Raw genomic sequence first — 227,331 nt, forward strand, 5'->3', positions numbered from 1 at the left:
GGAACCGGCAGTGCAGACGCCGCGGCTGTATCAGCTCAAAGGCGACTACGCCTACGGCAGGTACAACGGGCGTATCTTCGCCCGCTACCAGTACAAAGTGACCAACGGCGGGCGGATCTGGTTCTTCCTCGATCCGGCTCCGAGGGGTGACAAGGTCGCCGGCCGGGTCCTGCTCGAGCGCTGCGAGCCCGGGCACCCGAAAGAAACCGAATAGGCATGGCTTCTTTGTCGAGTCGGATTCCGGGTGATGGGCTGAGAGTGGTGGCGCCCACCCAGCCCAGGCGCTGGTGAGCGCTCGATCGGAGCTATCGGATGGAGGATCCGATGCCGAGGCCGCCGTCGACGTCGAGGACGATGCCGCTGACGTAGCCGGCGGCGGGGGAGCAGAGGTAGGCGGCGGCTTCGGCGATGTCGGTGGGGTTGCCGGTGCGTTTTTGGGGGACTTTGGAGACGAGTTTGTCGCGGGCGGGTCCGTTCATGGAGGCGAGCATCGGGGTTTCGATGAGTCCGGGGGCGATGGCGTTGGCGGTGATGCCGTCGCGTGCGGCTTCGAGGGCGATGGTGCGGGTGAGGCCGACAATGCCGGCCTTGGCGGCGACGTAGTTGGCTTGCCCGAAGTTCCCGCGCCAGCTCATCGAGCTGAATGACACGATCCGTCCGTAGGTGCGGGTGCGCATGTGCGGTAGGACGGCTTGGGCGCAGAGGAACGATCCGGTGAGTGAGACGTCGATGACGGCGTGCCAGTCCTCGACAGTGATCTTCTCGATCCGGTTGTCGCGGATGATGCCGGCGTTGTTGACCAGGGCGTCGATGCGTCCGTGGGTGTCGGCGATGGTGCCGACCCAGTCTTGCACCTGTGTGGCGGAGGCGACGTCGACGGGGTGGCTGGTGGCGGGGCGGCCGTAGCGGTCGGTCAGCTCGGCAGCCAATGTTTGTCCGGCGGTGTCGTTGATCTCGGCGATCGCGACGGTGGCGCCTTCGGCGGCGAACCGGTGTGCCATGGCGGCACCGAGTCCTTGTCCTGCGCCGGTGACGAGTACGACCTGATCGGTGTAGCGGTTCATCGTGTTCCTGTCGGGGCGGGGTGCGAGTTGGTGGTGGTCCTGCCGTGGAGGAAGTCGTTCAGGGCGGCGGGGACGTCGCTGGCCTGCCAGTGGGCATCGAAGGCGTCGAGTTCGTGAGCGAGGCCGCGTTTTTCGTCGAGGCCGGTGAGGTCGGCGAGCAGCGTTTTGTAGGCAGGTTGGGCGGGGCCGGCGCGCTCGGCGAGCTCGTTGGCCGCGGTCAGGGCGGCGGTGTGGAGGTGTTCGGGTTCGACGACCTCGTGTAGCCATCCGGTGTGCGAAAGTTTGGTCGCCGGGAGCAGGGCACCGGTCAGAGCGAGCCAGCGGGCCATGGAGTCGCCGACCTTGCGGGGCAGGCGGACGCTGGCGCCGCCGGCGGGGAGGAGGTTGTTCCGGACGTGGCCGTCCCCGATGAGCGCGGTGGGGGTGGCGATGACGACGTCGCAGGCGAGCGCGAGTTCGAGTCCGCCGGCCACGGCGTGCCCGTGGATCGCTGCGACGATAGGCAACCGGCTCGCCTCCAGTCGGGTGGCGAGGGCCGAGACGTCCCGAAGGAACCCGGTGGGGGCCTGCCCACGGGAGTGCAGGTCCAGAAAAAACTGGAGGTCGGCGCCGGCGCAGAAGCTCTTGCCGGCGCCGCGCAGGACGACGGCTCGGGTGTCGCGGTCGGCCTCGGCGTCGGACAGCGCGGTGTCGAGTGCTTCGACCAGGGTGTCGTTCAATGCGTTTCGCCGGTCGGGGCGGTTGAGGGTGAGGATGCGGGTGGGGCCGTGCTGGGTCACGACCAGTGGTGAGGGGGTGTCGGTCATGAGTGTGCTTCCTGTCGGGCCAGTTCCGCTCGGCGCTGCTGGCGGAGCTGGGCCCGTTGAATCTTTCCGCTCGGGGTCTTGGGGAGGGTGTCGACGAAATGCACCCGGCGCGGGTAGGCGTGGGCGGCGTACTTGGTCTTGACCCACTGCTGCAATTCGCGGACCAGATCCTCCTCGTCGGCGGTGGACTCGGGTTTCCGGATGACGAAGGCCTCGATCACTTCGCCGCGGACTTCGTCGGGCGCGGCGACCACGGCGCACTCGCGCACGGCAGGGTGTTGTGCGAGAACGGATTCGACGTCGAAGGGGCCGATGCGGTAACCGGCCATGATGATGACGTCGTCGTCGCGGGAGGAGAAGTGCAGGATTCCGTCGGTGTCGATGCTGGCGGTGTCGCCGGTGAGGAAGTGTTTCTTGTCGGTGGTGAATCGGCCGGCGTCGCCGCGTCCGGCCGCGTATTCGGTGAAGGTCATCAGCGGGCTGTCGGCGACCACCACCGCGAGCCGCCCGACGGTGCCGGCGGGTGCGGGCTCGTCGCGGTCGTTGTCGAGGACGGTCAGCGTCCACCCGGGCAGCGCGACTCCCATGGCTCCGGCGATCACCGGGTGCGCGAGGTCGGGGTGGTGCGGGAATCCGGCGGGCATGCCGAGTTCGGTTTGTCCGTAGTGGTCGTGGACGAGTAGGCCGAGTTCCTTGTCGGCCCACAGGTTTACCTCTGGTGTCAGCGGTTCACCCGCGCTCGAGAGGCGGCGCAACGCGAGTGTGTCGGGCCGAGTCAGTGTTTCGGCGCGCAGGCCCCGGTACACGGTCGGCGCCGCGGCGTAGTCGGTGACCTGCAGCTGGGAGAGCACATCCCAGGTGGAGGCGGCGGAGAAGCCGCCGCGGGTCAGGATGGTCGGCACTCCGGCGGCCAACGGCGCGATGACCGCGGTGTAGAGCCCGTACGCCCATCCCGGGTCCGCCGCACACCAGAACACGCTGTCCTCGCCGACGCCGAGTGCGAATTCGAGGTAGCTCTGCCATCCGGCGATGTAGCGCACGGGATGGACGACACCCTTGGGCGTGCCGGTGGTGCCGGAGGTGAACATGTGCACCAGCGGGCCGTCGCCACCGACCGAAACGGGCGGCCGGGCATCGGTGCTCACCGATGCCATGGCCGCGGTCAGACCGTCCTCGTCACCGCCGGCCACCAGCACGTCCCAGTCATCACTGGCAGCGATCTTGGACCGATACTGGGCGTCGACGACGACCAGCTTGGTCTCCGAGTTAGCCAGGCGGGAGGTCACGGCGTCCTCGGCGAACGCGGTGAACAGTGGGACGTAGACGGCGCCGACCCGCCAGATGCCGAGCAGGACGGACACCAGGTCGGTGCCCTTGCCCATCAGGGTCGCAACGCGATCGCCCCGGCCGATCCCGCGATCGGTGAGCACCTGCGCGAAGCGGCGAGACGACTCGGCGAGGTCACCATAGGTCAGCCGTGTGGTGGACAGATCCTCGTTCACGACCGTGAGTGCCAGGGACTCGGGTGGGTGCCGATCACACAGTAACCACGCCACGTTCGCGTCCTCGCCGGAATACGAGGAAAGGATCTCGCGTACTCGCGCGTCGATCTCGACAGACACGACAACTCCTAGCGGGTAATCTTCAGGGTAATTAAGTACCTAGCAATGTACCCAACGTGTGCCGGGAAGGGAAGCCCTGGATTCGAGGGGTCCGGGATTGTGGAACACTCGACCACATGGCACGTGCAGGAGCGACGCCGAACCGCGCGACGTTGAACACCCCGCGGCGTCGACGCGTCGATACCGCCCGCAGGGACGAACTGCTCGCGCGCATCGAGGAGATTTTCCTGACGGAGGGTTTCACGTCGGTCACCGTCGACGACCTGACTCAGCGTTTGCGGTGTTCCAAGGCCACCCTCTACAGCGTGGCGTCGACAAAAGAACAACTTGTCATTGCCGCCACCAAACACTTCTTCGGCGCCGCCGCGGACGAGATCGAAGCCGCCGTTGCCGACGAGTCCGATCCTCGTAAGCGGATTACGACGTATCTCGGTGGTGTCGCATCGGCGATGCGCCGGAACTCGCGGGCGTTTTACGACGACATGGTTTCGTACGCACCGACGGCGGAGATTTACGGCCGCAATACCGCACAGGCCGCGCAGCGGGTGCACGAATTGATCGACGAGGGCGTCGAAGCCGGGCACTTTCGCGCCACCGACGCCGCATTCGCCGCCCAGTTGGTGGCATTGGCAATCGACGCCGTCCAGTCCGGCGTGCTCCTCGAGCGCACCGGCCTGTCCGCCGCCGATGCCTTCGGCGAGCTCGGCGACCTCTTACTCCACGGCTTGCTGCGCACCGACTGAGGGCGTTCACCGGCGGAACCTGCAAACTCCGGACTACCAATCAATCCGGATACCCGACTTCTAGTGGCCGTCGATCCCCTCGAGCAGTCCGTGGATGGTGGCTGTCTCGGCGCGTTCTTCGGTGTCGTCGAACAGCGGCCGGATTCCTCGAGCGGCCATGATCTGATCATTGCTGGCCCCGGCGGCGATCATGGGCCAGACCAGGGCGTCGTCACCGACGATGAAGTCGATGACGACGGGGCGGTCGTTGATAGCCCGGGCTCTAGCGATCACCGCGTCGACGTCCTCCTCGCGTTCGCAGCGCAGCGCGACACACCCGAGTGCCTCGGAGAGCTGCACGAAGTCGGGGATGCGGCGCGAATGGGTGGCCAGGTCGACGTTCGAGTACCGGCCGCCGTAGTGAATCTCCTGCAGTTGTTTGACCATGCCGAGGTTTCCGTTGTTGATCACGGCGACCTTGATCGGGACGCCCTCGATCGCGGCGGTAGCCAGTTCCTGGTTGGTCATCTGGAAGCAGCCGTCGCCGTCGATCGCCCACACCTCACGGTCGGGTGCACCGAGTTTCGCGCCCAGCGCCGCGGGCACCGCATAACCCATCGTGCCCAGACCGCCCGAATTCAGCCAAGTGCGCGGCTTTTCGTAGCTGATGTAGTGGGCGGCCCACATCTGGTGCTGGCCGACGCCGGAGCAATAGATCGCATCAGGACCGGCAGCCTTGCCGAGAGCTTCGATGACGAACTCCGGTGACAGGGCTCCATCACGTGGGCGGTCGTAGCTGACCGGGTAGGTCCGGTGTATCCCGTCGAGGTAGTCGCGCCAGCCGGTCAGGTCGATTGGTCGACCTTGGTCTCGGCGGGAACGTATCGCGTCGATCAGTGCCGTGATGGTCTGCTTGCAGTCACCGACGATCGGCACGTCGGCGAATCGGTTCTTGCCGATCTCGGCGGGGTCGATGTCGGCGTGGATGACCTGGGCGCCGGGCGCGTACGAGGCCGCTTCGCCCGTGACGCGGTCGTCGAACCGGGCACCGAGTGCGATCAGCAGGTCGCTCTTCTGGAGCGCGGCGACGGCGGCGACGGTGCCGTGCATGCCGGGCATCCCGTAGTGCAGAGGGTGGCTGTCGGGAAACGCTCCGAGGGCCATCAGCGTGGTCACGACGGGAATCCCGGTCAGCTCCGCGAGCAGGGCCAGCTCGACCGACGCCTCGGCCTTGATCACACCCCCACCGACGTAGAGGACCGGCGCCTTCGCGGCGGCGATGAGGTCGGCGGCGGCACGGATCTGCTTGCCGTGTGGTTTGCTGACCGGCCGGTAGCCGGGAAGGTGAGTCGCCGGTGGCCAGGCAAAGGTGGTGGTGGCCTGCAGGACGTCCTTGGGGATGTCGACGAGCACCGCGCCGGGGCGTCCGGTGGCGGCGATGCGGAATGCCTCCGCGAGGGTGCGGGGGATGTCTTTGGGGTCGGTGACCAGGAAGTTGTGCTTGGTGATCGGCATGGTGATACCGCAGATGTCGGCTTCCTGGAAGGCGTCGGTGCCGATCATGCCGCGTCCCACCTGTCCGGTGATCGCCACGACCGGCACCGAGTCCATCTGCGCGTCGGCGAGCGGGGTGACCAGGTTCGTCGCGCCCGGCCCGGACGTGGCCATGCACACCCCGACCTTGCCGGTGGCTTGGGCGTACCCGGTGGCAGCATGTCCAGCGCCCTGCTCGTGGCGCACCAGCACGTGACGTAGCCGCTGGGAATCGATCAACGGGTCGTACACCGGCAGGATCGCCCCGCCCGGGATACCGAAGACCACCTCGACGGCGAGCGCTTCGAGTGAGCGCACCACCGCTTGGGCGCCGGTCACCCGGATCGGGTGGTGTTCGGGGAGAGCGGTGGCTGCTGCGGCAATCCGGCTAAGCGGCTCGCTGTCGCACATCGCCGGGAGGGTTCGCTGCGGAGCGGAGACAGAAGATTGCACAATAAGTCCTCGAGTCGGATCCGTGCTGCACAGGGTGCGCGCGGTTTGCGGTTACGGTTCAGACCCCGCCGTCTACGGTGCGTGCTTTGAAAATCGTGCGGCAGTGTCGTTGTCCGGGTCTCCGGCCTCGTGAGCTCTCCCGGCGGGCAATCGAGAAACGGCGTGGCTTTCTCGTGCCTGGCGTGATCTCAGTCAAGCAGCGACCGGCAGATCCGGCAACCACCACCCATGAGGGTGAGCAATCTGCACGCCGACGCTGATGCTGATTCGGATCCCGGTTGTCATCCTGCCCACCGGTGACGTTGTCGGCCGAAATCACCCGGCCAACCGGGAACGAGTAATCCACCGAAGATGTTCGTGGAGAGACTCTCTCGCAACGATGTAACCCGGAAACCGGTGGCCGCCATTGTGGGGCGGCCACCGATGTGGATCACACGGCCACTCGTGTCACCGCGGCAGTGCCCGAAGCCGGGCGGGCGAGTTTGCTGGAGCAGAAGTCCCGCAAGTATGTCCGGGTCGCGAAGTCGACGTCGTTGATCAGGGTGGACGTCACCATCGTGAGAAGGCGTTTGTAGAACACGACTGGGGTGATGCCGAACTCGGGGAGGATGTATTCGTCTCCTCCGCCGAATCGGGACCATTTGGTGGCGAACGCCAGCATTGCCTTATCGTCTCGGGTCATCATCTCTCCTTGCCGTCCCCCGAGGGTGTGCTGTGTCCTGTCAGAGATCGTTTGGGGTGAAGCCGTTTTCGAGTCGGTTCTTGACGGTGGTGAGGAAGCGGGCGGCGTCGGCACCGTCGACGATGCGGTGGTCGTAGGAAATCGACAGGTACGCCATCGAGCGCACGTCGATGCGGAGCTCACCGTCCTGCCGGGTCGGGATCAGCCGCTCGACCACTGCGCCGACACCGAGGATGCCGGTTTGGGGTTGGTTGATGATCGGGGTGTCGAAGAGCGCACCCCGGCTGCCGGTGTTGGTGAGGGTGAACGTGCCGCCGGATAATTCGTCTGCGGTGATCTTTCCGGTGCGCACCTTCTCGGCCTTGTCCGCGATCGCCCGGGCCAGCCCCTCGATCCCGAGGTTCTGGGCATCGCGAATGACCGGCACCATCAACCCCTTTTCACTGTCCACCGCCATGCCGAGGTGGCAGTGGTCGTAGTAGGTCACCTCGGTGACATCGGGGTTCAGTGAAGCGTTGAGGACCCGGTGCTCGGCCAGCGCGTCGACGGCCGCTTTGGCGAAGAACGGCAGGAACGAGAGCTTGAGTCCGGTGCGAGCGAGGAAGTCGTCCTTGTGGGCCGCCCGCAGCCGGGCGATCGCGGTGACGTCGACCTCGAGGACCGTGGTCAGCTGGGCCGAGGTCTGTAGTGACTCGACCATCCGCTGAGCGATGGTGCGCCGAATCCGCGGGAGTTTCTCGGTGACGGAGCCGGTCGCAGCGGCCTGCTCCCGCGGCGCCGGGGGTGCGGGCGTGGGTTCCGGGGTGGGTTCCGGTTTCGGCGCCGGGGGAACGGTCGGCGCCGAAACCGAAGCTTTTGTCGGTGCGGCGGGTGCACCGTCCGACGAATCGGTGATGACAGCGAGGTCGGCGCCGACCGTCACCACGTCATCCTCGTCGGCGAGGATGCGCTGGAGAATTCCGCCGACGGGGGACGGTATTTCGGTGTCGACCTTGTCGGTGGCAACCTCGAGCAGTGGTTCCTCGGCGTCGATGCGGTCGCCGGGTTGTTTGAGCCACCGGGTGATGGTGCCTTCGTCGACGTTTTCCCCGAGCGCCGGCATCCGCACCGTGGTGCCTTCGAGTTGTTCGGTTGTCATGGTGTGGTGTGCTCCTGGCCTGTGTGCGTGCGGGTCTCGGTGATCAGGGGAGGATGTCGAGCGAGGCGCGGACGATGCTGTCGGTGTCGATGCCGTGGTAGCGGTAGACGTCGTCGAGGGAGCCGACCTGCCCGAACTTGCTGACCCCGAGGCAGGTGCTGCGCACGTGGTTGATGCCGGCGAGGAATGCCAGGGTGTGCGGATGCCCGTCGAGGACGGTGACGATCGGGGTCGCGCGATCGGCGGGGAAGAGTTGGTCGAGGATCCAGCTGTCACCGGGTCCACGGCCCTGCCGTGCCTGGATCGCTTCGAACAGCAACCCGGGGCTGGTGACGCAGACGACGTCGGCCGGGATGCCTTGTTCGGCGAGACGATCGGCGGCCGCGAGGGCTTCGGTGATCATCGCGCCCATGGCGACGATGGTGACCTGGGCACCGTCGCGGCGCACCAGCGGATACCCGCCGGCCACCACCTGCCGGCGGCGGCGTTCGCGGGCCGCCGGGTCGGTGGGCACCGCGGCCAGGGTTTGATCGACGGGGCGGGTGGACAGCCGCAGGTACGCGGAGGTGCCGTCCGGGCGGCCGAGCCGGCCGATGCTGGCCAGCAGGGTCCACTCGGTGTCGATCGCGAAGGCTGGTTCGTAACTGATGCACCCGGGCTGTTCCAGCCCGATCGACGGGGTTTTGATCGACTGGTGCGCACCACCTTCGGCGGCCAACGTGACACCTGAGGGGGTGCCGACCAGAATCGACTGGCCACCCGCGTAGATGCCGTAGGACCAAGGTTCCAGCGCCCGTTCGACGAACGGGTCGTACATCACTCCGATCGGGAACAGCGGTTGTCCCCACCGGCTCCAGGTGGCGCCGAGTTCGCCCATCAGTCCGACCAGGTTGGTTTCGGCGATGCCGAGTTCCATGTGCTGCCCGGTGGGCCGCTCATTCCAGTGCATGATGGTCTCGCGGTCGTCGTCGAACCAGTTGCGGCGCTCGGCCGCGGACCACACGCCGACCTTGTTGACCCATCCGCCGAGGTTGGTCGTCGAGCTCACGTCCGGGCTCACGGTGACCACCCGTTTCGCGGCCTCCGGCGCCTCGCGGGTCAGGTCCAGCAACACCCGCCCGAGCGCGGCCTGGGTGGTGGCGGTGCCCTTGGGGGTGCGGCCGATGTCGGTGGGAATCGTCAGCGCGGGCGCATTCTGGACCGGCTCCCTGCGTAGCCGCTCCGCGTTGCTCGCGCACCGCCTCCCCGCCGCGGAGTCGGCGGCGAACCGGCCCCACGGCTTCGCCGGGTCCATGCCCAGATCGGCGGCGAGCGAGGCGTATTCCTCGACCGACAGCAGCGAGGAGTGGTTCTGCGGGTGTCCCTGGGTGGGCAGCCCGTAACCCTTGATGGTGTAGGCGATGATCACAGTGGGCCGGGTGTCGTCGATCTGCCGGTACGCGGCGGTCAGCGCGGACAGGTCGTGGCCGCCGAGGTTGCGGATGGCCGCAATCAGGGTGGCGTCGTCGAGGCCGGCGATCAGGCCGCTGATCTCGGTGCTCCCGGGGCCGTCGCCGGGCAGGCGGGTGCGGACCTCGTCGGCGCTGCACCGCAGCAACCGCTGGTACTCCGGGTTGGGCATGTCCAGGATCCGGGTGCGCAGGGCCTGTCCACCGGGGCGGGTGAACAACTCTTCGAGTAGCTTGCCGAATTTGACGGTGATCACCTGCCACCCGGCGGCGTCGAACATCTTCTCCAACCGGTTCGCGGCGATGTTCGGAATCACTCGGTCCAGGGATTGGCGGTTCAGGTCGACGATCCACACCACCTCGCCGAGGTCGGCGATACCCGGGTCGAGGATCGCCTCCCACACCGCGCCCTCGTCGAGTTCGGCGTCTCCGACGAGGGAGTACTGGCGACCGGTCCCGGCCCCGCCGGTGGTGGTCTGCACGTAGCGGCGGGCCATGGCCCCCCAGATCGGGGCGGTGGCGCCGATGCCGACCGAGCCGGTGGAGTAGTCGACGGTGTCGGGGTCCTTGGACCGGCTGGGGTAGGACTGCAGGCCGCCGAATTCGCGCAGGGTGGTCAGGTACTTTTCGTCGAGTTCCCCGAGCAGGTAGTTGATGCCGTGCAGCACCGGGGAGGCGTGCGGCTTGACCGACACCCGGTCACCCGGTTGGAGCTGTTCGAACCACAGCGAGGTCATGATCGAGACCATCGACGCACAGGACGCCTGGTGACCACCGACCTTCAGGCCGGTGGGATTGGGCCGGATCCGGTTGGCGTGATGGATCATCGAGGTGGAAAGCCACAACACTCGCTGCTGGATCGCTTCGAGTGTCTCCAGGTCCACCGAACCGCCGGCTTCTGCGACGCGGGTCGCGGTCCCGGGGGCGACGGGCAGGGTGTTGTGCATCGGATTCTCTTTCCTCACATGTGCGAATCGCTGCGGACGAGCGCAACCTCAAGAACGGCTCCGACGGGGTGGCCGAGGAGCAATCCGCTCGACCGGTGACGGGTGCGTGCGGTCGGATGCGGTTTCGGAATGCGGCGGTGCTGGTCTGGTCTGACCGCCGCCCACCTGTTATAACAGTGGATCAAGAATTTGCCGCCTGCGCAATAGTCGGTGCCGAGAATGAGCAGAATGCACACCGGCAGGGCACTCGAGGGAAGGTGGAATTGGCAAAATGCCAAGCACGCACAAAGCGGACCAGATCGATGCCCGACTACTGCTCGCGCTCGCCGAGTCGCCGCGGGCCACGACCATCGCCCTGGCGGACCGGATAGGACTCTCACGCAACACCGTTCAGGCCCGGATGGGCAAGCTCGACGACTCGCACGCGCTGCGCACTTTCGAGCGCCGCATCGACCCGGCGATCCTCGGCTACCCGCTACAGGCATACATCCTGACCAACGTCACCCAGCGCAAACTGGCTCGTGTCGGGGCGGCGCTCGACGGTATTCCCGAGGTGCTCGAGGTCCTCGGCCTCAGCGGTGTCGCGGATCTCCTCATCCACGTCGCCGTCCGTGACGCCGACGATCTGTATCGGGTGGCGGGGGACATCCTCGGAATCAAGGGGGTCAAACGCACTACCACCGCCCTGGTCATGCGCGAGATGGTCGACTACCGGATCGCGCCGTTGGTCGAAAAGCTCATCGACTGACACGGGTCGATCCACGCCCGGATCTGCGCCGACCCGGTGTTATAACATGCCATTGGAAGGTGACACGATCTCGAAGAGACGGAGATGGTCGTGACAACGAGCACGAGAAACCCGCAACCACTGGTGCGGTCGCTGACTCCGACCTCCGTTCCCGAACAGGTCGCCAAGGAAATCCGGCGTTCGATTCTCTCCGGTGAACTCCGTCCAGGACAGACGTTCTCGCTGCGGGAAATCTCCGGGCAGCTCGGGGTGAGTTTCATCCCGGTTCGGGAAGCACTCAAAGAGCTCGAAGCGCAGGGTTTGGTGGTGACCCGCCCCGGGAAAAGCGCGATGGTCGCCCCGCTTTCGCACGACGACCTGCACGGTATCTATCGGTTACGACGGCAGCTGGAACCGGAAATAGCCGGCCGCGCCTGCAAAATGCTCGACGATTCCGACTTGCGTCGCCTCGACGGCTACGTGGCCATATTCGGCGACGAGAGCCTCGACCTCGACGACATCTACCAGGCACACCATGCCTTCCACTACGAGCTGCTCCGGCCCGCCGCCACCGCCTGGGACCTGCGCGTGCTGGACGGCCTGTGGCACGCCGCCGAACGATATGTCCGGCTGGCATTCTCGGGCCGTGAAGCGAACCCGGACGAACACGAGCGGCGGGGACATGTGCATTCGGAGATACTCACCGTCGTGCGCACCCGCAATATGAGGAAGGTCGCCGCGGCGACACGGCAGCACCTCGACGACAACGAACAGATCGCGCTGCGCGCACTCGACCCGATAGCGCCCTGAACACTGCCGGCTCGGCATGTTCACGTTTGTTCTGTGGCGGCCGAGACACCTGCCTCGGCGACCACAGAGTCCTCAGGTGAGCGTGGAGGTTTCGGCGCGGTGCTTCACAAACCGCTCCGCGTAGTCGATGTACCAGTCGAGGGCGTCGGTGTTGGCGACGGTGGCACGGTTGATCGCGGTCTCGGGGGCTATTCCCTGGATCAGTTTCTTGACGGGGATTTCGAGCCGCTTGCCGGTGCGGGTGGTGGGAATCGCCGGCACGTCGATGATCTCGTCCGGTACGTGCCGGGGTGAGGCCTCCCGGCGGATCGTGGTGCGAATTTTTTCCACGAGCGCCTCGTCGAGGTCGTATCCGTCGCGCAGTACCACGAACAGCGGCATGTGGTAGCCGCCGTTGGGAAGTTCGGCACCGATTACGAGGGCCTCGGCGATCTCGGGAAGCGCTTCGACGGCCTGGTAAATGTCCGCCGATCCCATCCGGACACCACCGCGGTTGATCGTCGAGTCCGATCGACCGTGAACGACGCAGCCGCCGTCGGCTTCGATGGTGATCCAGTCGCCGTGCCGCCACACCTCGGGGTATACCTCGAAATAGGCGTCGCGGTAGCGGATCCCGTCCGGGTCGTTCCAGAAGTAGATAGGCATCGACGGCATCGGTGCCGTGATCACCATTTCCCCGACCTCCCCGACGACCGCTTCACCGGCCTCGGTCCAGGCCTGCACATCGACCCCCAGGTAGGGGCCTTGCAATTCCCCCACCCGAACTGGGGATAGCGGGTTGGCGCCGATGAAACCGGTGGCCACGTCGGTGCCGCCGCTGTCCGATCCCAGGTGCACATTCGGACTGACCGTGTCGTAGATCCACCGCCAGGTGGTGTCGGGCAGCGGCGAACCGGTCGACATGATCGACCGCAATCCCGACAGGTCGAAGTCGGTCCCGGGCCGGGTGCCGGCCTTCTCGCACAGCGTGAGATAGGCGGCGCCGGTGCCGAATCGGGTGGCCCCGTAGCGGGCGCAGATTTCGAATTGGTGGTCGGGTCGCCCGAAAGCGGGGCTGCCGTCGTAGGTGAGGATCGTCGCGCCGGTGACCATGGCGTCGACGAGCATGTTCCACACCACCCAGGCGGTGCTGGCGGCGATGAATACCCGATCGGTGGGGCCGAGGTCGTAGTGCAGCGCGTTGGCTTTGAGGGCTTCGAGGAGGATTCCGCCGTGCGAGTGCACGATGCCCTTGGGTAGGCCGGTGGTGCCGGAGCTGTAGAGGATCCACAGCGGATGATCGAACGCCACCTGCTCGTACTCGGGTTGGGCGTTCCCGACGACCAAGTCGGCGTAGTCGGCGATGCTCTGCCGGTGCGTCCCCTCGTAGGGCAGCCCGATGTTGTCGACCATGATGGCGTGCTGCACGGTGGGGAGCTGGTCCAACAGGGCGGAGAAGACGTCCCGGCGGTCGACGCGTTTACCGTTGAACTGGTAGCCGTCCACCCCGATCAGCACGGTCGGCTCGATCTGCGAGAACCGGTCGACCAGCCCTTTCACACCGAAATCCGGTGCGCAACAGGACCACACCGCACCGACGCTGGCCGCGGCGAGCACCGCGACGACGGTGGGCGCGATGTTCGGCAGCATCCCGGCGATCCGGTCGCCGGAGCGCACCCCGATCTTCCGGAAGTGCGCGGCGAGGTTGGCGACCTGTGCGACCAGGTCGGCCCGCGAGAGTTCTCCGGTCGTCCCGGTTTCGTCGACCGAGATGATCGCGGGCCCGGCCTGATCGGTATGGCGAAGCAGGTTTTCGGCCCAGTTCAGCCGGGTGCCGGGGAACCACCGCGCCCCGGGCATCTTGGGGTCGGCGAGCACCGTCTGCGGCGGCACCGAGGAGATCACGTCGAAGTACTCCCAGATCGAGAGCCAGAACTTCTCGAGGTCGCTGATCGACCAACACCACAGCGAGTCGAAGTCGGTGGTGGAGACGTTCTTCTCTGCCGCGAGCCAGCGTTGGTATCGGCTCATGTTCGAGGCGAAGACCCGCTCGGGCGGCGGGGTCCACAACACTTCACGTCCTGGCGCGGTCATTATTGGTGCGTCCTTTCCGGCTCCCGCCGCCACGGGCAGACGTGATGTCCTGGCCTGCCCGTGGCGGGAGGGTTTCGTGCGGTGGGGTCAGCGTGCGAGCACGGCGCCGAGGGCGCGGGTGAGCTCGTCGGCGGGGTCGGCGACGGCGCCGGAGCTGCGCCAGGCGATGTGGTTGTCCGGGCGGACCAGAATCGCGCCGGCGTCGTCGATCTGGCGCAGGTCACTCCAGCGGCCGGTGGGGTCGGTGTAGTCGGTGCGGGCACCGATCTGGGCGACCTTGATCTGGATACCGAACTTGTCGTTGGCCAACCGGGCGGCGTCGGACCAGGCGGCACCGTCCGCGGCGGTGATGAGCACGAAGTGCGCGTTGTTGCCGGTGAGGTCGTGGGTGGAGATCTGCCGGCCGTCGTGTTCGAGCCATGCATGCGGGAGTCGGTGCCCGGGGCGGGTGGTGGGGTGGTAGTTGTGCCCCATCGGGTCGCGCGGCGGTGCCTCGGTGCCGTCCGGGACGAGTGCTCCGTCGCGGTAGGCGAAGCCGATTTCGAGGTCGTGGGCCTGGAATTCGGTGCGCTGGGTACTGATTACCTCGGCCGCGCGGGCCCGGCGGGTTTCGCCCATCGGGGTGTCGGAGAAGTAGTCCCGGAACACCTGGACCTGGGCTTCGAGTGGCTGGCCGGGGATCAGGCCGAGGCCGGCGTCGACGACCATGTGGTTGAGGAAGGTGAACATGGCCCAGTCGACGTTGCGCATGCCGACGAGGCGGCGTTCGGGCTCGTAGGTGTCGAGCAGGGCGGGGGCGGCGTCACCCTTGATCACCGCGGCCAGCTTCCAGACCAGGTTGTGGGCGTCCTGGATAGCGGTGTTCAGACCCAAACCGGTGGTCGGCGGGTGCCGGTGGGCGGCGTCACCGGCAAGGAAGATTCGGCCGACCTGGTACTTGTCGGCGAGCACGCCCTCGAGGATCCAGTGGCTGACCTTGTGCACCTTCAACTCGAGGTCGGGCAGCTTGAGGAGCTCGCGCAGCCGCGGAACGATCGCCTCTTCGTCGAACCGGGCCGGATCGTCCGGGCGGAAGGTGAAGTGCAAGACGAATTCTTCGGAATGCTTGCCCCACGTGGGGCCCATCGCGGCCATGGCGCCGCTGTTCCAGGACCCGGCGCCCTCGGGGTTGAGCAGCCAGGTGATCAGAACGTCGTCCTCCCACCACTCCGACAGATCGGCAGTGAAGTGGGTGCTCACCATGTCGAGGATCCCGGTCGGGCCCTCCATCTGGACCCCGAGTTCGGGTCCGACGGTCTTGCCGCCGTCGGCGGCGACCATGTACTGGGCGTGGACGGTGTAGGTCTCCTGCGTGTCGCGGTTCAGGACGACCGCGTGGATTCCGTCCTCGTCCTGCTCGAACGAGACCAGTTCGCGGCCGAAGTGAATCGAGTCCGGTGCCCGCTTCTCCGCGTGCTCACGCAGGAGGGGTTCGAGCCGGATCTGCGGGTAGTTGGTAGACGGGCACGGGCTGTCGACCGCGTATGCGCTCTCGAGTCGCCCACCGCCGAACGATTCGAGGGTGTACAGGGTGCGCCCGTCCAATTCGCCGTCGCCGCCGAGTGAGGTGACCCACCGCGTCTTGCCCATGTTCTTCGGCGGGGTGCCCACCTCGTAGATCGAGTCCGCGACCCCAACCTGGCGCAGCACCTCCATCGTCCGCTGGTTGAGGTAGTGAGCCTTGGGCAAGTGAGAAGTGCTGGTGTGCCGCTCGACGAGATGGTGGTCGATGCCGTGCTCGGACAGCAGGATCGAGGTGGTCAATCCACACCCGCCTCCGCCGACGATGAGGACGGGAACGGTGATGTCAGACATGGCTGGTGCTCCTGGAAACGGTGGTGAGTGGGTGTGGACGGGTTGCGGCGGTGAAGTGGTGCCGCATCTCGCCGATGGTGTCGGCACGGCTGACGAGTTCGTCGTCGACACCGATGAGCCGTTTCGGCTCACGGGTGAAGCCGATACCCGACGGGGTGCCGGTGAAGATGAGGTCGCCTGGGCGCAGCGGCAGAATCGACGACAGGTAGGACACGAGGACCGGGATCGGGAAAATCAGGTGCCGGGTGCGCGACTTCTGCATCAGCTCGCCCGACAGGACGGTGCTGACCTCGATGTCGTCCGGGTTCTCGAATTCGTCGGGGGTGACCAGCACCGGCCCGATCGGGGAGAATCCGGCGAACGACTTGCCGAGACCGAACTGCTGCGGTGGGGGACCGGACAGCTGCAAGTCCCGCTCGGACAGGTCCTGGCCGAGGGTCAGCCCGGCAACATAATCCCAGCCCTCGGAGACGGGGACGTGTCGGGCCTCCTTGCCGATGACCGCCACGAGTTCGACTTCGAAATCCACCGAGCCGCCGGGGTGTTCGATGGTGTCATAGGGGCCGGTGATCGAGGCGGGGAACTTGGTGAACACGAACGGGGCGTCGGGCAGGGTCAGCCCGGACTCCTCGACGTGGTCGGCATAGTTCACGCCGATCGCGAAAATTTGGCCCGGCCGTGGAACCGGAGCACCCAGCTCGGACTCGACTAACGGTGTTCCGTCGGTGAAGTCCACCGTGGCCGCCCATGCGGTGAACTCGTCCCACCGGTCGAAAATCTGCTGGGGGTCCGCAGAAAAGCGGTCGCCGCTGGCCGCCGCGACGTCGACGGCGATCCCGTCCGCCACGACCTGGAGCCGGCCGGCTTGGTTTGCCACACGCATGGAGAAAGTCCTTCGGTAAGAGGAAACGCTGATCTGTCGGGGCCGAGCGTGAGCTCGGGTGCGGTCAGCTGGTCAGTGCCGCCAGCGGGTCGGGCAGGTCCGGGCTGGTCTGCAGGGCCCAGGAGTGGGTGGTGATCTCCGAAACCGGGGTGCCCTGGGCGAGTGCTTCGCGCATCCGCTCCGGGACGAACGACACGCCGACCGGGTTGCTTCCGTACTCGGGGCCATTCATGTAGGCCGTCGCCTCGTCGGGGGTGGCGAAGTTGTCGATCTGCAGCTCGACGAAGTTGCCGTCCGGATCCTGGTAGTACAGGGACGTCGTGACGCCGTGCTGGATCGGTACCTTCGGCTCGATGCCCTTCTCCTTCAACGAGTCGTACCGATCGAGAAGATCGTCGAGCGTGTCGAAGGTGTATGCGGTGTGGTGCATGCCCGCAGCGCCCGGATTGCGGGGTTCGAGCTGCACCGGGGCGCCGAGCAGCGCGACCCGGTGGTGCTCCTCGTCGAAGGTGATGAAGCACAGACCGTGCCCCTCGTAAACCACGTGCGCGGCCAGCACGGTGCAATACCAGTCGCGCATCTCCTCGAACCGGCTCGTCTGCAAGACGACGTGCGCGAACTTGGGGGTGGCGGTCATCGTTGACTCCTTCGATTCCAATCACGGTCGGGTGACCCCGAGGGCGGTGTGAAACTCGCGCTCCTGGATGTCCGTCACACCGCTGAGGTGAGAATTGACCAGGGGCAAAATTTGATAACAGCTCGCGTTGCCGCGAACTTGTGGCGAAGACCTTTCGTTGTGGTCCCCATCACGTTGCGTGTATCACCATTTCACGAGATTTCAGCTCGGATGGCTAGTAGCTGGAGAACAGGAACTTCGAGGGAAATTGGTTCACAGCCCAATTCGGGTGATGTGTTCGCTGTAGCGTTGAGGCGGTCGGAAAGGATGTCGGGTGCAGCACTGGACTGGTCAACTTACGGGAACACGCGCCCCGCAATCGGAGCTCGAGTGGCTCAGCCCGGACGCCGAACGCGTTCGAGCCGTCCTCGGCGACGGCGCGGTCACATGGGCCGTCGAAGTCGGCCAGGACATTGCCGCAAAAATCTCTCGGAAAGTTCCTGCAATGGGCGACGGAGCGCCACCCCTGGACGCGATTCGGCGAGCCACCACGGCGACCGCTTTTCGGGCACTGACGCTGGTCGCGGGAATAGGTGAGTCGGAACCCACTCTGGCCAGTGCAGAGGTAGAGGACATCGCCAGGGACTTCGCCCGCCGGGGTATGGAGCTCGACGATCTGCTCCGGACCATCCGCGTCGGGTATGCCGTGCTGGCGGCCGCACTTCTCGACGCGGCGACCCGGCTGATACCGCCGACTGAGAGCGGCGCCGAGATTCGCCGCATCTCCCTGCTCCTCTTCGAGGTGCTCGACGACTTCACCGGGGTGGCCGCCGCGGCCTTCCTCGACGAGCAGAGCGCGTGGGCAGCGGGGGTGTCGGCGGCCCGGCTCGACCTCGCCACGAAAATCATCGCTGCGGACCCCATCGAACTCGCCCACGCCGAACAGGTCCTCGGCTACCCACTCGGTGGGCACCACGTGGCCATCATTGCGTGGAGCGGTCCGCACTCAAGCCATGACCTTCGGGCCGTCGTCGACCCGGTGCTCCGGCACTGGGGAACGCCGACAGCAACACTGGTGATACCCATCGGCCTCCAAGCGATTTGGGCGTGGGGAGCGATCACCCCGGACCCGACCCGAGCCCTGACCTCCTCCCTACCCGACTTCGGTGACACCTTCGTCGTCGCCGGCCAACTCGGCTCCGGGATGGAAGGATTCCGTCGAAGCCACCTCGAGGCCCGCGCCGTCGAGCGACTGGTTCGACTCCGTTCGGGCCATCCACCCACCACCACCGCTCACGAGCACATCGGTCTGGAAGTGCTCCTGCTCGCCGACCCGGAAGCCGCGGTGCAGTTCGCCTCCCGCCTGCTCGGCCCGCTCGCCGGGGAAGACCCTCGGATGGCCGACCTGCGGTCGACCTTGAGCCTCTATCTCGACATGGACCACAGCCTGGCCAAAGTTGCTTCGGCAGAGCATATTTCCAAGAACACAGTGACCTATCGAGTGCAGAAGGCATTGAGCCTGTGCACGCCCCCGGGTGAATCGACCACAGATCTGCGTGCCGCGCTCCGCATCTATGAGTGGCTCCGAGACACCCCCATCGCTCAGTGGGAGCGATCGTAGGTCGATCGGCCGAACCCGCCACCCGACTGGTCCAGAAACCAAAAGTCGGCGACAACGCTGGGCTCTGCAGTAGTGCGAACTGGGTAACTTATGCGGTCTACTTGTGGTGTAGAACACAGCGGGTGGTGAAGCCCGAAGGCCAGCAGCACCCGTCCCGTTTGGATTCCACGGATCGTTGCGCTGAGAGCCGCAGTCGACAGAAGGAAGATTTACCATGCACACCCCCTCGAGTCCTGTCCAGGAAGCGTTCAAGGACGTGATGGCACACGTGGCCACTCCGGTCGCCGTCGTGACCTCCATGGACGGCGGCCTGCCCTTCGGCACCACCGTCAGCGCCTTCACCTCTTTGTCCATGACACCCCCCATGGTCCTGGTCTCCTTGGACCGCGGATCGGAGACGCTCGAACTGATCACGGCATCGAAGAAGTTCGGCTTGAACGTGTTGGGCCGCGACCAGCAAGGAACCGCGCTGAAGTTCGCGAAGAAGGGTGGAATAGGCAAGTTCCACGGCGTGCGGTGGGACCTCGACCACGAACTTCCCCGAATCGCCGGCGCCGCCGGCTGGATCGCCTGTCACGTCGAGCAGTTCGTCGAGGGCGGAGATCATGTAATCGTACTCGGCAACGTCGTTGCGGCAGAGAACAATTACAGCGACCCGCTCACCTATCACCGCCGCGTATTCGGCACGCACTCGGCGCTGGAATCCGCGTAACACTACCGGCCTCGATTACGCCGCCGCCAGAGCACTTCGACAGCCATCACCGAAATAATCTGCAAAGGAAGGCACGCCATGACGACCTCGTTAGCGCCCCGCGCCACGCACCATCGGTCATGGTCGGCAATCGCAGCCGGTAGCCGCGCCCTCGCCGCCGGCGAGCTGATTATCCTCAGCCATCACCGCCGCGTCGTGCTCGTCGGGTGCGCCGGCGCCGCGACCACCGAGCAGATGGCCTTCCTGATCCGCCACACCACGGGATTTCTGCAAGTGGCGCTGCACGAACGGATCTGTGACCGTCTCGTACTGCCGGAAGCGACCCCCACGGTTCGGGCCATCTCCACGCTCGGCCACGGCCAATGTGTCACCGTCGATGCCGCCGCCGGCATCACCACCGGGATCTCTGGCGCCGACCGGGCGCGCACGGCACGCATTCTCGCCGACCCGGCCACGGGACCGGACGATCTCACCAGGCCTGGGCACCTGATCCCGGTTCGAGTAACACCCATAGAGTTTCGTACGCGCCTGACCACCGCGTCAGTCGCCCTCGCGCTCACCGACACTGCTGAATCCCACTACTCGGGCGCGGTGTTCGCCGACCTCGACGGCATCGCCGACCCGACAGACGTCGGCGATCGAGGCGATGCCGAGATTCTTGCCGACCGGTACGGGCTCACACTCGTCACCGGCCCGGACCCTGAGGGACAACTTTCACTGACCCACCACCTGTGAGTACTTGTTAACCGCGGGCGGTTAACAAGTACTCACAGGTGGTGTTGCCCAGCGTCGTGCCGTGCGCGACAGACACATTCGACCAAGCCAGCATTCACATACCTCAGGCGCGGTTCCGGCATGCCCAAAGCTACGCCGATCGCCCCCAGAAGCTGAGAAACACCACCCCACATCGGAGGAAACAATGGACATCACCCGCAACGAACTCATGGACCGGGTGCACGCCCTGGTACCCGCCTTCGCCGAACGCGCACAGAAGACCGAGGAGAACCGTGCTCCCCTCGACGAGACGATCACCGACCTCATCGACTCGGGAATTTTGGCCACGCTGACCCCCAAGGAGTACGGCGGACTCGAACTCGGACTCGACGTCGCCGCCGATATCGTCCGCACGATCAGCGCGGTCTGCCCGTCGACAGGGTGGGTCACCTCCTTCTACATCGGAGCGGCCTGGCGGGTGAACATCTTCACCGAACAGGCCCAACGAGAAGTGTTCGCCGACAAGCCTTACACCCTCACCGCCGGTACCGCGGCCCCGCTCGGGAAGGTGCAGAAGGTTGACGGCGGCTACCGCATCACCGGGCAGACGGCATGGAACTCCGGGTCGGTGCACGCGGAGTGGTTCACCTTCGCCGGTGTGGTGTTCGAGGAGGGCAGCGCCCCCACCCCGTTGTGGTTCCTGGTGCCCCGCGAGGACGTCAAGATCCTCGACACCTGGTACATCGCCGGCATGTCCGGAACCGGCAGCAATGACATCAGCGTCGAGGACGTGTTCGTCCCGGATTACCGCACCGGGCCGTTCGCCCTCGCCCTCGCCGGTACCGCTCCCGGGCAGCTGATCCACCCCAATCCCATGTACCACCTGCCCTTCCTGCCGTTCGCGATGGCGGAGGTCACTCCGGTCGTCGTCGGTGCGCTGCGCGGGGCGGCGGACGCGTTCGTCCAGCGCACCAAGGACCGGCAGGGAACAATCAGTCAGGAGAAGGCCTCCGGCAAGCAGGCCGCGCAGATGCGCCTCGGCCGTGCGCTTGCTGCGGCGGACGCCGCCGAAACCCTCCTCGACGCCTTCTTCGAGCGCCTCACCGCGCAGCGACCTGAGCAGTCCGACCCCCGCGATCGTGCCGAAATGAAGCTCAAGGCGGCATATTTGGCGGACCTGGCCCGCAACGCCCTCAACGACATGGTTCGCGGAATCGGTGGGGACGGGTACCGGACCTCCGCACCGATCCAGCGGTTCTTCCGTGACCTGTCCGTGCTGTCGGTGCACGCATTCCTCGACATCGATACGGCCTCGGAAACCATCGGCCGGTTCACCCTCGACCTTCCCGTCGCCGATCCGCTCCTCTGACCGGATGCTGCTCCCTCTCTTTCCGAGTCTCGGCCGTCAGCTCGAACGGCGGCCGAGGCTCGGGAGGGGCAATCGAGTAACCGCACAGCACCCGATCCGCGTTCCCGCACCACCGTCTGCAAAGGATGAGGAAAAGAGCACTGGTGAACAGCAACTCGACGATCGAACGCCTCGACGACGCAGCCAGAGACCTGCTGTTGCGGGCGCACGAACAGTGAACAACTTCGCCCCGATCCCGGTCAGCGAGGACGAACTCACACAGATCTGGGAAATGACCCGCTGGGCGCCCACGGCAGCGAACTCCCAGCCGATGCGCGTGCAGTTCATCCGCACCGACGCCGCGCGCCGCCGACTGCTCGATCATCTCGACGAGGGTAACCGTGAGAAGACGGCGTCAGCGCCCGTCACCGCAATTCTCGGGGTAGACAGCGAATTTCATGAGCACCTGCCCCGGTTGCTGCCCATCCGGCCGCAAATCCGTGATGTCTTCGCCGACAACGACGCGTTGCGCGAGCGCACCGGTAACTTCAACGCCGCCCTGCAGGCGGGGTACTTCATCCTCGCCATCCGCGCCGCCGGTTTGGCGGCCGGGCCGATGGCCGGCTTCGATCCCGCAGGAATAGACGCGGAACTCTTCTCCGGAACCTCCTGGAGGTCCATTCTGGTCGTCAACATCGGATACCCCGGCGAGAATCCGTGGTTCGAGCGTCTCCCCAGACTCGACCCCGCAGAGACCGTCCGCTGGGCCTGAGGGCTGTAGACCGCCCGCTCGCCGATAGGGCCAAATCCAGTCCAGATCGACCCCACACAGTGCGGGGCCATCCCACACAACACCAGAGAAAGAGAGTCCGATGACCACAGCCACAACCGAGGTCGAGACCACCCGCAAACTTCTCGAAGCCGCCGACACCGACATCGCAGCGTTCTTCGACTTCTTCTCCGACGACTGCGTCTTCCGGATGGGCAACAACGCCCCCGTCATCGGCAAGAGCGCGATCCAAGCATGGGTAGCGCAGTACCTGACCTCGGTGGTGTCGATGCGCCACGAGATCCTCGAAGAATGGTCGGAAGGCAACGTGGCCGCGCTCCGGGTGGAGGTCACCTACACCTTGCAGAACGGTGAATCCTTCACACTCCCGGCCGTCACGCGCACCCGCGTCGAGAACAACAAGGTGACCGAGTACCTGATCTTCATAGACCCCAGTCCCGTTGTCTCGGGCAGCACGAAATAGGGCGTCCGGTGCCTGCCGGCCCTAGGGGGACGGCATCCTGAAAGCGACACCGGGCGTCGAGCCGGCTTCACCCTTGCGGGACAGATCGGACAGGTAGCGATCTGGTCCAATGGCCGCAGTTGGCTCAGGATCCGGGTTCGGCGACGTTCACCGTCCGGAGCGAAGAAAGCGGACGCGGTAACGCCCGCTAACTCAGTGCAGGTGGCTGCCGCCGTTGATGTCGACGGTGGTGCCGGTGAGGTAGGCGGCGTCCTCGGAGGACAGGAAGGTAATCACCGCGGCGACCTCGGTGGTGGTGGCGACCCGGCCGAGGGGGATGTCGCGGCACAGTGCCGCTTCCGTTTCGGCGGTGCTGCCGACGCGGATGCTGGTGTCGACCGCACCGGGGGTGACGGCGTTGACGGTGACTCCGCTGTCGCCGAGTTCGCGTGCGAGGGACTTGGTGAAACCGAGGATCGCGGCTTTCGCGGAGGAGTAGGGCACCTTGCCGAAAACTCCGCCACCGCGCTGGGCGGAGACCGACGACATGTTCACCACTCGTCCCCAGCCGTTGTCGAGCATGGCCGGCAAGAACGCGCGGGTGACGAGGTAGGTGCCGGTGGCGTTGACCGCCATCACCTTGTTCCACAGTTCCAGCGTCGTCTCGAGGAACGGTACCGGTGAGGTGATGCCGGCGATGTTGGCGAGCGCACCCACAGCGGGGAGGTTCCCGGCTGCAACTTCGGTGGCGACCGCGTCGTGCGCCCGCTGGACCGAGTTCTCGTCGGCGACGTCGATGTCGTGACCGAAGGCCGGGACACCGAACTCGTTGCCGATCTCGGCTGCGACCTTCGCGGACTTCTCGCCGTCGAGGTCGAGAACGACGATCGCCCAGCCCTCTTCGGCGTAGCGGCGGGCGGTGGCCAGACCGATGCCACGCTCGGAAGTGGCGCCGGTGACGACGGCGGTGCGCTGGATGGACGACATGATCGCTCCTCGTTGTTGGAAAGCTGACCGTTCCCGGGTGATGCGATGGAAAGCGGGAACCGGTCGACGATGCGGTAAGTGACTGCCACCACAGTAATGCGATCGACTGTTAACAGTCAACCGTCATCGGATGACGGTTGACAGGTCGACGTGGCTCGGATCACACTGTTGAGACGCCAATGTTGACAGTCAACAAGTCGGCGGCAATCGTAGAAACCGGCTAGCCCGAAGAGGAGTCACCCATGAGTACCGAAACACTCAGGATGCGAGGTCCTGTCCACGGCACGAAGGACGCCAAGCGCGTCGCAATCGGCTCCTCGGTGGGGGCGGTCATCGAGACCTACGACTTCATCGGGTTCGGCACGGCCGCGGCGCTGTACTTCGGTACGGCCTTCTTTCCGGGTGCCGATCCGGTCACGGGCACACTCGCGGCCTTCGCGACGCTGGGTGTCGGTTTCGCTGCACGCCCCCTCGGCGGCGTACTCGGCGGCCATCTCGGGGACAAGCTGGGCCGTAAACCGGTTCTGGTGGCCTCGCTGATCGCGATGGGACTGGCGACCTTCGCGATCGGACTGTTGCCGACCTATTCGCAGGTGGGGCTGATTGCCCCGGTGCTGCTGGTTCTGGTCCGTATCGTCCAGGGTCTCGCCTTCGGCGCCGAGTGGGGCGGTGCGATCTTGATGAGCTACGAACACGCCCCATGGAAGTCGAAAGGGAAATACACCGGCATCGTGCAGGCCGGCTTCCCCGTCGGGCTGCTACTCGCGAATCTGGTGTTCCTGTTCAGCGTGCACCTCGGCGGCGACTGGGCGTGGCGCGTGCCCTTCCTCGCGAGCATTGTCCTGGTGATGGTCGGGCTGGTCATTCGGTCGAAGGTTCCCGAGTCGCCAGTCTTCGAGGACGTGAAGAACGAGGGCGAGATCGTCAAGTCGCCGGTGCTCGACTCCATCAAGTACGACTGGCGCAACATCCTGCGCGGCATCGCACTCCGTGTTGCCGAGACCGCGGGCTACGCGGTGTCGATCACCTACATGATTTCCTACCTGCACAATGAGGGTCTCGCCGGAAAATCCGAAACGCTTGTCGCCCTGTGCATCGCGTCCGCGATCGGAATCTTCGCCACCATGGCCTGGGCCCGACTCACCGACCGCATCGGACGCCGACCCCTCTACATCGCATCCTGCGCGTTCGCGGCCCTCTTCGGTGCCCCGATGTTCCTGCTGGTCAACACGGGCCTGTTCATTCTCATCATCGCCACCATCGTGATCTCCTACGCCGTCTGCCAGAACTCGCTGGCGGGTGCGCAGGGTGCCTGGTTCCCTGAACTGTTCGACGCCGCCCGCCGATCGTCGGGAGCCTCACTCGCCTACCAGATCTCCGCGATGGTCTCCGGCTTCACGCCTTTCGTCACCACGTTGCTGTTCGTCTCCTTCGGCTGGTGGGGGCCGGCGCTGCTGTTCAGCACATACGCCCTGATCGGACTCTGGGCAGCGCTGATCACCAAGGAAACCTGGGGCCCCACCGAACGACGCCTCGCTCACGAGGCGTTGGCGAGCGCCGACTCCAAAAGCGCCTGCGCACCCACCACAACCACGAATACCGGCACGACGAACACGATTCGCAAGGAAAAGGAACTCCTGTGACCACCACAACCGCCACCGCCGCGGCCGACGCCACCACCCGTGAAGCATCGCGGATTGCCACCATCGAGCAGTTCGCCTACCGGATGCGGCACAACATCATCGACATGGGTGAGGAGCAGGGCCAGGGGTATGTCGGGCAGGGGCTTGGGGCCGCCGACATCTTCGCCACCGTCTACGCCGACCAACTCCGCTACCGCGCCGACGACCCGCACTGGGAAGGCCGGGATCGCTTCCTCCTCTCCACCGGCCACTACGCCATCGGCCACTACGCCGCCCTCGCCGAAGCGGGCATCATCCCGCGCAGCGAACTGGAAACCTACGGGTCCGACGACTCGCGCCTACCGATGTCGGCGATGTCCACCTACACCCCCGGCATGGAAATTTCAGGTGGCTCCCTCGGACACGGACTGACCATCGCGGTCGGCATGGCGCTCGGGTTGCGGCACCAGCACTCCACCGCCCGCATCTTCAATTTCCTCTCCGACGGAGAACTCGACGAGGGCTCGACGTGGGAAGCGGCGATGGGCGCCCACCACCACCGGCTCGGCAATCTCACCGCGATGGTCGACATCAACGCCCTGCAGGCGGACGGGGCAACCTCGACCGTGCTGAGTACCGAACCGATACACGAGAAGTGGGCGGCGTGCGGCTGGCACGTCGAGCGCGTCGACGGCAACGACGTCACCGCCCTCGTGCGTGCGTTCGACAACGCCGCCGCCGAATCCGACGGCAAGCCGTCGATCATCCTCTGCGACACCAAGGTCGGTAAAGGCGTGCCCCTGCTCGAGACGCGGGAGAAGGCGCACTTCATGCGCATCGAGGAACACGAGTGGCAGATCTGCCGCGACCAACTGACCGCCGGCTTCAACGACAAGGACGCCTGAGATGACCACCGCCAGTAAGCCGAAGCTCAAGACGTCGGCGATGATCGCCTCGTTCGTCGACGACGGCCAGAAGACCACCACGGCGCCGTTCGGACACGCCCTCGTGAAAGCCGCACGGGAGAACGACAAGATCGTCGGCCTGTCCGCCGACCTCGCCAAGTACACCGACATGCACATCTTCGCGCAGGAGTTCCCCGACCGGTTCTTCCAGATGGGGATGGCCGAGCAACTGTTGTTCGGCGCCGCCGCCGGGATGGCCGAGACCGGGCTGGTTCCGTTCGCATCCACGTACTCGGTGTTCGCCGCGCGCCGCGCCTACGACTTCCTGTGCCTCGACATCGCCGAACCGAATCTCAACGTCAACATTATCGGCGGCCTCCCCGGGCTGACCACCGGCTACGGTCCCAGTCACCAGGCGACCGAGGACATGGCCATCTTCCGGGGCATCCCCAACCTCACCATCGTCGACCCGTGTGACTCGGTGGACATCGAACAGGCCGTCCCGCAACTCGCCGCCTCCGACGGCCCCACCTACCTGCGGCTGCTGCGCGGGAAGGTCGCGACTGTGCTCGACGAGTACGACTACACCTTCGAGCTCGGCAAGGCGAAGGTGCTCCGCGGCGGCAACGACGTCGTCTTCGTCACCAGCGGGCTGATGACGATGCGCGCACTGCAGGCCGCTGACCGACTCGCCGAGCACAACGTCGACGTGGCGGTCGTGCACACACCCACGATCAAACCGTTCGACGCCGAGACCGTCCTCGCCGAGGTCAACACCGACCGGCTGGTGGTCACCCTGGAGAACCACACCGTGATCGGCGGTCTCTTCGAAACCGTGGCCGCCGCCGTCGTCACTGCCGGACTCGGCAAACGCATCGTGCCGATCGCCCTGCCCGACCAGTTCCTCGACGCAGGCGCCCTGCCCACCCTGCATGAGCGGTACGGCCTCAGCACGGACCGTATCGTCGCCAAGGTTCTGGGCCAACTGGCATGACCAGCTCGTACGGCCCTCGCCGCAGGCCCGGCGGCGGGGGCCGTACGATGGCTGTCAACAGGTTGCTGTCAACAGACCTTTGTCGACAGTTGATCGCTGATCCCACGGAGGCAACCATGGCCGGACAACCCGCCGCACTGCTCGGGCTGGAGAAGACCAGTCTCCGTCAGCAAGCCGTCGCCGCCTTGCGGGTCGCGATCACCAGCGGGGAACTCGCGCCGAGCAGCCCCCTCGTGGAGACCGAACTGTCCGAGAAGCTGCAGATCAGCCGCGGCACGCTCCGCGAGGCGATGCGGCAGCTCCAGCAAGAAGGATTGATCACGGCAGGCGCGCGCGGTCGCCTTTATGTCCGGCATCTCGATTCCAAGGAGATCCGCGACATCTTCGCCGTTCGCGCAGCACTCGAGGCGCTGGCGGTCCGGGAACTCGCCGGTTTGGCCGACCGCACCACCGTCATCGCGGAATTGCGCGCTGCCCTCGAGGTCATGGACACCGCCGTCCTCGAAGCCCGCATCGAGGCCGATCTGAACTTCCACCGCACCATGTGCGCTCTCACCGGCAACGACACACTGGTGCACTCGTGGATCTCCCTCGAAGGGTCCATCCGGATGTCGATCATGTTCGCCGGCCTCGATCGCGCTGTCGGCAACATGGACGTCGGCCGCCACGGCGCCATCGTCGACGCCATCGAAACCGGTGACGCCGATGAGGCCGCCCGTGCGATCCAGACCCACATGGATTGGGCGGCAGCGAACCTCGTCGCCTGAACACCCAAGACGAACAATCCGGCGAGCCGGATCTCAGCGGACTACGCGGACATCAGCTTTCGGATCCGCGGATGGTTCTCGAGGGCCCACCGCACGGTCTTCGGCGGACGCCCGAGAAGGGTTTCCAACTGATCGGTGCTGCCACGGTATCCCCCTCCCGCGATCAGCCGGGTCAAGGTCTTCAAGTGCTCCGCAATGTGCGGATACTCGGCCAGGGCGCTGTCCACGTAGGTCTCGTTCCAGCTGTCGACCTCTTCGGGAACGTAGATCACCTCACGTCCCAGCACGGCCGCGTAGTCCTTCGCGAATTCGTGCATGTCCTTCAGCTCCGGACCGGTGAGCTCGTAGGACTTCGAGATGTGAGGTGCAGGGTCGACCAGAATCTTCGCGCACAGTTCCGCCACGTCGAACGCCGCGATGGGTGCAAATCTCTGGTCGCCGAAGGGCAGGCGCAGTTCACCGTTGCTCAACGGGCCGAGCGCCAGCCAGGTCATGAGTGGGTTTTCAACGAAGATGGCCGCCCGCACGTTGACGGTCGGGATGCCTGACCAGTCCAGAACCTGCTCTGCGATCCAGTGGGCACGTTGCTGCGGCGACCAATCCGCAACGAGACCCCCGAGCCACGAACGTCGTTCTTCCTCTGGCGCAGTGAGCTTCTCGAAGGTCATGAAGGACTGCTCGTACTCGGAGATGTTGACGAAGACCTCGATGTCACCTCGGTCTCGCGCCGCCGCGGCCATCAGGGTGACGGCGTCGGTGTAGTAGGGCGACAAGCTCATGCTGAAGTAGATGCGACTGCAACCGTTCAATGCTGTGGTCACGTCGGCGATGTTGAGTAGATCTCCGACGAAGACCTCCGCCCCGGCTTGGCGCAGGGAGTGTGCGCGTTCGTCGTCCTGTCGCACGAATGCGCGCACAGGGTGGCCTTGGGCAAGCAGCATGTCGACCATCGTGCGACTCACGCCACCGATTTCGCCGGCGGCACCGGTGATCAGGATGGGATTGCGCTCAGGCATCAATTGTGTCCTTTGTCGTGTTGGGGCGGGGAACCGTAAGGGCCCGGTCGGAAATATTGACCACGGAGGCATGCTTCATTCGCGAACGCGCGCCGTTGGTGAAGGCGACACCGCCGAGCCTGCGGCAGCTCCACTGTTCCGTCTCCGCCATCGTAAACCGATCGGTTTCCTGCCGCAACCCCGCGGCGGGCAGGGCGCTAACGTGCGGAAACGACGGAAACCGTTCGGTGTACCGTGTGTCGGCATGGACATGGAACGAACATGCGGCGAGGGGGTCCTCGCGCAGTGGGAGGGTGGCGGGCTCGCGATCCTCGGGCTGCTTCTCAGCACCATTTCGCTTGCGCTGCTCGACCTCTGGCTGCCGTCAGCGAGCGTCGTCCCGCAGGCACTCCTGATGGTCGCGGTCAGCGCGTTCGTCGGCGTGCTCCGGTTCCTCGCGCTGCGCGGCTGGGTGTTTTCGGAGCGTGCGCCCACTGACCGTCTTCGTCTCCACCACGCAGGCCGATCCGGTAATTCCAGCGGGCCGCCGACCTCTGCGATGCCCACCTCCCGGTGACCGAGACATCGCCACCGAGGCGCCTGGGTGCTGGTTAGCGTCCAGAACGACGTTCGCTGCAGCCATGCGAACGAACGTAGCGACAGGCATGAGGAGAACGCTGATGGACTCGAGGGAATCGCCCGCGCAGCGGGAACTCCGGAGGGAGTTGCGCGCCTACTTCGCGGCACTGCTGCCCGAGGAGAAGCGGCGTATCGCGGGTGAGGAGGGCGTGGGCGGGGAACATTTCCGCGAGATCGTGCGACTGCTCGGCAAGGACGGTTGGCTGGGTATCGGTTGGCCCGTCGAATTCGGCGGGCAGGGCCGGTCGGTCGAGGAGCAGTTCGTGTTCTTCGACGAGGTGCAACGGGCCGGATTGCCGTTTCCCTTCGTCACCGTCAACACCGTCGGCCCCACTTTGATGAAGTACGGCACCGAGGAGCAGAAGGCACGGTTTCTCCCCGGCATCCTGGCCGGTGAGATCGTCTTCGCCATCGGATACACCGAGCCCGGCGCCGGCACCGACCTCGCGTCGTTGCAGACGCGGGCGGTCCGCGACGGCGACTCCTGGGTGGTGGACGGCAACAAGATCTTCACCAGCGGGGCCAATACGGCCGACTACGTGTGGCTCGCCTGCCGCACCGATACGACAGCGCCCAAACACCGGGGTATTTCGATTCTGATCGTGCCGACGGACGATCCCGGATTCAGTTGGTCACCGATTTCCACGGTGGGCGGTCTGACGGTCACCTCCACCTACTACAGCGGCATCCGCGTCAGCGATCAGGACGTGGTCGGAGCCGTCGACGGCGGGTGGCAGCTGATCACCGCCCAACTCAATTACGAGCGCATCGGCCTCGCGGCCCTCGGTGGCCGCACACTCGGGTTGTGGCATCACGTACTCGACTGGGCCAGGGTGAACGGCGCCCTCGAGATCCCCTGGGTGCAATCCGAATTCGCTCGCACCCACGCCAAGCTCGAGGCGATGCGCCTGCTGAACTGGAAGATGACCGCCGCCGTCGCGAACGACACATTGTCGGGCGCCGACGCGGGCGCCACCAAGACCTACGGCACCGAAACGCACGTCGACGTGTACCGGGCGCTACTCGGAATTCTCGGTGCCGCCGGCCGGTTGCGCCCCGGTTCACCGGGGGCCGTCCTGGCGGGGCAGATCGAACAGATCTCCCGGCAGAGCGTCGTCAACACGTTCGGTGGTGGAGTCAACGAAGTGCTGCGGGACATGGTGGGCACTCGAGGCCTCGGCCTGGTGCGCGAGACGAGGGCGAAGTGAGTGAGCTCCTCGCCCGGTTACGCGCCTTCGAAGGACGGACGATCGTCCCGGCCACGTGGGGCCCCGACCCGGTGAACACTCCGATGATCCGGCACTGGGCCGAGGCGATGGGTGACACCAACCCCATCTACCTCGACGACGACGCCGCACGCGACACCGGACGTGAGGGCGCCGTCGCCCCGGCGCCGATGTTGCAGGTGTGGACGATGCGCACGTACGCCGACAAGATGTCCGGTGCCGATCCGTCCGACGTCTGGACCGAGCTGATCGAGACCTTCGACAGTGCGGGGTTCACCTCGGTGGTGGCGACAGATTCCGATCAGGAGTTCTTCGTCGAGCTGCGTCCCGGGGAGCGGGTGAGCGCGACGGAGGTGGTCGAAGCAGTCTCCGAGGAAAAGCAGACGGGTCTCGGAGCGGGGCATTTCGTCACCACCCTCAAGACGTACCGAAATGGTGACGGTGTCGTCGTCGGCACCCAGCGGTGGCGGACTCTCCGCTTCCGGCCCACCCCGAAACCGGCCCCGCGTGCTCTTCGTCCGCGCCCGGCCCTCAACGCTGACAACGCGTTCTGGTTCGAGGCTGCGCGCGAGCACCGCCTCGTGATCCAGCGCTGCGCCCGGTGCGGTGTGTTGCGGCATCCGACCGGACCCATGTGCGGGCAGTGCCGCTCCACGGAGTGGAACACCGTCGACGCGTGCGGTCGCGGCACCGTCTACACATTCGTCGTCAATCACCACCCGAAGATCGATGCCTTCGACTACCCCCTGATCGTGGCGGTGATCGAACTCGAAGAGGGCACACGCCTGATCGCGAACATGACGGACGTCGAACCCGAACACGTCTTTATCGGAATGCCGGTGGAGCTCGACTGGATCGACGCCGATCCCGAACTCACGCTCCCCGCCTTCCGGCCCCAACGATCGAGGGAGCACTGATGGATTTCACCTTCAGCGAGGAACAGCAGGCGGTCCGCGGACTTGCCTCCGATGTGTTTGCCGCGAAGGCAACCTCCGAGCGGATCAAGCAGGTCGAATCCTCCGCGGAGCGCATCGACGGAGACCTCTGGCGTGAACTGGCCGGCACCGGTCTCCTCGGAATCGCCCTTCCGGAGAATCTCGGTGGCGGCGGTATGGGTCTGCCCGAGTTCTACGTCCTCCTCGAGGAGCAGGGCAGGCACGTGGCCCCGGTTCCGTTGTGGCCGCACGTGCTCGGCGCGCTCGCGATCTGCGAGTACGGGACACCGGACCAACGGGACGCCCTTGTGTCCTCCGCGGCCGACGGCAGCCTGTTCCTCACCATCGGAATCGAAGAATTCGGGCCCTACGGAGATGGGGTCCCGTCGACGACGGCCACCGAGGTCGACGGCGGATGGCGGCTGACCGGAGCGAAAGCCGCGGTGCCGGTGATGCACGCTGCCGAAAGGGTCGTCGTGTCGGCCGCGACCCCGTCCGGTGCGGCGCTGTTCCTGGTCGACCCGCGGTCGGAGGGAGTGACCGCCGAACGGGGTGCATCGACTACCCACGAGATCTGCGCGAACGTCACGTTCGACGCGACACCCGCGGAGCTTCTCGGTCCCGCGGACGGCACCACGCCCGCCTGGCTTCAGGAACGAATCGAATTAGCCCTTGCCGCACTGCAACTGGGTGTAGGAGAGGGGGCGGTGCGTCAATCCGTGACCTACCTGAACGAACGCAACCAGTTCGGTCGCCCACTCGCCACCTTCCAGGCCGTCACTCATCAACTCGCGGACTGCTACATCGATCTCGAGGCGATGCGGGTGACATTGTGGCAAGCCGTCTGGCTCCTCGCGAACGGTGAAGACCCGGGAACTGCGGTGCTGGTGGCCAAGTGGTGGGCTACCGACGCCGGTCAGCGGGTGGTGCACCGAACCCAGCACGTGCACGGCGGCATCGGCGTGGACACGGACTACCCGGTGCACCGCCACCTGCTGTGGGGTAAACAACTCGCGGCCACCCTCGGCGGCTCCGCCTCCGACCTTGCACGGCTCGGGGCGTTGCTCGCATCCGGGGTCGAGGTGGTCGCATGAGCACCGCGACCGGTGCCCTCCGCCCGTTCACCGAGGTCGAGGCCGGGTCGAGCCTGCCCGAACTGGCAATCCCGCTGACCCGCACCCTCATCGTGGCCACGGCACTGGCCACCAGGGACTTCCAGGATGTCCACCACGACCCCGCACTGGCCGTCGAACGTGGCTCGAAGGACGTGTTCATGAACATCCTCACCACCAACGGCCTGGTGGGGCGGTTCGTGACCGACTGGGCGGGACCGCAGGCGTCGTTGCGACGCATCGCGATTCGTTTGGGTGCCCCGAACTATCCCGGTGACGTACTGACGTTGACCGGCGAGGTGATCTCGAACGAGGCCGGGGTGGTCACCGTGAAGGTGCGCGGCGCCAACAGCCTCGGTGATCACGTGACCGGAACCGTCACCGTCGCCCCGGCCACGGGAGGAGTTCAGTGATCAGCCCATTGTCCGGGGCGGCCGCCATCGCCGGCATCGGCGCCACCGAGTTCTCCAAGAACTCCGGACGCAGCGAACTCCAGCTCGCGTGCGAGGCGATCGTGGCGGCACTCGCCGACGCCGGCATCGACCCCGCAGAGGTGGACGGACTGTCCACCTACACCGCGGAAACCAACGGCGAGGTGCTCGTCGCCCGCAACACGGGAATCGGAGAGTTGAAGTTCTTCTCCCGCATCGGGTACGGCGGCGGCGCCGCCTGCGCGACCGTGCAGCAGGCGGCGATGGCCGTCGCCACCGGAATCGCCGACGTCGTGGTCTGCTATCGCGCTTTCAACGAACGATCTGGGGTGCGGTACGGACTCGGCCAGCACGACCGGCCCATGGACAGCACCGCCGACCGGGCCGCATATGCCTGGCTGACACCACAGGGACTGTCGACGCCGGCGCAGTGGGTGGCCATGTTCGCCCGCCGCTACATGCACCAGTACGGCGCCACCAGTGAGGATTTTGGGCGAGTCGCGGTGGTCGCACGCAAGCATGCCGCCGCCAATCCTGCGGCCTGGTTTTACGGACGGCCCATCGCGCTCGAGGACCATCAGAACTCGCGGTGGATTGCCGAACCCCTGCACCTACTGGACTGCTGCCAGGAAACCGATGGCGGTCAGGCGCTCGTCATCGTGTCGGCGGAACGCGCTCGCGACCTGGCGCACAAGCCCGCTTTCGTCGCGGGCGCCGCTCAGGGTTCCGGTAAGGATCAGCACATGATGGCGAGCTACTACCGGCCCGACATCACCGGAATCCCCGAGATGGGACTGGTGGCCCGGCAGTTGTACGGGCAGAGTGGTCTGACGCCAGAGGATATTTCGGCCGCGATCCTCTACGACCACTTCACCCCGCTGGTGTTGCCACAGCTCGAAGAGCTCGGTTTCTGTAAGCCGGGCGAGGCCAAGGACTTCATCCGCGAGGGCAACCTCGAGGTGGGAGGGCGTCTGCCGGCCAACACCCACGGTGGGCAGATCGGCGAGGCGTACCTGCACGGGGTGAACGGGATCGCGGAGGCAGTCCGGCTGATCCGCGGAACCTCGACCACTCAACCGGACGACATTCGCAATGTGCTGGTGACCGCCGGCACGGCAGTACCGACCAGCGGCCTGATCCTGAGCAGTGAGGACTGAACATGACGAGCACACAAAACAGGTCTGCGGCGGCGTGGCGAGGCGAGGACCTCGGCACTCGTACCGTGGCCTACGACGAGCGGGACGCGATTCTGTATGCGCTGGCGGTGGGCGCCCGCGCCACCGAACTGGACCTCGTCTTCGAGGACCGGCTGCGGGTGCTGCCCACCTTCGCGTTGACTCTCGCGCAGTGGGCACCGGACGAGTTGGGATCACGTGGTGCCTTCGACACGAAGACCGCGCTGCACGGCTCGCAGAACCTGACGGTGCGCGCGCCGCTCCCACGCCGCGGTGACATCGCGCTGTCTGCATCGGTGGGTGAGGTGTGGGACAAGGGGTCGGCGGCGGTATTCGAGGTGCGCGTCGAGTCCGACTTCTTCGTCGCCACCTGGTCGCTGTTCGCGCCGGGGGCGGGTGGATTCGGCGGGGAGCGTGGGCCGTCGAAACCTGCTCGGCCAGAGGGCGCGCCGACCGTGGAGGCGGTGGTGGACACTGCAGAAAATCAGGCGGCGCTGTACCGGCTGACCGGGGACCGGCACCACATTCACCTCGACCCGGCGGCGGCCGCCCGGATCGGCCAGCCCCGGCCGATCATGCATGGGTTGTGCACACTGGCGGCGAGCACCCTCGAATTGGCGCGGCAATTGGGCGTACACCCCGCGGACCTGGTGGAAGTGGAGGGCCGGTTCGCCGCCCCGGTGTTTCCGGGCGACTCACCGGTTCTGCGGGCGTGGGGTGACGCGGCTGCCGCGTCGTTCGAGCTCGTCCACAGCGGGCACCCGGTGATCGCCGGGGCCCGCGCGGCGTTCGGCTAGCAGCGTCACGAGCGGTCGGGGTGGGTGGCGAGGAAGCGGGCCGGGTACTCGCCACCACCGTGCACGGCGAGATCGGCACCGCTGACGTACGACGCCAGCGGACTCGCCAGGAACAGGCAGGCGCCCGCGATGTCCGACGGCACCGCCATCCGGCCCATGGGCAGAGTACGGGTGACGGCGGCTCCACCGTCGTCGCCGTAGACCGTCGCGGCGCTGTCCGTGCGGATGAGCCCGGTGGTGATGTGGTTGATCCGCACTTTCGGGGCCCATTCGAGCGCGAGCGCCTTGGTCAGGACGAGCAGACCGGCTTTCGCGGCGCTGTACGCGGCCGTGCCGGGCTGGGGGTCGTGAGCGGAGACGCTTCCGATGTTGATGATGACACCGCCTTCGGGCTGCTGCTGCATCACGGCGTTGGCCGACTGGGCGACAGTGAAGGGCGCCAACAGGTTCAAGGCGATGATCTTCTCGACGAAGCGCGGCGAGACGGTGGCCGCGTCGGCGTCGGGGGAGCCGCCGGCGTTGTTGACGAGCACGTCCAGGCGGCCGAACCGGGTGACGGCGTCGTCGATCAGCGCGGCGGCGTCGTCGGCGTCGCGCACGTCCGTCGCGCGGAAGGACGCGGTGCGGTCGCCGTGTGCCGGAAGCGCATCCGGGCGAGTGCGCGCGCAGACGAGGACGTCGGCGCCCGCCTCGAGGAACGACTGGGCGATGACGAATCCGATGCCCTTGGTGCCGCCGGTGACGACCACGGCGCGGTTCCGGAAATCGAGGGGGTTGGGGAGAGTCACGGTAGTCCTCTGAGATGGGGAGAGCGCGAGAAACACTGACGCTCAGCGGAAGTGGGACCGGTCGTCGACCGACGACCGGAGGTATCGGAACCGATAGTAGGGGAAGAGGAGTGGGTATGGGCAAGCTGGACGGCAAGGTCGCGTTGATTACCGGCGCGGGGCAGGGAATCGGACAGGGGATCGCCCTCGCCCTGGCCAGGGAAGGAGCGGCGATCGCGGTCGCGGGCCGAACTGAATCGAAACTGGTCGGCACCTGCGAGCGCCTCACGGCGCTGGGGGCACGCAGCGTGCCCGTCGTCTGCGACGTCAGCAGACGGGACGACATCGTGGCCGCCGTCGAACGCACCGTCGACGCTTTCGGTGGAGTGGACATCCTGGTGAACAACGCCAACGACTGCAAGCCGGGCCCGATCCTGTCCGTCGTGGACGAGGAGTACGAGCGGTCGTTCGCGACGGGACCGCTCGCGACGCTCCGCATGATGCAGACGTGCCATCCGCACATGAAGGTCCGCGGTGGCGGCGTGATCGTCAATCTGGTGACCTCGGCGGCGGTGCGCTGGGACGCGAGCAATTACGGCGCCTACGGTTCGATCAAGGAGGGAATGCGCTCACTGACCCGGTCGGCTGCCTGCGAATGGGGCACCGACGGCATCCGGGTGCTCTCCGTCGCGCCGCACGCGAAGACCCCTGCCCTCGAACGCTGGATGAACGACTATCCGGAGGAGGCGGCCGAGTTCGTGGCGGGTATTCCTCTCGGTCGGGTCGGTGACGCCGAAACCGACATCGGACGCGCCGTCGTCTTCCTGGTCGGTGAGGACGCCGGCTACCTCACCGGGGCGACGATCCCGCTGGACGGTGGCCAGTCCCGGTGGGGTTGACGGCTGATCCCGCCCACCGGGAAAGCCCACGGCCGTAGCCGCCGGTCTCCACTAGTTTCGGCAGGATCGAACTCCCATACCGAGAGGGCACCGTCGCGATGACGACCGTTACAACACCGCGCAATTCACGATCAGTAGTGGTGACCGTCGCCGCTGTGGTGGAGGAGACGTCCGAGGCGCGATCATTGGTATTCGACGTTCCGCCCGAACGGCGAGAGGAATTCGCCTACAAACCCGGCCAGTTTCTGACGCTGCGTATTCCGAGCGATCGATCCGGCTCGGTGGCGAGGTGCTACTCGCTGGCCAGCTCGCCGTTCACCGACGACCTCCCGAAGGTCACGGTCAAGCGCACCGCGGACGGCTACGGTTCGCACTGGCTGTGCGATCACGTCGACGTCGGTGACCGAATCGAGGTTCTCCCGCCGGCAGGAGCGTTCACACCGGTCGATCTCGACGAGGACGTGCTTCTGTTCGCCGCGGGCAGTGGGATCACCCCGGTGATGTCGATCCTGAAGTCCGCGTTGAGCCAGGGCAGCGGCAAGGTCATGCTCTTCTACGCGAACCGGGACGAGATGTCGATCATCTTCGCGGCGGAGCTGCGCGAGCTTGCATCCCGCCACGACGATCGGCTCACCGTCGTGCACTGGCTCGAGAGTGTGCAGGGCCTGCCCACTGCGCGGCAGTTGGCGAGTCTGTCGGATCGGTGGCACGACCGCCGAGCCTATGTGTGCGGTCCACGACCGTTCATGGGCGCAATTCACGAGGCGCTCGCGCTCGTCGGCATGCCGCGGAACAAGGTGCACGCGGAGGTGTTCACCTCGCTGTCGGGTGATCCGTTCGCGCCTGAGGTCGAGCAAATTCCGGTCGGTGACGAGGGGTCGACGGCCACGGTCGAGGTGCAGCTCGACGGCGACACCCATAACCTCAGCTGGCCACGCGCAGCCACCCTGGTCGACGTCATGCTGTCCAAGGGGCTCGAAGTCCCGTATTCGTGCCGTGAGGGCGAATGTGGTTCGTGCGCGTGCACGGTGATCGAGGGAGAGGTCTCGATGGACAGCGCCGCGATACTCGATCCCGAAGACATCGCGAACGGCTACATTCTCGCCTGCCAGGCACGACCCGTCAGCGAACACCTCCGAATCGAATTCTGAGTACACCCAGCGTCGGTCAGGAGTGGGGACCGCTCACCGGGAACGGGTCTGGGGCGGCCTGCCCGTCTCCACCTACCGTCCCAGTCAGGCGTTTTGCCGGCTATGTCCATCGACTGGGAGAGGAGCGCGCCCGTGAGTGCACGCACCGAAGATGCTGCTCGTGTGAACCGGATCGACACCGTGGATGCGGTGGTCGTCGGCGCCGGATTCGCCGGACTGTACGCCGTGTACAAACTGCGGAGCCTCGGCCTGACCGTCCGGGGTATCGAAACGGCCGCGGGTGTGGGCGGGACCTGGTACTGGAATCGCTATCCCGGAGCCCGCTGCGACGTCGAGAGCGTCGACTACTCGTACTCGTTTTCCCCGGAGCTCGAGCAGGAGTGGAACTGGAGCGAAAAGTACGCCACGCAACCCGAAATCCTGGCGTACATCAACCACGTCGCCGACCGTTTCGACCTCAGGGACCACTTCCTGTTCGAGACCCGGGTGACGTCGGCCGAGCTGGACGAGGAATCGTTGCGATGGGAGGTGCGCACCGACCGCGGCGACATCCTGACGGCCCGGTACTGCATCTTCGCGACGGGCGCCTTGTCCACCGCCAATATGCCGAACATTCCCGGGCGCGAATCATTCTCGGGCGACACCCATCACACCGGTCACTGGCCGCACGAGGGGGTCGAGTTCACCGGTAAGAGGGTCGGGGTGATCGGCACCGGGTCGTCGGGGATCCAATCGATCCCGCTCATCGCCGAGCAGGCGGACCACCTCTACGTGTTCCAGCGCAGCGCGAACTACAGCGTTCCCGCGGGCAATATGTCGTGGGACGACGAGATGCGGCGCGCGATCAAGGCCGGTTACGCCGAACGTCGCAGGCTCTCCCGCGAGAGTGGCGGCGGCTCGCCGTACAACGCGCATCCGAAGTCTGCGCTGGAGGTGTCCGAGGAGGAACGCCGCGCCGCCTACGAGGAACGCTGGAAGTTGGGTGGGGTCCTGTTCGCGAAAACCTTTCCCGATCAAACCAAGACGGATGCCGCCAACGCCACCGCACGCGAATTCGCCGAGCAGAAGATTCGCCGGCTGGTCGACGACCCGGCGATTGCCGAGAAGCTGATCCCGAACGATCACCCCATCGGTACCAAGCGCATCGTCACCGACACCCACTACTTCGAAACCTACAACCGCCCGAATGTGACGCTGGTGGATCTGAAAGAGACACCGATCGAGTCCATCACCCCGTCGGGCATTTCCACCACCGGCACCGAGTACACCCTCGACACGCTGGTGTTCGCCACCGGCTTCGACGCCATGACCGGCGCCCTCGATCGAATGCGGATTGTGGGACGGGCGGGTGTGTCCCTCGCCGAGTACTGGAGCGAAGGGCCCAAGACGTATCTCGGGGTCGGTGTTCCGGGGTTCCCCAACATGTTCGTCGTGACCGGGCCGGGTAGCCCGTCGGTGCTGGCCAACATGGTGCTGGGTGCCGAACAGCACATCGACTGGATCGCGGCGTGCATCGAGCACCTGTGGGAGAACGACCACGACGCGATCGAGGCGACCGTCCCGGCTACGGACCGTTGGGTGCAGCATTGCCGGGAGCTGGCGTCCGCCACTCTCTTCCCCCTGGCAAATTCGTGGTACATGGGCGCGAACATTCCGGGGAAGCCTCGCGTCTTCATGCCGTATATCGGCGGCTTCGGTGCGTACGGCAAGATTTTGGCCGAAGTCGCGGACGACGGATTTCGGGGTTTCGACTTCTGCCGGTCTCGCACTCGGTTGGCCGACCGGGTGGGGTAGTTGCCGAGACAATGGTCAGCCGCGCAGGCAATTGTCTGCGCGGCTGACCATTTCGTCGGAAGATGCGCGAAAGTTATTCGGGGAGCGCGTAGGTGGCCCAGGCCTGAGCGAGCACGTCACCGCCGAGCGTGCACGTGACGGTGACGTCCACCATTCGGGCGCCGTCCTGGACGTAGGTCTGCTGCACGGCAGCGGAATACCGGGCGCCGGTGGTGATCTCGCGTCGAATACGGGTACGGAACCGGCGCAAGGTTCCGAAATGCCGGTCGGCACAGTGTTGCTCGAGTAGGTCGGCTGCGGCGTCGGCGGGTCCTGAACCGACGACGTTGGACCAGAATTCGACGACGAGCCTCTCGTCGGAATCCCGGCCCTGCACCAGCACCTCGGTGCCGTCCGTCCGGGACTGCACGCGCAGGTCCTCGCACATCTGATCCGGGTGCAGAAAGACGTAGTCCTGCTCGACGGCCCTCGTCGGAAGAGCTGTGCCGGGCGTGCGGGAGCCGTCGCAGAGGTGCCGAATCCAGGCTGTGCGGGTGTGAGTCGTGGTGGCGGCGGCCATCGGTCCTCCCGATGTCGAGGGTGTGCGTGAAGTGCACGCTAATCGTGCTGGGCCCGCGCGACGGCCGCGTTCCCTGTCAACGGGAGGGGAACCGGGTTGTTTGCGAAAGATTCTCGCTCAGTGGGAGAGCTGGGTACCGCACTGGACGCGACGAGCCGACTATGAGCTGCACCACACCCCGAGGGTGTTCTTGACGTACAGCGAGGCGGAGGTAGACATGGTGCGCAATGGTGCCGTAGACGGTGACGAAGTTCGGATGATCGAGGTAGGTTCTGCCCCCACGCGATTCGCTCGCGGGTGGCATTGCCTGGGTTTGGCCAAGACGTTCCGGGACGGCGCTCCGCATCAGGTCGATGCGTTCGGCACGTCCCTGGTGGTGTTCGAGACCTCCGATGGCACCCTCAGTGTGCTGGACGCGTATTGCCGGCACATGGGCGGCAACCTCGCGCAGGGCACCGTCAAGGGTGACTCCATCGCCTGCCCGTTCCACGACTGGCGCTGGGGCGGCAACGGCAAGTGCACGGGGATTCCCTACGCGCGACGCGTGCCCCCTCTCGCACGCACCCGGGCCTGGACCACGCTCGAGCGCAACGGACAGCTCTACGTCTGGAATGACCCGCAGGGCAACCCGCCGCCGGCCGACGTGACGATCCCCGAGATCGACGGCGTCGGGTCCTCGGAATGGACGGACTGGACCTGGAACTCCCTGCTGGTGGAGGGTTCGCACTGTCGCGAGATCGTCGACAACGTGGTCGACATGGCGCACTTCTACTACGTCCACTTCTCGTTCCCGCGCTACTTCAAGAATGTGTTCGAGGGGCACGTCGCCACCCAGTACATGCAGTCGACGCCACGCCACGACATCTCGGTGGGCACCAGCTACGACGACCCCAACTCCACGCTTCGCTCGGACGCGTCGTACTTCGGCCCGTCCTACATGATCGACAAGCTGTGGAGCGAGGCGAACGGGATGATGATCGAGACGGTGCTCATCAACTGCCACTATCCGGTGACGTCCAACTCGTTCGTGCTGCAATGGGGCGCCATGGTCAAGAAGCCCGAGGGCCTGTCGGACGAGATGGCCAACGGCATGGCGGCCCAATTCGCCGAGGGCGTCGAACTCGGGTTCAAGCAGGACGTGGACATCTGGCTCAACAAGTCGCGTATCGACAACCCGCTGCTGTCGGAGGAAGACGGGCCGGTGTATCAGCTGCGCCGCTGGTACCAGCAGTTCTACGTGGATGTCGAGGACATCACCGAAGACATGACCAAGCGCTTCGAGTTCGAGATCGACACCACCAGGGCGGTGCAGAGCTGGGAGGCGGAGGTTGCCGACAACCTCGCCAACGGCGTCGTACCGCTCGACACCCACGCCTGAGCGGGCTCAGAGACAAAGGACACGAACGATGACCTACGAGGTTCTCGACAACATCATGGCCATCGCGGATGAGCTCCGCGACCAGGCTCCCGAGGCCGAGCGTATCGGCCGGCTGCCCGACGACACCGCGAAGAAGCTCCGCGAGGCCGGGCCGATCAAGCTTCTGCAACCGGCGAATTACGGCGGATTCGAGGCCCATCCACGCGCATTCGCGGAAACAGTGATGGCCGCCGCCGCCCTCGACCCCGCCACCGGGTGGGTGTGCGGCATCGTCGGCGTCCACCCGTGGCAACTGGCGTTCGCCGACCCGAAGGTGCAGGAGGAGGTGTGGGGCCGGGACACCGACACGTGGATGGCCTCGCCGTACGCGCCCACCGGCATCGCGACGCCGGTCGACGGTGGCTACCTCTTCAACGGGCGCTGGCAGTTCTCGTCCGGCACCGATCATTGCGACTGGATTTTCCTGGGCGCCATGCTGGGCGACAAGGACGGCGCGATGGCGTTGCCGCCGAAGATGCTGCACATGATTCTTCCGCGCAGTGACTACGAGATCGTCGAGGATTCGTGGAATGTCGTCGGGCTGAAGGGCACCGGTTCCAAGGACATCATCGTCCGGAACGCCTTCGTCCCCGATTACCGGGTCATGGACGCCGACGAGGTCATGAACGGCACGGCGGTGCAGAAGTTCGGCCGCACCGAGACGCTGTACAACATGCCGTGGTCGACGATGTTCCCGCTCGGTATCTCCTCGGCCGTCGTGGGAATCGCGGAGGGCGCCCTCGCCGCGCACCTCGACTACCAGCGCGACCGTGTCGGGGCCCAGGGCACCGCGATCAAGGACGACCCCTACGTGCTGTTCGCCGTCGGCGAGGCCGCGGCCGACATCAATGCGGCGCGGCAGGAGCTCCTCGCGAACGTCGACAAGATCTGGGACCTGGTCGAATCCGGTAAGGAGGTCAGCTTCGAGGACCGAGCTGCCGGTCGCCGAACGCAGGTCCGCGCCGCATGGCGGGCGGTCACCGCCGTCGACCAGATCTTCGCGCGGTCCGGCGGTAACGCTCTGCGCATGGACAAGCCGCTGCAGCGGTATTGGCGGGACGCGCACGCCGGACTGGCTCACGCCATTCATGTCCCCAGCACCGTGTACCACGCATCGGCGCTCAGCTCGCTCGGCCTCGACCCCGCCGACAACCTCAAGTCGATGATCTGACCGGCGTTACCGAAACACGAAGAAGGACAGACACTATGACCGATATCAAGGGACTGGGTTACGTCAAGATCCAGACCAATGACCTCGAACGGTGGCGCACGTTCGCGTTCGACGTCCTCGGGTTCGCCGAGGGCAAGGGCCCGGACACGGATGCCCTCTATCTCCGCATGGACGAGCGTGCCGCCCGCATCGTCGTCGTGCCGGGGGACACCGACGAGGTGGTCACCATCGGGTGGGAGGTCCGAGATCATGCTGGCCTGCTGCGCGTGCAGGAAGCGGTCGAAGGCGCCGGGATCGCGGTGAAGCCGCTGTCGGTGGAAGAAGCGGACGCCCGCCGCGTCGAAGAGGTGGTCACCTTCCAGGACCCGACCGGGGCGACGATCGAGATCTTCCACGGTGCCGTCCTCGATCACTCTCCGGTGGTCACCCCGTTCGGCGCGAAGTTCGTGACCGGCGCGCAGGGACTCGGACATGTGGTGCTGCCGGTGATGGACATCAATGGGGCCTTCGACTTCTACACCGACGTGCTCGGGTTCCTGCCCCGCGGCGCCTTCCGGATCCCGGCGCCGCCCGAGTTCGGCCCGATGCGGGTTCGCTTCATGGGTGTCAACGAGCGGCACCACAGCCTGGCGCTGTGCCCCGCACCGCATGGCGGCGCCCCGGGACTGGTGCACATCATGGTGGAGGTCGACACACTCGACGCCGTCGGACAAGCCCTCGACCGGGTCGTGAAGGACGGGTTCTCCGTCTCCTCCACGCTGGGCCGGCACACCAACGACAAGATGGTGTCGTTCTACGTGCGTGCCCCCGGCGGCTGGGACATCGAGTTCGGCACCGAGGGCAAGAAGGTGGACGAGAAGTACTACTCGGCCGAAGAGATCACCGCCGACAGCTACTGGGGCCATGACTGGTCCGGAAGCGAACCGCTGGCCGCGATGTAGCGGCTGCTCGAGGCCCGGTACCTGCGTCGATCGACGTGGTACCGGGCCTTTTGCCTGTCCGGACAGGCTGGCGTATTGCAAATAGGTATATGCCTATTTATAGTAAGTGTCGCCAGTCACACAACGCGTCGTTCTCCAGCACAGCGGCGCAACGGAGGTCCCCATGACTACGACACTCAGCCCCGCAACCCCCACCGCCGGCCTCGATCGGGCCGCTCTCCTCCTCGACGCCTTCGACGGTCCGGGACGGCTCACCCTCGCCCAGATCGTGCGCCGCACGGGACTTCCGCGTTCCTCCGCGCACAGGATGCTCGAGCGGCTGGTGCAGCTCAGGTGGCTGAGACGTGAAGGTCGCGACTACGAACTCGGTATGCGACTGTTCGAGCTCGGATCGCTCGCCGTGCACCAGGACCGACTGCACCGTGCCGCGCTCCCTTTCCTGCACGAACTGCACCGCCTCACCGGCCATGCCGTCCATTTCGCCATCCTCGAGGGCATCGACGTCGTCTATCTCGAGAAGATCGCCGGACGCTTCGGGGTCGGCCTTCCGTCGCGGGTGGGCGGCCGCCAGCCCGCGCACTGTACGAGCGTGGGCAAAGTGCTGCTGGCCCATTCGCCCGAGAACGTGGTCGATCGCGTCGTCGACGCCGGTCTGCCGCGCAGCACGCGGTTCAGCATCGACTCACCGGCGGCCTTTCGCGCGGAGCTGCAGAAGACGCGTGAACGCGGAGCGGCGTACGACCGGGAAGAGGACCTTGTGGGGGTCAGCTGCGTTGCCGTGCCCGTGGGCACCGAGGGCAACGTGGTGGCGGCAATTTCCGTCTGCGGACCCAGCAGCCAGATCAAGCTCGACCACCGGCTGACCGCTCCGATCCGCATGGCGGCCAAGGGAACCTGGCGCAACTACATGGCGACCGCGACACCGGGCGCAGGCCGGCATTCCGCCTGAACTCGGCCTTTGTCGGGCAGCAGATTCATGTTTCCGCGACGTAGTTGGCCACGAACCGCACACGGTCGCTGCGGCACGAGCGGTTGATGTAGACGGTGGCCTTGCCGTCCTCGTCGAGATTCAGCCCGTCGCGTAGGACGACGGCGGCGCCGGTGGGGATGTCGAGCAGCTCCGCGACCCGCGGCGTGGCCGCGCCGGCTCCGAACGAACGCCACGCGGCCCGAAGGCGTACTCCGTACGCGTCATTCCACACCGAGTAGATCGGTGTTCCCTCGCCGAGGAGGCGAGTGATACCGCGAAAGCGCTTGTCGTCCAACCAGTAAGTGTTGACGAACCAGGGGTCGCCGTCCACCGCGAGGACAGTGTCGATGCGGCGGAGCCGGCACCCGGGCAGATTCTCCTCGGCTTCGGGGGCGGTGCCGCCGAGGACCACCTCACTCGAGACGAGGAACTCGGTGACGTGGCGCCCGACCGCGGCGAAGGCGTGGCTCATGCCGTCCGGATCGTTGATGTAACTGGGCGTCAGCTCGATCGGAAAATGTTGCGGCGGCTGCGCGACGAACGTTCCGGCGCCCTGCCGTGCGACGACGCGGCCTGCCCGGGTGAGTTCACCGATGGCCTGGCGCACCGTCAGCCTGTTGACGCCGAGCTCGGCCGCAAGTTCAGTTTCAGGTGGCAACTTGTCGCCCGGGCGAAGCGATCCGCCGTCGAGCCGGCGCTCCAGCACCTCCTGCACCTGCCGGTAGAGGGGGACCTTGCTGCGACGAAGAGTGCTCGGCATGCCGGAAGTCTAGATGAGTCCGGTCTGTCGAGGAGATCGGTGCGAGGCTCGATTTATCTGTTGGGAAACGGTTCATCTGCTCGAAACCTCGATGGGTGCGAACGTCTACTTGTCTAGATGAATCTTCGATCACCCCATTGACAGATTCGAGAGGCCTTCCGTGAGCAACAACCCGAGACTGCGCCGAGCCCTGGCGGCAGCGACCTGCGCTCTGACCGTCTGTGGCGCCGCCGCGTGCGGCGATTCGGCCGCGAATGGCGGTGCACCCGCGGTCCTGAAGGTGGGCCTACCGCCCTCCGAGGCCAACGCCGACCTGCAGGCGAAGTTCGCGCCGATCACCGACTTGATCGCCACCGGTTCGGGTAAGCCCGTGGAGGTCAAGCCCACCAGTGACTACCTGTCGATCGTGGAGGCGATGCGTTCGGGACTGATCGATGTGGCCGCATTCAGCCCGTTCCCGACACCGCTCGCCGAGGCAGTTGCCGGTGTCACGCCTCTCGTGGTCGCCAAGGGCGCCGCGTACAGCTCGGTGTTCGTGTGTCGTACGGACACCGGCATCGACTCGATCGACGATCTTCGTGGACGGAAGATCGCGTTCGTCGACGCCGGATCGACCAGCGGCAACTACATCCCGAAGCTCCTGCTGAAGCGGGCCGGCATCAACCCGGACACCGACATCGAGGGCAGTTATGCGGGTGGCCACGACACCGCCCAACTCGCGGTGAAGCAGGGCTCGGTCGACTGCGCCGCCGATGCTCGATCGTCGTATCAGACGATGGTGGACAAGGGCGTCATCGATGGTTCGACGCAACGGGTGGTCGCCGAATCCGACCCGATCCCGGTGTCGCTGGTCATCATCGCGCGCAAGGACCTCGATCCGGCCCTCGAACAGGGCATCGTCGACTCCTTCGTCGACGGCGACAATGCGGCGGCGCTCGGCGTGGTGAAGGCCACCAGCTTCGAAAAAGCGACCGCCGCCGATTTCGACCTCTTCCGCGACGCCGCCAGCGAGCTCGGCGTGAATCTCGAGGAGTTGTCGCGGAAATGAGCGACGTCGTTATGTCTCCGCGACTCGAGGCGGACGCCGTGAGCTACCGCTATCCGGACGGTACGACCGCCCTCCAGTCTGTGTCGCTGCGGGTTCACGCCGGTGAGATCGTGGCGGTCCTCGGCCGCAGCGGCGCCGGGAAGTCGACGCTGATGCGTTGCCTGGCGGGGCTGGAGATTCCGACGGACGGCCGCGTTCTGCACGACGGCGAGGACCGCAGCGCGCTGCGCGGTCGGGCCAGGCGTCGCGCACATGCCCGAGTCGGTGTGGTGTTCCAGGAATTTCAGCTCGTCGAGCGCGCGACAGTGCTGTCCAACGCATTGATCGGGCGCCTCGCGTACCAGCCGGTGTTGCCCAGCCTCCTGCACTTCGTTCGGCGGAGCGACCGGGAGATCGCCGTCGGGAGCGTGCGGCGACTCGGCCTCGGTGAGCAGTTGCGTAAACGCGCCGATGCACTGTCGGGTGGACAGCGACAGCGGGTCGCGATAGCGCGAGCCCTCGCCCAGCAGCCGGACATGCTGTTGGCGGACGAACCGGTCGCGAACCTCGATCCCGTGCTCGCACGCGGGGTGGTCGACGACATCGTCCGTCTCGCGCGCGTCGAACGGCTCACCGCGGTCCTGAACCTGCACGACGTCGACCTGGCCAGGCATGTCGCCGACCGCCTGATCGGGCTTCGTGCGGGCCGCCTCGTGTTCGACCGACCGGTGGGTGACGTGTCCTCGTCCGACCTCGATCTCCTCTACGCCGATCCGGCTCGTTCTCCCGTGGGGGTGCAGTGACATGACACTCGATACCGAACCGAAGCCGGAGGCAGTCGAGAGCACGGCCGACCTGGCGGCTCTGCGGAGACCGTCCTGGCAGACCGCGGCCGGGGTGGTCATCGTGTTGACCGTCCTTCTCTGGGCGGCAGGTGCCACCGAATTCTCGGTGGCCGCTCTGCTCGACGGCATCCCCAACATCGCCGATTTCGTCGGACGGATGTTCCCGCCCGACCTCGCCATCCTCCCCACCGCGATTGCCCTCATGGGGGAGACCCTGGCGATCGCCGTCATCGGAACCGCGGTCGGCGTGCTCTTCGCCATACCGTGGGCGCTGCTCGCGGCACGCTCGGTGTTCGACCAGGCCTGGCTTCACCACGCCGCCCGCAGCTCGATCAACCTCACGCGCGCCATTCCCGAGCTGATGTGGGCGTTGCTGTTCGTCTCGGCCGTCGGACTCGGCCCACTCGCGGGAACGCTGGCGATCATCATCGGTTCCGCCGCCGGGATGGCACGTCTGTTCGCCGACATCTTCGAAACGACCGACATGCGGGCGTGGGAAGCTGCCGCGGCGTCCGGGGCGAGCCGGGCGCAGCGCATCAGCTGGGTCCTCCTGCCGCAGAGCACACCGACCGTCGCGAGCTACACACTGCTCATGCTCGACGGGAACGTTCGCGCTGCCTCCCTTCTCGGTATCGTCGGTGCGGGCGGTATCGGAATGGAACTGACGCAGCAGCTTCGCCTCTTCGAATACGGCAGTGTCCTCACCATCGCTCTCGTCGTTCTCGTGGTGGTGGTTACCCTCGATCGCGTCGCCTCCCACCTACGGAAGAAGCTCACATGACCGTCACCGAGACCGCCGTCCTACCGAATTTGCGTGACCTCGGTGGCTTACCGCTCCCCGACGGACTGCAGACCCGCAGCGGGGTGCTCTACCGCAGCGCACTTCCGGTTGACGGTGATGCAACGCCGACCGGCGTGGCGGAGTGGCCCGCGCGAACCGTCGTCGATCTGCGCAGTCCCCGGGAACAGGCGACACGCGCGCATCCGTTCGACTCGGCCGACACCCTTGTCCACCGAATCGCGCTGATGTCGGACGGGGAGGTCGCCCGGCCGGACCCGAATTTCCGTCTCGCCGATATCTACCTGAGGGTGCTCGACCGAGCCGGCACACAACTGGCGGAGATACTCGACGTGGCGGCCACCGCACCCGGCCCGATTCTCCTCCACTGTGCCGCTGGGAAGGACCGGACCGGCATCGCCGTCGCAATGCTTCTGCGTGTTGCGGGTGTCGGCGCAGCGGAGGTGGTCGACGACTACACGGCGACCAACGACCACATGGACGCGGTGCTCGCCAGGATCACCCGATTCGCGCCGGAACTCGGCCGGGTTCATCCCACCAAGCGGGACCTGGTCGGCGCCCCTCCCGAGGCGATCCAGGGTGTTCTCGACACATGGGACGCGGAACCCGGTGGAGTACGGACCTGGCTCCTGCAACGGGGAGCCACCGAGGATGCCCTCGAACGCTGGACTGCTCGTTTCACCGAAGACGACAACACTCGACGCTGAGTTGGGTCAGCCCTCCGCCTCGTCTGCGTCCCGCGCCGCCTTCATGGCAGCCTGGTACTCCTGCAGGGCGGCGCGGGATCTGCGGATGGCATGTGTTTCAGTGGGTTTGGGAACACCGGGGTGCTCCGGGGCATCCTCGCCCCGGATCTTCCGGGTGGCCTCGTCGATGTCGGCGAGCATCTGTTTCGCGAGTTCGCCCTCGGCTGCGTAATAGCGCTCCGACCACTTGTTGACCATGTGCGCGAAGGCCCACGTCGGTTCGACTTCGGAGTCGCGGGCGTCGAGGCCGGCCTGTCGGCTCATGCCCTCCACGTACGAGATGTGTTCGCGAAGAGCTTCTTTGAGATGATCGGGTTCGGTGAGATGGCCGAGCCACATCCGGAGCATCACACCGTGCTTGAGCACCGGCGGATCGATGGGGGCCTCACGCGCCCAGCTGCGGATAACGGCCATACCGGTGTCCGTGATCTTGTACAGCCGCTTGGGTTTCACGCGCGACTCGTCGTCGACGACGGTCCGCGACGTGACGTATCCCAGCTCCTCGAGCTTCTTGAGTTCCGAATACACCTGACTGAACGACGGGCTCCAGTAGAAGAAGCGCACGCTGTACGACGCCCACTTCTTGAGGTCGTATCCGGACAGCTCCTCGCCGAACGACAAGATGCCGAGCACCGGCCAACTCGTCGACCGAAGGCCGGCGAAACCGGAGCTCTGTGGGGGGTCGGACGAAGGCATGTCCGGAGCCTATCAACCACCGACCTACGAAAGCCTGCCGCTGGGTGGGACGGACCGTTCCGGCGGAGGGCGGCGCCGTCCAGGCTGGAGGCAACCCGTCGAACTCTGTCGACTCGTACTGGTAGGAGGCACGATGACACGAACCGAGGAACCGGCACCACCGGTCGTCCGCGGCTTGGCGCCGTCCGATTTCAAGTCCGTGCTCGGGCACTTCTGCACCGGCGTCACCGTCGTCACTGCCCACGACGGCACGAGCCCGCACGGTTTCACGTGCCAGTCGTTCGTCTCGTTGTCGCTCGAACCGCCGTACGTGTCGTTCTGCCCGGCCCGGACGTCGACGAGCTGGCCTCACCTGCGAGCGAGTGAACGCGTCTGCATCAATGTGCTCGCCCACGACCAGCGCGACGTGTGCCGAACCTTCGCGACCAGCGGGGGAGACAAGTTCGCCGACGTCGGATGGTCGTATGCCGACAACGGTGCACCCGCGCTGGACGGCGCTCTCGCCCAGGTGGAGGCCACCGTCGAAGTCGAACACGATGCGGGCGATCACACGATCGTCGTCGCACGTGTCACCGGCCTGCGCGCGTTGCGTGATGCACCGCCGCTGCTGGTCTACCGCGGCGGACTCGGACTCTTCGCCGGATAGACGGATGCGTCTCCCGCTCCGCGGGAAGAGTTGTGGGAAAGCGGAATCGACACCGGCAGAGTGTGATCGAGACCACTTCGGAAGGTGTGCACGATGAGCGTAGACGAGCAGGAATGGGACCGGGAAGTCGATCTTCTGGTGATCGGCAGCGGCGCGGGTGGCATGACTGCCGCGCTCGCCGGTGCCGGACGGGGACTCGACACCCTCGTCGTCGAAAAGGCCTCGGTGTACGGCGGTTCGACGGCCCTCTCGGGCGGAGCCCTGTGGATTCCCAACTCACCGGTTCTACTCCGCGAGGGTATGACCGATGATCCAGGCGAGGTCCGGCGGTACCTGGACTCGATCGTCGGCGAGAGCGTCCCGCCCGAACGCCTCGAGGCCTACATCGAACAGGGCCCGGCGATGATGCGGTTCCTGGAACAGGCGAGTTCTCATCTCCGGTTCTCCTGGTGCAAGGACTATTCCGACTACCACCCCGAGAACGTGGGTGGGCGCGCCGAGGGTCGTACCGTGGAGCCTCTGCCGTTCGATATGAACCTGCTTGGTTCCGATCGCGAGTTGCAACGTCCCAACGCGTTGGCGATGCCCGGTGGCCTGTACATGACGTCGACGGAGTTCCGTCACCTCAACATGTTCTTCCGGACGTGGGCCGGACGCAGAACCGCGCTCGGTGTCGGTTGGCGCTCGGTCGTCGCCATGGTGCGGCGCAGGCGAATGGAAACACTGGGGCAGGCGCTCGTGGGCCGTTTGCGGCTCGCGCTGAAGGAGGCGGGCGTTCCGCTCTGGCTCAACTCCCCGCTGAAAAGCCTCGTCACGGACGCCTCCGGCGCCGTCACCGGTGCGGTGGTCGACGCCGGGAAGCGTGAGCTGAAAATCCGGGCCCGCCGCGGCGTGCTGCTGGCGACCGGAGGCTTCGAGCAGAACGAGCAATTGCGGAAGAAATACCTGCGTGAAGGCGGCAAGGACAACTACAGCGCAGGCTCACCCGACAACACCGGTGACGGGATCATGGCCGGGGAACAGGTGGGCGCCGCACTCGACTTGATGGACGACGCCTGGTGGATGCCGTCGTTCCGGCGTCCCGACGGCATCATGCACGTCCTGGTGTCGGAGCGCTCGATTCCCCCGTCACTCATCGTCGATCAGAACGGTCGACGCTTCACCAACGAGGCGTCGCCGTACGTGTCGTTCGTCCACGACCAGATCGCCGGAAGGCACGACCCGGTCTGGTTCGTCTTCGACTCGAAGGCCAAGAGCCGCTACCAGTTCGGCGGTGTGATGCCCGGCCAGAAGTTCCCGGTCGAGTGGTTCGAGACGGGGCTGATGCTGCGGGCCGATTCCGTCGCTGCGCTCGCGGAGAAGATGGGTGTTCCGGCCGGCGCCTTCGCGGCCGAGATCGACAGGTTCAACGGGTTCGCCCGCGCGGGAGTCGATTCCGACTTCGGGCGCGGCGACAGCGCGTACGACCGCTACTACGGAGACCCGCGTCTGCCCAATCCGACGCTGGACGAGGTGGAGAAGGCTCCGTACTTCGCGGTGCGAATGGAGGCGGGTGACCTCGGCACCAAGGGCGGTCTGGTGTGCAACGAGCACAGCCAGGTACTGAACCGGGGCGGCAACCCGATTCCGGGACTCTATGCCACCGGCAACACGTCGGCATCGGTGATGGGCAACGACTATGCCGGCGCGGGTGCGACGATCGGGCCCGCAATGGTGTTCGGGTGGATCGGGGCGCGCCACGCCGCCGGGGCGGTGAGCTGAATGCTGCCCGTCGAATGCCGTCGCTGCGGAAATTCGGTACTCGTCGAAAAGTACAGCGAAGCGCACACCAGTGTGCAATGGCTCGGTGACGCCGAACGGTCCTGCCCGGAGTTCGCGCAACTCGCTGCGGCAGGGGAGCACTCGATGTTCATCCTCACTTGCGGGGCCCTGCGCGGCTCGATCGACGACGCCGTGGACGACGGACGGGTAGGGCTGTCGCTGCGCAGCTATCCGACGCCCGGACGCCTGGACTAGGAGGAAGCGGACGAATGGCGCGGATGGCAGGAAAGACCGCCTTCATCACCGGAGCCGGCAACGGCATGGGACGCAGTCATGCGGTCCGGCTCGCCGAGGAAGGCGCCGACATCATCGCCGTCGACCTTCCCGGAGACGAGCCGGCCGCGAGTCTGGCGGAGACTGCCCGACTTGTCGGCGAACTCGGACGACGCGTGGTGGTCGCACACGCCGACGTGCGCGACCCGGCGGCCCTGCAGGAGGCGGTCGACGCCGGTGTCGCCGAGCTGGGTGCCATCGACGTCGTGGTCGCGAACGCCGGCATCGCCGACAATCCGGGACCAGCGTGGACCATCGCGGACGACGTCTGGAATCGGTCCCTCGACGTCAACCTCACCGGAGTGTGGAACACCGTCAAGGCCGCGGTCCCGGCGATGCCCGAGGGCGGCGGTTCCGTCGTCGTGGTCAGTTCCACGGCCGGTATCAAGGCCGTCGCCGGCGCCGCACACTACTCGGCGTCCAAGACCGCGGTGGTCGGGCTGGCGCGGACCCTCGCCAACGAACTCGGCCCCCGCTTCATCCGCGTGAACGTGCTGCACCCCGGTGCGGTCGGCACCCGCATGACATTGAACCCGGCGACGATGTCCCGGCTTCGGCCCGACCTCGACAATCCCACCGAGGACGACGTGATTCCGGTGCTGACCCGCAACCACCTGCTTCCGGTGCCGTGGCTGGACTCACGCGACGTCAGCAATGCGCTGCTGTTCTCGCGTCGGACGAATCCCGATACATCACCGGCACCCAACTCGTGGTCGATGCCGGACTCACCCAGAAAGTGTCGTGATGACAGGTCGTGTAGAAGGCACCGTCGTTCTGGTGACCGGGGCCGCCCGGGGAATCGGGCGGGCGCAGGCACTGCGGTTCGCCCAGGAGGGCGCCGACGTCATCGCCGTCGACCTGTGCAGACCGGTGGACACGGTGGTGACACCCCCGGCGAGTCCCGAGGACCTCGAGGTCACCGCAAAGCTGGTGCGGGACACCGGCCGCAGAATCGTGACCGCGCGGGTGGACGTGCGCGACGGAGCGGCTCTCACCGAGACCGTCGCGGCGGCCACCGCCGAGCTGGGCGGGCTGGACTTCGTCTGCGCCACAGCGGGTATCACGTCCTCGGGCGCCGCGCTGGACCTCACCACCGAAACCTGGCAGACCATGCTGGACGTCAACCTGACCGGCGTCTGGCAGACCTGCAAGGCTGCGGCGCCGCATCTGATCGAGCGCGGCGGTGGTGCGATGATTCTCACGAGTTCCATTGCGGGCCTGCGGGGCCTGGTCGGAGTCGCGCACTACACCGCCGCAAAGCACGGTGTCGTGGGATTGATGCGCTCGCTGGCCAAGGAGCTCGCGCCGCACCGGGTTCGGGTCAACAGCGTGCACCCCACCAACGTGGACACGGACATGATTCAGAACGACATGGTGCGGAGGGTGTTCCGGCCCGACCTCGAGCATCCCACTCGTGAGGAGTTCGCTGCGGCCGCCGCGACGATGAACATGCTGCCGATCCCGTGGATCGAACCCGTCGACGTCGCCAACGCCGCTCTGTTCCTGGCCTCGGACGAGGCGCGGTACATCACGTCCGTGGCCCTGCCGGTCGACGCGGGCAGCGTCAGTCGATAGCGACGCGGGCAGCGTCAGTCGATAGCGACGCGGGCAGCGTCAGTCGATAACTGAGCTGCCCGCGCCGAACCGCCGTTCCGTAAGGTCGGCGCTCAGGCGTGCGTACCGCCGTCGATGCGGATCTCCGTGCCGGTGATGAAGGCACCGTCGTCGGAGGCGAGCATGGCGACGACCCCGGCGACCTGTTCTGGTCCGCCCATCGCGGCGCCGCCGGATTCGAGGGTGGTGGGCAGGATGGGGGAGAGCTTGGAAAACAGAGCCCAATCGGCATCTGCGGGCACATAACCTGCTGTGGCGTCGGTGATTCCGGTTTTGATGCTGCCGGGTGCGACGCTGACCGCGCGCAGGCCCTGCTTGCCGTATTCGAGCGACAACGCATGGGTGAACGACTGGATTCCGCCCTTGCTCGCCGCATACGCGGCCATGTAGGGATGGGCGAACGCAGCGGAGGTGGAGCTGAAGTTCACGACCACACTGCGCTCGCACCGCAGCAGCGCGGGCAGGCATTCGCGGACCACGAGGAACGTGCCGGTGAGGTTGATGCCGATTACCTGGTTCCACAGGTCGAGGGAGGTGTCGTGGGTGTGCGAGGCACGGAGAATTCCTGCCGCGTTCACGAGTACGTCCAGCCCGCCGAGCTTGTCGATGCTCTCACGCACGCCGTCGATCACCGACGTCTCGTCGCCGATATCGATGGTCGTGGTGTCGAGACGCCCGGCGGTGCCCTTCGCCTCGGCCAGCGCCCAGGTGCGCTTCAGGCCGTCGTCGGAGACGTCGGCGGCCACGACGGTGCCGCCTTCCTCGAGCAGGCGGAGGACTGTGGCCTGCCCGATGCCGGAGGCGGCGCCCGTCACCAGCACCCGGCGCTCTGCGAAACGATTCATGTCGATACTCCTCGGTGTGATCGGATGGTGCTGATGGTAGAAGTTATTGACCCATCACGTATTTCACTGTCGGTCCCGCGGTCCAGCCGCCGTCGACCGCCAGTTCCGCGCCGGTGACGTAGGCGGCAGAGTCGGACAGGAGGAAGCTGACGGCGCCGGCGATCTCCTCGGGTACGCCCACTCGCGCCATCGGGGTATTGGGATAGTTGCCGTCGCCCTGCTGTATTCCGAGGTCGGCGGTCATCGGTGTGTACGTCATACCGGGGTGAACCGAGTTGACTCGGATCTTGTCGGTGCCCAGTTCGACCGCCGCGATCTTGGTCAGTCCACGGACGCCCCACTTGGAGGCGCCGTATCCGGCCGTGAGGGCCAAGCCCATGAGGCCCGCTGCGGAGGAGATGTTGACGATGGATCCGCCCCCGGCCGCCCGCATCGGTGCAATCACGGCCTGGATGCCGTTGAAGACACCGGTGAGGTTGATGTCGAGGACACGGCGGAAGTTCTCGGCCGTCTCGTGTTCGATGTACTGCCCGGCCGAAATGCCTGCGTTGTTGACGAGGCCGTCGACCCGGCCGAACTCGCTGACCGTCAGGTCGACCGCGTCCTGCCACTGCTGACGGTCGGTGACATCGAGATGGGCGTATCGGGCGCGTGCGCCCAGCTTGTCGACGGTGGCGCGTCCCTCGTCATCGAGGACGTCCGCTACCACCACGCTCCCGCCCTCGTCGATGATCCGGGTGGCGAACGCGGCACCGAGCCCGCGCGACGCTCCGGAGACGATCACGACCTTCCCCGCTACCTGCTGTGGGATCTCGGTCATCTCAGCTCACATCCTCGTCTCGTGACAAATTTCGTTCGTCGGCACGCCGGTGCCGATGGCCCGAGTCTGCTGCGGGCGTCTCCGCCCGGGGAACGGGTTCTCCCGGTCATCGGAATAACTCGTAGCCACGGGAAACGCCGGGGCACTGTGATGTGGATTACCCGCTGACGTTCCGCGCAAGCCGGACGGAAGTGGATCTCGCGACATTCCGACGAAAGGCTGTTCATGTCTCGAAGTGCAAAATCCACCGCCGCTGTGCTGATCACCGGTGGCGTCCTGTTCACCGGCCTCGGTGGTCCCGCGGCCGTGTCAGCGCAGCCGCTCTCACCACCGGGAATCAGTCTCCCAGATTTCGGTTCCCTGGGTAATGCACGTCCCGTCGTCGAAACACCGCGTCTGGCGTCGGTCGACAACTTCCGGGACGTCGGCGGAACCGGACAGGGGTACGCCACCGCGGAGGGCGACCACGTCATGAGGGGTGTGTTCTACCGCTCGAACGCGCTCGTGCCCAACGACCAGGATCTCGCCGTGCTCACCGGCCTCGGCCTGACCGCCGTCTACGACGTCCGCACGGTCGAAGAGGTCGCTGCGAAGCCGGACAGGCTCCCTGCCGGACCGCGCTACCTCGGCATCCCCATTCTTTCGGGCGATCTGGGCGCCGCAGTGGCGCAATTGAAGTCACCCGCCGATGCGGTGGCGTTCATGCAGAATATGAACCGCAGCTTCGTCGACGACGCGGCCACCCGGGCGGGATTCGCCCAGCTGCTGACCGAAATGGCCCGCACGGCAGGGCCCCAGCTGTTCCACTGCACGGCAGGCAAGGACCGCACCGGTTGGGCGTCAGCGCTGTTGCTGTCCATTGCGGGAGTGCCCGAGGGCACCATCTTCGACGACTACCTGCTGACCAACGAGTACACGGCCGCGTCGATGAAGGTGACGTACGACCACATCGTGGCTTCTCGAGGCGAGGCCGTCGCGCAGATCTATAAGCCTCTGCTGGGGGTCGACCGCAGCTATCTCGAGGCGGGGCTCGGCCGGCTCGCCGAGAAGTACGGCACAGTCGACCGCTACCTCACCGAGGGACTGGGACTGAGCCGAGGAACCATCGAAACGTTGCGGCACAAACTGATCACCGCACCGGCGCCGCAACCGAGAAACGGAAACAACTGATGACACATCAGGAACTGCTCACCGCCGACGTTATCCGGACCGCCGTCACCAACTACCTCGACGCCGTGTCCTCGGGCCCGTCCCGCACCATCGCCGCACTGTATGCGGAGGACGCCACCCTCGAAGACCCAGTGGGCGGCGAGGTCCGGGTGGGGCGCGAAGCGATCGAAGCCTTCTACAGCGCTCTCGACGGCGTCGACTGCAAGACTGAACTGCTGACGGTCCGGGTGAGCGGCAACAATGCGGCTTTCCATTTCCGGGTCATCACAGAAATCGACGGTAAGGCTTATGCCATCGAACCCATCGACGTCATGACCTTCGACGACCGCGGAGCCATCACCAGCATGCGGGCGTACTGGTCGCCGTCGGACATGACCGAGCTCTGAGCATGTCCGTCACCTGTTGTAGATGATCAGGTCCGCGCACCCGCGCGTTTCGGCCACCATCGACGCGTTGATCTCGTCGGTGCCGTGAGCCCAGGCGTGGGCCGCGGGACCCGATTTACCTGCCGCGCGGTGCCGATCGATCAGACGCGCCAACCTGAGCTCGCGTGGGGTCTCGAGATACCAGACCTCGTCCATCACCGAACGCGCGCGCGGCCAGGCACCTGAAGCGGCGAGCAGATAGTTACCTTCGGTGAACACCACATCGACGGCGCGCGGCACTGCGATCGAGGCAGCCACCGGATCGCCGAAGGCGTGGTCGAAGTCGGGCGCATAGACGACGTCCTCGTCGCGGCTGCGCAGCCGCTCCAGCAGAACGGCGAACCCGGCATCGTCGAAGGTGTCGACGGCACCTTTGCGATCCACCGACCCCAGCGCGCGCAGCACCGTGTTGCTGAGGTGGAAACCGTCCATCGGGACCACCACCGTCCGAACCCGCCTCGGCAGGGCCGCCACAACCTCGGTGACCAACGTCGATTTCCCGGTGCCGGGTGGTCCCGTCACCCCGACGATCAGGCGCTGCCCCGGCACCCGGAGTCCGAGCACACGCTGGGCCAGCTCCTGGGGGTCGGCGGAACCCGTGACCGCGTGGTTGTCCATGGTGCGCCCGTCTGATCGTGCCGGTCAGTCTGCGGTGAGAGTAGTCGGCGGTCTCCGTGGTGCGGCTGTCTCAGCCGGTGGCGCGCCGGAACGATCCGTCCAGGCGAGCGTGGCGGCGGCACCCAAAACACCCATGAGCGTCCCGACGCCGAAGCCGCCGAAATTGGCGGCCGGAAGCGCGACGAGAGCGAGGAGCATCGCGCCTCCACCTGCCGTGACCCGCGTCTTCGGCCGCACCAGCACCGAGCCTGCGCACAACAGCATGGAGGCACCGAGGAATAGCGTGGACACTCCCGAGATGGTGCTGATCGAGATCAGAAGATCACCGACCTCGAGGGTGGTGTAGGCGGGAAGCAGGAGGAACGCAGCGGAGACAGTGAGCATGACCGCGCCCCCGAACGGGCGCATGCCGCGCCAATGCCGGAAGCGTTCTCTTCGGGTGAGCGGTGGTTCAGCTGTCAGCAACTTTTTGCACCCATCTCGGAGGTAATCGTGAAGTCGCGCAACGACAGTGAAGTCGCGGTGAGGGACACTCCTTCCAGGCGGGCGCCCGTCATCGACGATTCCGCGGCCACCATCCCCGACGTGACCACACCCTGCACGTCCCCGGTGGCCGAAACATCGGCGCCCATCTCGACGTTCGAGATTCCGATCGAACCACCGAGGACGGACGCATCGGCCACAAGGTCGCGGGCTGTCGTGCCCTCACCCGGGACCCGAAGGAACATCGTGACGTCCCCGACCAGGGGCAGGCCGTGTGCGACCGTCGAGAGACACACGTCGGTCAGTCGAGCGGACTCGATCAGGATCGCGACCGTGGGCAACTGCCCTGCCTTCGTTTCGACCTGGCGAGGAAAGACGGTGATGCTCTCGCCCTCCACTGCCGACATCGTCCCGACGAACCTCTGACCCGACAGCGCGACGTTCATGGGTAGTTGTCCGTCGGCTATCCCGGCACCGAGGATCGTGGCGGCAAGCAACCCGCCGGACACGATCGCGGCGAAGCGTCCCTTACGCAGCGCTCCCATTCGTTACCGCCAACTTTGGGACGCGCAAGCGGAATTGGGCATGGTGGCGGTCATCAATCTCCTGAGTGTGCTGGCCGGCGTGGGAAGGGAGCGGGCTCCGTCCCCGGGCTGCATGCTCAACCGCGGGCGCAAGGCTAACAGTTGGCAAATCGTGCCGCAAAGTCGACGGGGCTTGCGGTGGAATCAATGGGAGGACTAAGGTAGAACATACGTTCGAATTGGGGGGTTCGATGGCGGATGGGGATTCAGTTGATGCACGCGATGCCGGGACGGTCGGTGTCGCCGACGTGCGCGCGGTGGTGGACCGCTTGCGCGTCGTCGAGCGCCACTGTGACGACGGTGTGCGGGTCGATCTACTGCGGGCGTTGGAAGAATTGAAAGCGGCCTGTGCGGGGGCGCAAGCTCGGGTAACCGCCGATTTCGCTTCCTCGCAACAGGAAGCAGCCGGATCGGCGAAAGTCCCTGTGTCGCAGCGCGGGCGTGGAATCGCGGCGCAGGTGGGACTCGCGCGACGGGACTCACCTTGGCGAGGGAACCGGCACCTGGGCATGGCGACGGCGTTGGTACACGAAATGCCCTTCACTCTGCGGTTGCTCGAACGCGGACTGCTCAGTGAATGGCGAGCGACGTTGCTCGTGAAGGAGACAGCCTGCCTGTCCCGGGAAGACCGGACAGTCTTGGACCGCCGATTGTGTGAAGACCCGGCCACCTTGGACGGCCTCGGGGACCGTGCGGTCGCGGCCAAGGCCCGAGCATGGGCTGCAGAAGTGGACGCGGCAGCGGTGGTGCGCCGCGCCCGGCGGGCGGAATCCGATCGGCGGGTCTCCTGCCGTCCGGCACCGGACACGATGGCGTATGTGAGCGCCTTGTTGCCGGTAAAGCAGGGTGTCGCGGTGCAGACGACGTTGTCGCGGGACGCAGCCGCGCTGATTGCAGCCGGGGACGGGCGGAGTCGGGGTCAGATCATGGCGGACCTGCTCTTCGAACGGGTCACCGGCGCCGGGGCCGCTTCAGGATGTGCGGTCACGGTAAATCTGGTGATGTCCGACTACACCCTGCTCGCCGGCGGGTCCGAGCCGGCGCACCTGCAGGGGTACGGCCCCGTGCCGGCCGCACTAGCGCGGGAATGGGTCGGCAAGAGAGGAGGTGGCGAGGCAGTCGGAGGTCACGAGACTGGGGGTCGCGAAGCAGCCGGAGGTCGGGAGACCACGGGCACAGCTCCGTCTGCTGAGCCAATGATGCTGCTGCGGAGGGTGTACGCGTGCCCGGAGTCGGGGTCGCTGACCGCGGTGGAGTCGCAGGCGCGGAAGTTCCCAGTGGGACTGGCGCGCATGATCGACCTGCGCGACCGCACGTGCCGCACGCCCTGGTGTGATGCGCCGATCCGGCACCACGACCACATCAGGTCGTGGCACAAGGGCGGGCCGACGACACTCGAGAACGGGGCAGGATTGTGTGCGGCGTGCAATTACGCGAAGCAGGCCGCCGGCTGGCATGCGACCACGCCGAAGCGGCGGCAAGGGGAGGTACACGCGTACGACTTCCTCACCCCGACCGGGCACCGCTACAAGTCTGCCGCACCGGCTCTCCCGATACCGATACCGATGTCGGACGTCGTCGACCCGATGGCCGGGGACCTGCCCGCCGCGTACGACGAGTCGGCCTGACGGGAGGTAGGGCGTTTGCCCGACAGTGTGCCGGGGCACGCTGGAGAAATGACGCACGGAGAGGATCCAGCTCATCGCAACGACGATCCTGCGCTGATGTTGCTCGGCCGCACCCGCGCATTGTGCGAGGGGTGCCTCGACACGGTAGGCGTGGATGGGTCGGCAGTCGCCGTGTTCGCCGGTGACACCACTCGTGACCTGGTGTACGCCACCGACTCGACCGCCGAGAGCATCGACGAATTGCAGTTCACCCTCGGCGAGGGGCCGTGCCTCGCCGCGTACCGCTCCCACAGGCCCGAGCTTCACGCCGATATGGCCGATCCGGCCGAATCCGCGCGGTGGCCGGCGTTCGCGCCGGAGCTGGTCGCGCTCGGGGTCCGCGGCATCTACGCCTTTCCTCTCGGACTGTGGAACGGGGGACGAGTCGGTGTCCTCGAGCTGTATAGCGACAAGCCTCGGACGCTCGACGGTGCCCAGTACCGCGCGGCCGAGGACTGCGCCGCGATGCTCGGTCCGACCGTGCTCGAGGAGCTCGACCCCACTCGCTACCCGTCGGTCTGGACCGATCCGGCGTTGTTCCCCCACGGCAATGTGCACGTCGCGGCGGGCATGATGGCGGGCCAGCTACGTATCTCGCCAGCTGATGCGATCTCCCGGCTGCGGGCGATGGCCTTCGCCGAGGAGCGCAGGATCACCGCGCTTGCGGAAGACATCATTGCCGCTCGTGTGACATTTCCTCCCGAGGAGCCTCGTGGTGAGCGCGGATGACCTTGTGTGTGGGGCGCCGAAGGTGGGTAAGCGGTCCGTCGAGTCGGGTCCCTACACGCTCAGGAGAAATTATGCGCAAGTTCGCAGCAGGCATCGCCGCGGCCGCACTGTCGTCCGGCATCATCCTCGTCGGAGCGGGTAACGCTGCCGCGGAACCTGTCCCGGACGGGACCTATCAGGGAACCACCGACGTGCCTGGAGGCGGACTGATCTGGAAGGGCAAGACCTTCCGGAACGGCACGGTCACCAACAATTTCGTGTTCGGTCTCAGTGGTCTGAGCGGCAACTACTACGAAGATGCGGCGGGCAGAACCGTCATCGATTACGGCCCCTCGGGTCTCGGATTCCTCACTGACACGATGGTGGCCAACGGGGACGGCTCCTACACCGGCGCCACGTACATCAACGGCAATCAGGTCGGAGGTTTCCGGTTGGCGAGGTAGGACCGACAGTGCGGGTCGGTTCAGTCGATTCGCCTGAGCAGTAACAGTGCGCGTGGCCCGACCTCGATGTCGGCTCCGGCGAGGAATATCGACTTCGGCTGTTCGGCCTCGGGCAGTCGGGTGTCGACGACGAGCTCCCAGGACTTTCCGTACTCGATCGACGGCAGGGGAAAGGTAATGCCGTCGTGATGAGCGCTGAGGTACAGCAGGAACGAGTCGTCGGTGACGGGTAACCCGTAGTCGTCGGTGTCGGGGATAGCGTTGCCGTTGAGAAAGATTCCTACGGCACGACCGAAGTCGACGAGCCAGTCCTGCTCGGTCATCTCGCTTCCGTCCGGGCGCAGCCAGGCGATGTCGGGGAGGTTGTCGCCCCGTCGTTGCACGGGGCGGCCTTCGAAGAACCGTCTCCGGCGGAACACTGGGTGCTGGGTGCGTAGCTGCGCGAGCCGCCGGGTGAACGCGAGGAGGTCCTCGTCGGTGGCGGCCCAGTCGACCCAGGTGATCGCGTTGTCCTGGCAGTAGGCGTTGTTGTTGCCGTGTTGGGTGCGGCCCAGTTCGTCACCGTGGCTGAGCATGGGCACACCTTGCGACAGCAGGAGGGGTCGGACCGAGGTGATTGCCTTCGGCGGTGTGGTTGTAGACGACGTCGAGGATGACCTCGATCCCCGCCTGGTGGACGGCCCGGACCATCGCCTTGAATTCCTGGACCTGGCCTGCCGGTGATCTGCTTATCGCGTACTTGGCGTCCGGCGCGAAGAAGCCGATGGTGTTGTATCCCCAGTAGTTGGACAGTCCGCGCTCCTGCAGAAGCGCGTCGTCGGCGAAGTGGTGGACCGGCATCAGCTCGAGCGCGGTCACCCCGAGACTGCGAAGATGTCCTAGGACGGCCGGGTGTCCGAGGGCCGCGTAGCTGCCTCTCATTTCCTCCGGTACGGCCGGCTGCAGCGCTGTGAGCCCTTTGACGTGGGCCTCATAGAGGACGGTGTCCGCGTAGGCATGCCGTGGAGGGCGATCGGTGCCCCAATCGAAGAAGGGGTTGATCACCACAGATTTCGGCATGTGCGCTGCGGAGTCTTCGTCGTTCCGGCTGTCGGGGAAGCCGAAGTCGTAGCCGAACAGTGACTGATTCCAGTCGAACCGCCCGTCGATCGCCTTGGCGTAGGGGTCGAGAAGAAGCTTGTTCGGGTTGCACCGGGCTCCCGCGCCCGGATCGAAGGGCCCGTGCACGCGGTACCCGTAGCGCTGGCCGGGTTCGATGCCCGGGAGAAGGCATGCCAGATGAAGCCGTCCAACTCGACAAGTTCGATCCTCGTTTCGGTGCCTGCGGTGTCGAACAGGCACAACTCCACTCGTTCGGCGACTTCACTGAACAGGGCGAAGTTCGTGCCCGACCCGTCGTACGTCGCCCCCAGGGGATAGGCGGAGCCCGGACGAAGCAGCATGAGCGCCCTTCGGTGGTTGGTCGGACGGAAATGATGGCGTACGTCGAGCGAGTTTCCGGGCCGAAGGGGAATAAAACCTGAGTGTGATGCGCTCAACTTTGCACACACTTCCGCATTCACTCGTGGACGAGGAGGTCGAGGACGATGGCATTGCCAATTCGCCGACATGCCGATGTGGCGCAATCGGACCCATTCCGCATCGTGGGCTCGTAGACCCCGCCCGAGTCCGTAGAGGCTGCGCGAGCCCGACGGATAGAGATCACCTCGGGCTGACTCGGCAGGGCCGGAAACCTTGACTGACCAGCTCGGGAGTCGGAAAATTGAGTCCAACAGGCTCAACTCTGAAACACGCAGTCTTTCCATAACTGAGGAGGAAAAAATGGCACGCGCGGTCGGTATCGACCTCGGTACAACCAACTCGGTCGTGTCAGTGCTCGAGGGCGGCGACCCGGTAGTGGTTGCCAACTCGGAAGGGTCCCGGACCACGCCCTCCGTGGTCGCCTTCGCCAAAAACGGTGAGGTGCTGGTCGGCCAACCCGCCAAGAACCAGGCGGTCACCAACGTCAGCCGGACGGTGCGGTCGGTCAAACGCGAGATCGGCACGCCGTGGACGGTGGAGATCGACGGCAAGAAGTACACAGCGCAGGAGATCAGTGCCCGGGTTCTGATGAAGCTCAAGCGTGACGCCGAGTCGTATCTGGGCGAGGACATCACGGACGCCGTGATCACGGTCCCCGCCTACTTCAACGACGCGCAACGGCAGGCCACCAAGGAAGCCGGCCAGATCGCCGGCCTGAACGTGCTGCGCATCATCAACGAGCCCACCGCTGCGGCACTGGCCTACGGCCTGGACAAGGGCGACAAGGAACAGACCATCCTGGTGTTCGACCTCGGCGGCGGCACCTTCGACGTCTCACTGCTCGACATCGGCGAGGGTGTCGTCGAGGTCCGCGCCACCTCCGGTGACAACCACCTCGGTGGTGACGACTGGGATCAGCGCATCGTCGACTGGCTGGTCGACAAGTTCAAGGCGCAGAACGGCATCGACCTGACCAAGGACAAGATGGCGCTGCAGCGCCTGCGTGAGGCGGCGGAGAAGGCGAAGATCGAGCTGAGCTCTTCGCAGAGCACCTCGATCAACCTGCCCTACATCACCGTCGACGCGGACAAGAACCCGCTGTTCCTCGACGAGCAGCTCTCGCGCAGCGAGTTCCAGAAGATCACCTCCGATCTGCTCGACCGCACCCGCGCCCCATTCCAATCGGTGATCAGGGACAGCGGTATTGCGGTCAAGAACATCGACCACGTCGTGCTCGTCGGTGGTTCCACCCGCATGCCCGCCGTCTCCGACCTGGTGCGCGAGCTCACCGGCGGTAAGGAACCGAACAAGGGTGTGAATCCGGACGAGGTCGTCGCGGTGGGCGCTGCCCTGCAGGCCGGTGTCCTCAAGGGTGAGGTCAAGGACGTGCTGCTCCTCGACGTCACGCCGCTGTCCCTCGGTATCGAGACCAAGGGTGGGGTGATGACCAAGCTCATCGAGCGCAACACCACCATCCCGACCAAGCGGTCCGAGACCTTCACCACGGCCGACGACAATCAGCCGTCGGTGCAGATTCAGGTGTTCCAGGGTGAGCGCGAGATCGCCTCGCACAACAAGCTGCTCGGCTCGTTCGAGTTGGCGGGCATTCCGCCGGCTCCGCGCGGGGTGCCGCAGATCGAGGTCACCTTCGACATCGACGCTAACGGCATCGTGCACGTAACCGCGAAGGACAAGGGCACCGGCAAGGAAAACACCATCAGGATCCAGGAGGGCTCCGGTCTGTCCAAGGAAGAGATCGACCGGATGATCAAGGATGCCGAGGCGCACGCTGCCGAAGACTCCCGACGGCGCGAGGAGGCCGAAACGCGGAATCAGGCCGAGTCGCTGGTGTACCAGACCGAGAAGTTCATCAAGGACAACGAGGACAAGGTTCCCGAGGACGTCAAGGGCAAGGTGCGGTCGGCGATCAAGGAAGTGCAGGATGCTCTGGCCGGCACCGACATCGGGGCGGTCAAGTCCGCGGTCGAGAAGCTGGCCACGGAGTCCCAGTCCTTGGGTCAGGCAATGTACGACACCCAGGCGCAGCAGGGCGGCGCGCCCGGCGGCGACGGGACCACGGGGTCCGATGGATCCGAGCAGGTGTTCGATGCGGAGGTGGTGGACGAACCCGGGAGGGAGGATGCGCGATGAGCACTGAGCGCAGCAACGGGAAAGAACCACCGCGAGAACCGATTTCGATCACCGATAAACGCCGGGTCGATCCGGAGACCGGGCAGGTTCGAGAGCACACGCCCTCGCAACCCCCGGTCGCCGGCGGTCGGAGCCAGTCCGCCGACGGTGGGAAGACGGGCGCGCCCGACGGTGGGAAGACGGGCGCGCCCGACGAGGATCGAGTGGCGGAGCTGACCGCCGATCTGCAACGACTGCAGGCCGAGTTCGCAAACTACCGGCGGCGGGTCGAACGCGATCGGCAGGTCACGGCCGAGATCACGAAGGCTTCCGTAGCGGAGAAGTTCCTCGGGATCCTCGACGACCTCGACCGGGCACGCAGCCACGGCGACCTCGAGCACGGACCACTGCGCGCTATCTCGTCCAAGATCCGGGCAACGCTTGCGGACCTGGGGGTGGCCGCATTCGGCGAGGAGGGCGATCCGTTCGATCCGACTCTGCACGAGGCAGTTCAGCACGAGGGCGACGGGCACGAGCTCGTCGTAGGAAGTGTGCTGCGCCGCGGTTACAAATTCGGTGACCGCAAGGTGTTACGGACGGCGATGGTCACCGTGGTGGACGCTCACCGATCGTAGGGACTGTGAAAGGAGGATGCCCGGTGACGCAGCAGGAATGGTTGGAGCGGGACTTTTATGCCGATTTGGGCGTCTCCTCTGGTGCGTCGGCGGACGAGATCAAGAAGGCGTACCGGAAGCTGGCCCGCGAGCTGCATCCGGACGCCAATCCGAACGACTCCCGCGCCGAGGAACGGTTCAAGTCGGTCAGTGAGGCGCACGCCGTGCTGTCGGACCCTGCCAAACGTAAGGAGTACGACGAGACGCGGCGGCTGTACAAGGCAGGAATGTTCGGTAACACCGGATTCCGCCCAGGCCCGACCGGCACCTCCCGAATGAGCGATTTCGACCTCGGCGATCTTTTCGGGAACGGATCGCACTTCACGACTGCCGATGCCGGCTCGATGAGTGACGTGTTCGGTGATCTGTTCCGGAGTCGCCGACAGACCACCCGGGCGCGCCCACGTCGGGGTAGCGATATCGAGACAGAGACACATCTGTCCTTCCGGGATGCGGTCAACGGTGCGGTCGTACCCTTGCGCATCAGTGGACCGACGGTGTGTACCACCTGTCACGGCAGCGGGTCTCGTCCGGGAACTCATCCGCGTCGGTGTCCCTACTGCGGTGGTTCCGGCGTGCTCAACCGGAACCAAGGCGGGTTCGGGTTCAGTGACGCCTGCGACGAGTGCCGTGGCACCGGCTCGGTGGTCGATTCACCGTGCTCGGACTGTCACGGAGCCGGGGTCGCGAACCGCACCCGCACCATCTCGGTGCGCATCCCCGCCGGGGTGAGTGACGGGCAACGAATCCGGCTTCCCGCACAGGGTGAGCCGGGTCTGCGAGGCGCGCCGTCGGGCGATCTGTACGTGAATGTGCAGGTGGATCCCGACCCCGTGTTCGCCCGTGCCGGTGACGACCTGACGGTGACCGTACCGGCGACGTTCAGCGAATTAGCCTTGGGCACAACGATCTCGGTTCCCACTCTCGACGGTCGTGTCAGCGTGAAGATTCCGCCGGGTACCCCGACTGGTCGGACCTTCCGATTACGGGAGCGTGGCGTACCGCGCCGCAGCGGACCACCCGGAGATCTGTTGGTGACCGTGGAGGTCGCCGTGCCGCCCCGGTTGGATCAGCATGCGGTCGATGCGCTGCGCACGTACGAGAAAGCGGAGAAGTCCGCGGGATTCGATCCACGCGCCCACTGGCCAGGTCGCGGATGACGCTCAAGACGATCACCCCACTCGGTACCGAGGTTGGTGCGCCGGCGGAATGGGTATCTCCTACACGATGATGGGGAATTTCCGGAACGGAGGTGGGCTGTGGACAGCTTCCTGGCCACCCCACGGCGGGTGGCGGTCGCGGGAGACTGGCACGCCGACACCGACTACGCCGTCGGCGCGATCGCTCGTGCGGGAGCCCGAGCCGCCGATGTGATCGTCCAGCTCGGCGATTTCGGTTACACATTCCGCCCCGCATACCTCGACAGCCTCGACGCCGCCCTCGCGGAGGAGGGCTTGGTCCTCGGTTTCGTCGATGGCAATCACGAGGACTTCGACTGGCTGTTGCAACAACCGATCGCCGACGACGGACTGCGGTATCTGCGGGAACGCATCGTCCACCTGCCGCGCGGGCTGCGCTGGCAGTGGGGTCAGCTGCGGTGCCTGGCTGTCGGCGGGGCTTGCTCGCTCGACAAGATACTGCGGACCCCGCACACCTCGTGGTGGCCGCAGGAAGCCCTGAGCGCCGACGAGGTCGGCGCCATCACCGCCGCTGGTGGTGCCGAGGTGATGTTCTGCCATGACTGTCCCGCCGGAATAGCCGTCCCCGGGTCGGCTCGTCGTGAGGCCGGTGTGCCACCCGACGAGTTGCGCGCGACTGCCGAGAACCGTGATCGACTTCGGATGATCGTCGACGCGGTTCGGCCGATTCGGTTGTGGCACGGCCATTTTCATCAGCGCTACCAAAGCCTGCTCGACGCCGGGGACTATCGCACCGTCATCGACGGGTTGGGCCGCAACAGCGATCCGATCGATAACAACATGGTCGTCGTCGATGTGGCGGCGCTCGGCAGGCACGTCGCGGTGACACCCGCGTCCGGCGACGGGCGGGTCAATCCGTTCGCCGACGCGGACGCCGTTACCCCCACACGGCCGCTCAATCGGGTTCGGGGGTCCAGGCGCCGAGGAGAAACTCCGGCCTGACCGTGGGATGTCCACCCGACGGGCCCGGGGACTCGTCGAGTGGGCGGGGAACTGACGGGGTCCGGTTACGCGGCTGCGAAGTTCGTGGCCGGTGCAGTGCGTCGGTGCCACGCCGGGTCGTACACGTAGGCCAGTCGGCCGAGGGTCACTGCCGCGAGCATCAGGCCGAAGTCGCGCAGTGCGATGTCGTAGAAGCCCGGATAGCTCAGCAGGTTGACGATGATCCCGGCGAGCCAGGCGGCAACGATGTAGGCCGCGTATCGCGGTTTGATCGCGACAGCGATCCCGGCGACGATTTCGATCACTCCGACCACCAGCATGGTCTGGTGGGCGCTGAGGGGGACGATGTCGACGATCCAGGGTGCCAGGTAGTTCTCCCAGGTGGTGAGCAGATTTGTGAACTTGTCGAGGCCCATGACGATCGGCAGCACGGTGAAGCCGATGCGTAGCAACAGAAATGCGCCATAGGCAGGGTCGCTGCGTGCGCGTTGCACGGCGGCACCGAGGGAATGTTCAGAGACTGCTGACGAGGAGCGTGGCGTCGGGGCGTTCATCACTGATCCTTCTGTAAAAGTAATAGGAACTGTTTTTAGAATCCGCCCGCCCGCACCTATTTGTCAATAGTTCTTGGTGATAGAGTCGAGGCATGTCCTCCACAGCCCGATCGGCTGCGCCGGCGGCTCTGGCGGCGCTGAGTAATCTGGATGATCCGTTGCGGCGCAAGCTGTACGAGTACGTAACCGAGAGCGCCACGCCGGTTTCCCGCGAGGAAGCGGCCGCGGCCGTCGAGATCGGTCGAACCCTCGCGGCCTATCATCTCGACAAGCTCGCCGATGCCGAACTGTTGACCATTAGTTACCAGCGGCCGGCGGGCCGGAGCGGTCCCGGGGCCGGACGTCCGGCGAAGTTGTATGCCCGGGCCACGAAGGAGATGGCTGTCAGTGTGCCGCCGCGGGACTACGAACTGCTCGCCCGGTTGCTCGTCTCCTCCGTGGAACAGGATGCCAGCGGAGCCGTTCGGAACGCGGTGAACGAGGCGGCGCTCGATGCCGGACGCCGATCTGCCGCCGAGTCCGGGGGCAACCTTCTGGCGGCGCTCCGAAGCTGCGGATACCTGCCGCAGGTAGCTGACGACGGCCGAGTCGAGTTGCGTAACTGCCCGTTCCATCTCGTCGCCCAAGACCATCTGGACGTGGTGTGCGGGCTGAACTTACGGCTCGTCGAGGGGATGATCGCCGGAAGCGCCGAACCCGGTGCGCGGGCGGTACTCGATCCGCGACCCGACTGGTGCTGTGTAGTGGTCGACCCTCCGGAGTCCTGACTGTCTGCCTCGACCCGAACCGATCACGACGACGGCGCGGTGAAGTTACGCATGAAGTTCCGGGCTACTTCGTGAACTTTCGTGTTGGTGCGTTGGGAGATCTTGGCGAGCCGTTCGAATGCCTGGTCGCTCGAGATTCCGTGGATGGCCATCAGTACGCCTTTGGCCTGGTCGATGTCGGCGCGTGACCTCAGCGCATTCTGAAGCTGGAGGACTTGGTCGTGTGCGCGCTGCCAGCGGAGTGCATTGGCGATGGCCTCCGAGGCCGCCGTGGTGAGCAGCCGCACCAGTTGTTCGTCGAAGGGGTCGAAGGCTTCCGTGCGATAGCTGTACACGTTGAGAGATCCGATGAGTTCGGAGTGGTGGGCTCGGCCGACGACCGCGCGAACCGGCTCTCGTGTGTGGGCGGCTTGTAGGCAGGGCTGCCCACGGCCTGCGGCGTACTGGCGTTCGTCGATGGCGGCGACAGCGGCGTCGGTCGTGGCAACTGTGTCCGGAACGCCATCGACGAGGCGGGTGACGCTGGCGGCATCGGCCTCGGGGAGTGCCGTGACGGCTGTGTGAGCCACTCGTTGCAAGGCCGTCTCGAGTGGTTCGCAGGCGGTGGCCTCGTCGCGGCTATGGTCTCGACGTTACGCCGTGAGGCCGTGTGCGAGGCTGCTCATCCGGCAGTTTTCGGCTGCGTCGACCGACGCCTATTCGTCGGCGATTTCTCGGTCGTCGTCCATGGGCACGGCGAAAGCCTGTTCCCACACGTCGGCCTCGGGGGCGTCCCACCTGCCGGAGGTGGGCGGTATCAGCTCGGTGACTGGGGCTGCCGACTGCTGTTGTTCGAAGCTGTCGGCCTCGGGAGCGTCCCACGACGACCGCGAAGTCACGGGCTGCTCGTCGGCGATCGAGCGGTTTCCTGCATCGGTGGGGTCGGCGGGTTGTGCTTGCTCGAGCTGGTCGGCTTCCGGAACGGCATCGGAGAGGTCGATGTCCATGGTCGGTGTCCTTTCTGCTCGTAGCTGGGCGTTGTCGGCAGCGAGGCGGGTGTTGTCCCGTTGAAGTTTCTCGGTTCGACGCTCGAGGTCCAGAATTCGGCCGATCCCGGCCAGGTTGACGCCGGCCTCTATCAGCTCGGAGACCCGCTGGAGGCGTGCGAGGTCGTAGTCGCTGTAGCGGCGGTTACCTCCGCTCGTGCGTGCCGGTGTGACCAGTCCGTACTGCTCGTAGAAGCGCAGCGTTTGGGCCGCGATGCCCGACAGTTCGGAGGCGACGGAGATGCCGTAGAGGCCGCGCCGGGATTTCGGAAGGATTTTCCTCGGCATAACACCTCCTCGGAAGTGGAATTCTCGCTGCCTTCGATTTACCCGATAATACTCCTCGTGCTGCAATAAACCTACAGTAAATGCTGCAAATATCTGGTCTCTCGCCGTCACCGGGGTGGCAGGTCGGGAAAGGTGGAGGTCTCGGCGTCGAGCATGGCGTTGAGCCAGACCAGGGCCTCGACCAGAGTGGTGGCCCGCACCGCTGGATCGGATTCGCGTTCGGCCGCCGCGAGCTGCGCACGGGCGGCGGCGCGATCGTCGGCCAACAACGCCAGCACCGACCGCCCTACCCGGCCCTGTCCGGGAGGCAGATCGCCGGCACCCACCGTACGGCCGGCGGTGGTTCGGACCTCGAGGACGAAGGATTCCCCATCCGCTGCCGCGCCCAGGCGCGCGACGACCACGTCCGCGAGCGCGGTGACAATCCAGGTCAGTACATCCCCGTAGAGGGCCGGCCGAGACAGCGAACTCCCGGGCGACTGCACGAGCGGGGACAACTCCGCAGAGAGCGCCGCGTAGTCTCGATCGGCGACCAGCGCTATCAGATGTCCGGCGACAAACCTTGCCTCCGGATACGCCCGGCCACCGAAGTCCGAAGCCATGAGCGACGAATACCCATCTCGATGGGGAACACGCACCCAGGGCCGGATCAGGCAGGTCGGATCCGGCGTTCGTTACCGCACAGTCGTCAACGGTGACGCCGGACCGGCCCGGCCCGGAACATCGGTGCCGGGTCGCTCGATGCGTGGTGCCGGACGCGAATAATCGTCGGTGCGACCCCTGCGCTCGGTGGCGCAATCAGGCTCTGCCGGTCGTATTCGGCGCGACGGAGCGGGTCACGGAGCACGGCGTACGCGGCCAGTAGGTGTTGCAGCGACTCATCCGAAGGCTGGGTGTCGAGTGCGGCTTCGCGGGTATCGGGGTGGAACTGCCGCAGTCTGCGCCGGTAAGCGCTGGTGATCTCGCTCTGGGTTGCGCTGCGTGGCAGCCCGAGGATGTCGTAGAAGTCGGTGCGGGTGTTCATGATCCGCGGATCTCCGGTACCGGCGCCGCGGACGGGGTCCAGGGCGCCGACGGGAGTGGGAGGGGCGAGGCGCGCTCGCCCCTCCCCGGTTCAGGGTCAGGCGTTGACTGCCTTCTTCTCTGTGTTGGTACCGATTTCGATCTTGCGCGGCTTGGCCTTCTCGGCGACTGGGATGGTCAGGGTGAGCACCCCGGCGTCGTAGCGAGCCTCGATCCGGTCGGTGTCGAGGTTCTCACCGAGGAACAGTTGCCGGCTGAACACGCCCCGTGGCCGTTCGGCCGCGACCATTTCCTTGTTCTCGTCCCGACTCGGCCGTTCGGCGTGCACGGTGAGAACGTTGCGTTCGACGTCCAGGGTCAGCGAATCGGCGTCCACTCCCGGCAGGTCGAATTCGACGATGAACTTCTCACCTTCTCGCCAGGCGTCCATGGGCATCACTGCCGGGCGGGCAGCGGTACCGAGGATCGACTGGGTCAAACGGTCGAGGTCGCGGAACGGATCTGTGCGCATCAACATCGTGTCCACCTCCAGAAAACCCTCTCGTTGTGACAGGTTACCTGCAGCAGATGCTGTAGATTCGTTATAGCATCTGTCGTAGTTGAAAACAAGGGCTCTGGCAAGAAAATTCCTGGTCGGAGTCCCTTTCTGGTCCTTCGGGACTCACGAAGCGGGCTGAGTCTCGATCGTCCGTAGACGCTGCTGGAACGTGCGCAGCAACAGGATCGCCGCGGTCAGCAATCCGCAGGAAAGGCCGATCCACATGCCGTAGGTGTCGAGGCCGAACCCGAAGGCGAACAGAAGGCCCACCGGCAAACCCACCAGCCAGTACCCGATGAGGGTGATCCCGAAGCTCGAGGCCGTATCGCCCACGCCGCGTAGCAGTCCGATACCGATGTTCTGGGCGGAGTCGGCGAACTGCTGGAAAATCGCGATCGCGAGAAGCACCGTCGCGATGGACACGGCCGTGGTGTCAGAGGTGTCCATGAACAGCGACAGCACCCAGGTCGGTGCCAGGAGATACACGACACCGACGACGGCGATGACGATTGCCGCGTGCGAGAAGGCAACCCGGGCGGTCAGACGCGATTTGATCGCCTCACCGAGTCCGACGAATCGGCTGACCAGGATCGACGAACCGTGCGAGATGCCCACCGACACCTGGAAGACGATGTAAGTGAGCTGGTTGACCACGGTATGGGCGGCCAGAGGGGGAGCGCCGAAGCTGCCGATGATCACGGCGGTCACCGAGAACAGACCCGCCTCGCTGCCGTAGGTTCCGGCGATCGGGACCCCGAGACGGAGGATCGTCCGTACGGTCTCGGGCCGGGATCGGTGGATGGCAAAGCTGAGCATCGGCGACAGCACGTCGTCGCGGCGCACCATGGCCGCGAAGATCCCGAAGGTCAGCAGGTACACCAGAGAGGTGGAGACACCGATGCCCGGCAGGCCGAGGGCGGGAAGCCCGAAGGTGCCGTAGATGAAGGCCCAGTTGAGGGCGATGTTGAAGAGCACGGACAGGATGGTGATGACGAGCAGTGCCTTGGGCCGCCGCATGCCGACGGTGAACTGGCGGATCACCTGGAACCACAAGCACGGCACCAGGCCCGGGGCGAGCGCGATGAGCATCGGCAACGCCATGTCGAGAACCTCGGCGTCCTGGCCGACGAACCGGAGCCCGTAACCGAGCCCGACGAGCAGGATGCCGCCGAGGATTCCGGCGACCGTGGCGATGAGGAAGCTCGACCGGACGATGTCGCGAACCTCCTCCGCGGTGGCCTCGGACGGCGTGGTGTCGCCTGTCCGCTCACCGCGGCCGACAGCCCCGGAGATGAGGTTGCCGACGGCGGTCACCAGCCCGACGCCCATGGTGCGCAACTGGTTGAACAAGGTGATGGCCAGACCGCCTGCCGCGAGGGCCTGGATGCTGATCAAGCCCATCATGACGGTGTCGGTGGTGGTGAGCGCCACCTGCGCGAGCTGGGTCAGGGCGATCGGTGCAGAGAGATAGGCGAGTTCGCGACTGGTCTGCCGGTAACTCTGTGTGGGCGCGATGGTTCCTGTGCTTCCGTGTGTCATGCGTACTCGATCGGCGACTGCTCGCGGGCGGACCGGCTTGCCGGTACTCCGGCCGCATCGAGCTTCTCGTCCACGTGCAGCTCGGCGGCGAGGTCGAGGAGCTCGTGGCGTGTCATCCATTCGTCGTCGAAAACTGTATCAAGGTACTTCTCGCCACCGTCGCAGACGATCGTGACGACGGTGCTGCCGGCGGGCAGCGTCGGGAGGACATCGAGTGCGGCGAAGATGGCGCCGCCGGACGAACCACCGACCATGAGCCCGTTCCGCCGGGCCAGAGCCCGAGCGGTCGCGAAGGCGTCGACATCGGACACCTTGACGCCCTGATCGAGGAGCGAGTAATCGACTGCGGTTCCGATGGTGGCTCCGGGAGGAGTGCCGGTGCCCGACTGGTGGTACGCCCCACCGGGTCCGCCGAAGGCGATGGAACCGACGGGTTCGACACCGATGACGGTGGTCGACTGCCCGAGCCGCCGCAGTTCGCGCGCCGTCCCGAACAGCGAGCCGCCGGTTCCGACCGCGCAGACCAAGGCGTCGATCGGCGAGGCCGCGTCGTCGAGGAGCTCCGCGGCGAGCGCGCGGTAGCCCACGGCGTTGCTCGGGTTGTTGTGTTGCTCGGGAAACCACCCGTCCGGATCCGCCGCGGCCATCTGCTCGGCGAGGTCCTCACGGGCCGAGGTGGCGAGCTCGGTTTCGCCGTCCTCGGTGACGAAGTGCAAGTGGGCGCCCATTGCCCGCATGGATCGCAGCTTCTCGGCGCTGGCGTGGTTGTCGACGACGGCGGTGAAGCGGTATCCGCGTTCCGCCGCGACCACAGCCAGCCCCAGTCCCGTGTTGCCCGAGGTGGATTCGATGATGTGACCTCCGGGACGCAGCAGTCCCGCGACCTCGGCGTCTATCACCATCTGGCGCGCCATCCGGATTTTCATGGACCCGGTCGGATTGAACTGCTCGAGTTTGAGGAGATAGCGTGTCCCGTTCTCGAGGGTGCACAGCTGCAGCAGGGGAGTGGAACCGATCAGATCCGACACTCGGCTGACGACGCGGGCGGTAGTGGCAATGGTCTCCACTGTCTTCTCCTAATTGCTGATGGGACGGTCGAGTTCCCAGGCGGGTCGGCCGTCGACGTATGTGATGACGACCTTGGGCGGGACGGGGGTGTCGTGAAACGCGGATTCGTTCGAGTCCATCTGGTAGCCCGCGGTGTTGTGGTACACCAGGAAATCGCCTGGGACGGGTCGGTGCGGGAACTCGATCACTCGCCAGGTCAGCATGTCCGATTCCAGACAGGTCGCGGCCCCGACCGACGCGAAAAACGGGGTGCGGTCCTCGGTAGGCGTCGTTGCGGACACCAGCTGAGGGTCCGGGAGGAATTCGGTGTCGAACCACTGTTCGGACAGGCTCAGGCTCGTGCCGTTGACGACGATCATTCCGGGATCGCGTTCCTTGACTCCCAGGACGGGGAACACGGTGATCCCGGCGCGGTCCAACAGGGCGCGACCCGGTTCGGCGAAGAACGAGATGCCGTGGTCCTGGCTGAACTGGGCCAGCGATTTCCGTCCCGGTGCGGGTTCGGTGAGGATGGCCCGCAAGGCGTGCGCTCCGGTGATCGCCGAGTGGTACGGGTAGTAGCTGTCGAAGCGCTTACCGGCATGAAATGCGTGGGCCGATTCGCCCATGAATCGCTGCCAGTCCTCCTGCGGCACATAACTGATGGGGTACCCGCCCCCCAGGCTGATCGTTCCGGCAGCGAGCCCCTGCGCGCGGGCGGCACGGAGGCGTTCGACCAGTTGACCGGCCTGATCGCGACGCTCGGGAATGCTGTACCCGGAGAGGTGGAAGCTGTACCCGAGCATCGTCACGTCAGCCGAGCGATCGAGTGCAAGCTGTTCGGCATACCGCAATTCGTCGTCGTTCATCCCGAATCGGCTGGTCTCCGGTTGCGGAAGAACACGGAAGAGGACCCGCACGCCCAGTCCGTCGGACAGATCGGCGAGTGCCCGGAGCTCGCTCGGGGAATCGATGGTGACGACGGCGTCGTGCCGCACGGCCAGAGCGAGAAGTTCGGCCGGTTTGGCGGGGCCGGTGATCAACAGGTCGCTGCCCCGCACTCCCGCCGAGAGTGCTTGGCGGAATTCCCCGGCGCTGGCCACATCGATACCGAAGGTGCCCGAGCGTCCGGCGCGGCGGTCGGTGGTGACGAGGTCGGCGACGGCATCGGCGAAGGCGTTCGCCTTGTTGGCCTTCTTCCCGAAGTAGACGGTCCCGTCGACCCCGGCCTCGTCGAAGACGGCCGCGAAGCTGCGGGCGTTGTGCGAAAACTGTGCCGGGTCGAGAAGATGCACGGGCCCGCCGCCGAATCCCCGCACGAGGGCGCGCAACAGCGACCGGTCGGCGGTGACGGTGTCGGTCCAGGGGGTGGTCAATGCGGGTAGCCGCACCGACCGCAGGATGCTTCGGGTCATGACCACAACTCCAACGGGCTGCCGAGGCCCTGCTCGCGTGCCTTGTGTGCGAACAGGAGTCCGAGCGCGATGTCGGTGACCACGAGTCCGCTGTTGTAGGCGAACACCCGGTCCGACGCCGAAAGGCGGGGCGCCGCCCGGCCGGCCAGAATGTCGGGCAGTTCAGCATCCACCGAACGCAGGACCCCGTCCGGGCCGGCCATGTCGGTACCGGTGGTACGCATCTGTTCGGTGTTGGTGGCCACCACGTAATCCGCGCCCGACAGGGTCGACGGCGACAGACCGTAGCCGACGAGGATGGAGAGCGCGCCAGGGGCGAGCCAGTCGGCTTCGATCCGCGCGGGCGTCGCTTCACCGGCCACAGCGAGGATCACGTCGGCCCGACGGGCGGATGCCTCGAGGTCGGTACTGACCGTGACCGTGCGGTCCGGGTACTGACGAGCCAATTCTTGTCGGACCGCGGCAATTCCGTCCGGATGTGTGCCGAAGAGTTCGAGGTGGGTGAACAGTGGGTGTGCGGTGAGCGCCAATGGCAGCGCGAACCGCCCCTGCGTTCCGGAACCGACGACGAGGACGGTGGACGCGCTCGGTGCCGCGCAGGCCCGGATGATCAGCCCCGATACGGCCGGTGTGCGTAGGGCGCCGATGCGTCCGCAATCCATCAGGGCGATCGGGAGTCCGGTTGCGTCGTCGTACAGCGACAGCGTGGTGTAGTAGCGCTTACTCGTACGATCCCGGTCCGGGTCGAACTTGTACGAGGTCTTGAAAGCCACGGTGGAGCTCTGCCCGTCCCGGGCGAGCATCGAGTAGGCCACCGAGTGTTTGTCGGTGGGAGCTACGGTGAGCTTCCCGGGATTCGTCGACTCTCCAGCCGCCAGAGCGCTGTACGCCTGCTCGACCGCGGCGAGCACCTCAGCGGGGGACACCTCGACCTTGTCGAGATCGCTCGCCGTCAGCGTGAGGATCGGATGGGGTGCGCTCATCGGTTCGCGCTCCTGACGGAGTAGATCGGATGAACACCCGACGGGTCGACGACGTCCTCACCGTACCCGTCCTCGAAGTCCTCGGCGGGGGGTCGATGCCGGCCCGGGACCCGCACGTTGATGCGCTTGAGCCACCGGTCCGTGCCGTCGTAGCGGGGTGTGAAGGGAACCCGCCCGTGCACGATGACGTCGTTGTCGATCATCAGTACCTCCCCGGCGTCGAGGGAGATCGTGCGGGCATGGCGTGCGAGTTCCTCGGACAGTCGGGCGTAGGCGCGCCGATACCGTATGGGAGCCATGTCGAGTGGTGTGTAGGCCGGATCGTAGCGCAGGCACAGCCCGTCCTCGCCGACCCAGAGTGTCGGCAACGCAAGAGCATTGGCTCCAGGTGCTGCCGTGGGCACGCCCGCCGCCGGGTTGGTCTCGTAGGAGGCGTCCGGGAGGATCGGGACCGTGGCGCTGGCGAGTTCGACGAACTCGGCGGGTTCGAGTTCCACCTCCCGGACCGAGGAGATGGTCGTGCCGATCCGGTCGTGATTACGCATCCCGCCGAGCAGAAGGAAGTGGCACCGTCCCGGGTGAAAGGCGTCCTCGGTGTGCGGTTCGAGCAGGACGGTACTGCTCGCCCCCGTCTGTTCCGTCTCGTGTCCCGGAGACGGCACGATGTTGTTGACCAGGCGACCCTCCTGCTGGCCGGACCACCCGAAGGGGGCGCCGACGACATGCGCGAGCAGCAGCATCAGCACGTCCCACTCGGCCGTCCGGTGGGGGTCCACGTCGTTCCATCGCGCGGGGGTGGGACCGATTGCCCGATCGTCGATCTCGAACCCGGACAGCACCTGGAATCCGAGTCCGCGCGGCTCCATGGTGCACGCCTCGCGAACCTCGGCGGGCAGCGTTTTCGCGATGTCCGCTGCCTCACCGATCAGATCGGGATTGTCGACGGTGCCGTACGCCGACACCACCGCCGCGAGAAGGTCTGCAGTGGCCGCCGCTCCGGCAACCGAGATGGCACGCGTGGTCAGTGTTGATGCTGTGGGCATGGAGTATCCAACTTTCGGTCAGACGATCGAGAACCGTCGTTGCTGAGAAGAAAGTGTTGTGTGAGTGCGAGATTCGAAAAGGCTCACGGCCGGAATCAGTGTATGGGAAGGCTAACCTCATTTTAGGCCAACCGAAACCTTCTGTGCGGCAGATCACACTACTCGGCGGATCAACGTATTCCTATGTGGCAGTGTGGTTTAACGATTGATTACCTTTGGATTCGACGGGTCGGCGGAGCCGGCCGGCCGCGGCATATGAGCCTGATTCGACTACCCGTCCGTCGTCGATCACGAGTACGTCCCGACAGTATCGGGCCGCGAGTTCCAGATCGTGAGTGATCACGATCAAGCTTGTATGTCGCTCGTGCATCGTCCCGCGAAGCACATCCATGACGGACTGCGCGGTGGCGGCATCGAGCGCGGATGTCACCTCGTCACAGATCAGGACGTCGGGTTCCGCAGCCAGTGCGCGCGCGATCGAAATGCGTTGGCGCTGACCACCGGAAAGTTCGGAAGGGTAACGAGTGGCGAATGCCCCGGTGAGCCCCACGGTGACGAGCAACGCGGTGACCGTGCTGTCGAGGTGTGCCCTCCCGCGGACACCCCGACGCCGCAAGGGCCGGGCGAGGGTATGTCCCACGGTGTGAGCGGGATTGAGTGTCGACAGCGGGTTCTGCGGGATGAGCTGTATCCGGCCGCGCAGCGACCGTGGCCGGCGGGCGATCGGTAACCGGAGCGGGGCATCGTGAAGCCGCATCGTTCCGGTCGCGGCCGGTTCGAGGCCGGCGAGCACCCGTGCCAAAGTCGTTTTCCCGGCTCCTGATTCGCCGAGAACTGCGGTCGCCTCACCCGGGCGGACCGTGAGATCCACACCCGCCAGAACAGCTCTGTCGCCACGGACGAGACCGAGGTCGGCTGCGGACAGCACGGCGGAACCGCGTGGCGTCTCGGCCGTCGTGGCAGTGGTGTGCACCCTCATGGTGACGGGGACGCCCAGGTGCACGGTGTGATCCGCGAGTTCGTGCAAGATCGTGGTGTCGTGACCGGACACCGCGACTGCGACACCGGTATCGGCGAGACGGCGTAGGACGTCGGCGACTTCGTGCCGCACACGTCCGTCCAATCCGGCGAACGGTTCGTCGACAAGGAGCACGTCGACACCTCGTATCAGTGCCCGGGCGAGCGCCACCCGCCGCTGCTGGCCGCCCGAGAGGGCGCCCGGACGGCGATGCAGAACCGATGCGGGTAACTGCACACGCTCCAGGACGCGGGCCGGTTCGTCGGGGTCGCGGGTGGCGGCGACTTCACGGAGCAGCGCGCCCACTCGCATGGTGGGGTTCAGGGCCGATCCGGGATCCTGTCCCACGAAGGCCAGGTGTGCCCGGCGGAGTCGGCGCAGGGGTTCGGGCTCCAACGTCAGTACGTCGTGCCCCAGCACCCGGAGACTGCCGGACTCGCGGCGGGCTCCGGGCGGAAGGTATCCGACGATTGCCTGCAGCAGTGTTGTTTTTCCCGATCCGGATTCACCGGTGATTGCGGTGACCGTGCCGGGGCGCAGGGTGATCGACCCGTCCTGCAGGAGCGGCGTCGCCGTGCCGGCGGCGGTGATGGTCAGGTGCTCGGCGACCACTGCCGGATCCGTCATACCTGCACCCCCTGCCGGCCGGTCCGGGCCGAGGCGATGGCGAGATTGACACTCACCGCGAGCAACCCGATCGCGAGGCTGGGCGCGAGAACCGACCACGGGTTGAGCAGGGCCCCGGAGCTGTTCTCCCGGACCATCAGAGCCCAGTTGGAATCCCCGAGCGCCGTCGGCAACTGGAGGAACGCGGCAGTACTCACGAGGTACATCGCCTCCACGAAGCGGAGGCCGAGCTGGGTGGTCACCGTCGTGCGCAGGTTCGGTAGGACTTCGCGGAATACGAGATACGCCAGGCGCTCGCCACTCGCGGCGGCGACTTCGATGTATCCCGACGCGGCGACACCACTGGCGGCAGCGGCGAAAACCCGCGCGGTGTAGGGGGTGCCGACGACCACGGCGATCAGTACCAGGCCGGCGGCGCCCGAACTCGGCCACGATAGCATCACGAGCAGGATCGCGAGGATCGGCGGAAGCAGCATCAGGGCGTCGGTGGACCGTTCGATGATTGCGCCGACCCGGGGCCGCAGGGCCGCTACGGTACCGATGACGGCCGCCAGCGCCGTGACGAGGACGGCGATCACCGCGGCGAGCACGAGCAGTCCCCATCCCCCGACGAGGAGATGCGTCAGGACGTCCTGGCCGAGGTGATCAGTGCCCAAGGGCGCCGCCGCGGACGGCTCGGCGTAGGGAATGTCGACACCGGCGTCCACCGCGTGCGGTGCGAAGAAGGGGCCGAGGACGGCCAGCGCGATGACGGCGGCAGCGGGGAGCGCGAGCAGCGCAGGACGCATCCAGGGCCGGCTCATGCGCGCCCCCGGACCGACCACGCGCGCAACAGGTCCGCGGCCAGCAGTACACAGGTGATTGCGGCACCGGTCAGTGCGACCACCGAGGCGACCAGTGCCGCGTCACGGTCGGCGACCGAACCGGACAGGACGGAGCCGATGCCGGGATAGTTGAAGATCGTTTCGACCACCAGCGCGCCCCCGAGCAGCATTCCGACGGAGGTGGCCAGGGAAGTGGCGATGGTCGGCAGCGCGATCGGCAGGATATGGCGTAGCAGTACGTGCCGGTGGGGCAGGCCGTCGAGGACGGCGGCGAGCACGTGCGGCGCCTGCGCGGCCTCGTGCAGGGCCGCACGCGTCACTCGAATGTTCCACCCGGACTGGGGGATTGCGAGAGCGATGACGGGCAGCACCAGCATGGAGGAGTCCAGGGGGCCGCCTGCCGAATCGGTGATCGTCACGGCGGGAAACCAGCCGGTTCCCAGCGAGAAGGCAAGGACGAGCAGGGTGGCGATGACGAATTCGGGAACCGCGATCACCATCGTGGTGGCCGGTGACAGGACGCGGGCGCCGGCACTGCGTGGGCGCAACGCCCACAGAGCACCACCGAGCAGCGCCGCCATCGTGGTCAGGGCCAGTGCGAGCCCCCCGAGCAGCAACGTGCTCGGGAACTTGGACGCAAGTATCTCGGTGATCGGGGTGCCACGCACGGTGGTTCCGAGATCACCGGTGAGCAGCCCCTTGAACCAGATCAGGAATCGCACCGGCAGTGCCCGGTCGAGTCCCAGCGACTGCTCGGCAGCCGAGATCTGTTCCTCGGTGGCATCGCGGCCGAGGGCTGCGCGCGCCGCGCTGCCCGGGAGGAGATCGATGGCGACGAACACGAGGACCAGGACGAGTACCAGGATCGACACCCGTTGGGCGAGCACCACCGAGACCCGTGTCCCGAGGGTGGTGAACCGACGGGCGTCGGCCGCCACGACTGTGGCGGCCGACGCGGCCGTGGTGGTGGACTCGCTCAACTCGACAGCCAGGTCTTTTCCAGTTGTACGCGTCCGTATCCGCCGAGTTGGGGCAGGCCCTGCACCTTCGAGGAGGCGACGTCGACTCCGTCGGCCATGCCCCACACCAGGTAACCGCCCCGTGCGTACTCGATCTCCTGCAGGGTGCGACTCGCCTTGGCGTAGGTGTCGTCGTCAGGAGCCGCAAGCGCCTCGAGGTAGGCGGCGTCGAACTCGGGATCGCGGAACCCGGATTCGTTCCACTTGGTGCCCGAATACATCACCTTGCTGGCGAAGAAGATGACGGAGTCGTTGGTGCCCCAGTTCGCCGTGTACAGCGGAGCCTTCAGCCAGGTTTCGTCGTAGAACGCGTTGGCGTCCTGCGTGACCACGTCGATCGTGACACCGATGTCCCGGGCCTGGGTGGCGAACAGCTTCGCGGAGTCGACCTCGCCTGCAGCTTCCTCCTTGGTGAAGAGGGTGTACGTCCGGCCGGTATCGAAGCCGGCCTCGCGGAGCAGCTGCTTCGCATTCTCGATATCGCGGCTGCGCTGTTTCAGCGACCAGTCGTAGGTGGGGTCGCCGGTGCCCAGCACGTCGTTGGCGACGGTGCCGTACCCGGACGTCACCTGCTTGACCATGGCGTCTCGGTCCACGGCGAGTCGAAGTGCCTCACGCACCCGGGGATCGGCGAACGGACCGTCGGACGTGCGCATGACGATGGGGATCACGACGTCGTTGGGACGGCGTACCACCGTGAGGTTGTCGCGCCCGTCGGCGGTGCGGCCCGCCACGGCTCCGACGTTGGAAGCGAGGTCGATCTGCTGAGCAATCACCGCGTTGGCCATCGCCGTGGTGCTGTCGAAGCGCGTCACCTCGATGGCCTCGAGGAGCGGGGTGCCACCGTGCCAGTTCTCGTTGCGCACCAGGCGCGCGTTCCCGTCGCGGTACGACTCCAGCTTGAACGGTCCCGTACCCACCGGCGTGGTGAAGTCGGTGGTGTCCTTCTTCACGACGAACGTCATCAACCGCAGCAGGAGGGGAAGCTCGCGGTTCGGTGCGGCGGTGGTGATCACGACGGCCGAGGGGCCGTCGGAGACGATGTCCTCCACGGAGGCAACAGGAACCTTGGTCTCGCCGGCGATTTCTCGCAGGCGCCGCAGCGACCACACCGCGTCCTCGGAGGTCACCGGTGTTCCGTCGTGGAATGTCGCGCCCTCGGCGAGCGTGAACTTCCACTTGCGGAGATCCTCGAGCTGGGTCCATTCGGACGCCAGGCGCGGTGCCACGTTGGGGTTTTCGCCGGGGACGGTGAGGGCGTCGTATACCAGCGAGGTGATCAGGAAGTCGCTGTCATTGCTCAGCGTCTGATGGGGGTCGCGTTCGATCTTCGACGGCTGCCCCAGTGCGCCGACCCGCAACGTGCCACCGGAACTGGGGTTTCCGGATCCCTCCGAAGACTCGGAGGAACTACAGGCAGCAAGGGCGATCAACGCCGTCGTGCCGAGTCCGGCAGAGATGAATTGCCGACGGGAGAAAGTCACGTGTGCACACCTTCGCGTTCAACGAACACCAACAAAGCATGGAATGCATAACCTAACTTGTCGGCGCCTGTAAACAGGGCGGTGTTTCCGGCGGGATGCGCCGCCGGGGTCTCGCAAGGGTGCAGTCGCGACTGTTTCGGGTGCGCCTCCCATTCCGTCGGCGCAACGCGATGCCTGGCTGAGCGGGAAAAATCCCGAACGGCGTTCAAGTCGGGCGCGGAACTGGACGAGTGACAAGGTTATGGCAGCTCGGAGTTCGACTGTGATCGAACTCACAGCACTCGACTTCGGTTGACGGAAACCGAGACTTTGGTAATCCGTACTTCGCATCACCGGGTAGCCGGCCTCGGCCTCCGGTCGCCCCGAACGTTATGTACGCGCCCGGTCACTCAGCGGGCGAGTGCCTTCGGCTGCACCACCGGGGTGATCAGTGTGCCCGAGGTGAGGAAGTCGTCGAGGTTGCGCAACGTGAGCGCCTCCATGGCGGCTCGGGTTTCGACGGTGCCGCTCGCGACGTGGGGAAGAAGGACGACGGTGTCGAGCGCCAGCAGCGCCTCGGGAGTGTGCGGCTCGTCGGTGAATACGTCGAGACCCGCCCCCGCGAGGCGTCGTTCGGTGAGCAACTCGACGAGTGCCTCTTCGTCCACGACCGTGCCGCGGGCCACGTTGATCAGATAGCCGTCGGGACCGAGCGCCTCGAGCGCGGCGCGGTCGACGAGCTTCGCGGTGCCCCGACCTCCCGCCGCTGCCACCACGAGTACGTCGACGCCGGCGGCCAGGTCCACCACCGACCCGACGTACGTGTACGCAGAGCCGGACACCTCGTGCCGGTTGTGGTACGAGATCGAGCAACCGAATCCTTCGAGTCGGGTGGCGATCGCCGAGCCGATTCTCCCGAGCCCCACGATGCCGACCCGGGTGCCGCTCACCTTGCGGGTGAGAGGGAAGTTGCCGTCCACGGGCCACCGCCCCGCCCGCACGTAGCGGTCGGCGGCCGAGAACCCGCGAAGGGTGTCGATCAGCAACCCGACCGCGGTGTCGGCAACGCAGTCGGTGAGGACGTCCGGAGTGTTGCTCACTCCGATGCCGCGTTCCGCGGCGAGCGCGACATCTGTTGTGTCGTAACCGACTCCGAAGTGCACGATCGCCCCGAGGCGGGGGAGGGCGGTCATCAACGTCGCATCGACTCCGGTCCGGCCGGACGTGACCACCGCAGTGACGGACTCGGCGTGCTCGCGCAGGAAGTTCGACCGCCCCTCGCCCATGGGCAGGTCGAGTGCGTCGTACCGCTCCGTCAGCGTCGCCGCGAGGGAGGGCTTCAACGGTCCGGCCATCAGTACTCGGCCGAGGTGAACACCCTGCGCCGCAATCGAATTCGGAGAAGCCTCTGCCGTCGCCATTCAGTCCTCCTCGCACGAGGTGGAGCGAGTCTCCACGCATCGGGATACTCGAACGTTAAGCCGGGTCCCAATGCCTGTCCAACACGTAAATAACATGGACCGATACCGAAACGGCATGATTGACGGCCTCTCTGACGACGGTGAAGGGGAGCGCCACCGGATATCCGCCGGTCACGGGCCTGCCCCGGGGTGATCGCAGTCTCCTCGGCGGGTGTCGTGTGACGGGGCTCACCTGGCCTTTTGGCGCAGCAACCTCGACTTACCGCTGTTGACGCTGTTCCGGGCCGCTTCTAGCGTGTGTCTACCGTCACAGACGGGCCCTCTTCATTCGCGGACAGTCGCGACACATCCTACGGAGGACACCATGAGCCCTGCACGTTCGTTGCAGCAGGGAACCCGTTACCGCGCCGCCATTGCAGCCACAGCCGTGATGACGGTGTCGGCGCTGGCCGCCGGCTGCTCGGTGGCCAATTCGAACCACAGCGATGCCGCCAGCCCCGACACGCTGCGCATCGTGCTCCCCCAGGAGCCGCCCACGCTCGAACCCTGCGACGCGTCCCTCACCTCGACCGGTGTCGTGGTGCGGTCGAACATCACCGAACCCCTGGTCGAGCGCAACGCCGACACGGGCGACCTCGAACCGAAACTCGCCGAGTCCTGGGAGCAGACGTCCGGGAACGTGTGGACGTTCCGCATCCGCCCCGGCGTGACGTTCAGCGACGGCAGCGTGTTCGACGCCGCGGACGCCGCCTTCTCGATCGACCGGGCCGTCAACTCCACCATCGGCTGCGATGTGGACGGGTACGTCTTCGGTGACGACCCGCTGGTGGTCGCGGCGGTCGACCCCGGAACGGTAACGGTGACGACGCCCACCGCCGATCCCATCCTTCCGCTGCGGATCTCGTTCGTGGAGATGGTGCCCACCACCACGGATGCGCAGGACAAGGTGCGGGAACCCATCGGAACGGGTCCATACCGGGTGGACTACTGGGACCACGGCCAGCGCCTGTCGCTGGTCCGGAACGACACCTACTGGGGTGCGATGCCCGAGTATGCGCGCGCGATCTACCAGTGGCGCACCGAGGGCAGTGTGCGCGCCGCCATGGTCACCAACGACGAGGCGGAACTCGCCACCTACCTCGGCCCGGAAGACGGGGCGGGTGACCTGGGGGTCGCCTACCCCAACAACGAGACGACGGCGCTGCGGATGCAGGCGAACGAACCGCCGCTCGACGACTACCGCATCCGTGAGGCGATCGACTACTCCGTCAACCGCAGCGGCATCGTCAAGGCGCTCTTCCAAGGGCTCGGCGATCCGGCAGCGCAGCTGGTCGGCAGCAGCATCGTCGGGTTCGATCCGGATCTGCAGCCCACACCGTACGACCCCGGCCGGGCGGCCGCCCTCGTCGCCGAGGCGAAGGCCGACGGCGTCCCGGTCGACAAGGAAATTCGGTTGATCGGCCGCACCGGTCAGTTCCCGAAGATCAACGAGACCATCGAGGTCATCCAGAACTCGCTCAGCGAGGCAGGTCTCAACGTCAAGATCGAGATGATGGACACGGCCGGGCAGATGCAGTACCAGATCCGCCCGTTCCCCGATGCCGGTCCGGTGCTGCTGATGATCCAGCACGGCAACCAGGCGGGTGACGCGCAGTTCACCGTCGACCAGTACATGCGCAGTGACGGTTACCAAAGTTATTTCGGCACAGAGACATACGACGCGCGGATCGACGCGGCCGAAGCGCTCGTCGGGGACGCCCGCCAGGACGCCTTCGCGGCGGTTCTCGCGGACGAACCGACAGAGCTCCGCCAGTTCGCGTACATCGCGCACATGAATGCGGTGCTCGCCAAGTCGCCGTCCGTCCGGTACGAGCCGAACTCGGCGACGGGAGACGAGATGCGCTTGAGCGAGATGACCCGCGCCGACACCGATGCGAGCAGTTAACCCTCTCCCCAGCCCACCCGGAGGAACCCTGATGTCCCGACCGATACCGTCCGAAAGGCGGTGACCCGTGTTCGCATTCCTGCGCCGACGCGTGTACACCAGTCTCGTTCCACTGCTCGTCGTGCTTTTCGGTGTATTTCTCCTCGCCCGTCTCACCGGCGATCCGACCAACCTGTACCTGCCGGTGTCGGCCACACCCGATCAGCGGGCGGAGTTCGCCGCGGAGAACGGTCTGGACAAGCCGGTCCTGAGCCAGATGCTCGACTATCTCTCCGGGGTCGTCCACCTCGACTTCGGTGAGTCGCTGCGGACGGGCGAATCCGCCGCCGCCATGGCGCTCCGGGCCTTCCCCGCCACCCTCCAGCTCGCGTTCTTCACGATGCTGCTGGCGGTGATCGGTGCGGTCGTGATCGGGTGCTGGGCCGCGTACCGGCCCAACTCGCCGGCCGACCGGGTGTCGAGCCTGCTGTCGATGACCGCCGCCAGCATCCCCGACTTCTGGTTCGCCATCACCGGAGTGTGGATCTTCGCCGTGGTGCTCGGCGTGCTCCCCACGTCGGGAACGGGCAGTGCCCTGTCGTGGATCCTGCCGATCGCCACCCTGCTGATCCGACCGCTCGGCGTGCTCACCCAGGTGGTGCGCGGTGCGATGGTGTCCGCGCTCTCCGCACCATACGTACGTCTTGCCCGCAGCAAGGGCGCCGGCGACCTGCGGGTGGTCACCCACCATGCGCTGCGCAACGCGGCCGCACCCGCTCTCACGGTGGCCGGCGACCTCACCGTCGGCCTGGTCAACGGCGCCGTGGTGGTCGAGGCGATCTTCGGGTGGCCCGGCATCGGCAAGCTGATGATCGACGCGATTCTGCAGCGCGACTTCGCGGTGCTGCAGGCCGCGGTCCTCGTCACCGCGGTCAGCATCTTCGTGCTCAACATCCTGATCGACGCCGGGTATGCGCTTCTCGACGCGCGTGTCCGCGAGAAGTCCAAGGTCTAGGAGGCCGCCGACATGTCCATCGACAACCCTCCCCGGGTGGAGGAGCCCACCGCAGTCCCGCTGCCGAACGAACCGGTCCCGACCGCACCCGGCAGGCCGGAGAAATCCGCGGCAGGGAAGATGCCGCTGTGGCGGCTGCTGCTGCGCGACCGGATGGCCACGGTGGCCGCGGCGATCCTCGTCATCGTGTTCCTGGTGGCCGTCTTCGGTCCCTGGCTCGTCGGTGACGCGGCCACGGACCAGGACCTCGAGAAATCCACCCTCGCGCCCTTCGACGTGACCAACGGCTGGATGAACATCCTCGGCACCGATCCGCTCGGCCGCAGCATGCTCGCCCGGCTCGTCGTCGCGTGCCGCACCACTCTTCTCGTGGCACTACCAGCGGTCGCGCTGTCCTGCGTCATCGGCTCGCTGGTCGGCATGTGGGCCGGTTACCACCGTGGATGGCGTGAGACGACGGCGATGCGAGTCGCCGACGTCATCATGAGCTTCCCCTCCCTGCTGATGGCCGTGGTGGTGTTGTACGTCTTCTCACCGAGTGCGGCGAACATCGTTCTGGTGCTGGCCATTACCCGCATTCCGATCTACCTGCGCACCGCCCGCGCCGAGTCGGCAGAACTGCAGAGCCGGTTGTTCGTCGATGCCGCACGCACTTTCGGCGCTCGCAGCGGAGCAATCATCAGGCGGCACGTGTTCCCGATCCTCCTGCCGACTCTCCTGACCGTCGCGACCCTCGACTTCTGCTACGTGATGCTCGCCGAATCGTCACTGAGCTTCCTCGGCATCGGCATCCAGCCACCGGACATCAGCTGGGGCCTCATGGTGTCGCAGGGCCGCACGTACCTGCAGACGGCGTGGTGGCTGTCGTTCTTCCCCGGACTGGCCATCGTGATTACGACGGTGTCGGCCACCGTACTGGCGGCGTGGGCGCGCATCGCCACCGACCCGGGCCAGCGCTGGCGCCTGACCGTGCCCCGCTCGCGCCGTTCGCGCCTTCTCCCCACCCGAAAGGTTGTCTCATGAGCGCACCCGCAGCAGCCGTCGAATCTCCCGAGGTCGCAGAGACCGACCGTGTGGCCCTCCAGGTCTCGGATCTGACCGTCGACCTGCGTACCCCCGCAGGGACCGTCCGGGCCGTCGACGCGGTGTCGTTCACCGCCCGCCGTGGTGAGACGCTCGCCCTGCTGGGCGAATCCGGGTGTGGCAAATCGATGACCGCCCAGGCGCTCGTCGGTCTGCTCGAGCCGATCGCGGACATCACCAGCGGTTCGGTGCGCCTCGGGGAGGTGGACCTCGTCACCGCAAACACCAAGACCCGCCGCGCCCTGGCCGCCACCGAACTCGCCATCGTCTTCCAGGACGCACTGACCGCGCTGAACCCGGTCTACACTGTCGGTAAGCAACTGGCAGAACCGTTTCGGCTCCACCGCGGTATGACGGCCAAACAGGCCCGCCGGGAAGCGATCGCCTTGATGCGCCGGGTGGGTATCCCCGAACCCGACTCCCGCGCCGACTCGTACCCGCACCAGTTCTCCGGGGGCATGCGCCAGCGACTGCTGATCGCCATGGCCGTCGCGCTCAGCCCGTCGGTACTGCTCGCCGACGAGCCGACCACCGCGCTGGACGTCACCGTGCAGGCACAGATCATGTCCCTGCTGCGCGACCTGCGCAGCGAACACGACATGGCGGTCGTCCTCATCACCCACGACCTTGCTCTCGTCGCCGAGGAAGCCGACCGCGTCGCAATCATGTATGCCGGCAACGTGGTCGAGACCGGCCCGGTGTCCGAGGTATTCGCCCATCCGCGCCACCCGTATACCAAGGGCCTCCTCGATTCGGTCCCGGTGCGCGCGGTGCGCGGAGAAGATCTGAAGTCCATCGGCGGCACACCGCCGGACCTGCATTCCATTCCCTCGGGCTGTGTCTACCAGGCCCGGTGCCCGCTGGCCCGCGATCTCTGCCGCACAACCCGGCCACCGCTCGAGAAGGTCCGAGGAGCCGGTCGTCGATCCGCATGTCATTTCCCCGAGGAGGTAACCGGTGTCTGAGTCGATACTCGAGGTGCGGGGGCTGACCAAAACTTTCAAGGTCCCCGCCAACAAGGCAGGCAAGAACCAGCTACGCGCACTCGACGGCATTCACCTCGACCTGGCTCGCGGTGAGACTCTGGGCCTGGTGGGTGAATCGGGTTGCGGCAAATCCACTCTCGCCCGCACGTTGATGATGCTCGAGCGCCCGGACTCCGGTTCGGTGACGTGGGACGGGGTCGACCCGTTCTCGCTGCGGGGCAAGGATCTACTGGCCCTGCGCCGCCGCGTGCAGATGGTGTTCCAGGATCCGTACGCCTCGCTGAACTCGCGCATGTCGGCGGGCGAGATCATCGCGGAACCGTGGCGAACCCACAAGAATCTGTACAAGTCGGGTCGGGACCGCACCGCACGGGTGCGGGAACTGCTGCAGCTCGTCGGGCTGCGGGCGAGTGACGAGAACCGGTATCCGCAGGAGTTCTCCGGCGGGCAGCGTCAGCGGCTCGGCATCGCACGCGCCCTGGCCCTGAACCCGAGCGTCGTCATCTGCGACGAACCGGTGTCGGCACTCGACCTCTCGGTGCAGGCCCAGGTGCTGAACCTGCTGGGCGATCTGCAGACGCAGCTCGGAATCTCGTACGTGTTCATCTCCCACGACCTGTCCGTGGTCCGGCACGTCGCCGATCGGGTGGCGGTGATGTACCTGGGGCGGATCGTGGAGACGGGTGCGACGGACGCCGTGTTCGACCGGCCGGCGCACCCCTACACGGAGGCGCTGATGTCCGCGGCGCCCAAGCTGGACGCCGCCTCGCGGAAACACCGGATCATTCTCGACGGCGAGGTGCCCTCGCCCCTCGACCCGCCGTCCGGCTGCCGGTTCCGCACGCGCTGCGCCCACGCGACCGACATCTGCGCGAGCACGATCCCTCCGAAGGCCGTTGACGTGCGAGAGGCACACCACGTCGCCGAATGTCACCACCCCCGCGGTCGTGCGGAACTGGGCATGCCACTCGCGGTCGGGTGAGCGGGGCGGCCGGGGACGACAGCTGACGTGATGCACGATGTGCATCGTTCGATGCTCAACAAGTGTTGGACACGTATCGATGGCCGCCCATACGATTCTTGTGAGCCGCGTCACCGGCGGTCTCGTGTTTCGAAAGGTAGGGAATGAGAACAGCCGACACCCCGGTCGTCACCGACATGCGTGTGGTCCCGATTGCAGGTCGAGACAGTATGTTGCTGAACCTCTCCGGCGCGCATGCCCCGTACTTCACCCGCAACCTGGTGATCCTCACCGATTCCGACGGCAACGTCGGCGTGGGAGAGGTGCCCGGCGGTGAACCGATCCGGCGCACTCTCGAGGACGCCCGCCCGATCGTGACGGGTCGCAGCATCGGCGAGTACAACGCCGTCCTCGCCGACATGCGCCGGACGTTCGTGGATCGGGACGCCGCCGGACGCGGCAATCAAACGTTCGACCTGCGTGTGGCGATTCATGCCGTGACCGCGGTCGAGTCGGCCCTGCTGGATCTCCTCGGCAGGCACCTCGGTGTCCCGGTCGCGGGCCTGCTCGGTGACGGCAAGCAACGGGACCGCGTGCAGGCGCTCGGGTACCTGTTCTTCATCGGCGATCGGACGGCGACCGACCTCGACTACCTGTCCGGTGAGGGCGAGTCCGACGAGTGGCTTCGTCTGCGGCACGAGGAGGCCCTGACCCCCGATGCCATCGTCCGCCTCGCCGAGGCGGCCCATGCGCGTTACGGTTTCGAGGATTTCAAGCTGAAGGGTGGGGTGCTCGCCCCGCGCGAAGAGGCGGCGGCAGTGACTGCGCTGGCCGAACGGTTCCCGTCCGCGCGCATCACGCTCGACCCCAACGGCGGCTGGTTGCTGGCGGAAGCGATCGAGACGTGCCGGGGATTGCGTGACGTCCTCGCGTACGCGGAGGATCCGGTGGGTCCCGAGGGCACTTTCTCCGGTCGCGAGGTGATGAGTGAATTCAAGCGGGCAACCGGACTGCCGACGGCCACGAACATGATCGCCACCGATTGGCGGGAGTTGGGCCACACCATCCGCTCCGGCGCCGTCGACATTCCCCTGGCCGACCCGCACTTCTGGACGATGGCGGGTTCGGTTCGGGTGGCGCAACTGTGCGACGCCTGGGGGCTGACGTGGGGTTCGCATTCCAACAACCACTTCGACGTCTCCCTCGCCATGTTCACCCATGTGGCAGCGGCCGCACCCGGTGACATCACCGCCATCGACACGCACTGGATCTGGCAGGACGGGCAGCGGATCACGAATGCGCCGTTCGCCATCGAAGACGGATACCTGACCGTGCCGACCACGCCCGGTCTCGGTGTGGAGCTCGACATGGATCGGGTGGAAGCGGCGCACGAACTCTATCTCCGTGAAGGTCTGGGCGCCCGAGACGATTCGGTGGGCATGCAGTTCCTCGTGCCGAACTGGACTTTCGACAGCAAGCGGCCCGCACTGGTACGCGGCCGGTGAAGATCGTCGTCGGCGACCGGAACCTGCTGCCACACAAGGAACTGTTCGAATCCGGGCTGCCGTCCGGGGCTTCCGTGTCCTGGCATCGGAGGTTCGACGAACCGGCGATCGTCGCCGATGTGGCCGACGCCGACGTGTACGTGGGTGGCCGGTTCACCGCCGCGATGGCCGCCGCCGCACCGAAACTCCGTCTGGTGCACGTAGCGGGCGCGGGCACCGACAAGGTTGACTTCGATGCCCTCCCCACTGACACTCTGGTGGCCAACACCTTTCATCACGAAGACTCCATCGCCGAATACATCGTGTCGGCGGCGGTCCTGCTGCGACGCGGACTGCTCGATCAGGATCGTGCGCTGCGCGGCGACCGATGGGCCAGCTCCGTGTACGACGACGCGATCCCGCAGCCGGCGTCGATGCACGACGCGCGCATCGGATTCGTCGGGTTCGGTCACATCGGCAGGCGGTCGTGGAACCTGCTTCGAGCATTCGGTTCGTCCGGCTGCGTCGTCACCGGCCGGGGACGTGTCGACGCCGGTGCGGAAGGACTCGTGTGGGCGGGTGACCACTCGTCGCTGCTGCGCCTGATGTTCGAGTCCGACATCGTGGTGGTGTCGGCGCCGCTGAACTCCGCGACCCGCGGGATGATCGGCACCGCGGAATTGGCGGCACTGGGAGCCGGTGGTGTGGTGATCAACGTCGGCCGCGGCCCGCTGATCCAAGAACAGGCGCTCTACGACGCTCTCGCGACGGGCGTCATCGCCTCGGCCGCGGTAGACGTCTGGTACGCCGACCCCGACACGAACGGTCGGGGTGCCCCGGCCGCGCACCCGTTCCGGGACCTGCGGAACCTTCTCATGACACCGCATTCCTCCGGCGTCACCCGGCACACCTTCGTCGGACGGGTCCGGGACATCACCGACAACATCCGCCGGCTCGACGCCGGGCAAACCGTTCTGCGCACCGTCCGCCCCGGTTAGAACCTCCGGGCCTGTGACTTGGCCCACGGAACAGGTAGGTTATGTGTAACCGCAAAAACTACTAACCAGTAGGGGTACGTCATGCCTGTTCCGTCCGCCGCCACATTCGCGCGGCTCGCTGATCTCATCGCCATCCCCGAGGCGGCGGATCGTCCGACCCGTTCCGTCGTCGAGGCATTCACGGGCAAGGAACTGGCGACCGTCCCGATCGGTACCGCCCAGGACGCCGTGGACGCCATCGCTCGTGCCCGGGTCGCGCAGAAGGACTGGGCACAGCGGCCGGTCACCGAACGGGCCGCCATCTTCCACCGGTACCGCGAACTGGTGCTCGAGAACCGCGACGCCCTGATGGACATGGCGCAGGCAGAGACCGGAAAGTCCCGCACGGCCGCCCAGGAGGAGATCCTCGACATCTCGATGACGGCCCGCCACTACGCGCGCGTCGCACCGAAGCTGCTCCGCCCCCGCCGCGTCTCCGGGATGCTGCCGGTGCTCACCAAGACCGTGGTGCGATACCAGCCCAAGGGCGTCGTCGGCGTCATCTCTCCCTGGAACTACCCGATGACCCTCGCGGTGTCCGACGCCATCGCGGCCCTCCTCGCCGGCAATGCGGTGGTGCTCAAGCCGGACAGTCAGACGCCATACTGCGCGCTGGCCTGCGTCGACCTGCTCTACAAGGCGGGACTTCCGCGTGACCTGTTCGCCGTGGTCCCCGGGCCGGGCTCGGTCGTCGGCACGGCGCTCGTCGAGAACACCGAGTACGTGATGTTCACGGGGTCCTCGCAGACCGGGCAGCTCCTCGCCGAGCAGGCCGGTCGCCGGCTCATCGGTTTCTCCGCAGAACTCGGGGGCAAGAACCCGATGATCGTCACGGCCGGTGCCAACCTCCGCGAGGTCACCGATGCCGCCGTGCGCGCCTGCTACTCCAACTCGGGCCAGCTGTGCATCTCGATCGAGCGCATCTACGTGGAAGAATCCATCGCCCCCGAGTTCACCCGCATGTTCGGTGAGCGGGTGCGCAACATGTCATTGGGCGCCGGCTACGACTTCGGCATCGAAATGGGCAGCCTGGTGTCGGAGGCGCAGGTGAAGGCGGTGTCCAGCCACGTCGACGACGCCGTGGTCAAGGGTGCCACCGTGGTGGCCGGCGGCAAGGCGCGCCCCGATCTCGGACCGCTGTTCTACGAGCCGACAGTCCTCACCGGAGTTCCCGAGGACGCCGAGTGCTACCGCGAGGAAACGTTCGGACCGCTGGTGTCGGTGTACCCGGTGGCGAACGTCGACGAGGCGATCGAACGTGCCAACGACACCGAATACGGGCTCAACGCCAGCGTATGGGCGGGAACCAAGGCGGAGGGTGAGGCGATCGCGGCCCGTATCCACGCCGGAACGGTCAACGTCGACGAGGGCTATGCCCCCGCCTGGGGCAGCACCGGCGCGCCGATGGGCGGCATGGGAGTGTCCGGGGTCGGGCGCCGCCACGGTGCGGACGGGCTCCTCAAGTACACCGAACCCCAGACCATCGCCACTACCCGCATTCTCAATCTCGGCGGACCACGCGGATTGCCGCCCAAGGTGTGGGCCAAGATCATGCCGCCGTTCGTGAAGGCGCTGCAGTACGTGCCGGGACGCTGAGTCTCACCCCAGGGTGGTCGTTTTACCCGCCCTGGGGTGCCTGTCGTCGGTGGACGCCCGGGTGGAGGCTGTGGGTGATGGTTACACCCGCGGAGGCGCCCCTCATGAATTCTCGGCCGACACCAGCCGAACACCCCTGCCCTGGCATCCGGCGTGAGAACGTGGAGTTCTCCTCCGGCGGACAGCGCTGCGCCGCCTGGCTCTATCACCCCCCATCGCCCACCTCGGCGGCACTTCCGTGTGTCGTGCTGGCGCACGGCTGGAGCGGCGTGCGTGAACAACGACTCGACGCCTACGCCGAGCGGTTCGCGGCCGCGGGATTCGCGGTACTGGTGTTCGACTACCGCTACTTCGGTGCCAGCGAAGGGGAACCCCGGCAACTCCTCGACCTCGACAGTCAGCTCGTCGACTGGGCCGGCGCTCTCGACTACGTGCGCAGTCGTCCCGACATCGATCCCGACCGCATCGCGATCTGGGGCACCTCGCTGGCCGGCGGTCTCGTCCTGACGACGGCCGCGCGGGATCACCGGGTGGCGGCCGTGGTGTCGCAGGTGCCGTACGTCGACGGGCTGACGAACCTTCGCAGGCTCGGCATCGCGGGGCTGGCCCGCATGTCGGTCGCCTACCTGCGGGATCGGCTCGCGCAGTTACGACGTCGGCCGCCGCACATGTTCCCCGTGGTCGGGCCGCCGGGGTCGTTCGCGGCCATCACCACCCCCGATGCGGAGGCGGGATACCGCGCCATGGACCCGCCCGGTTCGACGTGGCGCAACGAAACTCCCGGACGTGTCGCGTTGCAGGCTGCGCTCTACCGGCCGACGAGGGCGGTCGCGCAGATCGGCTGTCCGGTCTTGTTCGCCATCGCCGACAACGACGTCGTCACCTTCACGCGCAGTGCGCGGAAGGCCGCGGCCAAGACCCCGGATGCCGAGGTACACGAGTACCCGGGCGGTCACTTCGACGTCTACTTCGGTGAGCTCTTCGAGAAGGTGGTGGCCGACCAGATCGAATTCCTGATTCGCACTGTGGGCGAGGGGCGGCCGCCGACCGTCTCGGAGCTCCTCAGGCCCGGCCGAACACTGCCGGCCGCTTCTCCTGGAATGCCGCAACGCCTTCCGCGAAGTCGGGCGCGGCGAGCAGCACTTCCTGTCCCGTGCGCTCGCGGGCACAGGCGCTGTCGAGTTCGGTCAGCGTGGCATCGTTGACCGCGTCTTTGGTGAGGTGGAAGGCCTCCGGCGGTCCGTCGGCGAGACGTCGGGTGAGGGCATCCACCGAGGCGGCGAACTCGTCGTCGGAATAGACGTCCGAGATCAAACCGGCGTCGAGGGCGTCCCTCGCCGGAAGACGCTCGGCCAGTAGGGCCATTCTCATGGCACGGGCTCGGCCGATCGATGCGGCGACGAGGGCGGTGGCGCCTCCGTCCGGCATCAGACCCACCTTCGTGAATGCCAGCAGGAAGTAACTCGATTCGGTAGCGACAACGAGATCGCAGGCCAGCGCGAGGGAGACACCGACACCGGCTGCGGGACCGTTGACGGCGCCGATCACGGGACAGGGGAACGCCCGGAGCGCGGCGACGACGCGATTGGCGGCGTCGATCGTGGCGGTCGACGGCGGGCCCGACACGTCGGTACTCGTCGTAAGGTCGGCGCCCGTGCAGAACGCCCGGCCGGCCCCAGTGAGTACCGCGACCCGCACCTCGGCGTCACCCGAGAATTTTTCCAACGCGTCCGCAACGGCGTCGAGTGTTTCGGTGGTGACGGCATTCATGCGGGAGGGCCGGTCGAGCGTGATGCGGAGGACGCCGTTGTCGACGGTCGTGTCCACACCGGGTAGGTCGGAAGTCATGAGGGTCCTTCGGTGTCGTGGGGGAGGAGGGACAGCGCGATTTTGCCTGCAGCCGAGCGTGTTTCGAGGGCGCGCAGGGCGTCGGCAGCGTGTTCGAACGCATAGATGGTGGGTTCGGTGATCTGCAGTGCACCGGATTCGAGCAGCGGTTCCAGGGCGGCCCACTGCCGCTTCGTGTAGCCGGGGTCGGTGCGCACGTACTCGGCCCACCCGGCCCCGAGGACCGAGATGTTTCGGAGAAGAAGGCGATTGACCTTGACTGTGGGGATCTCGCCGCCGGTGAAGCCGAGGACCACGAGTCGCCCGTTGGGTGCGAGGCTGCGCAGACTGTCGGTGAACCGGTCGCCGCCCACCGGGTCGAGGATGATGTCGACTCCGCGGCCGCCGGTGATTGCCCGGACACGGTCTTTCCACCCGTCGAGGAGGACGACGTGGTCGGCGCGGTGGGCCTTCGCGATGCCGGCCTTCTCCTCGGTGCTGACCACGGCGATCGTCTCGAGTCCCAGAGCGGCCGCCACCTGCAGTGCGGCCACCCCGACACCCCCGGCGGCGCCATGGACCAGAACCGTTTCGCCGGCGCGGAACCGCGCGCGCTCGTCCAGGGCGAAGTGCACGGTGAGGTAGTTCAGGAGAAAACCGGCGCCGGCTTCGAGCGACACCGAGTCGGGCAACGGAAACACGGAGTGAGGTTCCACCGCCACGGTCTGCTGCCACGCGCCGCCGGAGGCGAGTACCGCCACCCGCTGTCCGGCGTGAAAACCGCTGTCTTCCGGAGCGTCTCGTACCACTCCGGCGCCCTCGACACCGAGCACGCACGGAAGGTCGCGCACCACCTGGTAGCTGCCCGTGGTCTGCAACAGGTCGGGAAAGGCCACCCCGGCGGCGTGCATATCGACGACGACGAGACCGGATCCGTCGGGTTCGTCGATCTCGGCGAGCCGGACACCGCTCGGTCCGGATTGAGCAGTCAGTTGCTGGGCATACACGTGGTGATCTCCTCCGTCGGTCCCTGGACTATCCATACCAGACGCAACTTAACGTGCGCTAGGTAAAGCTGGCCATTGACCGTGCCCGGTCGTCGTGGTACTAACTTTAACGAGCGATCAGTAATCATGCGTGAGTCGAAGGGTGTGACGTGCCGGAAATGACGGAGACGACGGAGGCAGCCGCATTGTGGGAGCGGCGTGGAGGCATCGGCATCATCACGCTGAACCGCCCCAAGGCGCTCAACGCGGTGAACGGCGCATTGTCGACCGCGGTGGGCAATCTGCTCGAGCAGGCCGAGAACGACCCCGAGGTGCGGGTCATCGTGATCACCGGGTCGGGTCGCGCGTTCTGTGCGGGCGCCGACCTGAAGGAACTCTCCGTCGGTAAGGCCATCTCCGCGGAGGGGCATCCGGAGTGGGGTTTCGCCGGATACGCGCAGCACTGGATCAGCAAGCCGACCATCGCCGCGGTCAACGGGTTCGCCCTGGGCGGTGGCACCGAACTGGTGCTCGCCAGCGACCTCGCGGTCGTCGATGAAGGAGCGGCCCTCGGGTTGCCCGAGGTCAAGCGAGGATTGTTCGCGGCCGCGGGCGGAGTGATCCGTCTGCAGCAGCAGATTCCGAAGAAGGTCGCGCTGGAGATCGCGCTCACCGGCGAGCCGATCACCGCGGCGCAGGGCAAGGAACTGGGCCTGGTCAACCGGGTCGCCCCGGCCGGCACCGCCCTCGACGTCGCGCTCGAACTCGCCGAGCAGATCGCCGCGAACGCGCCGCTGTCGGTGCGCGAATCGAAGGCGATGATCCACCGGACCGCCACCGAAGACGACTGGGGCGACCGGGCGTGGGAGGCGAACAACGCCGCGCTCGCCGTCGTGTTCTCCAGCGCGGACGCCAAGGAAGGGCCCACCGCGTTCGCCGAGAAACGCCAGCCGGTGTGGCAGGGCCGCTGAAGGGCCCTTCGGGCCTGTGAGTACTTCTTAACCGCGGGCGGTTTGTGCTGTCTACGTTGATATGAGACACGGGTGTCTACGTAGATGCGAGACAGATTTTAGGCGGGTTGGAGTTGTCCTTGGTAGCGCTTGGTGTGGTCGAGGTGTAGGTGTCCGATCACGTTGCCGTCGGCGGTGTAGGCGGTGACGTGGTCGTCGTCGTGGAGCAGGGTGATGGTCTGCCCGGCTCTGCGCCGGCCGACGCTCAGTCGGGTGTGGGAGTCGATGCACACGGTGCCGGCGGAGGAGACGATCAGGGCGTGCACGGTGGCGTCGTGTTGGATCGGAAGTGCTTGTGGCCCACCGAGGAGTGGCGCGTTCTGCCAGGCCTGCAGTGGCGGCATCTTGACCGCACTGTGCGGGCGGTCGGTGTTGTAGAACCGCTGGTAGGTGTCGCAGAGCTGCTGCAGTTCGATCAGAGTGGTCGGTTGGGTGGGGTGAGTGGCCAACCATTGCTTGAAGGTGCGGTGGTGGCGTTCGACCTTCCCGCAGGTCTGTGGGTGGTATGGGGTGGAGTGGATCAGCCGCGCCCCGGCCCGCTTCACGACCCGGGTGAAGCCCGAGGTGCCGCCCTTGGTGCGGCGGGAGGTGAACGCGCTGCCGTTGTCGGCGAGTACCAGTGCCGGAACCCCGAAGTCGGTGAACGCGGCGGTGATCGCCGCGATCGCCCCGGCGGCGGTCTCGGCGTCCGCGACCCGGGTGGCGACCAGGGTGCGGGTGCAGTCGTCGAGGACCTCGAAGACGGTGGCCTTGGCTCCGGTCGCCAACCGAACTTCGGTGGCGTCGATCTGATAGCAGTCGCGGGGTTTGCGGTAGCAGAACCGGCGGTAGGACGATTTCGGGCGTTTCTTCGGCTCGGGGACGACCAGGTGGTAGCGGGAGAGGATCTTGTTGATCGTGGCCCGGGACGGGATGGTCCAGCCCTGCTCGGACCAGTGTTGTTTCTCGGCGACCGCGTTCAGGTGGTAGGCGATGGTGTCGGCGCCGCGCTCGTGATGGGGCAGGTTGAGGCGAAGCCGCACGATCTCGGCCTCCACCTCCCACGCGGTGGCGTGTGGGCAGGAGGTGGGCCGGCGGGACCGGGCGGTCCACCGGCCGTCCTCCTCGATCCGTTTCTTGTGCCGGTAGGCGGTGGCGCGGGAGATCCCGTGGTCGGTGCACCAGCGGGCGAAGTTCCCGTCGAACATGTCGGCGCCGGTGGTCTGCGAGACCACCAGCAGGGCGTGTAGCAGTTCCATGACGGCTTCCGTTCCGGTCATGAACCAAGTCCACGACCAGTCAGGTGCCTCATACCTCAATCGACAGCAGCGTGTCTCACATCTGGGTGGACATCATCTGTCTCACATGTCCCCAGACTCAACAAACCGCGGGCGGTTAACAAGTACTCACGGCACAAGAACTCGGCCCGGTGTTCTGTCGACCCCGGACACCGGGCCGCAACCACTTTTTCTCCTCCTCGAAAGGGAACTCTCATGACCAACGCTGTCATCGTGGACGTCGTCCGCCTCGCCTCCGGTAAGGGCAAGCCGGGCGGCGCCCTGTCCGGCACCCACCCGGTCGAACTCCTCGCGCACGTGCTGCGCAGCCTCGTCGAGCGCAACGGCATCGACCCCGCGCAGGTCGACGACGTGATCGGCGGCTGCGTCGGTCAGGCCGGCGAGCAGGCTCTCAACATTTCGCGTACCGCGGTGCTGTCGGCCGGCTTCCCCGATTCGGTCCCGGCTACCACGATCGACCGCCAGTGCGGCTCGAGCCAGCAGGCGGCGCACTTCGCAGCGCAGGGCGTCATCGCCGGCGCCTACGACATCGTGATCGCCGCGGGTGTCGAGTCGATGTCCCGCGTGCCGATGGGCACGACGACCCTCGGGCAGGACGCGTCCGGCCCGGGCATCGCGGCCCGGTACCCCGAGGGCCTGGTCAACCAGGGCATCTCGGCCGAACTGATCGCCGCCAAGTGGAAGTTCGACCGCGACACCCTCGATGCCTACTCGGCCGAGTCGCATCGCCGTGCCGCCGAGGCCGCCGCGAAGGGGTTGTTCGACAAGGAAATCCTGCCGATCGAGGTGACCAACGCGGCCGGTGAGACGGTGACGCACCTCGTCGACGAGACCGTGCGCGCGTCCACCACCGCCGAGGGGCTGTCCGGGCTGAAGTCGTCCTTCTACTCCGAAAAGTACGCGGCCCGGTTCCCCGAGGCGCAGTGGCACATCACCCCGGGCAACTCGTCCCCGCTGACCGACGGTGCGTCCGGTGCACTCATCATGAGTGAAGAGATGGCCGCCAAGCTGGGCCTGACGCCGCGGGCGCGGTTCCACTCGTTCTCCGTTGCCGGCGACGACCCGGTCTTCATGCTCACCGCCCCGATCCCGGCGACGAAGAAGATCCTCGCGAAGTCGGGGCTGAGCATCGACGACATCGACGCCTACGAGGTCAACGAGGCCTTCGCGCCGGTGCCGCTGGCCTGGGCGCACGAGTTCGGTGCCGACCCGGCCAAGCTGAACCCGCGCGGCGGTGCCATCGCCCTCGGCCACGCGCTCGGCTCCTCGGGCACCCGCCTGCTCGGCACGCTGGTCAACCAGCTCGAGGCAACCGGCGGACGCTACGGCCTGCAGACGATGTGCGAGGGCGCGGGCATGGCCAACGCCACCATTATCGAACGCATCTGATCACCGTCTCCTGACAACCCCAGAAATTTCGAAAGGCACAACATGATCGTCAACGACAGCGTTGCTCTCGTCACCGGCGGCGCATCCGGCCTCGGCCTCGCTACCACCAAGGCCCTGCTCGCCGACGGCGCCAGCGTCGTCATCGTCGACCTGCCCTCCTCCAACGGTGAGACCGTCGCCAAGGAACTCGGCGACCGCGTCCGCTTCGCTGCGGGCGATGTCACCAGCGAGGCCGACGTGTCCGCTGCCCTCGACGTCGCGGAGTCCCTCGGCCCGCTGCGGGTGGCCGTCAACTGCGCCGGCATCGGCAACGCCATCAAGACCGTCAGCAAGAACGGCGCGTTCCCGCTGGCCGATTTCACCAAGATCGTCACCGTCAACCTGATCGGCACGTTCAACGTGATCCGGCTTGCTGCCGAGCGCATCTCGAAGAACGAGCCGATCGACGGCGAGCGCGGTGTCATCATCAACACCGCCTCCGTCGCCGCCTACGAGGGCCAGATCGGTCAGGCCGCGTACTCCGCCTCGAAGGGCGGCGTCGTCGGCATGACCCTGCCGATCGCCCGCGACCTCGCCTCGCTGCTGATCCGCGTCAACACCATCGCACCGGGCCTGTTCAAGACCCCGCTGCTCGGTTCCCTCCCCGAGGCCGCGCAGCAGTCCCTCGGCGGCCAGGTGCCGCACCCGTCGCGTCTGGGCGACCCGTCCGAGTACGGCGCACTGGCCGCGCACATCGTGTCCAACCCCATGCTCAACGGTGAGACCATCCGTCTCGACGGCGCCATTCGCATGGCACCGCGCTGATCGGCAACCCCGTGACCCAGCTGCGCGAGAACGGGACAATCACCACGGAGCCGATGTTCGCCGACTGGCGGACCTTCGAGGCCCTGCCGCTGACGCCCATCCTCGAGCAGGCACTGGAGTTGTTCAACGAGAACGGTTACCACGGCACGACGGTGCGGCAAATCGCCCGTCGTGTCGGGGTGACCGTCCCCGCCCTGTACTACCACCACGAGAGCAAGGAAGCCGTTCTCGTGGCACTGTTCGAACTGCAGATGCGCGAACTCAACGACCGCGCCGAGGCAGCCGCCCGCGAGGCCGGCGACGATGTGGTCGCGCAATTCTCCAACGTCGTCGAGGCGATCGTCCTGTACATGACGAACCGGGTGCGGCACGTCGGCCTCGACACCGAGTTGCGGCACGTCTCCGTGGACAGCCGAAGTCGGTACGCGGCCACGCGAAAACGCCTCGAGCTCATGGTGATCGACGTGGTGTCCGAGGGTGTTGCCGTAGGTGCGTTCTCGGCCACCAACGTAGCGGAGACCGTGCGCGCTCTCCTCGGGATGTTCCAGTCGATTCCGCGGTGGTACCAGCTCGGTGGGGCACTGACCCCCGAGCAGGTCGCCGAGCGTTACGTCGACATCGCTCTCCACACCGTCGGCTACCGACCCGCCCACTGACCGTTTCCCAGAGGAGCCGTCCCATGCTTTCCACAGCGTTTACCGAGACCTTCGGCGTCCGCCATCCGATCGTGCAAGGCGGCATGCAGTGGGTCGGTCGCGCCGAACTCGTCGCCGCCGTCGCCAATGCCGGTGCCCTGGGCCTGCTCACCGCGCTGACCCAGCCCACTCCGGAGGACCTCGCCAAGGAGATCGCCCGCACCCGCGAGCTCACCGACCAGCCCTTCGGTGTGAACCTGACGATTCTGCCGGCGATCACGCCGCCGCCGTACGAGGAGTACCGGCAGGTCATCATCGAATCCGGAATCAAGATCGTCGAGACGGCCGGTTCCAACCCCGCCCCCCATCTACCCGACTTCCACGCCGCGGGCGTGAAGGTGCTGCACAAGTGCACCAGCGTGCGGCACGGGATCAAGGCCCAGGACACCGGCGTCGACGGCATCAGCATCGACGGCTTCGAATGTGCCGGCCACCCCGGTGAGGACGACATCCCCGGGCTGGTGCTCATCGCGGCCGCCGCGGAACAGATCACCATCCCGATGGTCGCGTCGGGCGGGTTCGCGGACGCGCGTGGATTGGTCGCGGCACTCGCCCTCGGCGCCGACGGAATCAACATGGGTACCCGCTTCATGTGCACCGCCGAATCCCCGATCCACCAGAACATCAAGGAAGCGATCGTCGCGGGCAAGGAGACCGACACCGAGTTGATCTTCCGGCCGCTGCGTAACACTGCGCGTGTCGCGAGCAACACCGTGAGCCGTGAGGTCGTGGAGATCCTCGATCGGGGCGGCAAGTTCGAGGACGTTCGTGAGTTGGTCGCCGGTGCCCGCGGGCGCACCGTGTTCGAGAACGGCGACACCGACGCGGGTATCTGGACCGTCGGCACCGTCCAGGGCATCATCCACGACATCCCCACTGCCGGTGAACTCGTCGAACGCATTGTCCGCGAGGCGGAGGCGCTGATCGCGGAACGTCTCGCGGGCCTGTCGGTTTCCGTCGGCGTGTGACCGATTCCTAGGAGAGAGACCATGCAGCGCACTATCTTCGAGAAGGATCACGAGGCGTACCGGGAGACCGTGCGCGAGTTTCTCGCCCGGGAGATCGAGCCCCACTACGAACGGTGGGAGTCCGACAAGCTGATCGACCGATCGGCGTGGCTCGCGGCCGGCAAGTCCGGTCTCGTCGGACTCGGTGCGCCGGAGGAGTTCGGCGGCGCCGGCGTCACCGACTACCGGTTCCGGTACGTCGTCGCCGAGGAAATCGCTCGCACCGCGACGACATCATTCGGGTCGGGCCTGAGCGTGCACGACGACATCGTCATCCCGTACATCGTGAACCTCGGCACCGACGAGCAGAAGCAGCGGTGGCTGCCCGGCATGGCCGCGGGTGAGCTGATCGGCGCGATCGCGATGACCGAGCCCGGCGCCGGCAGCGACCTGCAGGGCGTGAAGACCACCGCGGTGCGCGACGGCGACGAGTGGGTGATCAACGGCCAGAAGACGTTCATCACCAACGGCATTCACTCCGACCTCGTCATCGTCGTCGCCCGCACCGACCCGAACGCCGGTTCCAAGGGGTTCTCGCTCTTCGTCGTGGAGCGGGGCATGCCCGGCTTCGGTCGTGGTCGCAAGCTGCACAAGGTCGGCTTGGCCGGTCAGGACACGGCGGAGCTCGTGTTCGAGGACGTGCGGGTGCCCGCGACCAATCTGCTCGGCACCGAGGGGCGCGGATTCGTCCATCTCATGGAAAACCTGCCACTCGAACGTATTTCGATCGCGGTCAACGCGATCGCCGCGGCGAAGGCGGCATACCAGTGGACCAGGGACTACGTGTTCGAGCGGAAGGCGTTCGGCAAGCTGATCGGCGATCTGCAGAACACCCGGTTCGCGCTGGCGGAGATGCTCACCGAGATCGAGGTGACCGAATCGCACATCGACCGCTGCGTACTCGCCTTGAACGCAGACGAACTCACTGCCGTCGACGCGTCCAAGGGCAAGTGGTGGGCCAGTGAACTACAGAAGCGAGTGGTCGACCGCTGCGTCCAACTGCACGGCGGCTACGGCTACATGATGGAGTACCCCATCGGCCGCGCGTACGTCGACAGCCGTATCCAGACGATCTACGGCGGAACCACCGAGATCATGAAGGAAATCATCGGGCGCGATATCGCGTCACAGTAGGCGGCTTCGCCGCCTGTGCGCCTTTTTGGTAGCAGGAACAACCAGAAAGGCGCACGGGCGCGAAGCGCCTAGAGCAGGCGGGACTTCGCGTCGGCGTACTCCCGAGTGAGCCGCTCGACAACCTCGGCCGCCGGGACGACTGCGTCTACCGCGCCGATTCCCTGACCGGCACCCCAGATGTCGCGCCACGCCTTGGACTCCGACTTCTCGTTGGTACCGAAATCCATCGCGCCGGCATCCGACACCGGAAGGGCTGCGGGATCGTATCCGGCCGCCTCGATGCTGCCGCGCAGGTAATTTCCGTGCACGCCGGTGAAGAGGTTGGAGTAGACGATGTCCGAGGCCGTGGAGTCGACGATCATCTGCTTGTAGGCGGCGTCGGCGTTGGCCTCTTCGGTGGCGATGAAGGCGGACCCGATGTAGGCGAGGTTCGCGCCTGCAGCCTGTGCGGCGAGTACCGAACGCCCGTGGGCGATCGAGCCGGACAGCAACACGGGGCCGTCGAACCATTCGCGGATTTCCTGCAGCAACGCGAATGGTGACTGGGTGCCTGCGTGTCCGCCCGCACCCGCGGCGACGGCGATCAGGCCGTCGGCACCCTTCTCGACGGCCTTCTTCGCGAACCTGTTGTTGATGACGTCGTGCAGAACGATGCCGCCGTAGGAGTGGACGGCGTCGTTGACGTCGGTGCGGGCGCCGAGGGAGGTGATGACGATCGGGACCTCGAACTCGACGACGGTGGCCAGATCCTCGTCGAGCCGGTCATTGCTTTTGTGCACGATCAGGTTCACCGCGAAGGGTGCGGACGGCGACTCCGGGTTGTTGGCGTCGTGCTTGGCCAGCTCTTCGGTGATGCGGGTGAGCCATTCGCGCAGTACCGGCTGCGGCCGGGCGTTGAGGGATGGGAACGAGCCGACCACACCCGAGGTGCACTGGGCGATCACCAGGTCGGGACCGGACACGATGAACATCGGCGAGGCCACGACGGGCAGGCGCAACCGGTCTCGGAGAATGGTGGGCAGACTCATGAAAGCTCCTTGCTGTGCGGGTTTCTAGGACTGGGAGAGCTGGGCGGCCATCAGCGGAATGAGCGCTTGCAGACCTTTCACCGGGCGGACCATCACCGTGAACGACGTGATCTGGTCGTTGTCATTCCAGTGCACGATGTCGACGCCGTGCACATGGACGCCGTCGAGTTCGGTGGCGAACTCGAGGACGGCGGAGCGGTCGCCGTACCACTCCTCGCGGTAGTGGAAGCCGGTGCCGGTGAACACCGTGAGTGCCGCGCGCAGGTACGCGAGGACCTTTGCTTTTCCTTCTTGCGGTGTGAACACGGCGGGGGAGGAAAACACCGCGTCTTCCGCGATCAGGGCGTCGAGGGCGCCCAGGTCGTGGTTGTCGACCACCTGGTGCCAGCGGGTGACGACGCGCGGGGCCACTGGGAGTTCGGCGTTCATCCGGCCAGCATGACACGCCACCTGAACGAGCGCTAGAACGGACCCGTCACACGGGCTCGAGCAGTTCGGGTCCGTTGTTGCGCGGGGAGTTGACGGCGGTACTCACCTCGTACGGCTCGAGACGGGGCTCGGGAATCGACGCGATCAGGGCATCGACCTGTTCGCGCTCGGTCAGGGTGGGGTCGAGCCAGTGTTCCTGGAAGCTCGGTGGCAGCACCACCGGTGAACGGTCGTGAATGTGGCCGAGGACGTCGGTGGCCTGGGTGGTGAGCACCGTGGTGGTCCAGAGCCACCTGTTCGGGTCGTCCTCCGGAAGGGAGGGGTCGGGCCACAGTTCGTAGAGGCCGGCCATCGCCAGCACCCCGTCGCCGTGCAGGAAGTACGGAATCTTGGTGCCGTCGTCTCGCTTCAACCACTCGTAGTAACCGTCGGCGGGAATGATGCAGCGCCGTCGGGCGGCGGCCTTCCGAAATGCGGGCTTCTCCGTGATCGACTCGGATCTGGCGTTGATGAGTTTGTTGCCGATCTTCACGTCCTTCGCCCACGGCGGCACCAGCCCCCACTTCGCCGTCCGGAGCTGACGGACGGGGTCGGCGTCGGGTTCGGCACGCGGTGGGCGTTCCAGCACGACCCGGACCTGCTGGGTGGGAGCGACGTTGTAGGACGGACCCAGCTCCTCACCGACGATCTCGGCGACCTCGAAGATGGACCGCAGTTCCTTGTCCGTGGTGGTGCTGGCGTATCGTCCGCACACTTTTCGGTCTCCTCGCTCGGGTTCTCGCCCCGGTCCGCGAGCCGCGATGAGTTTTCCTCGGCCCGGCAGTCTGTCTTTTCGAGGGAACGGAACACGCTCCCCGCCCCGTCACCTTCTACCTTCGGAGATCGCCATGACCTCGACACCACATTCCACCGCAAAGACCGCCGGACCGCTCGGTTCTGCCGAGAACACGGCACCGGTAGGGCGGAAGGCGAGGATCGCCGGACTGATCATCACCGGTCTGGTCACCGCGTTCCTGCTTTTCGACGCGATCATCCACATCGCGAACATTCAGTCCGTCCGCGACGCGATGGCCGAACTCGGTTTCGACGAGAACATTGCCGTCGTGATCGGAATCGTGATGTTGGTGTGCCTCGTGCTGTACCTGGTTCCGGCGACGAGCATTCTCGGTGCCGTCCTCCTGACCGGATATCTCGGCGGCGCGGTGGCGACCAACATGCTCACCGAGCAACCGCTGTTCAGCACCATCCTGTTCCCCGTCTACGTCGGCATCTTCGTGTGGGGCGGGCTGTGGCTGCGCGACGCCGGGGTCCGCACGATCATGCCGATCCGGCGGTGAGGGGTCGGTAGGGTCGGAGTGCGTGGGAACGATCACGGCCGTGAGCCGGAGTGGCAGGCACGCGTTCAGCAAGTCGAACGAGAGCGCCGTCCACCTGCTCGTCGGTCTCGGTGTGGACGGTGACGCTCACCAGGGCGTCACCGTCCGACACCGTTACCGGATGCGGCGTGATCCCACGCAGCCGAATCTGCGGCAGGTGCACCTCATGCACGCCGAGTTTCTCGACGAGTTGAACTCCCTCGGTTTCGAGGTCCAGGCCGGTCAGCTGGGCGAAAACATCACCACTCGCGGTATCGACCTGCTCGCGTTGCCGACAGGAACTCGTCTTCACCTGGGCGCGCGGGCGGTGGTGGAGGTGACGGGTCTGAGGAATCCGTGCAAGCAGATCGAGGCGTTCCGCGCAGGTCTCCTGTCGCACACGGTGGACCGGGACCTGAACGGCACGATTGTCCGCAAGTCGGGCATCATGTCGATTGTCCTCGAAGGCGGCGACGTCCGGCCCGGTGACGCTGTTTCCCTCGAGTTACCGCCCGAGCCGCACCGGCCACTCGTGCCCGTGTGACCTCGAGCGTCGCCGGACATTCTGCAGGGCGCCCGTCACGGCGTAGGCGACGCCGGCTGCGGACAGCACCCAGGGGGCCGCGACGATGAACGGGTCCATCCACTGGTGGTTCAGGTCGACGCGTTTCTTCCCGAGTCGGGACGACACACCGTGATGGGAAAGCTCGCTGCGAATACCCGTCTGGGTGATGGGGTTGTCGGGATGCAGGGTCGCGAACGAGACCAGATGGCTCTCCAGCGCATCGACCCGGTCGGCGGCCAGCAGGATGAGCCAGTGCGCGGCCCGGCCCTCGCTGTATCGGAACGCGAATTTCCGCATGGCGCCGGAGAGGCCCTTCGGAGGACACGAGGTGCCGAATACAGGTGTCAGGAATTGGTGTTCGATCGACCGCTCACGCGGCCACTTCTCCTCCTGGCACTCCGGGAAATCCCAGTGGGCGCCCGTCGCGCCGGGGTCGAAACGCTCCTTCGGTACCGCGGGCCGGTCCTTGGGGTCGAGGTCCACACCCCATCCCGGAATGCGCGCGCGTAGTTCGTCGCTCGTGAGTGGACGCTTCGGCGTCTCAGCTGTATAGGCCATGATCGGGTCCTCCTCGTCGATCAGCCGGCGTTCGGCACGATAACCGGTTTGATGCAGTTGTCGAGCTTGGCCGAGAAGATGTGGTAGGCGTCGGCGATATGCTCGAGCGGAATGCGATGCGTGACAATATCGTTGGGCTTCAGATAACCGTTGCGAATGTGCTCGAACAGGCGGGGCCACTGGCGTTTCACGGGGCACTGGTTCATGCGAAGCGTCAGGCCCTTGTTCATCGCATCACCGAACTTGACGGCACTGAACATTGGACCGTAGGCGCCCATCACAGAAACCGTCCCGCCCTTCCTGACGGAATCGATCGCCCAGTTGAGGGCAATCGGGGAACCGCCCTGCAGCTTGAACTTGGCGGCCGTGACGTGTTGAAGGAAGTTGCCGTCGGCCTCGGCGCCGACGGCGTCGATGGCCACATCGGCCCCGAGATGGTCGGTGATCTTCTTCATGTGGACCACGATGTCGGCGTAGTCGGCGAAGTTGTAGGTCTCGGCGTGTGTGAACGTGCGAGCCTTCTCCAGTCGGTACTCGAGGTGATCGATCACGATCACTCGCCCGGCACCCATGAGCCAGGACGACTTGGCCGCGTACAGCCCGACCGGCCCGGCTCCGAACACCACGACGGTGTCGCCTTCGACAATGTCGCCGAGTTGTGCACCGAAGTAGCCGGTGGCGAGGGCGTCGGTGAGGAGTAGCGCGTCCTCGTCGTCCATCCATTCGGGGATTTTGGCAGGGCCCACGTCGGCGAACGGCACGCGCACGAACTCCGCTTGTCCACCGTCGTAGCCACCGCACGTGTGGGAGTACCCGTAGATGCCGCCCACGGCGGTGGCGTTCGGGTTCACGTTGTGACAGTTCGAGTAGAGGCCGCGTGCGCAGAAGTAACACGAACCGCAGTACACGTTGAACGGGACCATCACCCGGTCGCCGCGCTGCAGGTTCTGTACCGACGGGCCGACCTCCTCGACGACGCCGATGAACTCGTGGCCGAACGTCATGCCGACCCGGGTGTCGGGCATCATGCCGTGGTACAGATGCAGGTCCGATCCGCAGATCGCCGCCAATGCCACCCGCACGATCGCGTCGTTGGGGTGCTCGATGGGCGGGACTGCCTTTTCTTCGACGCGGACCTTGTACGGCCCCCGATACACCATCGCTCGCATCACGCCTCCTCGTCCGCGCCGATAACCTTGTTGAGACCCCGACAGCGGGAGCAAGTACCCGAGTCGGCCCGAACAAAACACGGACGTGGCGCGGCGGGGCGGCCCAGCGTTCACGGTGGGTGAATGGATGTGAACAACATGTTTCTTCTAAAGTCAAGGGTTGACGGATGTCTTGTGCGTGAGATTACATCTTAGCGGTAAGCCTTTGAGGGCTTAAGTAAATGCCTCGACACAACCCTGAGGATGCTCATGACGACGGTATCGCCCGCCATGGCTGCCACAGCTGAGATGATCAGCGCCCGACTCGAACGCCTGCCCATGAGCAGGTGGCACATCAAGGCGCGCGTCATCGTCGGAGCTGTCACGTTCTTCGACGGCTTCGACCAGCTGATGATCGCCTACTCGCTTCCCGTTCTCACTCCCAAGTGGAACCTCACTCCGTCCTCGATCGCCTGGGTCATCGCGATCGGCGGTATCGGCATGCTGGTCGGCGCACTCGCCGGCGGCTGGTTCGCCGACCGCGTCGGACGTCTCAACGTCATCATCGCCTCACTCGCCTTGTATGCGGTGATGAGTCTCGGGATGGCGTTCACCGACAGCCTGATGCTGTTCCTCGTCTTCCGATTCGTGCAGGGTATCGGCCTCGGCGCCGAAGTCCCGGTGGCCGCGAGCTACATCGGGGAGATCACCAAGGCCCACAAACGTGGACGCTTCGTCCTCCTCTACGAGGTCATCTTCCCCGTCGGCCTCGTCATGTCGGCCGTCGTGTCGGCCTGGGTGGTGCCGAACTTCGGCTACAAGATCCTGTTCGCCCTCGGCGCGCTGCCCATCCTTCTGTTGCCGTTGCTGTGGAAACTCCCCGAATCGCCGCGCTGGCTGGCTTCCCGCGGACGCTTCGAAGATGCGAACAAGGCGATGACGCAGATCGAACGTGAGATCACCGACAAGTACGGCAAGACTCTGCCTACCCCGCAACCGCTGCCGGCTGTCGCGGTCGACGTCCGCCGCGGCCGGTTCATCGAAGCCTTCCAGGGCGTCTACCTGCGCCGCACGCTGATGCTCGCCGCGATCTGGGGATGCGCCTACTTCGTCAACTACGGCATCGCCTCCTGGCTGCCGTCGCTCTACCACTCCGCGTTCGACGTCAGCGTCGACACAGCGCTGCACTACAGCATCGTCACCAGCGTCGCCGGTCTGCTCGGCTGCCTCCTCGTCGCCTTCCTCATCGACAACCTCGGACGCCGCATCTGCATCACCGCATCGATGGTTCTGTGCTCGTCGCTGCTGTTCCTGCTGGCCGCGACCGGTGCGGACACCGCGACCAAGGTGCTGTTCTGGTCAGCCGGATCCGCCCTGTTCGTCTTCGCCGTCAACATGGCGCTGTACGTCTACACCGCCGAGCTGTATCCCACCCGGATGCGGGCCATCGGCTGCGCCATCGGCGGCGCGAGCGGTCGCCTCGGCATCATCGTCGGCCCCCTGGCTGTCGGCGGCATCCTGGGCGGCGGCGGCACTCTTACCATCGTCTTCGGAATGTTCGCGGTCGTCGCCCTGATCGGTGCCCTCGTGGTCGGCTTCTTCGCCGTCGAAACCCGCGAGAAGACCCTCGAGGAGATTTCACAGTGACCGCACTCGACTTCCGCGAAGCGACGCTATCGTTCGCTCCGATCGCCGATCGCATCTTCGTCGCCGGAACCTGGCGGCAGGGAACCGGGCCGGCCTTCGAGGTCACCGACCCCTCCACCGGCGAGGTCCTGCAGGTCGTGCACCAGGCCACGACCACCGACGTCGACGAGGCGGTCCGTCGGGGTCGCCCCGCCGCCGAGGATCCGGCCTGGCGCAACCTGCTGCCGCATCAGCGGGCGAAGTTCCTGCACCGCATCGCCGACGCGATCGAGGCGAACACATCCCGGCTGGCACTGTTGCAGAGCTACAACACGGGCAAGACCGTCGCGGAAACCACTGCGCTGGTCGGCAGTGCCGCGGGTACGTTCCGATACTTCGCCGCGGTCCTCGAGACCGCCGACGAAGACCTGACCACGCCGCGGGGCAACTACCTCACGATGAGCGTCCACGAACCCATCGGCGTGATCGGTGCCATCGCACCCTGGAACTCGCCGGTGGCCAGCGACGCCCAGAAGATCGCGCCCGCCCTCGCCGCGGGCAACGCCGTCGTCCTCAAGCCCGCCGAGTGGACACCGCTGGTGTCGCTGGAACTGGCTCGAATCCTCGACGACAGCGGTCTGCCCGCCGGACTGCTGTCGGTGCTCCCGGGCAAGGGCTCGGTTGTCGGTGACGCGATCGTCCACCACCCCGGCATCGGGAAAGTGACGTTCACCGGCGGCACCAACACCGGCCGCGCCATCGCCCATGCCGCGGCCGAGAAGTTGATGCCCGTCTCGCTCGAGCTGGGCGGTAAGTCGCCGACCATCGTGCTGGACGACGCCGACATCGACGCGGCCGTCAACGGCGTGATGTACGGGATCTTCTCGTCGACCGGGCAGAGCTGCATCGCCGGGTCTCGGTTGTTCGTCGACCGCCGGATCTACGAGGAGTTCCTCGCGAAACTGGTGGCCAAGACGCAGCGACTGCGACTCGGTCCCGGCCGCGACCCCGACACCCAGGTGGGGCCGATGGTGCACCGCAAGCACCGCGACAGCGTCGCCGCATACGTCGACCTCGCTCGCGAAGAGGGCGGACGGGTGCTGTGCGGCGGGGCGATCCCCGACGACGAACGGCTCCGCGACGGCGCGTACTACCTGCCGACGATCATCGACGGGCTCCCCAACACGTCACGCACGTGCCAGGAGGAGATCTTCGGGCCGGTGCTGGTGGTCCTGCCGTTCGACGGCGAGGACGACCTCGTCGAGCAGGCGAACGACTCGGTGTTCGGGCTGGCGTCGGGAATCTGGACCGGCGACTATCGCCGGGCCTGGAAACTCGCCCGCCGACTACAAGCCGGGACGGTGTGGATCAACACCTACAAACAGTTCAGCATCTCCACGCCGTTCGGCGGCGTCAAGGAAAGCGGGCTGGGAGTCGAGAAGGGGCGCAGCGGTATCGCCGCCTACTCGCGGCAGAAGAGCATCTACTGGGGCCTCGACGAAGAACCCAACCCGTGGGCAAACTGAGCGACCCGCTCGTGGGCTGATTGAGCGACCCGCTCGTAGATAGGGCGTACAGAAAAATCTCCCGCAGCTCTGTACGCCCTAATACTTTAGCGCTAAGATATTGAGACCTAAGCAACTGGAGGCACGCGATGAATCAACCCATAGCCCGGCTGCGGTGCCTGCGCTCCGTGGAGCTGCGGACGCAGGCCAGCACGGAATCCACCGAGTTCTATTCGGAGGTCTGGGGCCTTCGCGTTGTCGATCAGGGCGCGACCGGCGCCTGGCTGCGGGGAACCGGTGAGCACCACCACGCGCTGCAGCTCACCCAGGCCGAGCGGAACGGCCTCGGCCGCATCACCTTCGCAGTCGCCACACCCGCAGAGGTCGACGAGGCCGCCCGCCGGCTCGAGTCCTGGGGTGTGCCGATCGTCAGCGGGCCGGGCCCCGTCGACGACCTCGGTGGTGGATACGGTGTGAGCCTCGTCGACCCCGAGGGTCGCGTCGTCGAACTGCTCGCCGATGCGCTGGCCGTCCCGAAGCTCGGCCGGGAGGACGCCGTCCCGGTGGGCGTCACCCACGTAGTCCTCAACACCGTCGACATCGACGCCGCGGTGAAATTCTACTGCGACGTCCTGGGCATGCGGGTCTCCGACTGGTCCGAGCACCAGATGGCGTTCCTTCGCTGCAACACCGACCATCACAGCATCGCGTTCAACCAGGCCGAGTGGACGTCGGTGAATCACGTCGCCTACGAGATGCCCACCGTCGACCACTTCATGCGCGGCATCGGGCGGCTCCGCCACCACGGCACCGTGCCGCTGTGGGGTCCCGGCAAGCATGGCCCCGGCGACAACACCTTCTCGTACTTCGCCGACCCGGCGGGGCTGGTGTGCGAATACACCTCCGGCATCGCGCAGGTCGACGAGGACCGGTGGCTCTGCAAGGTGTGGCGACGGGTGCCGGAACTCTCCGACCTGTGGGGCACCGCGGGCCCGCCGTCCAAGCAGGTCCGTGACCACATGGCCGGCATCCCCGACCCCGGCGCGTTCGAGCGGTTCGACCTCGGGCGGGCGTCGTGACGCACGTCGTCGAATCGGGTTCCGGCCCCGCACTGCTGATGCTGCACGGCATCGGTGGCAGTGCAGACAGTTTCGCTCCGCAGTTCGACGAACTGTCGGACTCGCTGCGACTGCTGGCCTGGGACGCTCCCGGGTACGGCCGCAGTGAGGACCCGGGCCGTCCGTTCGACCTCGACGACTACGCCGACGCAGCGGCCGACGTGATCCGCGACCGCTGCGGTGACGCCGGAGCGCACGTCCTGGGCATGTCGTGGGGCGGGGTGATCGCGACCCGCATGGCCCTGCGTCATCCCGACCTCGTGCGCAGCCTCCTGCTCGGCAGCTCGACCGTAGGTTCGGGGGCCGACGACGAGGCTGCCGGCCGGATGCGGACCCGGGCTGCAACGCTCGCTCAGCAAGGCGCCGAAGCCTTTGCGGCGGAACGTGCCCCACGCCTGGTGTCCGGAACGGCCGGCGCCGAACTGGCAGCGAAGGCCACGGCGATCATGGCCGCGTCGATCCGGCTCCCCGGCTACGGGTACGCCGCCGACTCCATGGCAGCCACCGATCACACCGCCGATCTCGCGAAGATCGACATCCCGACACTGGTCCTGAGTGGAGACGAGGACACCGTGACGGGAATTCCTGCGAGCCAGGTGCTGGCCGGCGGTATTCCGGGCGCCGTCTTCGTGACCGTCAGGGGCGCAGGACATCTCGCGAACCAGGAGCGACCGGACGCGTTCAACGCCTGGGTCGAATCCTTCATTTTCATCACCGAACGCCTACGCAACCACCTCTAGAGAAGGAGCACGACATGACACTCGACTACGGCACCGCCGACCTGAAGGAATTCACCGATTCGCTGATCCTGACCCGTGGCTCCCGCCACGAGGACTGGGATACCCTCGGGTTCCAGGCCAAGGCCGGTGACCAGTTCAAGCGCGCACAGATCCGCTACGTCGGTTCCGGAGCCACCGGGAACCACGACAACGACAACCGGACCATCCCGTCGCGCGGATTCACCTTCTCCAACATGCTCCTTCCCCCCGGCGCCGAGGGCCCCGAGCACACCCACCACGACGCCGAAGAGGCTTTCTTCGTCCTCGAGGGTGAGGTGGAGGTCGGTGTTCACCGCGACGGCAAGGTGGAGAAGCGCACCCTCGGTTACCGCGACATGATCGTCGTCCCGGCCGGGGTTCCGCGCAGCCTGAAGAACAACGGCGACAAGGACGCCCTGTTCTGCGTCATCATCGGCGCGCAGAAGCCGCAGATCCCGACGTACCCCGAGACGTCGGCCATGCACGGTGTGACACGGGACTGATCGTGAATCTCGACGGGAAATCCATCGTCGTCACCGGTGCCGGGCGCGGCCTCGGTCTGGCCATCGCCCGCCGGCTCGGCGAGGACGGCGCCGACCTGTGGCTCGCCGACATTCGCGAGGACTGGGGAGAGTCGGCGGTGGAGAGCCTGCGCGCCGACGGCGTGAAAGCACAGTTCGTCCACGTCGATCTGCGCGACGCCGAATCAGTCTCCGCAATGGCCGCCACCGTCACCTCCGGTGGCCCGCTGTACGGGCTTGTCAACAACGCGGCCCTCGCGGATGGAGTGGGCGGCAAGCCGATTCACGAACTCGACATCGACGAGTGGGACAAGGTGCTGGACGTCAACCTGCGCGGCACCTTCCTCGTGAGCAGGGCGATCATTCCCGTAATCATCGGGAACGGAGGCGGACGAGTCGTCACCATCGGCTCCGACGCCGCCCTGTACGGCTCACCCCGTCTCGCGCACTACATTGCCTCCAAGGGTGGGGTGGCTGCCCTCACTCGGGCCATGTCACGCGACCTCGGCCCGCACGGCATCACCGTCAACACCGTCTCGCCCGGTCTGACCGAAAGCGAATCGGCGCAGAAGGTTCCGGAGCACCGGCACGAGCTGTACCGCCTCAACCGGGCACTCGAGCGACCGCAGCAACCGTCCGATCTGGTCGGTGCCGTCGCATTCCTGATGGGGCCCGAGGCGTCGTACATCACCGGTCAGCAACTCGTCGTCAACGGCGGATTCGTCCTGCACTAGAGAAGGGGACCACGTCGTGGACCTGCAACTGAAAGACCGCACCTACCTGGTGACGGGCGGAAGCTCGGGAGTCGGGCTCGCCACCGTCGCGATGCTGCTCGAGGAGGGTGCCAACGTCGTCACCTGCGCGCGGGACCGCGACCGGCTCGACTCCGTCATCGCACCGCTGCCCGGCAGCGACCGCGTCCTCACCGCGTCCTGCGACGTCCGGGATCCGGCCGCGGTCACCGCACTCGTCGAGGCGGGGGTCGAGCGGTTCGGCGGACTCGACGGTCTGGTCAACAACGCAGGCAAGTCCCGCATGGTCCCGCGCGGCGAGGCAACCCTCGACGACTGGCGCGACGAACTCGACCTCAAGTTCTCCAGCGTCCTCAACACCGTCGAGGCCGCCTTGCCACTGCTACGCAAGTCCGACGCCGCGGCCATCGTCAACATCTCGGCGGTGCTCGCGCGGCAGCCCGAGCCGCGGCTGGTCACCACCAGCGCCGCCCGGGCCGGACTGCTGAACCTCAGCAAGTCGCTGTCGCTGGAACTCGCCGCCGACGGCATCCGCGTGAACTCGGTGTCGCTGGGACTGGTCGACACCGGCCAGTGGCGGCGCCGCTACGAGGAATCCGGCACCGACGCCACCTTCGCCGAATGGGAGGCGGAGATCGCCCAGGACCGCGGCATCGGACTCGGCCGGTTCGGCCGCGCCGACGAGGTGGCGGCCATGATCGTGACCCTGCTGTCTCCCCGCTCGTCCTATGTGACGGGCACCAGCCTCGACGTCTGCGGAGGCGTCGCCCGTTATGTCTGAGAGGAACACCATGTCCGTAGGAAATGGGGGCGACCTGCTCGTCCAGGTGCTGCGCGAGGCCGGTGTCGACACCGTGTTCGGCATCGTGAGCGTCCACAATCAGCCCCTGGTGCAGGCGGTCAGCAAGCACCTGCGGTTCGTGCCGGTCCGGCACGAGGCCACCGCGGTCAGCGCGGCCGACGGGTATGCCCGGGCCACAGGCGGACTCGGCTGCGCCCTGACGAGCACCGGCACCGGTGCCGGCAACGCGGCCGGCTCGCTGATCGAATCGCTGAGTGCCGGAACGTCGGTGCTGCATGTGACGGGCAACGTCGAGAGCCGGTACCTCGGCTCGGGTCGCGGGTTCATCCACGAGACCAAGGATCAGCTGGGGATGCTGACGGCGACGTCGAAGCATGCCGCCACCATCCTCGACACCGACAGTGCGGGAAAGACCCTGCGGGAGGCCGTTGCCCAGGCTCTGGCAACGCCCGGCGGTCCGGCGAGCATCGAGTGGCCGATCGACCTGCAGTACGCCGAGCACGACATCGACGTCATGGAGGCGGCGCAGGAGAGCCCCCGGACCCCCGACGCCGACGAACTCGCTGCGGCACTGTCGTTGCTGGCTGCGGCCGAGCGCCCCGTCATCTGGGCCGGCGGCGGCGTCACACGAGCCGGTGCCGAGCTGACCGAACTGGTGGAGCGGTGGGGAGTCCCGTTGCTCACCAGCAACTCCGGTCGTGGAGCCGTGCCCGAGGACCATCCGCTGTGCATCGGCAACTACGGCAACACGCCGGTGGGCCGGGAACTCCTCCAGGACGCCGACCTGCTGCTGTCGCTGGGAACCCACTTCCGGTCCAACGAGACCGGCGACTACTCCATGCCCGTCCCCGCCGTGCACGTGCAGGTCGACGTCGATGCCGCCGCGCTCGGCCGCGTGTATCCCGCGCAGGCCGGTGTCACCGCCGACATCGGAACATTCCTTCGGACACTCACCGATCTGGCTCCGGTCGACGCCGCCTGGACCGAACGTGCCCGCACCACCCGCGAACTCGTCCGCAGCAAGCAGCGCGCCGGACTCGGCGATCACGCCGTACTGTGCGACGCCGTGCGTGCCGCGCTCCCACAGGATTCCGTCATCGCCCGCGACGTCACCATCGCGTCGAGTTCCTGGGGTAACCGGCTGCTCCCGATGTTCGACCCCAAGTCCAACGTCTTCCCCCGCGGCGGCGGCATCGGGCAGGGCCTGGGCATGGCAATCGGCTCCGCACTGGCCGACGAAACCCGGCCCACCCTGGCGCTCGTCGGCGACGGCGGCCTGGCCGTCCACTTCGGCGAGATCCTCACCATGGCGCAGGAGAAGCCGTGGCTGGTGCTGCTCGTGTTCAACGACGGCGGCTACGGCGTGCTCCGCAACATGCAGATGGGCGGGGGTGACGACACCTACGCGGTCGACCTCGTCACGCCCGACTTCCCGCTGCTCGCCCAGTCGATCGGGGTGCCCTACCTGCGGATCGGCGGTGCCGAAGAGGCCCACGCCGTGCTCGAGGACGCGGTCTCGCGGCAGGCGCCGGTGATCGTCGAGGTGGACCTCGCCGCGTACGGCGACATGCCCGCACCATTCACACCTCCCGTCACAGTGCCCGGAAAGGACGTCAAATGACCACGGTCGCGGTGTGCGGTGGCGGAATCGGGGGACTGGCCACGGCGATCGCTCTTCGCGAGCTCGGTTTCGATGTCACCGTGTACGAGCAGACGAAGCAGTTCGCCCGCGTCGGCGCCGACATCAACCTCACCCCGAACGCGGTCCGCGCGCTCGACGGACTGGGTGTGGGTGCAGAAATCCGCGAGTCCGCCGCCCGGCCCCAGTTCCGGCTCAGCCGAACCTGGGACACCGGAGTCGAAACGTCGCGGCTACCGATGGGGGATACAGCGGAACAGCAGTACGGTGCACCGCAGTTGACGATGCACCGCGGCGACCTCATGACCGCCCTCGAGAACCGGCTGCCCCCGGGTATCGTGGAAATGGGCCGGCGGGTCAGCGGCGTCGGCGACGGCCGCATCGAATTCACCGACGGCAGTAAGGCTTCCGCAGACGTGATCGTGGGTGCCGACGGTATCCACTCCGCGGTCCGGACCGCTCTCCTCGGGCGGGACCAGCCGACGTTCACCGGAGTCGTGGCATTCCGTGCCGTCGTCCCCACCGAACGCGTCGGTGAACTCCCGAACCTCGACTGCTTCACCAAGTGGTGGGGACCCGATCCATCGACGCAGATCGTCACCTTCCCCCTCAACCAAGGCAAGGACATCTTCGTCTTCGCCACCTGCGGTCAGGAGGAGTGGACCGAGGAATCCTGGACCACCCCGGGCTCGGTCACCGAGCTGCGGGACCTCTACCGCGGCTTCCACCCCGACGCACGAGCCCTGCTCGACGCCTGCGACGACGTCCTGAAATCCGCTCTCTACGTGCGTGACCCGCTGGAGTCGTGGACGGACGGAACCTCGGTGCTCCTCGGCGACGCGGCACATCCGATGATGCCATTCATGGCACAGGGCGCCGGCATGGCCATCGAAGACGCCGTGGTACTGGCCCGCTGCCTCGGCATGTTCGACGAACCCGCGGCCGCGCTGCAGACCTATCAGCACACCCGCCTGCAGCGCACCTCACGCATCCAGCGCGGCTCCCGGTCCAACGAATGGCTCAAAGTCGCAGGCAACGGCGACTGGGTATACGAGTACGACGCCTGGCGGGTGCCGCTCGAGTCGGCCACTGTGCGGGCAGGAGCGTGAATGGAAACATCACGACGGCACCAGATTTCCAGACGAGGTGCACTGGCTCTGCTCGGCTCCGCTGCGGCGGCCGTCGCAGCGACGAGTTGTGCGTCACACACCTCGGACGCGCAGCCGAGTGGTGCGACGCCACCGGACGCCTACGAGCTGTCCGGCGACGTCGACGGATACACGACGAAGCTGATTCTGCTGGGAACAGCGGCGGGACCCATTGCGGTACCCGGGCGTAGCGGCACAGCCAGCGTGCTCGTCGTCGGGGACAGGCCGTATCTCATCGATGCGGGTCCGTGGTCGAGTCGAAAGTTGATCCAGGCAGGTATCGATGCGGATTCTCTGGGTGGAGTATTCATCACACATATGCACAGCGATCACATTGCCGACTTGTTCAACGTCTTCTGGCTTCCGGGCGGCACTCCGTCGTACACCTTCCGCAACGTCGTGCCTGTGTACGGCCCCGGATCGGCGGGAAAGCTGCCAGTCCCGCGTGGTGGCGCGAGCATTCCCGTCCAGAGTCCCGGTGCGCCGGCTCCCGGCCTGACTCAGCTGTTCTCCGGAGTGCTCGACGCGTACGCCTACGACATCAACATTCGCAATGCCGAGAAGGGTGCGCAGTCCGACTACGGGCAGCGGCTCACCCTGCACGACGTATTGCCCCCGGTGTCGGCGGGGGCGTCCGCCGACAACACGTCGCCGGACATGGAGCCGTTCCCCGTATTCGAAGACGACCGGGTGCGTGTCACCGCGACGCTGGTGCCACACGGGCCCGTCTTCCCGTCGTACGCGTACCGTTTCGACACCGAGGACGGAGCGGTGACGTTCTCCGGTGATACCGCGAAGTCACCCAACGTGGTTCGGCTCGCGACGGGATCCGACATCCTGGTCCACGAGGTGATCGACGTCGATTTCTACGCCGCCACCTCCGGTCCCGCCCTCGTCGAGCACATGATTCACGCACATACCACCGCTCAGGACGTAGGACGTGTCGCGACCGAAGCAGGAGTCCGCCAGGTGGTGCTCTCGCACATCGGACCGGGCGACCCCCGTCAGGTCACCGACGATCAATGGACCAGCGGCGTGTCATCGACGTATTCCGGCACTGTGACCGTCGGGCACGATCTGGTGCAGGTCGGCGTCGGGCAGCGCCGCTGAGCGATTCTTGTCTGCCCCTGCCCTCTCACAAGAGGACGGCGGCGATCTCCCCGGCTGTGACGCGGGCGAGTTCCACGAAGAACGGTATGCGCTGGTCGATCATGAGTTCGGTGGGTCCGCGCAATCCGAGAGCGAACCGGACGACTCCATCGGAGTCGCGAATCGGCAACCCGATGGTGCGGAAGTCGGGGGTCAGCTCCTCGTCGTTGAAACCGTATCCACGCTCACGAGTGCGGTGCAGTTCCTCTCGAATACCGGCGACGTCCGTGATCGCGCGGGACGTGGTGGCCGCCCGCGGTAGCGAGGCGAGTTCGGCGTCGTCGGTGTCCGACCACGCGAGGAACACCTTACCCAAGGCGCTGGCGTGCAGGGGAAGCCGAACACCCTGCAGCACATGCCCGTCGCTTTCCCGCCACCGGCTGAAGCCCAAGAGCACGACGTCGTGACCGTGCCGCATGGCCAGTGAGGCGGACGCCCCCGTGGTGGCCGCCAACTGCTCGAGATAGGGCTCGGACAGATAGATGCGGTGCTGCCGGTAAGAGATCTGACCGTACGCGGCCAGGGCACTTCCCAGACGGTACCGGCCCGACGTCGCATCCTTGTCGAGAAAGCCGGCATCGACCAGGGACTGGAGCAGCCGATGGGTGGTGCTCACCGCGAGGTCCTGGCGTTTGGCGATCTCCGAGACGCCCAGCTCCTCACCCCCACCGAAACAGGAGAGCATCGTCAGGGCCCGCGACACCGTCCGAACTCCCACAGCACGTGAGTCGGTCACCAAAGGTCCTTTCGTCGAGCAATGCGACCGTGCGCCTTTCTGGTTGTCCCAGCTACCAGAAAGGCGCACGGGCCGGAACGGCGTCCGGCGCAGAAGGCACCATACTTTCCGCCTGCCGGAAAATGGCGGCGCCCGCATGTGCCGAATCCCCAGCGCACGCCGGTGAACTGGGTTTCCGGAACTTGTCAAGGTTTCCGATCTGTAGAAAACAAACAGGAGGAAATCTGGGGCGGGGGACATAGCGTCAACGGTCGTCACACCTGACGATTCATCCGTTGAAGGAGTTCCCCACATGTCCCGCTTACGCCGACTGCCACGAGCCGCCGCCGCGCTCGCCATGATCCCGCTGGCCGGGTTGGCGGTGGCGTGTGGGTCTTCCGAGGAGCCCGGAGGAGCCGCTGCCGGTGCGGACGTCACTCTGAAGGTCTTCGATCCGGGCAACTCGGGCGCCATCGCTGTCGGAAAGCGCGACGGAACCTACGATGATGCCCTTGCACCGCTCGGTGCGAAGATCGAATGGGTCAAGACCACACCCGGATTCAGTTCCAACCTCAAACTCTTCAACACCGGTGAACTCGACATCCAGACCGGCGCGTACAGCCCGGTGGTGGGGGCGCTGTCCAAGGATGTGGGCGTGCGAATCTTCGCGACCTCCGACCCGTACAACAAGGATCAGGCAGGCATCATCGCCCGACCCGAATCCGGGATCAAGACCGTCGCGGATCTCGCCGGAAAGCGGATCGCGGTGAACCCTGCCGGTAAGGGCGAGTACATCACCCTGAAGGCGCTGACCGAGGCGGGCGTTCCCATCGACTCCGTCGAGCGGGTGCCGCTGCAGCAGGCCGATGCCGCGTCGGCGTTCTCCACCGGCCAGGTCGACGCCTGGGCATCGTTCCTGATCCCGTACCAGGAGGCGAAGGCGAAGGGGGCGGTCGAAATCGTCACCGAGGCGAGCATCGGCTCGGTGGACAGCACCATCATCGCCGGCCGTACCGAGGTGCTCGAGGAACATCCCGAGGTGGTCGCGAAATTCCTCGAAGTGACGCAGCAGCTCACGGAGAAGCAGCGCCAAGACCCTGCGTCGTTCGAGAACGTCTTCGAGAAAACCGGGCCGCGCGCGCTCTCGGGTCAGCGACTCGACGACGCGATCGAGCTGGGCGGCCGCATCACCAACTTCCGGTACCCGACGGCCGCCGATGCCGCCGACCTGGAGTCCATCGCGGCGTTGTTCGCCGAGAACGGAGTCATCCAGCGGCCGCTGAAGGGCAGTGACGTCATCTTCGGTCTCCCTGCCGCACTCGGCAGCGCGTCGGCCGAGGGCAAGTGAGTTCGGTGGTGACCCTGACGGAACCCGCGCGCGACACGGCACCGGGAACCCTGACACTGGAGACACCCCGCTATCGCCGCACCCGGGAACGGCCCCGGTGGATCTCGATTCCCCTCCGATTCCTCGTCCCCGCGCTGCTCGTGGCCGGGTGGTGGATCGGGTCTTCCACCGGCATCCTCAGCCCCGAGATCCTCGCCGGACCGCCTGCGGTGTGGCAGGCCTTCGCGGAGCTGTACGAGTCGGGCCAGCTACTCGACTTCGGGATCGCGTCGCTGCAACGCGCTGCGCTGGGTGTGGGCTGCGGTGTCGTCATCGGGCTCGTGCTCGGAGTGCTGTCCGGACTCTCCGCGCTCGGTGAGGAGCTCATCGACTCCACGATGCAGATCAACCGGGCGGTGCCGTTCCTGGCGCTCGTTCCGCTGTTCATCGCGTGGTTCGGCATCGACGAGACGTTCAAGGTCGTCCTCATCACCGTGGCGACCCTTGCTCCGATGTACGCGTACACCTACCTCGGAGTGCGCGGCGTCGACCGCAAGATGGTCGAGGCCGCCCGCGGGTTCGGGCTCACCGGCTGGCGGCTGGTGTTCGGCGCAATTCTGCCGACCGCACTGCCAGGAGTGCTGATGGGGTTGCGTATCTGCCTGTCACTCAGCATCACCGGGCTCATCGCCGCCGAACAGGTGGGCACCCGCGAAGGCATCGGGTACCTCGTCACCCTCGCGCAGGAATACAACCGCACCGACTACATGGTTCTGTGCATCGTGTTGTATGCGGTTCTCGGTTTGATCTTCGACGCCGTCGTCCGGGTGATCGAGAAGTTCGCGATGCCGTGGCGGCAACTGTCGGTGACCCGATGAACACCACCGAGGCGCCGTTGCCCCCGCTCGCCCCCCGCGAACGCACCGCGACCACCGCAGCGGAACGACGAGCCGGGTCCCCCCTTGCCGTGTCGCTGAAGGGTGTGCGGAAGTCGTTCGGCGACAAGCACGTACTCGCCGGAATCGACCTCGAGATCACCCGCGGCGAGTTCGTGGTCCTGCTCGGCCCGAGCGGTACCGGCAAGACGACACTCCTGCGACTGCTCTCGGGGCTCGAGCCACCGGACAGCGGCGACGTTCTGGTACCGCGACAACGCACGGTGGTGTACCAGGAACCGCGACTGATCCCGTCCAAGCGTGTCCTGGCGAATGTGTCGGTCGGGCAACGTCGGTCACGCGTCACCCGCGAAAACGCCCAGCGTGCGCTGGCCGAGGTCAATCTCGGCGACAAACAGCGAGCCTGGCCCGCCACCCTGTCCGGCGGCGAAGCACAACGGGTCGCGCTCGCCCGTGCCCTGGTCCGCGAACCGGAACTGCTGCTGCTCGACGAACCCTTCGCCGCGCTCGACGCGCTGACCCGGTTACAGATGCAGGACCTCGTCGGCGACCTGGTGGCCCGGCACCGCCCGGCCGTTCTGCTCGTCACGCACGATGTCGACGAAGCGGTGCGCTTGGCCGACCGGGTGCTGATCCTCGACAACGGCGGCTTCGCGGTGGACGTCGACATCGATCTCCCGCGTCCGCGGGACAGAAACGATCCCGACTCGCTCCGCTACCGCGCGACCTTCCTCGCCCAACTGGGAGTGGGACGCCATTCCCCACCAGATAAGGACAACTCATGACTGTGACGACCGGACCTGCGCTCGACACCCTCTGGTACACCCGCTGCCCGGTACCCACGGCGAGCGGCCTCGCGAACAATCTCGGCTGGCTCGGTCGGACCGCGGACGCCGCCGGAGTCGAATTCGGTGTCCTGCAGGATGCTGGTCCCGAACTGGCCGTGCGACATTTCGATCACCGACTGCCGGGCCTCATCCGGGAAGGCGGCAACGTGCCGGCCCTCGCCGCACGCGCCGAAGGTTCACCGACCCGGCTGATCGGACTCACCTGGATCGACGAGGCGCAGGCGATTCTCGTGCGCCCGGAGTCCGGCGTCCGCGCGGCCGCCGAGCTGGCCGGGCTGCGGGTCGGCATCCCCGCCTGGGCCGCCGACCGGGCGCGGAGCTTCCCTCGTGCGATGGCACTGCACGGTGTCGCCTCCGCGCTGCGCCTCGGCGGGCTGTCCTTCGCGGACGTAAAGCTGGTGGAGGTCGCGACGACGGCGGCTCCGCAGGTGCGCACCGCCAATCCCGACCGCAACACCACCTGGGGCATCGAGTCGCTGCTGGCGGGTGATGTCGATGCCGTGTACGTCAAGGGCGCCCGCGCCCAGGACGTGGCTCGGCAGCACGGGCTGGTCGTCGCGGTCGACCTCGATTCCACTGCCTCGCTGCGGGATCGGGTGAACAACGGCACCCCACGCCCGGTCACCGTGCACGCCGACCTCCTCGAACACCGCCCCGACATCGTGATCGGCTTCCTCGCCGAGAGCCTGCGTGCCGCGGACTGGGCGGCGGCGAACGTGGAACAGGTACGTGCCGTCTTCCAGACCGAGACACAGTCCGGGCCGGAAGGCGTCGTCGCGGCGTACGGCGAGAACTTCCACGAAGGGCTCCACCTGAACCTGTCCGAGGAGCGGGTCGACCTTCTCGGCGTCCAGAAACAGTTCCTGTACGCCCACGGCTTCCTCGCCAGCGATTTCGACCTCGAATCCTGGGTGGCGCGCGAACCCCTCGAGCAGGCCAAGGCACAGCTCGCCGCGGAGAAGGAGCCCACGACGTGACGGACTTCTACTGGGAGTTACCGTCCCGCGGTGACGGGCGCCGGGTCGCATCCGAGTTGAACACTCGCGGCGGCTTCGGTGGCGATCGTCCGGCGACGGTCGCCACCGACCTGCGTCCGGGCAAGCTCGGCCCCTTCGACGAACTCGCCCAGGTGATCCACGCCGCGGAACTGTCGGGAGTCGACGGAGTGATCGCGCCCTACGACCCGTCGGGTGAAGAATCCTGGGTGGTGGCCGCGGCGGCACTGCGGCAGACCCGGCACGCGCGGGTCGCGGTCGAATTCCATCCCGCGTTCGGCACTCCGGTGTACGCGGCGAAGATGTCCGCGACCCTGCAGAGGCTTTCCGGTGGACGGCTCGAGTGGCGACTGAAGGTCGAGACCGACCCGGCCGACGCCCGCGCCCGCGGCGACCGGGTGACCGGTCCTGATCGTTACGCGCGTGCGGACGAGTTCCTGACCGTGGCTCGCGGCGTGTGGAACGACAGCGAGGTTCTTCCGGGCGGATTCGGTGGCACCGGATACGAGTTCGCCGGGAACCACTACGACGTGATCGACGGCGGTTTCCGCGGCATCCTCTCCGGGCTTCCCTTCCCCGTCGTGCACCTCACCGGGAATTCGGACGAGGCTGTGACGTTGTCTGCCAAACACGGTGACGTCCACCAATTCGTGCTGACCGACACCGGGTACGAGACGTCCGCGCGCACCCTGGCCGACCGTGCACTCGAGCAGGGCAGGTCGGTGCGAAAGCTCTTGCGGCTGCCGATCATCGCGCGTGAGACGACGGACGAGGCGTGGGCGCGCGTCGAACGGCTGTGGCGGGAGGCGCACCCGGACGGTGTGAGCGGCGACAGCCGCGCTCTCGCACGCGAGAACTCCCAGTGGTCGGGGTTCGACCGCCTCGGCTACGACCAGCCCATCGGCCTGATCGGCAGCTATGAGGACGTGGCCCGCGAGTTGTCGTCGTTCCGGCATATCGACGGCTTCGTCCTCACCGGCCGACCGCACATCGAGGAACTTCACCGGGCGGGCGAACACCTGCTCCATCTCGTCGACCCCGCCGGACGCACCCTCGCCGGTCAGGAGGCACACGCGTGAGTATCGACTTCTACTGGCGCATAGGTATGGAGGGCGACCACGCGTCACTGCGCACGCCGCGGCGCTACAACCGTGGCGACGCGGGCGGATACGGTCCCGGCAACATCGCGCCGGCGATCCGGAACGGTGAACTCGACGGCTACGGGTACATCGACCACATGGCCGCGGTGGCCAAGGCGTCCGAGTCGGCCGGCTTCCTGGGCGGTCTGCTGCCGTCCTTCCCGATGACGGAAGACCCCTGGGCAACCGCGTCCGCGCTGGCCGCCGAGACCACCACGTACCGATTCATGGTCGCCTTCCAGCCCGGGTTCCTGCACCCGGTACAGGCGGCCAGGATGTCGGCGAGCCTGCAGCGGGCCACCGGTGGGCGACTGGTCTACAACATCATCAGCGGCGGTGGCGGTGCCCCTCAGCTGTGGTGGGGAGACAAAGTCGATCACGACGACCGCTACGCCCGGACCTCCGAGTTCCTCGACGTCCTCCGAGGCGTGTGGGACGGAGAGCCATTCAACTTCGACGGCCGGTTCTTCCGCACCGCCGGTGCTGCCCTGGCTCCCGGTCTGGCCGGACAACCGTTCCCCGAGGTGTACTTCTCCGGCTCGTCCGCGGCGGCCGTCGCCGCCGCGGGCACGCACTCGGACTACTACCTGTCCTGGCTCGAGCCGTACGCAGACCTGCGGAAAAAATTCGACGGCGTACGAGAGCAGTCCGCGAAACTCGGGCGCACCCCCAAATTCGCGGTGCGGATCGACATCGTCGCCCGCCACACCGAAGAAGCGGCCTGGGCGGAGATCGAGAAGGGCTGGGCCTTCGTCGACAAGGATGCCGCAAACCGGGCGGCGCAGGGCGATTCCGTCGGGGCGGCCCGCATCAACGGCTGGGTACCCGAACACATCACCGGCTACCGGGACCTCGAAGTCCAGCCCAACGTCTGGTGTGGCTTCAGCCTGATCCGAGGCGGCCCCGCATTCGGACTGGTCGGCAGTTACGAGCAGGTCGCCGAACGTCTCGACGAACTGCGTGAGCTCGGCGTGGACGCCTTCATCCTGGCCGGCAATCCTCACCTCGAGGAGGCATACCGCGTCGGTGAAGAAGTTCTTCCCCTCCTGCAACGCCAACCACTTCCCACTTTCGGACAGGACACACCATGACTACAACCGAGAATCGCGTGAACTCCGACGTCACCACCTTCGTGGAGGCAGCGCAGCGCGACGCAGACAAGGCCTTCGCCGTATTCCGGAGCACCGGTACCGTGTCGGCCAACGGCACCGTCAATTTCGTCGAACGGGTCCCGGGCACCGAGATCGCCGTCGCGCTGAACGATCCCGGCCCGTGGGCGGATGATCCCCACGTGTCACCGGTCGTGGCGACCTTCGACGGGGACGTGCTGTCGGGTAACGGTTCCGCCGGATTCGTCACCGGTTACGCCGCCGTCTTCCGGCAGCATCCCGAGATCACCAGCGTCGTCCACATTCACACACCGTGGCTCGGCGGCTGGGCGCAAACCCATCGCACCTTGCCGATCCGGTATGCGGCGTCACAGCGGCTGACGCTCTCGCGGGAGATTCCGCCGCACATCGATCGTTCGCAGTCGGCGGGCGACTTCATCCTCGAACGTCTGCAGGACGACCCGGACCTCGTGGCCGTCTTCGAGGCCAACGGCGGTGTCAACGTGATCGGCCGCAGCGGCCTGCTCGAGCTCGCGAAATTCGTCGTTCTCCTCGAAGAGGGCGCACAATTCCAGGCCATCGCCGAATCTCTCGGTGGTTCCGTCGAATTCGACCCCTCGAACCTCGCCGTGCAGTGGGGACGCTCGGGGCTCGCCGACGAGGCCCGCCGCCGCGGCCTCCTCTGATGTCCTCACCTTCCTCAACCGAACAGAACAGGTAACGGCCATGACAGTCCGTGTCGGATACTTCCCGCACAACAACTCGCTCTTCGTGCTGCGGCACACCGGAATCCTCGAGCGTCGGCTACCCGACGTCGAATGGGTGGATCTGCGTGACCTTCCGTCGAAGCCGCCCGTCGATCCCACCAACGCCCTTCCGACCCTGCATTCCGACTGGCTGTTCGAGGACGGCGGATACGACGTCATCGGCACCGGCTTCACCCCGCCGATCACCGGCCTGGCGCACGACCGCGACCTCGTCTACATCGGCATCTCCGGGCCCCGCATCGAGAACGGCCGCCTCGTCGTGAAGACGGAGTCCGGCATCGACGCCGTCGAGGATCTTCGCGGAAAGCGCGTCGGCATCGCACACGGCTCATGGCAGACGACGCTGCTCCTGTTCGCGCTCGACCGGGCAGGGCTCACCTGGTCCGATATCGTTCCTGTCGACACCGACGTGCGCGGAGGCGGCGCCGAACTCGTCAGCGGAACCATCGATGCGTGGGTCGGCGCATACCCGGGGCTGGCGGAGATCGAAGCCGAGCACGCACTGCGCACGCTCGTCGAAACGGACGGACTCTTCAGCCACCCCTCGCTGTGGTTCACCCGCCGCGACTTCGCGGAGAACAACGCCGAACAGCTGCGGGCCGTCGTCGAGGCGCTGCAGGAGTCGGACGCCTGGATCGAGGCACACCCGCGCGAAGCGGCGCAGTTCTTCGTCGACGACGTCGAGCGGCGCGGCGGAACCGCCAGTCTCGATGCCTGGGAGGCGGCGCTGCGCGGCCGGCCCTTCGGCATCAACCCGGTGACCGACGAATTCCTGGACGAACAGCAACGCGCCGCCGACCTCCTGCTGGCCAACGGACTCCTCCCGCGGTCGATCCGGGTCCGCGACGCCGTGGTCCCGGAGATCGGCGAGTTGGTCACCGCCGATCGCGCCGCCGTGTAGCGGGGTTCCGGGCACGCAACTCGGCGAGTCGTGCCGATTCCCTTGTCTCCGCGAGCGGGGAGGGGGAGGGTGGTGTTCCAGGACACCGTCACCCTTGCGGAGGCCGGACATGGACACCACGATCACCGAGATCGCGCCCGACATCTACCGCATGTCGACGTACATCGACGACGCGAACCTGATCATGAACCAGTTCCTCGTCGACGGTGAGGAGCCGCTCCTCTTCCACACCGGACAGCGGTTCCTCTTCCCGTCGGCATCCGAGGCGGTCGCGCGGCTGATCCCACTCGACCGATTGCGATGGATCACGTTCGGCCACGTCGAGGCCGACGAGTGCGGCGCGATGAACTCGTGGCTCGGGGTGGCGCCGCACGCCGAGGTCGCGCACGGGGCGATGGGCTGCTTCGTGCAGGTGAACGACCTGGCCGACCGTATGCCGCGGCCCCTCGACGACGGCGACGTCCTCGAGACGGGGACGCGGCGGGTGCGCCACATCGACACCCCGCATGTCCCGCACGGTTGGGATGCGGGACTGATGTTCGAGGAGACGACGTCGACCCTGTTCTGCGGAGATCTGTTTACCGCGTTCGGTCATCATCCCGCCCTGACCGAAGAGGAGTTGCTCGGTCCGGCGCTGGAGGGTGAGGACAACGGGAGGGCGACGTGCCTGACACCGGCGCTCGAACCGACCATCCGCGCACTGGCGGATCTCGAACCCCGAACCCTGGCACCCATGCATGCACCGGCCTTCACCGGCGACTGCGTCCAGGCGCTGCACGACCTCGCCTCCGCCTACGAGCAACGGTTCGAAGCCGAACGCGAACGGTACGCCGGCCGGCACTGACCCCCGCGTCCCACGGGTGCGACCAGGGGATGGGTTGCGCGGCTCCCGTCTGGGCACTCTGCCTCGAGAGCGGCGCCGTACAACAGCGATGCGGCACCGGCCTTGCTCGAGCGACAGCGAAGGGGAACTTACGTGTCCGAGAAGAAGCCGCTGATCCCAGGAACACCCGGATCGGGAACACCGTCGGTCGACGAGCCGACCGAGCCCAAAGAGCCGCTTCCACCGAAGTCCGATCAGCGGTCGCCTGCATTGCGGACCGCGACGGGTGAGCCCGTCAAGGGTGCGGAGACGGCGAGGGGACAGAAGGGCGAGTACCTCACGACCGCGCAGGGGGCGCGTCTGTACGACACGGACCATTCGCTCAAAGCGGGGAAGCGGGGACCGACCCTCCTTCAGGATCACCATCTGCGGGAAAAGATCACCCACTTCGATCACGAACGGATTCCCGAGCGGGTGGTCCACGCCCGGGGCGCTGCTGCGCACGGTGTGTTCCGCGGCTACGGCGCCGCCGAGCCGATCAGTAAGGCCGCCTTCCTCGGCAAGGACGTCGAAACCCCCGTCTTCGTCCGGTTCTCGACTGTTCTCGGCTCGCGTGGTTCGGCAGACGCCGTCCGGGACACCCGCGGTTTCGCCACCAAGTTCTACACCAGCGAGGGCACCTTCGACCTGGTGGGAAACAACATTCCGGTCTTCTTCATCCAGGACGGGATCAAGTTCCCGGACATCATTCACGCCGGCAAACCACATCCCGACCGTGAGATTCCGCAGGCCCAGAGCGCCCACGACACCTTCTGGGACTTCGTGTCCCTCCACACCGAGGCGACGGCGCACACGCTGTGGAACATGTCCGACCGGGGCATCCCGCGGTCGTATCGGATGATGGAAGGCTTCGGCGTCAACACCTTCCGCATGATCAATGCGGACGGCGAGAGCGCTCTGGTGAAGTTCCACTGGAAGCCGAAGCTGGGCGTGCACTCGCTGGTCTGGGAGGAAGCGCAGATCATCAACGGCATGGACCCCGACTTCCATCGACGCGATCTGGCCGATGCGATCGAAGCCGGTGCCTACCCGCAGTGGGAACTGGGAATCCAGGCGTTCCCGGACACTCCCGACCAGATGTTCGACGGAATCGACCTCCTCGACCCCACCAAGATCGTGCCGGAAGAATTGGCTCCGGTGCAGCCGATCGGCGTCATGACGTTGACGGCGAACCCGACCAACTTCTTCGCCGAGACGGAGCAGGTGGCGTTCCATCCCGGCCACCTCGTTCCCGGCATCGACGTGACCGACGATCCGCTGCTGCAGGCCCGGTTGTTCTCGTATCTCGATACACAGATCAGCCGGCTCGGTGGCCCGAACTTCGGGCAGATACCGATCAACCGTCCCCACACCGAGGTGAACGACATGCTGCGCGACGGCATGCACCAGACCGGAGTACATCCCGGGGTCGCGCCGTACCGGCCCAATTCGCTCGACGGGGGATGCCCGTTCCTGGCCGGAGCGGACACCAGTGCCTTCGTCGAGGTGCCGGTGCCGATGCCGGAGTCGACTAAACTCCGGGGCGCCCCCGCGAGTTACGACGACCACTTCTCGCAGGCCCGGCTCTTCTACGCCAGCCTCACCGACATCGAACGCGCCCACGTCGCGCAGGCGTACACGTTCGAACTCGGGAAGTGCTACGAGCAGGCCATCAAGGAGCGGACACTCCGCGTTCTCGCCGAGATCGATACCGGCCTGTGTGCGGAGGTTGCTGCCGGGCTCGGACTCCCGGCCCCCGAGCCGACCGTCGCCCACGAGGCGCCGCCGATCGTCAGTCCCGCGCTGTCCCAGGTGGGCGCCGAGTGGCCGGTCGACGGCCGGATCATCGGCATCGTCGCGGACGAGACGTCGGACCTGGCCGAGGTGGCCGCCGCCGTGAAGACGATCGATGCGGGCGGGATGGTTCCGCTGGTCATCGGACCCCACGGCGGTGAACTCGGGTCGGGGAAGGAGGCGGTACCGGTGTCGCGCACGTTCCTGACGATGCGTTCGGTGGAATTCGACGCGATCCTCCTCGCCGCATCCCCGTCCGATCCCCGGCTTCTGGTGCTCGTCTCCGAGGCATTCCGCCACTGCAAGGCGATCGGCGGGTGGCCTGCCGGCCGCGATCTGCTCGTCAGCGCCGGCATCTCGGCCGATGCCCCCGGAATCGTCGTGGCGGACGAGACCGAGGGGCTGCTCGACGGCATGACGACGCTGATGCGGTCGCACCGGGTATGGGAGCGGACCGTCTGATCGACAGCAATACCAGGTGACCCGGCCCCACGGCCGGGTCACCGTTCGTTCGTAGGAACGAAATTCCTGCAACTGTGGCGCAAGATACATCTTAGTGCTAAATTATTGAGCACTAAGGAAATACCGAGTGCAGGAGTATCGATGACAACAGACGCAGACACCATCCCCATGATGGTCCGTCAGATGCGGGTCGAGTCCTCGGGCGTCGTCTCGCTCCGCCTCGAACGGCCCGACGGCGGGGCAGTCCACGAGTGGACCCCGGGTGCCCATCTGGATCTGCACCTGAGCGGCGGCACCGTGCGGCAGTACTCCCTCTGCGGCGATCCCGACGACAAGACCGGATACCGAGTCGCGGTCCTGCACGAGGCGCACGGTCGCGGCGGGTCCCGGCACATTCACGAGACGCTGCGTCCCGGCGACACCGTCCACGTGAGCCCACCGCGCAACAACTTCGAATTCCTTCCCTCTCCCCGCTACCTGTTCGTCGCCGGTGGAATCGGCATCACACCGCTGCTCGCGATGATCGGCGAAGCTACACGGATGGGCGCCGACTGGGAACTGCACTACGGCGGACGCTCCCGCGCGTCGATGGCGTTCCTCGACGAACTGTCCGCGCACGGCGAACGGGTGCAGGTCGTCACCGAAGACGTGGACGGCATCCTCGACCTGAACGCGCTCCTCGGCGAGGTTCGCGAGGACACCCTCGTCTACGCGTGCGGACCCGAAGGCCTGCTCGCCGCCATCGAGAACGTCGCCTCCGGGTGGCCCGAAGGGTCCATTCAGCTCGAACGTTTCAAAGCCAAGGAAATACCCGCCGACACGCTGGCCGGTGACCGACCGGTCCGGGTCGTCTGCGAGCGGTCGGGCATCTCCACCACCGTCGCCGCCGACAGGACCGTCCTCGACGCGCTCGAGGAAGCCGGTGTCGACGTCCCCAACTCGTGCCGGGAAGGCATCTGCGGTACCTGCGAAACCCGTGTCCTGTGCGGCACCCCCGATCACCGTGACTCGCTGCTCTCGAGCGCCGAGCAGGAGTCCGGGGCAACCATGATGATCTGCGTTTCCCGCGCCCGCTCCGACGAGCTCGTGCTGGACCTCTAGAAGGGAAGAACCATGAGTCTTTACCTGCAACCACGGCAGGCCGGCACCGCGGGCCCCACTCCGTACGAGCTCAAGCTTGCCGGTGCCATCGAAGAGGTCTTCGGTACCGGTGTGCACCACCTCGAGGGATTGGTGAAGGGGCTGAACGACCTCGGTATCTGCAGCCCGAGTGGGGAACCGTGGACCCCCGACACGTTCACGGACGAGATGCGACGGATGGCGGCCTGAACATGGTGAATCGACTGAACAAGACGGCACTGACCGGCGACGAAATCTTCGCCACCGGCATGCGGAACCAATGGCACGCGGTCTGTCCCTCGGACTTCGTCGCGCGCGGCGACATGAAGAAGGTGCGACGCCTCGGCGAGGACTGGCTTCTGTTTCGTCAGTCCGACGGAAGCCTCCGCATGCTCGCCGACAGGTGCCCGCACCGCGGAGCACCGCTGTCGCAGGGACAGCACCTCGGTGACCGGGTCGCCTGCAAATATCACGGGGTCCAGGTCGACGGCGGCGGAACCGTCGTGTCCGTGCCGGGAATGCCCGGGTGCAATCTCGAGGGCAAGCGGCTAGTCACCAGCCTCCCGGTGCGTGAGGTGGCCGGCGCCGTCCTGGCATGGTTCGGCACCGATCCGGACGCCGAACCGGGTCCCCTCGAACTCCCCGAACGCCTCGTGGACGACGGTATTTCCCGTTTCCTCTGCTACGCGGAATGGAAGGCGCCCTGGCGCTTCACCCTCGAGAACCTGCTCGATCCGATGCACGGCGCGTTCCTGCACCGCGAGTCGCATTCGATGTTCGGCGGGGAAACGTCCGCCAAGTTCCGGATCCGGGAAACCGATCGCGGGTTCTTCTTCGAGAAGACCGACCAGCGGGGCGTGAACTTCGACTGGGTCGAATTCTGCCGGACCGGAGTCGACTGGGTCGACCTGGAAATCCCGTACCCGCCCACCGCAGGCCCCGGCGGATCGTTCGGCATCGTCGGAATGGGAACGCCCATCGACGCCGAGACCACCGCCGTCTTCTTCTGGCGGTACCGCCGGGTGGAGGGCTGGGAGCGCGACGTCTGGCGCTTCCTCTACCGCACGAAACTCGAGGAGCGGCACTGGGCGGTTCTCGAACAGGACCGGGTCATGCTCGAGGCAATGGCCGCCGACGCCGACCAGGCCGAGAACCTCTACCAGCACGACCTCGGGGTCATTCGCCTGCGCCGTCTCTACCGGAGCCAGGCCGCAGCACAGGCGGAGGCGCTCGCCGGAGCGTAAGGTCGCGCGGGTTGACTTGAATGAACTGTCAACCAAGAATGTGTGACGGCCGACACGTCGGGAGCCGGCCGGTACGAGGAGGCGCGAGCGGTGCACGAAAACGACGGCGTTGCGGATCGGAGTGCGTTGATCGAGGCGGCGGGTCGTTGCTTCGCAGAGCTCGGATACGACAAGACCACGGAGGCGGTCATCGCGGAGAGCGCCGGCCGGTCGGTGACGGACTTCCGTCGGCACTTCCGGTCCACGAAGGACGCATTTCATGCGGTGGCCGCCGCCGTGTTCGAGAAGTTCCTCGAAGCGCAGCGCACCGCGGTACCGCCGGACGCCGACCCTCGTACCGTGCTGGGCGCGGCCACTGCCGCATTCATCGACACCGTCTACAGCGTCGGCCGGCTCTTCACCGTCATCGAAGCCCGTGCGGCCGTCGACCCCGTGGTCGGCGAGCAGCTGTCGCAGGCGCACACCCGGATCCTGGCCCGGTACACCCGCTTCATCGAGGGGCTGGACGAGGCCGGGATCGCACGGCCCTGCGCCGAGGCCGCCCAGCTCGCCCGCAAACTGTCGGATGCGCAGTGGCGGGGAGCCGCCCACCTGATCGGGGCCTCCCCGGACGAGCAACGTCGGTTCATCGTCGAGATGACGGCCGCAGCCGAACGCTTCATCGGATTCGACTGCGACACCGAACTCGTCGAGAGGCCGGCCTGCTGAACCAGGTCCCCAGGTGAGGGACGTCTGGTTGTCTCCCTAGGTGAGGGGCGTCTGGTTGTCGACGATCGAATGTTCGAGTTTGCGGAGCAGTTCCGCGAGGGACGCCTGATCCGTCGCGGACATCCCACTGAGAATTCGCGCCTCGTTCGCGAAGTGTGCCTCCGCCACCTTCTCGATCACCCGAAGGCCCTCGTCGGTGAGGTGTGCGTACACGATCCGGCGGTCTTCCGCGTCCCGCTCACGCTCGACGAGACCCGCCTTCTCCAGCCGGTCGACCCGGAGGGTCACGCCACCCGTGGTCACGAGAGCGGACTCCGCCAACTGCCCGGACGTCATCCGGTAGGGCGGACCCGAACGCCGCAGCGCGGCGAGCACATCGAACGACGCCATGTTGATGCCGTGCTCTTCGAACACGACAGCCAGCGAGGCCTGGTAACGCAGGTACGAACGGTGCAAGCGGCCCAGAACTTTCAGTGGACTCACATCCAGTTCAGGCCACTGGTGTGCCCACTGATCGACGATGTCGTCGACGGCGTCACGGTCGGGAACCGGGCGTTGCGTCACCGGGGCGCCTCCTGAACTTTGTGGTCCTGAACTGTTGAGTCCCAAGGTATCGGATTGCCGGGAGGAGGGGACGCGCCGCGGGTCCCCGTCCGGTGTGTCGAGGACGGGGACCCGCGGTCGTCTGGTCGGGGGAGTCGCTCAGCGGCCACCGACTGCGGCGACGGCGTCGATCTCGGCAATCGCGCCGTACGGGAGGCTGCTCACCTCGAGGAAGGTGCGGGCCGGGCGCGGTTCGTCGAAGATGCGCTCGAACTGCCGGTTGGCCTCTTCACGCAGGGTCAGGTCGGTGACGTAGTAGGTCAGCTTCACGACGTCCTGAAGCTGTCCACCCACGGTGGCGAGGCGATCGACCATCCGGTCCACGGCGGCGTCGAGAGCTTCGGTGCGCCCGGGTACGGCAACGCCCTCGGCGTCGACGGACAGGGCACCCGAAACGAAGGCCAAACCTCCCGCGACCACGGCCGGGCTGTAGGGGTGATGGGCGGAGACTTCAGTCATGGACATGGGGACTCGCTTTCGAAGTAGGCGTCGACTCAGTATATCTTAGCGCTAAACTAATTGGCAGGTCCGGCGAATGAATACCCCGCCCGCGGGTACTCGACCCGCATGCCACGAGCCACGAAACAGTCGGCAGCGCCGTTCGTGCCCGACACCGTCGACCTCGACGCGTTGTCGGACGCCGCCGGAGGATGCCGCGGCTGCGATCTCTACCGCGACGCCGAGCAAACCGTCTTCGGCGCCGGCAAGCGCTCCGCCCGGATGATGCTCATCGGCGAACAACCGGGTGATCAGGAGGACCGCGCGGGGCAACCGTTCGTCGGGCCCGCGGGCAAGCTGCTGAACAAGGCCCTCGAAGCGGCGGGCATCGACCGGGATCTCACCTACGTCACCAACGCGGTCAAGCACTTCAAGTACGTACCCGCCGAACGCGGTCAGCGCCGCATCCACAAGAAACCGAACCGCACCGAAATCGTGGCGTGCAGGCCGTGGCTCGTCGCCGAGCTGCACGCGGTAGTGCCCGATGTCCTGGTGTGCCTCGGCGCGACCGCCGCCCAAGCGTTGCTCGGACCGTCGTTTCGGCTCACCGAGCATCGCGGGGAGCGGCTGCATCTCGACGGTGAAGTGGACGTTTCCGGCGATCCCGACGTCTTCGTGACCATCCACCCGTCCGCCGTCCTGCGCGGACCGGATCGGGACGAGGCGTTCTCCGGACTCGTCGAGGACTTGAAGAAGGCAGCCCTTGCCCTGTAAGGCCCTGCCGTGAGTACTTATTAACAACCCGTTGTCGATAAGTACTCACAGGGGTAGGCGAGGGACCGCCCCGCGAGACAACATGGGGTTATGACGAATCCGAAGCAGACCATGAAGGCCGTCTCCTATTCCTCCTACGGTGGTCCCGACGTACTCGAAGTGGTTGACGTTCCCATTCCGGAACCCACGGGGAATCAGGTGCGCCTCGCTGTCCGCGCCGCCGGGGTGAACCCGATCGACTGGAAGGTGCGGTCGGGTTCGATGGCCGAGGTGATGTCGGTGCAGTTCCCGAAAGTTCCAGGCAGTGAGGTGGCCGGCGTCGTCGATGCCGTCGGTCCGTCTGCGACCGGGGCTGTGGTCGGGGACGAAATGTTCGGCTGGTCCGACACCGGCGGTTACGCCGACTACGTGCTCGCCAGCGTCATCGTCCCCAAACCGCGCGAATTGAGCTGGACGGACGCCGTCACGATTCCCGTGGCCGGGGAAGCCGCCGATCGCGGACTGCGACTGCTCGACCTGCGTGAGGGCGAGACACTTCTGGTGAACGGGGCGTCGGGAACAGTCGGAACCCTGGCCGTGCAATTGGCCCGGCAACGAGGAGTCACGGTGATCGGCACCGCCAGCGAACGCCACCATGACGCACTCCGCGCACTGGACGTCGTCCCGACGACGTACGGTGACGGCTTGGCCCAGCGGGTTCGTGAACTCGCACCGCAGGGTGTCGACGCCGTCCTCGATGCCGGAGTCGGGGGGCTGCCGGCCGCTATCGAGCTGCGCGGCGGTACCGAGCGGATCGTGACGTTGTCCGACGGGGCGGCCTTCGAGCTCGGTATCACCTTCTCCTCCGGCACCTCTGACGACTGGAGCGCCGAAATCCTGCGACGCCTCGGTAGTGCGGCCGCGGCCGGCGCACTGGCACTGCCACCCGCTCGCACCTTTGCCCTCGCCGGTGCTGCGGACGCCCACCGTGAGGGTGAGAAGGGCGGCAGCCGGGGGAAGCTCGTTCTGACCCCTGTGAGTACTTATTAACAACGGGTTGTTAATAAGTACTCACAGGGGGGTCAGGCAGTGGTGGCGAGGGCGGCGGCGAGACCGAAGGCCACCGCCATCGCAACCACCTCGACTGCGGCGCGCCGCAAGGAGTCGTCTGCGCTCATCCGGTGCGCGGAGGCTCGGCCGACCCAGGTTCGGCGCCACCACCACCCCAGTGCGAGCAGTGCCGCGAGCACCACGGCCTTAGCGACCACGATGCGGCCGTAGCCGGTGTCGGTCAGGGCCGACACCCCGCCCAGTCGGACAGCAGCGTCCACGACACCGGTCAGGGTGAGCAGACACACGCACCACACCGCGACGTCCGAGTACCGGGGCAGCCACCTCGACCAGTCCCCCCGTGAGCGCATCGTCATCGCCAAGGCGGCCAGCAGACCGAACCAGGTGGCGGCTGCCAGGGCGTGAACGGCGTCGAGCACCGAACCGAGGACCTGCTGCGACATGTGCCCGGTGACCGGGCGCGCGACGATGGCGAAGGCCGTCACGACAGCGACCGCAACGGGAAGACGAGCCCCGGGATGCCGGAACGCGAACAGCGACCATGCGGTGACTGCGGCCGTGCACGCGAAGACGGCGAGGTCGATACGTCCGGCACTGATGTCGGTGACGTAGGAACCGAACCGGCCGACCGTCAATCCGGACAGCGGGAGGGCGTCGGCTTCCGCCGCCGTCATGGCGAACACGACCGCCTCGGCGGCCATCCACGATCCGGCCACGGCCGTCAGCAGTCGCCAGAGGTTGGGGTCCTGCACGAGGGGTCGGCTGTCCGTCCGGTCCCACCACCCGAGTGCGGCCAGTCCCAGGACCACCGACCCGAGGATCAGGCACAGAGCCCGCACAGCGCTCGACGGGCTGGGGTCTTCCGGTCGAGCCAGCGCCCACCCACCGGCAACACCCACGAGCGAGGTGGGCACGGCGAACAGCAGCCACCACTGTCGCGCCGTGACCACCGTTCTCAGTTCCGCTCGCGCGGTGTGCGGAGCGCGAACCACAGCCCGGCACCGAACACGAGCACACCCGCACCGACGAACGGCCACAACGGGATGCCTCCGGAGCCCGAATCACCTGAGCTGTCGGCGGCGGCGCCCGGTGTGCCCGACCCCGCCTGGGTGAGCGTGAACGTTCGGGTTCCGCTCACCGGATGTCCGTCGGCGGAGGTGATGCGGAAGGCGATGGTGTAGTCACCGGCCTGGCCAAGTTCACCGAGCTCCGCGCTCACGGTGGCCCCTTCGACCGAGGGGTCGCCTTTGGTCCACAGGTTGCCGTCCGGGCCCACCACGGTGAGCGAAGCGAACGACTCCTGCAGCGCCTCGTTGAACGTGACACTCACCCGTTCGGGCGCTGCCGCGATCTGTGCACCGTTCTCCGGGTTGGAACTGAGCACCACCGAGTGGGCCGCGGCGGAGCCGACACCGAGCATGCTCGCCAGCATCGCCAGCAGTCCGACGGCGATCACCTTCACCGAGGTGAGCGTTGCGCGCGCCGTCATGAGCGACGACTTCGAACCAGTGCGCCGAGACCGAGGGCCGCACCCAGCGCGCCAAGGACGAGTCCGACGCCACCCAACCAACGGGCGGTGTCGTCGGTTCCCGCGGCCGCCACCTCGTGGTCATCGGCCGACGAGGACACGGCGTCGTGGCTGCCGTCTTCCCCGCTGGAGGCCGCGAGGGTGAGTGTGGGTGCCGGCTTGTCCGGTTCGGCACCGTCCGGGCCGGCGGGCTGATCCCAGTTGACGACGTTGCCGTCGCTGTAGGTCTGTGCTGCCGGGAACGACACCTCGTCCTGTTCGGGCAGAGGTCCGGCCGACAGCACGAATTGCTGGAACTGGCCGGGCGCCACTCCGACACCGGGATCGGCCGTCCACGTCACCGAGGTCGCGAGCTTGGACCCCGGGTCCTTGGCGACGACGGCCGTCCAGCCCGGCAGCGGTTCGGTGCGAGCGGATTTGAGGCCCGGAAGTGTCACGGTGAGCGCGGTGGTGGAAGCCGTTTCGGATTCGGTGGGCACCCGGAACGTCAGGACGGAGTAGCCGCCCTGTTCGGCGCCCGGAGCCGCGACCGTCACGTGTGCGACGGCAACACCGGCCGTGAGCAACATGGCACCACCGGCGGCGCCGGCGGTGAAAAGGGCACGCGAAACTAGGGAGTTCATCGAAAGAAGGTCCTTACTGGTCTGAAGGCGAAGTGAGATGAAGGTTCAGACCAGAACAGGGGGACCGCGACGGGAGATGCTCGCTCGGAGCAGTGCGTCGACGGGATTTCTGCGGGGGACGGGGTGAGGGAGGGCAACGGCGACCGCGACGGGTCGAGGCTCCCCGCGTAACACCACCCGCCATACGTGGACCAGCGAACGGTAGAGCCGTTCGGCGCTGGCAATGAGCAACGCGCAGACGACGGTGGCGGCTGCGTGCGCCAGCAGCATCGGTGCAGCGGGGAGAACTGCGTGCAGGTGTGCTGTGGCTGCGAGTGTGAGGTGGCCGGCGACCTGTCCGAAACCGAGCGCGCCGAGAAGGGCCGAGTTGCTGTGGAAACGCGGCGGCAGGTTCGCGGTGATCGCGCCCACGCCGCTACAGGCGAGGAGCAGCAACGTCAGTGCTGCCGATGCGGGAAATCCGCCCCCACCCGCGCCGTGCGCCGCGACCGCGAGACCGGCCGAAAGCGCACCGACGGCCGCGCCTCTGAGGGTGGCGGTCGCGTCGGAGCGGGCGGGGGACATGAAAGTGCGTCGAAGTCGGTCAGCGCACGCCGAGGCGGGCGAGGAGATCCGCTTCGACACCGTCGAGTTCGGACGAGATGGCCTGGTGAGCGGCCTTCCGGCGAGCCTGGGGCATCTGCTCTGCCGCGCGGACGGCGGTATTCAGATCACCGAGGCGCTCGCGGATTGCGCCGGCGAACTTCTGCGTCTCGGCGTCGTCAGGCTTCTGACCGAGAATCTCGGTGGTGGAGCTTTCGGCACCGGCGATGCGGGCGCTGAGCTTGGCGCCGTGACCTGTGAAGTTGGCGAGCTGGTCGATGCCGACGCCCATCCGATCGGCGCGCCTGGCGTCGATCTGGCCGCGCACGACGGTTGCGGCGCGGTAGACGATGGGAAGCAGCACGGGCGTGAGGAGCCGCGCGACACCGAGATACTTGCGAACGGAGGCCACGGTGAAGCCCTTCTGGGCGGCCGCCTTCTCCTGAGCTTTGAGGGTAGCGATTTGAGCCTTCTCGATTTTCTTCTGTGATTTCAGTTCGGCAGCTTCGAGCTTGCGCGCGGACTTGAACGCGGCCTTGTCCCGCCTGCGTTCGTTGCGTGCCTTCAGCTTCGCTTCCACTCCCGCCTTGTGCTTGAGTGCCTTCGCTTCTGCCTTACGGGTGGCTCGGGACTTACGTTTCTTCAACAACCCCATCGAAAAGACCCCTTTTCCTGGTGTTTCAGCGCAGCCCACGCTACCAACTGCATCCGGTGCTTCGGGATCAGCCTAGGGGAGCACATAATCTTCGTCATCGTGTGTTCCCATATCGGTCAGCAAACAGAACCCGGCGCCTCTCCCGGACAGGTGCCCGGGCCGGTGATCGATGCCAGCGCACTGACGCGGTGCCGTCACCGTGTGCATCTCGACGCCGCCTTCCCCGCCGCCCTGGCCGCTGCGCCGGAGGACATCGGTGTCCGACAGCGACAGGATGCGGCTGCCGCCCGTCGCGAAGACATTCGTCGGCTTCTCGTCGAGCACGATCCCGAGCGGTGGGTAGTGATCGACGCCGAACACAGCATGCGCACTCGTGCCGAAGACACGGTGGCCGCGTGCAGGGCAGGCGCGGACCGGATCTGGGGCGCCGTGCTGCCGCTCGAACGGGACACCGGCCGCAAAGCCCGTTGCGAGATTCTCATCCGGGACACGGACCGCGGCGGGTACATCCCCGTGATCGTCGTCAACCACAAGGTCACCGATCCCGGTCGGGGCGCGACGACGTCCGGCATGTTCGAGTGGGAGCCACGCGAGGATCCGAGCAGGAAGCCCCGCAGCCAGGTCCGCGACCAGATGCGTGTGGCACAGGTGTACCGGATGCTCGAGCGGCACGGTTTGGCCAGTCCGGCCCTCCTGGCCGGGGCGATCGGATACGGCTCCGACGTGATCTTCGTGCACGATCTCAGCACCATCCTCGCCGACTACGACGAGCGTTTCGCCGACCGATTGTCCGTGGCGCGGGGGGAATCGGCGACGGTGCCGTCCCGGATCGGCGAATGCCGATCGTGCCCCTGGTGGCCCGGTTGCGAAGAACAGTTGACGCTGACGCACGACGTGAGCCTGGTGGCCACCGGGTCGCGGGCCGACATGCTGCGCGAGGCCGGTTGTCACACCATCGACGACCTTGCCGCCTGGGACCGCGAACCTCTCGAGGACTGGCCGCACGGTGCATTCGAGGACGCTGTGGTGACGGCAAAAGCCTGGCTGGCGGGTGCGCCACTGGTTCGGCGCTTTCCGCAGATCCGGGTGACCCGCGCCGACATCGAGATCGACGTCGACATGGAGAGCTACCAGGAACACGGTGCCTACCTGTGGGGAACGCTGCTCAATATGGACGGGGTGTCGGTATATCGACCGTTCGTCAGCTGGGACCCCGTACCGACACAGGACGAGGCGCGGTCGTTCGCCGAGTTCTGGACGTGGCTGATGGCCGAACGGGAGGCCGCAGCCCTGAGCGGCAAGACGTTCGCCGCCTACTGCTATTCACGTGCGGCCGAGGACAAGTGGTTGCTCGATTCGGCCCGCCGATTCGCCGGAGTCCCGGGAATCCCCACCGAGGCCGAGATCCGCGAGTTCATCGACAGCCCGCAATGGGTCGACATCTATCAAGCGGTCAGCGATCAATTCATCTGCCCGGGCGGCAAAGGACTGAAGAAGATCGCTCCCGTCGCAGGTTTCAGGTGGCGTGACGCCGACGCCGGCGGTGAGGCGTCGATGAGTTGGTACCGCGAAGCCGTCGGCTACGACGGTGAACCCGACCTCACCCAGCGCGAGCGACTCCTGCAATACAACGAAGACGATGTGATCGCCACGAAAGTGCTGCGGGAGTGGATGTCGGATCGGGCCGAGAAGGAGATCCCGCTCGCGTCGGACCTCTAGGCTGCAAGACGAGTCCGACTGGGTAGGGGTGGTCAGGTGGAAGTGCCGAAGACATCTACGACGCTGCGGTTCGCTCTGTTGCTCACCGCCGCCGGCGGCTTCCTCGACGCCTACACCTACATCAGCCGCGGCGGAGTTTTCGCGAACGCCCAGACCGGCAACGTCATCCTCATGGCCATCGACCTGTCGGAGCGGCACTTCCACGCCGCACGGGCACACCTGTGGCCGATCCTCGCGTTCATCGTGGGTGTCGCATTCGCACACCTGCTCAAAGGCGAACTAGCCCACAGCGTCTTCGATCATCCCATCCGGATCGCCATGGTCGCGCAGATCGTTGTTCTCGTCGCGGTCGCCTTCGTTCCCGCGAATGTCCCCAACGCGGCGGTGACCGTACCCATCTCTTTCGTGGCGGCCATGCAGTTCGGTCTGTTCCGCACCATCGGCTCGCTGTCGTACATCGCTGTCGCCACCACGGGCAACCTCATGCGCTTCACCGAGTCGGCGTACGCCGGATACATCGAGAAGGTCCCCGAATCGCGCCAGCACACGCGGGTGTACGCCGCCATCGTCGGCAGCTTCGCCGGTGGAGCCGTCCTCGGGGCGTTCGCCACCCGCTACTTCGGCGGAGCCGCCGCCTGGATCCCCGCTGCCCTCCTGTGCGGAGCACTCGTGCTGTTCTACATCGACGACCGGCGACGCCGCCGACTGTGAGCGAGTGACGCGCAGAGTGCCGCAGTCGCTCCTGACACTGCTCGAGGAACGTGTCCTGTATACCCGCCGTACCGGATCAGTGTGCGAGTGATCGCAGGTCTTTACGAAGTATCTTGCCCGCAGCGGACTTCGGAATCCGATCGATGAATTCGACGGCCCGCACTTTCTTGTGGGGTGCCACCTGTGCGGCGACGAAGTCGATCACCTCGCCGGCGGTGAGTTCGGTGCCGGGCCGGGTGACGATGAACGCCTTGGGGATTTCCTCCCCGGTGTCCTCTTCGATCACGCCGACGACTGCGGTATCGGCGATTCGGGGATGGCTGAGCAGCAGTGCCTCGAGTTCGGCGGGCGGTACCTGATAGCCCTTGTACTTGATGAGCTCCTTGAGTCGATCGACGATATAGACGCATCCGGCAGCGTCGACCTGTGCGAGGTCGCCGGTGTGAAGGTATCCCTCCACATCGATGGTCTCGGTGGTGGCCTGGTCGTTGCCGAGGTAGCCGAGCATCACATTCGGACCCTTGACCCACAGCTCGCCGGGCTCCGAGAGTCCTTCCTCCGGGATCGTGATCTCAGCACAGGTGGTGGGGTCGACGATCTTGTTTTCGGTGTTGGGAACCGGCCACCCCGACGAGGCCAGCGGGGGCTGGTCCTGTCCGAAAGCGGACGCGTCGGTCGGCATCATATGACTGACCGGGGAGAGTTCACTCATCCCGTAGCCCTGCAGCATCTGTACGTCGAGTCGCTCGGCGACTGCGGTACCCAATGTGTCGTCGAGCGGTGCCGCGCCTGACACGATAGTCCTCAACGAGGAGAGGTCGTAGTTGTCGACGATGGGGTCCTTGGCCAGCGCGACCGCGACCGGCGGCGCGATGTAGGCGCCGGTGACCTTGTGATTCTGGATGTTCTCCAGGAACTCGACGAGGTCGAACCTGGGCATGATTACCAAGCGTGTGCGGTTGTACAGTGCGCCGTTCAGCAGCACTGTCATCCCGTAGATATGGAAGAACGGCAGCACTGCGATCACGACGTCGTCGGGGTGCTGGCCTTGCAGAGGCCGAATCTGGGCGAGGTTGGCAACCAGGTTTCGATGGCTCAGGGCAACGCCTTTCGGATTGCCTGTGGTGCCGGAGCTGTACGGCAGGGCGGCGATATGGGTGGCCGGATCGAACGTGACCTGCGGAGCGGGAAGCTGTGGCCGGAGGAGGTCGATGGCGTTGGGGTGGCCGGTGTCGGCTTCTCCCGTCCAGTCCAGAACGATCAGCTTGTCGTCGGTGATGCCGACCTGCTTCGCCGCGGTGTGGGCCTGCTCGAGCATCGCTGAGATCGTCACCAACATCTTCGCCTTGGAATCGGTGAGCTGCTTGGCGATCTCTGGTGCGGTGAACAGTGCGTTGATGGTCGTCGCGGTTCCGCCGGCACGCAGGATGCCGTGGAAAACGGTGGCGAACGCAGGAATGTTCGGCAGCAGGACGCCGACGACGTCGCCGACGCCGACGCCGCGGGCGGCGAGTGACCCGGCTGCGGCATCGATCTGGCCGATCAGCTGCCGGTAATTCGTCTCGGTTCCCGATGTCGGATCGACAAGTGCGACGCGATCGAGGTCCTCATCGGAGATCGAGCCGAACAGGAGGTCGTAGACGCTCAGATCAGGAATCTCGACGTCGGGAAAGGGACTTGCGAAACTCACGGAATAACTCCTTCGGGGTTGCGCGTGACCGACTTCTGCTGGTGGCCGGTCGCACGAGGGACAGTGTGTGCTGTCGGCGGGATGGGTCAGTGACTGTGTCGACTACGGGCGCTGACGAGGTCGGTTTGAGTGTGCGTCTGACGGGTTGCGGTGCGGGGCGTCGTCTCGAGTGTCGCGGTGAGGTCGGTACGCATCGTGGTCAGCCAGTCCAGGAGGTAGTTCTGCCGGACCTTCCATGGCCTGCGGTCACCTTGCCGGGGGAAGTCGCCGATGGAGCGCTGTACGTAGCCGGCGGCCAGCTCGAGCAGGGGACGTTCGCGCAGGCCGGGATCCGCCTTGGGGGCCACGGCGGCGAGCTGGTGCCGGTCCATGTGGTTGAGGATCTTGCAAACCAATCGGGAGGTGAGGTCTCCGCGCAGCGTCCAGGAGGCGTTGGTGTAGCCGATGCACAGGGCGAAGTTCGGCACAGCGGTGATCATGGCACCCTGCCAGACGAATTGGGATGGAAGGTCGACAGGCCGGCCGTCGATGTGCAGCTTCACCCCTCCGAAGGCCTTGAGCCGCAGTCCGGTTGCGGTGATCACGATATCGGCGTCGAGGACCCTGCCGGAGCGGAGCCGAATGCCTTCGGGGACGAAGGTATCGATGCGATCGGTGACGACCTCGGCGGCACCCGAAGTGATCGCCTTGAACAGATCGGCACTGGGGACAGCGCACAGCCGCTGATCCCACGGGTTGTAACTGGGAGTGAAGTGTTCCGCGACGAGCTGCGGGTCGCCGAGGATACGGGTGCTCGTCTTGGTGAGCAGTGCGCGTGCTGCTTTCGGGCGGCGACGGCAGAATTGGTAGAACGCTGTGCCCAGGAGGATGTTCTTGCTGCGGATGAGGCGATGAGCCGTGGCGGCGGGCAGGACGGCTCGCAACCGGTCGGCGGTCTTGTCGCGACTGGGAACCGCGCTGATCCACGTCGGTGAGCGTTGCAGCATCGTCACATGGGCGGCATCGGTGGCCATGGACGGCACCAGGGTCACGGCGGTCGCCCCGCTGCCGATCACGACCACCTTCTTGCCGGTGTAGTTGAGATCCTTCGGCCAGAATTGGGGGTGGACCACGGTGCCGGTGAAGCTGTCACTGCCCGGAAACCACGGAGCATGGCCATTCTCGTAGTCGTAGTAGCCGGCACAGGAGTACAGGAAGTTGCAGGTCAGTGTGGTGCGCGTGGTGGCCCCGTCGTGGGCACGCTTCTCGACGGTCAACGTCCACAAGGCGGTGTCCGTGGAGTAGTCCGCGACCACGACCTTGGTGCTGTAGCGGATGTGGCGGTCGATACCGAACTCGGTGGCGGTGTCCCGGATGTAGCGCAGGATCGACGATCCATCGGCGATCGACTTGGCGTCGCGCCACGGCCGAAACGGATAACCGAGGGTGAACATGTCCGAATCCGAGCGAATACCGGGATAGCGGAACAAATCCCACGTGCCACCCATGGCGGTGCGGGCCTCGAGAACGGCATAGGACTTGGTCGGGCACTCGGTCTGCAACCGGTACGCGGCACCGACACCGGACAAGCCGGCACCGACGATCACCACATCGACATGGTCGGAAGGGGTGGGGCGAGGGGCGTCTGTCATGGCTCCCAGTATTCGCAGCGCCGCTCCCGCAATCTTGATTTGAGACGACAGAAATTTGATACTGGGCGACATGTCGACGATCCGCTCCGCGGCGCTACGGGGGTTCCGCGCCACGGTGGCCGAACTTGGCGGTGATGCGGACGAGCTTGCCCGGCTGGCGGGATTGCCACCGGTCGCCCTCGACAGCGACGACATGCTTGTCGCCGATCTTGCGGTCGTCCGGATCCTCGAATCCGCTGCCCGCGTACTCGACTGCCCGGATCTGGGTTTGCGGGTAGCCGCCCGCCAGGACCTGGGAATGCTGGGTCCGCTGGCTTTGGCGATCCGCAATGCGCCGACCGTCGCCGATGCCATCGAATGCACGTCCCGGTACCTGTTCTTGCATGCCCGGGGGATGAGCATCGCGATGGAGGCCGACCCGAACGGGGCGCGCGGGGTCCTCGCGTTGCGTTACGAGGTCTCGCCGGACGGATTGCCTGTCTCGGTTCAAGGCGTCGACCTCGGGCTCGGATTCGTCCACCGGACCATCGAGTCTCTGATGGGTGGGAGGTACGGCCTTCGCTCGGTGGATCTGCCGTATCGCCCTGCCGCCCCGATCGACCGCTACGAGAAGTTTTTCGGCGCACCCGTGCGTATCGCGCGTCCGGCCGCGCTGTTGCGGGTGCCGCGCAGCATCACGACCCATCCGCTCCTCGGGGCGGACGAGGCTTTGATGCGGCTGGCGTTGACCTTCCTTGCCAGGCAGGCTCCTTCGCACCCCGCGCCCGGCACCGCGACGCAAGTGCAGGCGGCGGTACTGCAATCGCTGGGCACCACACCTCCGGAGATCGGTGTCGTCGCGAGGCTTCTCGCCATGCATCCCCGCACGTTGCAACGCCGCCTCGCCGCAGAGGGAACGTCGTTTGCCGCCATTCTCGACGAGGTCCGCCGCAAGCAGACACGGCGCTACCTCACCACCACGGACATGCCGATGAGCCAGATCGCCGCCCTGGTCGGATTGACCGAGCAATCGACGCTGACCCGTTGCTGCCGGCGCTGGTGGAACGCCACACCGCGCGAGGTCCGCCGCGGCGCCCTGACACGCTGAACGCGGTGTTCTGGCGTGCCGTGCTTTCGGGTTGTGACACTGTCGCGCCGGGCTAAATAGTTGTCGTCTTCGATCAAGTACGGATGGGTGCTCGGCAACACACTGGGAGGCCAGCGCACCATCAGCACCGTCGAAGGAGAACCGATGTCACTTCCCCCTTACAAGTTCACGGGGGCCACCGCACTGCTCACCGGAGCCGCGAGTGGCATGGGTGAACAGATGGCATACGGGCTGGCCGAACGCGGCAGCAATCTGATTCTGCTCGACCGGGACGCCGACCGACTTGCTGTCGTCGCCCAGGTCATACGGAAGGCTCACCCGGACCGCGAGGTCGACACGCACGTCGTCGATCTCGCCGACCTCGATGCTATTGCGGCGGCGACCGCGGCGATCCTGACCCGACATCGCCGGATCAGCCTGTTGATCAACAACGCCGGTGTGGGCCTCGGAGGTGAGTTCCAGGACCTCACGGCCGAGGAGTTCCAGTGGGTCCAAGACATCAACTTCCGCGCCCCGGTCACCTTGACCCGGCTGCTGCTCCCGACCCTGCTCGCCTCGCCGGGCAGCCACATCGTCAACGTCTCGAGCCTGTTCGGGCTCATCGCACCAGCCGGTCAAAGCGCCTACGCCGCCAGCAAGTTCGCTCTCCGCGGGTTCAGCGAAGCGCTCCGCCACGAACTTGCCGAAGAGGGGGCCGGCGTCACCACCGTCCACCCCGGTGGTATCCGCACCAGAATCGCCGAAACCGCCCGTGTCGCCGGATCGGCCACCGAAGGACAGGCACGAGCGGCCAAGACGAACTTCGCCAAACTTCTCACGTACCCGGCCGACAAGGCTGCCGAGCAGATCCTCGACGGCATCACCCGTCGTAAACCCCGTGTACTGATCGCACCCTCCGCGGTCACGGCCGATCTCGTAGTCCGGTTGTTTCCCAGCTCGTACCTGGCGGTGCTACAGCGGCTGCGCCCCCGACGCCGCGTGCAGCCGCCGACCGGAACCCCTGCGCTGGACAGCATCTGATGCAGCGCGCGCACCGTCCGGACGGAACATCGGCATGAAGATCAAGGGCGCGGTACTCGAGCACAGCGGCTTGCCTCGACCGTACGCAGAGTCTCGACCGCTTGTCATCGAGGAGCTCGACCTCGACCCGCCCGGGCCGGGCGAAGTCCTCGTTCGTATCGAAGCAGCCGGCATCTGCCATTCTGACCTGTCTGTCGTCGGCGGCAACCGCCGCCGGCCCGTGCCTCTGCTGCTCGGACACGAAGCCGCCGGACGCATACAGCGCCTCGGCCCGGCCGTCGACGACGTCGCGATCGGACAGCGGGTGGTCATGACCTTTCTCCCGCGATGCGGATCCTGTACTTCGTGCGACACCAATGGGCGCCTGCCCTGTTCCGCGGGCAGTGCAGCGAACAACGAAGCCGCCCTGCTCGGCGGCGGGACACGGCTGCGTCGCGGCGGGACGGTCGTCAATCATCACCTCGGGGTATCCGGATTCGCGACGCACGCGGTGGTCGACCGACGCTCGGTCGTTCCTCTCGACGACGACGTACCGGCCGACGTTGCTGCGGTACTGGGTTGCGCGGTACTGACCGGCGGCGGCGCGGTGATCAACGCCGGCCGCCCGCGGCCGGGCGACGCGGTGATGATCGTGGGTTTGGGCGGGGTGGGAATGGCCGCCCTGCTCACTGCGCTCGCGCTGGGCAACGGCGAGGTGATCGGTGTCGATGCACTACCCGACAAGCTCGACCATGCGCGCGCGGCCGGGGCCACCGCGTACTCACCGCAACAGGCGGCCGAATTCAATATCACCGCCCCGCTCGTGGTCGAGGCGGCAGGCAACGCCCGCGCCTTCGAAACCGCGGTGGCGGCCACCGCACCCGGCGGGACCACTGTCACGGTCGGACTGCCAGGACCCGAGACACGCGCCGCCATCGCACCGTTGGATCTGGTCTCCGGAGCGCGCACGATCACCGGAAGCTATCTCGGTTCGGCTGTGCCCGAGCGTGATATCCCCCTCTACGCGCAGATGTGGCGCGAGGGCGTGCTCCCCGTCGAGCGGCTCATCACATCGCGGATTCGACTGTCCGACATCAATTCGGCCATGGATCGCTTGGCCGACGGCGAAGCGGTTCGACAGATCGTCATCTTCGATCGGGATTGACGGCCCCCGCGAGCGCGACCGCCACCGCTGTGGACGTAGGTGCGCCGGCCGGTGATCCGCGCGTGAGGTCAGGCGGGCGTCATGACCAACTGTGCTGCCGCAGCATGGATCTCGGGTGGGATGGTGACGGGCGTGCGGGTCTGCGCGTCTACGTACACGTGGACGAACCGGCCCACCGCCGCGAGGGTCGACTCCGCACCCGACACCCGGAAGATGGCCAACGAGTACACGATGCTGCGATTGCCGAGCTTCTCGATCTTCACGCCCACCTGTAGCAGGTCGGGGAACGTGAGCTCGCGGACGTAGGTGCAGCGTGTCTCCGCGACGACGCCGATCGCCGGCAGCGTCCGGATGTCGAGGCCCGTCGTCGCCATCAACCACCCGTTGACCGCGGTATCGAAGTACGAGTAGTACGTCACGTTGTTGACGTGGCCGTAGTGGTCGTTGTCCTCCCACCGGGTCGGAACCGGCCACAGGACAGGAAAGTCGGCGGTGGTGGGAAGTGGCAGGGCGGTGTCGTGTGTCATCGGCACCACGATAACGGCACCGCGGAGAGGACCCGAGGACAGATTTCTTAGATAGATGCAATGAATGCTTGATTCATTGCACGATTCATGATTATATTGCAGGCATGAGTGTTCCCCGTCACAGCAGCGCCGGATACGAACAGGCCGTCGACGCCGCGCGCCGCAAATTCCTCGCGGGCGACCGGCTGGACATGCAGAAACTTGCGGCTGAACTCGGGGTCAACCCGTCAACGCTGTTCCGTTGGGTCGGCAATCGCGACCAGCTGCTCGCAACGGTGCTGTGGTCACTCGCCGAACCGACCTACCGCGCCGCGATGGCGGCGACCACCCGCAGCGGTGCCGCCCGGATCGCCGACGCGGCGGCCATGTTCGACCAGGCGCTCATCGACGCGCCCTACTTCCGGGCCTTCCTCCGCCGCGAACCCGAACACGCACTGCGCCTGCTCACGACGAAAGCAAGCCCGGTCCAACAGGAAATTGTCGCCGCCACAGAACGTTTGGTGCAACAGGAGATGGACCGCGGGAACCTCGTCCATCCGATGTCTGCGCACGACCTCGCATACCTCATCGCACGCATCTCCGAAGCATTCGTCTACGCCGACATCATCACCGGGGAAAGCCCCGACGCCGCGAAGGCCGCCATAGCGGTCGCAGCGCTGCTCGGCGATGCCACCTACGTACCGAAAGGACTCCCGTCATGACCGTCTCCGGGCACTGTAACCCCGAATTCCGCGACCTACGAGCCGAATTCGAGAAGAACATCTCCTCGGAAGAGGAGCTGGGCGCGTCGATAGTGGTCGACGTCGACGGCGAGATTGCGGTCGACCTTTGGGGCGGGTTCTGCGACAGCGGACGAACCCGGCCGTGGAACGCGGACACCATCACGAACGTGTGGTCGTCGACGAAGTCGGTCACGAGTCTGGCGGTGCTGATGCTGGTCGACCGGGGCCTGCTCGATGTCCGCGCACCGGTCGCGCAGTACTGGCCCGAGTTCGCCGCCAACGGGAAAGACCGGATCGAGCTCCGCCATCTGCTTTCACACACCTCCGGTGTAGCCGGCTGGGAGCCGCCGTTCGGCCTCGACGACCTCTATGACTGGGAGCTGGCGAGTTCGCATCTGGCTGCCCAGGCTCCCTGGTGGGAGCCGGGCACCGCATCCGGATACCACGCACAGAACTACGGCCAGTTGCTCGGCGAGGTGGTCCGCCGGGTCTCCGGGAAGTCCCTCGCCCAGTTCGTTGCCGATGAGATCGCCGCACCGCTGGGAGCCGATTTCCAGATCGGTGCCCGCGAATCGGATTGGCCGCGGATCGCCGATGTCGTTCCGCCGCCGCCACTTCCCGTCGACCTCACCGTATTGCCTGAGGACAACCTGACGCGCAAGTCCCTCGGCACCCCTCCGCTGGATGCGGCCGCCGCGAACACCGCGGCGTGGCGGCGTGCCGATCTCGGGGCCTACAACGGCCACGGCAACGCCCGCTCGCTCGCCCGGATCATGTCCGCCATTTCCCGCGGGGGGACAGTCGACGGCGTCACGTTGTTGACGCCGGATACGATCGATCTGATCTTCGAAGAGCAGTCCAACGGCGTCGACGTCGTTCTCGGATCTCCGTTGCGCTTCGGCATCGGTTACGGCCTGCCCCACACGGTCACCGTCCCGTACATCCCGGACGAGCAAATCTGCTTCTGGGGCGGCTGGGGTGGATCAATGGTCGTCATGGACCTCGACCGCCGGATGACCGTCACCTACGCGATGAACAAGATGGGGCCCGGTCTCATCGGTTCACCGCGCAGCGAAGCGTACCTGCGCACGGTCTATCGGACGGTCGACGCCTGATCGTCGTCCTCAGCGGATCCACCAGCTGCTGCAGGGCCGTGCCCGCAGCACGGCACCCATGATCGATTCGACAGTTGGAGGAACACTTTGCGAGCCACAGTGCGAGAACCCGTGCGTTCTCTGGGCGTGTTCTTCCATCTGTCGATCGATACGTTCCGTGGCATCGCAACGTGGCCGTTTCAGCACCGGGAGTTTCTCGACCAGTGCTGGTTCATCGTGCGGGTGTCGCTGGTGCCGACATTGCTTGTCGCACTGCCATTCACGGCGCTGATCAGCTTCACGTTCAACATCCTCGCCGCGGAATTCGGTGCATCCGATGTCGCGGGCGCCGGGGCCACACTCGGCGCGGTGACCCAAGTCGGCCCGGTCGTGACGGTTCTCGTCGTTGCCGGCGCAGGTGCGACCGCGATCTGCGCCGATCTCGGATCGCGGACCATCCGTGAGGAGATCGACGCCCTCGAGGTCCTCGGCATCGACCCCATCGTGCGGTTGGTGGCGCCGCGAGTGCTGGCCTCGACAGTGGTCGCTGTGCTGCTCAATGCCCTGGTGTGTGCGATCGGAATTGCGGGAGGATTCTTCTTCTCGGTGTACTTCCAGAACGTCACTCCCGGTGCGTTCGTCGACGGGATCCCGCTGCTGACCGGGGTGCCGGAGCTGGTGATCTCCGAGATAAAGGCAGGGGCGTTCGGCCTCATCGCCGGGCTCGTCGCGTGCTATCGCGGTCTGACCGTGAAGGGCGGACCCAAGGGGGTCGGCCAAGCAGTGAACGAGACGGTCGTCTACGCCTTCATGGCGTTGTTCTTCGTCAATATCGCCCTGACGGCGATCGGTATCAAGATGACAGCAGGTAGCTGAATGGCACAGGCGTTACCCCGCTTCACCTCGCGACCGGCACGGATCGCAGTTCTTCGTGCACAGTCCACCAAGCGTGCCGTCGACGAGATCGGCAGGCAAGCGATCTTCTACCGGACAGCGATCATCGAAATCCCCATCGCGCTCGCCCGTCACCGCCGGGAAACGCTGCGGCTGCTCGCCGAGGTCGCACTCGGTTCCGGCGCCCTGGCCGTGATCGGCGGCACTGTCGCCATCGTCGGATTCTTGACTATGTCGGCAGGGGCTGTCGTAGCGCTGCAAGGCTATACGACACTCGGTGACATCGGGGTGGAAGCGCTGACCGGGTTCCTGGCCGCATACGTCAACGTCCGGATCGCCGCTCCGGTGATCGCGGGCGTTGGCCTCGCCGCCACGATCGGCGCCGGAGCGACAGCCCAAATCGGTGCAATGCGCATTTCGGACGAGGTCGACGCGCTCGAGGTGATGGGTGTGCGATCGATCCCCTACCTGGCGTCCTCACGGATCATCGCCGGCATGATCGCGATCGTCCCCGTGTACGCAGTTGCGGTCATCGCCTCGTTTTTGGCGAGCCGGACGGCGACTGTCGTCGTGTACGGGCAGTCGGGCGGTGTCTACGACCACTATTTCTCCACCTTCCTGGTCCCCACCGACCTGCTGTGGTCGTTCCTGCAGGTCATCCTGATGGGACTGGTGGTGATGCTTATTCACACCTACTTCGGGTACACCGCCGCCGGCGGTCCGGCGGGAGTGGGTGAGGCGGTCGGCCGGGCGGTCCGTGCATCGCTCGCGGCGGTGGTGTTCGTGACACTGGCTGTGTCCCTCGCCGTGTACGGCACGTCCGACAGCTTCAACTTCGCCGGATGATCGGGCGATCGCGCAGAGGGCCGCGGGTCCCTCATGTCACCACGGCAGGAATCGCCTTCGTCAGTTGTCTCGGACTGGTCGCCGCACTCGTCGCCGCGCAGTTCCGGGGTGAATTCGTCGACAGTGTGCAGGTGATTTTGCTGGCGCCGCGGTCGGGGCTCAACCTCGAACCAGGCGCCCGGGTGAAGCTGCTCGATGTGCAGGTGGGCCGGGTGGGGACGGTCCGGGAAGAATCGGGATTCGCGTCGATCGAGCTCGACCTCTCACCGGAGCGAGCACGGTCGATTCCGGCGAACATCGGCGCGACGATCGCCAGCACCACCGTGTTCGGCGCGAAGTTCGTCTCGCTCACGCTACCGAAAGACCCTGCCTCGCAGCCGCTTGCGAACGGCGACACCATCGACAACCGAGGAGTCACCACAGAAGTCAACACGCTGTTCGAGCGCCTGACCACCGTCCTGCACGCAGTCGCACCGGAAAACCTGAACGCCACCCTGACCGCGATCTCCGATGCGCTGCGCGGCCGCGGCAAGCAGGTCGGTCACACGATCGACCAGGCCAACACCTTCCTCACCGAATTGCGGCCGAGTCTGGACGCACTGCAGGCCGACCTGGATGCCACAGCAGAGGTGACGAACCTCTATGCCGACGCAGCACCGGGGATCGTCGAAACGCTGCGGTCGTTGACGACGACCGGATCCACGGTCATCCAGAATGCCGCCGGGCTGGATCGGTTTCTTCTGGCGGCCATCGGATTCGGACGAACCGGCGGCGACACGCTCGACGCGAACAGAGAGGCCACCGAAACGCTGTTGCGGTCGGTTCGTCCGACCGTCGAACTGCTCGACGAATACTCAACCGGACTGCCGTGCTTCTTTCAGGGCCTCGACCAGGCGCGCGCGGACATCGAATCCGTGGTCGGCGGCGCCGTGCCGGGGGTCAGCATCAGTGCCACCCTGCTGCCAGGCGAGATGCCGTACCGCTACCCGCAGGATCTGCCGAAAGTCGCCGCGAGCGGCGGTCCGCGGTGCGGTGCACTGCCCGACCTGGATATCACCGACGGACCGGCGAAGTACCTCGCAACCGACACAGGCGTCAATCCCTACCTACCCAACGGCCGGCCGGCCGGCCTCAATGTCCTGGACTTCATGCTCTACGGCGTCCCCGGGGGAGTGCGATGAGGAACGCTCTGAAATTCGGCAGTTTCGCGCTCGTGATGCTGATGGTGCTCGCGCTTTTGGTATTGGTACTGGGCCAGATCCGCCTCGACCACAGAACCGAGTACCACGCCGAGTTCGCCGAGGTGTCCGGCCTCGCCGAGGGTGATTTCGTGCGTCTCGCCGGTGTCGACGTCGGCCGGGTGCACGCGGTCGAATTGCACGGCAGGAACGTGGCTGTCGAGTTCGACGTCGCCCGCGGTGTTGCCGTCACCAGTGACGCACGGCTACAGGTGCGCTACGCGAATTTGCTCGGGGATCGCTACCTCGAGCTGGCCAACGGCGACCGCCTCGACGAGGTGATGCCCGTGGGCGGCACCTTTCCCCTCACACAGACCGAGGCGGCCCTCGATATCGATTCGCTTCTCGGAGGGCTGGCCCCGCTGACGCGGTCCCTCGAACCCGATCAGATCGATCGCTTGACCGGTGAATTGATCCGTGTCCTGCAAGGGCAGGGCGGAACGATCACCTCAATCCTGCACGAGATCGCCGTCCTCACCAGCACACTCGCCGACCGCGACGCGCTCATCGGGTCCGTCATCACCAACCTGGGTACGGTGCTGGGCACAATCGGCGACGACAGTGACGCTTTCACGCGGGTGATCGACCACCTGCAGCAGCTGGTCGCGGCAGTGGCCGAGCGGAACACGCCGATCGCGGACGCCCTCGTGCACGTCGATTCCGCGTCGGCGACGCTGACGGACCTTCTCGTCGCCGATCGGCCGGCCATTGCCGCAGACATCGCACAGACGAACCGCGCGGCCACGCTCCTCGACGACGGCAGCGCCCAAGTCGAGGCCGTGCTGAGCGCGCTGCCCGAGGCATATCAGCGACTGACCCGACTGGGCGCGTACGGCAGCTTCTTCAACTTTTACCTCTGCGCGGTCACGGTGAAGGTCGACGGCCCCGGTGGTGCACCGATCGTCACGAAACTCGTGCAACAGAAACACGGCAGGTGTGTGACACCGCAATGAGACGCTATGAGAACCGAAACACGGCCCGCACAGGCGTTGTCGGCGCAATCCTGATACTGATGGTCGTCGCCACTGTCTCGAATTACGACCGGTTACCAATGCTGAACTCCGACCGGGAGATTCGAGCGATCTTTGCCGACGCCGGCGGCCTGAAAGCGGGGGACCGCGTCGAATTCGCGGGTGTGAACGTGGGGTCGGTGCGCGACATCGTGCTGCGCGGCACCGACGTCGAAGTGACGATGAGCGTCGAGGGCGATCTCCCACTCGGTGCCACCCCGAGTGCGCAGACCAAGACACGGACCGTACTCGGGCGTAAGGCTGCCGTTCTGATTCCCAGCGCCGACGACCACCGATTCGACTACGACACCGTCATTCCGCTCGAACGTACCCGGTCGCCGTACGACCTGCCCACCGAACTCGGCCGGCTCACCGACAACGTCGCGGGCATCGACACCGGGCAACTCTCGGACGCGCTCCGCACCTCGTCGGGGGTGCTCGAGAAGACCTCGCCGGAGCTGAAGGACGCACTCGAGGGGGTCGCGCGACTGTCGGACAGCCTCGGATCCCGCGACGAGGTCCTCGGGCAGTTGTTCGCCGACGGTTCGAAGGTCACCGGTGTGCTGGCCGAACGCAGCCGGCAGATCAACACCCTGGTCGTCGACGGCAACCGTGTCCTAACCGAACTCGATGCGCGGCGATTCGCGATCGGGAAGCTGTCACACTCCTTGTCGGCGGTCTCGCATCAGGTGAGCGGGCTCGTCGCCGACAACCGTGACCAGCTTGCCCCGACGCTGGCGCGGCTGAACAGTGCGCTCGAACTGCTCGAACGGAACAAGACGTCGATCGACGCGGCGCTGCCCGGCCTCGTCAAGTACGTCGGGACGCTCGGCGAAGCCGTCGGCAGCGGACCGTTCTTCGACGCCTACGTCGGCAACTTGATTCCCGGCCAGTTCATTCAGCCGTTCATCGACGCGGCGCTCGGTGACGGCCGAGCGCTTCGATCGGAGGTTCCGCGATGAGATTTCGTCGAAAGACATTGGTGGCCATCGCTATTTCGGGCGTCCTCGTAGCGCTCGCAGTCCTGAGCTACGTGATCGTTCCGCGACTCACCGACCGGGCGATCGTGGCGCATTTTCCCGCGGCCGTCGGCCTGTACCCGGGCGACGACGTGCGGATCCTCGGCGTGACGGTCGGCACGGTGGATCGCATCGAACCTGAGGGGACCCGCGTCGCCGTACACCTCACCGTCGATCGACGCTGGAAACTGCCCGCCGACGCGCACGCCGTCGTCGTGTCGCCGACACTCGTCACCGCCCGATTCGTGCAGCTGACCCCGGCCTACGTCGAGGGGCCCGAGCTACCCGACGGAGGAACGATCCCCGAGGAACGGACAGCCGTGCCTGTCGAATGGGACAAGATCAAAGAGCAGCTGACCCGGCTGAGCACGACATTGGGTCCGCAACCCGGCGAGCCCGGAACCCTCGGGGAATTCGTCTCCGACGCAGCGGGCAATCTGCGCGGAAACGGTGCCACGTTCAACGACACTCTGGCGAACCTGGCTCAGGCGACCACCACGCTCTCCGACGGGCGGACCGATGTCTTTGCTGCCGTACGCAACCTATCGGTACTGGTCGACGCGCTTTCGCAAAGCCATGCCCAGATCGTGGCGTTCGAGAACCATCTTGCGTCCGTCTCGGAGCTGGTCGCGACGAGCGAGACACCGCTCGGTGACGCACTCGCCGATCTCGACGCCGCGGTCACCGACGTACAGACTTTCCTGGGCGAGAACAGAGCAGGGGTGAGCCACGCGGTCGACAAACTCGGCGCCGCCACGCAGGTCCTCACCGACCGCCGCCGCGACCTCGAACAGATTCTCCACGTGTCCCCGACGGTGCTAGCGAACCTCGAGAACATCTACCAGCCCGCACAGAACTCGCTGACCGGGGCGCCCGCGCTGACGAACTTCGCCAACCCGACCCAGTTCATCTGCTCGGCCATCGCCGCCGCCGGTGAACAGGGCGCCGAGGAAGCAACGAACCTCTGCATCCAGTACCTCGGACCGCTGCTGAAGACGATCGCGTTCAACTATGCCCCGATCGGCGCGGTCGTCGGGAACTCCGTCGGCGCGCTGCCCGACCAGATCGACTACAGCGAACCCGGTCTGCCCGGACTCATGCTGCCCCCACTCCCGCTGCCGGGAGGCGCACGATGAACGCATGTGCACGCCTGGTAAGTGTCCTCGGCGCCGCATCGATCCTCACGGGGTGCGGGTGGACGGGCATCAATCAATTGCCCCTACCCGGATCCGTCGGCACCGGCGATGGTTCCTGGTCGCTCGCCCTCGAAATGCCCGACGTCTCCACCCTCACCGAAAACGCGCGGGTTCGCGTCAGTGATGTGACGGTCGGGACGGTCCGCTCGATCGAAGTCGAGGACGACCACGCCCTCGTCACGGTCTCACTCGGGCCCGATGTCGAATTGCCGGACGGCACCACAGCCAAGATCGGGGCGACAAGTCTGCTCGGCTCGGCACACGTCGAACTTCTCACACCCGACTCGGCCTCAGCGACACCACTGCTCAACGACGGTGACCGGATCCCACTCGACCGCGCCGACGCGTATCCGACCACCGAGCAGACACTGTCGACGGTGTCGTACCTCCTGACCGGTGGCGGTGTCGGCAAACTCGCCGAGATCAATCGCGAAGTCGGTCAGGCCCTGTCCGGTCGTGAGGACACGGTACGGAGCCTGCTCGCCAATCTGCGGGAGGTCACCGACCGACTCAACCGACAGCGCGACGAGATCGTGGCCGCCCTCGACGGACTCGACCGCTTCTCGGCCATCGTCGCGAACGACCGCGACACACTCGATCACGCCCTCCAGACGCTGGATCCAGCATTGGTGACCCTGAACGACCAACGCGAGAACCTCCTCGGTGCGGTCGACGCCATCGGCCGGTTCTCCCGGTCCGCCGACGAACTCGTCACCACGAGCCGACAAGACCTCGACGCCGACCTGCGCGCACTGGAACCCGCACTGCGCGGGCTGGCCGACTCCGGCCCCGCGTTGACCTCCTCACTGTCTCTGCTCGCGACCCTGCCGTTCCCGATGAACACCTACCGCAACGCGGTGCAGGGCGATTTCGCGAATCTGTTCCTGAATCTGGATCTGACCACTGCTCGGCTCGACCGAGGATGGCTGACCGGGACACCGGCAGCCGGACAGCTCGCCTCGCTCGGCGGCATCATCGGCCAGCTTCCGCCCCTCCCGCCGATCGACGGCAACCCACTGATCACGCCGCTCGACCTGGGAAACACCCGTCCGGCCGACCAAGGGGGCAACTGATGCTGTTATCGCGACTCGTCAGGTGCCAGCTGATTGCCTTTGCGGTGATCACCGTCCTTGCTCTCGCATGGATCGCAATGAAGTACCTACAGGTGCCGACGATGCTCGGAGTCGGTCGCCACACCGTCGAACTCGTATTGCCCTCCGGTGGAGGGCTTTACGCGAAATCGAATGTCACCTATCGCGGCATACACGTCGGTGTCGTCGACAACCTGCGCGTCGACGGCGACTCGGTCGTCGCCACCATGTTCCTCGACGGCGCCGTCGACATCCCCGAGACGGACATCGTCGCCGAGGTGCACAGCCGGTCGGCCATCGGCGAGCAGTACATAGAACTGCTGCCGCAAAACGATTCCGGCCCCTACCTCGAGGACGGAGATACGATCATCGGCGGTCGATTGCCGACCCCCACATCAGAGTTGATCGACACACTCGACGTCGCCCTCACCGATGTGCCGCGCGAGGATCTGCGCACGCTGATCGACGAGAGCGGTGCCGCGTTCCGCAACTCCGGCACCGATCTCCAGCGGATACTCGACGGCACCAACGCCTTCCTCGACGACGGGGTACGCAACCTCGGCCCGACGCGGTCACTGATCGACGGGGCGGGTCCGCTGCTCGCCACCCAGACCGCGACAGCGGATTCCATTCACGCGTGGTCGGGTTATCTGAGCTCCATCACTCGATCGGTCGCCGAGAAGGACGGATCTGTGCGGAGCTTGATCGACCACGGTGGTCCCGCAGGGGAGGAAGGTGCCGCCCTGTTCGCGGACATCGGGTCGACGCTTCCCCGCGCACTCGGCAACCTCAATTCCGTTGCCGACGTCCTGCGGATCTACAACATGAGCGTCGAACAGGTCCTCGTCATCTATCCCGCGATCGCCGCGGCGATTCAAAGCGTGGTGGCCGGATCCGAACCGGGAATGGCCAACCTCGATTTCAATTTGGGTGTCAACGCGCCGCCGCCGTGCACCACGGGCTTCCTCCCACCCGGCGAACGGCGCTCACCAGCCGATTCCGAACCGATCCCGCTGCAGACACTCGCATACTGTGCGGTCCCGCAGAACGATCCTTCTGTGGTCCGCGGTGCCCGCAACCTGCCCTGCGTAGAGGCCCCGGGTAGACGCGCACCCACCGTCGAGCAATGCAGAGACGCCGGCGGCTACGCCCCCCTCGGCGAGAACACCCCCCTCGAGACGGGAGAAAACTGAGATGGCACACCGTATGAGAACCCTGCTGGACGCGATGCGCCGCACCGACCGCGTGATCGCCGCGACCGTCGGCTTCGCGATCGTCGCCGCCGTGTTCGCCGGACTAGCGGTGACGTCACTGCGCGACCACCGCGCCATCGAGCGTCAACGCATCGAGGACGTGGAGATTCTCGACGCCGCCCGCTCCGGGGTGCTCGCCATGATCTCGATCCGCGACACCTCGGCCCCAGACGACGTCAAGAAGGTCCTCGACCAGTCGACCGGTGCATTCCAGAAGGACTTCGAGGCGAGATCGGCGTCCTTCGTGTCGGTCGTGCAGGAAGCCAAGGTCGTCACGACCGGCGACGTGCTCGCCCAGGGAATCGAATCGCGCGAGGACGGCACGGCAACAGTACTGGTGTACGCGACGTCGTCGGTCACCAACGCCGCCGGCGCCGAGAACGAAACCCGAACGTGGCGCCTACGCGTCACGCTGACCGACGACAGTAGCCGATACAAAATGTCGAACGTGGAGTTTGTGGCATGAAATTTCCAGTATTACAGAAGATTCGGCGGGGTAGGCGGGCCGTACTCGCATCGTGTATGTGCGCGGCGCTCGTCGGGGTCGCCGGCTGGGCATATCTTTCGTTCCTCGTCGCTCCGCGCGATGCGGCGATCGGTCAGACGCAGCAGCAAGTTGCCGTCGATGCAGCCGCCGACGCAGCAGTCGCGATTCTCAGTTACGGACCAGACACCGTCGACGCAGACCTCGATCACGCACACGACCTACTCACCGGCCCGTTCGCCGACTACTACGGCACCCTTACCCGCGACGTCGTGATACCCGCTGCCAAGGAGAAGAAGATCGACACCTCCGCGACCGTCGTAGGCAAAGCGATCACCGACTTCTCCCAAGACCGGGCGAACGTCTTGGTTTTCCTCAACCAGTCCACGACAACAGCCGACACCGCCCAACCGACCACCACGAGCACGGCCGTTCGCATCGAAATGGAACGCCACGCCGACACGTGGCTGGTCACGAAATTCGACCCTGCATAGTTCGGAGTATTCGATGATCATCGACCTGGTCGACCCGATTCAGCACCTCGTTGAAGCGATTGCGTACCTGCTGTTTCGAGGCCACTTGTCGAACTGAACCGCGGATCCTGTCTGGCTGATTCCATCACATGCAGACGCCCAAACCATCGCGGCAACCGCGACAGCCCTGGGAGGCAACCGGTGCACCCCCGCTGCTCGCCGAGAAGGCGACGGCGGGCTCGCCTACTCCGGTGTCGCGGGACCGATCCACTCCGGATACTGCACGGCCACCGGCATGGTGGGAGGTTCGAATCCGGGTGGGGGGACGAGGTTGCCGCCCGCGTTCGGGCTGAAGTTCGGAAACTGCTGCCGCCACCAGTCGGTGCAGCCCTGAGGGATGACGTCCCCGTTCAACTGGCGCAGGTAGTGAAGCCTGGTGATCTTCCAATCGCCGAACACATTCCAAGTCGGTACTCGGTGTGCGCGCGGGTCCTTCCGGGCGGGGTCGGTATCGGGGATGCCGGCTTGCCCGGCGTCCGCCCCGGCTCGCTCCAGTTGGATACGGAATGCCATCTTGAGCGGGTTGAGCGAAATGTTCGTACCGCTTTCCGGGAAAAGGTAGTAATGGCAGACCGTTGCGGCAACCGAAGTTTCGGTGGCCTGATAGGCGGTGATGTGCCCGAAACTTGTTCCCTCGGCTTGCGTATCGCTTTCGACTGTGCGTGAGGTCATGAAGTATTCGATGTCAGGATCGGTGTGGTGGGCTTCGCCACCCACCGCTCTACCGAACCCGGGATACGAGTCCTCGAGACCCACGAAGGTCGCGTAATTGCCGGCCTCGTAAGTGGCTCGTATTAATTCGGCACCACGGCCAAGTAGATCAATCCCCGGATCGGCTGACCAAACGTGGGAATACAATACTCCTCGGTCCTGCGCGCCTAGTGCCGGTGCCGGTTCATTGCGCGCCTCCGTCCCGCATCCTGATGCGAAAATCAGCGTCGCCACCGCGCCGCACACGGTCAGCGCGCCCCGATTAACCGTCATTGCGGACGACGTCGTCGTAGCCATTGCGGATGCGCTGGCCATTGCCGTCGGCAGGGTCTCCGAGCTGATTGAACATATCTTGGTAGCCATCTTTCACACTAAAGGCCAAGTCGGGCTTCGACCGCACGTCATCCCACGGCAGTAGATTCCCGGACCCATCGAACGCCCACGAATACTCCCGCCGAAACGATTCGGGAAGAACGGGTGCCGCTTGGAGAATGTTGTAGTAATCGCGGTAGAAGTCGGGGGCTTCGAGGGCGACTGACGGTGCCGGACCGGGTGCCTTGCCGATGATGGCGTCCTTCAGGGGGTCGCCGCCCGCGTCGATCATGGTGTTGATGTATTCACCGCCCGGGAGTCTGTCTATTCCGAGGCCTCCGAGACTCGTCAGGGCGCCGTACGCCGCTGCTTTGCGGTCGTAGATGGCTTGCGCCTGTTCGGCTTTGTCGTTGTAGTTGTCCTCGGTCGAGAGGAGTAGTCCTCTGTCCATGAGGCCGTGGATTCGACCCGCTGTGGAGAGGTCGCCACCGGAGAGGGGCGCCGAGGGGTCGTGCGCGTACCGACCCTCTGCGGCGAGGATTTCCTGCATCGACGACTGGGTGAAATGTGTTCCTGCTTCCGGGTCGGTGTTGAGGACCGCGAAAACGTTCGACGAGCCGCCGAAGTGGTTGTTGTCGGCGGGATCTGCCCAGGTGCCGATATCGAATCCGGGTGTCTCGGGCCTCCCGGCACCGGCGAGGTCTCCGACATACGGGCTCATGCTGTGGGACACGGTCCGAAGCAGGTCCGGGTTGACCTGCCCGACGGATTGGTCTTCGGTACCGGGAATGTTCCTCAGCGTGTCCCAGTCGGTGCTCATATTTTCCGCGACGGCCGACATGATGCTTCCGGTGCGGGTGGCGGTGGCGACGTCCGCCGGGTTGTTCGGGTCTTCGACGACTGCATCCTGGGCCACGAACTCGAAGAGCGTCGAGGCTGCCTGCCCATTGTCAGACCAATTGTTAAGCAGCACATCGCGAACCAGTCCTTGGCCGGTGTCGGGATGAGTGACCGCATTCTCGACGGCGATCTTGTCGTCCGCGACTGCCGCGAAGATACCTTCGGTGATGGCCGTGTTCTCGGTGCCGCGGCCGTCGACGGTGAAGTACTCGAACTTGTGATTGGGGTTCTGTTCGTGCGCGACCTGGGCGTCGAGGTACTGGCGACCTACGTCGAGTAGGTGCTGATCGAGGCCGCTGCCGACCTGGTACTGCGGATCACCGGCCTCGACGATCTTCGCGATGGCCTGATTGTCCGCGACACCGTTGAGTTCGACGCTGGAGGCGCCCGAGGAACCCACCATCTTGAAGTCTCGGATGACGAGGTCGTCGCGGGTAAGCGATTCCCGCATCTTGTCCGGCAGCAGGGCTCCGCCGCCTTTGGTCGGCACCTCGGAGTCGCCGGTGACGGTGGCGGTGACTTTCTCGTTCGAGATGAGCTGGAGCGAGTTCGCGAGAGAGCGTTGGGCGTCGGGCGGCAGCTTCTCCATGATGTGCTGGATCTCTTGCGGACTTTTCCCGTCGAGCGACCGGCTCACCTGGTTCAGGTACTCCATCTGGGACGCGGGGATGGTAGCGGCATTTCCGCTGTTCACTGCATCGAGCTGTGCGGGCGTCAGGGCACCCGCCTCGCCCAGCCTCCGGACCTGCTCCGGGGTCAACCCGCCCGGGTCGGATACGAGGTCGGCCGCATCGGTGCGACCCTGGTCTGCACCGAGTGCGGCGGCGGACGTGAAGGCCGCCCGCAGGCCGTCACGCGCCGTGTTGAGGGCGTCCCGGACAGTTCTGTCGGCATTCACTGTCGCTGTCGCTGCGTCGGAGAGGTCGCGCTGCCAAGCGGCCATGTCGTTCGCTCGGTCGGTGTCCGCCTCGGAATTGACCGGATCCGTCACGACCAGGTCGTCGGATACGCGGAACTGGGCTGCTTCTGCGCCGACGATCGCCATCCGGGCGCGTTGCAATGGCGCATCCACTTCGTGGAAACCCTGCTTCGCCCGGTTGGCGAGCGCCTCGAGGTGATCGACGAGGGCGAGGGCGGTCTTCTTGTCGGCATTCGCCCGACCCTGGGCGGCCTCTGCGGTTTTGCCCTCCCAGTATGAGTCGTTCACCTTCGTGACGCCGTCGACGTAACGGCCGAACAGGTCCTCTACCTTGACGCCGAGCGCAATCCACGCGTCACCGACCTCGGTCAGCATCGACGGATCCCACGATTCGAGCTGTGTGCGGGTGACGGTCATCCTTCTGCGTTCCAGTCACCCGTGGCGTCTGTGTACGCAGCGACGAATCGGTCGGCGGACGCGTCGTCCTGATCCCGGTATTCCCGGGCGACGTTGATCATCACGTCACCGGTTTCGCCGAGACGCTCCTCGAGAGCGGGAACGAGGGATCCCTCGATGAGGTCGCCCGAGATGCTGCACGCCTCGAGGACGGAACTCATGACGCCGCCCGGGCTCGACATGAAAGGGCCTGCCGCGGGGCCGACTCGTAAACTGCCTGCCTCCCCGGCCAGGCCGCGCAATACTGCGCCCAGCTTTTCGAGCTGGTCCAAATCAGCTTTCAACGTCCCCACAAAGGCCCCCTTCGACTGCCGGCCACTTCGGCCGGCTCCCCCCACCGTCAGCGTTAGAGCCTAGCGGGCGGTGCGGCCGCGTACCCGAGGGAGTAGGCGCCGACCACCTTGGGAGTGGACTTCTCGTAGAAGACGTCGAGTTCCCGAATGTCGAAACCGGCGTCGGTGAGCAGGGCAGGGATGTCGCGGGTGAGGTGGCAACCACCGGCCACGGTCTTCTGGATGGGCTCCAGCCGGTGCTGCCACTTCTGGACCCCGGCGTCGGGGGCGAGGCCGTGCTCGACGAAATGCAGGGTTCCGCCCGGCCTCAGCACTCGGCGCACCTCACGCAGTGCGGCGTCGATATCGGGAATGGTGCACATCGTCCAGGTGGACAATGCACTGTCGAAGCTGTTGTCCAGGAACGGGAGCGACTGACCGTCCACACCGGCGCGGTCGACAGTTACCGGGGACCCGCTCAGCCTTTTCGCGGCCAGCTTCCAGCCGAGATCGGCTGGTTCGACGGCGCTCACGGAATCGAGATCCGGTGGATAGAACGGGACGTTGAGGCCGGAACCGAAGCCGATCTCCACAACGCGCCCGTGCAGTCCGGCGCAGACCCGTCGGCGCGTCGGCTCCGTGAATTTCACTCCACAGCTGATGTCGACGAGCCGCGGAACGATCCGATCAGTGTAGAAACCCATGCCGTCCTCCCATCAGGGCGCTTCGCGCCCCGTGCGCCTTTCTGGTAGCTGTAGCAACCAAAAAGGCGCACGGGCGGCGGAGCCGCCTACCGCGGGGCCATACGCAGCGCACCATCCATACGAATGGTCTCACCGTTGAGGTAGTCGTGTTCGACAATCATCTGAGCGAGCTGCGCGTATTCGGCGGGCTGGCCGAGGCGTGAGGGGAACGGGACCCCGGCCTCGAGTCCCTTGCGGTACTCGTCGGTGACGCCGGCGAGCATCGGGGTGTCGATGATGCCGGGGGCGATGGTGTTGACGCGGATGCCGAACTGGGCGAGGTCGCGGGCGGCGGGGACGGTCATGCCATGCACGCCACCCTTGGACGCGGAGTAGGCGATCTGGCCGATCTGGCCCTCGAACGCGGCGACGGACGCGGTGTTGATGATGACGCCGCGCTGCCCGGACTCGTCGACGGTGTCGGTCTTGGAGATGGCGTCGGCGGCCAGTCGCATGACGTTGAACGTGCCGAGCAGGTTGACGGTGATGACGGTGCGGAACAGTTCGAGGTCGTGGGGGCCCTTCTTCGACAGGATGCGGCCCGCCCAGCCGACACCGGCACAGTTGACCACGATGCGCAGCGGCAGTCCCGATTCGACGATCTTCTCGACTGCGGCCTGGACCTCGTCGCCGCTGGTGACGTCGGTGGCGAGGAGGGTCACGCCGTCCGGGACGGTGTCGCCGGCCCGCTCGATGGACTGCTGCAGGTCCAGTCCGAAGACGGTGGCTCCGGCGTCGACGAGACGCTTGGCGGTGGCGGCACCGAGGCCCGACGCTGCTCCCGTGACCAGTGCGGCGGTTCCCTGAATATCCACTGTTCGAATCCTTCTCTCCGGCGACCCGAGTTGGTCAACCCTGGTGACCTGCACCATAACGCGGCCAGCTCATGGCAGCAGAGGCAAGGTGTGCCCGACCGGCTACTCCGCGGAATTCCCAAAATCCGCTCGCAGGTAGCGGCACCCTGTTCGGCCGCTGACGAGGGCGGCTCGCGCTGTGCCGAGACGAATTTCGTTGCCGTCACCGCTGTGGAGTCGCACGTTATGGTCTCCCGGTCGATCTGCCCGTACCTCGGTGTCCGCGAATCCATGTGCCGACGCGATGTCTCGAGCCGCCTGGAGCACCGCCGGCCACTCGGCGTCGGGGATGGGACTCGACGAGTAAATGTCGGGAAGAAAGACCGACATCCCGGCGGCACTCGCAAACGGCACTGAGCAGCTTCCCTGAGTCCGGTCACCCGCCGACACCCAGCGAAGCGTGGGCACGATGGCTGCGGCGGCGTCAGCGATCTGGTGCACCACGCTCGCGACCGTCGCTTCCGTGTCCTCGAGCGGAGGCCACTGGCGCATCCGCCCCTCGGCGGCCGCGATGTCGGCGGCAGGGCCGTTGTACGGGTTGTCTGTCATTGCACCTCCATATTTTGTGACAGCAGCACAGCCTGTGACGGCAGCACATCCTGTGACGGCCGTCAAAAAAATCCCTACGGCAATTGCGGCGGCCCGGTGAGCCGGGCGACGGCGGTCGGCAATCACCGAACTACCCTCTCCGGCAGCCCGGCCACGATTGCCGACATGTTGTACTCGGACATGGTTCCCCGGTGCGGATACTCGCTGTGCCCCAGAGCGCCGTCGCGAAAAATTCCGTCCGGGCTCATTCCCTCGTCGACCGAGAGTTGTTCGAAACTCACTGTGCCCGGATCGGGACCGAACCTGTGCGTCTTGCCTACCTCGGTGACGAATCGGTCGTCGGCGGCTTCCATCACGTATCCGTGCCCGTCGCGCAGCCCGAGGTCGGACTCGTCATCGGCGTTGACGCCGGGAGAACCGTAGAACACTGCGTCATCGACCGGCTGGCCGGGACCGGGATCCTGGAGTGCCAGGCCAGTCGTGTAGGAACCATACGAATGTCCGAGTGCGGTGAGGTGCGGATCCGGTTGTCGAGAGGCGACATTCACCCCTTCGTAGAAGGCGGCGAGCTTGACCGCTCCGGCAGCGGCCCGGTCGCTCTGTGTCACGTCCAGCATGCCTCGAACCGTGTCGAAAGTCCCCGGTCCCATTGTCTGCGGCGGCTCGTATCCCAACCACGCAATCGTCGCGACCGTCTCGTCGTGCCGGCCCTGAAGACGCAACTGCTCGACGCTGGTGTCTCCCAACGAACGCGCCTCGCCGACCATTCCCTCGAACGAGTCGACGATGGTGGTGTTCAGTCCGGGCGTCGTCACCGAAATGCGCTCGGCGGTATCGGGGTCACCCACCGCGAAGGCCGCCATGCCCCGCTCTCCAGATTTCAGGTCGAGCAGCATCAGCCGGCCGTCCGGATTCTTCGCGACGACCTGCTCGAGTATGCGCAGATCTTTCACCTTCTGTTCGGTGTACCACAGCGCCGCATCGTCATTGGTGAATGCGCCCCCGAACGGAGCGTCGTCGATAATCGACTGCAACCGGTCGCGTTCTGCTGTCAACCGGACCCGTTCGTCGTCGAACTGGTTGACGTTCGCCTGATGCCGCGCCGCAGAGGGGAGGCCGTCACTGCTTCCGACCCACTCGGGATGGCGCTCGAGCATTTCCCTGCGTTGCGACTCCGGCATTGCGTCCCAATACTTCCGGTTCTCCAGCGGGGAGGCGTTCTGCGGTGGCGCCGGGGCGCACAGTCTGCCCTGCTGATCGCCGGCTTCGAAGTCTCCGGCGCCCCGATCTCCGATGCCACCACCCATCGCGTGTGTGAGCACATGGGCTGCGTCGGCGTCGATGTCCTCGGCCTCGAGGATCAGCGCCCGCGCACTCGCCTCGAGGTCGGCCCGGACTGTGAACTCGTGCTGCCGCCGTTCGGAAGATCTCGGCGCATCGGTGACCGCGCCGGCATCGGACACAACGAACGCATAGTCGTCGGCCGTAGCCATCAGCGCGGCGACCTCGAGTTGGACGTGCAGAACAGCGTCGAACGTGTCTGCCGTGACCCGCTGGACCGCGCCGATCACCGCACTCTCGTCGGCGAGGTCCTGCACTGCCACCTGAAAAGCACGTCGTGCTGCCTGCGCGGCTTCGCCCTCCCAACCGCGCAGATCACCGAGTTCGGTAATCCGCCGCCGCACATCGTCGATGGCGGTGATGCGTGCCGACAGAGCCTGTTCCAACTGTTCGAGCGCGACGGTGTCCCACTCACGAATCATCTTCAGATCCACGGTCCCCCCCGGGTGCCACTGTGCACGTAAGGTAGCGGGGCACGAGCGGATTCGTAAAGGGGGATGTCGTGGGGGAGTGGCAAACTGTGAACGTCGATGTCGTGGAACTGCGTCTCGCAGCAGGGCAGATGGAGGGGATGTTCACAGAGGCGAATACGGCGCTCGCGGCCATCGACGGGGTGATCGCCCGGTCATCTGAGGCGTGGGCTTCCACGTCGCGGGCGGCTTTCCCGCAGTTCTGCGCTTATCTCGATACGCGGCGAGAGGCGCTTCTCGGTGACCTCGCCAGAATCGCCGACAACCTCGCCGGTACAGCCGCTCGCTATGACGGGCAGGACAGGGCCACTACCGACGCCGTGTCGCGCCTCCTCCCCTGAGTGCGGAGAAAAGCCCGGACACTGTTCTGTTCGTGGTTACAGTGGGCGCGATGAGTTTCGAACGGCTCGATGGTCTATCCCTTCGCCATCCCGTAACGAAAAAGAGGAGTGAGTCCCGTGCGCGTTGTGATCATGGACTTTATCAGTTTGGACGGTGTCGTGCAGGCGCCCGGCGGCCCTGAGGAGGACACCGACGGTGGTTTCGCCCACGGCGGCTGGTCACATCCGTTCTTCGATCCGGAGGCGATGGGCACCGCTTTCGACGACGCGTTGAGCGGGGCAAAGGCGTTGCTGTTCGGGCGGCGCACGTGGCAGACGATGGCCGCGGCGTGGCCGGAGCGGGCAGGCGACCCGTTCGCCGACCAGATGAACGCCATCCCGAAGTATGTGGTCTCCTCGACACTCGGCGACGACGAGCTGACCTGGGAGAACACCACGCGCATTCCCGGTGACGAGGCTGTCGCGGAAATCCGGAAGCTGCGGGAGAGTGGCGACGGCTCGCTGCTGGTGATGGGAAGCGCCACACTGGCGCGGACCCTCCTGAGCGAGGGCCTGTTCGACGAACTGCGGCTCATGATCGAGCCGGTGATCCTCGGCGGCGGCAAGTCGATCTTCCCCGAGAACGGCGGGCTCCGGACTCTCGAGCTGGTCTCCTCGGTCACGAGCAACACGGGCGTGCACGTGTGCACCTACCGGCCTGTGGAGTAGCCGGGTAGGTTGTCTTCGCGTGCGCACGGGAGGCGCAGGCAAAACGGTGGGGGGACGGATGACCGGGAATCAGATGGAAGTCGATCGCGAGGCGCTGCTGCGCTGCATCGCGGCGTGTGACGCCCTGGCGTCGGACATGGCGGAGTTGCGACTGCGGGCGTACCGGGAACTCGCGCCCGACAACTTCGGTTTGGGCGAAACGCATCTGTGGTCGGCCGCGGCGCTGGCAGAGCGCTTTCGGGCGACGGCCGTGGGCGGTTCGGGTGTGGCGGACGAGAACACCGCGGTCGGTGTTCTCGCCGCGCACGAACGCCACGCCGCGGCGATGAAGGCGACGTTCGAGGCGACGCTTGCCCGCTACGACGAACAGGACGCCGCGACCGCGGCACAAGTGAACGGTGCCGGTCTCTAGCTCGGCAGATCAGTGGATGTGTTTCTGCCAGTCCTGCGGCACGCGGTCGGCGGGGCCCGGAATGGTCTGCTCGAGCGGATGATGTTGCGGTGCAGCCAGTTCGGGGCCCTGGAACACTTGATCGGTGGCGTAGTTCCAGAACCACGATTCGCCGGGCTCGAAGCTTTGCACCACCGGGTGGCCGGTGTCGGCGGCGTGTCGGCTGGCGTGCTGCGCCGGTGAGGAGTCGCAGCATCCGACGTGTCCGCACAGTGCGCAGCGCCGCAGGTGCACCCACCACCCACCGGCGGCGTCGCATTCGACGCACCCGGTACCGCTCGGTGCGACGCTCGTGTCGATGCCTTCCACTTCACCCATGCGAGTCTCCTTCCATCGCTGTCACTTCCGGCTCGATCGGGATGCGAACCTGGAAGCGGGTATCGCCCGGCTCGGAGTGCACGCGGAGATCGCCGCGGTGTTTCTTCACCACGATGCGCCAGGAGATGTCGAGGCCCAGGCCGGTGCCTTCTCCGACGGGCTTCGTGGTGAAGAAGGGTTCGAAGATGCGCGAGCGGATCTCTTCCGGCACACCGGGACCGGTGTCGCCGATCTCGATGAGCGCCATGTCGCCGTCTCGGCGGGTGCGGACGGTGAGAGTGCCGTGCCCCTGCATCGCGGCGACGGCATTGTCGATGAGGTTCGTCCACACCTGGTTGAGTTCCGCCGCATAGGCAGGAACCTGAGGCAGGGAAGAGTCGTAGTCCTTCACCACCGCGACCGAGTCGCCGATCTTGCGCCCCAGCATCACCAGCGAACTGTCGAGCAATTCGCGAAGGTCGACGCGCTGGTACGGGGCGCGGTCCATCTGGGAGTACTGCTTCGCTGCATTCACCAGAGTCGACACCCGGGCGGTCGAATCGGCGATCTCGTTCATCAGAAGCTCTGTCTCGATGGTGTAGTTGAGCCACCGGATCGTGCTCTCGACCACCGCGTCGTCGTCGACGCTCGCCACGATCCGCTCGAGCCACGGGATGTCGAGGCCTGCCTGCACGAACGTGGGAGCGAGGTCCCAGCCGCCGGAGACGCCATGCGTGTCGAACCAGTCGCCGAGCTGGTCTTCGCGATCCGCGGCTTCCAGCGGTGTGAGTGTGGGGGCTTTCGCCACCAGTTCAGCCGCTTCCTCCTGTAACCGGATCAGTGTCGCGAGTGCCTGCCGGTCGTACACCCCGGACGCGATGACACCGAGCTTCTGCCGCATGTGCGACACCCGGTCGCGGAGCGAGGCCGTCGCCCGGACTGCGGCGGCCGCCGGGTTGTTGAGCTCGTGCGTCAATCCTGCAGACAGTGAGCCGAGGGCGAGGAGCCGCTCGCGCTGGTCGACGATCTGACGGGAATTCTCACTGCCGAAGAACAGCCCTTCGAGGAGGTGAACTGCCATCGGGAACCACTCGTGCATCAGGGCACCGAAGCGGTCGGCGTCCAAAACGAAGAACCGGGACGGCGTGGTGACCCGCAACGATGTCGTGTACGTCTGAGGTGCGCGATCGCCGAGATACGACTGCCACGCCCCGGCATACACGCCGCGCTGAGAGGTTCGGTTGACCTCGATCTCCTCGCCCCCGGACAACTTGCCGAGGACCAGTTCGCCGTCCATCAGCACGTAGAAGCAGGTCGCGGCATCGCCCTCGGCGAAGACGGGACCCGGTTCGATCAGCTCGACGCGACCGCTTGCGCACAGCTCGCCGAGCTGGCGATCGTCGAGTTTCTCGAACAGGAAGAGCGTTCTCAGTTCCTCCGGGGAACAGGAAAGTGTGGTCACGGTCTCCCCCCGGTCACGGTTGTCCGATGTAGCGGTGCACGAGCATGACAGCCATCGCCCCTTCACCGACTGCCGACGCCACCCGTTTGGCCGACTCCGACCGAACGTCGCCCGCGGCGAAGATTCCGGGGACGCTGGTTTCGAGGTGGTGCGGAAGCCGGTCGAGTGGCCAGCCGCTCGGAGCCTTCCCGTCCACGACGAGATCCGGGCCGGACACCACGAATCCGTGCTCGTCGCGAATCACCACACCGTCGAGCCACTCGGTGCGCGGGGCGGCACCGATGAACAGGAAGAGGAACCCGGCATCGACGGTCTCCTCGTACCCGCCCGCATTGTCGCGCAGTCGGATCCTCTCGAGGTGGCCGTCCCCTTCCACTCCGACCACCTCGGTGCACGGCCGGACGCGTATTCGCGGGTTCTGCTGAATCTGCTGGATCAGGTAATACGACATCGAGTCTTCGAGCGACTTCGCCCGGACCACGATCGTGACGGTGCGCGCGCCCCGCGCCAGGTACATCGCGGCCTGCCCGGCAGAGTTGGCGCCGCCCACGATGTATACGTCCTGATCCGCGCAGCGGGCCGCCTCGGTGACGGCCGACCCGTAGAAGACCCCACGTCCGGTGAGCTCGTCGATCCCGGGCGCGGGGTGGCGCCGATAGGAGACCCCGGTGGCCAGAATCACGGTGTGAGCGTCGATGGTGTGGCCGTCGGCGAATCGCACCGTGCGCGCCGAGCCGTTCACCTCGAGAGCCACCACGTCGCGCGTGGTGATCAGCTCGGCCCCGAACCGAGTTGCCTGCCGACGGGCGCGGTCGGCCAGCTGGGCGCCGGACACGCCGTCGGGGAATCCGAGGTAGTTCTCGATACGGCTGCTCTGACCTGCCTGCCCGCCGGTTGCCGTCCGCTCGACGAGCGCCGTGCGCAAACCTTCGGAGGCGCCGTAGACCGCGGCGCCCAGCCCGGCGGGACCGCCGCCGACGACGACGAGATCGTAGAAGTTCTCCGACGGCGACGTCCGCAACCCCAGCCGATTTCCCAGCTCGGTGTCGGCCGGCTCGACCAGGACGTCACCGTCCGGGCAGATGACGACAGGCAACCGCAGTCCGTCGGCACCTGCGGCGGCGAGGAGTCGCTCGCCTTCCGGTTCGTCCGACATGTACCAGCGATACGAGAGTTGGTTGCGTGCGAGGAACTCGCGCACCTCCGACGACCGGGCCGCCCAGCGGTGGCCGACCACCTTGGTTTCCTCCACCGGGTGCCGCTCCGACGACGCCCAGGCGTCGAGCAGCGCGTCGACCACCGGATATAGCTTCTCCTCCGGCGGATCCCAAGGTTTGAGCAGGTAGTAGTCGAGGTCGATCACGTTGATCGCCTCGATCGCCGCATCGGTGTCCGCGTATGCGGTGAGCAGCACGCGCCGGGCCACCGGGTAGAGGTCCATGGCCTTCTCGAGGAACTCGATTCCGCTCATGGCCGGCATGCGGTAATCGGCGAGAATGACCGCAACGGGGTCGCCGCGCAGTTTCAGCTCGCGCAGCGCTTCCAGTGCGGATTCGCCGGACTCGGCGCGGATGATGCGGTACTTCTCGCCGTACCTGCGCCGCAAGTCCCGCGCGACGGCGCGAGACACTCCGGGATCGTCGTCGACTGTGAGAAGCGCGGGTTTGGCGCTCGCAACGGGCTGGTTCACACACGCCTCTCGTCTGCGGAGAACATAGAGCAACTTTCGCGTCGAGTATCGCCCGGACTGCGTGAACTTGTCGACTCGCTGGGAAGGCACCGGACTGCGGTCAGTGCAGCAACTCCTGATCCTTCACCGGAGCATGCGTCCGGCGACGGGACCACACGGCACGACCCGCTGCGACAGCGACGGCGGTGACGACGACGGCGCCGGCCGCGAGTGGGCCCGCCGCGCTGCCCGGGAGCAAACCTGCCAGCAGCAACCAGGCCCCGAAGGCGAAGAACGACACCGCAGCACCGATGCGGATGACTCTCTCCGGCAGGTGCTTGCCCAGGACTGCGCCGAGCAGGATGGCCAGGGCGTCGGCCGCCACCATGCCGACAGTCGAGCCGATCCACACGCCGACCGTGTCGTGGTCGGTGGCGAGGGTGATGGTGGCGAGCATCGTCTTGTCGCCCAGTTCGGCGAGGAAGAACGCGGATGTCACCGCCAGAAACGCGGAGCGGGCGGTGCGGCCGGCCTTGAGCTGCTCCTCGTCGGTGAGGCGGTCACCGCGTAATGTCCACGCACCGAAGATCAGGAACGCGATCCCACCGACCACACTGATCGCGCCGGTCGGAAGGGCGACTCCGAGGCTGTGACCCACGGCGACCGACACCAGATGCACCACCGTCGTCGCGACCGTGATGCCCGAGATCACCACCCACCACCGGTAGCGCAGCGCGAACGTCATCGCCATCAGCTGGGATTTGTCACCCAGCTCGGCGACGAAGATCACCCCGAAACTCAGCAGCACGGCGGCCAGCACAACATCCTCCTCCAGTAGTCGGTCGGAGGCGCAAAAACCCTCCTCCAGCAGTCGGTCGGAGGATTGACATGTGGGTCCCCCGGCGTGGCAGGCGCTGACGCGCCCACTCGGCCGAAGGTCTCGCCCACCGGCACCGAGAGACGTCACGGTGCCGGTTCGCCAGGCCGGGTCCGGTGACTCGCGTCACAGTGCCGATATGTCGACACTGGCGATTGGGGGCTACTCCCCTTCGCTGACCTTCACGCTAGCGGGGCGGATTCGAAAACGCAAAGGCGACAATAAGTTTGGGCAACCTCGTCGTGGAATTTCGGGAACCCTCACGATGCCAGCAGCATCGCCAAAACAGCGGTGTCGGGATCACTGATCGGGTCGATGCCGACTCGGCTGACCATGGAGGTGACCGTGCCGTCCGCCTCCGCCTCCACCCACGCCGCCCGGTGGTCGAGACCCAGGTGAGGCAGGCCGGGTAGCAGGACGCAACCGGATGCCGCGCCTGCACATTCCGGCAACGACGGCGTGGTCTCCGACGGTGGGTGCAGCATCATCAACGCCGGTGGCTGATGGTCCGCGAACCGCCCGGGAGCGAGCGCGAACTCACCGAGGACGGTGCCCTCGGCAACCACGAGGCCGACGGTCTCGGGCTCCGGTTCCTCCGGCAGATCCTCGCGGGCGCCGAACACCGTCGTGGTGTGCAGAAGCCCCGGAATGCACGCCACCCGGACGGCGAGGGCAAGCAGCTGCGCCCATTCCTTGGTGGTGTCGGGCCAACGCCCCGAAATGACGAATCCGCGCAAAGTACCTGCGGCCTGGAAGGGCGAGATGCCGATGTAGCCGTCCCTGTTCATCTCTGCCTCCTCGGTGTGAATGACGTGCTGGAAACATGCCTCGTGCGCACACCTCGTTGGGTACTTGAAGAATGCACCGAACAATGCCTGGCACACAAGTGCACACGAGTGCTAACGCACACGAGTGCTCACCGGGTGGCAGGCGGCGCTCGTTCCTCAGAGAACCCTCAGAAAGCCCACAGCCCCCCGCTATCAAAGCCCCCTACCCTCACCGGAATGACGTCTGAGCGCCCAGGGAAATCCGTCGGCCACCACGCCGCAACCGACACGATGCGACAGTTCTTCACGCCCCGCCGCACTGCCGCACTGGGCCTGGCCGCGCTCGTCGCCGTCTCCGCGGCCGGCCTCGGCGCCCTGTTTCTCGGTGACGCGCCCGACAGCCGGACGGTGGCGATCGTGAACGCGGATGCGGGTGCCACGGTCGAGGGGGAGGCAGTGCGGGCCGGCGAATCGCTGATCGGGAATCTCGAAGCGAATCAGGATTTCGACTGGCGGGTGGTGTCGGCCGACGAGGCGGAGACCGGCAACTATTTCGCCACCGTCACCGTGCCCGAGGATTTCAGTGCCGCAGTGTCGTCGATCTGGGGTCCGAAACCGCGGCAGGCCACCCTCGGCCTCGACGTGGAGGGCTCCGACGAGGTGGCATCCCTCACACTGTCCGAGGTGGTGTCTTCTCAGGTCGGGGCCGATGGTGTCGCCGACCTGCTGGCCGACATGTCGAAGTCGCGGACTACCTTTCAGCAGGCGGGGATGGCCGCCGGACTTCTCGCGGCGGGCACATCCGCGGCGGACGATGCGGCACAGCAACTCACCGCCGGCGCCGACACGCTGCTGCCGTACCTCGAGACGGCGCGATCGGGCGCAGTGCAACTCCTCGGCGTGGCGGATCAGGTAGCGAGTGTGGTCGACGAGACGGCCGGAACAGCGAACGACCTGGCAGATCGGCTGAGCGCGCTGGGACTGACCTTGGGTGAAGCGAACGACAGTGCCGTGCAGATGCGCACGAGAATCGATGCGGCGATCCGCGTTCTCGCGGCCACTCCCGTCGCGCCCGAAGTGGTTCCGGTCCTACAGCAGGTGAGTGCGGACCTGGGATTGCTTTCAGGCCAGCTGACTTCGGTCCCGGGGCTTCTGGGTGAGCAAGTCGGCCCCGACACCGACCTGGGTGAACTCGTCCGGGTGGCGATGGGACAGCTGAACGACGCAAGTGCCGAACTGAGCAGTGGCGCGCGCCAACTGAACGACGGCATCGTCCCGATCGCTGATCAGGCTCCCGAGCTGCTGGCCGGTGCCACCACGCAGATCGTCGACGGCTTCGCGAAATTGAAGGCACTGTCGGGGCAGCTGTCGACCGATCTCAATGCCGGGGTGGCCGCCATGCCTGCCCGGTCCGGGGCCCAGCAGACGCAGTTGGCGACCGTTCTCGCGGACCCGGTCGCGGTGTCGCGCAGCGTCAGTGCGCCGACCCCGATCCTGACCGCCGGTCACCTGGCCGTCGGATTCGGGTGCACGACGGTGCTACTCGCCGGCATTGTTGTGTGGATGAGCCTGCGAAGAGGTAACTTTCAGCGCGCATCCTGAATGCGTCGCCAGGGAGTTGCCTGCTCCAACTCGAACGCCAACTCGAGCAGGGTGCGCTCGTCCCCGTGGTTCGCGGAGAAATGTGAGGCGAGTGGAAGCCCCTGCGACGTCTCGTGCAGCGGCAGCGAGATGGCAGGGCTGCCGGATGCGTTGTTGAGCGGCGTGAACGCCGTGTAGGCGATGAGCTTGTCGAACAGTTCCTCGAAACCTTGTTTGGGGGAGAGGTATCCGAGTTCGGGTGTCGTGTGTGCGAGGGCGGGTGAGAGCACCACGTCGTACGTCTGGAACACCCGGGCGTACTCGCGGTACGTACGACGCAGCCGGTACAGCATCTGGGGTGTTCTGGCCATTTTCTTCCGGTACATCGCAGCCAGCCCGCGTGTCAGGTTGTCGGTAGCGGCTCGATCGAAATCCGGCCCGAGCATCCGCTTGCCGTTGTTGGAAATGACGAACGCGAGGAATCCCCAGTAGGTGCAGAAATCGTCGACGAAGGACTGGTTCACCGGCATCGGTGCTTCCTCTACGTGATGTCCCAGCTCGGCGAGTAGGTCGGCGGTGGCGTGAACCGACTTTCGCGTTTCGTCGTCGGTGGGAGACGTGGTGACGGAATCGACGACCACGCCGATGCGGAGCCTGGTGGTGCTGGGCCCCTCCACCAATCGGATGGGCGGCAGCGTCGGATTGCGGTAGTAGCGTTCGGCCGCGGCCATCCACCGAGCGGTATCGCGGACCGACCGGGTGACGACGCCCTGCGAGATGATCCTGACGGGCAGCGTCTTGTCCATGGCATCGGGCACCGTGCGACCCCGGGACGGTTTGAGGCCGACGAGCCCGCAGGCCGCGGCGGGAATGCGGATGGAGCCGCCGCCGTCGTTCGCGTGGGCGATCGGAATCACCCCGGACGCGACGAGCGCGGCCGAACCGCCGGACGAGGCGCCAGGGGAGTACGCGAGGTTCCACGGGTTGTGCACCGGTTCTGCATCCATGAATTCCGTCGAGGCACTGAACCCGAATTCCGGTAGCCGGCTCTTTCCGAGCGAGACGATCCCGGTCGAGAGGTACTGCGCCACGAAGTCGCTGTCGGCCCGGGCCGGTGTGGCGGTGAACGCTGAACTGCCGTGCTGGGTGGGCTGGCCGGCGACGTCGACGTTGTCTTTGATGACCGTCGGCACCCCGGCGAACACGCCTTCGTGGGGGCGTCCCGATTCTGTCAGGGCGCGGTCGAAGTCGGGGAACGCCAGCCCGCACAGTAAAGGTTCGACCGACTCGGCGCGGGCGATTGCCGCTTCGGTCACCTCACGGACCGAGACTTCCTTGGACGCGATCCGCTCCGCGATACCGGTGGCGTCCAGATCGCCGAGCGCATCGTCGCGGAAGGCGTGGACGGCGGAGTCTTTGCGTGGCGTGCTGTTGTCGGTCACGGATCAAGGCTATTGGACGCACGGCCAACTCGGACGAATTCCGGAGTGGCGAGGGCGCCGGAACGGCACGAGCGCACAGAAATGCCCGGAGGCGTTCTGTGCGCTCGTGGGAGAAGAGAGGAGATCAGCCGATGAGGCCGGCGCCCTGAGTGCGGGCGCGGGTGAAGCGTTCCTCGGCGTCTGCCCAGTTCACGATGTTCCACCAAGCCTTGACGTAGTCGGGCTTGACGTTCTGGTAGTCGAGGTAGAAGGCGTGCTCCCACATGTCGAGCATGACCACGGGGATCAGCGCGGCGGTGATGTTGCCGTGCTGGTCGGTCATCTGCTCGATGACCAGTCGCTGGCCGATGGTGTCATACCCGAGCAGTGCCCAACCGGAACCCTGCAGGGTGGTCGCGACACCGGTGAAGTGAGCCTGGAACTTGTCGAACGAACCGAACTGGTCGTCGATCGCGGCGGCCAGCTCGCCGGTGGGCTTGTCGCCACCGTTGGGCGAGAGGTTCTTCCAGAAGATGGAGTGGTTGGTGTGTCCACCGAGGTTGAAGGCCAGGTTGCGGGAGAGCAGCAGCGCCTTGTCGGCGATGGTGCCGTCTTCGCGGGCTTCGGCCATCTTCTCGAGGGCGGTGTTGGCGCCCTTGACGTAGGTAGCGTGGTGCTTGTCGTGGTGCAGCTCCATGATCTTGCCGGAGATGTGCGGCTCGAGGGCTGCGTAGTCGTAGGGGAGTTCCGGCAGCGTGTATTCAGACACGAGGGTCCCTTCTTTGCGGGCGTGTGGCCCTGATTCTTCCGGGTGCGAACGCCGCGTGAGCATGCGTCACGCACCCGCCTTTTCCAATCGTTCTCGGGTATATACCCAATCTCATTGGTACACCGTGCGCAACACCGGGGCACAGGGGGCGATTCCCTCACAGTAAAGTTCGGCTACCCGAAAAAAATCTGACACGGCAGATCCGGCGGTCGTGAAAATTCGTCTGCCCGGTGAACGGAACCTTAAGCTGTCGCGGTGCCTTTGCTGATACCTGTTGCAGATTCACACGCGGCCGCACCGCGCGTGGAGCTCACGGGCGCGAATCTGCTGCGTTTCTTCGCGGTGCTGACCGTCATTTATTCGCACATCTCGTTCTATCTGATCGACGATCTCGGAACGGGATGGTGGTTCATCGACGTCGTCTATCAGATATTCATCGAACGGGCCGGACTGAATCAGCATTTGTCTTTTCTCGGTGTCGCCGTATTCATGATGCTGACCGGGGTGTTGATCACCCGTTCGGCTATTCGTCACCCGCCCGGGCGATTCCTGTTCAACCGGCTCGGGCGCATCCTGCCCGCATTCTGGGTGGCGATTCTCGCCGCCGTCGTCCTGGTACGCCTGGGAATCAACGGCATGTTCAGTGGACAGGACGGAATCTCCAACGTCGACGCCCTCCTGAGCTTTCTGCTCGGCGGATTCTTTCTCAAACCGGAAGTCGCGGTACTCGGCGTCACGTGGACCCTGGCCGTGCAGATTCTCTTCTATGTCGCCTGCGTCGCCGCGCGGCCGGTCCTACGCGCCACGCCCATTGCGATGCCTCTCGCCGGCGCCGCGATCTGCTCGCTGATCCTGCTGTACAACCTGTACGTGCCGCAGCCCTTCACGGTGCCGATGCTGTCCAAGATCGCCGCGACGTTGCCCGCCGTGTTCCTCGGTCAACTCATCTACCTCGGCTGGGCCAGGCTCGCGGAGCCACGATGGATCATCATCGCCGGGCTCGCCCAGGTGAACGTCATCCACCTCGCCACCGACTTCCGGGTGTACTGGGCAGGGGAACACTACCTGTGGACATTCGCCGTCGTCACCGCGTGCGTCGTGCTCGTCGGCCGGTACGACGGACCGGCCGCCCACTGGGCCGTCGTCCGCTGGACGGCGACGCGCAGCTACGCGATCTACCTCGTCCATACACTCGTTCTGTACCGGGTGTACGAGCACACCGTCGGCCATTTCGGCGCGACCGGCGCCATCGTCGTCTTCCTCCTGGTGACCGCGCTGATCTCGGAGGCGCTGTACCGATGGGTGGAATTGCCTGCCTCGCGGTGGGTCGCCGCGCGCATTCCGGACCCGGGTGAAACGACGACATCGGTCGAGGAGACGCCTGCGACTGCACGCGTAGCATCGAGTCATGTCTTGGTACGACGAGCTGCTGGGTCGGGCAACCGCTAAGTCGACGATGGTCACCGCCGAGGGTGCGCTCCCCGGCCGGGATCGGCCGATGCCGGTTCCGGCGACGCACTTCGTGAACGGTCATCCGCTGCAGCCGCCGTTCCCCGAAGGAATGCAGACCGCGGTGCTGGGGATGGGATGTTTCTGGGGCGCCGAGAAAGAGTTCTGGCAGCTCGACGGCGTGTACACGACCGCTGTCGGATACGCAGGTGGCTATACCCCGAATCCCACCTACGAGGAGACCTGCTCCGGTCGGACCGGGCACACCGAGGTCGTGCTCGTGGTGTTCGATCCGCACGTCATCTCCTACGCCGAAATCCTCAAGGAGTTCTGGGAGAATCACGATCCCACCCAGGGCATGCGGCAGGGCAACGACCAGGGCACGCAGTACCGGTCCGCGATCTACACGATGAACGAGTCGCAGGTCGAGATCGCGGAAGCGACGGCCGAGGCTTTCGAAAAACGCCTCGCCGACGCCGGCTACGGGGCAATCACCACGGAGATCGCCCCGCTCACCCAGTTCTTCTACGCGGAGGACTACCACCAGCAGTACCTCGCCAAGAACCCCGGCGGCTACTGCCCGGTGCACGCCACCGGAGTCAGCTGCCCCGTCGGAGTGCTGAAGCAGGACGAGGTCCCCTCTCAGACGGATGTGCTTCCGCCGTCGTAGCTCAGGTTCCGGTCGCCGCCCACACGAGCACCGCCGAGGCCGACAGTGCGCTGACCGTGCGCACGTGGTTCCACGCAGTCCACCCGGGCACGTAGTTTCCCCAGACGTCCGCTGCGTCGTTCCCGCCGGGATCGACCGCGTCCAGCGCATTGTTGCGCGGGACGTGATAGACCACCGTCAACACGATCCCGGTGAGATAGAGAACGCACGCAACCACTGCGTAGCTCGCCGACGCGTGGTGCCGGACCACCGTCGCCACGGCCAGCGCGATCGAGGTCACCGCCGTACCGAACAACGCGGTCATGAAGAAAGCATTCGGCGCTGCACGATTGATGACCTGCATGGCCGCGATGCCCTGTCGCGGTTCGAGGCGGCTCAGCGCCGGCATGATGAACGTCGAGAACGCGAACATCACACCGCCGATCAACCCCGCCCCTACGGCCGTGACGATCAGCAGGGAACGCTCCATCACCTCTCCTTCCAGACGCCCGCTGCCGCTGCGGCGCGGGCGTAGTTGGCGAAGTCCTTCGGTGCCCGTCCGAGAGCCCGCTCCACCCCGTCGGTGAGATATGCATTCCGCCCGTCGAGAACGTCCTCGAACAGGTAGGTGAGCAGACCGATCGCATCGGGGGCCAGCCCCGCCGCGGCCAGCAGTGACGCATAGTCCGCCGAAGTGGTGGTGACATAACGGAAGTCGCGCCCCGTTGCCTCCGAGACTGCGGCGACGGCGTCAGCAAACGACATCAAGCGGGGGCCGGTCACCTCGTACAACTCGCCCGCGTGCCCGTCCTCGGTGAGTGCAGCGACGGCGATGTCGGCGAGATCGTCGGCGTCGACGAAGGGTTCGAGGACGTCGCCGACGGGCAGAGTGAGAGTTCCGGTGCGCAACGCGTCGGCCATGAAACTTTCACTGAAGTTCTGGCTGAACCAACTCGAGCGGAGGATGGTCCACTCCACGCCCGACTTCTGCACCACCTGTTCGCTCCGCTCCGCCTCCCGTTCGCCCCGGCCGGACAGCAGAACCAGCCTTTGCGCTCCGGCCGCCACCGCAGTCTCGGTGAATTTCTCGACCACTTCGGCGGTCCCCGGCACGGCGAGATCCGGGTAGTAGGCGATGTACACCGAGGTGATGCCCTCGAGCGCGGGCGTCCACGTGTCTTCGTCGTCCCAGTCGAAGGGCGGGTGGCCGGATCGTGAACCACTGCGGGCGGGCGCTCCCGCGGCGGCGAGTCCGCGGAGAACACGGCCGCCGATCTTGCCGGTGCCGGTCAGGACGAGGGTGGAAGTTGTCGTTGTCATGCGTCCAGTCAAGACGGAAGTGGTGAGACTATCCATGGTCGAGAAGCGCTCATTCATACGCCAGCGTCTACGATCGCGTCCATGGATCCCCTCGCCGGTCTCATCAGCGGTCCCCGGGCCACCGGAGCCTTCGTGCTCCGCTCGATCATGGAACCACCGTGGTCGCTGCAGATCGACGACCGTGCACCGCTCAGTCTCGTGGCCGTGGGGCGCGGCGAGGCGTGGATCTCCCCCCATGCCGGCGAACCCATCCGGTTGACCGAGGGGGACATCGCTGTCGTGCGTGGACCGGAACGCTACATCGTCGCGGATGACCCGGCGAGGGCGCCGCGCGTCGTCATCAATCCCGACCAGAGCTGCACGACGCTGCACGGGGAACCGCTCGCCGAATCGATGGATCTGGGCGTCCGGACGTGGGGAAACAACCCCAGCGGCCGCACCGTGATGTTGACCGGAACGTATACGACGCCCGGCGAAATCAGCCGCCGCCTGCTGTCGGCGCTGCCCCAGCTGGTGGTGCAACGCCGCACCGACTGGGACTCCCGGCTGGTCACCCTTCTGCACGACGAGGTGGTGCGCGACGAGCCCGGCCAGGAAGCGGTTCTCGACCGGTTGCTCGATCTACTGCTCATCGCTGTGCTGCGTGCGTGGTTCGCCCGGCCTGCGGTCGAGGCGCCGTCGTGGGTGCGGGCACAGACCGATCCGGTGGTCGGCAAGGCGATGCGCATCCTGCAGAACAATCCGGCGCAACCGTGGACCGTCGCTTCGCTTGCCGCCGAGACCGGGATGTCCCGCGCTGCCCTTGCCCGCAGGTTCACCGAACTGGTCGGGGAGCCGCCGATGACCTACTTGGCCCACTGGCGGCTTGCTCTGGCCGCCGACCTGCTCCGCGAGCCCGACGCCACCGTGGCCGCGGTTGCGCAGCGAGTCGGGTACGGCAGCGGTTTCGCGCTGAGTGCGGCATTCAAGCGAGTACGGGGCATGAGCCCCAAAGAACATCGGGAACTGGCCCTATGCGGACGAACCCCGGGAGGAGTATCAGTGGAGGTGTAATACCACACAGTGCCCAAGCACACACCTCGATGACTTGATCTTGTTTGCGAAGCGTACGACCCTGGAAGCAGGAGATTGTCGGCGAGAGGACCGGAACGACATGTGGAAGAACTCTCGAGCGGGAGGGCTGCCGCTGCGGCCCGGCTCCGCCCGGCGCAACCCTCTGATGCGACGTTCCGACCGCATCGAGAACCTTCTCACGCTTGCAGTGATCGTGCTCGCCTTTGCGATGCTTCCGCTCGCCATCTTCGCGGGTGCGAAGACCGCCGCCAGTCAAGAAGTGCTGGCTGAGCAGCAGACCTCCGAGTTCCGGACCGTCACCGCGACCACCCTCGCCGACTCCACAGGCGTGACGATGTCCTCCGACGTCGCACCGTCCGGAGTCGACACCGCCCCGGCCAAGTGGACGTGGGGTGACCAGACCCGCCGCGCCGACATCACCGTCGATCCCGCCACTCCCGCGGGCACCGAGGAACAGATCTGGGTCGACGGCGAAGGGAACCTGACCACCCAGCCGATGTCGGCGTCTGCCGCACGAGTGGCCGGAGTGATTGCCGGCCTGTTCACCTGGTTCGTGGTGATGATGATCGCGATGTCCGGATTCCTCATCACCCGGGCGTCCCTCAACCGTGCCCGCGACGCCCAGTGGGACCGCGACCTCCGGCAGTTCCTGGACTCGACCACCCGCCACTGACCGGGCTGCCTGTCACAGTCGGTGCAGTTCGACCTCGCGCAGTTCCCCGTCCCGAACCTCGGCCGTCATGTACGTGCAGAACGGCTGACGACGGCGATCCGTGGGGGACCCCGGATTGAGCAGGCGCAGACCCGTGTCGGAGACCGTGTCCCACGGAATGTGACTGTGCCCGAACACGAGAACGTCGGTGTCGGGGTAGGCGGCGGACATCCGCTTCTCCCGGCCGGTGGACGCCCCGGTCTCGTGCACGACAGTGAAGCGGACCCCCTCCAGTGTCACCTCAGCCGTCTCGGGCATCCGCGCGCGCAGGTCGTCGCCGTCGTTGTTTCCCCAGCAGGCGACGAGCCGGGTGGACCGTTCCTCGAGCGCATCGAACAGCGCCACGTCCACCCAGTCCCCGGCGTGAATGACCACATCGGCCTTGTCGACCTCCTCCCAGACGAGGGCGGGAAGATCCCGCGCACGCTTGGGCACATGGGTGTCGGCAAGAAGCAGCAACCTCATACCTTGATTGTGCTGTAGTTGTCCTGGTTCAGCTCAGCTGCGGAAGTACCTCGCTCGCGACCAGTTCGAGGTGGTCGAGGTCGCTCAGGTCGAGGGTCTGCAGGTAGATGCGCTGTGATCCCGCTTCGGTGTAACGGCCGATCTTGTCGACCAGTTCGGCGGGCGACCCGGCGAGTCCGTTCTCCCGCAGTTCGCTCACCTCACGCCCGATGTTCGAGGCCCGTCGGGACACTTCCTCCTCGGTGCGGCCACAGCACAACACCAGCGCGTTGGAGTACACCAACTCGGTGGGGTCGCGGTCGATGGCCTTGCACGCGAGATGGACTCGTTCGATGATGTCGCGCGTGTCCTCGATGGAGGCGAAGGGAACGTTGAACTCGTCGGCGTACTTCGCGGCCAGAGCCGGCGTCTTCTTCTTGCCCGCACCGCCGATCACGACGGGAGGGCCCTGCGGCTGTCGAGGTTTGGGAAGGGCAGGTGAGTTCTCGATCTGGAAGTGCTTCCCGCTGTGCGAGAAGGACTCACCACGAGGTGTGCGCCACAGTCCGGTGATTACTGCCAGAGATTCCTCGAGTCGTTCGAAACGCTCTTTCAGAACGGGGAACGGGATGCCGTACGCCTTGTGCTCTTCCTCGAACCAGCCGGCACCGATCCCGAGGTCGACGCGTCCCCCACTCATGTCGTCGACCTGCGCCACCGAGATGGCCAACGGTCCCGGATGGCGGAAGGTCGCGGAGGTGACGAGGGTGCCCAGCCGGATGGTGGACGTCTCCCGGGCCAGAGCGGCCAAGGTGATCCACGCGTCCGTAGGGCCGGGCAAGCCCTCGCTGTTCATCGCGAGGTAGTGATCGGAGCGGAAAAATGCGCCATAGCCGAATTGTTCGGCGGCCTGCGCCACGGCCAGAAGGTCGGTGTAGGTAGCGCCCTGCTGAGGTTCGGTGAAGATTCGCAACTCCATGGCAGCCACTTTGCCCGATGCGCCGTCGGTACGCTGAATTCATGGCCAAGAAGATCCCGCTCTCCCTGCCGAAACCGCTGGCCGACAGGTTGCCCGACGCGCTCGGTGGCGGCGGTGCGGGCGTGGTCCCGGTGGTGCGCCTGCACGGAATGATCGCGTCGGGAGGCGCCGGTTTCGGGCGGGTCCTGAGCGCGGAGTCGGTCGAGGAACCGCTTCGCCGCGCCTTCACCGCACACGGCGCCAAGGCCGTGGCACTCCTCATCAACAGTCCCGGTGGTTCGCCGACGCAGAGTGAGTACATCGGCGCCCGCATTCGGCAGCTCGCGTCCGAGCACGAACTGCCGGTGCTCGCGTTCTGTGAAGATGTCGCGGCGTCCGGCGGATATTGGCTCGCGTGTGCCGCCGACGAAATTTATGCCACCGCGACGTCGGTGGTCGGTTCCGTCGGCGTGATCTCGGCGGGGTTCGGATTCTCGGAACTGATCGACCGCATGGGCATCGAGCGACGGCTGCACTCCGCAGGTGAGGCGAAGGCCCGCCTCGACCCGTTCTTCGCCGAGAAGTCGGAGGACGTGCGGTGGCTGGAACAGATCCAGGAGGGCATCCACGACGAGTTTCGGAACTGGGTGATCGAACGCCGCGGTGACAAGCTGAAGGCGACCGAGGAAGAGCTGTTCAACGGCGAAGTGTGGCTGGGCCGACGGGCCGTCGAACTCGGCGTCGTGGACGGAATCGGCACCCTACGCGAGGTGGTGGAGAAGCGATTCCCCGACGCCACCATCGAACTGACGGGCCCGCGCCGCTCACTTTTCGCGAAACTCGGTCTGCCCGCCGCCGGATGGGACGACGCCGTGGCAGCCGTGGTCGGGGCGGCGAGGGCCCGTGTCGCCTGGTCCCGGTACGGCCTCTGATCTCCCGGGACGCCCGGCTACTTCGGTACGACGACCCCGACCGGGCCCACACCCACACACACCGACAGGTCAGGAGTCAGCGTCTTCACCCGCAGACTCTGCCCGCCGCCCGTGAGGCGCACGTACACCGAGTTGAGTCCGCGGTGCACCGGCACCCGCACGGGATCACCGACCTCCATGGCCACGGAAAGCTCACCGTCCGCACTGGCGAGATAGTTCAGCTGGGCCGTCCACTCCCATCCCGTCAGCGGGCCGTCGAGAGCGACTGGGACGAAGCTGCGCTTGTCTACCAGATGCCCGCAGTCCGGTACCGTCCCCGGCTCGAGCGACCGCACCCACGTCACCTGCGCATCGACCAACATCCCGGAGTCGTCGAGCATCCGTAGCCGGTCGGTGCTGTCGGCGAATGCCGGACGGTCCGGGAGGGGCGCGAAGACCCGGCTGACGAGATTGTTCGGATACGCCACCGGAAGCAGCACCCAGATCGACACCGGTTGTTCGAGCAGGGCTGCGTCTTGATGCTCGGCCAGGGACGCACGGGCCGTGGTCAGGTAGTCGGTGGTGGGGTTCTCCGCCCAGCTCCGCGTGAACGTGTACGTCGACCACAGGCTGCCGACCACGAACGCGGCGACCACGGTCGCCGCCACGACCGGCCGGGTGAGGAACGGGACCGGGACGGGCCCCCGTGCGGGTGCCCGCACGATCAGCGCGGTACCGATCGCCAGCACGACCGCCGTGTCGGTGAAATAACGCAGAGTCTGGGCCAGCTCGTAGGTGGTGTCGGCTCCCCACCGGGTGACCACCATCGCGGCCACCGACAGCAAGAAATAACCGGCAGTGAGAATCCACACCGCACCGATGCGACGCTTCGATCGCATCGTCGCGACCACCACCGCGAGAAGAACCAGCCAGCTCACCACCACGAGAGCCGGGGACGGAGACGCCCACGGCGGACTCGGAATCCAGCGGTCCCACGTCCACGGCCCCCCGAGCAGCGTCGGCACGAGACCCAGTGAGGTTGCGTGGTGGAACAACTGGAACGCCCGAGACGGTCCTGCCCACTCGAACTGCGACTCCACGGTGAACAGGTAGAGCGCCGCCCACCCACCGAGCACCACTCCCGAACCGATCCACAGGGGAGCGCCGCGCCGCAGTGTGGACCACAGCGGTCGAGGAGCGCCGTCGACGTGCGCGAGCAACGCCACGGTCGCGAACGCCACAAAAGGCACCACCACAGACTTCTCGAAGAAGAGCAACCCCGCGACGGTGACGAGGATGGCGGAGATCGCGTATCTGCGTCGTCCCGTCCGGCACAGCTCCAGTGCGTCACCCGCCACCCAGGCAAGCGCGATCTGCAGAGGTAGTGCGTTGAGCGCCGCCGCCCACCACGCGAACGCGGGCACCGTCAACGGCGTGAACAGGTACAGCGCCAGAGGGATCAGCACCGCGGGCCGCAGTCCCAGAATTTTGCGCAACAACCGGAAGACCGCGTAGGACGCCGCCGCCTGAAGCGCGATCATCGTGATCATCGGCAGGATCCACTGGTAAGGCGCGATTCGTGTCGCGATACCGGCGACCAGGAAGGCGCCGGGCATCAAGTGACCGTCGTGGTCGTAGACAAGAAGGTCGGCTGACAGGAGCGGCAGGCTCCCGCCCCGCCCATTGAGGATCAGATCGTCCCAGTAGAAGTCGCTGCGAGCTGCCACCCACGACCGGACGAGTAGCGATACGGCGATGAGGCCCAGAGCCAGGTGGAGGACGCGGGCGGGTCCGAGCTGCCACCGCGATCCGACGTCGTCCGTCATCGTTTTCCGAGATTACAGATCGAGTGGAACCAAACGGCGCCGGGCTGCGTCAGATCAGGTGTCGGGGAAAATCTGCCCCGGCACGCGGTGGGGGAGAAGACGGTCGGTCCGGAGTTTTCGGGTTGCTTCGCGGGCAACCCGGCATGGAGGGGTAATTCCGGGCCGCGCCGTCGCCCAGCCGAATCGCATCGTTCACCGACCTGCGGTGTCAAGTTCATCCACGGTTGTGGACCGTTCATGTCGAGGCTGTCAACAACGGAGATTGTCCACGCCTTCTGACCAGGAATTGCGCGGTGTGAGCAGTGTTCATAACTGTGGATGAACCTGTGGAAACTGTGGATAACTCGAGAATCCCCGTGGCGCAGCTCACAAAATTGGTGGGAAAAGGACGAATCGGTCGCTGCCCGACCCCAACAGGTGGGTCGTGACAGAATCGGAACTGTGAAGTGGGTGCGGACGGCATGAGCGTCATTCAGGTGTGCGCACGATGCGCCGGCCGGTGGCCAGTTCTCGGCGCCCCGGCACAGTGGTGTCCTCGCTGTCACGGCGTGCTCCTCGCACCCATCCGGACCGAGCAGCAGCTTTCTCCCGATCAGCGTGGCTTCCGTTGGGTGGCGCGACCACCGCTCCGGCGTGGGGGGCTGGCCGCTGATCCTCCTGCGCCCAGTCCGACACCCCATTACACCGACGTTCCGCGTTGGGGACTTCACGACCACGTCGATGCGTCGCGTGGGGGGAGGAACTGGCCGGAAGCCATGGCCGACAAGGCCGCCACCTTCCTGATCGTCACCGCCGGCCTGTACGCGCTGGCCGTGCCGGCCGAACTGGGTCGCTACGCCGTCCTCGTCTGGAACAGGACCCGTTTGGTCGACCCGACCGTGCTCGCCGTCTCGGACGTCGCCGTCTTCGTCACCCAAGCCGGTGGAATGCTCTTCGCCCTGCTGTCCGGCATCGGTGGCGTGTGCTGGCTGCTGCGGATCCGCCGCCGCACATTCGCCCGGGAGCGAAGGTCGGATCCGCGTTCCGCCAATGAACTGATCGTCGGCTGCGCCGTCCCCGGCCTCAATCTGGTGATGCCGGGTGTGTTCCTACTCGAGGTCGTCCGGCGAGATCCCCGAGCTGTCACGCTCGTGCGAGCCTGGTGGGCCATGTGGGTCTTCGGTGTCGTCCTCCTCGTCTTCAACTGGTTCTGGCGGTCCCGTCCCGGGTTGCAGGCCATGGCCGACGGCGTCCTCCTGTCTGCGTTCACCGCAATGGTCGCGGCGGCCACCGCGCTGCTCGCCCTGCTGGTCCTGCGCAGACTCGAGGGCCGCACTCTGAAGGGGACGAAGGAAGCGGTCACCCGTTGGGTGATTGCCACCGACCCGCCGTCCGAATCGGAACCACCGGCGAAGAACTCGGGAACACCTGATCAGGAAGCGCTCGCCTCGTGAGCCCCGACCGGCGCGGACCGCTCGTCGTCGCGCATCGTGGTGCATCCGCGGCCAAGCCCGAACACACCCTCGCCGCGTACGAACTCGCGCTGAGAGAGGGTGCCGACGGGCTCGAATGCGATGTGCGGCTCACGAAGGACGGCCACCTCGTGTGCGTCCACGATCGCACCATCGATCGCACCTCCGACGGCGTAGGCGTCGTCAGCGAGATGACGCGCGACGAGCTGGCCCAATACAACTACGGCACCGCCGACGAGCCCGCCGAACTTCTCGAATTGAGTGCGCTCATCGAGCTCGCTCTCGACTCGGCGCGGCCCGTCAAGGTGTTCATCGAAACCAAGCATCCCGTCAGGTTCGGCGGGCTCGTGGAAAGCAAGGTCCTGGCCGAGTTGCAGCGGTTCGGCATCGCGTCCCCGCCGTCGGCCGACCACTCGCGCGCCGTCGTGATGTCGTTCTCGGCCGGAGCCGTGTGGCGGATCCGGAGATCGGCGCCGATGCTCCCGACCGTGCTGCTGGGGGAGTCGGCCCGCTATCTCGGCGGAGGAGCGGCGACGACGGTCGGCGCCACCGCGGTGGGTCCCTCGGTCAAGACCCTGCACGAGCACCCCGACATGGTCGACAAGGCCGCGGCCGCAGGGCGGGCCACCTACTGCTGGACCGTCGACGATCGGACCGATGTCGCTCTGTGTCGCGAACTCGGTGTCAGCTGGGTGGCTACCAACCACCCCGGGCGCACCAAGAATTGGCTGGCCTCCTGACCGAGCCTCTTCCGGCGTGTAGGTTTTGGCGTCGTGGCAAAGAAGAGCAAGAGAAACAGTGGACCGAAGCCCGACAGTGCCCGCGCCGAGAAGCTCGCGCAGCGGAAGGCGGAACGGGAAAGTGCCGCCGCGGCCGTGACGCGCCCCTTCGAAGGCCTCGCCGCGGAATGCGACCTCGTCGCGCTGCGTGAATTCGTCCCCTCGGCAACAGCACCGCTGCCGGTGAAGGACTCCTCGCGTCCGGTGACGTTGGCGACCGTCCTGCCGGGTGCCGTGGCGGCGCTCGTCCGTGACGAAGGCGAGGACGCCACCGGGTTCGTCGGTGTGCAGGTCCAGGCACACTCTGCGGACCTCGGTGCCGACTTGGCGGCCTCCGTCGTGTGGGTTCGAGACGCCGCGGCCGGAGAATCGCTGGCCTCCGCCAACCCCGGTGCCGACACCCCCGCACCGGCCGAGGTGATCGACGCGGACGCTCTGCTCGACATCACGGTGCACCAGGATTTCAACTGGTGGATCCCCGAAGGGGTGGAACCGGCACCCGAAGTCGCGACCACGGTGCAGCACGCCAACGCGGCAATCATGCCGTCCGCGCGGGTCGAAGCCGAAGGCGTCGTGGCAGCGTGGTGGGTGGATGCGGGGGAGAAGGCGCACATCCGCTGGGTGCGTCCCGAAAACGAGGACGACCTGATGCTGGCGCTGGCGCGGGTCCACGCCACCGGCGGGCTGCACCTGGGTGAAGGGTCGCGCTATGCCGGCTCTTTCCGGACGCACGGCCTTCTCGTTCCGGTCTTCGACCTGGATCGAGAGAAGCACCCCAACGAGTGGGCAGCCGCCACGGTCGAGCTCGGTGACCGACTCGCGCAGGCGCTGGCCGTCGATGCTCCGCTCACCACCGACGAGCGACGCGCCCGCGACGGCCTCCGCGGTCGCCAGGTCACGTTGCGCTAGGCCCTCCGGGCCCGTGAGTGGTTGAGGAGTGCAGAGACTCGCTAACCACTCACGGGCGGCGGAGCCGCCTAGATGGCGCCGCCGGCAGCGGCAGGCGCTCCGGCGGTGTCGTCGACGACGCTCATCTCGCGAGCGACGAAGTCCTCCAGATGGAACAGGTTGGCGCCCGCGCGGTCGGCGATGGCGAGCAGGGTGGTCATGCTGGCGACCTCCTCGACCTGTTCCTTGAGGAACCACTGCATGAACTGCTCGCCGAGGTAGTCGCCCTCTTCGCGGGCGGTGCTCGCGAGCTGCACGATCTGCTCGGTGACCGTCTTCTCCTGCGTCAGAGCCAGCGCGATCGGCTCACGCGCATTCTCGAAGTTGCCCTTCGCGGCGTCGACACCCGACAGCTCCACGTTGATTCCGCGATCCAGGAAGTACTGGATGATCATCATCGCGTGATTGCGTTCCTCGACGGCCTGCTTGTAGAAGTGCTTGGCCAACTGAGGAAGGTCCGCATTATCGAAATAGACGGCAGTCGCGGTGTACTGGTGTGACGCGTTGAATTCGTTGCGAATCTGGTCGTGCAGCAGGGCGTGGAATTTTGTCTTGTGCGCGTCAACGGAAGTCATGAGACACACGATATAGCTGGTCAGACGGCATTGTCATGCAAGTTCTGCCTAATTATGGCAAGGGTTCCCAAACTTAATGCGGCCTAATTCGGCGCGAATTCCGCCGAATTATGGCGCACCGTTTCGGGTTTATCCGGGGTGCCTTCAGGCTCCGCTACCTGCGGTCTTGGGAGCGGTCGAATCGGCGCGCGGGGCGGCGTTCATCTCCCGGGCAACGAAGTCTTCGATGTTGAACACATCGTTGCCTGCGCGGTCGACGATGGTCAGCAGGGTGTTCATGCCTGCAGTTTCCTCGACCTGCTCCTTGAGGAACCATTGCATGAACTGCTCGCCGAGGTAGTCCCCGTTGTGGCGGGCGGTGCGGGCGAGTCTGGTGATCTGCTCGGTGACCGCTTCTTCCTGTTTCAGCGCCAGTTCCACCGGTGCCCGCACCGAGTCGAAATCCGTGATCACGTCGTCGATACCCGGAACGGTCACGGGGACGTGATTGTCGAGGAGGTACTGGATCATCATCATCGCGTGGCGGTGTTCCTCGGTGGCCTGCGTATAGAAGCGCCTCGCCAGCTGCGGGAGATGGTGAGAATCGAAGTAGACGGCCACCGCGATGTATTGCTGTGACGCCGTGAATTCGTTGCGGATCTGCTGTTGCAACAGGTGGTGGAATTCACTGGGCTTCGTAGGCGCCGACTGTGTCATGCGGCTCAGTTTACGGATGCGGCGTCACTGGCCCGTGGTGACCAGTTCGGCGGGAACCTGCCGATCCTCGGCGAGAGCGCCGAAGAACTGCGAGGCCCGTTCGTCATCCCACACCAGCACGTTCCCCGAACCGTCGACATCCTCGAATCCGGCCACCGGGACCGTGGTGGTGACCATGTCACCGCGCACGGCCCAGGCGAGCATTGCAAGGTTCCAGATGTGATCGCCCTCGTCGACGCGCAACGATTTGGCTGTGTCGGTGATCAGCGGCCAAACCCGGAACGGGTTCAACCACGTTGCCGGGCTTGTGGCTTTCGCCATCAGCGCGGCCATGAACTTCCGCTGGTGGTTCATACGGTCGATGTCGGCGAGCGCCGTTGCGCGAGTGCGGACGAATCCGAGGGCGTCCGAGCCGGACAGCTCCTGGCAGCCGGGCGCCAGATTGATGCCGGCGAGGGGATCGTCGATGGGGGCATCCAGGCACATCTCGACACCACCGATGGCGTCGACGATCCCGGCGAAACCGCCGAACCCGATCTCGGCGTAGTGGTCGATGTGCAGCCCGGACGCTTCCTCGACCGTCTGCACCAGCAATTGCGGGCCACCGAATGCGAACGACGCGTTGATCTTGTCCTCGCCGTAGCCCGGTATGGACACGTAGGAGTCGCGGGGGATGCTCACCATGGTCGCCGGCCCGCCACTGCTCGGAAGGTGCATCACGATGATGGTGTCGGTGCGGTCGGGACCGCTGTTGCCGCCGGTCGACAACTCCTGCTCCTGTTCCGGTGTCAGCCCGGTGCGGCTGTCCGACCCGACCAGCAGCCAGTTGGTGCCGGGGGTGTCGCCGACCCGGCCGTCGTAATCGGCGAGGGCGTCGACCCGGTTCAGGGAGGTATCCAGGTAGTAAGTCATGCCGGCGAGGGCAAGAACCAACACCAGGAAGAGGATGCCGATGCGACTGCCCCAGTTTCGCCGGCGTCTGGGTCTGCGTTGACGCGGTGGTTCGGGGTTGCGGGGAGGCGCGAGCGGGGGCGGCGGGTTGCGAGGGGGGCGCTGATCCGGGACATACGCCTGTCGGTACTGCGGCGCCTCGCGATACTGCGGTGGCTCACGATAGGGCTGCGGCGTCTGGGTGGGCGCGTAGCCGTCCGGGCGAGGAGGCGCGGACCGCGACAATCGCGGTTCGGGCGCCTGCGACCACGCCTGCTGCGGGGCGGGTGGGGTGCCTCGCCCGTCTCGCCGGATCACCTGGGTTCCTTCCGGAGGCGGACCTGCGGGGCCGGGGCGGGGCGCCGGGTGCCGGGGTCGCGGCGGCGGCGGTCCCGGAGATCCTCGTGGCGGAACGCGAGGAGGCGGAGGCGGGGCGGAACCGTGCGGGCCGGGAGGTGGGGTCCGGCGGTTCGGCGACTGCGGCGCGGGTCCGCCGCCCTGCGTCCGCCGAGGCGGGCGGGGCGGCAGCGGTGGATAGGGTGCGTCGCCGGTCACCCGCACGACTTTACTGGTCTCGAAGGATTACGGAATCCAGCCGACGTGGCCACGCAGGGCCGCGTAGCCGACGAAAGCCACCGAGTCGATGGTGGCGTGCGCGATCACGAGTGGCCACAGCCGGCCGGTCTTCTGCCAGTACCGGCCGAACACCACACCCATCGCCACATTGCCCAGCCCGCCGCCGAAGCCCTGGTAGAGGTGGTAGGTGCCACGCAGCAGGGCCGACGCGAGCAGGGACGAGTTCTCGCTCCACCCCAGTTGCCGCAGTCGGGTGACGAGATAGGCGACGACCAGTACCTCCTCGGCCCCCGAGTTGGCGATCGCCCAGAGGACGAGGACGGGAAGCCGCCACCAATGGTCACCGATCGTGCTGGGGACGACGGTCAGGTTGGCGCCCACCGCGCGCGCCAGCAGGTAGAAGCCGAGGCCGGGGAGCCCGATCAGCGCAGCCAGCCCGACACCCTGTACAGCGTCGGGTCGCCACCGGATCCGCCCCAGCCCCACCGAGGCGAGGCTGATGCCGCCACGCCACAGGAGATACAGACCCAGCGCCGCCCAGGACAGCAGTTTCACGACACCGAGCAGCTGCCGTGCCGCATCGATGAACTGGTTCTCCGCGCGCGCGACGTTCAGCGCGACCGCTTGGTCGGCAAGGTCACCGGGCGTCAGCAGGGACTCGGTCAGCGACAGCAATCCCGACAACCCGCTGGTCCCGAAGGTGACGAGCAGGACGATCGTGATTTCGATCCACAGCCCGCGGCGTTCCCTCGCCGGCACCACCGGCATCTCGGGTGATGCGGGGCGTAACCAGGAGTCGAGCGTTGTCCGCGAGATCACGCGGCAACGCTAGCGCGCGGGTCCGTGGTTTTGCCGATCAGCCGCGGGCGCGCAGACCGTTGACGAAGGGGCATCCGACGAGCAGTCGTATCGCCCGGCTCAGCGACAGGGCGTCGTCCACCGGATTCGCGAACGGCATCCAGATATCGCGGTCACCGTTGTCGCTCTCGACGCGCAACCGCAACCCGTAGCGGTCGATACCGAGCGGTCGGATGCGTCCCTGCCTCATGTGCGGCGGAAGCTTGCGGGAGAGCAGGTCGATGAGGTCGGTGTGATCCTCGTCGAGGTGCTGAAGCCAGGCCGTTTCCATTTCCCAGAACGGGTCGGGCCTGGCCGCGAGCAATTCGGGAAGGGAGACGGGTTCGGCGCCGGTCGAGTCGGCGACGACGGCAGACTCGAGCCGTAGCTGCAACAGCGTGGCGTCGTGCCCGACGTCGAGGAGCCCGGGATGCGGGTATTCGGAGGCGACCTCGTCCGCGAGTGCGCGGGTGTGCGCCTCGCACAGGGAGTGGAGGGTGCCCCGTAGCCAGACGAGTGATCGCACGGGTTCGCGGAGTGGGAGCGGTGAGTTGTCGGTCAGCTCCAGGACCGCGGGGATTCCGCCGCCACCGGCCAGCCAGGACAGGGTGGCTGCCGCCGAGTCGGTCGGCACCGCGACGACGACGTCTCCGCCGGCGCGCAGGTGGTGGACGGACGTGACCGTAGGAGCGCTGCCCTCGACAGCGAGTACTGCCTCCTGGGTCCGTGCGCACGAACTACGCACACGCTCGGCGGTGGTCGGTCCGGGAGTCGTGACGGGCATGGAGCCTCCTTCGGGAGCAGCGGTACTGAGGTAAACCTAACCTAATGTGACGTGCGTCGGTTGGCAAGACCACCGCAGGATTACGGTGTGAAGGTGGCAATTCCTCTTTCCCTCGGAGTTCCGCGTTCGCGCGGACCGCAGTCGCTGCTCGAAGGCCTGCTCAGCGCGGCACCCACCGCCGGAGTATCCGCGGACCCCGCGGACACGGTCGCAGGAACAGTCGGGCCCCGGGTGGTTCTTGCGTCCACTCTGATCGGCAGCCACGGCACCGACGCGGGCCGCATCATCGTCGGCCTCGACATCGACCCCGCCGAGCTGCGTACCCGAGAACAGGCGTCCTACGAGGCGGTTCGATTCCACCTCGACTGCCCCGCGGCGCAGCTCGGTGACGCACTCGCGTTGCGACTGCCCTCGCCGCTCGCCGTGTTCGTCGGTGACGGCGACCTCGGGCTCGCAGAATCGGCGCAGCAACTCGCGGATGCCGGACGCATCCCCGGCCTGGGCAGTGGATTCTCCATCGGTGAGATGGCCGATTTTCTGGCGGTCCTCGCCCATGCGGATGTCGGATACGTGGCCAGGGCGCGTGACGCCGCCGAGGTCCTCGCCCTGTTGTCCGGCACCGTCGCGTCGCTGCGCGGAGACAACGTCCGGTCGGCTCTCGCCGACCCGACCGCGGAGAAGCTTGCGGCACTCGGTCCGGAGGCGGCCGAGGCAGTCCGGGAAGTGCTGCTGGGCATCGAAGTGAGCGATCCCGCCCGGGTGAGTCGCGAACTCGCCGCAGCCGGGTTGCGATAAAGATTCACCGCATAGCGCCGGGCCGTCAACTCTCGTTGCGTAATCTCATAGGCGTGCCAAAGATCGCGTACTTCGGACCCTCGGGAACCTTCACGGAAATGGCGCTCGCCGAACTCGAGGGGGCGGGCGCCTTCGACGGGCCGGTCGAACGCGTCGCCGCGTCCAGCCCCCCGGCCACGCTCGAGCTGGTACGCGACGGTGTGGTCGACGGTGCCGTCGTCCCCATCGAGAGCTCTGTCGAGGGGGCTGTGGTGCCCACGCTGGACTCCCTGGCCCTGGGCGAACGGCTACAGATCGTCGCCGAGACCGAACTGGACGTGGCGTTCGAAATTCTGGGTCGACCCGGCATCGATCGCCTCGACCAGGTGCGGACCGTGCGCGCATATCCCGTCGCCGCCGGCCAGGTACGGACCTGGCTGGAGAAGAACTGCCCCGACGCCGAGATTCAGACCGCTTCGTCCAATGCGGGTGCGGCCGAGGACGTCTCGCACGGTCTCGCCGACGCCGCGGTATCGACCGCGCTGGCCGGCAGGCGTCTCGGGTTGCACACACTGGCCAGCAGTGTCGCGGACGTCGCCGGCGCGCGGACGCGGTTCGTGCTCGTCACCGCCCCGACTCGGGTCCCACCGCGCACCGGTAGCGACCGGAGCTCCGCCGTTCTGCAGCCCGACAACGAACCCGGATCGCTCGTCAGCGTTCTCTCCGAGTTCGCCACTCGCGGAATCGACCTCATCCGCATCGAATCCCGGCCCGTTCGCACCGAACCCGGCTCCTACCGGTTCTTCGTCGACTGCATCGGTCACCTCGATGATCCGCTGGTCGCCGAGGCGTTCCGCGCGCTGCACCGCAAGTCGACCGTGCGGTTCCTCGGCTCGTGGCCGGCCGCGAACCCGAGTGGTCCGCCCCCGCCGTCCGACGGAGACGCGGCGGACTGGATCGAACGAATCCGTCAGGGAGACAGGGAACTGTGAGCGGCAAGCTGATTCTGGTACGGCACGGACAGACCGAGGCCAACGTCGAACGCCGACTCGACACCCGGCTGCCCGGCGCACCGCTGACACCGGAGGGGCAGGCGCAGGCCGACGCTCTCGGAGCCCGGCTCGCGGCCCGTGCGTCGCTCGCTGCGCTCGTCAACTCAGAGGCCCTGCGAGCCCGGCAGACGGCGGGTGCGGTCGAACGTGCCACCGGGCTTTCCGCCCAGACCCGCGAGGGGTTGTACGAAGCGCAGGCGGGTGAACTCGAGGATCGACGTGACGATGAATCGCACGCCCTGTTCATGAAGACTTTCCACCTGTGGCACGCGGGTGAGCTGGGCGCCCGCGTACCCGGTGGCGAATCCGCTCACGACATCCTCGACCGCTACGTGCCGGTCGTCGATGCCCTGCGCGCGGAGTATCTCGACGATCCCGACCGATCGGGAGATGTCGTCCTCGTCAGCCACGGCGCCGCGATCCGCCTCGTCGCCGCACAGCTGGCGGATGTTCCCGGGCTGTTCGCCGCCAATAACCACCTCGCGAACACGGAGTCGGTCGAGTTGGTACCGACCCTCGGCGGAGGCTGGGAATGTGTGTGGTGGGGAACGATCGAGCCGCCGTTCGAACATCGCGTGATTCCCGGGGCCGACGACCCGATGGGGTGAATGCGTTGCGGACTTCCACCCGCTGCGCGACGATGGAGAAAACCGTCCTCGAGGAGTGACGGCAATGGAATGGTTCGTAGCCGAAGACTATTCCCTCGGGCGGCTGCTCGTCACCGAGGGGCTCGCGGCGATCTACCTTGTCGCCTTCCTGGGCGCGGTGCATCAGTTCAGGCCGCTCGTCGGTAGTGACGGCATGATGCCGATTCCGCGGTTCCTGAGGGCCGTCCCCTTCGCACGTGCACCGAGTGTCTTTCACTTCCATTACTCGGATCGGTTCTTCGCGGCAGTTGCCTGGACCGGCGCCGGGTTGGCACTCGCGACTCTGCTGGGTGCGACGCAATTCATGCCGCTTGCCGCCTGCATGCTGGTGTGGTTGGTGCTGTGGATTCTCTATCTGTCGATCGTCAACGTCTCGCAGATCTGGTACAGCTTCGGATGGGAGTCGCTACTCCTCGAAGCCGGATTTCTGGCGATTTTCCTCGGTAACTCCTCCGTCGGTCCGCCGATTCTGGTGCTGATCGCGGTGCGGTGGTTATTGTTCCGGCTCGAGTTCGGCGCCGGACTGATCAAGATGCGCGGCGACAAATGCTGGCGTGACCTCACCTGCCTCTACTATCACCACGAAACCCAGCCGATGCCCGGACCGCTCAGCTGGTACTTCCACCGAATGCCGAAAAGACTTCACCGGCTCGAGGTGTTGGGAAATCATTTCGCGCAATTAGTGATGCCGTTCGGGCTGTTTGCGCCCCAGCCGGTGGCGGCGATCGCCGCGGCCGTCATGATCGTCACTCAACTATGGCTGGTGGCGAGCGGTAACTTCTCCTGGCTGAATTGGATCACGATCGTGCTGGCCCTGTCGGTCATCCCGGACAGCGTGTTCGAGATGCTTGTGCCGGTATCGCTCCCGGAGGGAAGTTCGTCGGCGCCGCTGTATTTCGTCGTCCTGGTGGTCGCCGTGACAGCGTTGGTGGTGGTGCTGAGTTACTGGCCGATCCGCAACATGATCTCGCACGGTCAGCGGATGAATGCGTCGTTCAACTCGTGGCATCTGGTGAACACCTACGGCGCCTTCGGCAGCGTCACCAAGGTTCGGTACGAAGTGATCGTGGAGGGGACATCCGACTCGGCGATCACCGCGCAGTCCGAATGGAAGGAATACGAGTTCAAAGGAAAACCGGGCGATGTGAATCGCCGGCCACGGCAGTTCGCGCCGTACCATCTGCGGCTCGATTGGTTGTTCTGGTTCATTCCGATCTCGCCGGGTTACGCCGATCCATGGTTTCCCGCCTTCGTGGAGCGGCTGCTGAGGAACGACCGCGACACGCTGAAACTGCTGCGCCACAATCCTTTCCCCGACGCCCCACCTCAACATGTGCGTGCGCGTCTGTACCGCTACCGGTTCACCACGTGGAAGGAGCGCCGCGAGACGGGGGCGTGGTGGAAGCGTGAACCGGTGTAACTCAGTGCAATCTGAAGTCAGTGCAATCTGTCGGCCAGGAACTCGAGGGCCTGGCGCAGACGTTGTGGTGTACCCGGGCTCAGAGAAGACCAGGCGACGCCGTGCGCGGACACGCTGGACGTGCCGACGATTCGCCCCTTGTGCGTGTCGAATACGGTGACGGGACCACCGACGGGGTCGTACTGCCCGTCGCCGTACACGATTCCCACGATTTCGGCGTAGGTGTTGCAGGTTGCCATCGCGGTGCCCACCGCGGTGGCGTCGGGCGGCGCGACACCGAGTGCGGTGAGGCCGGCCGCGAGAGCTTTACCGTCGCCCCCCGCGTCGAACACCTCACCGAGTTGGGCAGTGGGTGCGTTGACCACGCCGAAGTCCATCGGCTCCGCGGTGCCGAGGGCAGCGATGACCGGCGCAAAGACGTCGACGCCGGCGTCCTGCACCACGTAGGTGTCGCCGGCGCGCATGGTGAGCACCGACATGGTGTCGCCCCGGGAAACACACAACCGCGAGATGGTTCCGTCGACGTACCAGCGCAGAGCAATTTCCCACCGCGGGCGGGCAAGAACCTGCAGTCCCGAAGCAAGCTCGGCGCGAACCTCACCGCCCGGGAGGAGATCCCGGGCGGTGAGGCCGGCGACGGCGTCGTGAAATGCTTTGCCCCTGGCTTCGTACGAGTCGTACCGCGGGCCGGCGTCGAGCACCACCGGCAGGACGTCGAGCGCGAGCCGGTCCACGAGGACATCCATCTCGTCGAGGCTCAGGGTCACCGCCGGCAGGGTCGGTCCCGCCTGGGTGCCCAGGTCTATCAACGTCCGCTCTCCGGGTGGTCGGGGTTGGCGCCGATCACCGAAGGAATGACCGTACGTCCGTCGGCGAAGTGCTCGAAGTTCTTCAGATAATCGGGGGTGTCCCGTTCTTCGTCGTCCTGCGAACCGGCCGTACCCGCGCCGCGCCCGCCCATCATGGGTCCGCTACCCGTTGCTCCACGTGCCGCGGTAGCGGGATTTATGTCGGTCCGGACGTCTCCGATCACTGCGCCGGGTGTGGCCGCGGGCGCTCCGGGCCGAGCACCCTGGCCCAGGGCATCTGTCTTTCCCCAGCCCTCGGGAAGAGTCGCACCGCCGGCTCCCGTCCCGGCGCCGAGCGCACCCGCCGACGTCCGCGCCGCCGCCGTCGACGTGGAAGCTGCACCGCCACCGCTGTACGAGCCACCCGACAGCATCGGCGCACCAGCCATCATCGGGGTGGCCGCCGAGCTGGTGGCTGCGGACAGCGCCGCCCCACCGATGTTGCTCGCCGCCGACGTGGCGGTGGACACGGTGGTACCGGCGATACTGCCGACCTGCGATGCGGCGGTGGTGACCGCGGGATTCTGACCGGCCGCCATCAGCGCGGCGGCAGCGGCCCGTGTCGGGTCGAAGTTACCGTCCTGCGGGACATCCTCGAAGGTTCCGACCTCTTTTGAATCGGCTTTGGTGACGATGCGCGGGGGCTGCTTGTACGTGCGTTTGAGCGCGAGGATGTTGGATGCGGCCTCGTACCCCTCCATCACGAGCCCTGCCCGGATGTCCATCGCCCGGTCGGCGGCCTCGGCGACTGCCGCGGAGCCGTTGAGGGCACCGCCCGTCGAGTAGGCGGTGGCCTTCGCGGTCTTGACTGCCACGATCTCGGGAATGCTGGGCATGATGAGCGCGGCCGTCGTGTATGCGCCCGCCTCGAGTCCGGCCTTGACGGCGGTGTCTGCCGCCAGTTCGGCGCACTCGGCCGTCCATACCGTGAACGGCGTGATCTTGGCGAGTGCGGCCACGGCCGATACGCCCTGCCAGCCGGCGGCCAGCTCGGCCATCACCCGAACGAGCGTGAGGTTGGCGTCGACGAAGCTGGTGGACAGCGCAGTCCACGCAGCGCTCGCCACGCTGAGCGGCACCGGGCCTGCGCCCGCGATGAGCGTGGTCGAGTTGACGGTGGCCCCGCGGGGCAACCAAATGACACCTGTCAGTCCCATGGTCATGTGCGATTCTCCTACTGGTCTCGAGGCGTTCCGGTCACATGCCCGCAGCGAGCGACGCGCCCAGGGCAAGGTCCTCGGCGGCGTACAGAGCGGCTTGGGTGCGGAGCGTGTTCGCGGTCTCCCGCATCTCGAGAATTCCTTGGGCGACAGCAGGAGTGAACGTTCCTGCGACCGTGTTGAAGTAACCGGCGGCATGGAGGGAGACTTCTTCGCTCCCCGACGGGAGTACCCGGATTGCTGCGGAGTTCAGTGCGACCGAAGCCTCGAGGCGCGCGGCGAGCGCGTCGAGTTCCACGGCGGCGGCGACAAGAGCTTCGGGTGCGACGTGCAGAGCTGGCATTGCGTCGAACTCCTTCTGACCTAGGCGGGTGCGGAAGGCAGCTGCCCCCCGGCAAGCGAACTGCATGGTGCAGCGTCCCTACTTCCTTGGACGCCGCCACGCGCTCTTCGGTTCCCCCCGATCCCGAGAAAAAATTCCCGGGAAAACCGTTCATCCCCAGCCGAGCTCGTGCAAGCGATCTTCTTCTATCCCGAAGTAGTGTGCAACCTCGTGGATCACGGTGACGGCCACTTCGTGAACGACTTCCTCCTCCGAGCTGCACATTTCGAGGAGGGCGTCGCGGTAGATGGTAATCGTATCGGGTAGCGAACCGCCGTAATGACTGTCCCGTTCGGTCAGCGCTATTCCGTGATACAGCCCGAGAAGATGCGGATCGTCCTCGTTGCGGTCGTCGACGAGGACGACGACGTTGTCGATTGCGGTCGCGAGTTGAGGCGGAATCAGATCGAGCGCGTCCCCGACCAATTCCTCGAATCGGTCGGGCGTCATCAGAACCGGCACGTCAGGGCCCGGGAACCGGAGCTGCGCCGGGAAGCGGCGTCGGCATCGACCTGCCCTCCGGAGTGGGCGGTGGCGGTACCGGCGCCGCGCCGTTGATCAGGATGTCGCCCTTGGCGGACCCGGTGATGGTCGAGAAGCCGCCGGTGTCGGTCTCCTTGCCCACCGAACAGTTGATGCGCCTGCTGCCCGCCAGCCAGCTGTCGAGTTCCAGGTTGTCCCAGAACAGGGTGAGGGTCTTGTTCCGCAACGCGTCCGCCGAGCCGAGAAATTCGTTGGACGCCTGGGTGCACACGCCCTCGAGGTACTTGTCCTGGTCTTCGACCGACGGCATCGAACCCGGGAACTGGGTGCCGAGGTCGACCACGGAGATCACCTCGTACGCGTGAGGCTGCACGCAGTCGACGGGATCGGTGGGGACATTCTGATTGATGCCGATGCAGGTGCCGGGATCCCAGACATTCGATTGGTCCTGCTCGGCCACCCGCCCACTGAAGGGAAGCAAAGTGCCTGCGGTGCCGGAGAATTGGAGACCGCACCGCAAGGTGCGCTCCCCGGCGGTCCAGCCTGCCTCGCTGGGGAACATGAGACCGACGCTGAACTTCCCGTAAGGGTCGAAACGCGCACCCAGGTAGGTCTCGACGGCAGGCACGCAGTGCTCGTCCCGCAGCTCGGCGAACCGCAGGGCGCCCGGGTAACGCGACCCCGGCCCGAACTCTGCGCCCGGGTAGACACTGAGGTCCAGTGGGGCCGCCACCTCGAAACGGTGCTCCTCGGCGCAGTCGACCTTCGCGACGTCCTTGCGATCCTCTTTCGGATCGTTCGACGGTGTCCAGTCGAGGCAGTCGCCGGCGACCGCCGATGCGAAAGCCTCCCCTTCCACCGACGCGGTGGCTTGTGGCCCGGGGTCGCCCGAGTGGGTGGGCAGATTCTCGCTGCGGTCGAACCCACCTGCGATCGCGAAGGTCGCGATCGCCGCGACCACGGCGCCGATCGCGACAGCAGCGAGCGCGCGACGTGTCGTGGTCGCGGACATGGTGCGGGGTGCCTTGGTCGGTTGCCCGGCGTTCCCGGGCTGCGGTTCGGCACCGTTCGGCTGATCTGAGGACATCGTTTTCCATCATGCCCGTTCCGGTGCGAGAAGCAGAACAACTCCTTCGATCAGGTTCGCGGCGAGGTAGCTTCGAGTGCCATGAACGACCATTCGCAGCCCTCCGCCGAACCTGTGGATCCGGAACTCCAGGAACTCGCGGGCCGGGTGTTCGATGCCGCACGCGCGGGCGACGCAGTGGCGTTGGCCACGTACATCGACGCCGGGGTCCCGGTGAACCTCACCAACCAGAACGGCGACACCCTCGTCATGCTGGCCGCCTACCACGGCCATGCCGAGGCGGTCCAGGCTCTGATCGACCGCGGTGCCGACGTCAACCGACTCAACGACAAGGGTCAGTCACCGCTGGCAGGGGCGTTGTTCAAGGGTGAGGACGGGGTGGTGCGCACCCTCGTCGCGGGCGGTGCCGACCCCAGAGCCGGGCACCCCACCGCGGTGGACGCCGCGCGCATGTTCGGCCGGGAAGATCTCCTGAGCCTGCTGGAACCGAAACCCGAATGAGCGCTCCGGAGGCGCCCGGTAGGGTTTGACACCGTGATTGACCTGAAGTTCCTCCGCGAGAACCCCGACGCCGTCCGCGAGTCGCAGCGCACCCGCGGTGAAGATCCTGCGCTGGTCGACGCGCTGCTCGAGGCCGATGCGTCCCGTCGCGCCGCGGTACTCGCCGGTGACACTCTGCGCGCCGAGCAGAAGGCCTTCGGTAAGAAGGTGGGCCAGGCGTCCCCCGAGGAACGGCCCGCGCTGCTCGAGGGGTCCAAGGAACTCGCGGCCAAGGTCAAGCAGGCCGAGGCGGAGCAGCACGAGGCGCAGGCCGCGCTCGACGCCGCACACCGGGCGATCTCCAACATCGTCCAGGACGGCGCCCCGGCCGGCGGCGAGGACGACTTCGTCACCCTGGACACGGTCGGCGATGTCCCCACGTTCGACTTCGAGCCCAAGGACCACCTCGAGCTGGGCGAGTCGCTGGGACTGATCGACATGGAACGCGGCGCGAAGGTATCCGGCGCCCGGTTTTATTTCCTCACCGGGTTCGGCGCCATGTTGCAACTCGGAATGCTGCAGCTCGCCGCGCAGAAGGCAATGGCCAACGGGTTCCAGATGATGATTCCCCCCGTGCTGGTGCGCCCCGAGATCATGGCGGGCACCGGATTCCTCGGCGCCCACTCGGACGAGATCTACCACCTTGCCGACGACGACCTTTACCTCGTCGGAACCTCCGAGGTCCCGCTCGCCGGATACCACTCGGGCGAGATCCTCGATCTTTCCGCAGGCCCGAAGCGGTACGCGGGCTGGTCGACCTGCTTCCGCCGGGAAGCAGGCAGCTACGGCAAGGACACCCGCGGCATCATCCGGGTCCACCAGTTCGACAAGGTGGAGATGTTCACCTACTGCAAGCCCGAGGATGCCGACGCCGAGCATCAGCGTCTGCTGTCCTGGGAGCGCGACATGCTGGCTGCAATCGACGTCCCCTACCGGGTGATCGACGTCGCCGGGGGCGATTTGGGTTCCTCGGCTGCCCGCAAGTTCGATTGCGAGGCGTGGGTGCCTACCCAGCAGGCGTACCGCGAGCTCACGTCCACCTCGAACTGCACGACGTTCCAGGCGCGGCGCCTCGGTGTGCGGTACCGCGACGAGAACGGGAAGCCGCAGACTGCCGCCACCCTGAACGGCACGTTGGCCACCACGCGGTGGATCGTGGCGATCCTGGAGAACCACCAGCAGTCCGATGGGACGGTACGAGTGCCGGAGGCGCTGGTGCCCTTCGTCGGTACGGACGTATTGAAGCCGTAAAAGAATACTGTCCGTTATGCAAGGCTACCCTTGCATCTCCGCCCGAATGATGTAACCCTTACCTAATCAGATAGTTCGCGTAAGGGAGAGCCACATGTTCGTGTGCATCTGCAAGGCCGTCACCGAAACCGAGGTGCACGAGCATGTGCACGACGGTGCCGACACTGCAGATGCCATCGGTGAGCGATGTGGAGCCGGATGGGGGTGTGGAACCTGCGTCAACCGCCTCGAAGAAATTCTCTGTGCGTACGCGGAGCGTAATCGCACAGCTGCCTGACAACTGACACCACGATCCGCTGCGGAGAGTGGTCGAGCCTGATACGGTCGCATTAGTCCCGGCGACCGGAGGTTGTCATGCGCGGTAACGACGAGGTAATCGCTCTTCTCAACGAACAGTTGACGAGTGAGTTGACGGCAATCAACCAGTATTTCCTGCACTCGAAGATGCAGGCCAACTGGGGTTTCACCAAACTGGCGGCCAAGACGCGTGCCGAATCCATCGAAGAGATGATTCACGCCGAGATCTTGACCGACCGCATCCTCTTTCTCGAGGCGCTACCGAACTATCAGAAGCTGCTTCCGCTGCGCATCGGACAGGACCTGCGAGAGCAGTTCCACTCCGACCTCGCGGTCGAGCTCGAGGTGGTCGAACGCCTGCGCCCCGGAATTCAGATGTGCCGGGAGAAGGGCGACGCGACGTCGGCGAAGCTGCTCGAAGGCATCCTCGCGGAAGAAGAGGAGCACATCGACTATCTGGAGACTCAGATCGAGTTGATGGACAAGATGGGCGACCAGCTGTACATGGCCCAGCTCGTTGATCAGCCACCGACGGCCGGGTAGTCGATCGACGAAAACCGCGCGACTCGCTGGGCGCTCTGTGTAAAAATGGGCGCGTGAGATACCCCGCCGCTCAGCCTTGACCCAGCTCCCAGCGATCGCTCACCGTCCGCGTGGTCGGTTACACCGCCACGCGTGACCTCATTCCGCTTTTCGGTCTCTACGACCTGCTGTTCGCCGACCACGGCCTCAGCGTCGGGCAGATTTCGTCGCTACTCGTCATCTGGTCCGTCGTATCGTTCGTCGCCGAGGTGCCGTCGGGCGCCTGGGCCGACACCGTGTCCCGGCGTGGACTGCTCGTCTTCGCCTCCGCCCTGTACACCGCGGGATTCACCGTGTGGGTGGTGGCGCCGTCGTATGCAGGCTTCGCAGCCGGATTCGTGCTGTGGGGCATCAGTGGTGCCATCCAGTCCGGAACGTTCGAGGCACTGCTGTACGACGAACTTGCCTCGCGGGGGAAATCGGAGAGCTTCGCCCGGCTCCTCGGCTACGCCAACTCCGGCGCCATGGCGAGCAACCTCGTCGCCACGCTGACCGCCGCGCCGCTCTTCGTTCTTGGCGGCTACACACTGGTCGGATGGGCCAGTGTCGCTGCGACGGTGGTGCACGGAGGCTTCGCACTACTGCTTCCCGCTGCGCCGAGAGCAGCCGACGCGGACGAAACACGGGAAGTGGCAGACGGGCGCGGACTGCTGTCCCGCTACGCCGGGATGCTCCGGTCCGGGGTCGGGGAGGTGTCGCACGACACGGTGCTCCGCCGAGGCGTGGTGCTGTCGTCGGTACTCGTCGGATTCCTCGCCTTCGACGAGTACTTCGGCCTGCTCGCCCGCGACGGTGGCACCCCGACGGCGGCGGTGCCGTTGCTGGTGGCCATCACCGTCGCCGGCCAAGTGGTGGGTACCGCGGCGGCCGGCCGGACAGCGTCGATGCGAGCGGTGACGATGAGCCGTGTCGTCGCAGCAGGTGCCGTACTGCTCTGTGCCGGCGCGCTTCTGGGTGGTGTCGCCGGGTTCGCGGCAATCGGCGTGGGCTACGGCATCCTCGGCAATGCCATGATCGTGTCGGAAGCTCGTGTGCAGGACGCGATCACCGGTCCGGCGCGGGCCACCGTCACCTCGGTGTCGGGGCTGTTCGGCGAGATCACCGCACTTCTGATCTACGTGGGTTTCGCTGTCGGTTCGACGTGGTTCTCGGTCACCACACTCGTTGCCGCACTGGCTGTTCCGGTGCGGCTGTCGGCGGTCCTGGTGCGCCGGTGGCTGCCACCGGTTCGGCCGGACACACCCACCGTCGGGTGAATGTACCTTTCGACGCCTCAGATGCGCCGAAAGGTACATTCGCCCGAGCGGTCAGAGCTTGCTGGACCGCAACTCGTGGCCCTTCGACGTCTTGCAGCGACCCGACTCGAGGTCCCACTGCCAGCCGTGCAGGTTGCAGGTGAGATTAGTGCCGTCGACGACGCCGAACTTGGACAGGTCGGCCTTGAGGTGCGGGCAGCGACGCTGAATCTCGTAGCCGCCGAGCTCGATCGACGCCGAGTCGTCGTGGGCTTCTGCGAACCAGCCGTCGGCGTAGGCGATGCGCTCGTCGGTGAGGCACTTGAAGAACGTGTACAGGAACTCGTTGTATCCGCCGACCCGCCACGCCTCGAAGCGGGTAGACAGGAAGATGGTGTTCACCCAGTCGGGTTCGTCGTCCCGGAGCACGGTGCGAACCAGTTCGGGCGCAATACGGAAGCCGTAGCGGTATTTGCCGTCCTTCTCCCCGCGCGGACGGACGATGCGCTGCGGGAAGTCGAGGACGACGGTCTCGTCACCCATCACCAGACCGACGGGGTAGCCGATACCGTCGCAGATCAGGTCGGACTGCTTCATGATCGGCTCGAACTTGGCCTTGAGCGCCTCGAACAACGGTTCGCCCTCGGCCGGGGCCCAACCCGCCTTCTCGGCGGCCAGGACCGGAGCCATCCGCTGCGCCATGTCCTCGATGTACGCGGCCTTCTCGGCGAAGATCTTGTCGACCTCGGCGTCGGGAATGGGGTGCGTCAGGGTGAGCGCACTCCCCTTCACATCCGCGGTGGACCCCGGGATCATCAATATCCCGCCGTCGTTGCCGTGAATTTTCATCTGCTCGAGGAACGTGATCTGGTCGGGGAAGATGTTTCCCTCGTCGCCGCGGTCGTCGTTGAGGTAACGCAGCTCGTCGTCCAGGAACACCGGCGGACCTGCCGAAGGCACCACCCAGGTGGCGTCGACCTGCTCGATGTAACTGCGACACCGGTCCATGCCGCGCTGACGCTTCTGCTTGCCGAAGTTGGCCTTCGTCTTGGTGGGAATGTCGTAGACCATCGGGTACCAGATGGCGCCCGAGTACTGCAGCAGGTGGATGTCGATCTTGCCGAACTCGTCGTGCAGGACGTCCATGTCGACGGGTCGGGCGTCGTTCATGTTGAAGCACGTCGTCTCGCCGTCGGACACCACGAGACCGGAGTCGCCGATCGGTCCGTCGGCGGGCGCCCGCAAGGCGATGATCATGATGTCCAGGTCGCCCGGCGCGAGCGGGGCCTGCGGAGCGACCTCGATTCCTGCCCCGTTGATCCTGTGCTTGACCGAATCCTCGGTCTCGAAGAATTTATGGAATCCGAGTGCCTCGAGTTCCCGTTTGAGGTCCGGCACCGGATAGTCGGGGAGCAGAACGATGGCGTCCTTGTTGACGTGCTTGCTCAGGTTCTCCGGATCGAAGTGGTCCTTGTGCAGGTGCGATACGTACAGGTAGTCGCAGTTGCCGAGGGCGTCCCAGTCGAGCTGGGTGTTGTCCGGGAACGGGAACCACGCCCCGAAGTACGCGGGGTTCACCCAGGGGTCGCACAGGATCGATCCTGCCTCGGTTTGGATGTGAAATCCGGCGTGGCCGACGCTGGTGACCTGCACTGGTATGCCTCCTGAAGAGCTGAGCGACTGTTCCAGGGTAGGCGGCTCCGCCACCTGTGCGCCTTTCCGGTAGCCCCAACAACCAAAAAGGCGCACGGGCGGCGGAGCCGCCTACGTCACTTCGCCCAGGCAGTAGCCGTCCTGGCCGATCGACAAGGTGACCTGCTTGGTCTTCGTCACACCCGAGACATCGGTGACCGGGACCGTGACGTTCACGTAGTCGCCGCGGACCGGTGTGGTGGTCATGTCGTCTGCCGCGAACGCTGTGGTGCCGGCCAGAACGTCGGGGTCCTGTTTCAGCGGTGGCTGTCCGCCGTTCCCCGACCCGGACGGGTCCCACGGACTGAACCCGGGGCAGATCAGGGGATAGGCGGCCTCGGTGTCGGCCGGGCTCACCGGTCGTCCCGCCTCCCGCGACAGGAACCTCGCCACCGCGTGTTCGGCGTCCGCCGGGGTGTAGACGTCGGCCGTCCCGGCGGGATGGACGTGCGGGCAGGCGTACCCCGACGCGATCTCGCTCCGCTTGACCGACACGATGGTGCCGCCACCTGTCCACGAGACGGAGAACTGCCCGTCGACACCGGGTTGTGCGAGGGCCCGCAGCACTGCGCCGGTGTCCTCGTACTGTTCGGCCATCTGAGCCGGCGGCAGTGTCCAGCAGGTCGAGGTCAGCCCCTCGGGATCCGTGACGAGGTCGAGAGCCCACGCGTGGACGGCGTCGGCGGCCTCGGGATTGCCGGGGACCTCACCGACGACCACCTGCGGGGCCGGCCGGGCCGGGGTGGGAGGCACAGTGCCGGGACTGTCGGCGGTGGAGGTGGGGGCAGCCGCGACTTCTGCCGCCGCGACTTCTGAAGTCGCAACGTCTGCCTCCGCGGCGTCCACGGGGATGCCGGACTGGGAATCGCAGGCCGCCGCTGAGGCGAGGATCCCGACCACGAGGGCGAATGTGTGTGCGGGCGCGAACGCCCCCCTGCCCGTGCGGCCCATTTCCTTCACACGCCCTCCTGCCGACTCCCCGCCGAGCGTCCGTTCCCGACTGCGGGCCAGATCGCCGATACCCGGCTACGCTAGCCGATTGTGGAACCCGTCTATCGAACCGTCATCGGCATTGCCCGCACCGTATTCGCCTTCGAGGGGCTGAAGTTCACGGTCAAGGGCGATCAGCACATTCCCGCGACGGGTGGGGCGGTGATCGCGATCAATCACACCGGCTACATGGACTTCACCTATGCGGGACTCCCTGCGCGCAGGGTGAAGCGGTACATCCGCTTCATGGCGAAGAAGGAAGTGTTCGACAACAAGATTTCGGGCCCGATCATGCGGGCCCTCAAACACATTCCCGTCGACCGCGGGGCCGGCTCGGATTCGTATCGGGCTGCCGTCGACCGGCTGCGCCGCGGGGAGCTGGTCGGCGTCTATCCCGAGGCCACGATCAGTCGCAGCTTCGAGATCAAGGAATTCAAGTCGGGCGCCGCACGGATGGCGATCGAGGCCGACGTGCCCATCATCCCGATCGTGATTTGGGGTGCGCAGCGCGTGTGGACCAAGGGTTTCCCGAAGCGCCTCGGGCGAACCAACACCCCCATCTCGATTGCTGTCGGTGAGCCCGTCGCGCCGTTCGAGCCCGCCGCCGAATTGACGAAGAAACTCCACACCACCATGCAGGAAATGCTCGCCGACCTGCAGAAGGGCTACGACCATCCCGCGGGCGCCTACTGGGTGCCCGCGCGACTCGGCGGCAGCGCGCCGACGCTGGAAGAGGCCGACAAGTTGGACGCCGCCGACGTCGAGAAGAGGGCGCAGGCTCGACAGGACCGGGAGTCCGGGAGCTAGATCGGGTGGAACCTGTCTTTGTCGAGACGCTGCACACGCGGATGAAGGCATCCTGCATCACGTGCAGAGTGGCTTCGAGCATCCGGCCGGGGCGTATCGGGTCCCGAGACGTCTCGGTGGCAGTGCCCCGACGATCGAGGAAGCCACCGAGATGGACCACCGCGAGACCGAGCTGCGACACCACCGGTAGCCCGCGCCCGGCGGCCGCTCGGCACGGGGAAGAACAGTGCAGGCAGAATGACCGGGTGAGCCCAGACCGACCGACCCTTGTAGCGTCCGATGTCGACGGCACCCTGATCGGGCCCGACGAACGGGTCAGTGCCCGCACCCGTGACGCCGTGCAGTCGGTGGTGGCGTCGGGAACCCCGTTCGTCCTCGCCACCGGCCGCCCGCCGCGGTGGATCCATCCCGTGGTGGAGGGCCTGGGTTATGCGCCCCTCGCCGTCTGCGCCAACGGCGCCGTCATCTACGACGCCGACAGTGACCGAGTCCTCAGCGCCGCGACACTCGACGTGGACACCCTCACCTGGTTGTCGGAGATCGCTCTGGAGATGTTGCCGGGTGCGGGGCTGGCGGCGGAACGTGTGGGCGTCAGCGCTCACGACGCCGCCACACCCCAGTTCGTGAGCTCTCCCGGCTATCAGCATGCGTGGCTCAACCCGGACAACACCGAGATGTCCGAGGACGAGGTTCTGGCAGCGCCGGCCGTCAAGCTGCTGATCAGAGTGCCCGGAATGTCGAGCCAGGCGATGGTCGACGTCTTGCGGCCTCACCTCGGCGCCCGCGCGGACCTCACCTTTTCGACGGACAACGGTCTGATCGAGCTGTCGGCGTCGGGGATCAGCAAGGCGTCCGGCCTCGCGATCGTGATGGAGGAGCTCGGGGTCACGGCGTCGGGGATCGTCGCGTTCGGTGACATGCCCAACGACATTCCGATGCTGAACCTCGCGGGTCGAGGAGTGGCCGTGGAGAACGCGCATCCGGACGCCAAGGCGGCTGCCGACGAGGTCACCGCCACCAACTCGGACGACGGTGTGGCAAAAGTACTCGAGCGCTGGTGGTCGTAGACCACCAGCGCTCGAGAGGGTGATGCAGTTCCGTCAGCCCACCGGAGCTGGTGCCGGAGCCGGAGCCGGAGCGGCCGGCGCAGGCTCGACAGGTGCAGGTGCAGGTGCGGCCGGAGCAGGTGCCGGGGGTAGCTGTGCCGGATCGGCGGGCGGTGCGGCGGGAGCCGCGGCGTCGACCCGGGCGCCGTCGCGGTACGCCTCCGCGTAGGCGTCGTTGTAGGTCTTCAACACCTTGGTGACGATGCCGGTGAGCTCGTTGAAGATGAGCGAGCCGTTCTCGAAATCGGTGCGCAGCCCACCCGGGATCGGGTATTCGTCGGAGGTCGGCAATCCCAGCTCGCCGTTGTCGGCGCCCAGGTTCTGCCAGGTCTTGAAGATCTGTCCGAGAACCGACCACACACCCCCGTTGGGTGACGTGTAGATGGCTCCGTTGGTGAACTTCGCACCCTGGTTGCCTGCCTTCGCCTGCAGCAGTCCGGTGACGGCCTGCCCGAGGGGGCCGGTGTCACCGCCTTCGGCCACCCACTTCTGTGCGACGGGGGAGGGGTCCGTCAGCCGGAGAATTTCGTTGACCAGGGCCGGAATGCCTGCCCCGAGGCTCGCGCTTGCATCGGTTCCCGGCGCGGACGCGGGCGGGGTCTCGCCCGGGGGAGGTCCCGAGGCGAGTGATGCGCTGTCGCCGCCGCTACCGGTATTCGCGGCCGCGATCTGACGAATCTCGTCCATGTGCGAGTACCCGGCATCACCGGGGCAGGAGGTGTTGCCGACGTCGCGGTGCGCGAAGATCACCGGCAGGTCGACGGCCTCACCCTGTGCATACGGTGTGAACTCGGTGCCTTCCGAGTACATCGTGGTCTGGCCGAGCGGATCGAGTCCCGCCTTGGCGAGCTTCCATCCGAGGAACTTGCCGACGGAGTCGATCGTCGCCTGCGGCGGATCCTCGGACGAGAAGTCACCCATCATCGCGATGCCCATGGTGTTCTCGTTGAACCCGCCCGCGTGCGCGCCCTGAACCGGACGGTCCAGGCCACCGGCGCGACCTTCGAAGATTTGCCCGTACTTGTCGACCAGCACGTTGTAGCCGACATCGCACCAGCCCAGCGTCTGCGCGTGATACGCGTAGATCGCCCGGACGATTTCGGCCGACTCGGCCTTGGAGTAGTCGTTGGCGCCGGCGGTGTGGTGCACCGTCGCACCACCGATGAAGTCGTCGTACGTCGGTTCGTCGCAGCGGATCGACTCGTCGGCGCCCCACTGGGAGCGGGTGATCACCTTGGGTCCGGAACCGCCGATCGGTGCCGCGATGTCACTCAGGGCTCCGTCGCCCGGTCCGCTGCCCGGCTCGATGAGCACGGCGGTGACGTCGTCGGCACCGGTCTGGGCCGGCTGCTGGCGCAGCGGCCTGTCGACGGAAGCGGGTGTGTACCCCAGCGGCGCAGCACCCGCGGGCGCCGCTGCAGCCGGAGGTGCAGGTGCAGGCTGCGGCGCGACCGGAGCGGGCACCGGCTCGGCGGCGGATGCCGGCGCAGACGTGGGCGTCAGGATCTGGATGGCCTTCGTCAACCCGACGTACACCGGTTCGGTGGCCACCGTGCCGTTCGATGCCGTGCTGTCGGTGCGCCGCGTGTCGATCATGTCGGGGGAGAACCAGTCGCCCCAGGTTCCGTCGGCTCGCAGGGCGCGGACCTTCGACTCCGCGGACGCCACGGTCTCGGAGGTGAGCGCCACCATGCTGAACGGGGTGTCCCGGGTGATTTCCTTGACGATGGCTCCCGGCTGCTGGTCGGCAGGCGGCAGGATTGCCGGGTCGGAGACATCACCGGGAGCGGGAAGCTTCAGGGGGATCTGCAGGTTCGGGATCTGAATTCCGGCCGGCAGGGGGAGATTGCTCGGAATCTGGATGTACGGCGGGATCTTCACGTTGCGCAGATCGCCGATATTGACGTCGGGCAGGTTCAGCCCCGTGAGTTCCTTCAGCGGAATCACGATGTCGGGAATCTGGGAGAGCACTACCTGGGCGATCTCCGTGGACACCGCGGAGGCAGAGGTCTCGTTGGTGGAGCGGACGTCGGAGGGGGCGCTGCTGATGCCGTAGACCGCAACGGGACTTGCGACAGCCAGAGCAGCGACAGCCCCGAGGACGATCGAGGGCTTCGGTCGGCGGTGCGGCAAGGGGACTCTCCTCAGTTGTAGTTTCCTGCGAGCAGGCCTCGCTCATCTGCAACTTGTGATGCCGATGTGACCTGTGTGACTGATGTTGCCAACTCGAATCACTCTTGCCACACTAGTCACACAGGTCCATAACGCTCAACCTTACATTGAGACTTTATCCCGAATTCTTCGGACCCGCCGGAGCAAGGCACTCACCGCGCTTCGGAGCTCGTTGTTTCAGCGATGAGGAGTGCATTGATGTCCAAGACCGAATTCGGGATCCGCGCAGGGAGAACTGCCTGGACACGGAAAAGGCGGTACATCGCGGGACGTCCCGTTCGGCGCGGATGGACGTCTTCGGTGGCGCGCGTGTCGGCGCTCGGTATCGCTCCTCTCCTCGTGGTGGGCGCTGCGGGAATGGCGGTCCATCTGCGCTCGGGCGAGCCGGAGATCCGGGAGTCGGTCGCCTCGGACACTCCGTTCACGTTCTCCGGCCACGGCAACGGGCACGGTCGCGGGATGGGCCAGTGGGGCGCCTACGGATACGCGAAGGACCAGGGATGGGCAGCCGAGCGCATCCTCGCCCACTACTACGGCGGAACCACCCTCGGCACGCTCGCCGACGCCCAGATCAGCGTGCGACTCCAGGGCCGCGACGATCAGGCACTCGACGTGTATTCCGCCGTCGGTGCGGTCGTGGCGGGTAAGCCCGTCGGGCCGGGTGAAGCCGTGCATCTCACGCCGACGGCGGGCGGTGGCGCCAACGTCGTCGTGACCCGGGGCTGCGCCGGGGAGGTGTTGTGGCAAGACGTCACGGACCACCCGTGGGTGGACCCGGTCGATCTCGGGCCCGACCGCCCGCCGAACGAGCACCTCACCTTCTGTGCCGGCGACACGCCGTACCGCGGTGCGCTCGGTGTCGCGCTGGACGGCGCAGCCGTGCGCACGGTCAACGTCCTCGGCATGGAGGACTACCTGCTCGGGGTCGTGCCCGTCGAGGCGAAGGCCGAGTGGGCCGATACCGGCGGTGCGGAAGCCCTTCGGGCACAGGCGGTTGCCGCACGCTCGTACGCTGCCGCCGAGAGTCGTGAGGCCTACGCGCGGACCTGCGACACCCAGAGTTGCCAGGTCTATGGCGGCTCCGCGGTGGAGGATCCCCGCACCACGGATGCCGTGCGTTCGACTCAGGGCATGATCCTCGTCAGGGACAACAAGGCCGTTGCCGCCGAATTTTCCTCGTCGACAGGCGGATTCACGGCCGGTGGCGAGTTCCCGGCGGTCGAGGACCAGGGCGACACCGCGTCGCCGCACCACGATTGGACGGTCACGCTGACGGCCGGCGATATCGCGACCGCGTTCGGTGTGGGCGAACTCCACACCTTCGAAGTGGTGACACGCAACAACTTCGGCGTCGACGGGGGTCGGGTCACCGGCGTGAAGGTAGTCGGTTCTGCCGGTACCACGGAGGTGACGGGGGCGCAGGCGCGGGCCAAGCTGAAACTGAAGTCCGACTGGTTCACGGTCGGCGAGGGGGTCGGGATACCGGGAGTGCCGCCGGTGCCGGGCGAACCCGACCCGAGTCTCGCGGACGACGACACCGTCGGCACCACCCCGGGATCGCCGATCGCCGAGAAGTACAAGGAACTGGGCGGAGTGAACAGCACGCTCGGTGCACCGGTCGGCCCGGAGATGATGCTGCCGTCCGAGGCGGGCAAATTCCGGATGTATCAGAACGGAACCATCATCTGGACGGAGAAGTTGGGTGCGCAGGTGATCGACGCGAGTGTGCTCCGGGACTGGATCCCGACCGGCGGCAGCTAGCGGTCGTCCCCGAGCACCGCGAGCATTCCGTCGACGGACTCGGCCCAGCCGAAATCCTCGGCCCGGCGCCTGGCGGACGCCCGCCGAGTATTCGCGGGAATCTCGAGGACGCTGCTGACCGCCTCCGCGAAGGCCGAGCCGCGGTTGCTCGCCAGGGCGCCGCACCCCGGTGTGATGATCTCGGCCAGCGCCGAGGACTGTGACGCAACTACCGGGGTGCCCGCTGCCAGCGACTCCAGCGCCGACAGGCAGAACGTTTCGTGCGGGCCGGGTGCCAGCGACACGTCGGCCGAGGCGAACAGGGCGGCGAGCCGCGACTTGTCGCTGATGAACCCGGTGAAGTGGACCGGGAGTCCGCGTGCCCGGGACTTCAGTGCTTCGCGCCGGGGTCCGTCACCGGCGATGACGAGGCGGGTGTCGTGCCCCTCGCGCCGAAGTAAGCGGACCGCCTCGATGCTCCGCTCCACCTGCTTCTCCACGGACAGGCGGCCACAGTGCAGGAGGAAGCGCTGCGCCGGCCCGGCGTAGGAGTCGCGCATGCCCTGATCATGTTTGCCGGGATGGAACATCGCCAGATCCACCCCCAGCGGCACCCGGTGCAGGTTGGGTGCCCCGATCCGGAGGAACTCCTCGCTCGCGAAGTCCGTCGTGCAGACGACGGCGTCGTAGTTGCGCGCCATGCGGCGGTTCGCGGCGTCGGCCCACCCGGTGGCGAGACGACGCGGTGCGAACTGGCCGAGAAGTCGGTCGAGACGCTCGTGTGAAACGACGACACTGCGAATGCCGCGGTCGCGGGCCCAGCCGCCGAAACCACGCAACGTCAGCCGATCGGACACCTCGAGGACGTCGGGTCGCAGTCCTCGCACGACGTCGGCCACGCGCCGCGGATTGACGATGCGATAGCCGCCCGTCGCCGGGATCACCGGTGCCGCCCGGGTGATCCGCAGAACCCCACCCGGCAGAACCTCCTCACTGTCCCGCTGACCTGGGACGACAAGGATCACTTCGTGGCCGCGCTCGGCGTAGCCACGCCCCCAGTTGTGCAGGGCAGTGCGGAGCCCGCCCGACCGCGGTCCGTAGAAGTTGGCCAGCTGGACGATGCGCACCCGATCATTGAGCTGGATCGGCGCGACGGCGGGAACAACGAGGTTCGCAGAAGCGGTGAATACCGGGAGAACTCCTCGTGCATGGCGAGGGTGTCCGTGCACCCCGTGGCCGCGCACGGGGGGCCGAGTCGCTTACCCTGGTTCACCGTGACCGCTGCAAACCCAGAGACCACTGCCCCCGCGAAGGCCGAGACGGAGCGCGACAGCGCGGCCGGATACGACCTCATCGTCGTCGGCTCCGGATTCTTCGGACTGACCATCGCCGAGCGTGCAGCAACACAGCTGGGCAAGCGTGTGCTGGTGCTCGACCGCCGCCACCACCTGGGCGGAAACGCCTACTCGGAGGCCGAGCCGGAGACCGGCATCGAGATCCACAAGTACGGCGCACACCTGTTCCACACCTCGAACAAGCGCGTGTGGGACTACGTCACCCAGTTCACCGAATTCACCAACTACCAGCACCGGGTGTTCGCCCTGCACAAGGGCCAGGCGTACCAGTTCCCGATGGGCCTCGGCCTGGTGTCGCAGTTCTTCGGCCGCTTCTTCACCCCTGAGGAGGCGCGGAAGCTGATCGCCGAGCAGTCCAGCGAGATCGACCCTGCGGAAGCGTCCAACCTCGAGGAAAAGGCGATCTCCCTGATCGGACGCCCGCTGTACGAGGCCTTCGTCCGGGACTACACCGCCAAGCAGTGGCAGACGGACCCCAAGAACCTGCCTGCGGGCAACATCACTCGACTGCCCGTGCGGTACACGTTCGACAACCGCTACTTCAACGACACGTACGAGGGCCTGCCCGTCGACGGTTACACGGCGTGGCTCGAGAACATGGCGAAGGATCCGAAGATCGAGGTCCGGTTGGAAACGGACTACTTCGACGTCCGTGACGAGCTGCGGGCCGCGAACCCGGACGCCCCCGTCGTCTACACGGGCCCCCTCGACCGGTACTTCGACTACTCGGAGGGGGAGCTGGGCTGGCGCACGCTCGACTTCGAGACCGAGGTCCTCGAGACCGGCGACTTCCAGGGAACACCGGTGATGAACTACAACGACGCCGACGTGCCCTTCACCCGCATCCACGAGTTCCGCCACTTCCACCCGGAGCGGGACTACCCGAAAGACAAGACGGTGATCATGCGCGAGTACTCGCGCTTCGCCGAGAGCGCGGACGAGCCGTACTACCCGATCAACACCCGCGAGGACCGCGAGAAACTCGCTGCATACCGGGACCGGGCCAAGGCGGAGATGGCCGAGAAGAAGGTGTTGTTCGGCGGACGCCTCGGCACCTACCAGTACCTGGACATGCACATGGCGATCGCGAGTGCGCTGTCGATGTTCGACAACTCCCTTCGACCGCATTTCGAATCCGGTGCGGAACTCGTGGGGGACTCCGAATGAGCGCCCGCCACCTGCTCGAGGCCGAGAAGGGGACCGAGGACCCGTCGTTGCTGGGCAAGTCGTTGCTGCAGCGCATTCTCGTGCCCCGGCCGGGGGAGCCCCTCGACGTGCGCACCCTCTACGTGGAGGAGGCGAAGACCAACAGTCGTCGCGCCCACCCGCTGTCGCGGACGTCGCTGTCGGTCGCTGCGGAGTCCGAGGCCTCGTTCTGCACCTATTTCAATGCCTTCCCGGCGAGCTACTGGCGTCGCTGGACCATTCTGAAGTCGGTGGTGCTGCGGCTGGATCTGTCCGGCCACGGCCGCGTCGACGTGTACCGCTCGAAGGCCGACTCGTCCCGCATCCACGTCGAGGGACGCGAGTTTCTCGACGGCGACGCCGCGATGGAGTTCGAGATCGAGTTGGCGCCTTTCGAGGACGGCGGCTGGATCTGGTTCGACATCACCTCCGACACCGAGGTCGTCCTCGAGAGCGCCGGCTGGTTCGCGCCGATCGATGCGCCGGGCGAGGGCACCGTGGCCGTGGGCATCCCCACGTTCAACCGGCCCACCGACTGTGTGAAGGCGTTGGAAGCGCTCGCGTCCGACGAGCTGGTGCTCGATGTGGTCAAGGCCGTCATCGTCCCGGATCAGGGCACGCGCAAGGTCGTGGACGAGCCCGGGTACGAAGAGGCCGCCGCCGCTCTCGGTGATCGCCTCGTCATTCACGACCAGGCCAATCTGGGTGGCTCGGGCGGCTACAGCCGCATCATGTACGAGGCCCTGAAGACCACCGACTGCCAGCACATCCTCTTCATGGACGACGACATCGAGATCGAGCCCGATTCGATTCTGCGTGCGCTCGCGATGTCCCGGTTCGCCAAGTCCCCCATGCTGGTGGGTGGCCAGATGCTCAACCTTCAGGAGCGTAGCCACCTGCACACGATGGGCGAAGTGGTCGATCGCAGCATTTTCATGTGGACCGCCGCGCCCAACGTCGAATACGACCACGACTTCTCCAAGTACCCGCTCAGCGACCGCGAGAACTCGAAGAAGCTGCACCGCCGCATCGACGTCGACTTCAACGGCTGGTGGATGTGCATGATCCCCCGCCAGGCGGCCGAGGAACTCGGTCAGCCGCTCCCGCTCTTCATCAAGTGGGACGACGCCGAGTACGGGCTGCGTGCCCGCGCGGCGGGTTACCCCACCATCACCATGCCCGGTGCCGCCATCTGGCACATGGCGTGGAGTGACAAGGACGACGCCATCGACTGGCAGGCGTACTTCCACCTGCGGAACCGGCTCGTCGTCGCTGCCCTGCACATGCCGGGCAGCGTCCGCGGCCTCGTGGTCAACAGCGTGAAGGCCACCATCAAGCACCTGCTGTGCCTCGAATACTCGACCGTGGCCATTCAGAACCAGGCCATCGCCGACTTCCTCCAGGGACCCGAGCACATCTTCGAACTGTTGCCCACCGCGCTGGGCAACGTCCATGCGATGCGTAAGGAATTCCCGGACGCCGTTGTCTTGCCGTCCTCGACCAGCCTGCCGCTGCCCTCCGGGGCCGAGGTCGGCGCCGTCGGTCTGCCCACCAACCCGCTGGCGAAGATCGTGCGCCTCGGCAAGGGCCTGGTTCACAACGTCAAGCCCGCGCACACGGAACACCACGAGCGGCCGCAGCTCAATGTCCCGACGCTGGACGCACGCTGGTTCCTCCTCTCGCAGGTGGACGGCGTCACGGTCACCACCGCCGACGGCAGGGGAGTCGTCTACCGCAAGCGCAACCCCAAGCAGGCCCTCGCGCTGCTGAAGGAAGCCCTGCGGCTGCGCCGTGAACTGGCTCAGCGGTTCCCCGATCTCAAACGTGAGTACCAGGACGCTGTTCCTGCCCTGACCAGCAAGGAGAGGTGGGAACGTGTCTTCGGCATCTCGTGAGGTGAAGATTCTGCGGTCCGTGCAGTCGACGATCGCGGGCAAGCCGGGGGTCGTCGCCACCGCCCGTGGGATGTCTCACTTCGGTGAGCACGCCTTCGGCTGGGTGGCCGTCGCCGGGATCGGTGCCGCGCTCGACAAGCCCCGCCGGCGTCAATGGGCGGGAGTCGCTGTCGGCGCGGTGGGTGCCCACGCGGCGTCGATCGCGATCAAGCGCGTGGTCCGCCGGCCTCGGCCGGTCGACCCGTCCATCCAGGTCAACGTGTCGACACCGAGCAAACTGAGCTTCCCGTCCTCGCACGCCACGTCCACGACGGCGGCTGCTGTGCTGCTCGGCCGACTCACCGGGCTACCCTTGCCTGCGTTGTTGGTACCGCCGATGCTGCTCTCCCGGCTCGTTCTGGGAGTGCATTACCCGACCGATGTGCTCGCCGGATCTGCCCTGGGGGCCGCGTCTGCGGCTGCGGTACTCAAGGCCGAGCAGAAGTTTGGAGAAAAATGAGCGAGGAACCGGCAGTCGTCACCGGACCCCCGACATCCCTGGCCACAGGCATCGTCCGGGCAGTTCGCCCCCGCCAGTGGGTGAAGAACGTCCTGGTGCTGGCAGCTCCCATCGCGGCAGGAACGGCCACGGAGCCCGACGTCCTGCTGCCGGTCGCGCTCGCATTCGTGGTGTTCTGCATGGCAGCATCCGGCATCTACCTCGTCAACGACGCAATGGATGTCGAAGCGGACCGTGCACACCCCACCAAGCGATTCCGGCCCATCGCGGCCGGCGTCCTCCCGGTCAACCTGGCGTTTGCCATGGCGGTCGTCCTCCTGGTCGGTGCCATCGCCCTGTCGTTCCTGGCCAACTGGCAGCTCGCCGTCGTGATGGCCGTGTACATCGGTATCCAGCTGGCGTACTGCTTCGGGCTCAAACATCAGGCCGTACTGGACATCTGCATCGTCTCGTCCGGCTTTTTGCTGCGCGCCATCGCCGGCGGTGTAGCCGCCGAGATCGCGTTGTCGCAGTGGTTCCTGCTGGTCATGGCGTTCGGATCGTTGTTCATGGCCGCCGGTAAGCGGTATGCGGAACTGCAGCTCGCAGAGAACACCGGGGCGAAGATCCGCAAGTCGCTCGAGAACTACACCACTACCTACCTGCGCTTCGTCTGGACCCTCAGCGCCACGGCCGTGGTGCTCTGCTACGGACTGTGGGCCTTCCAGCAGGACGACCTGAAGAACACGAACTGGTACGCCATCTCCATGGTGCCGTTCACCATCGCGATCCTCCGCTACGCGGTCGACGTCGACGGTGGCGAGGCAGGAGAGCCCGAGGAGATCGCTCTGGGCGACCGCGTGCTCCAACTCCTCGCCATCGCCTGGATCGGAGTGGTGGGTGTCGCTGTCTACCTCGTCTGACGTGGTAGGAGGCACCGAACACTCGGATGCCGCCGCGGAGCAGACCGAACGCCACCGGAAGGCCATCCTCTCGAGGGTGGTCTTCCTCGGGGGTGTGGCCATCTCGGCTCTCCTGATGTTCTGGGGAGCCTGGGAGCGTCGGTGGATCGCCGACGACGGTTTGATCGTCCTGCGCACCGTGCGCAACCTGCTCGCGGGCAACGGTCCCGTCTTCAACGCAGGCGAGCGCGTCGAGGCGAACACCAGTACCGCCTGGACCTACATCGTCTACGCTTTCGGCTGGCTCACCCAGAGCCGGCTCGAGTACGTGGTTCTCACGATTGCCCTGGTTCTGTCCACGGCAGCCATTGTGCTCGCCATGCTGGGCACGGCCCGGCTCTACCGCGGTGGATCGTTCGGCTCGGGCGGGACGCTGTTCCTCCTGCCTGCCGGTGTGCTGGTCTACATCGCGGTTCCGCCTGCCCGCGACTTCGCCACGTCCGGCCTCGAAAGTTGCCTGGTCATCTTCTGGATCGCGCTGCTGTGGCTGCTGCTGATCCGCTGGAGTCAGGCTGCTGCACCCTCCACCGGATCTGTGCTGATCCTCGCGTTCATCGCGGGAATGGGCCCGCTGGTGCGACCCGAACTGGCTATTCTGGGCGGCCTGGCGCTGGCCATGATCTTCCTCGCACCCGGACTGACCTGGGTGGCGCGCACCGTCATGGTGTTCGTGGCCGGCATCGTGCCGGTCGGGTACCAGATCTGGCGGATGGGCTACTACGCGCTCCCGTATCCCAACACCGCGGTGTCGAAGGACGCCGGTGGCGCCAAGTGGTCGCAGGGGTTCGCGTATCTGTGGAATCTTGTCGGCCCGTACCTTCTGTGGCTCCCGCTGCTGTTCCTTCTCGTCGGCGCGATGCTCGCCTGGCGGGGTCGCAGCAAGTCTCTCGGCGATGGTGTTGCTCACACTTCCGGCAGCCGTGTCCGACGCCTACGCGCCCGGCTCCGGACGCAGAATGCGGTGGTTGCATTCATTCTCGGCAGTGGATTCATTCTGGGTCTCTATTCGCTGCGTGTCGGCGGCGACTTCATGCACGGGCGCGTTCTCCTTCCCGTGCTGTTCTGTTTCCTCGTCCCCGTCGCCGTTATTCCGGTGCGAATTCCCGAGAAGGTGTCGTGGGGGAGAAATCGCGCAACCTCACTGTTCTTCGCGATGGCATTCCTGTGGGTGGGCACGGTGGTGTGGGCATTCTTCGCGTCCAATACCACCGGAATGCCGGAAGGCGCCGTCGTCGGGCGATCCGGAATTGTCGACGAGCGCGCGTTCTACGTGCTCAATACCGGTCACGCCCATCCCATTCGTGCCGACGATTATCTGGATTACCCCCGGATGCGGGCCATGGCGGAAACCATTGCGGACACCCCGGACGGTGGCCTGCTCATCGCGGCGCCCGACTACACGTACTGGTTCGTCGTTCCTCCGCCCCTTCCGATCCCGGAGGACGGTGCAGGCCACACGGTCTATTTCCTCAACCTCGGCATGACGAGCATGAACGTCGGGCTCGATGTGAAGGTTCTCGACCAGATGGGCCTCGCGTATCCGCTCGCGGCCCACACCGAGCGTCTGGATGACGGCCGCATCGGACACGACAAGAACCTCTATCCCGACTGGGTGGTGGTCGACACGGGAATGATCGACAAGCACCCGTGGATGCCCGGATTCCTCGACGAGGAATGGGTGACAGAAGCGCGCGTGGCGCTGTCCTGCCCCGAGACACAGGAACTGTTGACCTCGTATAGGTCCGAACTGACCTGGCCGCGTTTCAAGCAGAATTTCAAGGATGCGTTGGATTTCGCGAGTTACCGTTTCGAGCGTGTGCCTGCGTACGAAATTCAGCGGTGCAATCTCGAGCCACCTTTTCCGGAACCGGTGAAATAGGCCGAATCGGGCAGGCGCGGTCTCCGGTAGCCGACCTGCAGATCTCGATGCAAGAACGTCACATCTCGTTTGTGTAACGCCGGGCGCTTCGGTCACGATGTACGTCGATGATGAGTCATCGGTGACGGTGGTCTAGAAAGTGCCCCGGCAAATGCTCCGCGAGCGTTTGTCAGGGAACTTTGTGTGACATACAGTCCACCGAGCGCAGTGTGACTTGGAAGAGGTCCGCTGCCGATCCGGAGTCGATCCGGGCCGGCAGGTCGCCTGTTCCCCGACGGAATCCGCCGGAACCGCCCCTTGGCGGAGTCCGCAGACGAAGAGAGAGAGCAGTATCCATGCGTTTTGCCAGAACGAGGTTGTCTCAGCGCCTCAAGCAGCGTGCGATGGCAGTAGGTGCCGCCGCACTGGTACTGCCTGTGGCCGCAGGAGTCGCTGGTGGAGCCGTCGCCGTGGCAGCACCCGCTCACGCCGCCCCCGTCCACACCGCACCGTCGGGTGGGTACGAGGAGCTGTGGGTTCCTTCTTCGATGGGGAACATCAAGGTCCAGGTGCAGTGGGCGGCTCGTGGTGGTAGCGCCGCGCTCTACCTGCTCGACGGACTGCGTGCCCGCAACGACCGCAACGCGTGGAGCTTCGAGACCAACGCGCTGGACCAGTACCGCAACGACAACGTCACCCTGGTCATGCCGGTCGGCGGCGAGTCGAGCTTCTACTCCGACTGGTACGCGCCCAGCAACTTCAACGGCCAGCCCGTCACGTACAAGTGGGAGACCTTCCTGACTCAGGAGCTTCCCAACTTCCTCGCGAACTACGGTGTCTCCCGCACCAA

Annotated in this window: 226 protein-coding genes and 5 pseudogenes (2 of these 231 only partly in view); 138 read left to right on the top strand and 93 right to left on the bottom strand. The window is 66.3% G+C overall.

What is annotated here, in order from left to right; translation table 11 throughout:
• Positions 1-214 carry the 3' portion of a hypothetical protein gene (locus GFS60_RS01030; protein ID WP_159918607.1) on the top strand. Its footprint begins 149 nt before the window's first position, so 214 of the gene's 363 nt are visible here — the last part of the coding sequence; the start codon falls outside the window, past its left edge; it ends in the stop codon at positions 212-214.
• Positions 215-305: 91 nt separating this feature from the next.
• Here GFS60_RS01030 and GFS60_RS01035 read toward each other — a convergent pair whose 3' ends face one another.
• Genes GFS60_RS01035 through GFS60_RS01045 form a run of 3 tightly spaced genes read right to left on the bottom strand, consistent with a single transcriptional unit; the run spans position 306 to position 3,492 of the window.
• Positions 306-1,064, bottom strand: coding sequence for an SDR family NAD(P)-dependent oxidoreductase (locus GFS60_RS01035; protein WP_159918608.1), 759 nt, complete (start codon positions 1,062-1,064; stop codon positions 306-308).
• A complete protein-coding gene (locus tag GFS60_RS01040) occupies positions 1,061-1,870 on the bottom strand; it encodes an enoyl-CoA hydratase/isomerase family protein (RefSeq protein WP_159918609.1) in 810 nt (269 codons plus the stop codon). The genes GFS60_RS01035 and GFS60_RS01040 overlap by 4 nt, the downstream gene beginning before the upstream one ends.
• The gene (locus GFS60_RS01045) at positions 1,867-3,492 is read right to left on the bottom strand and encodes an AMP-binding protein (protein WP_159918610.1); all 1,626 of its coding nucleotides are present in this window, start codon (positions 3,490-3,492) and stop codon (positions 1,867-1,869) included. Before GFS60_RS01045 ends, GFS60_RS01040 begins: the two co-directional genes overlap by 4 nt.
• A 116-nt stretch (positions 3,493-3,608) precedes the next feature.
• Here GFS60_RS01045 and GFS60_RS01050 point away from each other — a divergent pair, with 116 nt between their 5' ends.
• Complete coding sequence (locus tag GFS60_RS01050; protein ID WP_159918611.1) at positions 3,609-4,235, top strand: TetR/AcrR family transcriptional regulator; 627 nt, start codon at positions 3,609-3,611, stop codon at positions 4,233-4,235.
• 60 nt (positions 4,236-4,295) lie between these two features.
• Here GFS60_RS01050 and GFS60_RS01055 read toward each other — a convergent pair whose 3' ends face one another.
• From GFS60_RS01055 to GFS60_RS01070, 4 genes are all read right to left on the bottom strand, one after another.
• Positions 4,296-6,158, bottom strand: coding sequence for an acetolactate synthase large subunit (locus GFS60_RS01055; RefSeq protein ID WP_159918612.1), 1,863 nt, complete (start codon positions 6,156-6,158; stop codon positions 4,296-4,298).
• A gap of 472 nt (positions 6,159-6,630) precedes the next feature.
• Complete coding sequence (locus GFS60_RS01060) at positions 6,631-6,882, bottom strand: DUF3263 domain-containing protein (protein WP_159918613.1); 252 nt, start codon at positions 6,880-6,882, stop codon at positions 6,631-6,633.
• A gap of 40 nt (positions 6,883-6,922) precedes the next feature.
• The gene (locus tag GFS60_RS01065; protein ID WP_159918614.1) at positions 6,923-8,020 is read right to left on the bottom strand and encodes a 2-oxo acid dehydrogenase subunit E2; all 1,098 of its coding nucleotides are present in this window, start codon (positions 8,018-8,020) and stop codon (positions 6,923-6,925) included.
• A gap of 43 nt (positions 8,021-8,063) precedes the next feature.
• Positions 8,064-10,415 (bottom strand): transketolase-like TK C-terminal-containing protein, encoded by a 2,352-nt coding sequence (locus tag GFS60_RS01070; protein ID WP_159918615.1) that lies wholly within the window; start codon positions 10,413-10,415, stop codon positions 8,064-8,066.
• Between the two features lie 271 nt (positions 10,416-10,686).
• Here GFS60_RS01070 and GFS60_RS01075 point away from each other — a divergent pair, with 271 nt between their 5' ends.
• Positions 10,687-11,163 (top strand): Lrp/AsnC family transcriptional regulator, encoded by a 477-nt coding sequence (locus GFS60_RS01075; protein ID WP_109325680.1) that lies wholly within the window; start codon positions 10,687-10,689, stop codon positions 11,161-11,163.
• A gap of 84 nt (positions 11,164-11,247) precedes the next feature.
• Positions 11,248-11,952, top strand: a complete 705-nt coding sequence (locus GFS60_RS01080; RefSeq protein WP_159918616.1) for a GntR family transcriptional regulator — start codon at positions 11,248-11,250, stop codon at positions 11,950-11,952.
• Between the two features lie 72 nt (positions 11,953-12,024).
• Here GFS60_RS01080 and GFS60_RS01085 read toward each other — a convergent pair whose 3' ends face one another.
• The 4 genes from GFS60_RS01085 to GFS60_RS01100 all read right to left on the bottom strand — a co-directional run bounded on the left by GFS60_RS01085 (position 12,025) and on the right by GFS60_RS01100 (position 17,399).
• Positions 12,025-14,025 carry an acetoacetate--CoA ligase gene (locus GFS60_RS01085; RefSeq protein WP_159918617.1) on the bottom strand — a complete coding sequence of 667 codons (2,001 nt, stop codon included), beginning with the start codon at positions 14,023-14,025 and terminating at the stop codon, positions 12,025-12,027.
• Positions 14,026-14,112: 87 nt separating this feature from the next.
• On the bottom strand, positions 14,113-15,879 hold the full coding sequence (locus GFS60_RS01090) for an FAD-dependent oxidoreductase (RefSeq protein ID WP_159918618.1): 1,767 nt from the start codon (positions 15,877-15,879) through the stop codon (positions 14,113-14,115).
• Positions 15,872-16,762 carry a fumarylacetoacetate hydrolase family protein gene (locus tag GFS60_RS01095; RefSeq protein ID WP_159918619.1) on the bottom strand — a complete coding sequence of 297 codons (891 nt, stop codon included), beginning with the start codon at positions 16,760-16,762 and terminating at the stop codon, positions 15,872-15,874. The genes GFS60_RS01090 and GFS60_RS01095 overlap by 8 nt, the downstream gene beginning before the upstream one ends.
• Before the next feature lie 64 nt (positions 16,763-16,826).
• Positions 16,827-17,399 carry a VOC family protein gene (locus GFS60_RS01100; protein ID WP_159918620.1) on the bottom strand — a complete coding sequence of 191 codons (573 nt, stop codon included), beginning with the start codon at positions 17,397-17,399 and terminating at the stop codon, positions 16,827-16,829.
• Between the two features lie 313 nt (positions 17,400-17,712).
• Between GFS60_RS01100 and GFS60_RS01105 the strand changes: the two genes are divergently transcribed.
• The 6 genes and pseudogenes from GFS60_RS01105 to GFS60_RS01130 all read left to right on the top strand — a co-directional run bounded on the left by GFS60_RS01105 (position 17,713) and on the right by GFS60_RS01130 (position 23,026).
• Entirely contained in the window at positions 17,713-18,999 is a 1,287-nt protein-coding gene (locus GFS60_RS01105; protein WP_159918621.1) for a PucR family transcriptional regulator, read from the top strand.
• A gap of 214 nt (positions 19,000-19,213) precedes the next feature.
• Entirely contained in the window at positions 19,214-19,711 is a 498-nt protein-coding gene (locus GFS60_RS01110) for a flavin reductase family protein (protein ID WP_159918622.1), read from the top strand.
• 78 nt (positions 19,712-19,789) lie between these two features.
• Positions 19,790-20,446 carry a 3,4-dihydroxy-2-butanone-4-phosphate synthase gene (locus GFS60_RS01115; protein ID WP_159918623.1) on the top strand — a complete coding sequence of 219 codons (657 nt, stop codon included), beginning with the start codon at positions 19,790-19,792 and terminating at the stop codon, positions 20,444-20,446.
• 184 nt (positions 20,447-20,630) lie between these two features.
• Positions 20,631-21,794 (top strand): acyl-CoA dehydrogenase family protein, encoded by a 1,164-nt coding sequence (locus GFS60_RS01120; protein WP_159918624.1) that lies wholly within the window; start codon positions 20,631-20,633, stop codon positions 21,792-21,794.
• A gap of 140 nt (positions 21,795-21,934) precedes the next feature.
• Positions 21,935-22,545 (top strand): annotated as a pseudogene (locus GFS60_RS01125) (malonic semialdehyde reductase).
• Between the two features lie 100 nt (positions 22,546-22,645).
• Positions 22,646-23,026 carry a nuclear transport factor 2 family protein gene (locus GFS60_RS01130; RefSeq protein ID WP_159918626.1) on the top strand — a complete coding sequence of 127 codons (381 nt, stop codon included), beginning with the start codon at positions 22,646-22,648 and terminating at the stop codon, positions 23,024-23,026.
• A 192-nt stretch (positions 23,027-23,218) separates the two neighbouring features.
• On the opposite strand, the gene GFS60_RS01135 is transcribed toward GFS60_RS01130, so the two are convergent.
• Positions 23,219-23,992, bottom strand: a complete 774-nt coding sequence (locus GFS60_RS01135) for an SDR family NAD(P)-dependent oxidoreductase (RefSeq protein ID WP_159918627.1) — start codon at positions 23,990-23,992, stop codon at positions 23,219-23,221.
• A 242-nt stretch (positions 23,993-24,234) separates the two neighbouring features.
• On the opposite strand from GFS60_RS01135, the gene GFS60_RS01140 reads away from it, so the two are divergent.
• From GFS60_RS01140 to GFS60_RS01155, 4 genes are all read left to right on the top strand, one after another.
• Positions 24,235-25,635: an MFS transporter gene (locus GFS60_RS01140; protein ID WP_159918628.1), complete on the top strand. Its 1,401-nt coding sequence runs from the start codon at positions 24,235-24,237 to the stop codon at positions 25,633-25,635.
• Positions 25,632-26,519: a transketolase gene (locus tag GFS60_RS01145; protein WP_159918629.1), complete on the top strand. Its 888-nt coding sequence runs from the start codon at positions 25,632-25,634 to the stop codon at positions 26,517-26,519. Before GFS60_RS01140 ends, GFS60_RS01145 begins: the two co-directional genes overlap by 4 nt.
• Before the next feature lies 1 nt (position 26,520).
• The gene (locus tag GFS60_RS01150) at positions 26,521-27,513 is read left to right on the top strand and encodes a transketolase family protein (RefSeq protein ID WP_159918630.1); all 993 of its coding nucleotides are present in this window, start codon (positions 26,521-26,523) and stop codon (positions 27,511-27,513) included.
• Positions 27,514-27,629: 116 nt separating this feature from the next.
• A complete protein-coding gene (locus GFS60_RS01155) occupies positions 27,630-28,280 on the top strand; it encodes a GntR family transcriptional regulator (RefSeq protein WP_159918631.1) in 651 nt (216 codons plus the stop codon).
• Between the two features lie 41 nt (positions 28,281-28,321).
• On the opposite strand, the gene GFS60_RS01160 is transcribed toward GFS60_RS01155, so the two are convergent.
• Positions 28,322-29,296, bottom strand: a complete 975-nt coding sequence (locus tag GFS60_RS01160; protein ID WP_201453490.1) for an NAD(P)H-binding protein — start codon at positions 29,294-29,296, stop codon at positions 28,322-28,324.
• A gap of 244 nt (positions 29,297-29,540) precedes the next feature.
• On the opposite strand from GFS60_RS01160, the gene GFS60_RS01165 reads away from it, so the two are divergent.
• The 7 genes from GFS60_RS01165 to GFS60_RS01195 all read left to right on the top strand — a co-directional run bounded on the left by GFS60_RS01165 (position 29,541) and on the right by GFS60_RS01195 (position 35,590).
• Entirely contained in the window at positions 29,541-29,852 is a 312-nt protein-coding gene (locus GFS60_RS01165; protein ID WP_159918632.1) for a hypothetical protein, read from the top strand.
• Positions 29,853-29,955: 103 nt separating this feature from the next.
• Positions 29,956-31,122, top strand: coding sequence for an acyl-CoA dehydrogenase family protein (locus GFS60_RS01170; RefSeq protein WP_159918633.1), 1,167 nt, complete (start codon positions 29,956-29,958; stop codon positions 31,120-31,122).
• The gene (locus tag GFS60_RS01175) at positions 31,119-32,057 is read left to right on the top strand and encodes an FAS1-like dehydratase domain-containing protein (protein WP_159918634.1); all 939 of its coding nucleotides are present in this window, start codon (positions 31,119-31,121) and stop codon (positions 32,055-32,057) included. Before GFS60_RS01170 ends, GFS60_RS01175 begins: the two co-directional genes overlap by 4 nt.
• Positions 32,057-33,169, top strand: a complete 1,113-nt coding sequence (locus GFS60_RS01180; protein ID WP_159918635.1) for an acyl-CoA dehydrogenase family protein — start codon at positions 32,057-32,059, stop codon at positions 33,167-33,169. The genes GFS60_RS01175 and GFS60_RS01180 overlap by 1 nt, the downstream gene beginning before the upstream one ends.
• Positions 33,166-33,600 (top strand): MaoC family dehydratase, encoded by a 435-nt coding sequence (locus GFS60_RS01185; protein ID WP_159918636.1) that lies wholly within the window; start codon positions 33,166-33,168, stop codon positions 33,598-33,600. The genes GFS60_RS01180 and GFS60_RS01185 overlap by 4 nt, the downstream gene beginning before the upstream one ends.
• On the top strand, positions 33,597-34,775 hold the full coding sequence (locus GFS60_RS01190; protein WP_159918637.1) for a lipid-transfer protein: 1,179 nt from the start codon (positions 33,597-33,599) through the stop codon (positions 34,773-34,775). Before GFS60_RS01185 ends, GFS60_RS01190 begins: the two co-directional genes overlap by 4 nt.
• Before the next feature lie 2 nt (positions 34,776-34,777).
• Positions 34,778-35,590 carry a MaoC/PaaZ C-terminal domain-containing protein gene (locus GFS60_RS01195; protein ID WP_159918638.1) on the top strand — a complete coding sequence of 271 codons (813 nt, stop codon included), beginning with the start codon at positions 34,778-34,780 and terminating at the stop codon, positions 35,588-35,590.
• A 5-nt stretch (positions 35,591-35,595) separates the two neighbouring features.
• Here GFS60_RS01195 and GFS60_RS01200 read toward each other — a convergent pair whose 3' ends face one another.
• The gene (locus GFS60_RS01200) at positions 35,596-36,378 is read right to left on the bottom strand and encodes an SDR family oxidoreductase (RefSeq protein ID WP_159918639.1); all 783 of its coding nucleotides are present in this window, start codon (positions 36,376-36,378) and stop codon (positions 35,596-35,598) included.
• Between the two features lie 116 nt (positions 36,379-36,494).
• On the opposite strand from GFS60_RS01200, the gene GFS60_RS01205 reads away from it, so the two are divergent.
• The 3 genes from GFS60_RS01205 (at position 36,495) to GFS60_RS01215 (ending at position 40,201) form a co-directional block, all read left to right on the top strand.
• Positions 36,495-37,256 (top strand): SDR family NAD(P)-dependent oxidoreductase, encoded by a 762-nt coding sequence (locus GFS60_RS01205; RefSeq protein WP_159918640.1) that lies wholly within the window; start codon positions 36,495-36,497, stop codon positions 37,254-37,256.
• A 98-nt stretch (positions 37,257-37,354) separates the two neighbouring features.
• Entirely contained in the window at positions 37,355-38,407 is a 1,053-nt protein-coding gene (locus GFS60_RS01210; RefSeq protein ID WP_159918641.1) for a ferredoxin--NADP reductase, read from the top strand.
• Positions 38,408-38,539: 132 nt separating this feature from the next.
• The gene (locus GFS60_RS01215; protein ID WP_159918642.1) at positions 38,540-40,201 is read left to right on the top strand and encodes a flavin-containing monooxygenase; all 1,662 of its coding nucleotides are present in this window, start codon (positions 38,540-38,542) and stop codon (positions 40,199-40,201) included.
• A 73-nt stretch (positions 40,202-40,274) separates the two neighbouring features.
• Here GFS60_RS01215 and GFS60_RS01220 read toward each other — a convergent pair whose 3' ends face one another.
• The gene (locus tag GFS60_RS01220) at positions 40,275-40,760 is read right to left on the bottom strand and encodes a hypothetical protein (protein WP_159918643.1); all 486 of its coding nucleotides are present in this window, start codon (positions 40,758-40,760) and stop codon (positions 40,275-40,277) included.
• A 217-nt stretch (positions 40,761-40,977) separates the two neighbouring features.
• Between GFS60_RS01220 and GFS60_RS01225 the strand changes: the two genes are divergently transcribed.
• The 4 genes from GFS60_RS01225 to GFS60_RS01240 all read left to right on the top strand — a co-directional run bounded on the left by GFS60_RS01225 (position 40,978) and on the right by GFS60_RS01240 (position 45,238).
• Positions 40,978-42,138, top strand: coding sequence for a Rieske 2Fe-2S domain-containing protein (locus GFS60_RS01225; protein WP_159926771.1), 1,161 nt, complete (start codon positions 40,978-40,980; stop codon positions 42,136-42,138).
• A 28-nt stretch (positions 42,139-42,166) separates the two neighbouring features.
• Positions 42,167-43,348: an acyl-CoA dehydrogenase family protein gene (locus tag GFS60_RS01230; RefSeq protein ID WP_159918644.1), complete on the top strand. Its 1,182-nt coding sequence runs from the start codon at positions 42,167-42,169 to the stop codon at positions 43,346-43,348.
• 35 nt (positions 43,349-43,383) lie between these two features.
• Positions 43,384-44,289 (top strand): biphenyl-2,3-diol 1,2-dioxygenase, encoded by a 906-nt coding sequence (gene bphC, locus GFS60_RS01235; protein ID WP_159918645.1) that lies wholly within the window; start codon positions 43,384-43,386, stop codon positions 44,287-44,289.
• 163 nt (positions 44,290-44,452) lie between these two features.
• Entirely contained in the window at positions 44,453-45,238 is a 786-nt protein-coding gene (locus GFS60_RS01240; protein WP_159918646.1) for an IclR family transcriptional regulator, read from the top strand.
• Positions 45,239-45,263: 25 nt separating this feature from the next.
• Here the strand turns inward: GFS60_RS01240 and GFS60_RS01245 are convergent, their stop codons facing one another.
• Positions 45,264-46,019, bottom strand: coding sequence for a GntR family transcriptional regulator (locus GFS60_RS01245; protein ID WP_159918647.1), 756 nt, complete (start codon positions 46,017-46,019; stop codon positions 45,264-45,266).
• A 160-nt stretch (positions 46,020-46,179) separates the two neighbouring features.
• Here GFS60_RS01245 and GFS60_RS01250 point away from each other — a divergent pair, with 160 nt between their 5' ends.
• The 4 genes from GFS60_RS01250 to GFS60_RS01265 are packed head-to-tail and all read left to right on the top strand — an operon-like array spanning position 46,180 to position 49,397.
• The gene (locus GFS60_RS01250) at positions 46,180-47,067 is read left to right on the top strand and encodes a phosphate/phosphite/phosphonate ABC transporter substrate-binding protein (RefSeq protein ID WP_159918648.1); all 888 of its coding nucleotides are present in this window, start codon (positions 46,180-46,182) and stop codon (positions 47,065-47,067) included.
• The gene (locus tag GFS60_RS01255; protein ID WP_159918649.1) at positions 47,064-47,849 is read left to right on the top strand and encodes a phosphonate ABC transporter ATP-binding protein; all 786 of its coding nucleotides are present in this window, start codon (positions 47,064-47,066) and stop codon (positions 47,847-47,849) included. The genes GFS60_RS01250 and GFS60_RS01255 overlap by 4 nt, the downstream gene beginning before the upstream one ends.
• A 1-nt stretch (position 47,850) precedes the next feature.
• The gene (phnE, locus tag GFS60_RS01260) at positions 47,851-48,672 is read left to right on the top strand and encodes a phosphonate ABC transporter, permease protein PhnE (RefSeq protein WP_159918650.1); all 822 of its coding nucleotides are present in this window, start codon (positions 47,851-47,853) and stop codon (positions 48,670-48,672) included.
• On the top strand, positions 48,669-49,397 hold the full coding sequence (locus tag GFS60_RS01265; RefSeq protein WP_159918651.1) for a tyrosine-protein phosphatase: 729 nt from the start codon (positions 48,669-48,671) through the stop codon (positions 49,395-49,397). Before phnE ends, GFS60_RS01265 begins: the two co-directional genes overlap by 4 nt.
• Positions 49,398-49,403: 6 nt before the next feature.
• On the opposite strand, the gene GFS60_RS01270 is transcribed toward GFS60_RS01265, so the two are convergent.
• Positions 49,404-50,132, bottom strand: coding sequence for a PadR family transcriptional regulator (locus tag GFS60_RS01270; protein WP_159918652.1), 729 nt, complete (start codon positions 50,130-50,132; stop codon positions 49,404-49,406).
• 133 nt (positions 50,133-50,265) lie between these two features.
• Between GFS60_RS01270 and GFS60_RS01275 the strand changes: the two genes are divergently transcribed.
• The 5 genes and pseudogenes from GFS60_RS01275 to GFS60_RS01295 all read left to right on the top strand — a co-directional run bounded on the left by GFS60_RS01275 (position 50,266) and on the right by GFS60_RS01295 (position 54,447).
• Positions 50,266-50,778, top strand: a complete 513-nt coding sequence (locus tag GFS60_RS01275) for a flavin reductase family protein (RefSeq protein WP_159918653.1) — start codon at positions 50,266-50,268, stop codon at positions 50,776-50,778.
• Positions 50,779-50,871: 93 nt separating this feature from the next.
• The gene (locus GFS60_RS01280; protein WP_159918654.1) at positions 50,872-52,539 is read left to right on the top strand and encodes an FAD-binding protein; all 1,668 of its coding nucleotides are present in this window, start codon (positions 50,872-50,874) and stop codon (positions 52,537-52,539) included.
• Positions 52,540-52,794 carry a hypothetical protein gene (locus tag GFS60_RS01285; protein ID WP_159918655.1) on the top strand — a complete coding sequence of 85 codons (255 nt, stop codon included), beginning with the start codon at positions 52,540-52,542 and terminating at the stop codon, positions 52,792-52,794.
• A gap of 14 nt (positions 52,795-52,808) precedes the next feature.
• A pseudogene (locus tag GFS60_RS01290) lies at positions 52,809-53,617 on the top strand (mycofactocin-coupled SDR family oxidoreductase).
• Positions 53,617-54,447, top strand: a complete 831-nt coding sequence (locus tag GFS60_RS01295; RefSeq protein WP_159918656.1) for a mycofactocin-coupled SDR family oxidoreductase — start codon at positions 53,617-53,619, stop codon at positions 54,445-54,447. Before GFS60_RS01290 ends, GFS60_RS01295 begins: the two are co-directional and overlap by 1 nt.
• Positions 54,448-54,539: 92 nt before the next feature.
• On the opposite strand, the gene GFS60_RS01300 is transcribed toward GFS60_RS01295, so the two are convergent.
• Both GFS60_RS01300 and GFS60_RS01305 read right to left on the bottom strand, forming a co-directional pair.
• On the bottom strand, positions 54,540-55,331 hold the full coding sequence (locus tag GFS60_RS01300; protein WP_159918657.1) for an SDR family NAD(P)-dependent oxidoreductase: 792 nt from the start codon (positions 55,329-55,331) through the stop codon (positions 54,540-54,542).
• Between the two features lie 43 nt (positions 55,332-55,374).
• Positions 55,375-56,151 (bottom strand): SDR family oxidoreductase, encoded by a 777-nt coding sequence (locus GFS60_RS01305; RefSeq protein ID WP_159918658.1) that lies wholly within the window; start codon positions 56,149-56,151, stop codon positions 55,375-55,377.
• A gap of 225 nt (positions 56,152-56,376) precedes the next feature.
• Between GFS60_RS01305 and GFS60_RS01310 the strand changes: the two genes are divergently transcribed.
• Positions 56,377-57,321: a tyrosine-protein phosphatase gene (locus GFS60_RS01310; protein ID WP_159918659.1), complete on the top strand. Its 945-nt coding sequence runs from the start codon at positions 56,377-56,379 to the stop codon at positions 57,319-57,321.
• Positions 57,321-57,707 carry a nuclear transport factor 2 family protein gene (locus tag GFS60_RS01315; protein WP_159918660.1) on the top strand — a complete coding sequence of 129 codons (387 nt, stop codon included), beginning with the start codon at positions 57,321-57,323 and terminating at the stop codon, positions 57,705-57,707. The genes GFS60_RS01310 and GFS60_RS01315 overlap by 1 nt, the downstream gene beginning before the upstream one ends.
• A gap of 9 nt (positions 57,708-57,716) precedes the next feature.
• Here GFS60_RS01315 and GFS60_RS01320 read toward each other — a convergent pair whose 3' ends face one another.
• Genes GFS60_RS01320 through GFS60_RS01330 form a run of 3 tightly spaced genes read right to left on the bottom strand, consistent with a single transcriptional unit; the run spans position 57,717 to position 59,392 of the window.
• The gene (locus GFS60_RS01320) at positions 57,717-58,364 is read right to left on the bottom strand and encodes a nucleoside/nucleotide kinase family protein (protein WP_159918661.1); all 648 of its coding nucleotides are present in this window, start codon (positions 58,362-58,364) and stop codon (positions 57,717-57,719) included.
• Between the two features lie 24 nt (positions 58,365-58,388).
• Entirely contained in the window at positions 58,389-58,829 is a 441-nt protein-coding gene (locus tag GFS60_RS01325) for a DUF6114 domain-containing protein (protein WP_268962531.1), read from the bottom strand.
• Positions 58,823-59,392 carry a DUF6230 family protein gene (locus tag GFS60_RS01330; RefSeq protein WP_159918662.1) on the bottom strand — a complete coding sequence of 190 codons (570 nt, stop codon included), beginning with the start codon at positions 59,390-59,392 and terminating at the stop codon, positions 58,823-58,825. The genes GFS60_RS01325 and GFS60_RS01330 overlap by 7 nt, the downstream gene beginning before the upstream one ends.
• A 230-nt stretch (positions 59,393-59,622) precedes the next feature.
• Between GFS60_RS01330 and GFS60_RS01335 the strand changes: the two genes are divergently transcribed.
• The 3 genes from GFS60_RS01335 to GFS60_RS01345 all read left to right on the top strand — a co-directional run bounded on the left by GFS60_RS01335 (position 59,623) and on the right by GFS60_RS01345 (position 62,270).
• Complete coding sequence (locus tag GFS60_RS01335) at positions 59,623-61,059, top strand: HNH endonuclease (RefSeq protein ID WP_159918663.1); 1,437 nt, start codon at positions 59,623-59,625, stop codon at positions 61,057-61,059.
• Positions 61,060-61,107: 48 nt separating this feature from the next.
• A complete protein-coding gene (locus GFS60_RS01340; RefSeq protein WP_159918664.1) occupies positions 61,108-61,827 on the top strand; it encodes a GAF and ANTAR domain-containing protein in 720 nt (239 codons plus the stop codon).
• A 71-nt stretch (positions 61,828-61,898) separates the two neighbouring features.
• A complete protein-coding gene (locus GFS60_RS01345; RefSeq protein ID WP_159918665.1) occupies positions 61,899-62,270 on the top strand; it encodes a hypothetical protein in 372 nt (123 codons plus the stop codon).
• A 20-nt stretch (positions 62,271-62,290) separates the two neighbouring features.
• Here the strand turns inward: GFS60_RS01345 and GFS60_RS40270 are convergent, their stop codons facing one another.
• The 3 genes and pseudogenes from GFS60_RS40270 to GFS60_RS40280 all read right to left on the bottom strand — a co-directional run.
• Entirely contained in the window at positions 62,291-62,845 is a 555-nt protein-coding gene (locus GFS60_RS40270; RefSeq protein ID WP_442972175.1) for a hypothetical protein, read from the bottom strand.
• The gene (locus GFS60_RS40275) at positions 62,829-63,497 is read right to left on the bottom strand and encodes an alpha-amylase family glycosyl hydrolase (protein WP_442972176.1); all 669 of its coding nucleotides are present in this window, start codon (positions 63,495-63,497) and stop codon (positions 62,829-62,831) included. Before GFS60_RS40275 ends, GFS60_RS40270 begins: the two co-directional genes overlap by 17 nt.
• 35 nt (positions 63,498-63,532) lie before the next feature.
• Positions 63,533-64,075: pseudogene (locus GFS60_RS40280) on the bottom strand (hypothetical protein); the annotation flags it as partial.
• Between the two features lie 16 nt (positions 64,076-64,091).
• On the opposite strand from GFS60_RS40280, the gene dnaK reads away from it, so the two are divergent.
• The 4 genes from dnaK to GFS60_RS01370 all read left to right on the top strand — a co-directional run bounded on the left by dnaK (position 64,092) and on the right by GFS60_RS01370 (position 68,736).
• A complete protein-coding gene (gene dnaK, locus GFS60_RS01355) occupies positions 64,092-65,942 on the top strand; it encodes a molecular chaperone DnaK (protein ID WP_159918666.1) in 1,851 nt (616 codons plus the stop codon).
• Positions 65,939-66,556, top strand: a complete 618-nt coding sequence (grpE, locus tag GFS60_RS01360) for a nucleotide exchange factor GrpE (protein ID WP_159918667.1) — start codon at positions 65,939-65,941, stop codon at positions 66,554-66,556. The genes dnaK and grpE overlap by 4 nt, the downstream gene beginning before the upstream one ends.
• 23 nt (positions 66,557-66,579) lie before the next feature.
• Entirely contained in the window at positions 66,580-67,755 is a 1,176-nt protein-coding gene (gene dnaJ, locus GFS60_RS01365) for a molecular chaperone DnaJ (RefSeq protein ID WP_159918668.1), read from the top strand.
• A gap of 99 nt (positions 67,756-67,854) precedes the next feature.
• Complete coding sequence (locus tag GFS60_RS01370; RefSeq protein ID WP_236603339.1) at positions 67,855-68,736, top strand: metallophosphoesterase family protein; 882 nt, start codon at positions 67,855-67,857, stop codon at positions 68,734-68,736.
• A 65-nt stretch (positions 68,737-68,801) separates the two neighbouring features.
• On the opposite strand, the gene GFS60_RS01375 is transcribed toward GFS60_RS01370, so the two are convergent.
• Positions 68,802-69,290: a DoxX family protein gene (locus GFS60_RS01375; protein ID WP_159918669.1), complete on the bottom strand. Its 489-nt coding sequence runs from the start codon at positions 69,288-69,290 to the stop codon at positions 68,802-68,804.
• Between the two features lie 92 nt (positions 69,291-69,382).
• On the opposite strand from GFS60_RS01375, the gene GFS60_RS01380 reads away from it, so the two are divergent.
• Entirely contained in the window at positions 69,383-70,057 is a 675-nt protein-coding gene (locus GFS60_RS01380) for a helix-turn-helix transcriptional regulator (RefSeq protein WP_159918670.1), read from the top strand.
• Between the two features lie 23 nt (positions 70,058-70,080).
• Here the strand turns inward: GFS60_RS01380 and GFS60_RS01385 are convergent, their stop codons facing one another.
• The 15 genes and pseudogenes from GFS60_RS01385 to GFS60_RS01455 form a co-directional block, all read right to left on the bottom strand.
• Positions 70,081-70,626: an ANTAR domain-containing response regulator gene (locus GFS60_RS01385; protein WP_236603340.1), complete on the bottom strand. Its 546-nt coding sequence runs from the start codon at positions 70,624-70,626 to the stop codon at positions 70,081-70,083.
• Between the two features lie 419 nt (positions 70,627-71,045).
• Positions 71,046-71,370 (bottom strand): annotated as a pseudogene (locus GFS60_RS38915) (MerR family transcriptional regulator); the annotation flags it as partial.
• Between the two features lie 107 nt (positions 71,371-71,477).
• Positions 71,478-71,972, bottom strand: a complete 495-nt coding sequence (locus tag GFS60_RS01395) for a hypothetical protein (RefSeq protein WP_159918673.1) — start codon at positions 71,970-71,972, stop codon at positions 71,478-71,480.
• An 86-nt stretch (positions 71,973-72,058) separates the two neighbouring features.
• Positions 72,059-72,394 carry a J domain-containing protein gene (locus GFS60_RS01400; protein WP_159918674.1) on the bottom strand — a complete coding sequence of 112 codons (336 nt, stop codon included), beginning with the start codon at positions 72,392-72,394 and terminating at the stop codon, positions 72,059-72,061.
• 96 nt (positions 72,395-72,490) lie between these two features.
• Positions 72,491-72,910, bottom strand: a complete 420-nt coding sequence (locus GFS60_RS01405; RefSeq protein WP_109334788.1) for an Hsp20/alpha crystallin family protein — start codon at positions 72,908-72,910, stop codon at positions 72,491-72,493.
• 144 nt (positions 72,911-73,054) lie between these two features.
• Positions 73,055-74,470 carry an MATE family efflux transporter gene (locus GFS60_RS01410; RefSeq protein WP_159918675.1) on the bottom strand — a complete coding sequence of 472 codons (1,416 nt, stop codon included), beginning with the start codon at positions 74,468-74,470 and terminating at the stop codon, positions 73,055-73,057.
• Positions 74,467-75,537 (bottom strand): PLP-dependent cysteine synthase family protein, encoded by a 1,071-nt coding sequence (locus tag GFS60_RS01415; protein ID WP_236603341.1) that lies wholly within the window; start codon positions 75,535-75,537, stop codon positions 74,467-74,469. Before GFS60_RS01415 ends, GFS60_RS01410 begins: the two co-directional genes overlap by 4 nt.
• 9 nt (positions 75,538-75,546) lie before the next feature.
• On the bottom strand, positions 75,547-76,932 hold the full coding sequence (locus tag GFS60_RS01420) for an alanine racemase (protein ID WP_159918676.1): 1,386 nt from the start codon (positions 76,930-76,932) through the stop codon (positions 75,547-75,549).
• Complete coding sequence (locus GFS60_RS01425) at positions 76,929-77,915, bottom strand: ornithine cyclodeaminase family protein (protein WP_159918677.1); 987 nt, start codon at positions 77,913-77,915, stop codon at positions 76,929-76,931. Before GFS60_RS01425 ends, GFS60_RS01420 begins: the two co-directional genes overlap by 4 nt.
• The gene (locus tag GFS60_RS01430; RefSeq protein WP_159918678.1) at positions 77,912-78,958 is read right to left on the bottom strand and encodes a TauD/TfdA family dioxygenase; all 1,047 of its coding nucleotides are present in this window, start codon (positions 78,956-78,958) and stop codon (positions 77,912-77,914) included. Before GFS60_RS01430 ends, GFS60_RS01425 begins: the two co-directional genes overlap by 4 nt.
• A 181-nt stretch (positions 78,959-79,139) precedes the next feature.
• Positions 79,140-80,603, bottom strand: coding sequence for an ABC transporter ATP-binding protein (locus GFS60_RS01435; RefSeq protein WP_159918679.1), 1,464 nt, complete (start codon positions 80,601-80,603; stop codon positions 79,140-79,142).
• The gene (locus GFS60_RS01440; protein ID WP_159918680.1) at positions 80,600-81,406 is read right to left on the bottom strand and encodes an ABC transporter permease; all 807 of its coding nucleotides are present in this window, start codon (positions 81,404-81,406) and stop codon (positions 80,600-80,602) included. The genes GFS60_RS01435 and GFS60_RS01440 overlap by 4 nt, the downstream gene beginning before the upstream one ends.
• The gene (locus GFS60_RS01445) at positions 81,403-82,407 is read right to left on the bottom strand and encodes an ABC transporter permease (protein WP_236603342.1); all 1,005 of its coding nucleotides are present in this window, start codon (positions 82,405-82,407) and stop codon (positions 81,403-81,405) included. Before GFS60_RS01445 ends, GFS60_RS01440 begins: the two co-directional genes overlap by 4 nt.
• A complete protein-coding gene (locus GFS60_RS01450) occupies positions 82,404-83,930 on the bottom strand; it encodes an ABC transporter substrate-binding protein (protein ID WP_159918681.1) in 1,527 nt (508 codons plus the stop codon). Before GFS60_RS01450 ends, GFS60_RS01445 begins: the two co-directional genes overlap by 4 nt.
• Before the next feature lie 389 nt (positions 83,931-84,319).
• Positions 84,320-85,330 carry a 2-hydroxyacid dehydrogenase gene (locus tag GFS60_RS01455; protein WP_159918682.1) on the bottom strand — a complete coding sequence of 337 codons (1,011 nt, stop codon included), beginning with the start codon at positions 85,328-85,330 and terminating at the stop codon, positions 84,320-84,322.
• A gap of 364 nt (positions 85,331-85,694) precedes the next feature.
• Here GFS60_RS01455 and GFS60_RS01460 point away from each other — a divergent pair, with 364 nt between their 5' ends.
• From GFS60_RS01460 to GFS60_RS01500, 9 genes and pseudogenes are all read left to right on the top strand, one after another.
• A complete protein-coding gene (locus tag GFS60_RS01460; protein ID WP_159918683.1) occupies positions 85,695-87,275 on the top strand; it encodes an ABC transporter substrate-binding protein in 1,581 nt (526 codons plus the stop codon).
• Positions 87,276-87,342: 67 nt separating this feature from the next.
• Complete coding sequence (locus GFS60_RS01465; RefSeq protein ID WP_159918684.1) at positions 87,343-88,269, top strand: ABC transporter permease; 927 nt, start codon at positions 87,343-87,345, stop codon at positions 88,267-88,269.
• A 12-nt stretch (positions 88,270-88,281) separates the two neighbouring features.
• Positions 88,282-89,292: an ABC transporter permease gene (locus GFS60_RS01470; protein WP_236603343.1), complete on the top strand. Its 1,011-nt coding sequence runs from the start codon at positions 88,282-88,284 to the stop codon at positions 89,290-89,292.
• On the top strand, positions 89,289-90,317 hold the full coding sequence (locus GFS60_RS01475; protein WP_159918685.1) for an ABC transporter ATP-binding protein: 1,029 nt from the start codon (positions 89,289-89,291) through the stop codon (positions 90,315-90,317). The genes GFS60_RS01470 and GFS60_RS01475 overlap by 4 nt, the downstream gene beginning before the upstream one ends.
• A complete protein-coding gene (locus GFS60_RS01480) occupies positions 90,310-91,320 on the top strand; it encodes an ABC transporter ATP-binding protein (protein ID WP_159918686.1) in 1,011 nt (336 codons plus the stop codon). The genes GFS60_RS01475 and GFS60_RS01480 overlap by 8 nt, the downstream gene beginning before the upstream one ends.
• A 143-nt stretch (positions 91,321-91,463) precedes the next feature.
• Entirely contained in the window at positions 91,464-92,804 is a 1,341-nt protein-coding gene (gene gudD, locus GFS60_RS01485; protein ID WP_159918687.1) for a glucarate dehydratase, read from the top strand.
• Positions 92,801-93,781, top strand: a complete 981-nt coding sequence (locus GFS60_RS01490) for a 2-hydroxyacid dehydrogenase (protein ID WP_159918688.1) — start codon at positions 92,801-92,803, stop codon at positions 93,779-93,781. The genes gudD and GFS60_RS01490 overlap by 4 nt, the downstream gene beginning before the upstream one ends.
• 81 nt (positions 93,782-93,862) lie before the next feature.
• Positions 93,863-95,416 (top strand): succinic semialdehyde dehydrogenase, encoded by a 1,554-nt coding sequence (locus tag GFS60_RS01495; protein WP_159918689.1) that lies wholly within the window; start codon positions 93,863-93,865, stop codon positions 95,414-95,416.
• Positions 95,417-95,520: 104 nt separating this feature from the next.
• Positions 95,521-96,378, top strand: a pseudogene (locus GFS60_RS01500) (alpha/beta hydrolase); the annotation flags it as partial.
• A gap of 100 nt (positions 96,379-96,478) precedes the next feature.
• On the opposite strand, the gene GFS60_RS01505 reads toward GFS60_RS01500, so the two are convergent.
• A complete protein-coding gene (locus GFS60_RS01505; RefSeq protein WP_159918690.1) occupies positions 96,479-97,264 on the bottom strand; it encodes an enoyl-CoA hydratase in 786 nt (261 codons plus the stop codon).
• Positions 97,261-98,250 carry an NADPH:quinone oxidoreductase family protein gene (locus tag GFS60_RS01510; RefSeq protein WP_159918691.1) on the bottom strand — a complete coding sequence of 330 codons (990 nt, stop codon included), beginning with the start codon at positions 98,248-98,250 and terminating at the stop codon, positions 97,261-97,263. Before GFS60_RS01510 ends, GFS60_RS01505 begins: the two co-directional genes overlap by 4 nt.
• Before the next feature lie 149 nt (positions 98,251-98,399).
• On the opposite strand from GFS60_RS01510, the gene GFS60_RS01515 reads away from it, so the two are divergent.
• Positions 98,400-99,200 carry a crotonase/enoyl-CoA hydratase family protein gene (locus tag GFS60_RS01515; protein ID WP_159918692.1) on the top strand — a complete coding sequence of 267 codons (801 nt, stop codon included), beginning with the start codon at positions 98,400-98,402 and terminating at the stop codon, positions 99,198-99,200.
• A 98-nt stretch (positions 99,201-99,298) separates the two neighbouring features.
• Here GFS60_RS01515 and GFS60_RS01520 read toward each other — a convergent pair whose 3' ends face one another.
• Positions 99,299-100,498 carry a DDE-type integrase/transposase/recombinase gene (locus GFS60_RS01520; RefSeq protein WP_236603167.1) on the bottom strand — a complete coding sequence of 400 codons (1,200 nt, stop codon included), beginning with the start codon at positions 100,496-100,498 and terminating at the stop codon, positions 99,299-99,301.
• Positions 100,499-100,711: 213 nt separating this feature from the next.
• Between GFS60_RS01520 and GFS60_RS01525 the strand changes: the two genes are divergently transcribed.
• Genes GFS60_RS01525 through GFS60_RS01545 form a run of 5 tightly spaced genes read left to right on the top strand, consistent with a single transcriptional unit; the run spans position 100,712 to position 105,545 of the window.
• Positions 100,712-101,905: a thiolase family protein gene (locus GFS60_RS01525; RefSeq protein ID WP_159918693.1), complete on the top strand. Its 1,194-nt coding sequence runs from the start codon at positions 100,712-100,714 to the stop codon at positions 101,903-101,905.
• A 42-nt stretch (positions 101,906-101,947) separates the two neighbouring features.
• Positions 101,948-102,709 (top strand): 3-hydroxyacyl-CoA dehydrogenase, encoded by a 762-nt coding sequence (locus GFS60_RS01530; protein WP_159918694.1) that lies wholly within the window; start codon positions 101,948-101,950, stop codon positions 102,707-102,709.
• A 53-nt stretch (positions 102,710-102,762) separates the two neighbouring features.
• The gene (locus tag GFS60_RS01535) at positions 102,763-103,365 is read left to right on the top strand and encodes a TetR/AcrR family transcriptional regulator (RefSeq protein WP_159926775.1); all 603 of its coding nucleotides are present in this window, start codon (positions 102,763-102,765) and stop codon (positions 103,363-103,365) included.
• A 23-nt stretch (positions 103,366-103,388) separates the two neighbouring features.
• A complete protein-coding gene (locus GFS60_RS01540) occupies positions 103,389-104,372 on the top strand; it encodes an NAD(P)H-dependent flavin oxidoreductase (protein WP_159918695.1) in 984 nt (327 codons plus the stop codon).
• 21 nt (positions 104,373-104,393) lie between these two features.
• Entirely contained in the window at positions 104,394-105,545 is a 1,152-nt protein-coding gene (locus tag GFS60_RS01545; protein ID WP_159918696.1) for an acyl-CoA dehydrogenase family protein, read from the top strand.
• Positions 105,546-105,613: 68 nt separating this feature from the next.
• On the opposite strand, the gene GFS60_RS01550 is transcribed toward GFS60_RS01545, so the two are convergent.
• Genes GFS60_RS01550 through GFS60_RS01560 form a run of 3 tightly spaced genes read right to left on the bottom strand, consistent with a single transcriptional unit; the run spans position 105,614 to position 107,756 of the window.
• Positions 105,614-106,573 carry an NAD(P)H-dependent flavin oxidoreductase gene (locus GFS60_RS01550; RefSeq protein WP_159918697.1) on the bottom strand — a complete coding sequence of 320 codons (960 nt, stop codon included), beginning with the start codon at positions 106,571-106,573 and terminating at the stop codon, positions 105,614-105,616.
• A 24-nt stretch (positions 106,574-106,597) separates the two neighbouring features.
• Positions 106,598-107,002, bottom strand: coding sequence for a nuclear transport factor 2 family protein (locus tag GFS60_RS01555; protein ID WP_159918698.1), 405 nt, complete (start codon positions 107,000-107,002; stop codon positions 106,598-106,600).
• A gap of 46 nt (positions 107,003-107,048) precedes the next feature.
• Positions 107,049-107,756 carry an SOS response-associated peptidase gene (locus GFS60_RS01560; RefSeq protein WP_159918699.1) on the bottom strand — a complete coding sequence of 236 codons (708 nt, stop codon included), beginning with the start codon at positions 107,754-107,756 and terminating at the stop codon, positions 107,049-107,051.
• A 133-nt stretch (positions 107,757-107,889) separates the two neighbouring features.
• Between GFS60_RS01560 and GFS60_RS01565 the strand changes: the two genes are divergently transcribed.
• Positions 107,890-108,339, top strand: coding sequence for a DoxX family protein (locus GFS60_RS01565; RefSeq protein WP_159918700.1), 450 nt, complete (start codon positions 107,890-107,892; stop codon positions 108,337-108,339).
• 22 nt (positions 108,340-108,361) lie between these two features.
• The gene (locus GFS60_RS01570; RefSeq protein WP_201453493.1) at positions 108,362-108,901 is read left to right on the top strand and encodes an MOSC domain-containing protein; all 540 of its coding nucleotides are present in this window, start codon (positions 108,362-108,364) and stop codon (positions 108,899-108,901) included.
• On the opposite strand, the gene GFS60_RS01575 is transcribed toward GFS60_RS01570, so the two are convergent.
• A complete protein-coding gene (locus GFS60_RS01575; RefSeq protein WP_159918701.1) occupies positions 108,863-109,480 on the bottom strand; it encodes a hypothetical protein in 618 nt (205 codons plus the stop codon). The two genes, GFS60_RS01570 and GFS60_RS01575, sit on opposite strands and share 39 nt — an antisense overlap.
• A gap of 20 nt (positions 109,481-109,500) precedes the next feature.
• A complete protein-coding gene (locus tag GFS60_RS01580; RefSeq protein WP_159918702.1) occupies positions 109,501-110,649 on the bottom strand; it encodes a zinc-dependent alcohol dehydrogenase in 1,149 nt (382 codons plus the stop codon).
• 243 nt (positions 110,650-110,892) lie between these two features.
• Here GFS60_RS01580 and GFS60_RS01585 point away from each other — a divergent pair, with 243 nt between their 5' ends.
• From GFS60_RS01585 to GFS60_RS01630, 10 genes are all read left to right on the top strand, one after another.
• A complete protein-coding gene (locus GFS60_RS01585) occupies positions 110,893-112,275 on the top strand; it encodes an MFS transporter (RefSeq protein WP_159918703.1) in 1,383 nt (460 codons plus the stop codon).
• Complete coding sequence (locus GFS60_RS01590; protein WP_159918704.1) at positions 112,272-113,780, top strand: aldehyde dehydrogenase; 1,509 nt, start codon at positions 112,272-112,274, stop codon at positions 113,778-113,780. The genes GFS60_RS01585 and GFS60_RS01590 overlap by 4 nt, the downstream gene beginning before the upstream one ends.
• Before the next feature lie 128 nt (positions 113,781-113,908).
• Positions 113,909-114,838 carry a VOC family protein gene (locus GFS60_RS01595; protein ID WP_109325875.1) on the top strand — a complete coding sequence of 310 codons (930 nt, stop codon included), beginning with the start codon at positions 113,909-113,911 and terminating at the stop codon, positions 114,836-114,838.
• Positions 114,835-115,617, top strand: coding sequence for an alpha/beta fold hydrolase (locus GFS60_RS01600; protein ID WP_159918705.1), 783 nt, complete (start codon positions 114,835-114,837; stop codon positions 115,615-115,617). Before GFS60_RS01595 ends, GFS60_RS01600 begins: the two co-directional genes overlap by 4 nt.
• A gap of 14 nt (positions 115,618-115,631) precedes the next feature.
• Complete coding sequence (locus GFS60_RS01605; protein WP_109325877.1) at positions 115,632-116,138, top strand: cupin domain-containing protein; 507 nt, start codon at positions 115,632-115,634, stop codon at positions 116,136-116,138.
• A 2-nt stretch (positions 116,139-116,140) separates the two neighbouring features.
• Entirely contained in the window at positions 116,141-116,890 is a 750-nt protein-coding gene (locus GFS60_RS01610; RefSeq protein ID WP_159918706.1) for a 3-oxoacyl-ACP reductase family protein, read from the top strand.
• 16 nt (positions 116,891-116,906) lie between these two features.
• A complete protein-coding gene (locus tag GFS60_RS01615; RefSeq protein WP_159918707.1) occupies positions 116,907-117,689 on the top strand; it encodes an SDR family oxidoreductase in 783 nt (260 codons plus the stop codon).
• Positions 117,682-119,331: a thiamine pyrophosphate-binding protein gene (locus tag GFS60_RS01620; RefSeq protein ID WP_159918708.1), complete on the top strand. Its 1,650-nt coding sequence runs from the start codon at positions 117,682-117,684 to the stop codon at positions 119,329-119,331. The genes GFS60_RS01615 and GFS60_RS01620 overlap by 8 nt, the downstream gene beginning before the upstream one ends.
• Complete coding sequence (locus GFS60_RS01625) at positions 119,328-120,458, top strand: FAD-dependent monooxygenase (protein WP_159918709.1); 1,131 nt, start codon at positions 119,328-119,330, stop codon at positions 120,456-120,458. Before GFS60_RS01620 ends, GFS60_RS01625 begins: the two co-directional genes overlap by 4 nt.
• Entirely contained in the window at positions 120,459-121,607 is a 1,149-nt protein-coding gene (locus GFS60_RS01630; protein WP_159918710.1) for an MBL fold metallo-hydrolase, read from the top strand.
• A gap of 25 nt (positions 121,608-121,632) precedes the next feature.
• Here GFS60_RS01630 and GFS60_RS01635 read toward each other — a convergent pair whose 3' ends face one another.
• Complete coding sequence (locus GFS60_RS01635; protein WP_159918711.1) at positions 121,633-122,382, bottom strand: IclR family transcriptional regulator; 750 nt, start codon at positions 122,380-122,382, stop codon at positions 121,633-121,635.
• 292 nt (positions 122,383-122,674) lie between these two features.
• Here GFS60_RS01635 and GFS60_RS01640 point away from each other — a divergent pair, with 292 nt between their 5' ends.
• The 14 genes from GFS60_RS01640 (at position 122,675) to GFS60_RS01705 (ending at position 136,532) form a co-directional block, all read left to right on the top strand.
• Positions 122,675-123,709, top strand: coding sequence for an ABC transporter substrate-binding protein (locus tag GFS60_RS01640; RefSeq protein WP_159918712.1), 1,035 nt, complete (start codon positions 122,675-122,677; stop codon positions 123,707-123,709).
• Positions 123,710-123,714: 5 nt separating this feature from the next.
• Positions 123,715-124,566 (top strand): ABC transporter permease, encoded by an 852-nt coding sequence (locus GFS60_RS01645; RefSeq protein ID WP_159926777.1) that lies wholly within the window; start codon positions 123,715-123,717, stop codon positions 124,564-124,566.
• Positions 124,563-125,369, top strand: a complete 807-nt coding sequence (locus GFS60_RS01650; protein WP_109334792.1) for an ABC transporter ATP-binding protein — start codon at positions 124,563-124,565, stop codon at positions 125,367-125,369. The genes GFS60_RS01645 and GFS60_RS01650 overlap by 4 nt, the downstream gene beginning before the upstream one ends.
• Entirely contained in the window at positions 125,366-126,409 is a 1,044-nt protein-coding gene (locus GFS60_RS01655; RefSeq protein WP_159918713.1) for an ABC transporter substrate-binding protein, read from the top strand. Before GFS60_RS01650 ends, GFS60_RS01655 begins: the two co-directional genes overlap by 4 nt.
• Positions 126,406-127,506: an LLM class flavin-dependent oxidoreductase gene (locus GFS60_RS01660; RefSeq protein WP_159918714.1), complete on the top strand. Its 1,101-nt coding sequence runs from the start codon at positions 126,406-126,408 to the stop codon at positions 127,504-127,506. The genes GFS60_RS01655 and GFS60_RS01660 overlap by 4 nt, the downstream gene beginning before the upstream one ends.
• Positions 127,503-128,657 (top strand): LLM class flavin-dependent oxidoreductase, encoded by a 1,155-nt coding sequence (locus GFS60_RS01665; RefSeq protein ID WP_159918715.1) that lies wholly within the window; start codon positions 127,503-127,505, stop codon positions 128,655-128,657. Before GFS60_RS01660 ends, GFS60_RS01665 begins: the two co-directional genes overlap by 4 nt.
• Positions 128,654-129,361, top strand: coding sequence for a class II aldolase/adducin family protein (locus tag GFS60_RS01670; protein WP_159918716.1), 708 nt, complete (start codon positions 128,654-128,656; stop codon positions 129,359-129,361). The genes GFS60_RS01665 and GFS60_RS01670 overlap by 4 nt, the downstream gene beginning before the upstream one ends.
• 40 nt (positions 129,362-129,401) lie before the next feature.
• Entirely contained in the window at positions 129,402-130,343 is a 942-nt protein-coding gene (locus GFS60_RS01675; RefSeq protein ID WP_159918717.1) for an ABC transporter substrate-binding protein, read from the top strand.
• Positions 130,344-130,452: 109 nt separating this feature from the next.
• Positions 130,453-131,187: an MBL fold metallo-hydrolase gene (locus GFS60_RS01680; RefSeq protein ID WP_159918718.1), complete on the top strand. Its 735-nt coding sequence runs from the start codon at positions 130,453-130,455 to the stop codon at positions 131,185-131,187.
• A gap of 132 nt (positions 131,188-131,319) precedes the next feature.
• The gene (locus tag GFS60_RS01685; RefSeq protein ID WP_159918719.1) at positions 131,320-133,461 is read left to right on the top strand and encodes a catalase; all 2,142 of its coding nucleotides are present in this window, start codon (positions 131,320-131,322) and stop codon (positions 133,459-133,461) included.
• Positions 133,462-133,602: 141 nt separating this feature from the next.
• On the top strand, positions 133,603-134,562 hold the full coding sequence (locus GFS60_RS01690; protein ID WP_201453494.1) for a PDR/VanB family oxidoreductase: 960 nt from the start codon (positions 133,603-133,605) through the stop codon (positions 134,560-134,562).
• A gap of 12 nt (positions 134,563-134,574) precedes the next feature.
• Positions 134,575-134,790, top strand: coding sequence for a recombinase-like helix-turn-helix domain-containing protein (locus tag GFS60_RS01695; RefSeq protein WP_159918720.1), 216 nt, complete (start codon positions 134,575-134,577; stop codon positions 134,788-134,790).
• Positions 134,791-134,792: 2 nt separating this feature from the next.
• Entirely contained in the window at positions 134,793-135,824 is a 1,032-nt protein-coding gene (locus tag GFS60_RS01700) for an aromatic ring-hydroxylating oxygenase subunit alpha (protein ID WP_159918721.1), read from the top strand.
• 42 nt (positions 135,825-135,866) lie between these two features.
• Complete coding sequence (locus GFS60_RS01705; RefSeq protein ID WP_236603345.1) at positions 135,867-136,532, top strand: TetR/AcrR family transcriptional regulator; 666 nt, start codon at positions 135,867-135,869, stop codon at positions 136,530-136,532.
• 36 nt (positions 136,533-136,568) lie between these two features.
• Here the strand turns inward: GFS60_RS01705 and GFS60_RS01710 are convergent, their stop codons facing one another.
• Positions 136,569-137,096, bottom strand: coding sequence for a MarR family winged helix-turn-helix transcriptional regulator (locus GFS60_RS01710; RefSeq protein WP_159918722.1), 528 nt, complete (start codon positions 137,094-137,096; stop codon positions 136,569-136,571).
• A gap of 138 nt (positions 137,097-137,234) precedes the next feature.
• Positions 137,235-137,600 (bottom strand): RidA family protein, encoded by a 366-nt coding sequence (locus GFS60_RS01715; RefSeq protein WP_109325915.1) that lies wholly within the window; start codon positions 137,598-137,600, stop codon positions 137,235-137,237.
• A 102-nt stretch (positions 137,601-137,702) separates the two neighbouring features.
• On the opposite strand from GFS60_RS01715, the gene GFS60_RS01720 reads away from it, so the two are divergent.
• Both GFS60_RS01720 and GFS60_RS01725 read left to right on the top strand, forming a co-directional pair.
• Positions 137,703-138,347 carry a UdgX family uracil-DNA binding protein gene (locus GFS60_RS01720; protein WP_159918723.1) on the top strand — a complete coding sequence of 215 codons (645 nt, stop codon included), beginning with the start codon at positions 137,703-137,705 and terminating at the stop codon, positions 138,345-138,347.
• Positions 138,348-138,458: 111 nt separating this feature from the next.
• On the top strand, positions 138,459-139,376 hold the full coding sequence (locus tag GFS60_RS01725) for an NADP-dependent oxidoreductase (RefSeq protein WP_374432773.1): 918 nt from the start codon (positions 138,459-138,461) through the stop codon (positions 139,374-139,376).
• Between the two features lie 32 nt (positions 139,377-139,408).
• Here the strand turns inward: GFS60_RS01725 and GFS60_RS01730 are convergent, their stop codons facing one another.
• The 5 genes from GFS60_RS01730 to GFS60_RS01750 are packed head-to-tail and all read right to left on the bottom strand — an operon-like array spanning position 139,409 to position 142,785.
• Complete coding sequence (locus GFS60_RS01730; protein ID WP_159918725.1) at positions 139,409-140,347, bottom strand: CopD family protein; 939 nt, start codon at positions 140,345-140,347, stop codon at positions 139,409-139,411.
• A 5-nt stretch (positions 140,348-140,352) separates the two neighbouring features.
• Positions 140,353-140,886: a copper resistance CopC family protein gene (locus GFS60_RS01735; RefSeq protein WP_159918726.1), complete on the bottom strand. Its 534-nt coding sequence runs from the start codon at positions 140,884-140,886 to the stop codon at positions 140,353-140,355.
• Positions 140,883-141,548 carry a YcnI family copper-binding membrane protein gene (locus GFS60_RS01740; RefSeq protein WP_159918727.1) on the bottom strand — a complete coding sequence of 222 codons (666 nt, stop codon included), beginning with the start codon at positions 141,546-141,548 and terminating at the stop codon, positions 140,883-140,885. The genes GFS60_RS01735 and GFS60_RS01740 overlap by 4 nt, the downstream gene beginning before the upstream one ends.
• Positions 141,549-141,593: 45 nt before the next feature.
• Positions 141,594-142,112 (bottom strand): hypothetical protein, encoded by a 519-nt coding sequence (locus tag GFS60_RS01745; RefSeq protein WP_159918728.1) that lies wholly within the window; start codon positions 142,110-142,112, stop codon positions 141,594-141,596.
• Positions 142,113-142,131: 19 nt separating this feature from the next.
• Positions 142,132-142,785 (bottom strand): DUF6474 family protein, encoded by a 654-nt coding sequence (locus GFS60_RS01750; protein ID WP_159918729.1) that lies wholly within the window; start codon positions 142,783-142,785, stop codon positions 142,132-142,134.
• A gap of 162 nt (positions 142,786-142,947) precedes the next feature.
• Here GFS60_RS01750 and GFS60_RS01755 point away from each other — a divergent pair, with 162 nt between their 5' ends.
• Both GFS60_RS01755 and GFS60_RS01760 read left to right on the top strand, forming a co-directional pair.
• A complete protein-coding gene (locus tag GFS60_RS01755) occupies positions 142,948-144,504 on the top strand; it encodes a TM0106 family RecB-like putative nuclease (protein WP_159918730.1) in 1,557 nt (518 codons plus the stop codon).
• 36 nt (positions 144,505-144,540) lie between these two features.
• Positions 144,541-145,215, top strand: a complete 675-nt coding sequence (locus GFS60_RS01760; protein WP_159918731.1) for a YoaK family protein — start codon at positions 144,541-144,543, stop codon at positions 145,213-145,215.
• Between the two features lie 76 nt (positions 145,216-145,291).
• On the opposite strand, the gene GFS60_RS01765 is transcribed toward GFS60_RS01760, so the two are convergent.
• Entirely contained in the window at positions 145,292-146,905 is a 1,614-nt protein-coding gene (locus tag GFS60_RS01765) for an AMP-binding protein (protein ID WP_159918732.1), read from the bottom strand.
• A gap of 86 nt (positions 146,906-146,991) precedes the next feature.
• Complete coding sequence (locus tag GFS60_RS01770; protein WP_159918733.1) at positions 146,992-148,536, bottom strand: flavin-containing monooxygenase; 1,545 nt, start codon at positions 148,534-148,536, stop codon at positions 146,992-146,994.
• A 70-nt stretch (positions 148,537-148,606) separates the two neighbouring features.
• On the opposite strand from GFS60_RS01770, the gene GFS60_RS01775 reads away from it, so the two are divergent.
• The 3 genes from GFS60_RS01775 (at position 148,607) to GFS60_RS01785 (ending at position 151,787) form a co-directional block, all read left to right on the top strand.
• Complete coding sequence (locus GFS60_RS01775) at positions 148,607-149,623, top strand: AraC family transcriptional regulator (RefSeq protein WP_159918734.1); 1,017 nt, start codon at positions 148,607-148,609, stop codon at positions 149,621-149,623.
• 144 nt (positions 149,624-149,767) lie between these two features.
• The gene (locus GFS60_RS01780; protein WP_159918735.1) at positions 149,768-150,643 is read left to right on the top strand and encodes an SDR family NAD(P)-dependent oxidoreductase; all 876 of its coding nucleotides are present in this window, start codon (positions 149,768-149,770) and stop codon (positions 150,641-150,643) included.
• 34 nt (positions 150,644-150,677) lie between these two features.
• Positions 150,678-151,787: an alcohol dehydrogenase catalytic domain-containing protein gene (locus GFS60_RS01785; RefSeq protein WP_159918736.1), complete on the top strand. Its 1,110-nt coding sequence runs from the start codon at positions 150,678-150,680 to the stop codon at positions 151,785-151,787.
• 68 nt (positions 151,788-151,855) lie between these two features.
• Here GFS60_RS01785 and GFS60_RS01790 read toward each other — a convergent pair whose 3' ends face one another.
• Positions 151,856-152,314, bottom strand: coding sequence for an acyl-CoA thioesterase (locus GFS60_RS01790; RefSeq protein ID WP_159918737.1), 459 nt, complete (start codon positions 152,312-152,314; stop codon positions 151,856-151,858).
• Positions 152,315-152,418: 104 nt separating this feature from the next.
• Between GFS60_RS01790 and GFS60_RS01795 the strand changes: the two genes are divergently transcribed.
• From GFS60_RS01795 to GFS60_RS01850, 12 genes are all read left to right on the top strand, one after another.
• A complete protein-coding gene (locus GFS60_RS01795) occupies positions 152,419-153,015 on the top strand; it encodes a QsdR family transcriptional regulator (protein ID WP_159918738.1) in 597 nt (198 codons plus the stop codon).
• Positions 153,012-154,151: a serine hydrolase domain-containing protein gene (locus GFS60_RS01800; RefSeq protein WP_159918739.1), complete on the top strand. Its 1,140-nt coding sequence runs from the start codon at positions 153,012-153,014 to the stop codon at positions 154,149-154,151. The genes GFS60_RS01795 and GFS60_RS01800 overlap by 4 nt, the downstream gene beginning before the upstream one ends.
• Before the next feature lie 87 nt (positions 154,152-154,238).
• Entirely contained in the window at positions 154,239-155,006 is a 768-nt protein-coding gene (locus GFS60_RS01805) for an MlaE family ABC transporter permease (protein ID WP_159918740.1), read from the top strand.
• Positions 155,007-155,870, top strand: a complete 864-nt coding sequence (locus tag GFS60_RS01810) for an MlaE family ABC transporter permease (protein ID WP_159918741.1) — start codon at positions 155,007-155,009, stop codon at positions 155,868-155,870.
• Complete coding sequence (locus GFS60_RS01815) at positions 155,867-157,051, top strand: MCE family protein (RefSeq protein ID WP_159918742.1); 1,185 nt, start codon at positions 155,867-155,869, stop codon at positions 157,049-157,051. Before GFS60_RS01810 ends, GFS60_RS01815 begins: the two co-directional genes overlap by 4 nt.
• Positions 157,048-158,061 (top strand): MCE family protein, encoded by a 1,014-nt coding sequence (locus GFS60_RS01820; protein ID WP_159918743.1) that lies wholly within the window; start codon positions 157,048-157,050, stop codon positions 158,059-158,061. The genes GFS60_RS01815 and GFS60_RS01820 overlap by 4 nt, the downstream gene beginning before the upstream one ends.
• Positions 158,058-159,080: an MCE family protein gene (locus GFS60_RS01825; RefSeq protein ID WP_268962532.1), complete on the top strand. Its 1,023-nt coding sequence runs from the start codon at positions 158,058-158,060 to the stop codon at positions 159,078-159,080. Before GFS60_RS01820 ends, GFS60_RS01825 begins: the two co-directional genes overlap by 4 nt.
• A complete protein-coding gene (locus tag GFS60_RS01830; RefSeq protein WP_159918745.1) occupies positions 159,077-160,273 on the top strand; it encodes an MCE family protein in 1,197 nt (398 codons plus the stop codon). Before GFS60_RS01825 ends, GFS60_RS01830 begins: the two co-directional genes overlap by 4 nt.
• Complete coding sequence (locus GFS60_RS01835) at positions 160,270-161,406, top strand: MCE family protein (protein WP_159918746.1); 1,137 nt, start codon at positions 160,270-160,272, stop codon at positions 161,404-161,406. The genes GFS60_RS01830 and GFS60_RS01835 overlap by 4 nt, the downstream gene beginning before the upstream one ends.
• Positions 161,406-162,617 (top strand): MCE family protein, encoded by a 1,212-nt coding sequence (locus GFS60_RS01840; RefSeq protein ID WP_159918747.1) that lies wholly within the window; start codon positions 161,406-161,408, stop codon positions 162,615-162,617. The genes GFS60_RS01835 and GFS60_RS01840 overlap by 1 nt, the downstream gene beginning before the upstream one ends.
• Before the next feature lie 13 nt (positions 162,618-162,630).
• Positions 162,631-163,143, top strand: coding sequence for a hypothetical protein (locus GFS60_RS01845; RefSeq protein WP_159918748.1), 513 nt, complete (start codon positions 162,631-162,633; stop codon positions 163,141-163,143).
• The gene (locus tag GFS60_RS01850) at positions 163,140-163,655 is read left to right on the top strand and encodes a hypothetical protein (RefSeq protein ID WP_159918749.1); all 516 of its coding nucleotides are present in this window, start codon (positions 163,140-163,142) and stop codon (positions 163,653-163,655) included. The genes GFS60_RS01845 and GFS60_RS01850 overlap by 4 nt, the downstream gene beginning before the upstream one ends.
• A gap of 222 nt (positions 163,656-163,877) precedes the next feature.
• Here the strand turns inward: GFS60_RS01850 and GFS60_RS01855 are convergent, their stop codons facing one another.
• From GFS60_RS01855 to GFS60_RS01885, 7 genes are all read right to left on the bottom strand, one after another.
• Positions 163,878-164,702 carry a hypothetical protein gene (locus GFS60_RS01855; RefSeq protein ID WP_159918750.1) on the bottom strand — a complete coding sequence of 275 codons (825 nt, stop codon included), beginning with the start codon at positions 164,700-164,702 and terminating at the stop codon, positions 163,878-163,880.
• The gene (locus GFS60_RS01860) at positions 164,668-166,953 is read right to left on the bottom strand and encodes a TPR repeat region-containing protein (protein WP_159918751.1); all 2,286 of its coding nucleotides are present in this window, start codon (positions 166,951-166,953) and stop codon (positions 164,668-164,670) included. Before GFS60_RS01860 ends, GFS60_RS01855 begins: the two co-directional genes overlap by 35 nt.
• Positions 166,950-167,285, bottom strand: a complete 336-nt coding sequence (locus tag GFS60_RS01865) for a hypothetical protein (protein WP_159918752.1) — start codon at positions 167,283-167,285, stop codon at positions 166,950-166,952. The genes GFS60_RS01860 and GFS60_RS01865 overlap by 4 nt, the downstream gene beginning before the upstream one ends.
• Before the next feature lie 53 nt (positions 167,286-167,338).
• Positions 167,339-167,968 (bottom strand): class I SAM-dependent methyltransferase, encoded by a 630-nt coding sequence (locus GFS60_RS01870; protein WP_159918753.1) that lies wholly within the window; start codon positions 167,966-167,968, stop codon positions 167,339-167,341.
• A gap of 86 nt (positions 167,969-168,054) precedes the next feature.
• Complete coding sequence (locus GFS60_RS01875) at positions 168,055-168,822, bottom strand: SDR family NAD(P)-dependent oxidoreductase (RefSeq protein WP_159918754.1); 768 nt, start codon at positions 168,820-168,822, stop codon at positions 168,055-168,057.
• 102 nt (positions 168,823-168,924) lie between these two features.
• A complete protein-coding gene (locus tag GFS60_RS01880) occupies positions 168,925-169,410 on the bottom strand; it encodes an LppA family lipoprotein (RefSeq protein WP_159918755.1) in 486 nt (161 codons plus the stop codon).
• Between the two features lie 122 nt (positions 169,411-169,532).
• On the bottom strand, positions 169,533-171,173 hold the full coding sequence (locus GFS60_RS01885) for an alpha/beta hydrolase (protein ID WP_236603346.1): 1,641 nt from the start codon (positions 171,171-171,173) through the stop codon (positions 169,533-169,535).
• Between the two features lie 98 nt (positions 171,174-171,271).
• Between GFS60_RS01885 and GFS60_RS01890 the strand changes: the two genes are divergently transcribed.
• The 3 genes from GFS60_RS01890 to GFS60_RS01900 all read left to right on the top strand — a co-directional run bounded on the left by GFS60_RS01890 (position 171,272) and on the right by GFS60_RS01900 (position 172,682).
• Entirely contained in the window at positions 171,272-171,562 is a 291-nt protein-coding gene (locus GFS60_RS01890) for a type VII secretion target (protein WP_159918757.1), read from the top strand.
• Between the two features lie 117 nt (positions 171,563-171,679).
• Positions 171,680-172,270 carry a dihydrofolate reductase family protein gene (locus tag GFS60_RS01895; RefSeq protein ID WP_159918758.1) on the top strand — a complete coding sequence of 197 codons (591 nt, stop codon included), beginning with the start codon at positions 171,680-171,682 and terminating at the stop codon, positions 172,268-172,270.
• Positions 172,271-172,328: 58 nt separating this feature from the next.
• Positions 172,329-172,682, top strand: coding sequence for a hypothetical protein (locus tag GFS60_RS01900; RefSeq protein ID WP_159918759.1), 354 nt, complete (start codon positions 172,329-172,331; stop codon positions 172,680-172,682).
• Between the two features lie 9 nt (positions 172,683-172,691).
• Here GFS60_RS01900 and GFS60_RS01905 read toward each other — a convergent pair whose 3' ends face one another.
• The 5 genes from GFS60_RS01905 to GFS60_RS01925 all read right to left on the bottom strand — a co-directional run bounded on the left by GFS60_RS01905 (position 172,692) and on the right by GFS60_RS01925 (position 177,814).
• On the bottom strand, positions 172,692-173,039 hold the full coding sequence (locus GFS60_RS01905) for a UBP-type zinc finger domain-containing protein (RefSeq protein WP_159918760.1): 348 nt from the start codon (positions 173,037-173,039) through the stop codon (positions 172,692-172,694).
• Complete coding sequence (locus tag GFS60_RS01910) at positions 173,032-174,480, bottom strand: ATP-binding protein (RefSeq protein WP_159918761.1); 1,449 nt, start codon at positions 174,478-174,480, stop codon at positions 173,032-173,034. Before GFS60_RS01910 ends, GFS60_RS01905 begins: the two co-directional genes overlap by 8 nt.
• Before the next feature lie 13 nt (positions 174,481-174,493).
• Positions 174,494-176,170: an FAD-dependent oxidoreductase gene (locus GFS60_RS01915; protein WP_159918762.1), complete on the bottom strand. Its 1,677-nt coding sequence runs from the start codon at positions 176,168-176,170 to the stop codon at positions 174,494-174,496.
• 100 nt (positions 176,171-176,270) lie between these two features.
• The gene (locus tag GFS60_RS01920) at positions 176,271-176,969 is read right to left on the bottom strand and encodes a TMEM165/GDT1 family protein (RefSeq protein ID WP_159918763.1); all 699 of its coding nucleotides are present in this window, start codon (positions 176,967-176,969) and stop codon (positions 176,271-176,273) included.
• A gap of 317 nt (positions 176,970-177,286) precedes the next feature.
• Positions 177,287-177,814 (bottom strand): peptidase, encoded by a 528-nt coding sequence (locus GFS60_RS01925; RefSeq protein WP_109325944.1) that lies wholly within the window; start codon positions 177,812-177,814, stop codon positions 177,287-177,289.
• Between the two features lie 216 nt (positions 177,815-178,030).
• Here GFS60_RS01925 and GFS60_RS01930 point away from each other — a divergent pair, with 216 nt between their 5' ends.
• Entirely contained in the window at positions 178,031-179,395 is a 1,365-nt protein-coding gene (locus tag GFS60_RS01930) for a YhgE/Pip domain-containing protein (protein WP_159918764.1), read from the top strand.
• On the opposite strand, the gene GFS60_RS01935 is transcribed toward GFS60_RS01930, so the two are convergent.
• On the bottom strand, positions 179,380-180,816 hold the full coding sequence (locus GFS60_RS01935; protein WP_159918765.1) for an amidase: 1,437 nt from the start codon (positions 180,814-180,816) through the stop codon (positions 179,380-179,382). The genes GFS60_RS01930 and GFS60_RS01935 overlap by 16 nt on opposite strands.
• A 124-nt stretch (positions 180,817-180,940) precedes the next feature.
• On the bottom strand, positions 180,941-181,564 hold the full coding sequence (locus GFS60_RS01940) for a superoxide dismutase (RefSeq protein ID WP_109334800.1): 624 nt from the start codon (positions 181,562-181,564) through the stop codon (positions 180,941-180,943).
• Between the two features lie 255 nt (positions 181,565-181,819).
• Here GFS60_RS01940 and GFS60_RS01945 point away from each other — a divergent pair, with 255 nt between their 5' ends.
• The gene (locus GFS60_RS01945) at positions 181,820-183,013 is read left to right on the top strand and encodes an acyltransferase family protein (protein ID WP_159918766.1); all 1,194 of its coding nucleotides are present in this window, start codon (positions 181,820-181,822) and stop codon (positions 183,011-183,013) included.
• Positions 182,973-183,683, top strand: a complete 711-nt coding sequence (msrA, locus tag GFS60_RS01950) for a peptide-methionine (S)-S-oxide reductase MsrA (protein ID WP_159918767.1) — start codon at positions 182,973-182,975, stop codon at positions 183,681-183,683. Before GFS60_RS01945 ends, msrA begins: the two co-directional genes overlap by 41 nt.
• 1 nt (position 183,684) lies before the next feature.
• On the opposite strand, the gene GFS60_RS01955 is transcribed toward msrA, so the two are convergent.
• Together GFS60_RS01955 and GFS60_RS01960 are read right to left on the bottom strand one after the other, a co-directional pair.
• Positions 183,685-184,152 carry an anthrone oxygenase family protein gene (locus GFS60_RS01955; RefSeq protein WP_159918768.1) on the bottom strand — a complete coding sequence of 156 codons (468 nt, stop codon included), beginning with the start codon at positions 184,150-184,152 and terminating at the stop codon, positions 183,685-183,687.
• Positions 184,152-184,982 (bottom strand): NAD(P)H-binding protein, encoded by an 831-nt coding sequence (locus tag GFS60_RS01960; protein ID WP_159918769.1) that lies wholly within the window; start codon positions 184,980-184,982, stop codon positions 184,152-184,154. Before GFS60_RS01960 ends, GFS60_RS01955 begins: the two co-directional genes overlap by 1 nt.
• A gap of 81 nt (positions 184,983-185,063) precedes the next feature.
• On the opposite strand from GFS60_RS01960, the gene GFS60_RS01965 reads away from it, so the two are divergent.
• Together GFS60_RS01965 and GFS60_RS01970 are read left to right on the top strand one after the other, a co-directional pair.
• Positions 185,064-186,035: an AraC family transcriptional regulator gene (locus GFS60_RS01965; RefSeq protein WP_159918770.1), complete on the top strand. Its 972-nt coding sequence runs from the start codon at positions 185,064-185,066 to the stop codon at positions 186,033-186,035.
• Positions 186,036-186,135: 100 nt separating this feature from the next.
• The gene (locus GFS60_RS01970; protein WP_159918771.1) at positions 186,136-186,729 is read left to right on the top strand and encodes an Rv1733c family protein; all 594 of its coding nucleotides are present in this window, start codon (positions 186,136-186,138) and stop codon (positions 186,727-186,729) included.
• 12 nt (positions 186,730-186,741) lie between these two features.
• On the opposite strand, the gene GFS60_RS01975 is transcribed toward GFS60_RS01970, so the two are convergent.
• Positions 186,742-187,233: a metallophosphoesterase family protein gene (locus GFS60_RS01975; RefSeq protein WP_159918772.1), complete on the bottom strand. Its 492-nt coding sequence runs from the start codon at positions 187,231-187,233 to the stop codon at positions 186,742-186,744.
• 28 nt (positions 187,234-187,261) lie between these two features.
• Positions 187,262-188,191, bottom strand: coding sequence for an LLM class F420-dependent oxidoreductase (locus GFS60_RS01980; RefSeq protein WP_159918773.1), 930 nt, complete (start codon positions 188,189-188,191; stop codon positions 187,262-187,264).
• Between the two features lie 41 nt (positions 188,192-188,232).
• On the opposite strand from GFS60_RS01980, the gene GFS60_RS01985 reads away from it, so the two are divergent.
• On the top strand, positions 188,233-189,102 hold the full coding sequence (locus GFS60_RS01985) for a S49 family peptidase (protein ID WP_159918774.1): 870 nt from the start codon (positions 188,233-188,235) through the stop codon (positions 189,100-189,102).
• A 17-nt stretch (positions 189,103-189,119) separates the two neighbouring features.
• Here GFS60_RS01985 and GFS60_RS01990 read toward each other — a convergent pair whose 3' ends face one another.
• Positions 189,120-190,907, bottom strand: a complete 1,788-nt coding sequence (locus GFS60_RS01990) for a hypothetical protein (protein ID WP_159918775.1) — start codon at positions 190,905-190,907, stop codon at positions 189,120-189,122.
• Positions 190,908-191,353: 446 nt separating this feature from the next.
• On the opposite strand from GFS60_RS01990, the gene GFS60_RS01995 reads away from it, so the two are divergent.
• The 3 genes from GFS60_RS01995 to GFS60_RS02005 are packed head-to-tail and all read left to right on the top strand — an operon-like array spanning position 191,354 to position 194,046.
• Positions 191,354-192,340: a DUF4328 domain-containing protein gene (locus tag GFS60_RS01995; RefSeq protein ID WP_442972177.1), complete on the top strand. Its 987-nt coding sequence runs from the start codon at positions 191,354-191,356 to the stop codon at positions 192,338-192,340.
• Complete coding sequence (locus GFS60_RS02000; RefSeq protein WP_159918777.1) at positions 192,337-193,098, top strand: glycerophosphodiester phosphodiesterase; 762 nt, start codon at positions 192,337-192,339, stop codon at positions 193,096-193,098. The genes GFS60_RS01995 and GFS60_RS02000 overlap by 4 nt, the downstream gene beginning before the upstream one ends.
• 33 nt (positions 193,099-193,131) lie before the next feature.
• A complete protein-coding gene (locus GFS60_RS02005) occupies positions 193,132-194,046 on the top strand; it encodes a DUF5926 family protein (RefSeq protein ID WP_109325966.1) in 915 nt (304 codons plus the stop codon).
• A 68-nt stretch (positions 194,047-194,114) separates the two neighbouring features.
• Here the strand turns inward: GFS60_RS02005 and GFS60_RS02010 are convergent, their stop codons facing one another.
• The 5 genes from GFS60_RS02010 to GFS60_RS02030 form a co-directional block, all read right to left on the bottom strand.
• Positions 194,115-194,660, bottom strand: a complete 546-nt coding sequence (locus GFS60_RS02010) for a ferritin (RefSeq protein WP_159918778.1) — start codon at positions 194,658-194,660, stop codon at positions 194,115-194,117.
• Positions 194,661-194,804: 144 nt separating this feature from the next.
• The gene (locus GFS60_RS02015) at positions 194,805-195,356 is read right to left on the bottom strand and encodes a ferritin (RefSeq protein WP_159918779.1); all 552 of its coding nucleotides are present in this window, start codon (positions 195,354-195,356) and stop codon (positions 194,805-194,807) included.
• 24 nt (positions 195,357-195,380) lie between these two features.
• A complete protein-coding gene (locus tag GFS60_RS02020; protein ID WP_268962533.1) occupies positions 195,381-196,604 on the bottom strand; it encodes an LCP family protein in 1,224 nt (407 codons plus the stop codon).
• Between the two features lie 264 nt (positions 196,605-196,868).
• The gene (locus tag GFS60_RS02025; RefSeq protein WP_159918780.1) at positions 196,869-197,681 is read right to left on the bottom strand and encodes a CPBP family intramembrane glutamic endopeptidase; all 813 of its coding nucleotides are present in this window, start codon (positions 197,679-197,681) and stop codon (positions 196,869-196,871) included.
• A gap of 37 nt (positions 197,682-197,718) precedes the next feature.
• On the bottom strand, positions 197,719-198,483 hold the full coding sequence (locus GFS60_RS02030; protein ID WP_159918781.1) for a DUF2470 domain-containing protein: 765 nt from the start codon (positions 198,481-198,483) through the stop codon (positions 197,719-197,721).
• Between the two features lie 93 nt (positions 198,484-198,576).
• Here GFS60_RS02030 and GFS60_RS02035 point away from each other — a divergent pair, with 93 nt between their 5' ends.
• From GFS60_RS02035 to GFS60_RS02050, 4 genes are all read left to right on the top strand, one after another.
• On the top strand, positions 198,577-199,278 hold the full coding sequence (locus GFS60_RS02035; protein WP_159918782.1) for a hypothetical protein: 702 nt from the start codon (positions 198,577-198,579) through the stop codon (positions 199,276-199,278).
• Positions 199,279-199,331: 53 nt separating this feature from the next.
• Positions 199,332-200,249, top strand: coding sequence for a prephenate dehydratase (gene pheA, locus GFS60_RS02040; RefSeq protein ID WP_159918783.1), 918 nt, complete (start codon positions 199,332-199,334; stop codon positions 200,247-200,249).
• The gene (locus tag GFS60_RS02045) at positions 200,246-200,917 is read left to right on the top strand and encodes a histidine phosphatase family protein (protein WP_159918784.1); all 672 of its coding nucleotides are present in this window, start codon (positions 200,246-200,248) and stop codon (positions 200,915-200,917) included. Before pheA ends, GFS60_RS02045 begins: the two co-directional genes overlap by 4 nt.
• A gap of 64 nt (positions 200,918-200,981) precedes the next feature.
• Entirely contained in the window at positions 200,982-202,376 is a 1,395-nt protein-coding gene (locus GFS60_RS02050; RefSeq protein WP_159918785.1) for a lipase maturation factor family protein, read from the top strand.
• A 17-nt stretch (positions 202,377-202,393) separates the two neighbouring features.
• Here GFS60_RS02050 and GFS60_RS02055 read toward each other — a convergent pair whose 3' ends face one another.
• The 5 genes from GFS60_RS02055 to GFS60_RS02075 form a co-directional block, all read right to left on the bottom strand.
• The gene (locus GFS60_RS02055) at positions 202,394-203,143 is read right to left on the bottom strand and encodes an ESX secretion-associated protein EspG (protein WP_236603348.1); all 750 of its coding nucleotides are present in this window, start codon (positions 203,141-203,143) and stop codon (positions 202,394-202,396) included.
• 38 nt (positions 203,144-203,181) lie between these two features.
• The gene (locus GFS60_RS02060; RefSeq protein ID WP_159918787.1) at positions 203,182-204,387 is read right to left on the bottom strand and encodes a PPE family protein; all 1,206 of its coding nucleotides are present in this window, start codon (positions 204,385-204,387) and stop codon (positions 203,182-203,184) included.
• Positions 204,388-204,421: 34 nt separating this feature from the next.
• The gene (locus GFS60_RS02065; protein ID WP_159918788.1) at positions 204,422-204,727 is read right to left on the bottom strand and encodes a PE family protein; all 306 of its coding nucleotides are present in this window, start codon (positions 204,725-204,727) and stop codon (positions 204,422-204,424) included.
• Positions 204,728-204,877: 150 nt separating this feature from the next.
• Positions 204,878-205,228, bottom strand: coding sequence for a metallopeptidase family protein (locus tag GFS60_RS02070; protein ID WP_109326000.1), 351 nt, complete (start codon positions 205,226-205,228; stop codon positions 204,878-204,880).
• A 1-nt stretch (position 205,229) separates the two neighbouring features.
• Entirely contained in the window at positions 205,230-206,336 is a 1,107-nt protein-coding gene (locus tag GFS60_RS02075) for a septum formation family protein (protein WP_159918789.1), read from the bottom strand.
• 81 nt (positions 206,337-206,417) lie between these two features.
• Between GFS60_RS02075 and GFS60_RS02080 the strand changes: the two genes are divergently transcribed.
• From GFS60_RS02080 to GFS60_RS02100, 5 genes are all read left to right on the top strand, one after another.
• Positions 206,418-206,837, top strand: coding sequence for an ankyrin repeat domain-containing protein (locus GFS60_RS02080; RefSeq protein WP_159918790.1), 420 nt, complete (start codon positions 206,418-206,420; stop codon positions 206,835-206,837).
• Between the two features lie 33 nt (positions 206,838-206,870).
• Positions 206,871-208,127, top strand: a complete 1,257-nt coding sequence (gene serS, locus GFS60_RS02085) for a serine--tRNA ligase (protein WP_159918791.1) — start codon at positions 206,871-206,873, stop codon at positions 208,125-208,127.
• A 94-nt stretch (positions 208,128-208,221) separates the two neighbouring features.
• A complete protein-coding gene (locus tag GFS60_RS02090) occupies positions 208,222-208,404 on the top strand; it encodes a (2Fe-2S)-binding protein (protein WP_159918792.1) in 183 nt (60 codons plus the stop codon).
• Positions 208,405-208,481: 77 nt separating this feature from the next.
• The gene (gene bfr / locus GFS60_RS02095; protein WP_109326014.1) at positions 208,482-208,967 is read left to right on the top strand and encodes a bacterioferritin; all 486 of its coding nucleotides are present in this window, start codon (positions 208,482-208,484) and stop codon (positions 208,965-208,967) included.
• A gap of 110 nt (positions 208,968-209,077) precedes the next feature.
• Positions 209,078-210,262 (top strand): MFS transporter, encoded by a 1,185-nt coding sequence (locus tag GFS60_RS02100; RefSeq protein ID WP_159918793.1) that lies wholly within the window; start codon positions 209,078-209,080, stop codon positions 210,260-210,262.
• 51 nt (positions 210,263-210,313) lie between these two features.
• On the opposite strand, the gene GFS60_RS02105 is transcribed toward GFS60_RS02100, so the two are convergent.
• Together GFS60_RS02105 and GFS60_RS02110 are read right to left on the bottom strand one after the other, a co-directional pair.
• The gene (locus tag GFS60_RS02105; RefSeq protein ID WP_159918794.1) at positions 210,314-211,894 is read right to left on the bottom strand and encodes a Rieske 2Fe-2S domain-containing protein; all 1,581 of its coding nucleotides are present in this window, start codon (positions 211,892-211,894) and stop codon (positions 210,314-210,316) included.
• 111 nt (positions 211,895-212,005) lie between these two features.
• Complete coding sequence (locus GFS60_RS02110; RefSeq protein ID WP_159926785.1) at positions 212,006-212,884, bottom strand: hypothetical protein; 879 nt, start codon at positions 212,882-212,884, stop codon at positions 212,006-212,008.
• A 90-nt stretch (positions 212,885-212,974) separates the two neighbouring features.
• Between GFS60_RS02110 and GFS60_RS02115 the strand changes: the two genes are divergently transcribed.
• The 3 genes from GFS60_RS02115 (at position 212,975) to GFS60_RS02125 (ending at position 214,797) form a co-directional block, all read left to right on the top strand.
• Positions 212,975-213,730, top strand: a complete 756-nt coding sequence (locus GFS60_RS02115) for a lysophospholipid acyltransferase family protein (RefSeq protein ID WP_159918795.1) — start codon at positions 212,975-212,977, stop codon at positions 213,728-213,730.
• Positions 213,731-213,791: 61 nt separating this feature from the next.
• A complete protein-coding gene (locus tag GFS60_RS02120; RefSeq protein ID WP_397518067.1) occupies positions 213,792-213,920 on the top strand; it encodes a hypothetical protein in 129 nt (42 codons plus the stop codon).
• A 55-nt stretch (positions 213,921-213,975) separates the two neighbouring features.
• Complete coding sequence (locus tag GFS60_RS02125) at positions 213,976-214,797, top strand: HAD family hydrolase (RefSeq protein WP_159918796.1); 822 nt, start codon at positions 213,976-213,978, stop codon at positions 214,795-214,797.
• 33 nt (positions 214,798-214,830) lie between these two features.
• Here GFS60_RS02125 and GFS60_RS02130 read toward each other — a convergent pair whose 3' ends face one another.
• Positions 214,831-216,969 carry an N-acetylmuramoyl-L-alanine amidase gene (locus tag GFS60_RS02130; RefSeq protein WP_159918797.1) on the bottom strand — a complete coding sequence of 713 codons (2,139 nt, stop codon included), beginning with the start codon at positions 216,967-216,969 and terminating at the stop codon, positions 214,831-214,833.
• Positions 216,970-217,206: 237 nt separating this feature from the next.
• Here GFS60_RS02130 and GFS60_RS02135 point away from each other — a divergent pair, with 237 nt between their 5' ends.
• Entirely contained in the window at positions 217,207-218,769 is a 1,563-nt protein-coding gene (locus tag GFS60_RS02135) for a SpoIID/LytB domain-containing protein (RefSeq protein ID WP_159918798.1), read from the top strand.
• Here GFS60_RS02135 and GFS60_RS02140 read toward each other — a convergent pair.
• The gene (locus GFS60_RS02140; RefSeq protein ID WP_159918799.1) at positions 218,766-219,875 is read right to left on the bottom strand and encodes a glycosyltransferase; all 1,110 of its coding nucleotides are present in this window, start codon (positions 219,873-219,875) and stop codon (positions 218,766-218,768) included. The genes GFS60_RS02135 and GFS60_RS02140 overlap by 4 nt on opposite strands.
• A 147-nt stretch (positions 219,876-220,022) precedes the next feature.
• On the opposite strand from GFS60_RS02140, the gene glf reads away from it, so the two are divergent.
• From glf to GFS60_RS02170, 6 genes are all read left to right on the top strand, one after another.
• Positions 220,023-221,270 carry a UDP-galactopyranose mutase gene (glf, locus tag GFS60_RS02145; RefSeq protein WP_374432658.1) on the top strand — a complete coding sequence of 416 codons (1,248 nt, stop codon included), beginning with the start codon at positions 220,023-220,025 and terminating at the stop codon, positions 221,268-221,270.
• A complete protein-coding gene (locus tag GFS60_RS02150) occupies positions 221,267-223,183 on the top strand; it encodes a glycosyltransferase (RefSeq protein ID WP_159918800.1) in 1,917 nt (638 codons plus the stop codon). The genes glf and GFS60_RS02150 overlap by 4 nt, the downstream gene beginning before the upstream one ends.
• Positions 223,164-223,682, top strand: a complete 519-nt coding sequence (locus GFS60_RS02155; RefSeq protein WP_109326028.1) for a phosphatase PAP2 family protein — start codon at positions 223,164-223,166, stop codon at positions 223,680-223,682. The genes GFS60_RS02150 and GFS60_RS02155 overlap by 20 nt, the downstream gene beginning before the upstream one ends.
• Entirely contained in the window at positions 223,679-224,584 is a 906-nt protein-coding gene (locus tag GFS60_RS02160; RefSeq protein ID WP_109326037.1) for a decaprenyl-phosphate phosphoribosyltransferase, read from the top strand. Before GFS60_RS02155 ends, GFS60_RS02160 begins: the two co-directional genes overlap by 4 nt.
• 1 nt (position 224,585) lies before the next feature.
• Entirely contained in the window at positions 224,586-226,502 is a 1,917-nt protein-coding gene (zomB, locus tag GFS60_RS02165) for a flagellar motor control protein ZomB (RefSeq protein ID WP_159918801.1), read from the top strand.
• A gap of 335 nt (positions 226,503-226,837) precedes the next feature.
• Positions 226,838-227,331, top strand: partial view of an alpha/beta hydrolase gene (locus GFS60_RS02170; protein WP_159918802.1) — the start only. It continues 517 nt past the right edge of the window; the window shows 494 of its 1,011 coding nt (coding positions 1-494); the start codon lies at positions 226,838-226,840; its stop codon lies off the right edge, out of view.

It is taken from the genome of Rhodococcus sp. WAY2 (assembly GCF_009859915.1).
GTDB lineage: Bacteria > Actinomycetota > Actinomycetes > Mycobacteriales > Mycobacteriaceae > Rhodococcus_F > Rhodococcus_F oxybenzonivorans.

Coding starts and splice junctions, on each gene's coding strand:
- GFS60_RS01035 (WP_159918608.1), bottom strand. CDS start 1,064: ATGAACCGCTACACCGATCAGGTCGTACTCGTCACCGGCGCAGGACAA.
- GFS60_RS01040 (WP_159918609.1), bottom strand. CDS start 1,870: ATGACCGACACCCCCTCACCACTGGTCGTGACCCAGCACGGCCCCACC.
- GFS60_RS01050 (WP_159918611.1), top strand. CDS start 3,609: ATGGCACGTGCAGGAGCGACGCCGAACCGCGCGACGTTGAACACCCCG.
- GFS60_RS01055 (WP_159918612.1), bottom strand. CDS start 6,158: ATGTGCGACAGCGAGCCGCTTAGCCGGATTGCCGCAGCAGCCACCGCT.
- GFS60_RS01060 (WP_159918613.1), bottom strand. CDS start 6,882: ATGACCCGAGACGATAAGGCAATGCTGGCGTTCGCCACCAAATGGTCC.
- GFS60_RS01065 (WP_159918614.1), bottom strand. CDS start 8,020: ATGACAACCGAACAACTCGAAGGCACCACGGTGCGGATGCCGGCGCTC.
- GFS60_RS01070 (WP_159918615.1), bottom strand. CDS start 10,415: ATGCACAACACCCTGCCCGTCGCCCCCGGGACCGCGACCCGCGTCGCA.
- GFS60_RS01075 (WP_109325680.1), top strand. CDS start 10,687: ATGCCAAGCACGCACAAAGCGGACCAGATCGATGCCCGACTACTGCTC.
- GFS60_RS01080 (WP_159918616.1), top strand. CDS start 11,248: ATGGTCGTGACAACGAGCACGAGAAACCCGCAACCACTGGTGCGGTCG.
- GFS60_RS01085 (WP_159918617.1), bottom strand. CDS start 14,025: ATGACCGCGCCAGGACGTGAAGTGTTGTGGACCCCGCCGCCCGAGCGG.
- GFS60_RS01090 (WP_159918618.1), bottom strand. CDS start 15,879: ATGTCTGACATCACCGTTCCCGTCCTCATCGTCGGCGGAGGCGGGTGT.
- GFS60_RS01095 (WP_159918619.1), bottom strand. CDS start 16,762: ATGCGTGTGGCAAACCAAGCCGGCCGGCTCCAGGTCGTGGCGGACGGG.
- GFS60_RS01100 (WP_159918620.1), bottom strand. CDS start 17,399: ATGACCGCCACCCCCAAGTTCGCGCACGTCGTCTTGCAGACGAGCCGG.
- GFS60_RS01110 (WP_159918622.1), top strand. CDS start 19,214: ATGCACACCCCCTCGAGTCCTGTCCAGGAAGCGTTCAAGGACGTGATG.
- GFS60_RS01115 (WP_159918623.1), top strand. CDS start 19,790: ATGACGACCTCGTTAGCGCCCCGCGCCACGCACCATCGGTCATGGTCG.
- GFS60_RS01120 (WP_159918624.1), top strand. CDS start 20,631: ATGGACATCACCCGCAACGAACTCATGGACCGGGTGCACGCCCTGGTA.
- GFS60_RS01130 (WP_159918626.1), top strand. CDS start 22,646: ATGACCACAGCCACAACCGAGGTCGAGACCACCCGCAAACTTCTCGAA.
- GFS60_RS01135 (WP_159918627.1), bottom strand. CDS start 23,992: ATGTCGTCCATCCAGCGCACCGCCGTCGTCACCGGCGCCACTTCCGAG.
- GFS60_RS01140 (WP_159918628.1), top strand. CDS start 24,235: ATGAGTACCGAAACACTCAGGATGCGAGGTCCTGTCCACGGCACGAAG.
- GFS60_RS01150 (WP_159918630.1), top strand. CDS start 26,521: ATGACCACCGCCAGTAAGCCGAAGCTCAAGACGTCGGCGATGATCGCC.
- GFS60_RS01155 (WP_159918631.1), top strand. CDS start 27,630: ATGGCCGGACAACCCGCCGCACTGCTCGGGCTGGAGAAGACCAGTCTC.
- GFS60_RS01160 (WP_201453490.1), bottom strand. CDS start 29,296: ATGCCTGAGCGCAATCCCATCCTGATCACCGGTGCCGCCGGCGAAATC.
- GFS60_RS01165 (WP_159918632.1), top strand. CDS start 29,541: ATGGACATGGAACGAACATGCGGCGAGGGGGTCCTCGCGCAGTGGGAG.
- GFS60_RS01170 (WP_159918633.1), top strand. CDS start 29,956: ATGGACTCGAGGGAATCGCCCGCGCAGCGGGAACTCCGGAGGGAGTTG.
- GFS60_RS01180 (WP_159918635.1), top strand. CDS start 32,057: ATGGATTTCACCTTCAGCGAGGAACAGCAGGCGGTCCGCGGACTTGCC.
- GFS60_RS01185 (WP_159918636.1), top strand. CDS start 33,166: ATGAGCACCGCGACCGGTGCCCTCCGCCCGTTCACCGAGGTCGAGGCC.
- GFS60_RS01195 (WP_159918638.1), top strand. CDS start 34,778: ATGACGAGCACACAAAACAGGTCTGCGGCGGCGTGGCGAGGCGAGGAC.
- GFS60_RS01205 (WP_159918640.1), top strand. CDS start 36,495: ATGGGCAAGCTGGACGGCAAGGTCGCGTTGATTACCGGCGCGGGGCAG.
- GFS60_RS01210 (WP_159918641.1), top strand. CDS start 37,355: ATGACGACCGTTACAACACCGCGCAATTCACGATCAGTAGTGGTGACC.
- GFS60_RS01220 (WP_159918643.1), bottom strand. CDS start 40,760: ATGGCCGCCGCCACCACGACTCACACCCGCACAGCCTGGATTCGGCAC.
- GFS60_RS01225 (WP_159926771.1), top strand. CDS start 40,978: ATGGTGCGCAATGGTGCCGTAGACGGTGACGAAGTTCGGATGATCGAG.
- GFS60_RS01230 (WP_159918644.1), top strand. CDS start 42,167: ATGACCTACGAGGTTCTCGACAACATCATGGCCATCGCGGATGAGCTC.
- bphC (WP_159918645.1), top strand. CDS start 43,384: ATGACCGATATCAAGGGACTGGGTTACGTCAAGATCCAGACCAATGAC.
- GFS60_RS01240 (WP_159918646.1), top strand. CDS start 44,453: ATGACTACGACACTCAGCCCCGCAACCCCCACCGCCGGCCTCGATCGG.
- GFS60_RS01245 (WP_159918647.1), bottom strand. CDS start 46,019: ATGCCGAGCACTCTTCGTCGCAGCAAGGTCCCCCTCTACCGGCAGGTG.
- GFS60_RS01255 (WP_159918649.1), top strand. CDS start 47,064: ATGAGCGACGTCGTTATGTCTCCGCGACTCGAGGCGGACGCCGTGAGC.
- phnE (WP_159918650.1), top strand. CDS start 47,851: ATGACACTCGATACCGAACCGAAGCCGGAGGCAGTCGAGAGCACGGCC.
- GFS60_RS01265 (WP_159918651.1), top strand. CDS start 48,669: ATGACCGTCACCGAGACCGCCGTCCTACCGAATTTGCGTGACCTCGGT.
- GFS60_RS01270 (WP_159918652.1), bottom strand. CDS start 50,132: ATGCCTTCGTCCGACCCCCCACAGAGCTCCGGTTTCGCCGGCCTTCGG.
- GFS60_RS01275 (WP_159918653.1), top strand. CDS start 50,266: ATGACACGAACCGAGGAACCGGCACCACCGGTCGTCCGCGGCTTGGCG.
- GFS60_RS01280 (WP_159918654.1), top strand. CDS start 50,872: ATGAGCGTAGACGAGCAGGAATGGGACCGGGAAGTCGATCTTCTGGTG.
- GFS60_RS01285 (WP_159918655.1), top strand. CDS start 52,540: ATGCTGCCCGTCGAATGCCGTCGCTGCGGAAATTCGGTACTCGTCGAA.
- GFS60_RS01295 (WP_159918656.1), top strand. CDS start 53,617: ATGACAGGTCGTGTAGAAGGCACCGTCGTTCTGGTGACCGGGGCCGCC.
- GFS60_RS01300 (WP_159918657.1), bottom strand. CDS start 55,331: ATGAATCGTTTCGCAGAGCGCCGGGTGCTGGTGACGGGCGCCGCCTCC.
- GFS60_RS01305 (WP_159918658.1), bottom strand. CDS start 56,151: ATGACCGAGATCCCACAGCAGGTAGCGGGGAAGGTCGTGATCGTCTCC.
- GFS60_RS01310 (WP_159918659.1), top strand. CDS start 56,377: ATGTCTCGAAGTGCAAAATCCACCGCCGCTGTGCTGATCACCGGTGGC.
- GFS60_RS01315 (WP_159918660.1), top strand. CDS start 57,321: ATGACACATCAGGAACTGCTCACCGCCGACGTTATCCGGACCGCCGTC.
- GFS60_RS01320 (WP_159918661.1), bottom strand. CDS start 58,364: ATGGACAACCACGCGGTCACGGGTTCCGCCGACCCCCAGGAGCTGGCC.
- GFS60_RS01330 (WP_159918662.1), bottom strand. CDS start 59,392: ATGGGAGCGCTGCGTAAGGGACGCTTCGCCGCGATCGTGTCCGGCGGG.
- GFS60_RS01335 (WP_159918663.1), top strand. CDS start 59,623: ATGGCGGATGGGGATTCAGTTGATGCACGCGATGCCGGGACGGTCGGT.
- GFS60_RS01340 (WP_159918664.1), top strand. CDS start 61,108: ATGACGCACGGAGAGGATCCAGCTCATCGCAACGACGATCCTGCGCTG.
- GFS60_RS01345 (WP_159918665.1), top strand. CDS start 61,899: ATGCGCAAGTTCGCAGCAGGCATCGCCGCGGCCGCACTGTCGTCCGGC.
- GFS60_RS40270 (WP_442972175.1), bottom strand. CDS start 62,845: ATGCTCAGCCACGGTGACGAACTGGGCCGCACCCAACACGGCAACAAC.
- dnaK (WP_159918666.1), top strand. CDS start 64,092: ATGGCACGCGCGGTCGGTATCGACCTCGGTACAACCAACTCGGTCGTG.
- grpE (WP_159918667.1), top strand. CDS start 65,939: ATGAGCACTGAGCGCAGCAACGGGAAAGAACCACCGCGAGAACCGATT.
- GFS60_RS01375 (WP_159918669.1), bottom strand. CDS start 69,290: ATGAACGCCCCGACGCCACGCTCCTCGTCAGCAGTCTCTGAACATTCC.
- GFS60_RS01380 (WP_159918670.1), top strand. CDS start 69,383: ATGTCCTCCACAGCCCGATCGGCTGCGCCGGCGGCTCTGGCGGCGCTG.
- GFS60_RS01395 (WP_159918673.1), bottom strand. CDS start 71,972: ATGGCTTCGGACTTCGGTGGCCGGGCGTATCCGGAGGCAAGGTTTGTC.
- GFS60_RS01400 (WP_159918674.1), bottom strand. CDS start 72,394: ATGAACACCCGCACCGACTTCTACGACATCCTCGGGCTGCCACGCAGC.
- GFS60_RS01405 (WP_109334788.1), bottom strand. CDS start 72,910: ATGTTGATGCGCACAGATCCGTTCCGCGACCTCGACCGTTTGACCCAG.
- GFS60_RS01410 (WP_159918675.1), bottom strand. CDS start 74,470: ATGACACACGGAAGCACAGGAACCATCGCGCCCACACAGAGTTACCGG.
- GFS60_RS01420 (WP_159918676.1), bottom strand. CDS start 76,932: ATGACCCGAAGCATCCTGCGGTCGGTGCGGCTACCCGCATTGACCACC.
- GFS60_RS01425 (WP_159918677.1), bottom strand. CDS start 77,915: ATGAGCGCACCCCATCCGATCCTCACGCTGACGGCGAGCGATCTCGAC.
- GFS60_RS01430 (WP_159918678.1), bottom strand. CDS start 78,958: ATGCCCACAGCATCAACACTGACCACGCGTGCCATCTCGGTTGCCGGA.
- GFS60_RS01435 (WP_159918679.1), bottom strand. CDS start 80,603: ATGACGGATCCGGCAGTGGTCGCCGAGCACCTGACCATCACCGCCGCC.
- GFS60_RS01440 (WP_159918680.1), bottom strand. CDS start 81,406: ATGAGCCGGCCCTGGATGCGTCCTGCGCTGCTCGCGCTCCCCGCTGCC.
- GFS60_RS01455 (WP_159918682.1), bottom strand. CDS start 85,330: ATGGCGACGGCAGAGGCTTCTCCGAATTCGATTGCGGCGCAGGGTGTT.
- GFS60_RS01460 (WP_159918683.1), top strand. CDS start 85,695: ATGAGCCCTGCACGTTCGTTGCAGCAGGGAACCCGTTACCGCGCCGCC.
- GFS60_RS01470 (WP_236603343.1), top strand. CDS start 88,282: ATGTCCATCGACAACCCTCCCCGGGTGGAGGAGCCCACCGCAGTCCCG.
- GFS60_RS01475 (WP_159918685.1), top strand. CDS start 89,289: ATGAGCGCACCCGCAGCAGCCGTCGAATCTCCCGAGGTCGCAGAGACC.
- gudD (WP_159918687.1), top strand. CDS start 91,464: ATGAGAACAGCCGACACCCCGGTCGTCACCGACATGCGTGTGGTCCCG.
- GFS60_RS01495 (WP_159918689.1), top strand. CDS start 93,863: ATGCCTGTTCCGTCCGCCGCCACATTCGCGCGGCTCGCTGATCTCATC.
- GFS60_RS01505 (WP_159918690.1), bottom strand. CDS start 97,264: ATGACTTCCGACCTACCCGGTGTGGACACGACCGTCGACAACGGCGTC.
- GFS60_RS01520 (WP_236603167.1), bottom strand. CDS start 100,498: ATGACCGGAACGGAAGCCGTCATGGAACTGCTACACGCCCTGCTGGTG.
- GFS60_RS01525 (WP_159918693.1), top strand. CDS start 100,712: ATGACCAACGCTGTCATCGTGGACGTCGTCCGCCTCGCCTCCGGTAAG.
- GFS60_RS01530 (WP_159918694.1), top strand. CDS start 101,948: ATGATCGTCAACGACAGCGTTGCTCTCGTCACCGGCGGCGCATCCGGC.
- GFS60_RS01535 (WP_159926775.1), top strand. CDS start 102,763: ATGTTCGCCGACTGGCGGACCTTCGAGGCCCTGCCGCTGACGCCCATC.
- GFS60_RS01540 (WP_159918695.1), top strand. CDS start 103,389: ATGCTTTCCACAGCGTTTACCGAGACCTTCGGCGTCCGCCATCCGATC.
- GFS60_RS01545 (WP_159918696.1), top strand. CDS start 104,394: ATGCAGCGCACTATCTTCGAGAAGGATCACGAGGCGTACCGGGAGACC.
- GFS60_RS01550 (WP_159918697.1), bottom strand. CDS start 106,573: ATGAGTCTGCCCACCATTCTCCGAGACCGGTTGCGCCTGCCCGTCGTG.
- GFS60_RS01555 (WP_159918698.1), bottom strand. CDS start 107,002: ATGAACGCCGAACTCCCAGTGGCCCCGCGCGTCGTCACCCGCTGGCAC.
- GFS60_RS01565 (WP_159918700.1), top strand. CDS start 107,890: ATGACCTCGACACCACATTCCACCGCAAAGACCGCCGGACCGCTCGGT.
- GFS60_RS01575 (WP_159918701.1), bottom strand. CDS start 109,480: ATGGCCTATACAGCTGAGACGCCGAAGCGTCCACTCACGAGCGACGAA.
- GFS60_RS01580 (WP_159918702.1), bottom strand. CDS start 110,649: ATGCGAGCGATGGTGTATCGGGGGCCGTACAAGGTCCGCGTCGAAGAA.
- GFS60_RS01585 (WP_159918703.1), top strand. CDS start 110,893: ATGCTCATGACGACGGTATCGCCCGCCATGGCTGCCACAGCTGAGATG.
- GFS60_RS01595 (WP_109325875.1), top strand. CDS start 113,909: ATGAATCAACCCATAGCCCGGCTGCGGTGCCTGCGCTCCGTGGAGCTG.
- GFS60_RS01605 (WP_109325877.1), top strand. CDS start 115,632: ATGACACTCGACTACGGCACCGCCGACCTGAAGGAATTCACCGATTCG.
- GFS60_RS01620 (WP_159918708.1), top strand. CDS start 117,682: ATGTCTGAGAGGAACACCATGTCCGTAGGAAATGGGGGCGACCTGCTC.
- GFS60_RS01625 (WP_159918709.1), top strand. CDS start 119,328: ATGACCACGGTCGCGGTGTGCGGTGGCGGAATCGGGGGACTGGCCACG.
- GFS60_RS01630 (WP_159918710.1), top strand. CDS start 120,459: ATGGAAACATCACGACGGCACCAGATTTCCAGACGAGGTGCACTGGCT.
- GFS60_RS01640 (WP_159918712.1), top strand. CDS start 122,675: ATGTCCCGCTTACGCCGACTGCCACGAGCCGCCGCCGCGCTCGCCATG.
- GFS60_RS01650 (WP_109334792.1), top strand. CDS start 124,563: ATGAACACCACCGAGGCGCCGTTGCCCCCGCTCGCCCCCCGCGAACGC.
- GFS60_RS01655 (WP_159918713.1), top strand. CDS start 125,366: ATGACTGTGACGACCGGACCTGCGCTCGACACCCTCTGGTACACCCGC.
- GFS60_RS01670 (WP_159918716.1), top strand. CDS start 128,654: ATGACTACAACCGAGAATCGCGTGAACTCCGACGTCACCACCTTCGTG.
- GFS60_RS01675 (WP_159918717.1), top strand. CDS start 129,402: ATGACAGTCCGTGTCGGATACTTCCCGCACAACAACTCGCTCTTCGTG.
- GFS60_RS01680 (WP_159918718.1), top strand. CDS start 130,453: ATGGACACCACGATCACCGAGATCGCGCCCGACATCTACCGCATGTCG.
- GFS60_RS01690 (WP_201453494.1), top strand. CDS start 133,603: ATGACAACAGACGCAGACACCATCCCCATGATGGTCCGTCAGATGCGG.
- GFS60_RS01695 (WP_159918720.1), top strand. CDS start 134,575: ATGAGTCTTTACCTGCAACCACGGCAGGCCGGCACCGCGGGCCCCACT.
- GFS60_RS01700 (WP_159918721.1), top strand. CDS start 134,793: ATGGTGAATCGACTGAACAAGACGGCACTGACCGGCGACGAAATCTTC.
- GFS60_RS01715 (WP_109325915.1), bottom strand. CDS start 137,600: ATGTCCATGACTGAAGTCTCCGCCCATCACCCCTACAGCCCGGCCGTG.
- GFS60_RS01720 (WP_159918723.1), top strand. CDS start 137,703: ATGCCACGAGCCACGAAACAGTCGGCAGCGCCGTTCGTGCCCGACACC.
- GFS60_RS01725 (WP_374432773.1), top strand. CDS start 138,459: ATGAAGGCCGTCTCCTATTCCTCCTACGGTGGTCCCGACGTACTCGAA.
- GFS60_RS01735 (WP_159918726.1), bottom strand. CDS start 140,886: ATGACGGCGCGCGCAACGCTCACCTCGGTGAAGGTGATCGCCGTCGGA.
- GFS60_RS01740 (WP_159918727.1), bottom strand. CDS start 141,548: ATGAACTCCCTAGTTTCGCGTGCCCTTTTCACCGCCGGCGCCGCCGGT.
- GFS60_RS01745 (WP_159918728.1), bottom strand. CDS start 142,112: ATGTCCCCCGCCCGCTCCGACGCGACCGCCACCCTCAGAGGCGCGGCC.
- GFS60_RS01750 (WP_159918729.1), bottom strand. CDS start 142,785: ATGGGGTTGTTGAAGAAACGTAAGTCCCGAGCCACCCGTAAGGCAGAA.
- GFS60_RS01770 (WP_159918733.1), bottom strand. CDS start 148,536: ATGACAGACGCCCCTCGCCCCACCCCTTCCGACCATGTCGATGTGGTG.
- GFS60_RS01775 (WP_159918734.1), top strand. CDS start 148,607: ATGTCGACGATCCGCTCCGCGGCGCTACGGGGGTTCCGCGCCACGGTG.
- GFS60_RS01780 (WP_159918735.1), top strand. CDS start 149,768: ATGTCACTTCCCCCTTACAAGTTCACGGGGGCCACCGCACTGCTCACC.
- GFS60_RS01785 (WP_159918736.1), top strand. CDS start 150,678: ATGAAGATCAAGGGCGCGGTACTCGAGCACAGCGGCTTGCCTCGACCG.
- GFS60_RS01790 (WP_159918737.1), bottom strand. CDS start 152,314: ATGACACACGACACCGCCCTGCCACTTCCCACCACCGCCGACTTTCCT.
- GFS60_RS01795 (WP_159918738.1), top strand. CDS start 152,419: ATGAGTGTTCCCCGTCACAGCAGCGCCGGATACGAACAGGCCGTCGAC.
- GFS60_RS01800 (WP_159918739.1), top strand. CDS start 153,012: ATGACCGTCTCCGGGCACTGTAACCCCGAATTCCGCGACCTACGAGCC.
- GFS60_RS01810 (WP_159918741.1), top strand. CDS start 155,007: ATGGCACAGGCGTTACCCCGCTTCACCTCGCGACCGGCACGGATCGCA.
- GFS60_RS01815 (WP_159918742.1), top strand. CDS start 155,867: ATGATCGGGCGATCGCGCAGAGGGCCGCGGGTCCCTCATGTCACCACG.
- GFS60_RS01820 (WP_159918743.1), top strand. CDS start 157,048: ATGAGGAACGCTCTGAAATTCGGCAGTTTCGCGCTCGTGATGCTGATG.
- GFS60_RS01825 (WP_268962532.1), top strand. CDS start 158,058: ATGAGACGCTATGAGAACCGAAACACGGCCCGCACAGGCGTTGTCGGC.
- GFS60_RS01830 (WP_159918745.1), top strand. CDS start 159,077: ATGAGATTTCGTCGAAAGACATTGGTGGCCATCGCTATTTCGGGCGTC.
- GFS60_RS01835 (WP_159918746.1), top strand. CDS start 160,270: ATGAACGCATGTGCACGCCTGGTAAGTGTCCTCGGCGCCGCATCGATC.
- GFS60_RS01840 (WP_159918747.1), top strand. CDS start 161,406: ATGCTGTTATCGCGACTCGTCAGGTGCCAGCTGATTGCCTTTGCGGTG.
- GFS60_RS01845 (WP_159918748.1), top strand. CDS start 162,631: ATGAGAACCCTGCTGGACGCGATGCGCCGCACCGACCGCGTGATCGCC.
- GFS60_RS01850 (WP_159918749.1), top strand. CDS start 163,140: ATGAAATTTCCAGTATTACAGAAGATTCGGCGGGGTAGGCGGGCCGTA.
- GFS60_RS01855 (WP_159918750.1), bottom strand. CDS start 164,702: ATGGCTACGACGACGTCGTCCGCAATGACGGTTAATCGGGGCGCGCTG.
- GFS60_RS01860 (WP_159918751.1), bottom strand. CDS start 166,953: ATGACCGTCACCCGCACACAGCTCGAATCGTGGGATCCGTCGATGCTG.
- GFS60_RS01870 (WP_159918753.1), bottom strand. CDS start 167,968: ATGGGTTTCTACACTGATCGGATCGTTCCGCGGCTCGTCGACATCAGC.
- GFS60_RS01880 (WP_159918755.1), bottom strand. CDS start 169,410: ATGACAGACAACCCGTACAACGGCCCTGCCGCCGACATCGCGGCCGCC.
- GFS60_RS01885 (WP_236603346.1), bottom strand. CDS start 171,173: ATGATTCGTGAGTGGGACACCGTCGCGCTCGAACAGTTGGAACAGGCT.
- GFS60_RS01900 (WP_159918759.1), top strand. CDS start 172,329: ATGACCGGGAATCAGATGGAAGTCGATCGCGAGGCGCTGCTGCGCTGC.
- GFS60_RS01905 (WP_159918760.1), bottom strand. CDS start 173,039: ATGGGTGAAGTGGAAGGCATCGACACGAGCGTCGCACCGAGCGGTACC.
- GFS60_RS01925 (WP_109325944.1), bottom strand. CDS start 177,814: ATGAACAGGGACGGCTACATCGGCATCTCGCCCTTCCAGGCCGCAGGT.
- GFS60_RS01930 (WP_159918764.1), top strand. CDS start 178,031: ATGACGTCTGAGCGCCCAGGGAAATCCGTCGGCCACCACGCCGCAACC.
- msrA (WP_159918767.1), top strand. CDS start 182,973: ATGTCTTGGTACGACGAGCTGCTGGGTCGGGCAACCGCTAAGTCGACG.
- GFS60_RS01955 (WP_159918768.1), bottom strand. CDS start 184,152: ATGGAGCGTTCCCTGCTGATCGTCACGGCCGTAGGGGCGGGGTTGATC.
- GFS60_RS01960 (WP_159918769.1), bottom strand. CDS start 184,982: ATGACAACGACAACTTCCACCCTCGTCCTGACCGGCACCGGCAAGATC.
- GFS60_RS01965 (WP_159918770.1), top strand. CDS start 185,064: ATGGATCCCCTCGCCGGTCTCATCAGCGGTCCCCGGGCCACCGGAGCC.
- GFS60_RS01970 (WP_159918771.1), top strand. CDS start 186,136: ATGTGGAAGAACTCTCGAGCGGGAGGGCTGCCGCTGCGGCCCGGCTCC.
- GFS60_RS01975 (WP_159918772.1), bottom strand. CDS start 187,233: ATGAGGTTGCTGCTTCTTGCCGACACCCATGTGCCCAAGCGTGCGCGG.
- GFS60_RS01980 (WP_159918773.1), bottom strand. CDS start 188,191: ATGGAGTTGCGAATCTTCACCGAACCTCAGCAGGGCGCTACCTACACC.
- GFS60_RS01985 (WP_159918774.1), top strand. CDS start 188,233: ATGGCCAAGAAGATCCCGCTCTCCCTGCCGAAACCGCTGGCCGACAGG.
- GFS60_RS01990 (WP_159918775.1), bottom strand. CDS start 190,907: ATGACGGACGACGTCGGATCGCGGTGGCAGCTCGGACCCGCCCGCGTC.
- GFS60_RS02010 (WP_159918778.1), bottom strand. CDS start 194,660: ATGACTTCCGTTGACGCGCACAAGACAAAATTCCACGCCCTGCTGCAC.
- GFS60_RS02015 (WP_159918779.1), bottom strand. CDS start 195,356: ATGACACAGTCGGCGCCTACGAAGCCCAGTGAATTCCACCACCTGTTG.
- GFS60_RS02030 (WP_159918781.1), bottom strand. CDS start 198,483: ATGCCCGTCACGACTCCCGGACCGACCACCGCCGAGCGTGTGCGTAGT.
- GFS60_RS02050 (WP_159918785.1), top strand. CDS start 200,982: ATGGAATGGTTCGTAGCCGAAGACTATTCCCTCGGGCGGCTGCTCGTC.
- GFS60_RS02060 (WP_159918787.1), bottom strand. CDS start 204,387: ATGACCATGGGACTGACAGGTGTCATTTGGTTGCCCCGCGGGGCCACC.
- GFS60_RS02065 (WP_159918788.1), bottom strand. CDS start 204,727: ATGCCAGCTCTGCACGTCGCACCCGAAGCTCTTGTCGCCGCCGCCGTG.
- GFS60_RS02075 (WP_159918789.1), bottom strand. CDS start 206,336: ATGTCCTCAGATCAGCCGAACGGTGCCGAACCGCAGCCCGGGAACGCC.
- GFS60_RS02080 (WP_159918790.1), top strand. CDS start 206,418: ATGAACGACCATTCGCAGCCCTCCGCCGAACCTGTGGATCCGGAACTC.
- GFS60_RS02090 (WP_159918792.1), top strand. CDS start 208,222: ATGTTCGTGTGCATCTGCAAGGCCGTCACCGAAACCGAGGTGCACGAG.
- bfr (WP_109326014.1), top strand. CDS start 208,482: ATGCGCGGTAACGACGAGGTAATCGCTCTTCTCAACGAACAGTTGACG.
- GFS60_RS02110 (WP_159926785.1), bottom strand. CDS start 212,884: ATGGGCCGCACGGGCAGGGGGGCGTTCGCGCCCGCACACACATTCGCC.
- GFS60_RS02135 (WP_159918798.1), top strand. CDS start 217,207: ATGTCCAAGACCGAATTCGGGATCCGCGCAGGGAGAACTGCCTGGACA.
- GFS60_RS02150 (WP_159918800.1), top strand. CDS start 221,267: ATGAGCGCCCGCCACCTGCTCGAGGCCGAGAAGGGGACCGAGGACCCG.
- GFS60_RS02160 (WP_109326037.1), top strand. CDS start 223,679: ATGAGCGAGGAACCGGCAGTCGTCACCGGACCCCCGACATCCCTGGCC.